Annotated in this window: 205 protein-coding genes, 1 tRNA gene and 6 pseudogenes (1 of these 212 running past the window's edge); 94 read left to right on the forward strand and 118 right to left on the reverse strand. The window is 64.9% G+C overall.

The genetic code is table 11. The features are described 5' to 3' along the window. Window positions 1-536: 536 nt before the first annotated feature. The gene (locus DB459_RS00005) at window positions 537-2,531 is read right to left on the reverse strand and encodes a glycosyltransferase (RefSeq protein WP_253713718.1); all 1,995 of its coding nucleotides are present in this window, start codon (window positions 2,529-2,531) and stop codon (window positions 537-539) included. Then, window positions 2,513-3,745 carry an HlyD family secretion protein gene (locus DB459_RS00010; protein WP_253710533.1) on the reverse strand — a complete coding sequence of 411 codons (1,233 nt, stop codon included), beginning with the start codon at window positions 3,743-3,745 and terminating at the stop codon, window positions 2,513-2,515. Before DB459_RS00010 ends, DB459_RS00005 begins: the two co-directional genes overlap by 19 nt. Window positions 3,746-3,846: 101 nt before the next feature. Here DB459_RS00010 and DB459_RS00015 point away from each other — a divergent pair, with 101 nt between their 5' ends. Then, complete coding sequence (locus DB459_RS00015) at window positions 3,847-4,842, forward strand: tripartite tricarboxylate transporter substrate-binding protein (protein WP_253710534.1); 996 nt, start codon at window positions 3,847-3,849, stop codon at window positions 4,840-4,842. A 64-nt stretch (window positions 4,843-4,906) separates the two neighbouring features. Here DB459_RS00015 and DB459_RS00020 read toward each other — a convergent pair whose 3' ends face one another. Genes DB459_RS00020 through DB459_RS00035 form a run of 4 tightly spaced genes read right to left on the reverse strand, consistent with a single transcriptional unit; the run spans window position 4,907 to window position 9,191 of the window. Beyond that, on the reverse strand, window positions 4,907-5,995 hold the full coding sequence (locus DB459_RS00020) for an ABC transporter ATP-binding protein (protein WP_253710536.1): 1,089 nt from the start codon (window positions 5,993-5,995) through the stop codon (window positions 4,907-4,909). 49 nt (window positions 5,996-6,044) lie between these two features. Next, window positions 6,045-6,950: a carbohydrate ABC transporter permease gene (locus tag DB459_RS00025; protein ID WP_253710539.1), complete on the reverse strand. Its 906-nt coding sequence runs from the start codon at window positions 6,948-6,950 to the stop codon at window positions 6,045-6,047. Further along, window positions 6,947-7,870, reverse strand: a complete 924-nt coding sequence (locus DB459_RS00030) for a carbohydrate ABC transporter permease (RefSeq protein WP_253710541.1) — start codon at window positions 7,868-7,870, stop codon at window positions 6,947-6,949. The genes DB459_RS00025 and DB459_RS00030 overlap by 4 nt, the downstream gene beginning before the upstream one ends. A gap of 1 nt (window position 7,871) precedes the next feature. Further along, window positions 7,872-9,191: a sugar ABC transporter substrate-binding protein gene (locus tag DB459_RS00035; protein WP_253710543.1), complete on the reverse strand. Its 1,320-nt coding sequence runs from the start codon at window positions 9,189-9,191 to the stop codon at window positions 7,872-7,874. Between the two features lie 803 nt (window positions 9,192-9,994). On the opposite strand from DB459_RS00035, the gene DB459_RS00040 reads away from it, so the two are divergent. Next, window positions 9,995-12,328, forward strand: coding sequence for a PAS domain-containing sensor histidine kinase (locus tag DB459_RS00040; RefSeq protein WP_253710546.1), 2,334 nt, complete (start codon window positions 9,995-9,997; stop codon window positions 12,326-12,328). Window position 12,329: 1 nt separating this feature from the next. On the opposite strand, the gene DB459_RS00045 is transcribed toward DB459_RS00040, so the two are convergent. The 3 genes and pseudogenes from DB459_RS00045 to DB459_RS00055 all read right to left on the reverse strand — a co-directional run. Then, window positions 12,330-12,587 (reverse strand): hypothetical protein, encoded by a 258-nt coding sequence (locus tag DB459_RS00045; protein WP_253710548.1) that lies wholly within the window; start codon window positions 12,585-12,587, stop codon window positions 12,330-12,332. Next, a complete protein-coding gene (locus DB459_RS00050) occupies window positions 12,588-13,040 on the reverse strand; it encodes a tetratricopeptide repeat protein (protein ID WP_253710551.1) in 453 nt (150 codons plus the stop codon). A gap of 77 nt (window positions 13,041-13,117) precedes the next feature. Further along, a pseudogene (locus DB459_RS00055) lies at window positions 13,118-13,537 on the reverse strand (ABC transporter ATP-binding protein); the annotation flags it as partial. Between DB459_RS00055 and DB459_RS00060 the strand changes: the two are divergent. After that, window positions 13,532-13,762, forward strand: a complete 231-nt coding sequence (locus tag DB459_RS00060; protein ID WP_253710553.1) for a helix-turn-helix domain-containing protein — start codon at window positions 13,532-13,534, stop codon at window positions 13,760-13,762. The pseudogene DB459_RS00055 and the gene DB459_RS00060 overlap by 6 nt on opposite strands. A 33-nt stretch (window positions 13,763-13,795) precedes the next feature. Here the strand turns inward: DB459_RS00060 and DB459_RS00065 are convergent, their stop codons facing one another. The 11 genes from DB459_RS00065 to DB459_RS00115 all read right to left on the reverse strand — a co-directional run bounded on the left by DB459_RS00065 (window position 13,796) and on the right by DB459_RS00115 (window position 23,796). Continuing rightward, on the reverse strand, window positions 13,796-14,707 hold the full coding sequence (locus tag DB459_RS00065) for a flagellin (protein WP_253710555.1): 912 nt from the start codon (window positions 14,705-14,707) through the stop codon (window positions 13,796-13,798). 11 nt (window positions 14,708-14,718) lie between these two features. Continuing rightward, a complete protein-coding gene (gene flgK, locus DB459_RS00070; RefSeq protein WP_253710558.1) occupies window positions 14,719-16,497 on the reverse strand; it encodes a flagellar hook-associated protein FlgK in 1,779 nt (592 codons plus the stop codon). A 31-nt stretch (window positions 16,498-16,528) separates the two neighbouring features. Continuing rightward, window positions 16,529-16,993, reverse strand: a complete 465-nt coding sequence (locus DB459_RS00075) for a flagellar protein FlgN (RefSeq protein ID WP_253710560.1) — start codon at window positions 16,991-16,993, stop codon at window positions 16,529-16,531. Window positions 16,994-17,009: 16 nt separating this feature from the next. Next, window positions 17,010-17,273 carry a hypothetical protein gene (locus tag DB459_RS00080; RefSeq protein ID WP_253710562.1) on the reverse strand — a complete coding sequence of 88 codons (264 nt, stop codon included), beginning with the start codon at window positions 17,271-17,273 and terminating at the stop codon, window positions 17,010-17,012. 2 nt (window positions 17,274-17,275) lie between these two features. After that, a complete protein-coding gene (gene flgE / locus DB459_RS00085) occupies window positions 17,276-18,538 on the reverse strand; it encodes a flagellar hook protein FlgE (RefSeq protein WP_253710564.1) in 1,263 nt (420 codons plus the stop codon). 16 nt (window positions 18,539-18,554) lie between these two features. After that, complete coding sequence (locus DB459_RS00090; protein WP_253710566.1) at window positions 18,555-19,217, reverse strand: flagellar hook assembly protein FlgD; 663 nt, start codon at window positions 19,215-19,217, stop codon at window positions 18,555-18,557. A gap of 248 nt (window positions 19,218-19,465) precedes the next feature. Next, the gene (locus tag DB459_RS00095; protein WP_253710569.1) at window positions 19,466-19,789 is read right to left on the reverse strand and encodes a hypothetical protein; all 324 of its coding nucleotides are present in this window, start codon (window positions 19,787-19,789) and stop codon (window positions 19,466-19,468) included. A gap of 152 nt (window positions 19,790-19,941) precedes the next feature. Continuing rightward, the gene (gene fliS / locus DB459_RS00100) at window positions 19,942-20,367 is read right to left on the reverse strand and encodes a flagellar export chaperone FliS (protein WP_253710571.1); all 426 of its coding nucleotides are present in this window, start codon (window positions 20,365-20,367) and stop codon (window positions 19,942-19,944) included. Continuing rightward, window positions 20,367-22,067: a flagellar filament capping protein FliD gene (gene fliD, locus DB459_RS00105; protein WP_253710573.1), complete on the reverse strand. Its 1,701-nt coding sequence runs from the start codon at window positions 22,065-22,067 to the stop codon at window positions 20,367-20,369. Before fliD ends, fliS begins: the two co-directional genes overlap by 1 nt. Before the next feature lie 63 nt (window positions 22,068-22,130). Further along, entirely contained in the window at window positions 22,131-22,955 is an 825-nt protein-coding gene (locus DB459_RS00110; protein ID WP_253710576.1) for a flagellin, read from the reverse strand. 139 nt (window positions 22,956-23,094) lie between these two features. Then, window positions 23,095-23,796 (reverse strand): RNA polymerase sigma factor, encoded by a 702-nt coding sequence (locus tag DB459_RS00115; protein WP_253710578.1) that lies wholly within the window; start codon window positions 23,794-23,796, stop codon window positions 23,095-23,097. A 714-nt stretch (window positions 23,797-24,510) separates the two neighbouring features. Here DB459_RS00115 and DB459_RS00120 point away from each other — a divergent pair. The 5 genes from DB459_RS00120 to DB459_RS00140 all read left to right on the forward strand — a co-directional run bounded on the left by DB459_RS00120 (window position 24,511) and on the right by DB459_RS00140 (window position 32,805). Further along, window positions 24,511-25,890 (forward strand): hypothetical protein, encoded by a 1,380-nt coding sequence (locus DB459_RS00120; RefSeq protein ID WP_253710581.1) that lies wholly within the window; start codon window positions 24,511-24,513, stop codon window positions 25,888-25,890. Window positions 25,891-25,903: 13 nt separating this feature from the next. After that, window positions 25,904-26,425 (forward strand): hypothetical protein, encoded by a 522-nt coding sequence (locus DB459_RS00125; protein WP_253710583.1) that lies wholly within the window; start codon window positions 25,904-25,906, stop codon window positions 26,423-26,425. Between the two features lie 305 nt (window positions 26,426-26,730). Further along, on the forward strand, window positions 26,731-28,614 hold the full coding sequence (locus DB459_RS00130; RefSeq protein ID WP_253710585.1) for a DUF2235 domain-containing protein: 1,884 nt from the start codon (window positions 26,731-26,733) through the stop codon (window positions 28,612-28,614). 111 nt (window positions 28,615-28,725) lie between these two features. Continuing rightward, the gene (locus DB459_RS00135) at window positions 28,726-30,024 is read left to right on the forward strand and encodes a flavin-dependent oxidoreductase (protein ID WP_253710587.1); all 1,299 of its coding nucleotides are present in this window, start codon (window positions 28,726-28,728) and stop codon (window positions 30,022-30,024) included. A gap of 237 nt (window positions 30,025-30,261) precedes the next feature. Then, window positions 30,262-32,805, forward strand: a complete 2,544-nt coding sequence (locus DB459_RS00140) for a sensor domain-containing diguanylate cyclase (protein ID WP_253713719.1) — start codon at window positions 30,262-30,264, stop codon at window positions 32,803-32,805. 70 nt (window positions 32,806-32,875) lie between these two features. Here DB459_RS00140 and DB459_RS00145 read toward each other — a convergent pair whose 3' ends face one another. The 4 genes from DB459_RS00145 to DB459_RS00160 form a co-directional block, all read right to left on the reverse strand. Next, on the reverse strand, window positions 32,876-33,403 hold the full coding sequence (locus tag DB459_RS00145) for a tetratricopeptide repeat protein (protein WP_253710589.1): 528 nt from the start codon (window positions 33,401-33,403) through the stop codon (window positions 32,876-32,878). Between the two features lie 75 nt (window positions 33,404-33,478). Then, window positions 33,479-33,862 carry a hypothetical protein gene (locus tag DB459_RS00150; RefSeq protein WP_253710591.1) on the reverse strand — a complete coding sequence of 128 codons (384 nt, stop codon included), beginning with the start codon at window positions 33,860-33,862 and terminating at the stop codon, window positions 33,479-33,481. Window positions 33,863-33,878: 16 nt separating this feature from the next. Further along, the gene (locus tag DB459_RS00155; protein WP_253710593.1) at window positions 33,879-35,273 is read right to left on the reverse strand and encodes a type II and III secretion system protein family protein; all 1,395 of its coding nucleotides are present in this window, start codon (window positions 35,271-35,273) and stop codon (window positions 33,879-33,881) included. 320 nt (window positions 35,274-35,593) lie between these two features. Next, the gene (locus DB459_RS00160; RefSeq protein WP_253710596.1) at window positions 35,594-37,429 is read right to left on the reverse strand and encodes a bifunctional diguanylate cyclase/phosphodiesterase; all 1,836 of its coding nucleotides are present in this window, start codon (window positions 37,427-37,429) and stop codon (window positions 35,594-35,596) included. Between the two features lie 417 nt (window positions 37,430-37,846). On the opposite strand from DB459_RS00160, the gene DB459_RS00165 reads away from it, so the two are divergent. The 6 genes from DB459_RS00165 (at window position 37,847) to DB459_RS00190 (ending at window position 43,261) form a co-directional block, all read left to right on the forward strand. Further along, window positions 37,847-38,035 carry a Flp family type IVb pilin gene (locus DB459_RS00165; RefSeq protein WP_253710598.1) on the forward strand — a complete coding sequence of 63 codons (189 nt, stop codon included), beginning with the start codon at window positions 37,847-37,849 and terminating at the stop codon, window positions 38,033-38,035. A gap of 94 nt (window positions 38,036-38,129) precedes the next feature. Next, a complete protein-coding gene (locus DB459_RS00170) occupies window positions 38,130-38,732 on the forward strand; it encodes a prepilin peptidase (protein ID WP_253710600.1) in 603 nt (200 codons plus the stop codon). After that, complete coding sequence (gene cpaB / locus DB459_RS00175; RefSeq protein WP_253710602.1) at window positions 38,702-39,703, forward strand: Flp pilus assembly protein CpaB; 1,002 nt, start codon at window positions 38,702-38,704, stop codon at window positions 39,701-39,703. The genes DB459_RS00170 and cpaB overlap by 31 nt, the downstream gene beginning before the upstream one ends. Continuing rightward, entirely contained in the window at window positions 39,700-40,887 is a 1,188-nt protein-coding gene (locus DB459_RS00180; protein WP_253710604.1) for a cellulose synthase operon protein YhjQ/BcsQ, read from the forward strand. Before cpaB ends, DB459_RS00180 begins: the two co-directional genes overlap by 4 nt. Window positions 40,888-40,890: 3 nt before the next feature. Then, the gene (locus tag DB459_RS00185) at window positions 40,891-42,297 is read left to right on the forward strand and encodes a CpaF family protein (protein WP_253710606.1); all 1,407 of its coding nucleotides are present in this window, start codon (window positions 40,891-40,893) and stop codon (window positions 42,295-42,297) included. Between the two features lie 43 nt (window positions 42,298-42,340). Further along, on the forward strand, window positions 42,341-43,261 hold the full coding sequence (locus DB459_RS00190; RefSeq protein WP_253710609.1) for a type II secretion system F family protein: 921 nt from the start codon (window positions 42,341-42,343) through the stop codon (window positions 43,259-43,261). Between the two features lie 508 nt (window positions 43,262-43,769). On the opposite strand, the gene DB459_RS27305 is transcribed toward DB459_RS00190, so the two are convergent. Beyond that, a complete protein-coding gene (locus DB459_RS27305; protein ID WP_256519242.1) occupies window positions 43,770-43,901 on the reverse strand; it encodes a hypothetical protein in 132 nt (43 codons plus the stop codon). Window positions 43,902-43,980: 79 nt separating this feature from the next. Here DB459_RS27305 and DB459_RS00195 point away from each other — a divergent pair, with 79 nt between their 5' ends. After that, the gene (locus DB459_RS00195; RefSeq protein WP_253710611.1) at window positions 43,981-44,715 is read left to right on the forward strand and encodes a type II secretion system F family protein; all 735 of its coding nucleotides are present in this window, start codon (window positions 43,981-43,983) and stop codon (window positions 44,713-44,715) included. A 12-nt stretch (window positions 44,716-44,727) separates the two neighbouring features. Here the strand turns inward: DB459_RS00195 and DB459_RS00200 are convergent, their stop codons facing one another. From DB459_RS00200 to DB459_RS00230, 7 genes are all read right to left on the reverse strand, one after another. Next, window positions 44,728-45,153 carry a TadE family protein gene (locus tag DB459_RS00200; protein WP_371926833.1) on the reverse strand — a complete coding sequence of 142 codons (426 nt, stop codon included), beginning with the start codon at window positions 45,151-45,153 and terminating at the stop codon, window positions 44,728-44,730. A gap of 3 nt (window positions 45,154-45,156) precedes the next feature. Then, entirely contained in the window at window positions 45,157-45,657 is a 501-nt protein-coding gene (locus DB459_RS00205; protein ID WP_253710617.1) for a TadE/TadG family type IV pilus assembly protein, read from the reverse strand. A 3-nt stretch (window positions 45,658-45,660) separates the two neighbouring features. After that, a complete protein-coding gene (locus DB459_RS00210) occupies window positions 45,661-46,962 on the reverse strand; it encodes a TadE/TadG family type IV pilus assembly protein (RefSeq protein ID WP_253710620.1) in 1,302 nt (433 codons plus the stop codon). Window positions 46,963-47,084: 122 nt separating this feature from the next. Then, on the reverse strand, window positions 47,085-47,864 hold the full coding sequence (locus DB459_RS00215) for a PAS domain S-box protein (RefSeq protein ID WP_253710623.1): 780 nt from the start codon (window positions 47,862-47,864) through the stop codon (window positions 47,085-47,087). Between the two features lie 287 nt (window positions 47,865-48,151). After that, window positions 48,152-48,607 (reverse strand): response regulator, encoded by a 456-nt coding sequence (locus DB459_RS00220; protein WP_253710625.1) that lies wholly within the window; start codon window positions 48,605-48,607, stop codon window positions 48,152-48,154. Further along, window positions 48,600-51,818, reverse strand: a complete 3,219-nt coding sequence (locus DB459_RS00225) for a PAS domain S-box protein (protein ID WP_253710628.1) — start codon at window positions 51,816-51,818, stop codon at window positions 48,600-48,602. The genes DB459_RS00220 and DB459_RS00225 overlap by 8 nt, the downstream gene beginning before the upstream one ends. Before the next feature lie 810 nt (window positions 51,819-52,628). Continuing rightward, a complete protein-coding gene (locus tag DB459_RS00230) occupies window positions 52,629-54,413 on the reverse strand; it encodes an autotransporter outer membrane beta-barrel domain-containing protein (protein WP_253710632.1) in 1,785 nt (594 codons plus the stop codon). A gap of 401 nt (window positions 54,414-54,814) precedes the next feature. On the opposite strand from DB459_RS00230, the gene DB459_RS00235 reads away from it, so the two are divergent. Further along, entirely contained in the window at window positions 54,815-55,297 is a 483-nt protein-coding gene (locus DB459_RS00235; protein ID WP_253710636.1) for a hypothetical protein, read from the forward strand. Window positions 55,298-55,477: 180 nt separating this feature from the next. On the opposite strand, the gene DB459_RS00240 is transcribed toward DB459_RS00235, so the two are convergent. Further along, window positions 55,478-56,155: a transposase gene (locus tag DB459_RS00240; RefSeq protein WP_253710639.1), complete on the reverse strand. Its 678-nt coding sequence runs from the start codon at window positions 56,153-56,155 to the stop codon at window positions 55,478-55,480. A 130-nt stretch (window positions 56,156-56,285) separates the two neighbouring features. Next, on the reverse strand, window positions 56,286-56,945 hold the full coding sequence (locus DB459_RS00245) for a substrate-binding domain-containing protein (RefSeq protein WP_253710643.1): 660 nt from the start codon (window positions 56,943-56,945) through the stop codon (window positions 56,286-56,288). A gap of 134 nt (window positions 56,946-57,079) precedes the next feature. On the opposite strand from DB459_RS00245, the gene DB459_RS00250 reads away from it, so the two are divergent. From DB459_RS00250 to DB459_RS00290, 9 genes are all read left to right on the forward strand, one after another. Continuing rightward, window positions 57,080-57,586: a hypothetical protein gene (locus DB459_RS00250; RefSeq protein ID WP_253710647.1), complete on the forward strand. Its 507-nt coding sequence runs from the start codon at window positions 57,080-57,082 to the stop codon at window positions 57,584-57,586. A 39-nt stretch (window positions 57,587-57,625) separates the two neighbouring features. After that, window positions 57,626-59,983, forward strand: coding sequence for a TonB-dependent siderophore receptor (locus DB459_RS00255; protein ID WP_253710651.1), 2,358 nt, complete (start codon window positions 57,626-57,628; stop codon window positions 59,981-59,983). A 44-nt stretch (window positions 59,984-60,027) separates the two neighbouring features. Next, complete coding sequence (locus tag DB459_RS00260; RefSeq protein WP_253710654.1) at window positions 60,028-60,819, forward strand: DJ-1/PfpI family protein; 792 nt, start codon at window positions 60,028-60,030, stop codon at window positions 60,817-60,819. A gap of 522 nt (window positions 60,820-61,341) precedes the next feature. Continuing rightward, a complete protein-coding gene (locus DB459_RS00265) occupies window positions 61,342-62,133 on the forward strand; it encodes a sensor histidine kinase (protein WP_253710657.1) in 792 nt (263 codons plus the stop codon). 179 nt (window positions 62,134-62,312) lie between these two features. Continuing rightward, entirely contained in the window at window positions 62,313-62,792 is a 480-nt protein-coding gene (locus DB459_RS00270; RefSeq protein ID WP_253710659.1) for an Hsp20/alpha crystallin family protein, read from the forward strand. A 168-nt stretch (window positions 62,793-62,960) separates the two neighbouring features. Next, entirely contained in the window at window positions 62,961-63,302 is a 342-nt protein-coding gene (locus DB459_RS00275) for a hypothetical protein (protein WP_253710662.1), read from the forward strand. Between the two features lie 10 nt (window positions 63,303-63,312). Then, a complete protein-coding gene (locus DB459_RS00280; RefSeq protein WP_253710665.1) occupies window positions 63,313-63,456 on the forward strand; it encodes a hypothetical protein in 144 nt (47 codons plus the stop codon). 365 nt (window positions 63,457-63,821) lie between these two features. Then, window positions 63,822-64,019: a hypothetical protein gene (locus tag DB459_RS00285; protein ID WP_253710668.1), complete on the forward strand. Its 198-nt coding sequence runs from the start codon at window positions 63,822-63,824 to the stop codon at window positions 64,017-64,019. A 55-nt stretch (window positions 64,020-64,074) separates the two neighbouring features. Then, window positions 64,075-64,230: a DUF3096 domain-containing protein gene (locus tag DB459_RS00290; protein ID WP_253710671.1), complete on the forward strand. Its 156-nt coding sequence runs from the start codon at window positions 64,075-64,077 to the stop codon at window positions 64,228-64,230. A gap of 157 nt (window positions 64,231-64,387) precedes the next feature. On the opposite strand, the gene DB459_RS00295 is transcribed toward DB459_RS00290, so the two are convergent. The 5 genes and pseudogenes from DB459_RS00295 to DB459_RS00315 all read right to left on the reverse strand — a co-directional run bounded on the left by DB459_RS00295 (window position 64,388) and on the right by DB459_RS00315 (window position 67,045). Next, entirely contained in the window at window positions 64,388-65,266 is an 879-nt protein-coding gene (locus tag DB459_RS00295; RefSeq protein WP_253710674.1) for a transporter, read from the reverse strand. Window positions 65,267-65,304: 38 nt separating this feature from the next. Further along, a complete protein-coding gene (locus DB459_RS00300; RefSeq protein WP_253710678.1) occupies window positions 65,305-65,454 on the reverse strand; it encodes a hypothetical protein in 150 nt (49 codons plus the stop codon). Window positions 65,455-65,486: 32 nt separating this feature from the next. Then, a pseudogene (locus DB459_RS00305) lies at window positions 65,487-65,725 on the reverse strand (GMC oxidoreductase); the annotation flags it as partial. Window positions 65,726-65,727: 2 nt separating this feature from the next. After that, window positions 65,728-66,090 carry an aldehyde dehydrogenase family protein gene (locus DB459_RS00310; protein WP_253710681.1) on the reverse strand — a complete coding sequence of 121 codons (363 nt, stop codon included), beginning with the start codon at window positions 66,088-66,090 and terminating at the stop codon, window positions 65,728-65,730. A 658-nt stretch (window positions 66,091-66,748) separates the two neighbouring features. After that, window positions 66,749-67,045 (reverse strand): HU family DNA-binding protein, encoded by a 297-nt coding sequence (locus DB459_RS00315; protein ID WP_253710683.1) that lies wholly within the window; start codon window positions 67,043-67,045, stop codon window positions 66,749-66,751. Between DB459_RS00315 and DB459_RS00320 the strand changes: the two genes are divergently transcribed. Continuing rightward, window positions 67,044-67,226, forward strand: coding sequence for a hypothetical protein (locus tag DB459_RS00320; RefSeq protein WP_253710686.1), 183 nt, complete (start codon window positions 67,044-67,046; stop codon window positions 67,224-67,226). The genes DB459_RS00315 and DB459_RS00320 overlap by 2 nt on opposite strands. A gap of 92 nt (window positions 67,227-67,318) precedes the next feature. On the opposite strand, the gene DB459_RS00325 is transcribed toward DB459_RS00320, so the two are convergent. The 3 genes from DB459_RS00325 to DB459_RS00335 form a co-directional block, all read right to left on the reverse strand. Beyond that, window positions 67,319-75,919 carry a GH36-type glycosyl hydrolase domain-containing protein gene (locus DB459_RS00325; protein WP_253710689.1) on the reverse strand — a complete coding sequence of 2,867 codons (8,601 nt, stop codon included), beginning with the start codon at window positions 75,917-75,919 and terminating at the stop codon, window positions 67,319-67,321. Between the two features lie 96 nt (window positions 75,920-76,015). After that, window positions 76,016-76,291: a hypothetical protein gene (locus DB459_RS00330; protein ID WP_253710692.1), complete on the reverse strand. Its 276-nt coding sequence runs from the start codon at window positions 76,289-76,291 to the stop codon at window positions 76,016-76,018. A gap of 558 nt (window positions 76,292-76,849) precedes the next feature. Beyond that, the gene (locus DB459_RS00335) at window positions 76,850-77,716 is read right to left on the reverse strand and encodes a DUF4238 domain-containing protein (protein ID WP_253710695.1); all 867 of its coding nucleotides are present in this window, start codon (window positions 77,714-77,716) and stop codon (window positions 76,850-76,852) included. Between DB459_RS00335 and DB459_RS00340 the strand changes: the two genes are divergently transcribed. The 5 genes from DB459_RS00340 to DB459_RS00360 all read left to right on the forward strand — a co-directional run bounded on the left by DB459_RS00340 (window position 77,715) and on the right by DB459_RS00360 (window position 82,771). Further along, a complete protein-coding gene (locus DB459_RS00340; RefSeq protein ID WP_253710699.1) occupies window positions 77,715-77,963 on the forward strand; it encodes a hypothetical protein in 249 nt (82 codons plus the stop codon). The genes DB459_RS00335 and DB459_RS00340 overlap by 2 nt on opposite strands. 339 nt (window positions 77,964-78,302) lie before the next feature. Next, window positions 78,303-79,412, forward strand: coding sequence for an ABC transporter ATP-binding protein (locus DB459_RS00345; protein WP_253710702.1), 1,110 nt, complete (start codon window positions 78,303-78,305; stop codon window positions 79,410-79,412). 85 nt (window positions 79,413-79,497) lie between these two features. Then, window positions 79,498-80,547 carry an ABC transporter substrate-binding protein gene (locus DB459_RS00350; RefSeq protein ID WP_253710705.1) on the forward strand — a complete coding sequence of 350 codons (1,050 nt, stop codon included), beginning with the start codon at window positions 79,498-79,500 and terminating at the stop codon, window positions 80,545-80,547. 134 nt (window positions 80,548-80,681) lie between these two features. Next, window positions 80,682-81,944: an ABC transporter permease gene (locus DB459_RS00355; RefSeq protein ID WP_253710708.1), complete on the forward strand. Its 1,263-nt coding sequence runs from the start codon at window positions 80,682-80,684 to the stop codon at window positions 81,942-81,944. Beyond that, on the forward strand, window positions 81,941-82,771 hold the full coding sequence (locus DB459_RS00360) for an ABC transporter permease (protein ID WP_253710712.1): 831 nt from the start codon (window positions 81,941-81,943) through the stop codon (window positions 82,769-82,771). Before DB459_RS00355 ends, DB459_RS00360 begins: the two co-directional genes overlap by 4 nt. Before the next feature lie 101 nt (window positions 82,772-82,872). On the opposite strand, the gene DB459_RS00365 is transcribed toward DB459_RS00360, so the two are convergent. The 3 genes from DB459_RS00365 to DB459_RS00375 form a co-directional block, all read right to left on the reverse strand. After that, window positions 82,873-84,201, reverse strand: a complete 1,329-nt coding sequence (locus DB459_RS00365) for an MFS transporter (RefSeq protein WP_253710715.1) — start codon at window positions 84,199-84,201, stop codon at window positions 82,873-82,875. A 139-nt stretch (window positions 84,202-84,340) separates the two neighbouring features. After that, the gene (locus tag DB459_RS00370; protein ID WP_253710718.1) at window positions 84,341-87,463 is read right to left on the reverse strand and encodes a multidrug efflux RND transporter permease subunit; all 3,123 of its coding nucleotides are present in this window, start codon (window positions 87,461-87,463) and stop codon (window positions 84,341-84,343) included. An 18-nt stretch (window positions 87,464-87,481) separates the two neighbouring features. Continuing rightward, window positions 87,482-88,648 (reverse strand): efflux RND transporter periplasmic adaptor subunit, encoded by a 1,167-nt coding sequence (locus DB459_RS00375; RefSeq protein ID WP_253710721.1) that lies wholly within the window; start codon window positions 88,646-88,648, stop codon window positions 87,482-87,484. A gap of 277 nt (window positions 88,649-88,925) precedes the next feature. Here DB459_RS00375 and DB459_RS00380 point away from each other — a divergent pair, with 277 nt between their 5' ends. After that, window positions 88,926-89,519: a cytochrome b gene (locus DB459_RS00380; protein ID WP_253710724.1), complete on the forward strand. Its 594-nt coding sequence runs from the start codon at window positions 88,926-88,928 to the stop codon at window positions 89,517-89,519. A 586-nt stretch (window positions 89,520-90,105) separates the two neighbouring features. Here DB459_RS00380 and DB459_RS00385 read toward each other — a convergent pair. Both DB459_RS00385 and DB459_RS27310 read right to left on the reverse strand, forming a co-directional pair. After that, window positions 90,106-90,603 (reverse strand): GNAT family N-acetyltransferase, encoded by a 498-nt coding sequence (locus DB459_RS00385; RefSeq protein ID WP_253710727.1) that lies wholly within the window; start codon window positions 90,601-90,603, stop codon window positions 90,106-90,108. Window positions 90,604-90,884: 281 nt separating this feature from the next. After that, on the reverse strand, window positions 90,885-91,517 hold the full coding sequence (locus DB459_RS27310) for an SH3 domain-containing protein (protein ID WP_371926835.1): 633 nt from the start codon (window positions 91,515-91,517) through the stop codon (window positions 90,885-90,887). 148 nt (window positions 91,518-91,665) lie between these two features. Between DB459_RS27310 and DB459_RS00400 the strand changes: the two genes are divergently transcribed. The 3 genes from DB459_RS00400 to DB459_RS00410 are packed head-to-tail and all read left to right on the forward strand — an operon-like array spanning window position 91,666 to window position 93,886. Beyond that, window positions 91,666-92,352: a response regulator gene (locus DB459_RS00400; RefSeq protein WP_253710729.1), complete on the forward strand. Its 687-nt coding sequence runs from the start codon at window positions 91,666-91,668 to the stop codon at window positions 92,350-92,352. Then, window positions 92,349-93,449 carry an ATP-binding protein gene (locus DB459_RS00405; RefSeq protein ID WP_253710731.1) on the forward strand — a complete coding sequence of 367 codons (1,101 nt, stop codon included), beginning with the start codon at window positions 92,349-92,351 and terminating at the stop codon, window positions 93,447-93,449. Before DB459_RS00400 ends, DB459_RS00405 begins: the two co-directional genes overlap by 4 nt. Window positions 93,450-93,487: 38 nt before the next feature. Continuing rightward, entirely contained in the window at window positions 93,488-93,886 is a 399-nt protein-coding gene (locus DB459_RS00410) for a hypothetical protein (RefSeq protein ID WP_253710733.1), read from the forward strand. Window positions 93,887-93,979: 93 nt separating this feature from the next. Here the strand turns inward: DB459_RS00410 and DB459_RS00415 are convergent, their stop codons facing one another. From DB459_RS00415 to DB459_RS00435, 5 genes are all read right to left on the reverse strand, one after another. Continuing rightward, entirely contained in the window at window positions 93,980-94,366 is a 387-nt protein-coding gene (locus DB459_RS00415; protein WP_253710735.1) for a hypothetical protein, read from the reverse strand. 189 nt (window positions 94,367-94,555) lie between these two features. Then, the gene (locus DB459_RS00420) at window positions 94,556-95,899 is read right to left on the reverse strand and encodes an IS1380 family transposase (protein ID WP_253710737.1); all 1,344 of its coding nucleotides are present in this window, start codon (window positions 95,897-95,899) and stop codon (window positions 94,556-94,558) included. A gap of 122 nt (window positions 95,900-96,021) precedes the next feature. After that, window positions 96,022-98,304 (reverse strand): hypothetical protein, encoded by a 2,283-nt coding sequence (locus DB459_RS00425; RefSeq protein WP_253710739.1) that lies wholly within the window; start codon window positions 98,302-98,304, stop codon window positions 96,022-96,024. Between the two features lie 3 nt (window positions 98,305-98,307). After that, window positions 98,308-98,556, reverse strand: a complete 249-nt coding sequence (locus DB459_RS00430; RefSeq protein WP_253710742.1) for a hypothetical protein — start codon at window positions 98,554-98,556, stop codon at window positions 98,308-98,310. Further along, window positions 98,556-98,789 (reverse strand): hypothetical protein, encoded by a 234-nt coding sequence (locus DB459_RS00435; RefSeq protein ID WP_253710745.1) that lies wholly within the window; start codon window positions 98,787-98,789, stop codon window positions 98,556-98,558. Before DB459_RS00435 ends, DB459_RS00430 begins: the two co-directional genes overlap by 1 nt. A gap of 90 nt (window positions 98,790-98,879) precedes the next feature. On the opposite strand from DB459_RS00435, the gene DB459_RS00440 reads away from it, so the two are divergent. After that, window positions 98,880-99,077 (forward strand): DUF3072 domain-containing protein, encoded by a 198-nt coding sequence (locus tag DB459_RS00440; protein WP_253710748.1) that lies wholly within the window; start codon window positions 98,880-98,882, stop codon window positions 99,075-99,077. A 403-nt stretch (window positions 99,078-99,480) separates the two neighbouring features. Here DB459_RS00440 and DB459_RS00445 read toward each other — a convergent pair. Next, window positions 99,481-99,726: pseudogene (locus DB459_RS00445) on the reverse strand (FAD-binding dehydrogenase); the annotation flags it as partial. Between the two features lie 88 nt (window positions 99,727-99,814). Here DB459_RS00445 and DB459_RS00450 point away from each other — a divergent pair. Next, a pseudogene (locus tag DB459_RS00450) lies at window positions 99,815-100,572 on the forward strand (IS5 family transposase). Between the two features lie 53 nt (window positions 100,573-100,625). On the opposite strand, the gene DB459_RS00455 reads toward DB459_RS00450, so the two are convergent. Further along, window positions 100,626-100,700: transfer RNA gene (locus DB459_RS00455), tRNA-Gln, on the reverse strand. 565 nt (window positions 100,701-101,265) lie between these two features. Between DB459_RS00455 and DB459_RS00460 the strand changes: the two genes are divergently transcribed. The 10 genes from DB459_RS00460 to DB459_RS00505 all read left to right on the forward strand — a co-directional run bounded on the left by DB459_RS00460 (window position 101,266) and on the right by DB459_RS00505 (window position 116,189). Next, the gene (locus DB459_RS00460; RefSeq protein ID WP_253710750.1) at window positions 101,266-103,038 is read left to right on the forward strand and encodes an acyl-CoA dehydrogenase; all 1,773 of its coding nucleotides are present in this window, start codon (window positions 101,266-101,268) and stop codon (window positions 103,036-103,038) included. A 563-nt stretch (window positions 103,039-103,601) separates the two neighbouring features. After that, on the forward strand, window positions 103,602-104,357 hold the full coding sequence (locus DB459_RS00465) for an enoyl-CoA hydratase-related protein (RefSeq protein ID WP_253710753.1): 756 nt from the start codon (window positions 103,602-103,604) through the stop codon (window positions 104,355-104,357). A gap of 132 nt (window positions 104,358-104,489) precedes the next feature. Further along, entirely contained in the window at window positions 104,490-105,419 is a 930-nt protein-coding gene (locus DB459_RS00470; RefSeq protein WP_253710756.1) for a histone deacetylase family protein, read from the forward strand. Window positions 105,420-105,520: 101 nt separating this feature from the next. After that, the gene (locus tag DB459_RS00475) at window positions 105,521-105,772 is read left to right on the forward strand and encodes an exodeoxyribonuclease VII small subunit (RefSeq protein ID WP_253710759.1); all 252 of its coding nucleotides are present in this window, start codon (window positions 105,521-105,523) and stop codon (window positions 105,770-105,772) included. Continuing rightward, window positions 105,772-106,995, forward strand: coding sequence for an alpha/beta fold hydrolase (locus tag DB459_RS00480; protein ID WP_253710763.1), 1,224 nt, complete (start codon window positions 105,772-105,774; stop codon window positions 106,993-106,995). Before DB459_RS00475 ends, DB459_RS00480 begins: the two co-directional genes overlap by 1 nt. 578 nt (window positions 106,996-107,573) lie before the next feature. After that, window positions 107,574-108,806 carry an efflux RND transporter periplasmic adaptor subunit gene (locus tag DB459_RS00485; protein WP_253710765.1) on the forward strand — a complete coding sequence of 411 codons (1,233 nt, stop codon included), beginning with the start codon at window positions 107,574-107,576 and terminating at the stop codon, window positions 108,804-108,806. A 27-nt stretch (window positions 108,807-108,833) separates the two neighbouring features. Beyond that, complete coding sequence (locus tag DB459_RS00490; protein WP_253710767.1) at window positions 108,834-111,983, forward strand: efflux RND transporter permease subunit; 3,150 nt, start codon at window positions 108,834-108,836, stop codon at window positions 111,981-111,983. Between the two features lie 312 nt (window positions 111,984-112,295). Beyond that, the gene (gene dxs / locus DB459_RS00495; protein WP_256519244.1) at window positions 112,296-114,218 is read left to right on the forward strand and encodes a 1-deoxy-D-xylulose-5-phosphate synthase; all 1,923 of its coding nucleotides are present in this window, start codon (window positions 112,296-112,298) and stop codon (window positions 114,216-114,218) included. 8 nt (window positions 114,219-114,226) lie between these two features. Next, window positions 114,227-114,958 (forward strand): TlyA family RNA methyltransferase, encoded by a 732-nt coding sequence (locus DB459_RS00500; protein ID WP_253710770.1) that lies wholly within the window; start codon window positions 114,227-114,229, stop codon window positions 114,956-114,958. Then, window positions 114,951-116,189 (forward strand): class I SAM-dependent RNA methyltransferase, encoded by a 1,239-nt coding sequence (locus DB459_RS00505; RefSeq protein WP_253710772.1) that lies wholly within the window; start codon window positions 114,951-114,953, stop codon window positions 116,187-116,189. The genes DB459_RS00500 and DB459_RS00505 overlap by 8 nt, the downstream gene beginning before the upstream one ends. Window positions 116,190-116,378: 189 nt before the next feature. Here the strand turns inward: DB459_RS00505 and DB459_RS00510 are convergent, their stop codons facing one another. Then, a complete protein-coding gene (locus tag DB459_RS00510; protein WP_253710774.1) occupies window positions 116,379-117,221 on the reverse strand; it encodes a DUF1194 domain-containing protein in 843 nt (280 codons plus the stop codon). A gap of 368 nt (window positions 117,222-117,589) precedes the next feature. Between DB459_RS00510 and DB459_RS00515 the strand changes: the two genes are divergently transcribed. Continuing rightward, a complete protein-coding gene (locus tag DB459_RS00515) occupies window positions 117,590-119,272 on the forward strand; it encodes a methyl-accepting chemotaxis protein (protein WP_253710777.1) in 1,683 nt (560 codons plus the stop codon). Between the two features lie 99 nt (window positions 119,273-119,371). Here the strand turns inward: DB459_RS00515 and aroC are convergent, their stop codons facing one another. The 4 genes from aroC to DB459_RS00535 all read right to left on the reverse strand — a co-directional run bounded on the left by aroC (window position 119,372) and on the right by DB459_RS00535 (window position 123,654). Then, window positions 119,372-120,457 carry a chorismate synthase gene (gene aroC, locus DB459_RS00520; RefSeq protein ID WP_253710779.1) on the reverse strand — a complete coding sequence of 362 codons (1,086 nt, stop codon included), beginning with the start codon at window positions 120,455-120,457 and terminating at the stop codon, window positions 119,372-119,374. A gap of 169 nt (window positions 120,458-120,626) precedes the next feature. Beyond that, complete coding sequence (locus DB459_RS00525) at window positions 120,627-121,226, reverse strand: histidine phosphatase family protein (protein WP_253710782.1); 600 nt, start codon at window positions 121,224-121,226, stop codon at window positions 120,627-120,629. Between the two features lie 8 nt (window positions 121,227-121,234). After that, a complete protein-coding gene (gene fabI / locus DB459_RS00530) occupies window positions 121,235-122,053 on the reverse strand; it encodes an enoyl-ACP reductase FabI (RefSeq protein WP_253710784.1) in 819 nt (272 codons plus the stop codon). 423 nt (window positions 122,054-122,476) lie between these two features. Beyond that, a protein-coding gene (locus DB459_RS00535) for an IS3 family transposase (RefSeq protein ID WP_253706227.1) occupies window positions 122,477-123,654 on the reverse strand; the annotation gives its coding sequence in 2 pieces (ribosomal slippage) (window positions 122,477-123,337 and window positions 123,340-123,654; 1,176 coding nt in all). A 314-nt stretch (window positions 123,655-123,968) separates the two neighbouring features. On the opposite strand from DB459_RS00535, the gene DB459_RS00540 reads away from it, so the two are divergent. The 3 genes from DB459_RS00540 (at window position 123,969) to DB459_RS00550 (ending at window position 125,909) form a co-directional block, all read left to right on the forward strand. Beyond that, on the forward strand, window positions 123,969-124,457 hold the full coding sequence (locus tag DB459_RS00540; protein WP_253710786.1) for an RNA polymerase sigma factor: 489 nt from the start codon (window positions 123,969-123,971) through the stop codon (window positions 124,455-124,457). Between the two features lie 42 nt (window positions 124,458-124,499). Beyond that, window positions 124,500-125,264, forward strand: coding sequence for an anti-sigma factor (locus tag DB459_RS00545; RefSeq protein ID WP_253710789.1), 765 nt, complete (start codon window positions 124,500-124,502; stop codon window positions 125,262-125,264). Between the two features lie 483 nt (window positions 125,265-125,747). Beyond that, on the forward strand, window positions 125,748-125,909 hold the full coding sequence (locus tag DB459_RS00550) for a hypothetical protein (protein ID WP_253710791.1): 162 nt from the start codon (window positions 125,748-125,750) through the stop codon (window positions 125,907-125,909). Between the two features lie 21 nt (window positions 125,910-125,930). Here the strand turns inward: DB459_RS00550 and DB459_RS00555 are convergent, their stop codons facing one another. The 3 genes from DB459_RS00555 to DB459_RS00565 form a co-directional block, all read right to left on the reverse strand. Continuing rightward, entirely contained in the window at window positions 125,931-126,287 is a 357-nt protein-coding gene (locus DB459_RS00555; RefSeq protein ID WP_253710793.1) for a hypothetical protein, read from the reverse strand. Window positions 126,288-126,400: 113 nt separating this feature from the next. Next, a complete protein-coding gene (locus DB459_RS00560) occupies window positions 126,401-127,351 on the reverse strand; it encodes a DnaJ C-terminal domain-containing protein (RefSeq protein ID WP_253710796.1) in 951 nt (316 codons plus the stop codon). A gap of 152 nt (window positions 127,352-127,503) precedes the next feature. Continuing rightward, window positions 127,504-127,902: an RT0821/Lpp0805 family surface protein gene (locus DB459_RS00565; RefSeq protein WP_371926836.1), complete on the reverse strand. Its 399-nt coding sequence runs from the start codon at window positions 127,900-127,902 to the stop codon at window positions 127,504-127,506. A gap of 98 nt (window positions 127,903-128,000) precedes the next feature. Between DB459_RS00565 and pdxH the strand changes: the two genes are divergently transcribed. Then, entirely contained in the window at window positions 128,001-128,642 is a 642-nt protein-coding gene (gene pdxH, locus DB459_RS00570; RefSeq protein ID WP_253710799.1) for a pyridoxamine 5'-phosphate oxidase, read from the forward strand. Between the two features lie 26 nt (window positions 128,643-128,668). Continuing rightward, entirely contained in the window at window positions 128,669-129,424 is a 756-nt protein-coding gene (locus DB459_RS00575; RefSeq protein ID WP_253710802.1) for an SDR family NAD(P)-dependent oxidoreductase, read from the forward strand. Between the two features lie 489 nt (window positions 129,425-129,913). Here the strand turns inward: DB459_RS00575 and DB459_RS00580 are convergent, their stop codons facing one another. After that, the gene (locus DB459_RS00580) at window positions 129,914-130,891 is read right to left on the reverse strand and encodes a magnesium transporter CorA family protein (protein WP_253710805.1); all 978 of its coding nucleotides are present in this window, start codon (window positions 130,889-130,891) and stop codon (window positions 129,914-129,916) included. Between the two features lie 345 nt (window positions 130,892-131,236). Between DB459_RS00580 and DB459_RS00585 the strand changes: the two genes are divergently transcribed. Then, window positions 131,237-131,911, forward strand: coding sequence for a L,D-transpeptidase (locus DB459_RS00585; protein WP_253710808.1), 675 nt, complete (start codon window positions 131,237-131,239; stop codon window positions 131,909-131,911). Between the two features lie 213 nt (window positions 131,912-132,124). On the opposite strand, the gene DB459_RS00590 is transcribed toward DB459_RS00585, so the two are convergent. After that, a complete protein-coding gene (locus DB459_RS00590; RefSeq protein ID WP_371926837.1) occupies window positions 132,125-133,153 on the reverse strand; it encodes an extensin family protein in 1,029 nt (342 codons plus the stop codon). Window positions 133,154-133,320: 167 nt separating this feature from the next. Here DB459_RS00590 and DB459_RS00595 point away from each other — a divergent pair, with 167 nt between their 5' ends. After that, window positions 133,321-134,949, forward strand: coding sequence for a fatty-acid--CoA ligase (locus DB459_RS00595; RefSeq protein ID WP_253710813.1), 1,629 nt, complete (start codon window positions 133,321-133,323; stop codon window positions 134,947-134,949). A 270-nt stretch (window positions 134,950-135,219) separates the two neighbouring features. On the opposite strand, the gene DB459_RS00600 is transcribed toward DB459_RS00595, so the two are convergent. Next, window positions 135,220-136,650, reverse strand: coding sequence for an LLM class flavin-dependent oxidoreductase (locus DB459_RS00600; RefSeq protein ID WP_253710816.1), 1,431 nt, complete (start codon window positions 136,648-136,650; stop codon window positions 135,220-135,222). A gap of 830 nt (window positions 136,651-137,480) precedes the next feature. Here DB459_RS00600 and DB459_RS00605 point away from each other — a divergent pair. The 3 genes from DB459_RS00605 (at window position 137,481) to DB459_RS00615 (ending at window position 141,240) form a co-directional block, all read left to right on the forward strand. Beyond that, window positions 137,481-138,722, forward strand: a complete 1,242-nt coding sequence (locus DB459_RS00605; RefSeq protein WP_253710820.1) for an SfnB family sulfur acquisition oxidoreductase — start codon at window positions 137,481-137,483, stop codon at window positions 138,720-138,722. Between the two features lie 8 nt (window positions 138,723-138,730). After that, the gene (locus DB459_RS00610; RefSeq protein WP_253710823.1) at window positions 138,731-139,990 is read left to right on the forward strand and encodes a monooxygenase; all 1,260 of its coding nucleotides are present in this window, start codon (window positions 138,731-138,733) and stop codon (window positions 139,988-139,990) included. A gap of 395 nt (window positions 139,991-140,385) precedes the next feature. Further along, on the forward strand, window positions 140,386-141,240 hold the full coding sequence (locus DB459_RS00615; RefSeq protein WP_253710825.1) for a DUF1499 domain-containing protein: 855 nt from the start codon (window positions 140,386-140,388) through the stop codon (window positions 141,238-141,240). Here DB459_RS00615 and DB459_RS00620 read toward each other — a convergent pair. From DB459_RS00620 to DB459_RS00635, 4 genes are all read right to left on the reverse strand, one after another. Beyond that, a complete protein-coding gene (locus DB459_RS00620; RefSeq protein ID WP_253710828.1) occupies window positions 141,210-142,148 on the reverse strand; it encodes an MBL fold metallo-hydrolase in 939 nt (312 codons plus the stop codon). The genes DB459_RS00615 and DB459_RS00620 overlap by 31 nt on opposite strands. A gap of 210 nt (window positions 142,149-142,358) precedes the next feature. Then, the gene (locus tag DB459_RS00625) at window positions 142,359-143,573 is read right to left on the reverse strand and encodes an acyl-CoA dehydrogenase (protein ID WP_253710831.1); all 1,215 of its coding nucleotides are present in this window, start codon (window positions 143,571-143,573) and stop codon (window positions 142,359-142,361) included. A 243-nt stretch (window positions 143,574-143,816) separates the two neighbouring features. Further along, entirely contained in the window at window positions 143,817-144,893 is a 1,077-nt protein-coding gene (gene ribB / locus DB459_RS00630; protein WP_253710833.1) for a 3,4-dihydroxy-2-butanone-4-phosphate synthase, read from the reverse strand. 306 nt (window positions 144,894-145,199) lie between these two features. Further along, on the reverse strand, window positions 145,200-145,670 hold the full coding sequence (locus DB459_RS00635; RefSeq protein WP_253710836.1) for an Lrp/AsnC family transcriptional regulator: 471 nt from the start codon (window positions 145,668-145,670) through the stop codon (window positions 145,200-145,202). Window positions 145,671-145,849: 179 nt separating this feature from the next. Between DB459_RS00635 and DB459_RS00640 the strand changes: the two genes are divergently transcribed. The 9 genes from DB459_RS00640 to DB459_RS00680 all read left to right on the forward strand — a co-directional run bounded on the left by DB459_RS00640 (window position 145,850) and on the right by DB459_RS00680 (window position 154,571). Continuing rightward, on the forward strand, window positions 145,850-146,491 hold the full coding sequence (locus DB459_RS00640) for a YitT family protein (RefSeq protein ID WP_253710839.1): 642 nt from the start codon (window positions 145,850-145,852) through the stop codon (window positions 146,489-146,491). A gap of 137 nt (window positions 146,492-146,628) precedes the next feature. Next, window positions 146,629-147,828, forward strand: coding sequence for an aminotransferase class V-fold PLP-dependent enzyme (locus DB459_RS00645; protein ID WP_253710842.1), 1,200 nt, complete (start codon window positions 146,629-146,631; stop codon window positions 147,826-147,828). 33 nt (window positions 147,829-147,861) lie between these two features. After that, window positions 147,862-148,713 carry a tryptophan 2,3-dioxygenase gene (locus tag DB459_RS00650; RefSeq protein ID WP_253710845.1) on the forward strand — a complete coding sequence of 284 codons (852 nt, stop codon included), beginning with the start codon at window positions 147,862-147,864 and terminating at the stop codon, window positions 148,711-148,713. Between the two features lie 44 nt (window positions 148,714-148,757). Beyond that, entirely contained in the window at window positions 148,758-149,402 is a 645-nt protein-coding gene (locus DB459_RS00655) for a bifunctional 2-polyprenyl-6-hydroxyphenol methylase/3-demethylubiquinol 3-O-methyltransferase UbiG (protein ID WP_253710849.1), read from the forward strand. 128 nt (window positions 149,403-149,530) lie between these two features. Continuing rightward, window positions 149,531-150,127, forward strand: coding sequence for a LysE family translocator (locus tag DB459_RS00660; protein ID WP_253710852.1), 597 nt, complete (start codon window positions 149,531-149,533; stop codon window positions 150,125-150,127). 239 nt (window positions 150,128-150,366) lie between these two features. After that, the gene (locus DB459_RS00665; protein ID WP_253710855.1) at window positions 150,367-151,989 is read left to right on the forward strand and encodes an ABC-F family ATP-binding cassette domain-containing protein; all 1,623 of its coding nucleotides are present in this window, start codon (window positions 150,367-150,369) and stop codon (window positions 151,987-151,989) included. Between the two features lie 112 nt (window positions 151,990-152,101). Then, window positions 152,102-152,779 (forward strand): response regulator transcription factor, encoded by a 678-nt coding sequence (locus DB459_RS00670; RefSeq protein ID WP_253710858.1) that lies wholly within the window; start codon window positions 152,102-152,104, stop codon window positions 152,777-152,779. Beyond that, window positions 152,766-154,130 carry a HAMP domain-containing sensor histidine kinase gene (locus DB459_RS00675; protein WP_253710861.1) on the forward strand — a complete coding sequence of 455 codons (1,365 nt, stop codon included), beginning with the start codon at window positions 152,766-152,768 and terminating at the stop codon, window positions 154,128-154,130. The genes DB459_RS00670 and DB459_RS00675 overlap by 14 nt, the downstream gene beginning before the upstream one ends. Before the next feature lie 261 nt (window positions 154,131-154,391). Continuing rightward, window positions 154,392-154,571, forward strand: coding sequence for a hypothetical protein (locus tag DB459_RS00680; RefSeq protein WP_253710864.1), 180 nt, complete (start codon window positions 154,392-154,394; stop codon window positions 154,569-154,571). A 142-nt stretch (window positions 154,572-154,713) separates the two neighbouring features. On the opposite strand, the gene DB459_RS00685 is transcribed toward DB459_RS00680, so the two are convergent. After that, a complete protein-coding gene (locus DB459_RS00685) occupies window positions 154,714-155,019 on the reverse strand; it encodes a hypothetical protein (RefSeq protein ID WP_253710867.1) in 306 nt (101 codons plus the stop codon). A gap of 367 nt (window positions 155,020-155,386) precedes the next feature. On the opposite strand from DB459_RS00685, the gene DB459_RS00690 reads away from it, so the two are divergent. From DB459_RS00690 to DB459_RS00700, 3 genes and pseudogenes are all read left to right on the forward strand, one after another. Further along, complete coding sequence (locus DB459_RS00690) at window positions 155,387-155,548, forward strand: cupredoxin domain-containing protein (protein ID WP_253710870.1); 162 nt, start codon at window positions 155,387-155,389, stop codon at window positions 155,546-155,548. A gap of 177 nt (window positions 155,549-155,725) precedes the next feature. Beyond that, window positions 155,726-157,201: an amidase gene (locus DB459_RS00695; RefSeq protein ID WP_253710874.1), complete on the forward strand. Its 1,476-nt coding sequence runs from the start codon at window positions 155,726-155,728 to the stop codon at window positions 157,199-157,201. Window positions 157,202-157,227: 26 nt separating this feature from the next. Then, window positions 157,228-157,326 (forward strand): annotated as a pseudogene (locus DB459_RS00700) (ABC transporter ATP-binding protein); the annotation flags it as partial. A gap of 27 nt (window positions 157,327-157,353) precedes the next feature. Here the strand turns inward: DB459_RS00700 and DB459_RS00705 are convergent. Continuing rightward, complete coding sequence (locus tag DB459_RS00705; protein ID WP_253710877.1) at window positions 157,354-158,292, reverse strand: SMP-30/gluconolactonase/LRE family protein; 939 nt, start codon at window positions 158,290-158,292, stop codon at window positions 157,354-157,356. A gap of 419 nt (window positions 158,293-158,711) precedes the next feature. Between DB459_RS00705 and DB459_RS00710 the strand changes: the two genes are divergently transcribed. Continuing rightward, a complete protein-coding gene (locus tag DB459_RS00710; protein ID WP_253710879.1) occupies window positions 158,712-159,953 on the forward strand; it encodes an MFS transporter in 1,242 nt (413 codons plus the stop codon). Window positions 159,954-160,533: 580 nt separating this feature from the next. After that, complete coding sequence (locus DB459_RS00715; protein WP_253710881.1) at window positions 160,534-162,732, forward strand: carbohydrate-binding domain-containing protein; 2,199 nt, start codon at window positions 160,534-160,536, stop codon at window positions 162,730-162,732. Between the two features lie 26 nt (window positions 162,733-162,758). Here the strand turns inward: DB459_RS00715 and DB459_RS00720 are convergent, their stop codons facing one another. From DB459_RS00720 to DB459_RS00755, 8 genes are all read right to left on the reverse strand, one after another. Further along, window positions 162,759-163,937, reverse strand: coding sequence for a LysM peptidoglycan-binding domain-containing protein (locus DB459_RS00720; RefSeq protein ID WP_253710883.1), 1,179 nt, complete (start codon window positions 163,935-163,937; stop codon window positions 162,759-162,761). Between the two features lie 139 nt (window positions 163,938-164,076). Beyond that, window positions 164,077-164,979 carry an alpha/beta hydrolase gene (locus tag DB459_RS00725; RefSeq protein WP_253710885.1) on the reverse strand — a complete coding sequence of 301 codons (903 nt, stop codon included), beginning with the start codon at window positions 164,977-164,979 and terminating at the stop codon, window positions 164,077-164,079. A gap of 15 nt (window positions 164,980-164,994) precedes the next feature. Next, window positions 164,995-165,729 (reverse strand): ABC transporter ATP-binding protein, encoded by a 735-nt coding sequence (locus tag DB459_RS00730; protein ID WP_253710887.1) that lies wholly within the window; start codon window positions 165,727-165,729, stop codon window positions 164,995-164,997. Next, window positions 165,726-166,859, reverse strand: a complete 1,134-nt coding sequence (locus tag DB459_RS00735) for an ABC transporter permease (protein WP_253710889.1) — start codon at window positions 166,857-166,859, stop codon at window positions 165,726-165,728. Before DB459_RS00735 ends, DB459_RS00730 begins: the two co-directional genes overlap by 4 nt. 26 nt (window positions 166,860-166,885) lie before the next feature. Then, the gene (locus DB459_RS00740) at window positions 166,886-168,097 is read right to left on the reverse strand and encodes an acyltransferase (protein WP_256519406.1); all 1,212 of its coding nucleotides are present in this window, start codon (window positions 168,095-168,097) and stop codon (window positions 166,886-166,888) included. Between the two features lie 303 nt (window positions 168,098-168,400). Further along, window positions 168,401-169,819, reverse strand: a complete 1,419-nt coding sequence (gene pyk, locus DB459_RS00745) for a pyruvate kinase (protein ID WP_253710892.1) — start codon at window positions 169,817-169,819, stop codon at window positions 168,401-168,403. A gap of 46 nt (window positions 169,820-169,865) precedes the next feature. Beyond that, window positions 169,866-171,146, reverse strand: coding sequence for a glycerate kinase (locus DB459_RS00750; protein WP_253710894.1), 1,281 nt, complete (start codon window positions 171,144-171,146; stop codon window positions 169,866-169,868). Between the two features lie 306 nt (window positions 171,147-171,452). Further along, window positions 171,453-172,355, reverse strand: coding sequence for a LysR family transcriptional regulator (locus DB459_RS00755; RefSeq protein WP_253710896.1), 903 nt, complete (start codon window positions 172,353-172,355; stop codon window positions 171,453-171,455). Between the two features lie 258 nt (window positions 172,356-172,613). Between DB459_RS00755 and DB459_RS00760 the strand changes: the two genes are divergently transcribed. The 4 genes from DB459_RS00760 to DB459_RS00775 all read left to right on the forward strand — a co-directional run bounded on the left by DB459_RS00760 (window position 172,614) and on the right by DB459_RS00775 (window position 177,236). Then, window positions 172,614-173,270, forward strand: a complete 657-nt coding sequence (locus tag DB459_RS00760) for a TetR/AcrR family transcriptional regulator (RefSeq protein WP_253710898.1) — start codon at window positions 172,614-172,616, stop codon at window positions 173,268-173,270. A 266-nt stretch (window positions 173,271-173,536) separates the two neighbouring features. After that, entirely contained in the window at window positions 173,537-174,652 is a 1,116-nt protein-coding gene (locus tag DB459_RS00765) for an acyltransferase family protein (protein ID WP_253710901.1), read from the forward strand. 314 nt (window positions 174,653-174,966) lie between these two features. Then, a complete protein-coding gene (locus DB459_RS00770; protein WP_253710903.1) occupies window positions 174,967-175,572 on the forward strand; it encodes a TMEM175 family protein in 606 nt (201 codons plus the stop codon). Window positions 175,573-176,063: 491 nt separating this feature from the next. After that, window positions 176,064-177,236: a fumarylacetoacetate hydrolase family protein gene (locus DB459_RS00775; RefSeq protein WP_253710905.1), complete on the forward strand. Its 1,173-nt coding sequence runs from the start codon at window positions 176,064-176,066 to the stop codon at window positions 177,234-177,236. A 110-nt stretch (window positions 177,237-177,346) separates the two neighbouring features. On the opposite strand, the gene DB459_RS00780 is transcribed toward DB459_RS00775, so the two are convergent. The 4 genes from DB459_RS00780 to DB459_RS00795 form a co-directional block, all read right to left on the reverse strand. Then, window positions 177,347-177,835 (reverse strand): isoprenylcysteine carboxylmethyltransferase family protein, encoded by a 489-nt coding sequence (locus tag DB459_RS00780; protein ID WP_253710907.1) that lies wholly within the window; start codon window positions 177,833-177,835, stop codon window positions 177,347-177,349. 477 nt (window positions 177,836-178,312) lie between these two features. Then, a complete protein-coding gene (locus DB459_RS00785; protein ID WP_253710908.1) occupies window positions 178,313-178,453 on the reverse strand; it encodes a hypothetical protein in 141 nt (46 codons plus the stop codon). Between the two features lie 168 nt (window positions 178,454-178,621). Beyond that, window positions 178,622-179,245: a helix-turn-helix domain-containing protein gene (locus tag DB459_RS00790; protein WP_253713721.1), complete on the reverse strand. Its 624-nt coding sequence runs from the start codon at window positions 179,243-179,245 to the stop codon at window positions 178,622-178,624. A 291-nt stretch (window positions 179,246-179,536) separates the two neighbouring features. Then, window positions 179,537-181,408 (reverse strand): diguanylate cyclase domain-containing protein, encoded by a 1,872-nt coding sequence (locus DB459_RS00795; protein ID WP_253710911.1) that lies wholly within the window; start codon window positions 181,406-181,408, stop codon window positions 179,537-179,539. Between DB459_RS00795 and DB459_RS00800 the strand changes: the two genes are divergently transcribed. Beyond that, entirely contained in the window at window positions 181,326-181,583 is a 258-nt protein-coding gene (locus DB459_RS00800) for a hypothetical protein (RefSeq protein WP_253713760.1), read from the forward strand. The two genes, DB459_RS00795 and DB459_RS00800, sit on opposite strands and share 83 nt — an antisense overlap. On the opposite strand, the gene DB459_RS00805 is transcribed toward DB459_RS00800, so the two are convergent. Both DB459_RS00805 and DB459_RS00810 read right to left on the reverse strand, forming a co-directional pair. Next, window positions 181,580-181,795, reverse strand: coding sequence for a hypothetical protein (locus tag DB459_RS00805; protein WP_253710913.1), 216 nt, complete (start codon window positions 181,793-181,795; stop codon window positions 181,580-181,582). The genes DB459_RS00800 and DB459_RS00805 overlap by 4 nt on opposite strands. A 461-nt stretch (window positions 181,796-182,256) precedes the next feature. After that, a pseudogene (locus DB459_RS00810) lies at window positions 182,257-182,435 on the reverse strand (IS256 family transposase); the annotation flags it as partial. A 28-nt stretch (window positions 182,436-182,463) separates the two neighbouring features. On the opposite strand from DB459_RS00810, the gene DB459_RS00815 reads away from it, so the two are divergent. Both DB459_RS00815 and DB459_RS27315 read left to right on the forward strand, forming a co-directional pair. Beyond that, the gene (locus DB459_RS00815) at window positions 182,464-182,910 is read left to right on the forward strand and encodes an ester cyclase (protein WP_253710915.1); all 447 of its coding nucleotides are present in this window, start codon (window positions 182,464-182,466) and stop codon (window positions 182,908-182,910) included. A 395-nt stretch (window positions 182,911-183,305) separates the two neighbouring features. Next, window positions 183,306-183,431 carry a hypothetical protein gene (locus DB459_RS27315; RefSeq protein WP_256519256.1) on the forward strand — a complete coding sequence of 42 codons (126 nt, stop codon included), beginning with the start codon at window positions 183,306-183,308 and terminating at the stop codon, window positions 183,429-183,431. A gap of 233 nt (window positions 183,432-183,664) precedes the next feature. Here the strand turns inward: DB459_RS27315 and yfcF are convergent, their stop codons facing one another. Then, complete coding sequence (yfcF, locus tag DB459_RS00820; RefSeq protein WP_253710917.1) at window positions 183,665-184,282, reverse strand: glutathione transferase; 618 nt, start codon at window positions 184,280-184,282, stop codon at window positions 183,665-183,667. Between the two features lie 336 nt (window positions 184,283-184,618). Between yfcF and DB459_RS00825 the strand changes: the two genes are divergently transcribed. Further along, the gene (locus DB459_RS00825; RefSeq protein WP_253710919.1) at window positions 184,619-185,902 is read left to right on the forward strand and encodes an IS256 family transposase; all 1,284 of its coding nucleotides are present in this window, start codon (window positions 184,619-184,621) and stop codon (window positions 185,900-185,902) included. Between the two features lie 451 nt (window positions 185,903-186,353). Here the strand turns inward: DB459_RS00825 and DB459_RS00830 are convergent, their stop codons facing one another. The 12 genes from DB459_RS00830 to deoC form a co-directional block, all read right to left on the reverse strand. Continuing rightward, entirely contained in the window at window positions 186,354-186,626 is a 273-nt protein-coding gene (locus DB459_RS00830) for a YARHG domain-containing protein (RefSeq protein WP_253710920.1), read from the reverse strand. Between the two features lie 162 nt (window positions 186,627-186,788). Then, window positions 186,789-188,144 (reverse strand): glucarate dehydratase, encoded by a 1,356-nt coding sequence (gene gudD / locus DB459_RS00835; protein ID WP_253710922.1) that lies wholly within the window; start codon window positions 188,142-188,144, stop codon window positions 186,789-186,791. A 592-nt stretch (window positions 188,145-188,736) separates the two neighbouring features. Beyond that, entirely contained in the window at window positions 188,737-189,453 is a 717-nt protein-coding gene (locus tag DB459_RS00840) for a hypothetical protein (protein WP_253710924.1), read from the reverse strand. Window positions 189,454-189,642: 189 nt separating this feature from the next. Continuing rightward, window positions 189,643-190,749: an ABC transporter ATP-binding protein gene (locus DB459_RS00845; protein WP_253710926.1), complete on the reverse strand. Its 1,107-nt coding sequence runs from the start codon at window positions 190,747-190,749 to the stop codon at window positions 189,643-189,645. Between the two features lie 235 nt (window positions 190,750-190,984). Next, on the reverse strand, window positions 190,985-192,289 hold the full coding sequence (locus tag DB459_RS00850) for an IS701 family transposase (RefSeq protein ID WP_253710928.1): 1,305 nt from the start codon (window positions 192,287-192,289) through the stop codon (window positions 190,985-190,987). Between the two features lie 261 nt (window positions 192,290-192,550). Further along, entirely contained in the window at window positions 192,551-194,011 is a 1,461-nt protein-coding gene (locus DB459_RS00855) for an extracellular solute-binding protein (RefSeq protein ID WP_253710930.1), read from the reverse strand. Between the two features lie 26 nt (window positions 194,012-194,037). Next, complete coding sequence (locus DB459_RS00860; protein WP_253710932.1) at window positions 194,038-195,072, reverse strand: carbohydrate ABC transporter permease; 1,035 nt, start codon at window positions 195,070-195,072, stop codon at window positions 194,038-194,040. Beyond that, complete coding sequence (locus DB459_RS00865; protein ID WP_253710934.1) at window positions 195,069-195,944, reverse strand: carbohydrate ABC transporter permease; 876 nt, start codon at window positions 195,942-195,944, stop codon at window positions 195,069-195,071. Before DB459_RS00865 ends, DB459_RS00860 begins: the two co-directional genes overlap by 4 nt. Then, window positions 195,941-196,876, reverse strand: coding sequence for a ribokinase (locus DB459_RS00870; protein WP_253710936.1), 936 nt, complete (start codon window positions 196,874-196,876; stop codon window positions 195,941-195,943). Before DB459_RS00870 ends, DB459_RS00865 begins: the two co-directional genes overlap by 4 nt. A 5-nt stretch (window positions 196,877-196,881) precedes the next feature. After that, window positions 196,882-197,337, reverse strand: coding sequence for an RbsD/FucU family protein (locus DB459_RS00875; protein WP_253710938.1), 456 nt, complete (start codon window positions 197,335-197,337; stop codon window positions 196,882-196,884). A gap of 85 nt (window positions 197,338-197,422) precedes the next feature. Then, on the reverse strand, window positions 197,423-199,822 hold the full coding sequence (locus DB459_RS00880; RefSeq protein WP_253710940.1) for an aldehyde dehydrogenase family protein: 2,400 nt from the start codon (window positions 199,820-199,822) through the stop codon (window positions 197,423-197,425). A 4-nt stretch (window positions 199,823-199,826) separates the two neighbouring features. Further along, window positions 199,827-200,861: a deoxyribose-phosphate aldolase gene (gene deoC, locus DB459_RS00885; RefSeq protein WP_253710942.1), complete on the reverse strand. Its 1,035-nt coding sequence runs from the start codon at window positions 200,859-200,861 to the stop codon at window positions 199,827-199,829. Window positions 200,862-201,166: 305 nt separating this feature from the next. On the opposite strand from deoC, the gene DB459_RS00890 reads away from it, so the two are divergent. Beyond that, window positions 201,167-201,964 carry a DeoR family transcriptional regulator gene (locus DB459_RS00890; protein WP_253710944.1) on the forward strand — a complete coding sequence of 266 codons (798 nt, stop codon included), beginning with the start codon at window positions 201,167-201,169 and terminating at the stop codon, window positions 201,962-201,964. 192 nt (window positions 201,965-202,156) lie between these two features. Here the strand turns inward: DB459_RS00890 and DB459_RS00895 are convergent, their stop codons facing one another. The 3 genes from DB459_RS00895 to DB459_RS00905 all read right to left on the reverse strand — a co-directional run bounded on the left by DB459_RS00895 (window position 202,157) and on the right by DB459_RS00905 (window position 203,871). Then, window positions 202,157-202,351: a hypothetical protein gene (locus DB459_RS00895; protein ID WP_253710945.1), complete on the reverse strand. Its 195-nt coding sequence runs from the start codon at window positions 202,349-202,351 to the stop codon at window positions 202,157-202,159. A gap of 159 nt (window positions 202,352-202,510) precedes the next feature. Beyond that, on the reverse strand, window positions 202,511-203,254 hold the full coding sequence (locus DB459_RS00900; RefSeq protein ID WP_253710947.1) for an SDR family NAD(P)-dependent oxidoreductase: 744 nt from the start codon (window positions 203,252-203,254) through the stop codon (window positions 202,511-202,513). Continuing rightward, window positions 203,251-203,871 carry a 2-hydroxychromene-2-carboxylate isomerase gene (locus tag DB459_RS00905; protein WP_253710949.1) on the reverse strand — a complete coding sequence of 207 codons (621 nt, stop codon included), beginning with the start codon at window positions 203,869-203,871 and terminating at the stop codon, window positions 203,251-203,253. Before DB459_RS00905 ends, DB459_RS00900 begins: the two co-directional genes overlap by 4 nt. A 203-nt stretch (window positions 203,872-204,074) precedes the next feature. Here DB459_RS00905 and DB459_RS00910 point away from each other — a divergent pair, with 203 nt between their 5' ends. Beyond that, window positions 204,075-204,581 carry a helix-turn-helix domain-containing protein gene (locus DB459_RS00910; protein ID WP_253710951.1) on the forward strand — a complete coding sequence of 169 codons (507 nt, stop codon included), beginning with the start codon at window positions 204,075-204,077 and terminating at the stop codon, window positions 204,579-204,581. Window positions 204,582-204,728: 147 nt separating this feature from the next. Beyond that, window positions 204,729-204,938 (forward strand): dodecin, encoded by a 210-nt coding sequence (locus tag DB459_RS00915; protein ID WP_253710953.1) that lies wholly within the window; start codon window positions 204,729-204,731, stop codon window positions 204,936-204,938. 78 nt (window positions 204,939-205,016) lie between these two features. On the opposite strand, the gene DB459_RS00920 is transcribed toward DB459_RS00915, so the two are convergent. Continuing rightward, window positions 205,017-205,523, reverse strand: a complete 507-nt coding sequence (locus DB459_RS00920; protein WP_253710955.1) for an aminoacyl-tRNA deacylase — start codon at window positions 205,521-205,523, stop codon at window positions 205,017-205,019. Between the two features lie 209 nt (window positions 205,524-205,732). Between DB459_RS00920 and DB459_RS00925 the strand changes: the two genes are divergently transcribed. Further along, window positions 205,733-206,167 carry a CBS domain-containing protein gene (locus tag DB459_RS00925; protein WP_253710957.1) on the forward strand — a complete coding sequence of 145 codons (435 nt, stop codon included), beginning with the start codon at window positions 205,733-205,735 and terminating at the stop codon, window positions 206,165-206,167. Window positions 206,168-206,256: 89 nt separating this feature from the next. On the opposite strand, the gene DB459_RS00930 is transcribed toward DB459_RS00925, so the two are convergent. The 5 genes from DB459_RS00930 to DB459_RS27320 form a co-directional block, all read right to left on the reverse strand. Beyond that, window positions 206,257-207,051, reverse strand: a complete 795-nt coding sequence (locus tag DB459_RS00930; RefSeq protein ID WP_253710959.1) for a pentapeptide repeat-containing protein — start codon at window positions 207,049-207,051, stop codon at window positions 206,257-206,259. A gap of 165 nt (window positions 207,052-207,216) precedes the next feature. Next, the gene (locus tag DB459_RS00935) at window positions 207,217-207,498 is read right to left on the reverse strand and encodes a hypothetical protein (RefSeq protein WP_253710961.1); all 282 of its coding nucleotides are present in this window, start codon (window positions 207,496-207,498) and stop codon (window positions 207,217-207,219) included. 176 nt (window positions 207,499-207,674) lie between these two features. After that, on the reverse strand, window positions 207,675-208,007 hold the full coding sequence (locus tag DB459_RS00940; RefSeq protein WP_253710963.1) for a hypothetical protein: 333 nt from the start codon (window positions 208,005-208,007) through the stop codon (window positions 207,675-207,677). A 75-nt stretch (window positions 208,008-208,082) separates the two neighbouring features. Continuing rightward, window positions 208,083-208,214 carry a peptidylprolyl isomerase gene (locus tag DB459_RS00945; protein ID WP_253710965.1) on the reverse strand — a complete coding sequence of 44 codons (132 nt, stop codon included), beginning with the start codon at window positions 208,212-208,214 and terminating at the stop codon, window positions 208,083-208,085. 315 nt (window positions 208,215-208,529) lie between these two features. After that, a complete protein-coding gene (locus DB459_RS27320; protein WP_256519260.1) occupies window positions 208,530-208,661 on the reverse strand; it encodes a hypothetical protein in 132 nt (43 codons plus the stop codon). A 236-nt stretch (window positions 208,662-208,897) separates the two neighbouring features. On the opposite strand from DB459_RS27320, the gene DB459_RS00950 reads away from it, so the two are divergent. After that, window positions 208,898-209,221: a hypothetical protein gene (locus DB459_RS00950; protein ID WP_253710966.1), complete on the forward strand. Its 324-nt coding sequence runs from the start codon at window positions 208,898-208,900 to the stop codon at window positions 209,219-209,221. A 203-nt stretch (window positions 209,222-209,424) separates the two neighbouring features. On the opposite strand, the gene DB459_RS00955 is transcribed toward DB459_RS00950, so the two are convergent. After that, window positions 209,425-209,682, reverse strand: a complete 258-nt coding sequence (locus DB459_RS00955) for a hypothetical protein (protein ID WP_253710967.1) — start codon at window positions 209,680-209,682, stop codon at window positions 209,425-209,427. Between the two features lie 131 nt (window positions 209,683-209,813). On the opposite strand from DB459_RS00955, the gene DB459_RS00960 reads away from it, so the two are divergent. Beyond that, complete coding sequence (locus tag DB459_RS00960; protein WP_253710968.1) at window positions 209,814-211,319, forward strand: CYTH and CHAD domain-containing protein; 1,506 nt, start codon at window positions 209,814-209,816, stop codon at window positions 211,317-211,319. A 351-nt stretch (window positions 211,320-211,670) separates the two neighbouring features. Here DB459_RS00960 and DB459_RS00965 read toward each other — a convergent pair whose 3' ends face one another. After that, a complete protein-coding gene (locus tag DB459_RS00965; RefSeq protein ID WP_253710969.1) occupies window positions 211,671-211,940 on the reverse strand; it encodes a hypothetical protein in 270 nt (89 codons plus the stop codon). Window positions 211,941-212,391: 451 nt separating this feature from the next. Between DB459_RS00965 and DB459_RS27325 the strand changes: the two genes are divergently transcribed. Continuing rightward, window positions 212,392-212,526 carry a hypothetical protein gene (locus DB459_RS27325; protein WP_256519262.1) on the forward strand — a complete coding sequence of 45 codons (135 nt, stop codon included), beginning with the start codon at window positions 212,392-212,394 and terminating at the stop codon, window positions 212,524-212,526. Window positions 212,527-212,704: 178 nt separating this feature from the next. On the opposite strand, the gene DB459_RS00970 is transcribed toward DB459_RS27325, so the two are convergent. From DB459_RS00970 to DB459_RS01000, 7 genes are all read right to left on the reverse strand, one after another. Continuing rightward, window positions 212,705-213,181: a hypothetical protein gene (locus tag DB459_RS00970; protein ID WP_253710970.1), complete on the reverse strand. Its 477-nt coding sequence runs from the start codon at window positions 213,179-213,181 to the stop codon at window positions 212,705-212,707. An 18-nt stretch (window positions 213,182-213,199) separates the two neighbouring features. Then, window positions 213,200-213,550: a hypothetical protein gene (locus tag DB459_RS00975; RefSeq protein ID WP_253710971.1), complete on the reverse strand. Its 351-nt coding sequence runs from the start codon at window positions 213,548-213,550 to the stop codon at window positions 213,200-213,202. Window positions 213,551-213,895: 345 nt separating this feature from the next. Continuing rightward, window positions 213,896-215,017: an acetoin dehydrogenase dihydrolipoyllysine-residue acetyltransferase subunit gene (locus DB459_RS00980; protein WP_253710972.1), complete on the reverse strand. Its 1,122-nt coding sequence runs from the start codon at window positions 215,015-215,017 to the stop codon at window positions 213,896-213,898. An 8-nt stretch (window positions 215,018-215,025) separates the two neighbouring features. Beyond that, complete coding sequence (locus DB459_RS00985) at window positions 215,026-216,045, reverse strand: alpha-ketoacid dehydrogenase subunit beta (RefSeq protein ID WP_253710974.1); 1,020 nt, start codon at window positions 216,043-216,045, stop codon at window positions 215,026-215,028. Window positions 216,046-216,089: 44 nt separating this feature from the next. Beyond that, window positions 216,090-217,073 (reverse strand): thiamine pyrophosphate-dependent dehydrogenase E1 component subunit alpha, encoded by a 984-nt coding sequence (locus tag DB459_RS00990; protein ID WP_253710976.1) that lies wholly within the window; start codon window positions 217,071-217,073, stop codon window positions 216,090-216,092. Window positions 217,074-217,105: 32 nt separating this feature from the next. Beyond that, on the reverse strand, window positions 217,106-218,152 hold the full coding sequence (locus DB459_RS00995) for an ATP-NAD kinase family protein (protein WP_253710978.1): 1,047 nt from the start codon (window positions 218,150-218,152) through the stop codon (window positions 217,106-217,108). 209 nt (window positions 218,153-218,361) lie between these two features. Then, entirely contained in the window at window positions 218,362-220,341 is a 1,980-nt protein-coding gene (locus DB459_RS01000; protein ID WP_253710980.1) for a sigma-54-dependent Fis family transcriptional regulator, read from the reverse strand. Window positions 220,342-220,835: 494 nt separating this feature from the next. Here DB459_RS01000 and DB459_RS01005 point away from each other — a divergent pair, with 494 nt between their 5' ends. From DB459_RS01005 to DB459_RS01035, 7 genes are all read left to right on the forward strand, one after another. Next, window positions 220,836-221,630, forward strand: coding sequence for a hypothetical protein (locus DB459_RS01005; RefSeq protein WP_253710982.1), 795 nt, complete (start codon window positions 220,836-220,838; stop codon window positions 221,628-221,630). Window positions 221,631-222,189: 559 nt separating this feature from the next. Beyond that, window positions 222,190-222,534 carry a hypothetical protein gene (locus tag DB459_RS01010; protein ID WP_253710984.1) on the forward strand — a complete coding sequence of 115 codons (345 nt, stop codon included), beginning with the start codon at window positions 222,190-222,192 and terminating at the stop codon, window positions 222,532-222,534. A 238-nt stretch (window positions 222,535-222,772) separates the two neighbouring features. Then, a complete protein-coding gene (locus tag DB459_RS01015) occupies window positions 222,773-223,228 on the forward strand; it encodes a (2Fe-2S)-binding protein (protein WP_253710986.1) in 456 nt (151 codons plus the stop codon). Continuing rightward, window positions 223,228-225,522, forward strand: a complete 2,295-nt coding sequence (locus DB459_RS01020; protein ID WP_371926839.1) for a molybdopterin cofactor-binding domain-containing protein — start codon at window positions 223,228-223,230, stop codon at window positions 225,520-225,522. Before DB459_RS01015 ends, DB459_RS01020 begins: the two co-directional genes overlap by 1 nt. A gap of 290 nt (window positions 225,523-225,812) precedes the next feature. After that, on the forward strand, window positions 225,813-226,208 hold the full coding sequence (locus DB459_RS01025) for a hypothetical protein (protein ID WP_253710989.1): 396 nt from the start codon (window positions 225,813-225,815) through the stop codon (window positions 226,206-226,208). A gap of 331 nt (window positions 226,209-226,539) precedes the next feature. After that, window positions 226,540-227,958: an amidase family protein gene (locus tag DB459_RS01030; protein ID WP_253710991.1), complete on the forward strand. Its 1,419-nt coding sequence runs from the start codon at window positions 226,540-226,542 to the stop codon at window positions 227,956-227,958. Between the two features lie 122 nt (window positions 227,959-228,080). Beyond that, complete coding sequence (locus DB459_RS01035; RefSeq protein ID WP_253710993.1) at window positions 228,081-228,395, forward strand: EthD family reductase; 315 nt, start codon at window positions 228,081-228,083, stop codon at window positions 228,393-228,395. 217 nt (window positions 228,396-228,612) lie between these two features. Here the strand turns inward: DB459_RS01035 and DB459_RS01040 are convergent, their stop codons facing one another. Both DB459_RS01040 and DB459_RS01045 read right to left on the reverse strand, forming a co-directional pair. Then, window positions 228,613-229,476 (reverse strand): polysaccharide deacetylase family protein, encoded by an 864-nt coding sequence (locus DB459_RS01040; protein WP_253710995.1) that lies wholly within the window; start codon window positions 229,474-229,476, stop codon window positions 228,613-228,615. 22 nt (window positions 229,477-229,498) lie between these two features. Next, a protein-coding gene (locus DB459_RS01045) for a fumarylacetoacetate hydrolase family protein (RefSeq protein ID WP_253710997.1) crosses the window boundary here: on the reverse strand, window positions 229,499-230,036 show its 3' portion. It continues 290 nt past the right edge of the window; 538 of the gene's 828 nt are visible here — the last part of the coding sequence; the start codon falls outside the window, past its right edge — the gene reads right to left on this strand; its stop codon occupies window positions 229,499-229,501.

Here is a 230,036-nt window from a genome sequence, read left to right on the forward strand (position 1 = left end):
GTGATTTTGGATCTGACGCTCGTTCGAAGAACTCGCTGCAATACTGAAACGAGCGTCAGATCCACCACACTAGCGTGGCTTATGTCTCGCAATTGCCTAGGAGAGGCTTGCCGCGAAGGCATAGGCAATTGCGAGACGCCACACTAGGGTCCTTGGAACAAGATGCGAGGCGTGGGGCGCGCAAGCCGCTGCATTTCCCGACGGCCGCGATTGCTTTATGGTGGTATGTCGAGCCACCGGCCGATTGCCGCCCGCGATTTCGGTGCAATGCCGCCGTCCTCGCCGAGGCCAACCTGATCAAGGCGCACAAGGCTCGGCAAGCGCCCGCAGACAACATTCGAAATCACTGCGGCCGGCCGCGATGCCGTCGCGCGCGCTCAACATCAAGGAAATGGAGGTCGGTTGAAATGAAAAATGCCGCTCTCATTGGCTGGGACCGGCGCGGAACCGATGCGGAATCTTCGAGGTCGAGATCAACCACATCGTCCAAGCGAGGGCCGATGTAATATCTTCGCCGAGCCCAACCTCGAAAGCGGCTACACACCTATCGCAGTTCGGCCGAAAGCCCGCTTCCACAATCCGCGTACGATCGCAAGCGTATCGAGCGTGCGAATCTCCTGCGAGTAGTCTCCGGTATAGAGCTTCACGATCAGGCGATCACGTGGTGCCGCATCCAGTTCGTGCGTGAACCGAATCGAGGCCTTCCGCGCCGCCTCTCTGGTAATGCTCTCGATGCGGGACGGGAGAGGAGGAAACCCGGCCGCTTCGATGAGGATCTTGTCGCCGACGGAAAGCTGCTCGTCCTGCAAAATCTCCAGAGTGCCGGATTCCAGCGACATGCTGATGAGCCGTCCCGGAACACGTCCCCGATCGGACCGTGCGCTGGCCGGTTCACCAATAGAGAACGCCACTACCGGTACGCGAGGCTTCTCGAAACAAATGAGGGCAGCGATCACGAGCAGCACGACGTTTGCTCCTGCCCAATACATGGCGACGACCGAAAACTCGCCCTTGCGTATGATCGACCATTCGGGAACGATGTTGATGATGACGCCGAGCACGGTGAGCGTGACTAACACCGCGATGCAGGCAAATGTGTACCCGTCAAAATAACCCTGGCCGGCCCCGCTGCCTTTTGGGGTGACCCTGAAGGGGGCTCCGAACGGCTTGATCAGGGCCATGATCACCGTGGGCAGCAGGCGAAACGTGGCAAACACACCGACTGCGTTCGACACGACCGGCAAATATCGCGACGGCGTGATCCATTTCATGAGGAGGAAGTAGGCCAGCAGGACTGGCATCTGATAGTAGATGATGTCTTCGGTCGAGGTGAAAAAGAGCGGAGCAACTCCGGTCCAGAGAAAGACAATGGGAACTATCAGGAGGCAGAAGCGGACGATGTACTGGATCAGCCAACTCGTCGGCATGAACATGATGCGCTGTAGGAGAGTCAGGCCGGGCCCATGGACGGGGCCATTTTTCACGAACAGGCTCTGGATTCCGCCGAGGCACCAGCGGCTGCGCTGGATGAAATAGCCCCTGAGATTCTCCGCGGCCAGACCCATCGACAGCCGCTCGTTCAAATAGCGTGTTTTGTAGCCCTTGTTCAGCATTTCAAGCGTCGTGAGCAGGTCCTCGGTGACGGACTCGGTGGGAATGCCTCCGATCGCCTCGATCGCTCGTCTGCGAATGATCGAGCACGAACCGCAACAGAAGGCGACGTCCCACGCGTCCCGGCTCGCCGCCATCTCGTCGAAGAACAGTCGCTGCTCGTCCGGCCAGACGCGCTCAATGCTAAGATTCGACTGGATGGGATCCTTGTTGAAGAAGTGCTGCGGTGTCTGCACAATGCCGATTGTTGGGTCGCGAAAGAACGGTGTCGTCCGGCGGAGAAATTGCCGGTAGGGGATGAAGTCGGCATCGAAGATCGCGACGAATTCGCCGGACGAAATTCCCAGGCCATGGTTCAGATTTCCGGCTTTTGCGTGTGAATTGTCCGGCCGAGCCACGTAGATGGCACGCTTCTCCTCGCAAAAGTCCTTCAGCCAATCCCTTTGCTTGTCGTCAAGCACATAGACCCTGAATTTGCCCTTCGGATAATCGAGCGCGAGAGATCCGACGATGGTGCGTTCCAGCACGTCGATGGGCTCGTCATACGTTGGGATAAGGACGTCGATGGTCGGCCACTCTTCCTGTGGCTGCGCCGTGAATGCCGCCTGCAGCCGGTCAGCTTCGGCGCTGCGTTCGCAGTAACGGCTCACGATGAGGAGAAAGAGCGCAATCTCGACAAATGCCAGGAGTTCGATGACAAAAAGAAACCATACCCAGTAGAATGTCAGGCCGCCATGGGGATAGGGCAGGACGGTGTCGTGAAAGCGCCACCAAAGATACCGCAGCGAGACCAGCAGCACAAAAGTGCATGTGATCGTCCGCACCCAGGTGCGCTGGCGCGGCGAATTCAGGACAAAAATGAAGAAGATCGCCGCAACCAGCAGCGCCGGGCCGAGTGGTTCTAGGTAATACTGAACCATATCGACCTCAACCAACGCACGATCGGGAGCGAGCGGGTCTTGAACCGGACCTGGACGGAACGCCCGACCTGGCAGAAGTTTGGATAATCGGAATTCAGCGCCGATTGAGGAAGGCCGACGCGGATACGTGCGTCCTTGCCGCGGCTCTGCGGAGGTTTCGCCGCAAGCACCACATCGTCGACCACCGCCGCGCTGCCGCGCACCGACAGGACCTTGCCCTCGAGCACATCGGAGCGACCGAACAGCCGGATCTGCGCCTCGCGTCCGGGGTAGATCTGGTCGTAATCGACTTCCGCTACGAGAATGTCGACGAACAGGTCGCGGCAGTCCAGCACCTGCATAAGCTCATTGCCCGCGATGACGTGGGAGCCCTCGACCACATTGTTGCGCCAAACGACCCCGTCGAACGGGATTCGTAGATTCACGTATCCCAATGTCCGGTTGCGTTCGTGTTCTTCCTCTTGCTGCGTGGAAAGCTGGACGATGCGGGCTTTGAGGTCTCGCTCGCTGAATTCCAATTCGGCAAGCTGGATGGAGATCTCGTCGATCCGCTGCTGGGAGTAGGGCACATCATTGCGACCCTCGCCGATGAAGATACCTTTCCTTACGGAATCGAGCTGCAGGGTCAGTCTGTCCAGTTCCATATCGGCGATAGTGCGTGCGTTTTCGGCGCCGACAGAGGCTGCCCGCGCCTGTTCGACCACGGATTCGGCCACGATACCTGTCACCCCCAGCCGCTGCTTTCTGGTGAGGTCGGACGCGGCCGCCACTCGCTGCGCCATCGCCGTGGTTATTTGTTGACGTCGTATGTCGATTTGCTGGGTCAGATTCTGAATGCTGGCCTGCTGATATTCCAGCCAACGTGTATGAAGCTCCTCACGCAGCGCCATTAGTTGGGTGCGCCGGGCGTCCATGGCCTGGAGCCGCTGCCGTGCCGCCTCGAGCTCTGCGCTCATCTGGACTTCAGCCGTGCGGACGATCTGATCGTTTCGGATGCCCAGCAGTTCAGTTCCTCCCGTCAGGGCGGTCCCGATTTTGGGCGGAGTAACCGTTACAGTGCCGTCAATGGGAGCTGAGATCACCGTGATAAGTGCGTTCACGGTTCCATCAAGACTCGTATAGCCGGTCAGTGTCGGCAGGATCGCAACGACGGCGCCTCCCAACAACAAAATGCCGACTGTGATACGAACGGACCGCCGGTTCCATAAAGCCATAATTCATTATCGACTGATTTAGAGTGGTTCAATTGATTTTGATCAACGTCTGATGGTGCTAATTTTGAATAGTTGGTCCGAACCGAGCGACGGGAAGTCACATGATTTCGACAGCACGGCTTCTGCTGGCTTTTGTGACCATTCTGGGTGGAGCGCTTTGGGCTACTGAGCCTCGCAGCGAGGACAGCGACTATCCCGCCCGCAGGATTACCCTCGTGGTGCCCTGGATCCCGAGCGGTCCGCGCGATGCGGTCGCGCGCGTCATTGCCAGCCACATGTCTCTCCTATTGCGACAGGAAGTGGCGGTGGAGAACATCGTGGGGGCGGCCGGCTTGACCGCTTCGCTGCGTGTAAAGCAGGCTGCGCCGGATGGATATACATTGTTGATGGGAAACACTGGCACCCATGCGGCTGCATCGGCGTTGTACCCTAACCTTGCATACGATCCTCAAATCGATTTCCAACCGATCGGGCTGGTGGCGACCTCGCCGATCATCATCCTTGGGCGAGGGGATTTCCCTGCCGCGGACCTCAACGGGTTCATCAATTACGTGAAGACGAACTCTCACAAGCTCGATGAAGGACATGCGGGCGTCGGTTCCGTTCCGTTTATCGCATGCGGTTGGCTCAATCATGTGCTCCACGCGACTCCGCGCCTTGTCCCGTACGAAAGCGCCACGGCCTTGATGGATGCGGTGGCCCGCGGCCGCATCGATTACACGTGCGATTCGACCATAATTGCAGCGCCTCAAGTCCATGCCGGCAAGGTCAAGGCCTACGCGATCGCCGCGCCGTCGCGCAGCATGACCCTGCCGGATGTCGCGACTACAAAGGAAGGTGGGTTGCCGGAATATGAGTTGTCCGTGTGGTACGCGATGTTCGCCCCGAAGGGGGTCTCAAATATCATCGTGGAAAAGCTCAATGATGCGCTGTCCAGGACGCTGGACGACGAAACGGTGCGCAACCGGCTGATCGAGCTTGGGGGCACTGTTCCTGACCGCAAACAGCGCGGCCCGGAAGCACTGACCGGATTTGTAAGGGACGAGATGAACCTCTGGACAGACCGCATCAAGTCGGAACGTCTCGATGTAAACTAGTGTCCCGTCTCCGAATTACCGTGCGAGGGTGAGGCAAATGAAGCGGTAATTCGGAGACAGGACACTAGTGCGCCAGCTGCTGCGGAATGCGCCGGTCGGTCGCGGCGTCGAACAGGTGCAAATAGGCCTGATCGTAGCGAATCCGAACGGGCGTCCCGCTCGCCGGCGCGTCGCGACCGAAATGCCGCAGACACAGGCGCGTGCCGCAGCTCTCGACATGGAGTTCGGTCTCGGCGCCGAGATGCTCGACATGGCGCACGATCCCCCCGACCGTCGACGCCCCGTCGCCGCCCTCGGCGCGATAGAGCGCCAGGTGCTCGGGCCGCAGCCCGACGACCACCTCATTGGGGGCGTCGGCGTAGCCGGGTGGCAGCGCGATCATGCCGCCGTCCGCGACACGGACGCCGTCCCCGCTGCGCGTTCCGGCGATGAAATTCATGGCCGGAGAGCCGATGAAGCCGGCGACGAAGCGATTGGCCGGACGATCATAAAGACCGAGCGGGGTGTCGACCTGCATGATCTCGCCGCCGTTGAGCAGGGCGATGCGGTCCGCGAGGCTGATCGCCTCGATCTGATCGTGGGTGACATAGATGGTCGTGACCCCGAGGCGCTCCTGCAGGGCCCTGATCTCGACCCGCATCGAGGCACGAAGCTGGGCATCGAGGTTGGACAGCGGCTCATCGAGCAGGAAGGCGACCGGCTCGCGCACGATCGCCCGGCCCATGGCGACCCGCTGGCGCTGGCCGCCCGACAACTCGCGCGGATAGCGGTCGAGATAACGCTCGAGTTCGAGCGCCCTCACCGCCTCGGCGACACGGCGCGCGATCTCCGGTGGCGGCAGCTTCTGCTGTCGCAGACCAAAGGCCAGATTGTCGCGCACCCGCATATGCGGATAGAGCGCATAGGACTGGAACACCATGGCGACATTGCGCGCCTGCGGCGGCCTCGCATTGACGGGCTCACCGTCGAAGGCGACGACGCCGGAGGACACCGGCTCGAGGCCCGCGATGATCCGCAGCAGCGTGGACTTGCCGCAGCCGGAGGGCCCGACCAGCGCCAGGAATTCGCCCTCGCCGATCGACAGGTTGACGTCCCTGAGAATGCGATGGCCGGCGAAGTCCTTGTTGAGGTCGACGATATCGATGCTGGCCATGAAGGTCCGTCCGGTGGCGCGTGTAATAATGAAAAGTGAGTGAGGGCGGCTATTTCACGCCACCCGCGGTCAGACCGCCGACCAGGCGGTTCTGAAAGAACAGCGCAATCAGGTAGACCGGCACGATGCCGGCGAGCGAGGCCACCGCCATCTGTCCGAAATTCACGAAGCGATCCCCCTGAAACAGCGAGATCGCCACCGTCAGGCCGCGAACGCTGTCGTCGTGGGCGAACACCGAGGCGAACAGGAATTCGTTGTAGGCAAGAATCAGACTGACGAGACCGGTGGCCACGAGGCCAGGCGCGAGCAGCGGCAGATGGATGACAAGGAAGGTCTTGAGGAACCCCGCGCCGTCGACCCAGGCCGCCTCGTCGAGTGCCGGCGGAATCCGGCGGACGAAACCGCGCAACAGCCAGTAGGCGACCGGCACATTCATGAAGCCGTAGACCAGGATCATGCCGGCGAAGCTGTTGAGCAGGCCCAGCCATCGCATCAGAAAGAACAACGGCAACAGCGCCACCACCGGCGGCGCGATATAGCTCGACAGCGTCAGCGAACCGAGCCATTCGCCGCTCCGCAGCCGGACCACCGCATAGGTCGCCGGCGCGGCGACCACGAGCGTCAGCACCGCCGACAGGCTCGCGATCACCAGGGAATGACCGATGAACCCGGCGAGATTGATGAATTCGAACGCCTTCCACCAGTTCTCCAGGGTCGGTTTGCTGGTGAAGAACTGACCGAGCAGCACCTCGTCCCGCGTCTTGAAGGTGAGGCTGATCAGGAACGCGACCGGCAGCAGGAAGAAGCCGACATAAAGGCTGACGCCGAGCCACCACAGGACCCGCGCCGCCGCCCGCCGCACCGTCCCCACCCGGGCGGCAATATTCGTCGGCGCGGCGTCGCGCGCATCGCTCCCGCGCGAGCGATCGATGTCCAGGACGGTCACGGTCGTCATATCACATTGCCCTCGATGCGACGGTGAAGCCAGAGCGCGGGCAGGATCGCGATGGAGACGAACGCAGCGAACAGCACCGTCTCGGCGGCGGCGGCCCCGACGTCGAACTCGCGCAGCGCCTTGCGCCAGATGGCAAAGCCGGCCATGTCGGTCGCGTCGCCCGGCCCGCCGAAGGTCAGGATGTAAAGGAGGTCGAAGGTCTTGAATGCCATGATCAGGCGCAGGACGAAGATCGCCAGCAGCAGCGGCGCCGCCAGCGGCAGCTGAATCTTCCGGAACACCGCGCCCTCGCTCGCACCGTCGAGCCGGGCCGCCTCGACCACATCGTCGGGGACCTGGCGCAGCGCGGCATAGGCGAGGATCGCCACGAACGGCGTCCACTGCCACGCGTCTGCAACCATGATCGACAGCAAGGCGAGATGCTCGGTGCCGAGGAAGGACACCGGCGCGTCGACGAGACCGAAGGCCATCAGCTTGCCGTTGACCAGACCGCCGCCGGGTGCCAGCAGAAGCTTCCATGCCACGCCGACCAGCACCGGCGGCGTGATCAGCGGCAGCAGCATGACCGAGCGCACCAGCCGGCCGGCGCGGCGCATGGTCGACAGCAGCAAGGCGAGCCACAAGCCGAGCCACAGTTCGACAAGCGCGACACCGAAGGAGAACAGCGCCGCCCGAAACAGCGACGGCACAAACATCTCGTCGCCGCCGAGCAACAGCCAGCGATAGTTGCTCAAGCCAGTCCAGGCCTTGAACGGCTGGCCGAGGGTCGACTTGGTGAATGAAAGCCCGGCCACATAGACCGCGGGATAGACGGCGAAGGCCGCGAGCCCGAGGGCCAGCGGCAGCAGCATCAGCCACGCGGCCCGCGACCGGCTCGTGCCCGCGCCTGCGGCCCGCAGCGTGAACGATCGGAGGGCCATGTCAGACGAGCAGGCGTTCCCAGGCGCGCTGCGCGGCTTCGAGCCCCGCCTTCGGCTTGCGCTGACCGGCCAGGATCAAGGCAAGCTGCTCGGTCAACGCGTCGAGCAGCCGCGGTGCCTGCGGGACCGTCGGCCACACCAGCGCGCTGCCGAAGGCCGCGGCCGCCGCGCGCTGGACCTTGGGCGCGAAGGATTTGTACTCCGGCGCGTTCAGCGTCGAGTTGCGCGTCGGGTCGATCCCCGAATTGGAGGTCGTCAGCAGCTTCAGGCCGGTCTCGCGCGAGGAAGCCCAGCGGACGAATTCCCATGCGAGGTCCTTCTTCTTCGAGCCGGCCGAGATCGCCCAGCCATAGCCGGCGTCGAGGGCCGCCACCGACGTCTTGTTCCTGCCGCCCACCGGCAGCTGGGTCACGTCCCATTTGTCGATGATCTTCGAATTCTGCGGGTCCTGCGAGCGGACGCCGAGATCGGTCCAGAATTCGAGAAAAGCCACCTTGCCGGACAGGAAGGCGGGTAGCGCCTGATCGAAGGCGGTCTCCGACGGCGTCGGCAAGGCATACGGCGCGACCCGCACCAGCTCCTCGGCCGCCGCGATCGACTCTTCGGACAACAGATCGGGCTGGCCGCCCTTGAGGAAACGCCCGCCGAAGCCCGCCAGGCGATTGGCGTAGCTCGAGACGATGATCACCGGGACCTTGAAGCCGAGCAGCGCTGTGCCGTAGATCCCGTTGCCCTTCTCCTTCTCGGTGACGGTCTTCACCGCCTGATAATAGGCCTCCCACGTCGCCGGAGCCTCGAGGCCGTGGCGCTTGAGAATCTCGGTGTTGTAGAACAGCACGTGGGCGTCGCCGTCGTAGGGCAGGCCCCAGCGGCGCCCGTTGACCAGCGTGTAGGCGTCGTAGATCGAGCCGATGAAATCGTCGGGACGGATCGTCTCCTTGTCCTTCTCGATCCGATCCGTGACGTCGATCACCACCTTGTCGTCGACCAGGGCGCCGATGCTCGTATAGAGATAGTCGTGGACATCGAAATGATTGGCCCCCGACTGCACGTCGAGGGTGGCCTGGGCATGCACCTGGTCATAGGGAATGACCGTGAAGTTCAGGGTGACGCCGGCCTGCTCCTGGAACAGCTTCTTCAGCACTTCGCCGGCGACGGCATGCGGCTGGATGATCGTGAGGTTGAGCTCCTGGCCGGCGAAGGCGCCCGACCGCAGCAGCGGCGACAGCAGCAGCGGGCCGGCGCCCAGGGCAGCGGCCGAGGCCGCCAGCAGGGTGCGGCGGTTCAAGCCGGTCGCCGGTCGTTCAGTTCGCTCGGTCATCGGCCTGCTCCTCATGATCACGTTGCACGCGCAGGCTCCCGTAGCTGCCTCTGCGTCCGCCATCGGCGCAAGCCGCATCGTTCGATCGAGCCGGCTCGGCCCGCCCGGTGAAGGAGACATCCGGCGCTGTGAAGCTTCGCTGGCCGCTGCTCGATTGCACGAGCGAATTGACCAACCGCGTTGCGATCATAGAACTATAGGTTCGGCGATCGCGTCAATTATCGCCGCGCTGAATCGGCAAAATGACAATGCTTCTTCACCCAACCTGTAACTGAAAGGGCGAATCTGCCGCCGATCGCCGCCGACACGAAACTTCTCGCCTACGCTTGCAAGCGCACCGCCCGACGTTGCGCCGCGCGGCATCACGCATTGCCGCTTCTCTGTTGGCACCGCGCCTCAGCTCGGCCGCTGTTCGCGCCGTCGCCGGCCCGCCTCTCGCGCGCCTTTGACCAACAGGAAGGTCCCGCTGCCATTTCCGAAATATCCGTCATCGGGAGCCGTGCGCCGGACAGACGGACCGGATCGGCGGCGACCTCCGGCCCTATCCTCAGGTGATTGATTTCGCTGCAGCCTGGACCGAACCCGCGGATCGCGCAGCAACTTTCGCCATGCCGGATCTTGGCGCGCTTGCCCGATCCCGCACGGCCTCCACAGCTAAAAAAAATCCCTATTAACGATTCGTTGACTCTCGACACGGGGATCAAAACCGATTCGAATGGAACTGATTCGAAGCGAGGGCTCGCTTCGGTCTTCGACGTCGATCTTCGACGTCGAGCTTGGGCTGAGCATTCCGGGGGACAAGCATGGGGCACGCACACGCGACGAGCGCGTGCGTCCAATCCGATTCGATCAAGGGATTGGCGCAGTCGATCGCAAAGCCGGCCTATCACCGCCTGCTGATCGCCGAACCGGCGCTGCGGCGCGCGGTTCCGACCCTGATCATCGCCTTCCTCGTCACCATCTGCATCGGCGCCGTGGTTCAGGTCGTCGACCAGTCGAGGCAGAAGCGCAGCGCCATCAGGCATGATCTCGCCGCCCTCGCCGAGCTGTTGGCCGAGCGGCTCGACCGCCAGGCCGTCGCCCGCACCGATCGCGCCGCGCTCGATCAGCCCGCCGAACGCCTGAACAGCCTGTTGCCCGAACTGGTCCCGGCCTGGGGCATCGCCAGCGGCCGCCGCGTCATCGTCATCGGCGAGGATCGCCGCCTGCTTGCCGACCTGCCGATCAACGTCGGTGTCGAGGACGTCGCCGGCATCCTTCAGACCATGGCGGCGATCAAGCCGGCCGCGGCCGACGGCGACGCCGCGCCGGTCACCGAACTGACGCTGTTCGGCGGCGCCAGCGCGCTCGCCGCCCGGCACCCGGTCCACAGCCTGGGCGGCGAGGTGCTGGTGCTGCAGGAGCAGAACGAGGCGCCGTGGCGCTCGGACGCGGCGCTCAGCATCACGCTGTCGGCGACCACCGGCTTCGTCGTCCTGATCCTCGGCTTCGCCTTCCACTGGCAGTCGACCCGCGCCCGCGAGGGCGACATCATCAACGACGCGGTCCGCAGCCGCATCGACACCGCCCTCAACCGCGGCCGCTGCGGCCTGTGGGACTGGGATCTCTCCCGCGGCCGGATCTTCTGGTCGCAGTCGATGTTCACCCTGCTCGGCCTCGACAGCCGCAGCGACCTGCTCGCCTTCGGCGAGGTCAACGCCCTGGTCAATGCCGACGACATCGACCTGTTCGCCACCGCCAAGGCGCTGGCCGCCGGCGAGACCGATCATATCGACCACGCCTTCCGCATGCGCCATGCCGACGGCCACTGGATCTGGCTGCGGGTGCGCTGCGAGGTCGCCAGCGGCGCCGACGGCGACCTCCATTTGATCGGCATCGCCGTCGACATCACCGAGCAGAAGAGCCTCGCCGAACGGACCATCGAGGCCGACCTGCGGCTGCGCGACGCCATCGAGACCATTCCGGAATCCTTCGTGCTGTGGGACGCCGACAACCGCCTGGTGCTGTGCAACAGCTACTTCCAGCGCCTGCACCAGCTGCCGGATTCGGCGGTGGTGCCGGGCACGCCGGTCGAGACGGTGAGCGAGGTCGGCCGCATGCCGCAGGTGCGCAGCCGGCTGCGCGACACCGACGGGCTGGCGCCGGGCGCCCGCACCTTCGAGGCCCAGCTCGACGACGGCCGCTGGTTCAACATCTCCGAGCGCCGCACCAAGGACGGCGGCACGGTCTCGATCGGCACCGACATCTCCCAGATCAAGCAGCACGAGCAGAAGCTGGTGGAGAACGACCTGCGGCTGCGCGCCACCGTCGACGACCTCAAGCGCACCCAGTCGGCGCTGGAGCGCCAGGCCAGCGAGCTCGCCGAGCTCGCCCGCAACTATGCCGACGAAAAGACCCGGGCCGAGGAAGCGAGCCAGAGCAAGTCCAAGTTCCTCGCCAATATGAGCCACGAGCTGCGCACGCCGCTCAACGCCATCATCGGCTTCTCCGAGATCATGGGGTCCGGCATGTTCGGCACGCTGGGCTCGGACAAGTACCAGGAATACTGCCGCGACATCCTCACCAGCGGCCGCTACCTGCTCGACGTCATCAACGACATCCTCGACATGTCCAAGATCGAGGCCGGCCGCATGACCCTCGACCTCGAGCCGGTCGACCTCGGCCAGACCTTGACGGAATCGCTGCGGGTGGTGTCGGGCCGCGCCCAGGCCAAGCAGCTCGCCCTCACCTCCGAGATCGAAGGCGACATCACCGTCAGCGCCGACCGCCGCGCCATGAAGCAGATCGCCATCAACCTGTTGTCCAACGCGGTCAAGTTCACCCCCGACGGCGGCCGCGTCCATGTCCGCGGCCGCGCGCTCGAGGACCGCGTCGTCCTGATGATCGCCGACACCGGCATCGGCATTCCGAGCCAGTCGCTGTCCCGCCTCGGCCGGCCGTTCGAGCAGGTCGAGAGCCAGCTCACCAGGATCTATCCGGGCTCCGGCCTCGGCCTTGCCATCGCCAAGTCGCTGGCCCGCCTGCACGGCGGCTCGATGCGGCTGAGGTCGTGCATCGACCGCGGCACCGTCGTCTATGTCTCGATCCCGCGCCGCGCGGCCGTTGCCGGGCCGCTGGACGTCGCCGCGGCAGCGTAGCTCATGCCTTGTCCGGGATGACCGATCTCATCTCGTCGACCAGCCACTTCTCGAGAATGCGCAGGTCGGCGCGATCGGCGAGATGCGAGGCGATCCACAGCATCAGATAGCGCTCGCCGGGCACGAAGCCGAATGGCGCGACGATACGCCCCGACTGGATCTCGCTCAACACCAGCATATGCGGCACGACGCCGAGGCCGCAGGCGTTGGATCTGACGCTCGTATCAGCATCGGAGCCGGGCGCGCCTTCGCGAAGCAATCAAGGATTGCGTCCCGCCCGCGCCAGCGCCTGCTTCAGCCGGTCGTATTCCTCGCAACCGTTCGGATAGCAAAGCAGCCGCAGCAACTCGAGATTCTTCTCCGCCCGGGCGAAATCGCCGGTGTCGACGTAGAGTTCGCCCTGATATTCGAGCGCCGGGCGGTGGCTCGGATCGTAGTAGATTGCCTCCTTGTACCACCGCGCCGCCTCGTCATATCGCCTGAGCTTGCGCAGCGAATAGCCCAGCAGATTGTAGAGATCCGCGTGACGCACCGTGGCCGTCAGCGCCAGCAGGTCCGTGGCCGCCTTGTCGTAGTCCCCGGAATAGATCTGCGCCCGGATGACGGAGAGATCCGGCAGATCGGTCGACGGCGCCGTATCCATCGCCATCGTCCGCCCCCCCAAATCGACGAGAGATGCCGACAGCAGCAGCGCCTGCACAACGCCACGCACCGCCCGGCGCCGTCCCCCCCTTGCAAAGCAGCCCTTCCACGCAGCGGCGGCCCGACGTCACCGGCCCTGACGCCGCGTCACGCCGCTGCCGATGCGCCGGCATCTTCGCCCATGGCAGCGAGGATCTGCCGCTTGTAATTGACAAATTCCAGCGACGCGCGGTCACCCGGGCGCGGTAGCGCGATGGCGACCTCCTCGACGATCCGGCCGGGATTGCTGCCCATCACCACCACCTTGTCGCTGAGATAGATCGCTTCGTCGACATCATGGGTGACGAGGATCATGGTCACCTGCTCGACCCGCCAGATCCGCTGCAGCTCGGTCTGGAGATGAACCCGCGTCAGCGCGTCCAGCGCCCCGAGCGGCTCGTCCAGCAGCAGAATTTCCGGGCGTCCCACCAGGCCGCGGGCGATCGCAGCGCGTTGGGCCATGCCGCCGGACAGCTGGTGGGGATAGGCCTGCTCGAAGCCCTTCAGCCCGACCAGGGCGATATGCTCGACTGGCTGGCGCACCAGCGACTCGACCACGCGCAACGCCTGCTGGAAACGACCGATGATCCGATCGACACCGTCGCGTTCCGATCCGGCTTCGGCACGGCGACGTCGCTGCGCCTGCATTTCGCCGCAAAGCTCAAGACCTCGCCGATGCAGTATCGCCGCGCCTTTTCGCAGCTCGCGGTGGCCGGCCGCGGGCCGCGTCGTGCCGCTTGCGATGCCGATTGAGCCGACGCTGACCGGGCGAGACGCCCGCCACCGCTACTTCAAATAGCTGGCGAGGTTGAGACCCTGGATCTTCGAAATCGCCGAATAGGACGCGGTGAGCTGGGCCTGGTAGGTCGACAGCTCCGCCGTGACCGCGGCGACGTCGACCCCGGTCAGATCGCTCGACAGCGTCTCGGCGTAGCTCTTGTAATCGCTCTGGCGCGAACTCGCCGTCTCGATCTGCGACGCCGCGTTGGAGAGCTTCGTCTGTACCGCCGAGGTGGCGTCCAGCGCGGTCTCGGCGACACCGAGCGCGTCGGTGATGGTGCTCGACGACAACGGCGAGGAGCTGTTCGCCACCAGGCGCAGCACCCGCATCACCTGCTCGAAGGCGGCATTGTCGGCGGTGACGCCATAGGACACCGTCTGCTGGTCGGAAACGCGGACCGAGGCGATCTCGCCATCGCCCTGGTAGTAGCTGGTGTCGGCCGTCGTCGCCGACCCGGTGCTCGAGGCATAGGATGACAGGTCGACCGGCGCCGTCGTCGTCCGCGCGCCGCTGAAGACATATTGGCCGTTGTACTGGGTGTTGAGCAGGGAGGCCATCTCGTCCAGCATCTGGCCGGCCGAGTTGATCGCCGAGGCGGATCCGGTGGTGCTGCCGACGGTGGCGGCGCTGAGCTGGCTGCGCAGACTGGTGATGATGTCGGTCATCGAGCCGACCGCCGAATACATCACCTGGACCTTGCTGTCCGCCACCTGTGCGGCGTCGATATAGGACTGCGCCCGGGTGACCGAGACCTGCAGATTGACGATCTGCTGGGACGTCGCGCCGAAGCTGCCGTAATCCTCCGACTTGACGCCGGAGGATTCCTGCACCTGCTTCTCCGCCATCACCGCCTGGGTGCGGAGCGCGCCCGCGATCATCTGCTCGGACTGGGCAAAGGTGGCCACCCGCATCGCCATGGCAGACCTCCTCAGCCCGCCGACTGCACGGCGGTCAACAGCGCCTGGTACATCGCATTGATCGTGGTGATGAGCTGGGTCGCCGCCGAATACTTGTTCTGCAGCGCGCTGAGCCGCGCCGATTCTTCGTCGAGATTGACCCCGGTTTCCGATGAAAGGGAATTGGCATAGGTCGACTGGGTCGTCTGCTTGATGTCGTAGGCGCTCGACGCCGCCGAGGCCTTGGTCGCCACATTGGCGACGATCGACGAGGCGTAGTCGGTGAAGGAGCCGGTGGTGGCGCCGAGACCGCCGGCCGCGGCGAAGTCGGTCGAGCCGGTCAACGCGCCATGGAGCGCATTGGTCAGCGTCGCCGAACCGGCGCTCAGCACCTGGCTGCCAGCGGTGAGGCTCGTCGAGGCGTCGAGCATCGCCGTCGGCAAGGAAGCGCCTCCACTGAGGATATCGCTGCGCACGGCGAGAGAGCCGGCGCCGCTGCCGGTCAGCAGATCGTTGAGGCCGAAATAGTCCGAGAAGCCCTCGCCGCCGCTGCCGACCGCGCTCGACATCTGGTTGATCGAGATCCCGGTGCCCGATGCCGTCGCCTTGATCGAGAGGTGGCCGGCGGCATCGATCGCGGCGGAAACGCCGGAGATGCCGTTGAGTGCGGTCACCAGATCGCCCGCGGTGGCATAGCCGGAGAGATCGAGGTCCTGGTAGGAAACGAGGTTGCCCTTCTGGTCGGCGACGGCGATGCGGACCGTGCCGCTCGCCGACAGCGCCGCCGAGCTGCCAACGCTCGCCGTTCCGGTCAGCGCCGTCGGCGGCGGCACCGACGTGCCCTGGTTGCTGACGGCATTGACCGCGGCTTCGAGCTGGGTCGCAAGCTGGTCGAGCTGCGTCTGCGCCGCCGGCAGCGTCGTATCGCGCAAGGTGATCAACGCGCCGATGCTGCCGGAGGTGATCTGGCCGGTGACGTCGACCCCGTTCACCGTGATCGCGCTGAACCCGCTCGACGAAGACCCGGCCGAATAGGTCGTCGCCGCGGTGACGTTGGCCGCCGCCGCGTAGCTGATCTTGTGGGCATTATTGCCGTCGACCAGCACCTGCCCCGAAGTGGTATAGACCTGGAGATCGCCGTTGGACGCGGTGTAGTAGTTGATATTCATCTTCGAGGCGATGTCCTGCAGCGCGGTGTTGCGCTGGTCCTCGAGATCGGCGGTCGACTGGCCGGATGCCGCCTGCTGCTTGATCGCGGCGTTGAGATCGGCGATCTGCTGCAGGTCGGTGTTGACGCTGCCGACCTGCGAGGCGATGTCCTTGTCGGCATTGCCGCGCAGCTTCTGGATGCTGCCGGAGGTGTCGCGCAGCTGTGTCGCGATATTGTCGAGCGCGCTGACGACGTTGCTCTGCAGCGAAGTGCTGGAGGGCGTCGCCGCGAGCGATGTCAGCGCCGTCTCCAGCGTCGCGATGGCATCGGCGAGCGTCGTTCCGCCGGAGCTCGTACTGCTGGTCGTGCTGCCGTAGAGCTTCTGCAGCTGCGTCAGATAGCTGTTCGCGGTGTCTGCCGAGCCGAGGTCCGAGGTGGCGCCGATCAGGGATTTCAGCAGCAGCTTGTCGACCGCGCCGGAAATCCCGGTCACCGTCACCCCGGTGCCGACCCCGCCCGTGACGCTGGCCTGCTGGGTGGCGGTCTTTTCGGTGTAGCCGGTCGTGTCGGCATTGGAAATGTTCGACGACGCGACGCTGAGCCGGACCTGGGTGGCGGCAAGGCCGCTGAATGCAATGCTCTGGGCGATTTCGAGCGACATCGCCGCCTCCGTGACCGGCTCGATGAAGATGTCAGATCCGCACGCTGGTGCCGCAGGAGATCGCGCCGCGCGCCGCCTGCCGGCCGGAGGCCGCATAGGGCGAGACGCTGGTGATCTGGTCGCGGATCGCCTGCATCACCGCCTCGATGCGGCGGTTGCTGGCCTCCATCGCCGCCCGCAGGCGCAGCACGTTCTCGTCCATGGCGTCGCGCAGCGCGACGATCCGCGCCATCAATTCCTCGCGCAACGCCCGGTCCCGCACGTGGAGCGAGATCCGGCCCCCGGCGCAGTCGGCGACCTGTTTCTCGAACAGATCGGCCAGCCGTGTCTTCTCCTCGACCTGCTTGAGCCGCGACGCCGGCAGGCCCTTGGCGAGCTCGGCATTCTCCTCGGCGACCACCGCGATCAGGCTGTCGATCAGCGCGATGACCGAACGGACGCGCGTGTCGTCGGCGGATGATGCGATTGGGTTCAGATGTCGGCGAGCCTGCAACATGTTCCTTGCTCCTGTCTCAATGTCTGTGGCGCGGACGGCCGCCGGCGGCCGAGGCGCTGCGTGCGTAGGCGGTCAGCGCGGTCATGGTCGTCATGGCCTGACGCATCTGGTCGTCGAGATGCCCGCATTCGCGCAGCAGTCCTTGCCGCACCGTCTCGATATCGTCGAGCAGCGCCAGCACCCTTGCCGGATCGGTAGCCAGCTCCGGCGCGGCGGCAAGCGTCGTCAGACGCCTGATCCGCACCAGCAGCGCCTCGCCGCGTTCATGATTGTCCGCCATGGTCACCTCACCGCCGAGATCAGGGTGTCGAACATCTTGTTGACCGTCGAGATCACCTGGGACGCCGCCGAATAGGCCTGCTGCGCCGAGATCATGTCGCTGAACTGGCCGCTGGTGTCGGTCTTGCTGCCTTCGAGTTCACCGCCGTAGATCGTGCCGGCGCCGTTGGTGCCGGAGGCCTGCAGGCTGGCGTTGCCGGAATCGCTGGTCGCGGTGTACATCCCGGCGCTGTGCGCCGACAGGCCGTTGGGGTTGGTGAAGGTCGCCACCGCGATCTTGTAGATCGCGATGGTCTCGCCGTTGGAATAGGTCGCCTCCACCGTGCCGTTCTTGCCGATCGCCACGCTGCTCAGCTTGCCGTAGGCGAGACCGTCGGACGTGCTGGTGGCATTGACGCTCGGTGTCGTCGAGCCCGAGGCATATTGCGTCAGGCCGTCGGTCTTGCCGGCGGTGCCGAGGCCGATGGTGATGGTGCTGTCGGCCGCGCCGTCGGTCCAGCCGGTCACCGAGATCGTCGCCGGGCTCGGGCTGGTGCTGGCGAGCGAACCGTCGCTGTTGAAGGTGACGGCGATGGAGCCGCTGGTCGTGCCGGTGGCGACGGTGCTGTCCGAGGCCGACGTCGGATTGGCGAAGCTCGCCGACCAGGTGTTGGTGCCGGTCTTGGTCCAGGTGACCTGGATCGTATTCGAGGTGCCGAGCGAATCGAACGCCGTGATCGAGCTGGTGAAGGTGTCGCTCGTCGCCGCGTCGGCCGGCAGATTGCCCACGATCGTCGTCTTGGTCGTCGCGCTGCCGCTGGTCGCCGCCGCCTCCGTGTTGATGGTCTCGAGACTGCCGGCCCCGGCGTCGCCGATCACATTGCCGGACGCATCGGTGCGCCAGCCTTCGAGATAATAGCCGCCGTTCTGGAGATAGCCGTTCTTGTCGATGGTGAAGGCGCCGTTGCGGGTATAGTAGGCCGCCCCGCCGGAGGCGGCATCGCTGACCGTGAAGAAGCCGCTGCCCTGGATCGCGACGTCGGTCGCATTGCTGGTCGCCGACAGCAGTCCCTGCTGGTTGATATTCGCCCGGCCCGACACGTTGACGCCGCCGGACGAATAGGACGACGAGGTGCTCGACGCCGTCACCATGTCCTCGAACATCGCCGACGTCGTCTTGTAGGCCGTGGTGTCCGCGTTCGCGATGTTGTCGCTGATCATCGACAGCGCCGTGCTCTGGGCGCTGAGCGCCGAGATCGCGGAGGAGAGTGCACCTGTGAGACTCATGACTGTGCTCCCGTGCTCAGGATGAAACGCCGATGATGTTGCTGGCGCTCACCGAGACGCCGTTGACGATCAGCGCCGGCGTGCTGCTCGACGCGTCGATCCCGGTCACCTTCCCGGTCACGGTGCTGTACTGGTAGACGGAGTTGCCGGCGCTGTCGGTCGCGGTCACCGACATGGTGTACTGGCCGCCGTCGGCGAGCTGGGTGCCGCCGGTGGTCTTGCCGTCCCAGATGAAGGTGTTGGAGCCGGCGTTCCCGGTGCCGCTGCCGCTCCACACCGTGTTGCCCGACGAATCCTTGATCGAGATCGCGACGTCGGACGCCGCCGAGGACAGCGAGTAGCCGTAGGTGGCGGAACTGTCGGTCAGCGTCGCCGTATCGGTCTTCGCCTCGACGGTGTGGCCGATATAGTTGACCGAGTTCAGCGTCACGAGGCTGCTGAACGAGCTCGCCAGCGAGGTCATGCTCGAATTGAGCGACGACTGCTGGTCGTAGGTCGCATACGACGTCAGCTGGTTGATGAAATCGGTCGTGCTGGTGGCATCGAGCGGGTTCTGGTTCTTCAACTCGCTGATCAGCAGATTGAGAAAATCGCTCGAACTCAGGGTGGTGCTCGATGACGTCGAACTCGTGGACGATGTCGACGTGGTCGCGCTGGAGGTGACGGCAGCAACGCTCATGGCGGATCCTCGCGTCTTCCGCCGGGCGTTTCGGCGAAGCACGTTGTTGATGCGAAAGATGTGGTCGTGAAGGTCGTTCGCAGATCAAACGGCCGGCGCGGCCGGATCAGGCGCTGTTTTTCGCTGCGGAAGTATTTGATCGCTCGGCAGATTTTGCCGACTGCGCCATGCGCAGAACGACTCTCGAGCACAGCGCCGGGATCACCTGATCAATGGTGGGATGAGCGGCCGCGGCCGGCCGGCGCGGCTCAGCGGTCTGCCGGCTCGGCCTTCAACGGATAGCCGGGATTGCCGGCGTCGTCGGCCGGCTCCTTCAGCTCACGCGCGGCGGCGGCGATCCTGTCGGCGAGCCCCTTGGGGGCGCGGACCGCCGGCCGGGACAGCGCCCGCCGCAACACCACGGCCTCGTCGAGGAGCCCGCGCGCCTCGGCCGAGCGCGCCAGCAGCTCCGTCGCGGCGGCGAGGTCGGGCTGCGGCCATCGGGAGAGATCCTCCCCGAGCCGGTCGATCAGGTCCGAAAGTCGCGCGAGGTCCATGGGTCCGGGCCGCTCCGCTGCCGTGCGGTCCGTCATAGAGGATTCCGGACACAGCGAGAAACGTTTTCGCCTCAAACCGTGGCAATTGGTTGCCCGGTCGGTCGACCCGGTTCGGCGATCTGTGGAGAAGCCCCGGCGGCAGGCCGGAAACAGCGCCTCTGCGCTCGGCGCGGGAGAAGCAGGCTCCCTCAGCGCCGGGCGCCGACGGCAGCGCCCGGCGGCGGCACGCTGGTGGCCGCCGCCACCGCCTTCCAGGCGTCGCGCAGTTCGGCGATCGCGGCGATGATGCGCCGGTAGTTCTCCCTGGCCTGCGGCCGGCCATACGCCCGGTGCGCCGCCAGGATCAGGGCGTTGTAGGTGGTGAACAGGCGCTCGGCCACCGCCCCACCCCGGTTGCAGTCGAGATGATGGCTCAAGCCCCGCAGGATGGCGGTGGCCCGCGTCAGGTAGTCGTGCCCCTCCTCGAGGCGCCGCGCCTCCTGGCACTCCAGCGCCTTCTGCAGGAAGGTGATCGCGCCGTCGCACAACATCACCACCGCCTTGAGCGGCGGCACCGCGACCGCTGCGCCGCGGTAAGCCTGGTTGGCGCGGAACGCCATTGCATTCTGGTTCATCAGTTGTTGCTCGTGTTCAGCAGGGCCTTGAGATAGGTCAGGGTATTGTTGGCGCTCTGGATCGCCGCCTGATACTTGGCGTACTGGGTCTGCAGCATGGTCTTGTAGCTCGAGGCGTCGGCCTGGATGTCGTCGACCTTGCTCTGCAGTTCGGTGTCGCGGGTTTGCAGACTTTCGATCAGGGTCTGCAGCGAACCGCTGGTGGTTGAGCCGTAGTTCTTGGCGAGCGCGGAGATCTGGGCGGCGAGCCCTGTGGTCGAGCTCACCGTGATCGACTGCGAGCTCGAGCCGGAATAGGTGAAGGCCATGCCGGCATAGACCGTGCCCGACTTGCCGATGATGCTGGTGCCGCTGACGGTGAACATCGAGCTGTCGCCGCCGATCGAGGCCGAGGTCAGGTTGCCGGAGCTGTCGACGGCGACGTCGAGGGTGAAGGACTGCGGCGCCGTGCCGCTATTGATCACCGAGAGCTGGCTCGACGACGTCGTGGTCTGGGCCGCAAGCAGCGTTGTCGCCCCGCTCAGATTGTTGGTCAGCATCGTCGAGAGCGCGCCGGTATCGAGCTCGAGTTCGTTCTTGGCATTGAACGACAGGCCGAGGTCGCTCATGCTCATGCCGCCGACCTGCGAACTCAGCACGCCCTGGAGCTGGTCCATGATGTCGCGCATGGTGCCGTCGCCGAACAGGACGGCGCTCGACGACGCGGTGCCGTCGGAGTTGGTCGACTGATTGCTGAGAACGGTGTCGCGGAAGCTGTTGTAGTTGGTGACGAAGGTCTGCAGCGCGGTCGAGATCTGGCTGGTGTCGGTGCCGATGCTGATATTGAGCGTCGTGCCGCTCGGGGTCGCCTGCAGCAGGTTGAAGGTGACACCGCTCAGCACATCGGCGATGTCGTTGGTGTCGCGGGTCATCGAGATGCCGTCGAGCGTGAAGCTTGCCGACTGCGCCGTCTGCAGGACGCTGGCGAAGGCCCCAGAGGAATCGGTGACGCCGAGCTTGTTGAGGATGTCGTCGCCCGACACGCTCGAGGTGGTGATGTCGGCGGCATCCCTGGTGCCGGTCAGCACCATCTCGTAGCTGCCATTCGAGACCTGCACGATCGAGGCCTGGACGCTGGTGGTCGCGGTCTGGGCGTTGACGGCGTCGACCATGTCCTGCAGCGTCATGCTGCTGGTCACGGTGATGTCGGCGGAGGTGCCGCCGGCGAGGCCGATGGAGAAGGTGCCGGCGTAGCCGAGCGCGCTGGTCTGGCTCGATTGCGACGCGCCGACCACCTTCTGCGCCTGGGCGAGCTGGCTGATCTGCAACGTGTGGTCGCCGGTGGCCGCGCCGTTGCTCACCGACATCGACAGCGCCGAGGCTGCGCTGACGTCGCCGGTCGAGCCGATGGTCGCCGCCCGGGTCGCGAACACGCTGGTCGAGAGCGAATTGACGATCGCGGTCGAGAGCGAGGCGAGCCCCGACGACAGCGTGCCGAGCTGGGTCTGCAGCGTCTGATAGGCCGTGATCTTGGCCTCGTTGCTGGTGATCGTCGTCTGGATCGAGGTCGCGCGGTCGAGCCTGGCATTGACCTGGGTATCGATCAGCGCGGTCCAGTCGACGCTGGACGACGTCGTGGTGCCCGAGGTCGTGACGCTGGTCGACGACGTCGATGACGTCGTGGTGCCGGTCGATGTCGAGGTAACGCTGCTCACGGCCATGATCGGCTATCCGTCGCGATGGGACGCGGGCCGGCGCGCGGCCGGCCCGCCTTGGGAGAGCGCTTAGCCCAGCAGCTTGAGCAGATACTGCGGCATCTGGTTGGCGGCCGATTCCGCCGAGACCGATGCCTGCATCTTGACCTCGGCCGACGACAGCTTCGACTGCTCGGCAGCGATGTCGACGTCCTTGATCGCGGAGTTGGCCGACTGCAGGTTCTGGGTCTGGGTCGAGATCGAATCCGAGGAGAAGTTGAACCGCGACTCCTGGGCGCCAATATTGGCGCGCGCCTTGGACACGGTATCGATCGCGGTATCGAGCGTCGTCAGCGCGGTGGTGGCGCCGGCCTGGGTGCTGACGTCGAGGGTGCCGACGCCGAGCGCCGTGGAGGTCAGGGTGTCGAGCTTGATCTGGATGGTGTCGGTGGCGCTCGAGCCGACGAGGACGTTGGAGCCGGTGGCGAAGGTGCTGGTGCCGTCGAGCAGGCTCTGGCCGCTGTAGCGGGTGCCGGTGGAGATCGAGTCGATCTGGCTGACGAGCTGGGTGAATTCCGAATTGATATAGGCGCGGCTGGCGTCCGTCACCGTGCCGGAGGCCGACTCGGAGGCCAGCGACTTCATGCGGGCGAGGATGTCGGAGATGTTGGAGGCGCCGCCGTCGGCGGTCTGCAGGATGGCGGTCGCCTGCGAGGCGTTGGTGGCGGCCTGCTGCAGCGTCGTCACGTCGGAGGAGATGCGGGTCGAGATGGCGAGGCCGGCGGCATCGTCGGAGGCCGAGGTGATGCGCGAGCCGCTTGAGAGCTTGGACAGCGAGCTCGTTTCCTGGGCGGAGTTGATGTTGAGGTAACGCACCGCGGAATTGGCGGCGGTGTTGGTGGAAATGGCAGGCATTTGGAGACCTCCTGGCGTGATCGGCAGTCGCTGCCGCATCGAAGAAATGGAGACGACGCGGATCCAGCCCCGTCTGTGAACTCAAACGGGGGCACGGCCGCGGATCAGGCGGCGTTCGTCGCGGAGCCGGGACTTATGGTTAGCGGTCGGTAAACGCGCCGCGGATGTCGCGCTCGTGCCGACGCAGCATGTCGCGAAGCTGCTGGCGCCCGCGCTTGAGCAGCGACTCCACCGCCGACACCGTGGTGTCCATCACCTCGGCGATCTCGGCGTTGCTCATGCTCTCGTGATAGGACAGGATGACGGCGATGCGCTGCTGCTCGGGCAGCCGCTGCATCGCCGCTTCCAGCAGGTCCGTCACTTCGTTGCGCTCGATCACGCGGCTGGCGTCCGGCTGGCCGTCGGCCATCTCCGGAACGGCATCGACATTTTCGGTGCGCGGCTTGCGCCGCAGATCGATGCAACGGTTGCTCACCACGCGATAGAGCCAGGTCGAGAATTTGGCGCGGCCATGCTGCCAGCGGCCGCGATGGGTCCAGACCTTGAGCATGGTGTCCTGCACCACGTCCTCGGCATCGGCGCCGTTGCCGACGATGCGCAGCGCGATCGCATAGGCGCGGTCGATATGACGCGCGACCAGGAGGCGGAAGGCGGCTTCGTCATCGGCGGCGAGGCGATCGAGCAGCTCGCGATCTTCGTCGACGATTCCGGCATCGAACGCCACCGCGTCGGGAACGGTGGTGACGGCATCGGCGCACTGCGGCGCAGCCTCGGCCCATGGCGGCGCCGACGGGGTGATCCCGATTTCGGCGGGAACCAGGATATCCAGCGTGCAGCTCATGCCCTCACTCTCCAACCCCTTAGCTCCGCCCCCGCGCGAGACGAGGGCTTCCAGGGCTTCAACGGCCGCAGGCGGACTTCCAGGCGCTGATTTTTCGTTATTTTTCAAATGCTTAGATGGAGTTTTTTGCCCAGCACCCGGCAAAAAATGCCGTCTTGCGCCAGACGGCGCCGGGATCTGCGAAGCTGCGGGGCGTGGACGAAGCACGGCGATCATCGATCTCGAAGGGATGGCCCGGCGCTACCCAAGGCCCTGATGCGACACGCGGAAGGACAGAACGCGCGGCGCGCGATGCGCACCATGAACGATGATTGGAATAACAACCTGAGAGCGAAATTACGAAATATTCGCCCGGCAAAATTTTCCGAATCACCGTTTCGACGTTAGCGCATTTTTTGAATCTGTCAGGCGCATGGGCGGGAATTTGAATCGCGCGCGCCTGCTTTTTTCAAGACGTTGCCGCCGCGCGCCATCACTCTGCGTCATCGCGTTTCTAATTGCGTCTGAAGATTTCCAAACCGCGTGTCGGCGCATAACGAGGCGAGCGACAGCTTGCACGTCATCTCATTCGGTCCCGACATCGTCAGGCAACACTTGGACATATACCGCAACGAAACTCGCCCGACGAGTGCAGTGCCGGCGACGCTCGCCAATGCGTTGTGCGCCGCTTCAGATCGGCCGCCTGATCCTGGCGCGTGGATCGTTCAATGGCCGATGACCATCTCCACATCGCACGACAACGCCGCCACCGCGGCGCGCGACGCAATCGATCGATTGCTGGCAGCGGGTGAACTGCGCCTCGGCGCGCGCCAGCGCGACCGGCTGGCCGCCTTGACGCGGATCTTCGGACCGGCCGTGCTGGTCGACCGCGGCGGCTTCGCGGCAAAAGGTGGCGTCGTCATCGTGGTCGAGCCGCCGACCGGTCCCGCCGCCGAACGCTTCTACCGCTCGCTCTCCTCCGGCATGGCTGTCGCCATCCCCTTCGGCGAAAATCCGGCCTTCGACTTTCTCAAGTCCAAGCTGACCGACTTCGGCACGGTGGCGCCGTGCGGACCGGAGGCCCCGCATGCGCTGTGGTGGGGCGGCCTCGGCTGGCCCTCGCTCGCCGGCCGGCTGCCCGGCGCGACGCCGCCGCCGCTAATCGTCTCCTGCTATCCCCGCGAGACCGGCGAGGCCGCGGCGCAGCACCTCGAACGCGCGGCGGCGCGGCTCGACCTGCCGGCGATGATCGCGCCGGTCGATGCCGTGCTCGGCGATCGCCTCCTCGCCTATGAGAAGGCCGACTTCATCCTCGGCGTCTGGCAGGCGCAGCGCCGGCCGCTGTTGTTCGTCGACACCGACGCCACCTTGATCGAGCCGCCGCTGCTGCCCTCCCGCCTCGACTGCGACCTCGCGCTCCACAAGTGGAACCGCTGGGAGATGTCGGCGCGGACGCTCTATGTCGGCGCGACCGAAACCGCCGGCGCTTTCCTGCGCAACTGGCGGCATCTTGCCGCCGCCTTTCCGGCGATCTGGGACGGCTACGCCCTCGACCAGGCCTGGAGCCTCACCTCCTCGCAGCAGCCGCTCGACACGGTGTGGCTGCCCCGCGCCTATCACGCGCCCGGTGGCGAATGGCCGGGCAGGACGATGCCGCACGGCGCGGTGATCGTTCATGATCTGCCGGACACAAACGCCGATCTCGGTCCCGCGAGCGATCTTGCCCCGATCCTGCGCGGCGCGCGGCGCGCCAGCCGCGTCGCAGGCCGCGAAACGCTGATCGCGCTGCGCGCGCCGGCGGAAACGGCAGCCGGCGTCACCGTGATCGTGCGCGGCATCGCCTCCGTCGCCGCGCGCCACCTCGCCGCCAGCATCGAGGCCGTGGCGCAGACCTTCGCCAACGATCCCGGCGAGTTCGACCGGCTCGAGATCGCGCTGTGCCCGTGGGATGACGACGCGGCCGCGACCGCCGCGGCCGCCGCAGCCGGCGGCCATCGGCTGATCGAGATCACGCCGCCGCATGCGGTCGCGAGCGACCTGTTCAGCGCGCGCGCGCAAACCCGGCCCGCCGCCGTCATCGCGCTGCCGCGGACCGGCGCCCGGCGCACGTCATGAGGACATCGCCCCCATGCTCAGGACCATCCTCCTCGTCACCGGCAACAGCAGCGAACAGGCCGTGCTCTCCGCCCTTCTGTCGGAGCACCATCCGGGGTTGATCCTGCGCGGCGCCACGACTGCGGACGAACTCGGCGACATCACGGAGGGCGATCTCGCCGACGCCCGCCTGATCGCCTTCAACGCGACCGTCGCGGTGCCCGCCGCCGTCATCGCCGCGCTCGGTCACGGCGCCTACGCCTTCGCTGCCGCCGCGGACGGCAGCGCCCTCGCCTATGCCCGCCTCGTCCCGCATGATGTCGCGTTCGACCCGGGCAAGCACACCCCGCTCAGCTATCCGCGCCTTGCCTATCTGTTCTGGTGCCTCGCCGAGGACCTCGCCACCCGTCCGGGGCCGCTGCACGGAACGCTCATCGATCTGGTGTCGCTGACCTCGCCGTCGTCGGGCGATCGCGGCGACGCCGTCCCGCAATCGTCGCCCCTCGTGCATGCGGCTCTGGCCGCGGCGGCGCCGCCACACCGGCTGCCGTGCTGATCGACCTCGTCGCCTCTCGGAGCATCCGCGGGGCGAGGTCGAAGACATCCGAACCCTGCGGCGCACCCCCTGTGAACGGCGTGCAAAGACGGCTAGTGTGGCGTCTCGCAATTGCCTACCGCCTTTGCGGCAAGTCCCTGTAGGCAATTGCGAGACATAAGCCGCACTAGCTTTTTGATTTTGCTAGTGTCCTGATGTCTCCGAATGACCGTGCACGCGTGAGGCAAATGGAGCGGTCATTCGGAGACAGGGCACTAGCGAAAACTCCCGGTTGCAGTACCATCGGCCAACCGAGCGAGGCTCGCATGGAACCGGCAGCACCAGCCATCGACGCGGCCGCCGCCGGCGAGAGCCCCACCGGCCCGGCAGTCGCCGGCCGCAACATCGTCGTCTTCTCCGACGGCACCGGCCAGCGCGGCGGGGTGTTCTTCGACGAGACCCGCACCAATATCTACAAGCTCTATCGCGCGGCGCGCTCGGCGCCGGACACCGCCATTCCGCCGGACAGGCAGCTCGCCTTCTACGACCCCGGCCTCGGCACCCAGCCGGAAGGCGGCTCCTTCACCGGCCCCTGGCGCATGGTCTACAACTACCTCAGCCAGGCGACCGGGCTCGGCCTCACCCACAACATCATCGACTGCTACGCCGCCATCATCCGGCTGTGGCGGCCGGGCGACCGCATCTTCCTGTTCGGCTTCAGCCGCGGCGCCTATACCGTGCGCTGCCTCGCCGCCGCGCTGTGCTATTGCGGCATCCCGACGCGAAACGGCCCCGGCGGGGAATTGAAGCGCGACGAGGCCTCGAGCCATGAACTCGCCAGCGAGGCGGTCAAGCGCGTCTATCAGCATGTCTCCTCGCCGCGCGACGTGCAGTTCTTCGGCCAGCGCCAGGCCCTTGCCGCGCGCTATCGCGAGCGCCACGCCTGCGCCGAGGGGCCCGACAGCTTCCCGTTCTTCATCGGCGTCTTCGACACCGTGGCCGCGCTGTCGAATTACGGCTCGCTGGCGGTGCTCGCCGGTCTCTATGCCGCCCTGGTCGCGGCGATCACCTACGGCGTCGGCCTGCTCGGCCACGACCGGGCGAGCTGGGCGCTGGGGCTCATCTTCGCCAGCCTGTGCATCGCGGGCGCGGCCTATGTCTACACCCACCTCAAATTCGCGTTCGGCCTGCCGGGGCATCACTGGTGGGAGACCGTGCATCTGACGACTTTCCGGCAGACATTCTACGATCAGTCGCTCGACGACCGCGTCGGCTATGCCCGCCACGCCATCTCGATCGACGAGCGGCGGGCCGACTTCAAGCGCGTGCGCTGGAACGAGCCCTACGAGATCTTCCGGGCCGGGATGGAGCGCTTCGAGCAGGTCTGGTTCGCCGGCAATCACGCCGATATCGGCGGCGGCTATCCGGAGAACGAAGCGCGCCTGTCCGACATCGCGCTGCAATGGATGGTCGACGCCGCCGCGACGAAGCTCGGGCGCGAGGGCCTGCTGGTCGACCCGTCGGTCCTGCAGCTCCATAGCGCCGCCGACGGCATGCAGCACGACGAGACGCGCAGCCTGCTGTTCCGTCTCGCCGGCACCTCGGACCGCGATCCGGTGCCCGAGGCGCCGCTGCACCCCACCGTGGTCACGCGCTTTGATCTGCCGGGCGTGCTGCAATACGACGTCGTCGCGCCCTATCGGCCGGAGGCGCTGCGCGGCCACCACCTCTTTTCCCCCGCCTACGACAATATTCCCTTGCCGCATCAGACCTGCTGGCAGCGCATCAAGGCGTCGCGCAAGGCCTGGCGCCACGCCCATTGCGACCATCCGCTGCGGGACCGGCTGGTCACGCTGTTGAAGGAGGCCCATATGGACCGCATCGTCTCCTGCCTGGCGCTGCTGTTTCTCATCGTCGCGGTGGCGAGCGGCGTCGCGATCCTCGGCGCTCAGGTCGTCGGCTGGCTGCAGAGCAGCGCCTGGCCGCCGGTGCCGCTGGAGCGCGCCGTCGGCTTCATCCGCCATGCCGGCGCCGGCTGGGCCGGCCTGCAGCAGCTTTATGACTGGCTGCTGGCGCTGCCGCTGTCGATCGTCTGCATCATCGTCGGCTTCATCGTGTTCTGGATCGGCGGGGTGATCTCGGCGCATCTCTATCGCCGCGCGGCGATCGCCCAGGACAAGACCGTGACCCCGGCGCAGACGCAGGCGTAAGGCGCCGGACCGTTGCGGCGGTAAAAGCCGCGCGCCGGATGCCGCCGGCTTGCCCCGGCGGGCTCCAAAAGATAAGGAGCCTCATCAACTTGCAGACTGGATCCCGAAGATATGACGCATCATGCTGTGATCATCGCCGGCGGCGGCATCGGCGGGCTGGCGACAGCCCTGACGCTCCACCAGATCGGCGTGCCCTGCCTCGTCGTCGAGGCGGTCCAGGAGATGCGCCCGCTCGGTGTCGGCATCAACCTGCAGCCCAACGCCGTGCGCGAGCTCGGTGATCTCGGCATCTCCGAGGCCGATCTCGACCGGGTCGGCGTGCCCGCCAGGGAATGGGCGCTGGTCGGGCTCAACGGCAACGACATCTATTCCGAGCCGCGCGGGCGCCTCGCCGGCTACGACTGGCCGCAATATGCGGTGCATCGTGGCCAATTCCACATGATGCTGCATGACAAGGTGGTGGAGCGCATCGGACCTGCCGCAGTCCGGCTGGGCAGCCGGGTGACCGGTTACCGGAAGAACGCCGACGGCGGCGTGACCGCGCTGATCGAACACGCCGACGGCGCGTCCTCCGAGGCGCACGGCGCGCTGCTGATCGGCGCCGACGGCATCCACTCGGCGGTCCGGGCGCAGATGCATCCCGCTCAGCCGCCGATCCACTGGGGCGGCGCGGTGATGTGGCGCGGCACGACGCTGGCAAAGCCGATCCGCACCGGCGCCTCCTTCGTCGGCCTCGGCACCCATCGCCAGCGCATGGTCATCTATCCGATCTCCCGTCCCGATCCGGCGACCGGCCTTGCGATGATCAACTGGATCGCCGAAGTGACCATGGACAACGCCGAGGGCTGGAAGCAGCGCGGCTGGTTCAGGCAGGTCGGCATCGACGACTTCATCCACCACTTCGACAACTGGACCTGGGACTGGCTCGACGTCCCGGCGCTGATCCGGCAGGCGGACAGCGCCTATGAAAACCCGATGATCGACCGCGATCCGGTGCCGACCTGGCAGGACGGGCCGGTGGCGCTGCTCGGCGATGCCGCCCATGCGATGTATCCGACCGGATCGAATGGCGCGAGCCAGGCGATCGTCGATGCGCGCGTGCTCGGCGCCGCCATGGTCGACCATGGCGCGACGCCGGAAGCCCTCGCCGCCTACGATGCGAAGCTCTGCGGCCCGGTCTCGCAGCTGATCCTGCGCAATCGCGGCGCCGGGCCGTTCGGCCTGCTCAACATCGTCGACGAGCGTTGCGGCGGAACCTTCGACAACATCGACGACGTGATTGCGCCGCAGGAGCGCGCCGAATTCATGGCCGGCTACAAGGCCGCCGCCGGCTTTGCCATCGACCAGCTCAACAAGGCCGCGCCGACGATTGCGCCCGGCGCGCGGGCGAGCGACCTGCAGGCGGTCTGACCGCGCCCAGACCGCGCCCGGCGAGGACCTTTCCCGCACGGCTCTCGTCGCGCCCTACGGCATTGAACTTTCACGCTCTTTTTGAGCGCCGTGGTCAATTCCAGGTTGAGCCAGATCAAGTCCGGACTTGATCGGCGGTCATATGGTCAATGCCAAAACACAGGCCGATAGCGCCTCGATGCAGGCCGGTCTCGTCCGACGGCCGTTCCATGATTGAATGAGGATCTCTTGTTGCGTGTGCCCGCCAGCATGGATTCGACGTCCCGGCAGTCCACCGAGCAGGATGTGCAATTCGAACAGATACGGATTCTGTTCGGCTTTCCCGCGGTGATCCTCGCCAACCTCGCAAGCGCGCCGGTCACCGCCACGTTTTTCCGTCCGATCTTCCCGAGCTGGGCGCTGCTGACCTGGCTGTCTCTCGTCGCGATCGTCGTCGCGGCGAGATTGTTGCTCTGGCGCCGGTTCACGCGCTCCGTCACGGCGATCGACAGCGCCAGGCGCTGGGCATACGGCTTCACGCTCGGCTCGTTCGCGACCGGCTGCTTGTGGGGCCTGCTCGCGACGGTGGTGCTCAGGACGGATGCCCCCGTCTATCATGTCTTCGCGTCATTCGTCGTCGGCGGCATGACGGCCGGGGCCGTCTTGCGCAACTCGGCCTTTCTGCCCGCATTTTACGGATTCGCCGCACCAACGCTGCTGCCGCTCGTCGTCACATTGTTCGTCAGGAATGCCCCCCTGTCGAATGTGATGGCCATTATGCTCTGTGTTCTGGCCGTCGTCCTGTTAATTCTCGGATACGACTACAATCAATTCATCATGCGCTATATCCGCCTCCAGCTTGACCAGACGAAAACGAACGCGGATCTGGCGCACACGGCGGCGGAATTGCAGCTGATGATCGCCGACCACGAGCAGGCTGCCGCGGCACTCATGGTGAGCAACCAGCGCCTCGCCGCGATCGGCGAGAGCGCCCAGGACGCCTTCGTCATCGCCGGCCCAAATGGAAGCATCACGTACTGGAATCCGGCGGCGGAGCGCATGTTCGGCTACGAGGCCGCAGAGATCATCGGGCGCGATGTCCACACCGTGCTGGCGCCGCAGCGTTATCATGCCAAGGCGCTCGACGGCCAGAAGCGCTTCGCCTCCACCGGAACGGGCGAGGTGGTCGGAAAGACCATGGCCTTGTCCGCGCTGCGCAAGGATGGGACGGAATTTCCCGCCGACATTTCCATTTCGGCAATGCGGCTCGGCGATGCCTGGCACAGCCTCGGGGTCGTGCGCGATACCACCGACCGGCGCCGCGCCGAAGCGGAACTGCGTGAGCGGGAGACCGAGCTCCGGGAGGCGCAGGCCCTGGCGCGCTTCGGCAGCTGGAGCTGGTCGCGGGACGAAGACATCTTCAAATGGTCGAACGAGCTCTACCGGATGTTCGGGCTAGATCCGGACGTGCCGCTGCCGACGATCGCGGAATTCGCAAACATCCTCTCGCCGGAAGGCTTCAAGCGGCAAGATGACGCGTTTGTACTCTGTAAAAAGACCGGCGCCCCCTTCGAAATCGACCTGGAGGCGTCGAGGGCCGACGGCACGACGATGTGGATCACGGTTCGCGGGCGGGCCGACCACGACGCTTCCGGACGGGTCTCGCGGATCTACGGCACGGTCCAGGACATTACTGCGCGCAAGCTTGCCGAGCAAAGCATCGCAAAATTGCACCAGCAGATGACCGCCAACGTCGCTGTGCTCAAGCAGCACGAGCAGGACATGACGACGATCGCGAAGCTGAGCGATATCCTGCAGTCGTGCCGCACCACCGGGGAGGCGTATCCGATCATCGCGGCGACGGCGAACCGACTGTTTCGCGACACCAGCGGCGCGCTGGCCATCGTCATCGAGGACACCAACGAGCTGGAAGCAGTCACCCAATGGGGCACCGATCAGGCGATATTGGCCCATTTCACGTTCGACGATTGCTGGGCGCTGCGAACGGGACAACGATACGAAGTCAGGGAGGCCGGCTCCACGGTCTGCAGCCATTTCAAGTCGCCGCCCTGCGGACCCTATGTCTGCCTGCCGCTCACCGTCCGCGGCGACACGACCGGACTGCTGCATGTCAATCTGCCGGCCGGGCAATCGTTCGATGAGGACATGTTCGTCCGGATGGCCAGCTTCGGCGACGTCGCCAAACTGTCGTTGTCCAACTCGAGGCTGCGGGAAACGCTGAGCGAGCAGGCGATCCGCGATCAGCTCACCACCCTGTTCAATCGCCACTACCTCGTGGAAACCCTGCCGCGCGAGATCCGTCGCGCCGAGCGGGACAACAGCTCGCTCTGTATCGCAATGCTGGACATCGATTACTTCAAGACCTTCAACGACACGCATGGCCACGATGCCGGCGACGCGCTCTTGAGAGAACTCGGCACGTATCTGCGCGCGTCTCTGCGCGCCGGCGACATCGCCTGCCGCTACGGCGGCGAGGAATTCCTGCTGGTGCTGCCCGAGTGCGGCATCGACGACGCCCGCAGGCGTCTTCAGCAGATCTGTCTCGATATCAGTCGAAAGACGGTCGTGTTCCACAGCCAGGATCTGCCGCGCGTGACGATCTCCGCCGGCCTCGCCGAGCTGAGCGAAGATCTTTCATCTCCCGACATGCTGATTGCAGCCGCCGACGATGCGCTCTATGCCGCCAAGCGGAACGGACGAAATCGCGTCGAGACCTACGCTGCCGACATGCAAAACGCCATCGCCCCGGTTCCGCCAGGCAACGTCGGCACGACGCACTGACACCCTGTTTCCACAGCTCGCCGCCCGGAAGTTTCCTCGAAGCGGCTGCATGCGCCGCGTCCGATGGCGGCTATGGCTCGCGCTGGATGATGCGATAGCTCGAATTCAGCAAGCCGAGGTTGTTGTTGATGGTCGGATTGTCCGGGTCGCGCCGAAGGGCCTGTTCGAATTTCGCCCGCGCCGCGGCGAGATTGCCGCGCAGCATATAGGAATAGCCCAGGTTATTGAGGACCTGGGTGGTCTCTCCACCGAGCCGGATCGCTTGCCGATAGGCCCGATCGGCGAGGTCGAATCGCCGGGTCCGATCATAGCTCGCGGCAAGACCGATCCATGCGGCGGCGTCTTTCGGCGCCTTCTCGACCGCGTCCTGAAAGTAGCGCTCCGCGAGCCCGTAATTGCCGCGATTGAGAAACTCCGTCCCCAGCCGCAACGGCTCGTCGGAGGGATAGTATTTGACGTCCTCGGGGTCCTGCACCACCGCGGTCGTTCTCGGCGCCGGCTCGACGACTTGCACGGGCACCGCTTCGCCGAGCGTTTCGCAGCCCGCCAGCGCGACCGCCAGCGGCCCAAGTGCCAAGAAGAGAAGGACACGCGACATCAGATTCCCAACAGCCGTCCAGGCCCGTGACGATGCCCGTCACACAACTTAAATCCCGGTCGCTTGCCGCACCTGCTATTGCCCGCCATAGCCGCCCATTCCGCCCCCGCCACCACCGGACGTGGAGCCGGACGCACCCGCGGTCGGCAGAATGACCGGAGCGAGGGTCGGCTGGGCCGCGCCCGCTCTGCGCGGATTCCGATAGCGCTGGATCGCGCTGACCATACGCTCGCCGTTGGCCGGGATACGCCGGTTGCCGACATAGCGCGGCCACGGATCGATGATGTGGGTGACCGCGTTCACGTCCCGCGCATCGCCGGCGCTGACCGAGATCGTGTCGAGCCGTTGAAAATAGCGTGCCATCTCGTCCAGGAACGGCTCGTCGGCGCGCGCCGCGCCGCCGTTCACGAGGATCGTCAGCAACGCCAATCCGACCATTGTCCTCATGTTGAGCTCCATATCCCGGCCCTCATGCTCATTTCGGCGGCAGCGGCATGATATAGCCGTAAGGCCCCTGCACTTCGCCTCCCGAGGTGACGTAGTCGTTATAGCGCTTACGGACTTCCGGCCGCCCCATCAGGAAGAGATCGACATCGTTGCCCGGCAGCTGCTTGTCGAACGGCGTCGCCAGAGCCTGTCCGGGAACGGCCGGCGCCGCCAGATGCGGCGTGACGATGACGACGAGTTCGGTCTCGTTCTGGTGATAGGCCGTGCTTCGGAACAAGGCTCCGAGCACGGGCACCGAGCCGATCCACGGCAGCTGCGACACGTCGCGAAGGTTATCCGACTGAAGCAGGCCGGCGATCGCGAAGCTCTGGCCGTCGCGCATTTCGATCGTCGTTCGCGCCTCGCGCTTGGTCAGGGACGGAACCGTGGTGCCGGAGATCGAGACGGCGTTGGTGTAATCCAGTTCGCTCACCGACGGCGTCAGCCTCAAGTTGATGACGCCGCTCGCCAGGACCGTCGGCACGAAGCTGAGCTGAACGCCGAACGGATGATATTCCGTCGTGATCAGCGGCGTCGCCCCCGCCGACGGTTGCACGGTCGGCACCGGGTATTCGCCGCCGGCGAGAAAACTTGCGGTGTCGCCGGACAAGGCGACGAGGTCCGGCTCCGCCAGCCGGCGGGCCAGGCCCTTCGACTCGAGCGCGGTGAGCAGGACGTCGACGCTGATCCCCTTGTTGGCGAGATTGAGCAACCCGACGCCGAACGGCTGCGACAGCGTGCTGCCGGCGAAGGTGCTGACCGTACTTAAGACGGGTAAACCGCCCGCCGTCGACGTCCCCGTGCCCTGAATGGTTCGGCCGGCCTGGGTGACGCTGCCCGTCCCGACATTGACGCCGCGGCTGCCGCCATCGCCGGCAAACCACTTGACGCCGAGGTCGCGTTCCGCCTGACGGCTGATTTCGATGAAACGAACCCGGAGAAGCACCTGCTGCGACGCAGCGATCCGCATCGCGTTCACGACATATCTGTCGGGCTCTTTGCCCTCCGGCGGCGTGACCATGCCCTTGGCGATCGTCATCGCCTTGTCGGCGTCCGCCGCATTGCGTGCTTCGCCGCTCAAGACGATCTGGTCGTTGTCGGCGGAGACCCGAATGCCCGGACTGTTGGTGCCGGTCCGAATCTTGTCCGCAATGATATTTGTGTCGATCGTCACCTGCACGTCGATGATGGCGACCACATGCTTGCTGCGATCAAACAGCGAAATGTTGGTGGTGCCCGACTTCTTCCCCTGAACATAGATGATCCGGTCGGACATCGGCAGGACGTCGGCAATATCCGGCGCCCCGACGACGGCCGAATCGAACGCAGCATCCACCCGGAAGGTCCGCGATTTGTTGCGGGTCACGACGATACGCCGCACCACCGTACCTTCATCCTGAATGCTGCTCTGCGATGGCGGACCGGCTGACGCTTTCGTCGCGCTGCAATACTCAACGAAGACGAAAGCTGTCGCGAAAACAAGCGACGCGATCAAGGCGCGCCGGGCGAACTGGATCGCTCGCGAGTCACGACCTCGAACGCAGTATGAAGGCGAAGACAACAACCGACGCACGGAACCGGGCATTCCCCACCCCCTGCTCCCGTAGATTTCATTTTCCCGAGACCGCCACTTTTTCAACCTGACCACCTGTCCATTGGTTGTCAAGCTCACGTCTAAGAGCCGGCATTTGCAGGCCATTCCGCTCAAACACGGTTGAGGCTCCCACGCCGCAGCACCATTTCCGTCTGTTGCGATGGAATCGCTTTGCCGAAATAATGCCCCTGGATGCAGCGGCAGCCGGCCTTGACCAGGAACTCGAGCTGCGCCGCGGTCTCGACGCCTTCGGCGACCGTCTCGATATTGAACTCGCGCGCCAGTCCGATCGTCGCGCGGACAATCGCGGCGCTGCCCCCGTCGTCGGGCAGGCCTCTGACGAACTGCTGGGCGATCTTGAGGCGGTGCACATGAAAGGCAAGCAGATACTCCAAGGAGGAGTATCCAGTTCCGAAGTCGTCAATGGCGACCCGCACGCCAAGGGCGCGCAGCCGTTCAATCGTATCGCCGCCCGCCTGACTCGTCTCCATCAGGATTGATTCGGTCAGCTCGAGCTCGATCGCTCCAGGATCGATACCGTTTTCGCGGAGCGCCGCGGCGAGGTCGCGCTCGAATTCGAACGGCGGGGCGAGTTGGACCGCCGACAGATTGAAGGAGGTGATCGGCGGCATGATGGCCATCGATCGCCACGTCCGAACCTGTCGGCAGACCTCGCCGAGCACCCAGCGTCCGAGCGGTACGATCAGCCCGCTCTTTTCCGCGGCGGCGATGAACTGACCCGGCAGCAGAAGTCCACGCCGCGGATGGTTCCAGCGTACCAGCGCCTCGAGGCCAGCGATGCGGCCGGACGGAATATCGACCTGCGGTTGATAATGGAGCTCGAACTCGTTGCGTTCGAGCGCGCTCCGCAATTCTCCAACCAACGTGACACGTTCGCGCACCATCAGATCCAATTCGGCGGAATGGAACCGATACTGGTTGCGACCGCCATCCTTGGCCTGGCGAAGCGCGAGGTCGGCTTCCCTGAACAGCTCTTCGGCATTTGGGACGCCGGGACGATAGATCGTGATGCCGATGCTGACCGTCACGTGGACCTCGCTGCCGAGGATCGAATACGGCCCGGCCACGCTGGACATGATCCTGGTGGCGAGAAGCGCGGCTTCGGCTGGATCGGTGAGCCCAGGCAGGAGAATTGCGAACTCGTCGCCGCTGAAGCGCGCAACGGAATCGCTTTTCCGGACGACACCCGTCAGGCGCAGTGCCAATGCCTTGAGCAGTTCATCGCCTTTTGAATGACCGAGCGTGTCGTTGACGTCCTTGAAGCGGTCGATATCCAGATAAAAGATGGCAAACGGCTCGGCGGTGCGCTTGCCAACGGCAAATGCCTGCGCCGCGAGCCCCATGAAGGCCTCCCGGTTCGGCAGCTCGGTGAGTGGATCCGTGTGCGCCTGATGCGCGAGCGCCAATTCCGCTCTCTTTCGGTCGTCGATGTCGATGAGGATGCCCTCGATCGCGAGCAGCCGCTCGTCCGTGTCATAGACGCCATGCATGCGGTTCTCGAACCAGAGATAGCGGCCATCGCTCGTACGAATGCGGTATTCGCCTCCCATCTGATGGGAATTACCACTGGAGACTATCGCGATATCGGACAACAGGCGCGGCCGATCGCGGGGATGGACACTCTCGAGATACAGCTCAGGCGCGTCCAGGAGCTCGTCCGGATCGTAACCGTAGCGTGTGACGTTGCGCGAGACATAGATCACCCCGTGGGGTGGCAACGGCTCCAGGCGGTAGAGGATAGCCGCGACATTCTCGATGATGCGCGCGGCGACGGCGATGTCGCCGAGGTCCGCCCCCGCATTCGCGGCGCCCGGACCGGCTGCGGCTTTCGATGGCGCCGCGTCTCGGCGCACCGCCAGAAACAGCAGAGCGGCAAGCGCCGCGCCGAACGCAATCGCCACGACGATCAGCGCCGAACCGCTCATCGCGGCAACGCCCGGCGGACTCCGCGACGACCGGCGATCGCAGGGACGATGCGATGAATGTTGCCAGCTTGCACCGATGAGCAGGCGCGCGCCATCCGCGGACCTCGTTCGACGACTTGATCTTCAGGAGGCAGGCAGGTCTGGATTGATGACAGCGGCCGCTCGCACCTGCGTTGACCTGCGTCAAAGCCACGGCTGGTGGACGTTGCGGGCTTAGACTGCACGGCAACTCGCCCGCACAGCCCGACCGGCAGCCGCAGCGGCGCACCTCGCGCACCGGTGCCGAGGGCACGTCGAGTTCCATTGATACAAGTCAAACCCGCATCCGTGGGGCCGATTACTGTATAGATAGAGTTATCGAGCACACGCTACCTCAAGTTCCTTCATCGCTCGCGTCGAGTCATTGGGAGAATTCACATGCGTAGGCTGGCATCAAAGGTTGCGGGATACCTGTCGATCGAATCGGAGAGGGGCGTCACCGCCATCGAGTATGGGTTGATCGCATCGTTGATCGCGGTCGCGATCATCGTTGCCGTCGCGCTCGTCGGCACGAACCTGGCCGCGATTTTCAACTACATCGCGGGAAAGCTGACTCCTCCCGCCTAGTGCGGGTGATCGCAGCTCGGTCGCATCGCGCGGGGCAGCTCCTGGGTTTGCGACGGAACCGATGTGCGCGACCCGCAAGCCTTTCGGGGCAGTCATGAGTGCGGCGATTTTGCCTGCAATCCTCTGGATCATCAGCATGGCCGCGCTCATTGCCGCCGCGATCGTCGACTTTCGACATCGCATCGTGCCCAATCGGATCGTGCTTGTGGTCGCGCTGTGCGGTGTCGGCCTCCGTCTCTGGTCCGAGCCCGGCGCGATCTGGCTGGCGCTGCTGACGGCCGCAATCATTGTCGTCGCACTCGGTCTTGTCGCCCGTCTGGGGTGGATCGGGGGCGGGGACGTCAAGCTGATCGGCGCCGTGAGCCTGCTTTTCCCATCGTCCGACATCGGCGCCTTGCTGCTGAATATCGCTGTCGCTGGAGGATTGATGGCGCTTGCTTACCTGGCGGTGCGGCCGGCGATTGTCCGCAAGCCTCGCCTGCACCTGGCGACGACGCCAGATCCCACCGCGGATGTGACAAAGAACTCCGCCCGACAACATGTCATCAGGTGGCGCGGCCATCTTTTCGACCGTGAGCGACTGCGCATCGCGGCACGCGGGCCGATGCCATACACGGTGGCCGTGCTGGGGGGAGTCGTCATTCGTCTCGTCAGCGAGGCTATCCAATGCTTGTCCGCAACCTCCTGCTTGCTCTAGGCGTCCTGGCGCTGATCGCCGGAATCGCGCTCGCCGCGATCTGGTTCACCCAGTCGGCGCCCCGTCCGGCCACGGAAGTCAAAGCGCCGCCGCCCGTCCGGCAAGCCATCCTGGTTGCGGCGCAGCCAATCCGCACCGGCACGTTGCTGCGAGCCGAGGACATGACCTCGCGCGACACGCGCCCCACCGAGCTTCGGCCCGGCAGTCTCATGCGTGGCCAGGAAGCGGAATTCGTGGGGGCCATCGCCCGGCGCGATCTTGGCGCCGGCGACCCGCTCATCGCCAGCGATTTCGTCAAACCCAGCGAGCGCGGTTTCCTGGCTGCCGTGCTGAAGCCTGGAACCCGGGCCATTTCGATCACGGTCGACGCGCCGCAGAGCTCGTCCGGCCTGATCCAGCCGGGCGACCGCGTCGATGTCATCCTCGTTCAGAGCCCGGCGCAGACCGCGGGGACCGCCGCCCGCAAGGATGTGGTGGCGGAAACGGTGCTGGTCGACGTGCGAGCCATCGCCGTCGATCAGTCGCTCACTGCCGAGGCACGAGGCGCGCAGGCAGAGCGGCGCCCCGGCGTCGCGCCAAGTATCGTGGAATCACGACTGCCCAAGACGGTAACGCTCGAGGTGACCCCGCGGCAGGCCGAGGTGCTGCTCGTTGCCGCTCAACTTGGCCAGCTCGGCCTGGCCGTACGCGCCCTTGAAGGTCCCGCCGCCGCCGCGCCGGCCGGCCCGACCACACCGACCTGGGGAACAGATGTATCGACGGCGCTCAGGCAATCGGGTGCCCGTCCGGGCGGACCGCCGCGCTCCTTTACCACGGGAAGCAGCATCGAGAAATCGATCCGAACCGTGCCACCGCCCGGAGCGATATTGAGGGCCCCCGCCACGACCGAGCCGAGCGGCAGTGCTCCCGTCGCGGCCCAGCCAAGCGGCAATATCGGAGCTCCCGACCAAACCGACGGAGATACCCAGTGAGCGACGTTGCCTCCCGCGGCGCCGACATTGCCGCCACCACGACCGCGGCGGTCTACGTATCCGACGAGAATTCCGTGGGCGTGATACGTCAGGCCTTCAATGATCTCGGGCTGACCAATGCCAAATTCACATTGGGCAACATCCGGACGGCCACGACCGAGATGGCCCGGCAGTCCTCTCCGCGGCTGCTCATCGTCGATATCAGCGACATCGACGACCCGGGGTCGCGCATCAGTGAACTCGCTCAGGTATGCGAGCCGGAAACTGCCGTGATCGTCATCGGCGAGGCCAACGACATCAGGCTCTACCGCGAATTGAGGACCGCCGGCGTCAGCGAATATTTCTACAAGCCGCTCGTCCGAAACGTCATGACCCACGCCTGCAATGTCGTTCTCAGCGGCGCCGAAAAGTCGCCCGGCCCCCGCGGCGGACGGCTCGTCTTCGTGCTGGGCGTACGCGGCGGTGTCGGGGCGACGACGATTGCGGTCTCGACCGCCTGGCATCTCGCCGAACAGCACAAGCGATGGACGATGCTGCTCGACCTCGACCTCAGCGCCGGGGATGCCGCCCTGCAGTTCGATGCAACGCCCGGCCGCGCATTGGCCGAATCCTTCGAGCGCCCCGAACGCGTCGACCAGTTGTTTCTCGAACGGGGCGTCGTCCACATCGCTCCCCGGCTCGACCTGCTTGCATCGCTGGAACCGCTTGAAAGCATGGTCGCGGTTCAGGAAACCGCCATGCTCTCGCTCGTCGATATGTTGCTGCGCCGTTATCGTTTCCTGTTCATCGACGTCCCGGCCATTTCGGCGCGCAAACTCAGTCAGGTGCTGCACTTGCCGAGCCTGTGCGTCCTGGTCAGCAACGGAAGCCTGACCTCCGCGCGCGACGTCGCGCGCTGGCGACAGCAAATTGGACCCAATACTCCCGAGCGCTCGACGATCCACGTCCTCAACCGGAGTGGATCCGCCGGCAGCCTGCCGGAAGCGGAATTCGTCCGGGCGGTCGGCAAGCCTCCCGATATCGTCATTCCCTACGACCGGGAGATCGGCGCAGCTTCGCTTCTCGGCATCAAGGGCCTCAAGAACTGCGCTGCGCTCAAGAGCGCCCTGGCGCCGCTCGTGAGCCAGTTGACCGGGGACGTCGCCGTCCCGACCCGTTCATTCCTCAGCCGCCTGTTTGGATAACCCATGTCCTCATTCGGAAAAAAAGGTGAGCTGCCGCTGACCGAGGAAGACACCGTTCCTCCCCCGTCCTTGCTGGTGCCGCAACCGCCTGCGCGGGCCCGCCCCGAACCGGAGACCCTTCGACCGGGAACGACCACCAGCGATGCCATTCACGAGCAAGTCCTGCAGAAAATCGAACCCGGCGTCGCAGTGCAACTCACCCGCGAGGAGCTGACGACCCGTGTTCAACACATGGTCGCGCAAATCGCCAGCGAGCAGCGCTTGACGCTGAACCAGCAAGAGCAGGACACCCTCGCGGTCCATATCGTCGACGAGATGGTCGGGCTCGGGCCGCTCGAACCGCTTCTCCGGGACACATCGGTCTCCGACATCCTCGTCAACGGCCCCTTCATGATCTACGTCGAGCGCCGGGGCAAGCTGGAGCTGGTCAAGCTGCAATTTCGCAACGACGCCCACGTCCTGCATGTCGCGCAGCGCATCGCGTCGTCCATCGGGCGGCGCGTCGATGGATCGAGTCCGATGCTTGACGCGCGCCTCGCCGACGGCAGCCGGGTCAACGTCATCATCGCACCGTTGAGCCTCAGGGGAACCTGCGTGTCGATCCGCAAATTTTCGCGCAACATCGTCGAATTCTCGAAATTCACCGAACTCGGGACCGTGTCGAGCGAACTCGCCCGCGCGCTCGAGATCTGCTCTCGCTGCCGCCTCAACATCATCATCTCCGGCGGCACCGGCTCGGGCAAGACCACGGTGCTCAACGCGCTGTCGGGCATGATCGATCCGGGCGAGCGCATCATCACCATCGAGGACGCGGTCGAGCTGCAACTGCAGCAGCCTCACGTCATCCAACTCGAGACACGTCCGCCCAACATCGAGGGCCACGGTGAAGTCACCCAGCGCGACCTGATGAAGAATTGCCTGCGCATGCGGCCCGACCGCATCATCCTCGGCGAGGTCCGAGGCGGCGAGGCGTTCGACATGATGCAGGCCATGAACACCGGCCACAGCGGCTCGATGTCGACGATCCACGCCAACTCGGCCCGCGACGCGCTGGCGCGCATCGAGAACATGATCCTGATGGCCAACGCCAATCTTCCGTTACGTGCGATCCGCGGACAGATCGTCAGCGCCATCGACCTCCTGGTTCACACCGAACGCATGCGCGACGGCGTTCGCCGGGTCGTTGAGGTCGCCTATGTGGCCGGGCTGGAGGCGGAGACGATCTCCCTGGGGACCCTGTTCCAGTTCAAATTCCTTGGCGAGAACCCCGACGGCACTCTTCGCGGCACATTCAAGGCGTCACCGGCGCGGCCGCGTTTCCTGGGGCGGATGGAATATTTCGGCCTGGCTCAGGCCTTCCTGGATACGCTCGGTACCCGTAGCGAAAACCTAGAGGAACGGGAACGCTGATCGCATGCTCCAGCTTCAGATTGGCTTTGTTCTGCTATTGATCGTGAGCAGCTGCCTTCTGATCGTCGCCTACAGAATGGGGCGGTCGGACCGGTCGAGCCTGGCCCATCGCGTCGACCTGATCGCCATCACGGCTCCGGTCGCCGCCGCCGAGACTGTCACCGCGCCGCCGCGGACCAGGCCACCGGGGTGGATCGACGAGGCGACGCGGCGATTATTTTGCGTCGGCCTGCCCTATCGCTGGGGCATGCGGAGCGGCGGGGGCAAGATATTGGCGTTGGCGACGGTCGCCGCCGCCGTCGTCGGACTGCTGGCTTACCGCGCCCTCGGCCATTCCTCCCCGCTGGCAATTGCGCTCGCAGCGCTGGCCTTTGCGCTGGTTCCCCGCCAGATCCTGAAGCGCGAGCAGGCGCAGGCCGAGCGTCAGTTCATGGATCTGTTTCCCAACGCCATCGACATGATCGTCCGCATGCTGCGATCGGGCCTGCCGATCGTCTCGGCGATGCGTGTGGTCGCCACCGAATCGCCGCCGCCGTTCAGCACGGTCTTTGCCCTGATCGCCGAACAGGTCGACGTCGGCGTGCCCTTCGAAAAGGCACTCGACATGGTGAGCGAGCGGCTCGGCATTCAGGAATTGCGGTTCTTTTCGGTCGCGGTGACGCTGCAGTATACGACGGGCGGCAATCTCGCGGCGACGCTGGACATTCTCGCCGATGTCATCCGCAAGCGACGCGCCGTGCGCCTCAAGGCGATTGCGGCGACGGCGGAAGTGCGGATCTCGACTTACGTCCTCGGTGGGATGCCGATTCTGACAATCGTAGCCCTCATGGTCCTTAATCCCTCCTATGTCGCGCCGCTGCTGTACGATCCTCGCGGAAAGTTCGTCGTCGGCGCGGCCGTGGGGCTGCTCTCGACCGGGATCTTTATCATGCGCAGACTGATGCGCAGGGTGACGGAGGCTTAGTGTCCTGTTTCCAACGTTCGTATGCCATTGCAGCAGGCGCTCATACGAACGTTGGAAACAAGGGGACACTAGCATCATTATGATTCTAGTGTGGTTTTGGATCTGACGCTCGTTCGAAGAACTCGCTGCAATACTGAAACGAGCGTCAGATCCACCACACTAGTGTCCCGTCTCCGAATTACCGCTACGTTTGCCTCGCGCTCGCACGGTAATTCGGAGACATAGGGACACTAGCAAAATCAAAATGCTAGTGTGGCTTATGTCTCGCAATTGCCTACAGGGGCTTGCCGCAAAGGGCATAGGCAATTGCGAGACGCCACACTAGCTAAATGAAAGTTCTAGTGTGGCTTATGTCTCGCAATTGCCTACGAGAGGCTTGCCGCAAAGGTGGTAGGCAATTGCGAGACGCCACACTAGTGCCCGCTTTCCGAAGTTCATCTGGCTTTGACGCGCTCCCTCCTGCGAACAGTCTCGCTCTGGGCCGCTCTGGCCGAACCAAGGTGTGAGATCAGATGTCGACATCGTTCACCCTGGCGCCGGCGCTGCTGGCGATCTTCGCGGCGATCGCGCTCGCCGTCAGCGGCGCGATCCTGATCGCATCGAGCATTCGCATCGGCCGCGAAGCGATCGCGCGGCGCATCGATCTGGTCAAAATCCCCGAGACGGTCGCGCCAGCGCCAAAAGCTGGCTCTCTGGAGAAGGAGAAACGACCGGCCAGCTTGCGCCGGCTCGGCCTCTCCGAGCGCGATCAGATCGAGGTGATCCGACGAGCGGCCATGCTCGGCATTCCCGCGACTTACGCGGCATCGGCCTTCATCGTGAGCAGGATCGCCACCGCGATCGGTCTCGCTCTGCTTTTGTTTCTTGCGGTGAGACATTTCGGCTCGTCATCGTATTTCGCAGTCGGCGCGTTCGTTGCCGTCGTGATCGGCCTCGCCGTGGGGTGGCTGCTTCCGGCCATCCTGATCCAGATGAGTGCGACGCGGCGGGCCAAAGCCGTCGCCGCCTCGATGCCCGAAGCTCTGGATCTGATGGTGGTGTGCGTGGATGCCGGTCTTTCGCTCGAGAATGCGCTGGTTCGTGTGGTGAACGAACTCAGGCATTCCCGGCCGGCATTGGCGGAGGAGCTGGCGATCACGTCGGCGGACATGCAGATTCTGCCGAGCCGGGACGAGGCGCTGACGCGCCTGGCGGACCGCGTCGAGCTGCCGAGCATCAGATCGGTCGTCACGACGCTGGGCCAGTCGCTGCGCTACGGTACGCCACTTGCCCAGGCGCTCCGCGTGATCGCCGCGGAAATGCGCGCGGACGCCTTGATCCAGCTGGAAGAACGCGCCAATCAGCTCCCTGCCCTTCTGACCGTGCCGATGATGTTGTTCATCATGCCGACCATATTTCTGGTCGTCGGCGGCCCCGCCGCCCTGCAGCTCATCGACGCGTTCTCGCGGCGCTGAGGCACTTGCCGCTCAGGCCGGCGGCTTAAACGGATAGCATGAGGTCGCCCTGAGCTGGATGGTCTTCCAGGGCGGCGCGACCATTCGGAACATGATGCTGTCGAAGGCATAGCTCGCCTGAACCTGCATCCCGCACGCCGGATTGCTGACCGAAAACGCGGACACCGCGACGTTCAGTCCCCACGATGCGGCCACGGCGTAATTCTGGGTTGCCGCGACGGTCGCGCAGGTCACGGCGGTCGGAACGGCGGCGCTGATCGCCGCGCAGCGCGCGGCGGCTTCGGCCGCCCTGGAAATCGTCGCGTAGGTCCAGAGCAACCGCCCGGTATCGATGATGCCGAGCACAAACATCAGGAGCACGGGCAGCACGATCGCGTACTCGATCGCGGCGGCCCCGCGGCGGCGAACGATCGATCGACGTCGAGATCTGCGCATCATTGTTCAATTCAATCTGACGATCGATTTGGCCGAAAATGTCGCGGGCAGCACCAGGCCCGAGTTCGGAATCACCGACGTCCTGGTCAGTGAGGCGCTGATCTCGATATATTCGTGCTGCGGATTGCCGTTGGCGCAATTCGGGTAGCCTGTGCAGGGCGGCACCATGCCCGTATCCGCGACGTTGCTTCCGGTCGGACAGCCGCAGAAATGGGCGGGGGGCGGCGTGGCGGTCACGCCCGTGACCTGATTTGACGGCGTGCTGCCGAAGGCCTGCTCCACCGCCGCGGCAATTCCCGTCTCGTCCCAGCCGTTCGACAGGGCGTAGAGCGCGCCCGCCTCGACGGCCGCATGCACCTGCATGCTCTGATACACCGCCATGCCGAGTTCGACCGTGCCAACGACCAGCGGAACCAGCAGAAGCGAGGCAAACGCGAATTCGATCGCGACCGCTCCCGCTCTGCCGCGTCGCGACCGGTGTGCCGATCTGGGCGTGGCGGGACGCATGACCTACTCCATCAGCTGGACGACGCCGCTGCCGCCGGCCACCGGGGTGCCGCCCACCGAAGGACACCCCGTATCGCTGAGGGTGGCGTTGTTCTGGTAGTCGATCCGCTTTGCGATCAATTGATTGCAGGCGGTCAGGTTGATGGTCGCGTTATTGCTGAAATAGGCGGTCTGGTTCGGAAAATAGATGGCGCCGTCGACGTTCAGGATGGCGTTGTTGCTGAAGGTCTGCGTCACCGTCGGGCTCGCGGTCCGGATGCTGGCGATGGCGATGCCCTTGGTCGCCCCGCTGGTCGGCGCCGTGACGTTCAGCCGCGCATTGTTGCCGATCGAGATGGCATAGTTGCCATCGATCACCAGCGTGACCCCCCCGGTGGCGTTGACCGTGACGTTGTTCTGCAGGATGAGCTGGGTGCCGATGTAATAGGTGCCCGGCGCCAGATTGAGGGTCTGGCGGTTGCTGTAACTCAGTCCCGCCGGATAATAGCCCGGCAGGAGATTGCAGGTGCTGCAATTGCCCGGCTGGGTTCGCGTCACCAGCCCGGCCGTCGAAAACACCACGCCGGCGTAGGGATCCGGGACGCGCGGCGCGCCTTGCGTCCTGGGCGTGCAGTTCAGCTTGGCATTACTCTTCAATTGCCAGCGCCCGTTCACCCAGACCGGTGCGTTGATCTCGGCGTTCTCGTAGACGACCAGCGCATTGTTGCAGCTCGAATTGACGGCGATGCCGCAGTGTTGACCGCACGGCGGCGGCTGGATGATGGCATTATTCCTGATCGTGATCGCCGGCGTACTGGTGCACACGCCGCTGTCCAGCGCGATGATGCAGGAGCTGCCCGCGCGGTTTGCGCTCGCCACCGCCGTCGCCGACACCGTCCAGACGTGAGGTCCCCCGCCGTACGTGCCGGTCACCAGGTTCGCCATCGCCAATGTCTGGGGCTGCTGGACGATCACCTCGACCGCGCTCGTATCGCCGACGAGCGCGCCATGCAGCGGCGGATGGTTGACTGTGACCGCGACGCCGTCGACGCCATTGACGAAATTCAGGCGGCCGGCAATCGAGCGCGCTTCGCCGACCGGGTCGGGCGTCGGATCGGAGAGCGCGACGGCACCGCCGGTTGCCGCAGCGTCCGCGACCGCTTGCATCTGACGCTGCTTGTAATAGACGAAGCCGATTTCAACGGCCAGCGCGCTCGCGCCGATCAGGACGACCGCGAGGATCGCGACCTGGATGGCAACGGCGCCATCGCGGGACTGCCGAAACTGCCGAGCCAGGAATGATATCCAGTCAACGCCACGAAACATCCCGCTGTCGCCGCCTGTCGCGCGTCTCGGTTTCCATCGGCTGAGACAGATGTCCATCCGACGGCATTAATGCTATTTCACTGTGCCGGCGGCCTGTTGATCTGCGTCAAGCGAAACGGCGATCACAACTGGATGAGTTTCGGCCGCTCCTGAAGGTCGCGCACCACCCCGATCGAACTCCATTTTCCATCGAGCTTGACTGCGGAAATCGACAACTCGACCCGGAATGGCGTGCCGCCCTTCTTCAGCGCCGTGACCTCGCGCGGCGTCCCGACCATCGGGCCTGTCCCGGTCTTCGCAAAATCGGCGAGCCCATGGACGACATACGGCAGATCCCCCGGGGCGGCCACCAGCCGGTGCAGATGGCTGCCGACCGCTTCGGCGCTCGAATAGCCGAATATCCGTTCGGCGGCCGGGTTCCAGAACGTCACCACGCCTTCCGAATCCATCGTGATGATGGCGTCGTGCGCGTAATTGGCGATGGCCCCGAGCCGCGCTTCCGCCGCGCGCGTCGCCTCCTTCTGCTTGCGGAGAGCGGCGGCATTCGCCGCCTCCGACAACGCCCGGCTCACCGCCGATGAGAGACGCGACAGCCGGTCCTTCAGGACATAATCGTTGGCACCGGACTTGATCAGGTCCACAGCCGCCTCGTCGTTCAGCACGCCGGTGACGATGATCAGCGGCAAATCCGGCGACTTCTCGTGCGCGAGGATGAGCGCCGAGAAGCCATCGAAGTTCGGGAGCTTGAAATCGGCCAGCACGATATCCGGCTTGAACTCGTCGAGCGCGGCCGTAAAGGTTTCCCTGGTTTCCACCCGCCGGGTCGCGATCGCGAGGCCATCCTTTCGAAGCGTCCGCTCCATCAGCTCGGCATCGGCGGGAGAATCCTCGAGGATCAACACTTTGACATCGGTATGGTGTATCTGATGTCCATCTGAGCTTGGCATTGCCCGCCTCCGCGATGGTCGATCATTCGGTGTATAGGTAGGCCGGCTTGCCTCCGCGACATTGACCCAGCGCAAGAATTGACCCGGCGCAGGAAATGTGGCGTGCCGGGTTCCGTACGGGCCGGCTCAGCTCTCTTTGTGATCGATTAGTTATTCATCGTCAACGCGCGGTAGTATTACCGAGTACCGTTGAATTGCAACCGGACCCTGCGGCCAAGGCAACATCGGCGCCCAGTGCGACCTCACCGCGGCTTGGCCGGCGGACTGTTCACCTCCAGCCAGTACCGCGCGACCACCTCGATCACGGAAGCGAACGATTCGAAATCGACCGGTTTGTTGACGTAGCTGTTGGCGCCCAGCTTGTACGCCTCCTCCTTGTCCCCGTTCACCGTGGACGAGGTCAGGACCACGACCGGCACGGACTTCAATCGCTCTTCGGTCTTTATGGTCCGCAGGACGTCCAGGCCGTCCACCTTGGGCAGCCTCATATCCAGGAAGATCACCGTGGGCCTGCTGGTCGCATCGCGCCCGGCATAAGCGCCTTGACGGAAAAAGAAATCCAGCGCTTCGCGGCCGTCCTTCAGCCAGATCAGGCGATCGGCGAGACCACGCTTCTTCAGGACGCGGATGAAGAGCTCGGCATCTGTCGCATTGTCCTCGATCAAAACGATGTCAAAGTCTGCATTCGGATCAGGCATCTTCAGCCTCCCTTGAAGGCAGGGCGAAATAGAAGCTGGCTCCTTCGCCCGGCCTGCCCTCCGCCCAGACCCGCCCCCCGTGCCGGGTCACGATCTGCTTGACGATGGCAAGCCCGATTCCGGTGCCGGGGTATTCGTCAGGCCCGAGAAGCCGCTGGAACACGCCGAACAGCTTGCCGGCGTATTGCATGTCGAAGCCGATGCCGTTGTCCTTCACCCAGTAGATGGCTTCGCCGGCCTCGACCTTGCCGCCGATTTCGATGACGGCCTCGGGCTTGGGTGCGGTGAACTTGATGCTGTTGTCGAGGAGACCGATCCAGACGCGCTGCAGCATGGCCGCATCGCCGCGCGCTTGCGGCAGCGGCTTGATGTCGATCTTCAGGTTCCGACCGGCGGTGACCGGCCTCAATTCGTCCAACGCGGAACGCGCCGATGTCTCCATATCGACCGCGACCGGGGTCATCTGCTGGCGGCTGGCGTGCGAGAATGCGAGAATGTCGTCGATCAGGCGCGACATCTTGACGGTGCCGTCGTGGACGACGCCGATGATGCGCTTGCCCTCATCGTCGAGCTTGTCGCCGTAGTCCTCGACCAGGAGGCGGGAAAAGCCGTCGATCGCCCGGAGCGGCGGCCGAAGATCGTGCGAGACCGAGTACGAAAACGCCTCGAGCTCGACGTTGGCGGCTTGCAGATCCTGATTGGCCTTCGTGAGCTCGGCGGTGCGAACCTTCACGAGTTCTTCGAGATGCTCGCGGTGCCTGGCGAGTTCCTCGTCGACCCGCTTTCGCCCGCTGATGTCCACCACGCTGGTGACGAGGTAGGTCGGCCGTCCGTCCACGTCCCGGCCCCCGATCCGCGAACTCTCGTCGGCCCAGACCACCGAGCCGTTCTTGTGGAGGTAGCGCTTGATGAAGCGTATCGAATCTCGCGTGCCCGACACCAGCGCATCGATCTCCTTGCGGGTTGCGTCAATGTCGTCGGGGTGGGTGATGTCCTGCCATCTCCGGCCCTTGAGCTCCTCGTCGGCATAGCCGAGCATCCTGCAGAATGCGGCATTCGCCGTGATCTCCCCGGTCATGGCGGTGATCGAGTTGCCGACCGCGGCCTGCTCGAAAAGCGTCCGGAACCGGCGCTCGTTGTCGCGCAGCGCGGTCACGTCCCGTGCGGCGGCGAGGACACCGGCGACGTCGCCGTTCTCGTCGCGATAGATCGCCGCATTGAAGAGAACCTCCATGACCTTGCCCGTGGAGCTGAGCATCGCCAGCGCATGATCCGTCACGAAGCCCTTGGCGAAGGCATCGAGATAGGCCGCCCGGGCCCGTTCCGGCTCGGTAAAGACGCTGGAAGCGTCCGTCCCGATGAGCTGGGCGCGGGACCTGCCGGTAGCCTCCTCCGCCGCCTTGTTGACATCCAGGATCCGTCCGTCACGGCCGATCGCGATCATCGGATCGAGGCCCGCCTCGATCAGGCCGCGGGCATAAAGCGAGGCCCGCAGCGCCTCCTGCTTGGCCCGTTGCTCCGCGGCCTTGGCTCGTATCGCCGCCGTTCCGTAGGCGAGGTCCTCGGCAAGCTCGGTCAGCAGCCGGACCTCGTCGGCGTCGAACGCATCGGAGTCCCCCGAATAGACCATGAGCGCGCCATAGGTCTTGCCGTCCGCGCCGAGCGGCAATGTGGCGGACGAACGATACCCCTTGCGGGTGGCGTATTGCCGCCACGGCCCGAAACTGGGGTCGCTCGGAATGTCCCTGGCGACGACGACCCGCCCCGTCCGAATGGCCGTGCCGGTCGGCCCCTGTCCCCGTTCGACGTCGGCCCAGGAAATATCGGCCTGCCGGACGTAATCCTCGTCATCGCCGCCAATGGCCACCGGACGCACGGATTTTCCCACATCCTGCTGCGCGTAGCCGACCCATGCCAGCCTGTAGCCGCCGACCTCCACCATCGTCCGACAGACATCCGCCAGCAGGGCATCCTCGGAGACGGCGCGGATCACCACGTTGTTGCAGGCGTTGATCATCCGAAGTGCCCGCACCGCGCGGAAACGGGACTCTTCGGCCCGCCGTCGCGCCGTGACATTGCGGGCGGCGGCGAACACCCCAGCCACCGCACCCGACTGGTCGCGGTAGACGCTGGCATTGTAAAGCACGTCCATGACGGCGCCGGATCTGTGCTGCAAGGCCAGCGGATAGTCGACGACCTGGCCTCGGGCGAGAGCAAGCCGGTAACCGGCCCGGGCACTGTCCGGCTCGACAAAGAAATCGGCAAAATCGCGGCCGATGATCTGCTCGCGCCCGTAGCCCGTCGCCTCCTCCGTCGCCCTGTTGACGTCGGTGATCTTGCCATCGGGACTGATCGTCACCAGCGGGTCGAGGCTCGCCTCGACCAGGCTGCGGGCGTACCGCGCCGCTTCTCTCGCGTCCGATTCCACCCGCGTGCGCCCGGTGATATCCCGGACAGCGGTGGAGACCCCGACGATCTTGCCGGAGGCGTCCTTGATCGCCGACAGCGACAGGGAAACCTGGATCCGCTTACCGGCTTTGGTGATGCGTTCGGTATCGAGGCGTTCGACCGTTTCGCCGCGGACCAGCTTTTCAACCAGCGACGCGACTTCGTCCTGATGCTCCCGCGGAACGAGAATGGCGACATTGCGCCCGATCATCTCCGACGCAGCGTAGCCGTAAAGCCTCTCGGCACCTCGATTCCAATCCGTGACATTCCCGTCGAGGTCGTTGCCGAGGACGGCGTCCTCAGTGGTTTCCACGAGGCGTGCCAGCCGCTCCCGTTCGGCCTCCACCATCTCCAGATCGCTCAGGTCGGTGGCGACGGCGACGATCGTCTTCGCTTCGACGTCGAGCGCGCGCATCGTCAGGCGGCAGGGGAAAACCGTGCTGTCCGGTCGCTGCAATAAGACCCGGCTTTTGGCGAAGCCCCCGGCAGCCTGATTCAGCAGATGCTGCACCTTTCCGGCATCGCCACGAGCGACGAACCGGTCCAGCGTCGCGCCGATGACCTTGGCCAGATCGCACCCGACCATTTCGGCGAACCGGCGGCTGGCGTAAAGGATGACGCCGTCGGCGGCGAGCGTGACCGCGCCTTCGCCCATCGTGTCGACGATCGCCCGATCGCGCTGCCCGGCGCCCTTGAGCGCGGACGCCGGCTCGGCGGCGGGAGCGCTGACGGCAACGGCCTCGGCCTTGCCTGTCCTGGGCACGCGCAGCGCCTCCTCGGCCTCCCGCAGCGGGTGCTGCGATGCGGAGGATCTATTCCGCCGTCGTGTCTGTGGGTCCGGAGGCCGGGAAGAACGCCTTGTCATTTCGGCCGACCTTTGGACAACGCCCCGGGCACAAGATCAAACGCGACCAGCGCCCGCTCCTCGCCGGAACGATCGCCTCCGCGGTGCCGGATCGGCAAGGGCAGCTTCGTCACCATCATCGAAACACCAACGACTGTTCGCCTGCCTCCTAGTGTCCCGTTTCCAACGTTCGTATTCCTTTGCAGCAGGCGCTCATACGAACGTTGGAAACAAAGGGACACTAGCATCATTATGATTCTAGTGTGGTTTTGGATCTGACGCTCGTTCGAAGAACTCGCTGCAATATTGAAACGAGCGTCAGATCCACCACACTAGTGTCCCGTCTCCGAATTACCGCTTCGTTTGCCTCACGCTCGCACGGTCATTCGGAGACATAGGGACACTAGCAAAATCAAAGTGCTAGTGTGGCGTATGTCTCGCAATTGCCTACGAGAGGGTTGCCGCGAAGGCGGTAGGCAATTGCGAGACGCCACACTAGTGGAAGGCATCGACGGTGCCTTGCGTACGGTATCGTTTCGGTCCGATCCGGCGAGGCATCGGCGGGTTCGGCCGCACCTGTCGGCAGAAGCCTGATAACGTTGCCCCGCCGAACCGGGCGCCGGATTGAGGTGGATCAAGCAGAGGTCGGCATGGATTGACCCGACGACCGGGCGCGCGAGGGAACCCGCCTGAAAAGGCGACGAGATCATGGCCCGGCATACCCTGGAATCAGAACCGCCAGCTCAGCTGGCCTCTGACGGAATTGTCCTGGGCGCGATCGGACAGGTTGCCGGAATAAGCAACGCTGACGATCACCTGCCGGCCGACCTGCAGATCGAAGCCGGCCTGGACCAGCGCGGCGTCGCGGGCCAGCGGCACGCCCGCGACCGTGAAAGGCGCGCCGTTGGCGGCGAAGGCGAGCGCGGCGGTCGGGACGAGGCCGCCGACGGTATGCTGCCAGGCGGCGGAGGCGCGCAGCGTCAGCAGCATGCCATAGGCCAGGTCGCAGGTCGTGGCGGCGCGGCTTCCAAGCGTCGTATAGCCGATATCGTCGCTGCCGCCGGAAGCCGACAGCGCGGCGAAGCCGGTGCCGCCGCTCTCGGTGAAGCCGCCGGTCTGCAGGTGCACGAAGGCGGCGCCGGCGAACGGCTCGACCGCGACCCCGCCGAACGTGGTGGCGTAGCCGATTTCGCCGAACGCCTGCGTCGTCGTCGCGCGATAGTTCGCCGCGGCGGCGTCGACGAAGCCGGTAAAGGCGATGCTGCGGCTGGCGTCGACCGCGCTGAAGCTCGCCGAGCCCGCGCCGCGCAAGCTCCAGGGACCGACGCTCGCGCCGGCATAGGTGGCGACATGCGCGGTCGCGATACCGGCGCTGCTCGTCCGGTCGCTGATGCTCAACGACGAATTGGTGTAGCCACCGGCGATGCCGGCGAGGCCATTGCCTCCGAACCGGTGATCGAGGCCGGCGAACAGCCCGCCGAGATTGCGGCTGACGCCGGCGGCATCGCCGTCGCCCGCGATGCGGCCCCAGGCTCCGACACCCTGCGCCCAGACCATGGTCTGCGGCGCGGCAACCGCCGCGTCCGCCGCCCCCACCGCGGACGCCGCCTCGCGATCGCCCGCATAGGCGAGCGCCGCCATCGGCGAGCCGCCACCGGCGACGAGCCCCTGCCGCAGCCGGCCGAGCACGGCCTCGCGCAGGAACAGGCTGTCGCCGAACATCACCGTCTTGACGCTGGCATGCACCTCGCCGCCGAGCTGCACCAGCGCGGCGCGCAGCGGCGCCGGATCGCCGTAGTTCAACAGGTCGAGGCTCTTGTACAATCCGTCCATGCCGGTGAACGGCACCGGATAGGGACCGCGGTCGAGCGCCGCGGCCACCGCCCCGGCATTGCCGCCGCCGGCATTCGGGCCGTACAGCAGCGCATAGGCGCCGATCGCCTGCCGGTTGATGTAGTCGGTCGCCGGCAGATATTGCAGGCCGAAGCAATTCGCCCCGCTGGGCGTGCCGGCGATCCACTCCTGGGCCGGACCGCCGCTGCCGCCGAAGGCGGGAGCGCCCATGCCGACGAGAACGCAGCTGCCCGCCGGCACCAGCACGATGGTCTGCATCGTCGGCACCGCCGGCAGCGCCAGCACGTCCTTGATCTGCGCCGGCGTCAGGCCGCGCACGGTGCTGGGATCGGCGATGAAGGCGCGGTTGGGATCGCTCGACGGCGAGCAGGTCGGGCAGTAGAAGCGCACATACTGGGTCGGCACGCTGGTGACGACCATGGCGGCCGCGGCGCTCGCCACGAACGACGGCACCGCCGTGCAGGACGACGGCAGAATATAGAGATTGGCATCCGCGCCGGTGGTGATCGACGGCACGAACGACGGCGGCTGACAGGCCGACGACGGCTTGTAGACGACGCCGCTGACGATCTGGCCCGGCGGCAGGGGCAGCGACGAAACCGACTGCGCCCGCGCGCCGTCGACATGGCCGGCGGCCAGCACGAGCGACAGCGCGATCACCGCGCGCCTTGCAATCCTCCTCGAGGAAGATCCCTGCAGCATGCCGACCATCGCATCTTGAACGAGCTGATACCGAAACGAGCTGATACCGAACGGCTGATGGTCAGCCGATCGTCCCCCGAGTCTCTCCGCCCTGAGACCCGACGCGATCCTCCATGTTTTCGCGCGCATCCGCAATACTCCACAACCGGTGGGCGGTATCACGTTCCCGCCCGGCGCCGTCGAAAGGCGTCGATCGGCGTATTACGCGGCGGGGCAGGTTCATTATCCCCGGACAAACCGTCAGCGGGAAACGCGGAATGGGCCAGGGTCGGAACGTTCCTGCGCCGCGTTTCGCGACAGCTTGACCCATGTCAACCGGCCAGCGCACAGACGTGATTGGAAGGCGGCGGAGGCCGATCATGGCGAAGACATCGAGTTCGCTTGTTGCGGTAATCGCCGCCGTTGCACTCGCGGCCACCGCGGTGTCCGCGAAGGAACCGTCCCTGCTCGGCGGGAGCGTGTCCAGCCCCGGCCCTGGGACAGCCAGCACCGGCCTGATCGACGACATCGGCACAGCCGGCATCGTCAGGCCGCCAAATCCGGACGGAATCGATCGCCTGCGGCTCGCCATCGACGTCGTGGTGCCATCGCCGCCGACCGCGGAAGAATGTATCTTGTGGGTTTTCAAGAATATCTGCGTTCCCGTCACGGTCACCGTCCTCCGGGAGGTGTGCGAAGAGGTCGCGCAGCCGGCGCCGACGCAGCAGCCGGCGCCGTCCACCACCGGAGCGCCGCCCGCCAAACCGATCGTGATCAAGGTCAAGAAGTGCAAGAAGGTGCCGCAAACGGTGACCAAGCAGCAATGCACACAGAAGCGCGTTTGCCAGAAACCCGGAAAGTAGCCGTTTCGCTAGTGTCCCGTCTCCGAATTACCGCGTTGTTTGCCTCACGCTCGCATGGTAACGAATTTCGAATTTCGTAATTTCGATTTCGGTGACAGTGCACTTAATTCCAATTTCGGTGACAGTGATTTCGGTGACAGTGCACTTAATTCCGACGCAATGCGCCGGGCGCCGCCGCTCTCATCGCTCCTCCCATTCCGCCGGCTTCGGCCCGCGCTTGCCCGGCTTGAGCACCCGCCCCGTCAGCTTCTCGATCCGGGTCAGGAAGCGGTCGCTTCCAAGCGGCCGGCCGATGCTCTCGGCGGCGCGCAGCTTCGCGAACAGATCATCCTCATCGTCCGGCGTCGTCGTCAGCAGCCCGGCGATGTCAGGAAAAATCTCCCGCACCGCCCCGCGTGCGGTCACACCGTCGTCCCTGCCGCGCAGATGCGCACGCGTGCTCGACCAGCTCCAATCCTGGGCGCGCGCGACCAGCCGCGCCCGCACCGGGTTGAGGCTGACATAACGCAACGCGGCGGCGAGATGCGCCTCGTCCATCGCCACCGCGCCGAACCGGCCCTGCCAGAAATGCCCACTGCGCTTGCGGCGCGCCTGCACGATCCCCGCATAGATGCGATGCACGCGCGACAGCGCCCGACGCAGGCCGTCCGCATCCGACGGCACCAGGATCAGGTGCACATGGTTCGGCATCAGGCACCATGCCCACACCTCGACCTCCGCGGCGCGACAATGAGTGGCGAGCAGATCGCGGTAGAGGATGTAATCGTCGTCGCTGAAGAACGTCCGCGCCCGCCCGTTACCACGCTGGGTCACATGGTGGGGCAGACCGGGAACGACGACGCGGGCAAGACGGGCCATGGCTCATCCTGCCCGTGTCGTTCGCTGGCGTCAATTAAGTGCACTGTCACCATAATTCATAATTCGTCACCATAATTCCCGAAACCTGCGAGCCGGCTGCGGATCTGACGTGTGAATACGATAGCCGCGCTCAGGGCTGCGCCATGCCGTGGCGCTCTTTTGTCGGCGCCGTCTCGGCGGAGGCGAGATAGGCGATGAAGGCGCGCGCCCGGTCGGCATCTCGCGCCTTCTGGCAGATCGCCGCGGCAAACACCGTCCCCGGCTGGATCGATGGCGGCAGCAAGCCGACGACCTCGATGCCGCCCGCGCCGACGAGTTCGCTGAGCTGCTGAAACCCGACCTCGACCTCGCCGCGAGCCAGCAGAGCCGCGACGGGAACGCCCGGCGGCGCCTGGACGATCCGCTCGGCAACGCTCTGCTCCATGCCCCAGGCCTGCGCCAGCTTGCGGACATGGGCGCCGCTCGGCCCGGTCGAGATGCCGATCGCCCTTGCCGTCGCCATCGCCTCGCGCACCGCCGCCTCGTCCAGCACCTCGGGCCGTGCCGCTCCACTGCGCACCGCCATCGCCATCGGCGAGGCGGCGAAGGCGCGGATCGAGCCCGCCACCAGATGGCCCTCGGCCTCGAGCTTGTCCAGCGCATCGGACGCCAGCACCGCGAAATCGAAACTCTCGCCGGAGCGGATGCGCCTCGCGGCATCGACGCCGCCGACCGATTCGATCGCCACCGCCTCGCCGGTCGCCCTGGCATAGGCCTCGCTGAGCTCGGCGAGAATTTGCTTCGTCGCCATCGACGAAATCCCTGAGACCTTGACGCCCATCGACTGCTCCGCTTTCGAAAAATCCCGGCACCGTTCGCGCAGGTATAAGGGGCCGAGGCCGTCTGTCAAAGAGGTCTGCAGCGCAGCCATCGGCTGGCGGAGGAATGTCGTCCGCGACATTCGCCGGCGGAGGCGCGTCCCACAACAGTCCGTTGCCGCGGCATGCCTCCACTGCACTGGACTCGCCCCTCCTTGAGCCGCTATGGTTTACCGGGGGACAGGGCGTGATCACGTGGACACGACAGGCAAGAGGTTTCGCTGCGGCGGTTCTCGCGGCGGCATTTCTGTTGGTGTCGCAGATCATCGTGTCGTCGGCCATCGCTTCCCGCATGGAAGCGTCCGGCTTGATCTTCGGCGGGGCCGATCAATCGATCTGCGCCGCAGACGGAGGTCATACCGACCGCACTGATCCCCGGCCCGCGGCGCTCCACAAGACACCTTGCGACATCTGCGCGTTTGCTGCCCAGTCGGGCCTGGCGCCCGGACAAGCCGTGGCGCTGCTGGCGGGGGTGCGGTTCGCGACCGGAAAATCCGGCCGGCGGCCGGTCAGCCCCCCAACCTATCAAACCCATGATCCGCGCCTGACACGAGGCCCACCTTCGAACGCTTGAGACGAATTCAACGTCTTTGCGTTCCAGGAGAGCATCACCGTGTCACGTCATCTGCCCACACTTTGTGTGGTGGCAGCAGTTGCTGTCGCCGCATCCCAATCCGCGCACTCTCAGGCCCGGCCCGATCCCACTCTTCCGCCGGTCGTGGTCAATCCGCCGGACGGCAAGAAGGGAGCAAGGCCCGCCCGGCGCGCATCGTCGGCCGCGCGGCGAACCGCCTCACCGCAGCGGACCCAGCCCGCGGCGCCGCCCCTGGCCGGGCCGCCGCTTCCCGCGGGCGCCATCGTCAATCCGAATCTTCCGGTGACCTGGACCACGGCCGGGCCGGTGCAGGGTTATCGCGCATTGTCGGCGCAGTCGGCGACGAAGACGGATACGGCGATCGAGCGGATCGCGCAGAACATCCAGGTCATTCCTCGACAGCTGATCGACGATCAGGGCGCGATATCGGTCAGCGAAGCCGCGTTGAATGCCAGCAACGTACAACCGGTGTATCCCTTGATCGTCGGCAATGCCGAGATGTATCCGATCAAGATCAGGGGGTTCAGCGCCGAACAATGGCGGGATGGCCTGGTCGTCCCGTACGACGCCGGCGACCGCGACGGCCTGGTGAATGTCGAACGCATCGAGATCCTCAAAGGCCCCAACGCAATCCTGTATGGAGGCGGAGCAGGTGCGCCGATCGGCGGAACGCTCAACGTCGTCTCCAAGCTTCCGACGGACAAGGCGAGCGGCGAGTTCGGGGTCAGGCTCGGCAGTCGCCAGTACTGGAATCCGTTCTTCGACATCAATCAGCCTCTGAACGCCGACAAGACAGCATTGTTCCGCATCACTGGAGAGTACACCGGCAACAAGAGCTTCATCGACGTCATCGAATCGAAGCGCTACAACATCAACCCGACCCTGACGCTGACCAATCACGAAGACACCAGGCTCACCATTCAGGGACAGGTTTCAAAGCAACAGCAACAGGCCTATCAGGGCTTGCCTGTCTACGGCACTTTGCTGGGGGATTTCAGGGTTCGGCAGGACCTCTTCATCGGTCCGTCATCGATTGAGCCGAGCTATTCGAAGACCGAAAGCGTTACGGCGACGCTTGACCACCAGTTCAACCCGATCCTCTCCGCCAACGTCAAGGCGCGATGGAGCCAGTCCAGCTTCGATCAGATGTCCCAGAACATCTGGGGAGGCGACTTCACCGGCGCGGTACCTGCCTTTCCCCCGTCGACATGGCTGCTCCAGAACATGGAGATGTATCAGGAGCAGAAGGAATTCACGATCAATCCGAGTCTTCAGGCGAAATTCGCGATCGGGCCCTCGACCCATACGCTGCTCGTCGGCGGCGACTACAGCCGCGTCAGCGATCGCGGGGCGATGACGGCGGACAGCCTGGGAAACAACTGCTTCCTGTTGGGGCTTTGTCTCTTCCCGGTGACGGTCGACCTGGCCAACCCTTCCTTCACCGTGCCATACACGCGGCCTTCCCCGGCAGCGGGTATCGAGTTCGCGAAATATTTCGACTTCCAGAACTCGTACGAGACCAAGGGCGCCTATACCCAACTGCAATCGTCATTCTATGACCGCGTGCATCTTCTCGCCGGCGTGAGACTGGCAAATCTCGACATCTCCTATACCGAAAGCGCCCGGCCCGTTCCCACGACATTCGTTACCGATACGACCAGAGCGCTGCCACGCGCCGGCCTCGTCGTCGACCTGGTTCAGGGCTTGTCGGCCTATGCAAGCTACAGCGAAGGCATGAAATGGGCGGGGTTCACGACGGCGGTCACCCGACCCGCCCCGGAACTGTCGGACCAGGTCGAGGCCGGACTGAAGTTCAACATCAACAAGCAGTTTTCCGGAAATCTATCGGTCTTCGAAATCCATCGCACCAACGTTCCCGTCACCCTGGCGATCGGCGTCGCCGGGTTGACGATGCAAAAATCGAAAGGTTTCGAAGCTGACGCGATCTGGCAACCCGACACCAACTGGAGCTTTCTGGGCAGCTATGGCTTCACGGATGCCGTATTTGCCGAGCCGTTTCTTGACTTCACCGGGGCGGTCATTCCAGCCGGAACCAAGCTGCCATTCGTCCCGCAACACACCGGCCGGCTGTGGGCCAACTACAAGTTCGATCCGGGGGCGCTGCCCGGCGTGAGCCTCGGAGCAGGGATCACGTTCGCGTCGAGCCAGTATGTCGACAATGCCAACCTCTGGCAGACCGCCGGCTATTACACGGTTGATGGCAAGATTGGTTATGAGACGGATCACGTTCGTGCCTTCCTGACCGTCAAGAACCTGACCGGGGAGAAGTACTTCGTCCCCTACACATGGCTTGGCGGACAGGTCGCGCCCGGTGCCCCTCGCGCGGTCTATGGTCAAATCAGCTGGTTGTATTAGCAACCGAACGAGAGAGCCACGCCATGTCACCGACACGAAGAGATTTGGCCGGTCTGATCGCGTTCGCCCTGTTCGGCTCGGCCGCCAGGGCGGCCGACGGCGCCAATCAGCAGGCGCTGACGCACGACACGTCGGCGACGGCGGCAAGCCGGATAGGTCGGGAACAGATCGCATTCCTGATCTACCCATCCTTCACCGCGCTCGACATGGTCGGGCCGCATTACATGTTCACCAGTCTGATGGGGGCGACGACGCACATCGTGGCGAAGTCGACGGCCCCCGTCACCAGCGACACCGGCCTCGTCATCATCCCCACGAAGTCGTTCGACGACTGCCCGAGGGACCTCGACGTCATCTGTGTGCCGGGCGGAACGTCCGGAACGCTCTCGGCGATCCGGGATGAGGCGACGCTGCGTTTCCTGGCCGACCGCGGCAGCAGAGCGCGCTACGTCACCTCGGTCTGCACCGGCTCGCTCCTGCTTGGCGCCGCCGGCCTGCTCGACGGCTACAAGGCGACATCGCACTGGCTGACGCGGGATCTGCTGCACATCTTCGGCGCGATCCCCGCCGAGGGCCGTGTCGTCCGCGATCGAAACCGGATCACGGGCGGCGGGGTCACCGCGGGCCTCGATTTCGGGCTGTCGCTGGTGGGCGACCTGCGCGACCGCCAATACGCCGAGGCCGTGCAACTGCTCGCCGAATATGCCCCCGAGCCGCCGTACCAATCCGGCACCCCCGCCCTTGCATCAACCAAAACACGCAAGTTGATGAATGACATGTTCGTCGATTTCATCAAGCAAGCCGAGGCGGCCTGCCGGGCGGTGCCAATACGGTAGGCCAGCGGATCTGTCGTGACGGCGATCAGGCCGCGCTTCTCATGCGGTCGCCTCCATCGGCGTTTCGGCCCCCGCCGCTCGGGGCCGCGACCGGGCGTCGGCCAAGGTTGATTTGCATCAATCCGGCCCTCTTTTTGCTGCTCTAGTGTCCTGTCTCCGAATTACCGCTTCGTTTGCCTCACCCTCGCACGGTCATTCGGAGACATAAGGACACTAGAAAAATCAAAGTGCTAGTGTGGCTCATGTCTCGCGATTGCCTAGGAGAGGCTTGCCGCAAAGGCGGTAGGCAATTGCGAGACGCCACACTAGTGTCCTGTCTCCGAATTACCGCTTCGTTTGCCTCACCCTCGCACGGTCATTCGGAGACATAAGGACACTAGCAAAATCAAAGTGCTAGTGTGGCTTATGTCTCGCAATTGCCTAGGAGAGGCTTGCCGCAAAGGCGGCAGGCAATTGCGAGACGCCACACTAGTTTCACCCTCCAGTTGTTTTGAGTGCGAATCTCTCACGGGGGCCCGGATCATGATCGATGAAGGTTCGTCAGACGGTTCTGGCCTACCTACGGGCGTGATTTTTCGAGAACCGGATCAATCTTTGCCCGCTGCGGAGCCGAGAGGGTACCGGCTCATCGAGATCCAATTGCGAAACGCGCTTGCGGAAAGCGAGGCGCTGCTTCTTCGAAAAGACGAACAGCTCCACAGACAAGCATTACTGAAGGCGGAATCCGATCATCGGTTGTTGAACGATCTCCAGATGACCATCAGCCTTCTTTCGCTGCAGAGCCGAAATTCAGCCAATCCCGAAGCGGCCTCGCAACTGGCCATAGCGGCCACGCGCGTTTCCATGATTGCGCGAATGCACCATCGTCTTAATTCCAACGACGGCGTGAGAACATTCGAGTTCAGGAAATTCCTCGAGGACTTCTGCCACGATTTCTCGGCGATGTCGTCCTCCGACGGGTCGCCGGGGAAGATCGACGTCGAAGGTTGTGAAATCGATTTGCCGGCCGGCACCGCCGTTCCGCTCGGCTTCATCGCCAGCGAATTGATCACGAACGCGGCGAAGCACGGCCGACGCCGGATCGCCATCAGCCTCGAATCGGATCCGAAACAAGGCTACGCGCTTTCGGTTGCCAATGATGGCCCGGCCTTGCCCGAGGGGTTCGACCCCGGCGCGAGCAAAGGCCTGGGGATGAGAATTATTCAATCCTTCACCAGCCAGATCGGCGGTGAGCTGCGGTTCGGCTTTGGCAACCGCGGCAAGGGCGCGCGATTTACCGTGTGGTTTCCCGCGCCGCCGGCAGCAGGCGATTAACTGCTTTCGGGGCGGGAGGCAGGTTCAATTCGTCTCACGGGCCCCTTCGTCGATGCCGGCTCCGCCGCGAAATCGCCCGGCCATTTTGCGCTAAATCAAGGCCGTCAAGGCCGCGAGGAGCACGCTGCCTTTCGGATATTTCTTTTTATCCATGGAGAGACCAGATGAGCCTTCCGAGATTGTGGACCACCAGCCAGGAACTTGCATCCAACCCATTCAGGGCGATGCGCCGTGAAATGGAAAACGCGCTTCGCGCTTTCGATCAGGGGTTGCCTTCTCCCAGTATCGGGGCCGGTGCGCCGGCAATCAATGTGGCGGAAACCAGGGATGCCTTCGAAGTCACGGCCGAACTTCCCGGCGTCGACGAAAAAGATATCAAGGTCAGCCTGGACGGAAACCAGCTGGTCATCTCCGGCGAGAAGAAGGCGGAGAGCACCAAGGATGAAAAGGATTGGCACGTCGAGGAGCGCAGCTACGGCTCGTTCTATCGATCGATCTCGCTGCCGTTCGAGCCGGACGAGGGAGCCGTCGAAGCTCATTTCGACAAGGGCGTGCTGCATCTCGCCATCAAGAAGCCCGCCAAGGCCGTGAAGACCACCAAGACGATCGATGTCAAGACGGGCGCTCCACCGAGCGCGAACCCTGCTAGTGCGGCTTAGGTCTCGCAATTGCCTACAGGGGCTTGCCGCAAAGGACAAAGGCAATTGCGAGACGCCACACTAGTGTGGTTTGGGATCTGACGCGCGTATGACGAACTCGCTCCAATGCTGAACCGAGCGTCAGATCCACCGCACTAGCGATCGCGCCGTCGTCATCGGGAGCGGAAAATGGCCTTCTTGAAAAGAGAACTGCATCGTCAGGTAAGCGGCCCCGAGATCACCCACGAGGATCGCTGTTCCCTTGTCTTCGATACCGACAGCAAAAGCCTGTATGTCTTGCGAGAGGTGGCGCATCTGGAGACGGGCCTTGGGGGCTCGGTCGAATATCAAACAGCGACGATGGATATTGCGGACTATCTAACCCAAGGCGGTCAAACCGCTGGTCACCGCGAACTATGGCGTTTGCTGCGAGCGCTCTTCAATGAGGACGGCGACAACTCCGACTCCGAATGCGGGATATTACTTCGCCGCACCTCTTCACAGCCATCGGCCGATGAGCCTCGCACCTGAGCCGACCGTCTTGACGCGAGACAAGCGGAACATGCTGCCGGCCCACGGCCTCGGCTTTCCCGCCCGCTGGGCCGGCTTCTTCGCGGACCTTTCCAACCGCGTTCGATCGGGGCTCGATGACCAGGCCGGCGACGCCGAGGGTCTGTTCCAATAACCTGACGGTGACTGGTTCGATTTATATCAACCCCGCACGAGCCGGCCGATACGAGAATTCAACCGCTACTCGTCTCCGTGAGGAGAGGCGTCGTGGGAACTTGGAAGCGTTTTCCCGCGAAGAAAACGCGTTAAAACAAAAACCTAGTGTCCTGTCTCGTAGGCAATTGCGAGACCTAAGCCACACTTTGATTTTGCTAGCGTCCCGACGTCTCCGAATGACCGTGCGAGGGTGAGGCAAATGGGGCGATCATTCGGCGACGGGACACTAGCGCCTCCGCTCCGAATAGATCACAGCCGCCAATCGCATTTGTTTGCGCCCACGGAAAGCTTCGGACTATAGTACCGCATCGTTCAACCATCCTGATGGAGATCGTCGTGCTTTCATTGATCATCGGCATTTTGATTATTGTCGTCATCGGCGCGATCTTGTTCTGGGTCATCGACAAATTCTCTCCGGATCAACGCCTGGGATATCTCTTGAAGTTGCTGGTTGTGCTGGTGTGTTTGGGAGCGATCGTGGCTCGGGTGCTTCCGCTGCTCGGATACCCGTCGGTGCTTTAGAACAGGCGCGGCGCGTCAAATTGCTGCAATCGCGATAACTTCCGGGAGATTTGCAATGGTTGTCGCCGCCAATCACATTGCGCCGATCGTCGCCCTCCTCGCCGGCGTCTTGATCCTGATCGTGCCGAGGCTGTTGAACTTCATCGTCGCCATCTACCTCATCGTGGTCGGCTTGATCGGACTCAACGGCATCTACCATTTCGTCAGCTAGCGCGGTGGATCTGACGCTCGTATCAGCATTGCAGCGAGTTCCTCGTACGAGCGTCAGATCCAAAACCGCAACTGCTGCAGCCGGACGATCGACAATCGATTTGAGGCGCGGTGGTCGCGATCGGCGCGGGCATGGTCGGCCGTCTTGGGGAATGCATTCAGAAAATTTTCAGAATGCGAATTTGAGTCACAATGGCATTCTTGAAGCCGCCCGTTGCGCTTACATCCGTTCCGATCATGCCCTGGACCTGCAGCGTCTGGGTAACGAACGTATTGGCGAAGAGCCTCAACTGGTCTTCGCGGGTCTTCGTCAGTCCCGCGATGCCATTGAAATAAATCTGGCCGCCGAACGTTCCTGAATAGCCAAAGGACACCGACGTTGCCTTGGAGACGGCGTATCGAAGATAGGCCTGCGTTTGCAGCGTGGGATCCTGCTTGACGCTGATCCCGTCGTTCGTGTGATCGCCGTAGAAGGACCCGTCAAGCGCGACATCCAGGAAAAAGCCGTTGCCGAGGCCCTGATTGATGCCGAGCTGCGGCGTGAACGTGAACGCCCCTGATCCGACCGACGCCTTGGTCGGGCTGTAGTTTCCGATCGGCAGGCCGAGATAGCCGGTGATCCCGATCGTCGTGCCGGTGGGATCGGCCGAGTGAATCGGAAAAAGGGTGGCGCCGAGAACAAGGTCGCCCAGTCCGTCGGCCTTCGCTAGGTCCGCGCCGCCGATCCGCGCCTGCGAGATCGCGCCGAACGGAACGAACGCCTGCAGGCCCCAGCCGACGCCTGCGGTCTCGCCGTAGTGGACCAATCGAGCGATGCCGATTGCGGCCTCACTCTTCGAATCGGGAAATGAATTTCCAGCCTTGTCGCGAAACGAACTGGCGGACTGGTAGGTCAGATAAGCCAGGCCGATATTGGTACCCGCCGGCAGGTAGGTGTAGTCGCCTGGCGAAATGTCGATCGCCCTGGCCTCGCCCGCCATGGTCGCGCAGGCGAAGAGCGCGGCGAATGCGGCGGTGAGGCGAATGGATTGCTTCATGTTCTCCCCTCCCAGACGAATGATATTCTGATGTTTTCTCAGGCCTCCGACGCATCGCCCATCATGCCAAGGGTATCACGCGACAAACAGCCCCCCATCGCAAAATAGACGATGCCGTCGACGATCGTGCACTTCGAAGCGACCGACAGCTGCTTGGGAACTTCCCTCAAATCCGTTATGAGCGACATTCCGATGTTCCTTCCGTTGCCGTCGCGGCCGTTCAGCCGCGCCGTGCATCTTCGCGGATCATAGCCGCAGCCTTTTCACCGATCATGATCACCGGAGCATTGGTATTGCCCCCGGCCGTCGTCGGCACGATGGACGCGTCCGCAACGCGCAGGCCGGCGATTCCTTTGACCCGCAAACGAGCATCGACGATGGACATCGGATCGTCCGGTGGCCCATTTTGCATGTCCCGACGGGGTGATATTGAGTATCGGCGCGATTGCGGATATCGGCGGTCATGCCTTTGCCAGGGAACGCTCACCACGGTTGATGAAAGCGATGGCATCGTCAAGCGTGTCGCAGGCAACCACCGGTAGAATCGACCCGAACAATTCCTCCCGCATGACCCGCATATCGGCCGTGCATCCGGTCACGATATGCATCGGCATGCGCCGGTGACGAGATGCCTCGTATGTGGCGCAGGGAATCACCCTGCCTCCCTTGCTCTTGGCATCCGCCAGCAACTCGTGAATGCGCGCCAAATGGCGGTCATTGACGACAGAGGTGTAATCGGGGTTGCCCGCCACATCGTTGCCAAACAGGCGAGCGAAGCTGGCCCGACTTTCTCCGACGAAAGCATCCACCAATTCGCGCGGCACCAGAGCGTCGTCGGCTGCAAGCCGAGATCTTACCGTTGGAAAAACGTCCTCTAGTGTCCCGTCTCCGAATTACCGCTTCGTTTGCCTCACCCTCGCACGGTCATTCGGAGACATCGGGACACTAGCAAAATCAAAAAGCTAGTGTGGCTTCTGTCTCGCAATTGCCTACAAGGGCTTGCCGCAAAGGGCATAGGCAATTGCGAGACGCCACACTAGGTGAAAACGTGCCATACTGCATCGTCTGACGTCTTGGGACGATCGAGCGTGTCTTTGGAGCAGCCCGCCGCCTTCTCGCCAATTCCCCCGCTTTCCGGTCGATACAGAACGGATATCGCCCGCCTGGAAATCCCCATGCTGGGGTTGGCCGGACTATTCGATGAAATGGCCGCCCAGGGTTGGCAGGCCTGTGACCTCAGATTGTGGCGCGACCCCAGAGAGGTGGCGCACGCCGACGTCCCTAATGGGACGTTTCCTCCCAAGAGTTTCTACCCAACAGTTTCCTTCCAAGACTGGTCGCGGTCGTCACGACCGTGCCCGCGACTTCGCCAGAAGTCGCGGGCGTTTTTTTTCTGCATCGTGCCCGGGGGGTGTCTGCCAACGGTGGGATAGAATAACCCACGGTCAGACAAACGAACACGCCTCGACCGGCCCGCCCGCTTCAGACAGCGTCTTTGACAACCTTCAGGGGCGACGCCTTGACCGACTTGCTGGCTGGCTTGGCCGCGAACTCCATCGGCGCTTTCGTGAAAGGATTTATCCCGCTGCGGGCTTCGGTCGCCGGCTTGTTCACGACCGACATCTTGACGAAGCCGGGAATGACGAACTCGCCGGATTCGTTCAGCTCCTTGTAGCCGACGGTCGCCATCTGCTCGATAACGAGCTTGACGTCTGCCTTGGAAAGCTGCGTCCCCTCTGCAATTGCGTCAATCAACTGATTCTTGGTCATCTTGGCCATGGTCGATACCCTTGTGGACTCTCAGAATAATTTGAAGCGCATGAACGACGCGAAGCGCCTCGCCCGGTTTGAAGCGCGGCAGCGCCACGCAGCTCGCTCCTCGTTCATGCCTGTGGTCATGAAGTCAGGGCGCTTAAAACCTATCGAGGCCCAAAACGCAAGCTTGCTCGGCGTTCGCTGACCTGCCACCCAACTTTCGTCCGGCGACGATGACAGCGTTTTCCCGCGAGGTGGATACCGGTTCGCGCGAAGAAACCGCGTCAAAACAAAAACCTACCCCAGCCGGACTCGCAGCCGATGGATGGCGCCGTCATCCTCGAGGGGGACGGCGAGCGGCCGCGCGGCGATCCTCGCGCCATCGAGCTCCGCCGCCGCGACGCCTCGCTGCACGCTTTGCGGGTTCTCGACCAGGATCTCGTACCGTGACGAACCGTGGCGGAGCCTGATCTCGAAACGCGGCCAGGACTTGGGAATGCAGGGATCGAGACGCAGAACACTGCCCTCGATGCGAAGTCCGAGGATGCACTCGATGCCGGCGCGCTGCATCCAGCCGGCCGAGCCCGTGTACCAGGTCCAGCCGCCGCGCCCGACATGACCGGGTGCGGCGTAGACGTCGGCGGCGACGACATAGGGCTCCACCTTGTAGCGGTGCATGTCGATGCGCGTGCGGGCGTGGTTGATCGGATTGAGTATCCAGAACAGCGCCGCCGCCTTGTCGCCATCGCCGAGGCCTGCAAAGGCCATCACGGACCACAGAGCGGCATGGGTATACTGGCCGCCATTCTCGCGCACGCCCGGCGGATAGCCCTTGATGTAACCAGGGTCGAGCGCCGAGCGGTCGAACGGCGGCGTGAACAGCAACGCCAGGCCGTGGTGGTGCAGAATCAGCTCGCGGTCGAGCGCCCTCATGCCTTGGGCCGCGCGGTCGGGCTGCGCCGCGCCGGAGATCACGGCCCAGGATTGGGAAATCGAATCGATGCGGCACTCATCGTTCGTTGCCGAGCCCAGCGGAGTGCCGTCGTCGAACCAGCCGCGCCGATACCAGTCGCCGTCCCAGGCTTCGCTTTCCAGGCCAGTCGTCAGCGCCTGCATGTGCTTGCGCCAGTTCGCCGCCCGCGCTGCGTCGCCGCGCCCATCGGCGATGGTTGCGAAGACGTCGAGAGTGGCGTGCAACAGCCAGCCGAGCCAGACGCTCTCGCCCCGGCCACCTTCGCCGACACGGTTCATGCCGTCGTTCCAATCGCCGCCGCCGATCAGCGGCAGGCCATGGCTGCCGACCGCCAGGCTCGCGTCCAGCGCCCGGGCACAATGCTCGTAGAGGCTGCCGCTCTCGTTCGAGACGGTCGGCTGGAAGAAGCTGTCGCTCTCGCCCGGCTCCAGCGTCTGGCCCGTCAGGAACGGGACGACTTCATCGAGCACGAGGGGGTCGGCGGCAACTCTCACATAGTGTGCGACGGCGTAGGCGAGCCACACGCGGTCATCCGATATGCGCGTGCGCACGCCCTGGCCCGAGTGCGGGAGCCACCAGTGCTGGACGTCGCCCTCGACGAACTGGCGGCTCGCGGTCCTGAGGAGATGTTCGCGGGTGATCGACGGGCGGATCGTGGCGAGCGCCATGCAGTCCTGCAGCTGGTCCCGGAAGCCATAGGCGCCGCTGGCTTGATAGAAACCCGATCGCGCCCAGACACGGCAGGCGAGCGTCTGGTAGGCGAGCCAGCCGTTGAGCATGATGTCCATCGACCGGTCCGGTGTCTTGACCTGGACTGCGCCGGCGATCTCATCCCAAAATCCGCGGACCTCGGTGAGCACGGCGTCGAGGTCCGACCGACGGTAGCGCGCGATCAGCGACCGCGCCTCCGCCTCGTCCTGGGCATCGCCGAGGAAGAAGACGATTTCGGCAACACCGTTCGGCGCGATCTCGACCGTGGTCTGGAGAGCGGCGCAGGGATCCACCCCGGAGCCGACCCGCCCCGATAGCGAAGTCCCGTTGATCAGCGCCGCCGGCCAGGCGAGCGCGCCGTTGCGGCCGATGAACTCCCGGCGATCGCCCGTCCAGCTCGTCTGGCGCCCGGCCAGGTCCGCGAAGGCACAGCGCCTCGCGAAGGCCGGGTTCCACAGGTTGTTTGCAAGCATCGCCCCGCTGTCCGGATCGATGCGGGTGGTGATCGATGGCGCCGCCGCGCCGCGGGACGCGCCGAGAACCCATTCCACATATGCCGTCACCGACAGCCGTCTGGTGCGGCTCGAAAGATTGCGCATTCTCAAGCGCGAGATCTTCACCGGATCGGCGAGCGGCACATATTCCAGGAGCTCGGCGTCGATGCCCTGCGAGGTGTGCTCGAAACGGCTGTAACCCCAGCCATGGCGCGCCGAATAGGTCGCCGCTTCGTCCCGGATCGGCAACGCCGTGGGGCTCCACAGACGTCCGGTCTCCTCGTCCCGGAGATAGAAGGCCTGGCCCGGCTGATCTGTGACCGGGTCGTTGGACCAAGGCGTCAGCTGATGCTCGCGGCTGTTCACGGACCAGGCGTAACCGCCGCCTTCCGCGGACACCAGGAAACCGAAGTCGGGATTGGCGATCACGTTGATCCACGGCACCGGCGTCGATTGGCCCGGGCCGAGGACCGTGACGTATTCGCGGCCGCCCTCGGCGAAGCCGCCGAGGCTGTTGAAGTACTCCACGCCAGGGGGCCGTCGCGAGATCTGGAGCTCGGAAGCGGGCAGAGCACGCGGTGCCGTGACCCGGGGCAACGGCCTCGCCTCGGGCGCGCGTTGAAGCTGATCGGCGAGCCGTCCGCGCGCTCCGACCAGGATAATCCGCGCGACCGACGCAAGAAGGCCGACGGCCGACGGCGAGGTCAGGTCCGAGCGCAGCATGAAGGTGTGCCCGGGTGGCCCGTCTTCTCCAATCCGGGCCCGGGACTGGCTGGCCCTCACCATGGTTTCCAGCGCGCTCTGGAGATCCTGAACGTAGGAGGAAGCGAGCTCGTTGATGATCACGAGGTCCACCGCGAGCCGTTTCATCCGCCAATATTCCACCGCCTGGAGCGCCTCGCGCGCCACGTCGAGTTGGTCGAGGTCGGAGATGCGGACGAGGATGATCGGCAGATCGCCGGATATGCCCATGCCCCACAGACCCGGCTGCCCACCACTCCCGCTTTCGATGGCTTCCGACGGCGCGCGGAGCCCGGGCGCCGCATAGATCAGGTGCCCCGCCAGACGCTGGTAATGCCCGGCCTCGCCGCGCGTCACGCCGAGGTGGTGCAATTGCACTTGGGCTTGCGTCCAGGCGAGCGCGGCGGCGCGCTCGAAGGCGCCGACATCGTGGTGCTTGTCGGCAAGATCGAGGATCTCCTGGCGTGAGGAGGCGACCATCGTCCAGAAGTCGATTCGGGCCGTCGCGCCCGGCGCGATCCGCACCCGGCGGCGCAGGGCAAAGATCGGATCGAGCACCGCACCGGTCGAGCCGGAGAGAGGCCGGCCGCCCATCACTGCGCCCGGTGCGCGAATGCTGCCGCCGCGCCCCAGGAACCGCGCACGATCGGTCTCGAACTCGCGCTGGCCCGCCGCCATGCCGTCGACAACCGCCAGGTGCGCAGCCCATACCTGCGGTTCCGTGGGCGCCCGCCGCCGCCTCGTCGCCAATACGGCGCCGAGGCCGGCGAGATGCTCGGTCTCGATGAACAGTTTCGAGAATGCCGGGTGTGCCGCGTCTGCGGCCTGTGACGCCAGAACCAGTTCGACATAGGACGTCACCTCGATCTCGCGCGGTTGGTCGCCGAGGTTGGCGATGGTCACGCGGCGCACTTCCGCATCGTCTTCGGCGGAAACCAGCACCTCCAGATTGGTCACCAGCGCCCCGTCCCGACGCGTGTACGCGGCGCGATCCTCGTTGTAGGTGACCTCGTACGCTTCAGGCTCGATCCCGATCGGCTGGTAGGTCGCCGACCAGACCTCGTCGCTCGCGATGTCCCTCAAGAAGATGTACGAGCCCCAGTCGTCGCAGGTGGCGTCCTCTCGCCAGCGCGTCACAGCCAGGTCGCGCCAGGCGCTGTAGCCGGACCCGGCCGCCGTAAGCATCACGGAGTAGCGGCCGTTCGACAACAGCTGCGTGGCCGGCGCAGCGCTGTACGGGCTGGCCTTTCGCCAGGTGCCGGGTCCTTCGATCTCGCGGATCCTGGCCGCCGACATCACATCCGAGACCAACGGCGGAGTGGCCGTGACCTCGCGCGGCACGCGCTCCTGCAGAAGCAACTCGGTCGCTTCCACGATCGGCTCGGCATGGAAACGGTTTCGCATCAAGCCGTCCAGCAGGGCATCGGCGATCGCGGTGATCGTCATGCCTTGGTGGTGGGCCATGAAAGCGCGCACAATGGCGACGCGATCTCCGTCCGGGATCCGGGCTCGCGTGAAGTCCAGCGCCTCGTAGAAACCGTAACGGCCGCGGGCGCCGAGGGACTCGAGCCGCTCGAAGTTCCTTACTGCGGCCTGAGGATCGACCATGCACGCCAGAGCGGTGGCGTAGGGAGCGACCACCGCATTGTCCGCCAGCCCTCTCTTCAGGCCGAGACCCGGAATGCCGAAGTTGGAGTATTGGTACGTGAACTCCAGATCTTGCGCGTTGTAGGCGGACTCCGACACGCCCCAGGGCGCCCGCATCGTCGTTCCATACTCGATCTGGCGGCGGACGATCAGCCGATTGGTCTGCTCGATCAGGCTCTCGGCCGGCGCCCTCATGACGATGGAAGGCATCAGGTACTCGAACATCGAACCCGACCACGAGATCAGTGCCGCGCCGTTTGCGACCGCGGTCACCGCTCGGCCCAGCCGGAACCAATGCCGCGCCGGTGCGTCCCGCTTGGCGATGGCGAAGAAGCTTGCGAGCCTCGCCTCCGAGGCGAGAAGGTCATAACAACGCGGATCGAGCTCTCCCTCGGATGCCCGATATCCGATCGACAGCAGCAGCCGGTCGGGGTCGAGCAGAAAGTCGAACTCCATCGACAGCGCCGTCGACCGCGCCGCCTCCTCCAGCGCCTTCAGCCGCGGCTCCAGCGCGGCTGCGCTGGTCGCGCGAAGATCGCGCCGGTGACTTTCTATGCAGGCACCGGCTGCATCCGCCCAGAACTGCAGGTCCGCGCCCGCCTGGTCGCTTTCTTCGAGAACGGTCTGATGGACGACGTCGGCCAGGGTCGCGGCCTGTTCGGAAAGGTCCGCAAACCGCCGTTCGATATCGATGCCGTCGGCGCTCGCCTGAAGCAGGCCGCAAGCCAGCCGTCCGATCTCGTCATCGAGCCGCCGCCATGACACCGCCTGGGACTTGCGCAGGTCGCGCAACCGGCGCGCCTCGTCCCGAACGAGGTCGAGGGCATCCGCCACGCCCTGGAGGCGCTGCTGCTCCGCCACGGCCGAGGTGCGCCATTCACGGCAGGCGTTGGCGAGCGCGATCAGGTGTCCGGCGAGGTTCCCGCTGTCGACCGAGGACACGTATTGCGGATCGAGCGGGCGCAGGTCACGGGTATCGTACCAATTGAAGAAGTGGCCCCGGTGCTTCGCCAGCCGATCCATGGTCGCGAGCGTCGCCTCGAGCCGCTCCACGGCCTCGATGGTCCCGATCCATCCGAAGTCCCGCGCGCACGCGACCGACAACAGATAGAGGCCGATGTTGGTCGGCGATGTGCGATGGGCCAGCACGAACGCCGGAGCTTCCTGCAAATTGTCCGGCGGAAGCATGTTGTCGGTCGGTGTGACCGAGGCTTGGAAGAAGCGCCATGTCCTTCGGGCTATCCGGCGTAGACTGGCCGCGTCGGCCACGGCCAGCGGGCGCCGGCCCAAGACCCGGGGCGACAGGCTCGCCCAAAGGGCGACGATCGGAGAGGCGAACCAGGCGCCGGCGAACACGGCGGCCAAGGGCCAGGTTTGTCGTCCCCAGAACAGGGCCACGCCCATGGCCACGGCGCCGATGACCAGGGCCCCCGACATTCGCCGGTAGAAGCCCGGCATGCGTGGACGCGGCCCGGACGCGGCGTGGGCCGCGGGGACCCATTCGAGAAGGTTGCGGCGCGTAACCGCGAGCCGTACCAGGGTGCGAACGATTGCGTCCCCCATCAGCCAGGCCTGGTGCGCCAGGAAGACGACCATCAGGCCGGACTGGACAAGCGCGAGGCGCAGGTCCTCGCCCAGCGCCTGGACATGGCTGCGCAGCGTCACGCCGGGACGGCGCGGCGCGATCTCCGCGATCACGGGAATAAGCGGCGGCAGCACCATCGTCGACAGAACGAAGACCGTCCAGACCGCCGCTTCTTCAAGCGGCATCGCCCATCCTGCGATCAGCGCCGCGACAGTCGCCGGTGCAGCCAGCGACCGCCGCAGGTTATCGAGCATCTTCCAGCGGCCGATCGCGGGAACCGCCGACATCGGCCGATGATCGGGCCGACTGGGCCCACGTCCGAAGAGCCAGGGCAGCAGCTGCCAATCGCCACGCGCCCAGCGGTGGTGACGAACAGCGGCAACGTCGTAGCGAGGCGGAAAATCCTCCACCACCTCGACATCGGAGGCCAGGCCGGCGCGGGCGAATATCCCCTCGAACAGATCATGGCTGAGGAGCGTCGACTCGGGCACGCGTCCGTGCAGCGCCGCTTCGAAGGCGTCTACGTCGTAGATGCCCTTGCCCGTATAGGAGCCTTCACCGAAGAGGTCCTGGTACACGTCCGAGACCGCTGCGGCGTAGGGATCTATGCCGGTTGCGCGGGAGAACACGCGCAGGAAGAGCGAACCTTCGCGTCCCACCGGCAGGGCCGGCGTAACCCTCGGCTGCAGGATACCGTAGCCTTCGACGACTCGCCCCAGATCTGCGTCGAAGCGCGGCCGGTTGAGAGGATGCGCCATCTTGCCGATGAGCCGTCCGACCGTCTCGCGCGGCAGCCGCGTGTCCGCATCGAGCGTAATGACGTAGCGCACGTTATCGGGCACGGTCGAGGGCGCCACGAATGTGGTGTCCTTGGCGCCTCGCAGCAGCCGATTGAGCTCGCACAGCTTCCCGCGCTTTCGCTCCCACCCCATACAGCAGCCTTCGCTCTCGCTCCACACGCGCCGCCGATGCAGCAGCAGGAAGCGCTCGCCCCCCGGGGCGGGTCCGTAGCGTTGGTTCAGCCTCGCGATGCGCTGTTTCGCGGCAGTCAGCAGCTCATCGTCACCGTCCTCGCGCTCGCTTGGCGCATCGCGCCAATCGGACAGCAGTGCGAAATGAAGATCACCCTGAGCGCTTGCCAGGTAGTGGATCTCGAGCCTGCCGATCTGTTCCTCGATTTCCTTGAGCGAGGTCAGCAACGTCGGCACGGCGACAAGAGTGCGCAGGTCCGCGGTGACACCGCCACGCAGTTCGAGCGCCGGCAGCAAGGTGGCGCGGAAGCCTCGGGTGACGAGGTAGTTGACGAACGCAACGGCCAGGTCGATCGCCGGGACGATTCCGAGAATCCCGAGCAACAGCAGCCATTTCCACCCCAGGCCGCCCGATGCGGCGACGGACAACGGGACGGCCAGCAGGCCGGCTGCGACCATCGCGCCGGAGCCGACATAGCCGCCGATTCCCAGCGCGCGATAGGCTCGCCGCGGCCAGCTCAGCGGAGAGGGCCTGAAACCGATCGCCACTTCGAACCCGGCCCGCCCGCCCGCGAAAAGATAGTAACCGGGATCTGTCAGGCGGAGGTCGCCGTCATCGGCACGCGCCTCGGACGCGTGCCTCGCCTTGTCCACCGCCGCGTGGGCAATCTCCAATTCGGTGAGCTCACAGCCGCGAGCGAGGTGTTCGACCGCGTCGCGATAGAGATTGCGCGACGGGAAATCCATGTGTTCGAAGGCGCTGCCGGCCTTGAAGACGTCATCGACCAGGCTGACGCGCTCGAACAGCTCCGTCCAATCGACATCGGTGATGAGGCGCATGCTGGTGATGATGTTTCGCACCGTGACGGTGCCGGCGACCTGCCTCTGGTGCTCGCCGCGGACGACGGCTTCGGCGGTCGTTCCCTGCCGGGCCAGTTGCGCGTCGAGCCACTCCAACGCCGGCGCGATGCCGGGATCCTGGTCGCGCAAGCGATGGACCAGCTGCATGAGAAAACTGTCTGGGAACGTTGTCTCCGGATGCGGCGGAAGCACGGCGCCGGCTGGTTCGACGACGCGGCCGCCAGCCCCCAGCAACCGGTCCGCCACGATATCCGCGGCGCCGCGCCCGGCCCGGCTGTCGACGATGCGCTCGGCGATCCGCCTGAGGTTCTCGACGAGCACGATGCGCAGGGTGGTCGCCACCGCCCACAGTTCGCCGATACTCAGCGGCTGCACGTCCTGATAGGCGCGCAGGTAGCGGCGTAGCACCTCCGGGTCGAAGAGGCTGTCGGTGTGGGCCACGTACGCCCACGCCACGCCGAGCACCCGCGGATACCCCGCGAAGGGTCCGCCGGCGAGCTTCGGCAGCTGCCGATAGTAGCCGGCCGGCAGATCCACCCGCACCTCGCGGATCTGCTTCTCCACCACGTGAAAGTTGTCGATCAGCCACTCGGCCGTCGGGGTGATGGCCGCCCCCGCATCGACAGCCTTGGCGACGTCGCGGTAGGCCGCCAGAAGCACAGCCTCGTTGTCGGCAAGCCTTGCCGTCAATGACGGGCCCTTGACGTGGTAGGGCACCACCGCTTGTGCGGAGGCAAGGCTGCGGGCGTGTTCTTCAAGCCGCTCGACGCTGAAGAGCTCGGACCGGATGGGAGCTCCGTCGTCCCACGGCGGGGACGATCCACGTGTCCCCAGCCATCGTCGAAACCGCAAGCTCAGCGCACGCTTGAGGCGAGGTCTGCGCCGGCCCGCGAAGTCATCGATCTCGACACGCATGGTCGTGCGGCCCCTTCAACGTGGACCTGGCCGCCGGCCAGTCAGCGTCCCACACTCCCACCATTCGTCGGGAGCGGCCTCAAGCCGGGACGGATCTCATGGCCGCTTTCCGACGTTCGTGTCCGGAAGATGCTGCGGCTGACTCACGAACCTGGGAAACAACATACCCGTGTCCGCTGTGTCCGCCAGCGGCTCGCTCGGGACGGCCCCCTCGACAATGACTTCGGCGCACTCGCCATGGCAGCGGATGGCGCGGGCCAGACAGTTTGCCTCGCGGATCGCCATATCTCTCGACCAGAACGGCGTCATCATGCGTTTATCCATCCGGATGGCCCAGCCGTACTGCTCTTTGACAACGCAGAATGTAATCATCGCACCTCCCCGCGAATGGGCTGCACGGAATTACGTACTTCGCTACCTCACGATGTGGCGAGCGATCGGAACCGCAGATGAGTTTCATTCAACCGCGTGACGAACCGGCGGAGTTGATCTACATCAAATGTTCCGGCGGCTCCGATGACGCCGGTGAAGGCCGCGCGTTTGGGATCTGACGCGCGTACGACGAATTCACTGCAATGCTGATACGAGCGCCAGATCCACCGCGCTAGTGTGGCGTCTCGCAATTGCCTACCGCCTTTGCGGCAAGCCTCTCGCAGGCAATTGCGAGACATAAGCCACACTAGTGTCCTGTTTCCAACGTTCGTATCCCATTGCAGCAGGCGCTCATACGAACGTTGGAAACAAGGGGACACTAGCATCATTATGATTCTAGTGTGGTTTTGGATCTGACGCGCGTTCGAAGAACTCGCTGCAATACTGAGACGAGCGTCAGATCCACCACACTAGCATTTTGATTTTGCTAGTGTCCTTATGTCTCCGAATTACCGTGCGAGCGTGAGGCAAATGGGGCGGCAATTCGGAGACAGGACACTAGCGGGTCGAAAGCCACTTCGCGGCAAGCGGGCCGTGCTGCGCGTCGGCGGCATAAATGAACTTTGCCGCGAGCATGGCGAGGGCACGGTTCATGGTCTTCACGATGAACTTCGGCGGCAGGCCGAGCAGCTGTTTCTTCTTGTTGGGGTCAGGGGACGCATAGAAGGCAAGCTTCGGCCCGATCGGAACATAGATCAGGCAACGCGGGTGCCGGATCGACCGGAATGTCTTGTACGGTCGGTCGGCGGTGATCAGGCTGATGCCGGCCGCCGCGAGGTCCGCCACCCACCAATGCATGTCGAGAATGATCCGGTGATAGTCGGGATTGCGCATCAGCTCGCTGATGATCATCAGGCCGTAATTGGCGGATACAAACCGCGACAGATGATCGTCATCGACGCCGCCCTCGAACGCGGCGTGAACATCGCCCTCCCCGGCCCATTCGGGACATTGCTGCTTCGCCGTCGCGAAGGCCCTCTCCATCACGCTTCGGGTCGGGGTTTGCTTGATGTCCGCGACGGCTTCCGGATTGCGGATCGGCAGCGAGACGATGAACTGCGACCATGCGCGCCGCTCGTCCGGCGTCAGGGTCAGCGCGCTCCTTGCCGCCGTCATTTTCCGAAGCGCGACAGACGCCCGGTTGTCGACATCGGCGGTCACTTCCGTTTCGACCGCCTGCCGCACGCTCTCGTGCAGATGCGCCAGCGTATAGAGGTTCTCCTCGAAGCCGGTTGATCGTGGCGCGATGCGGCCCTCGACGACGCGGCCGGGAACGCGCCGGTAATACACGACGCGCCCGTCGCTGGCGCACCACCCCGACAGATAGAACTGCGGAATGTAATGGTGCTTCTTCGGCTCGTTCATGGCGGACCCGCGCTCCCGTCTGCCTTCGGGCCAGGCCGGCATCACCATCGCTATATTACGCATTTCCGGCACGGCTCGTCACTGTCCGCCGCCGGCGTGGTCAATGGCATGCGCCAGCGCCCGGGGACTCGTCAGCGCGACGATGCATGAAGGGCACATCCTGAAGATGCACCCGCCGCTGGTATTCTCGTCCGACGATGCTAAGCTGCTCGTCGCCGCCCTCGACGAGGTGCTGACGGCGCTGTAGCGGACCCCGCCTGCAGCCTGCCAGCGCGGACGCGCGGGCGCACGCTTCCGGGAGAATACATCGCCCATGGCCAGTGGCAGGGAAGTTTTGGTTGCCGAATCCGATCTCGACTGTCGCCGATGGTCTTTGCGGGTCGATCACGGACTGGACGTTGCCCCCGTCCGGCGTCGTAAAGTCGACGCCGCATCGTCTGGAAATCCTCGCTGATGCCGGAGCGTTTTCCCGCGAAGTGGATACCGGTTCGCGCGAAGAAAACGCGTCAGAACAAAACCTGGAGCCTCCGCTCCGATTCCATCGGAGCGGAGGCCCGACCAGCTCATCAACGGCACAGGAGGACGCATGGAAGGCGGCGTGATCACGCCCGCGCCAGCTTTGGTGCGCTTTAGCGGCATCCAGAAGACCTACGACGGCGAGCACCTCGTGGTGAAGAACCTCGACCTCGACATCAGGAAGGGCGAGTTCGTCACCCTGCTCGGCCCTTCGGGTTCGGGCAAGACGACGACGCTGATGATGCTGGCGGGCTTCGAGGTTCCGACCCATGGCGAGATCTACCTTGCCGACCGGCCCATCAAGAACATGCCGCCGCACAAGCGCGACATCGGCATGGTCTTCCAGAACTACGCCCTGTTTCCGCACCTGACGATCGAGGAAAACGTCGCCTTCCCGCTGTCCGTCCGCAAGATCGACAAGGGGGAGGCGCGGGAGCGCGTGCGGACGGCGCTGCGCATGATCAGGCTGGAAAACCTGGCGCACCGGCGGCCGGGGCAGCTGTCCGGCGGCCAGCAGCAGCGCGTCGCGCTGGCCCGCGCGCTGGTTTTCAACCCGCGTCTTGTGCTGATGGACGAGCCGCTGGGCGCCCTGGACAAGCGCCTGCGCGAGCAAATGCAGCTTGAGATCAAGCAACTGCACGAGACGACGGGCATCACCGTCGTCTACGTCACCCACGACCAGGGCGAGGCGCTCACCATGTCGGACCGCATCGCCGTGTTCAACGACGGGATCGTGCAGCAGATCGACAAGCCCGACGCACTGTACGAGCGCCCGGTGAACAGCTTCGTCGCCAACTTCATCGGCGAGAACAACGTGCTGGCCGGCACCGTCGAAAATATCGAACGGGGATATTGCCGCGTCGCCCTGGCCGCCGGCGGCTCCGTCGTGGCCCGGGCGGTCAACGTGGCCGGCGCCGGCGCCGCCACCTCGCTGTCGGTGCGGCCGGAGCGGATCTCCATCCTCGCGGACAGGGCCGCCACCGAGGGGCCGAACCGCCTGCCGGCAACGGTGCAGAACACCATCTACCTCGGCGACCACGCGCTGGCCGTGCTCCAGGTCGCCGGCAACGGCGAGTTCATGGTCAAGCTTCAGCCGGGCGCCCACGGAGGCCTGAGCCATGGCCAATGCGTGTCCATCACCTTCCGCCCCGAGGACTGCCTGGCCCTTGATCCCGCATGATCGAACGCAGCCGTCGGCTCCCGGGCGATCGGGCCTCGACGCATCACCTCCAGGACGCAACCCTGCACGAGAAGGAACGAAGACGATGTCGAAGCTCGAGGTAGCGCTGGGATTCGTCGTGACGTTCAGCGCCGGCATTGCGCTGGCCACCGCCGCCCATGCGCGTGACCTGACCGTCGTGTCGTGGGGCGGCGCGTACCAGGATGCCCAGAAGAAGGTTTATTTCGAGCCGTTCAAGAAGCTGACCGGCGAGCCGATGAACGACGAGTCCTGGGACGGCGGCATCGGCGTGCTGCGCGCCAAGGTGCAGGGTGGCGCCGCCACCTGGGATGTCGTCCAGGTCGAGAGCGAGGAACTGGCCGCCGGCTGCGAGGAAGGCCTGTTCGAGAAGATCGATTACGCGAGGATCGGTGGCGAGGCCGCCTATCTGCCGCCGGCGGTCGACCCCTGCGGCGTCGGCGCCATCGTCTACGACTTCGTTCTCGGCTACGACAAGGACAAGCTGAAGGACGCGCCGAAGAGCTGGGCCGACTTCTTCGACACCAGGACCTATCCGGGCAAGCGCAGCCTGCGTCAGGGCCCGAAGACCACGCTGGAGATTGCCCTCATCGCCGACGGCGTCGCGCCGAGGGACGTCTACAAGGTGCTGGCCACCGACGAGGGCATCGAGCGCGCCTTCAAGAAGCTCGATACCATCAAGAACGACATTGTCTGGTGGAAGGCCGGCGCCCAGCCGCCGCAGCTGCTCGCGTCCGGCGAAGTGGCGATGGCTTCGGTCTACAACGGCCGCATCGACGCCGCGAACAAGAGCGAGAAGAAGAACTTCGGCATGGTATGGGATGGGGCGCTCTACACCCTCGACAGCTGGGTCATCCTGAAGGGCAGCCCGAACAGGGACGCCGCCTACAAGTTCCTGGACTTCGTCGGCAAGGCGGAGAACCAGGCCAGGCTGTCGGAGAACATTGCCTACGGCACCTCGAACAAGGACGCTGTGGCCCTCCTGCCGCCGACCGTGCTGACGGACCTGCCGACCGCGCCGGACAACATGAAGAACGCCGTGGAGATCAACGTGACCTTCTGGCTGGAAAATATCGACCGTCTGACCGAGCGCTTCAACAAGTGGGCGGCGAAATAGCCCGCTCCCAGGTGACCCGAGGGCGGTCGGCGCGAAGGGGGACAGGCAAAGGACCGACACCGTGACCGTCTCTTCCCCTCCTCGCGGCATGCCCTGGAGCGGGTGCGAGAGATATTGATGAAAAGGCTCGACCGATGACGGCTGCGCTCTTGACCGGCGCCGACAAACCGACCGAGGTGCCGCTGAAGCGCCGCCTGAAACGGGCGGAGCGGGGGCGCCAGTTCAAGGCATTGGCGCTGATCCTGCCACTTCTCCTGTTCCTGCTCTTCACCTTCCTCGGTCCCCTCGCCGGCATGCTCCGGCGCTCGGCCGACGACTGGGAGGTGCGTCGGATCCTGCCGCACACGGTGGCGGCGCTGGCCGACTGGGACGGCAAGGACGTCCCGGACGAACAGGCCTTCGCGGCGCTGGCGGGCGACATCCAGGCGGCGCGCGCCGCCGCGACCGTCGCCATCGCATCCAAGCGGCTGAACTACGCACTGAACGGCTTCCGCACCATCCTGGCCGGCACCGCGCGCAACCTGAAGGCTGTGCCGGCGCCCGGCACGGCCACGGAGACGCTGCGCAGGATCAATCCGGCCTGGGGCGAACGCGCCACCTGGGCTGCGATCAAGGGCGCCAGTGGCCCAATGACCGGCTTCTACCTGCTGGCGGCGCTCGACCTGACCCGGAACGTGGACGGCGCGATCGTCGCGGCCTCGCCGGATCAGGCCATCTACCGCGACGTGTTCGCCCGCACCTTCGCCATCAGCTTCGGCGTCGCGGCGCTCTGCCTGATCCTGGGCTTCCCGGTCGCCTACCTGCTGGCGACGCTGCCGCCCGGCCGGTCGAACGTGCTTATGATCTTCGTTCTGCTGCCTTTCTGGACTTCGCTCCTGGTCCGGACCTGCGCCTGGATCGTGCTGTTGCAGCGCGAGGGCGTGGTCAACGACGGCTTGCGCTGGCTGGGCATCGTCGACGAGCCGCTGCGCCTGATCTACAACCGCTTCGGCGTCTATGTGGCGATGACCCACGTTTTGCTGCCCTTCATGATCCTGCCGCTCTACAGCAGCATGAGGGCGATCTCGCCGGCCTATATGCGTGCCGCCGCATCGCTCGGCGCGTCGCCGGTCACCGCCTTCCTGCGGGTCTACCTGCCGCAGACGCTGCCCGGCATCGGGGCGGGAAGCCTGCTCGTCTTCATCCTGGCGCTCGGCTACTACATCACGCCGGCGCTCGTCGGCGGCGCCGCCGATCAAATGATCAGCTACTTCATCGCCCTCAACACAACCGAAACGGCCAACTGGGGCCTGGCCTCGGCGCTGGGTGCGGTGCTGCTGCTCGCCACCCTGGTGCTGGCCGCCGTCTACGGAAAGCTGGTCCATGGGCAGCAAGTCACGGGAGGAATGAAGAATTGAGCGGCAACCCTTCCCCCCGCACGCCCAGCCAGCGCATCGCGTGGACCACGACCATTGTCGCATCCACGCTGGTGTTCATCTTCCTGATGGCGCCGATCCTGGCGATCATGCCGCTGTCGTTCAGCTCCGGCTCCTACCTGACCTATCCGCTGCCGGGCCTCTCGTTGCGCTGGTACCAGGACTTCATCAGTTCCCCACGCTGGATGACGTCGCTGAAGAACAGCATGATCATCGGCGTCGCCTCGGCCCTGCTGTCCATGGTGCTCGGCACCCTGGCCGCGCTGGGTCTCGCGCAGTGGAAGAGCAAGTTCAAGCCGCTGGTGCTGGCGGTGGTGCTGGCGCCGGTCGTCGTGCCCGGCGTCATCACCGCGGTCGGCCTGTACTTCTTCTTCGCCCCGATCGGGCTTACCGGCAGTTACCTGGGGTTGATCCTGGCCCACACCGCGTTGGCGACGCCCTTTGTCGTGATCACGGTCAGCGCAACGCTGCAGAGCTTCGATATGAACCTGGCGCGCGCCGCGGCCTCGCTCGGCGCCTCGCCGCTCTACGCTTTCCGCCGGGTGATCCTGCCGCTGATCCTGCCCGGCCTGGCGTCGGGCGCGCTGTTCGCCTTCGCGACCAGCTTCGATGAGGTGGTGATCGTGCTGTTCATGGCCGGGCCGGAGCAGCGCACCTTGCCCCGCGAGATGTTCAGCGGCATCCGCGAGAACATCAGCCCGACCATCACGGCGGCGGCGGTGATCCTGACGACGGTGTCGGTCATCCTGCTCGCCACCATGGAAGGCTTGCGCCGGCGCAACGAACGGCTGAAGGGCGGCAACGCTTGATCGGCTTCCGTCGCCGTCGCCGGCGCGGCGTCATCGCTCTCGGCGTCTGATCGCCGGTTTTCCCGTCGGCGCGCCGATGGGACGCGGACCCGGGCTACGGTTCATTCCACCCTCGCCGGATCGCGAAGCGGATGCGGGGCGCATTCGACGACAGCGACGATCTGATTGATTTCGAGAAGCGGCCGGGAAAAGAAACCGAGGAGACTGACGCATCCGCCGGCCAGCCCCATGACGACGAACAGCCAGCGAATCCCGATCAACTCGCCGAGCGGCGTGGCGATCGCCAGGCCGACGGGCGCCGCCAGGCCCATGATCGTGCTCAGGAGCGAAAGGACGCGGCCCTGCAAATGATTGGGCACCGTCATCTGCAGCAGGGCGGTGAGGGGGGCGTCACCCATGACGAAGGTGATGCCGCTCACGGCCCACCATATCAGCGCCAGCCAAAACAGATGGCCGGGCATCAGCCCGGCAAGCGCAAGGCTGAAACACGAGACGGCGAGCCCCCACAAGATCCATCGCATCTGTGGCCGACGAGCGAGCATCGTCATCGCGATGCCGCCGGCCAGCATGCCGACGCCGCCCAGGCCTTCCATCAGGGCCACCTCGCCGACGCCGCCGCCGAAGTGCTCCTTGACGAGAAGCGGCACGAGGGTCGCCGACGGCATGATGACGAGCACGACCCCGCCAAGCAACCCGTAGAGCCGACGCAGGCCCGGGTCATCCCGGACCAGATGCACGCCCTCCCTGAATTCGGCCCACAGGCTGGTCTTCCCCGCCGGGCGTGTGACCGGCTGCGGGATGCGATAGATCAACAGCGGAATAATTCCAAGCACGGCAGTCCCGACGTCGATGCCAAGCGCCAGACCGAGCGGCAGCACGCTGATCGCAGTCGCACCCAAAGGGGCGGCGGCAATCGTCATCAGGGCCAGCAGTGTCTGGTTCAGTCCCGCTGCGCGCGGAAGGAAGTTCGACGGCACCAGCATGGCCGTGCTGGACCCGGCCGCCGGGGTCTGGAAGGCCTGCATGGCGCTGCGGATGAACATCATCGCATAGACGTGCCAGAGCTCGATCCGACCGGTGAGAAACAGCGCGATCAGCGCCGACATGCAGAGCGCGCTGATGGCATCGGCGCCGATCATCAACAGGCGGCGGCTATAGCGATCGGCGAACGTTCCCCCGAGCGGACCGAGGAGTGCTTGGGGCAGCAGTGCGGCGAAGCCGGCCGAGGCCAACGCGGCGACGCTGCCGGTCGTATCGGCAATCCACCACAGCAGGACGAACTGTGTCAGCGCCGACCCGACCAGGGAAAGCGCCTGTCCGATAAAGATCGCCCAATAGCGCGGCTGCCAGCCGGGTCCCGGACCGGTTGCCGAAGGACGGTCGATCGCCGAGCCCGGCGCGAATTTGGAAGTCTCGACACGACTGGTCATACCACCCCCGGACCGCGACATCTGCGACAAGCCGCTGATTGCGCGAAAACGGCAATCGCGGTCAAGGCGCTGCGGAGCATCGGCGGCCGCTTGCCCCGGCGCCGCCCGCGCAAATTCGCAAATGCCTCTCCCGCACGCCTCATTCGGCCGCCTCGTTCGCGCCAGCCGCGACCTTCCTGTTGCGCGAGCCGAACCGTTTCATCACGACGACGTAGAAGACCGGCACGAACAGGACCGCGAGGACGGTGGCGGAGAGCATGCCGCCGAACACCCCGGTTCCGATCGCATGCTGGGTCTCGGCGCTGGCGCCCCGCGCGAGCATCAGCGGGACGACGCCGAGGGCGAAGGCAAGCGACGTCATCAGGATCGGCCGCAGCCGGAGCCGGGCAGCCTCGACGACGGCGTCCCCGAATTCCCGCCCCTCCGCAACCAGGCTCCTGGCGAACTCGATGATGAGGATCGCGTTCTTGGCCGACAGCCCGATGACGGTGATCAGCCCGACCTTGAAGAACACATCGTTTTCAAGCCCGCGAATCTGAACGGCGAGGACGGCGCCGACAATGCCGAGAGGCACGACCAGCATGACCGAAAGCGGGATCGACCAGCTTTCATACAGAGCCGCCAAGACCAGAAACACCACCAGCATCGACAGCGCGAGCAGGATCGGCGCCTGCGACGCGGAATCCTTCTCCTGCAGCGACTGTCCGGTCCATTCGACCACGAAGCCGGCCGGAAGCCGGGCGGCGAGCCGCTCCATCTCCGCCATGGCGTCGCCGCTGGAGACGCCTGGCGCGGCGTTGCCGGCAACGCGCGCCGCGGGATAGCCGTTGTAACGCACGAGTTGAAGCGGCTCCTCGCCCCACACCGGTGTGATCACCTCCGACAACGACACCATGCCCCCGGCGTTGTTGCGGACATGGAGCTTCAGAACATCGTCGATCTGCATGCGGTTTGGCGCATCCGCCTGCACGATCACCTGCTGCAGCCGTCCGGCATTCGGAAAATCGTTCACATAGGTCGACCCCATCGCCGCGGTCAGGGTGTCGCTGATCATGGCGAAAGACACGCCGAGGGCTTCGGCCTTCTGGCGGTCGATCTTCAGCCTCACGCTCGGTCCGTTCGGCAGACCTTCGGGATAGACGCCGCTGACGAGTGTGCTTTGCGCGGCAAGCTGCAGCAGTTTGGCTTGAGCCGCCATCAGTGCGGAATGGTCGCGACCGGCGCGGTCTTCAAGCCGCAGCGAGAACCCGCTGGAGGTGCCCAGGGCCTCGATCGCCGGCGGTTTCATGCTCATGACCGTGCCCTCGGGAACCTTGGCCATCGCCGCGGTGGCGGCGGCGACCTCGTCGCCGACGCTCGCCTCCCGTTCGCTCCAATCCTTGAGGCTCGTGAACGACATCGCCGCGTTCGATCCGGAGCCGGAGAAGCCAAAGCCGATGATGGACGTGTTGCCGGCAACGGCCGGCCGCGTGGCGACGTAAGCATCGTATTGCTTGACGATGTCCAGGGTTCGTTCGGCCGTCGCGTCGGCCGGCAGCGTGAAGCTCGTCATGAAGTTGCCCTGATCCTCCACCGGGACGAACGATGACGGCAACCGCATGTAGCCGTAGGCGAGCACGGCGACGATGACGGCATAAAGAACCATCATGCGCCCCGTCCTGCGGACCAGCGCCGCGACCCAGCCGGCGTAACCTTCCGTCATCCGGTTGAAAGTCCGGTTGAACCAGCCGAAGAAGCCTTTCTTCTCGTGATGGCCGGCGCCGATCGGCTTGAGCAGCGTGGCGCAGAGCGCGGGAGTCAGCGTCAGCGCCAGGAACGCTGAAAACAGGATCGACACCGCCATCGACAGGGTGAACTGCCGATAGATCGCGCCGACCGAGCCGCTCGCCAGTCCCATCGGAATGAACACTGCGGACAGAACGAGGGTAATTCCGATGATCGCGCCGATAATCTCCTTCATTGCCTTCCGGGCGGCTTCTTTCGGCGGCAGGCCCTCGGCCGCCATGATCCGTTCGACGTTCTCGACCACGACGATCGCGTCGTCGACGACGATACCGATCGCGAGGACCATGCCGAACATCGTCAGCACGTTGATCGAATATCCGGCCATCCACATCACCGAGAAGGTTCCGAGCAGCGCGATCGGCGCAACGATGGCCGGGATCAGCGTGTATCGGATGTTCTGGAGGAACAGCAGCATCACCAGAAAGACGAGCGCCATGGCCTCGATCAGCGTATGGACGACCTTCTCGATCGAGATCTTCACGAAGGGGGCGGTATCGAAGGCGATGGCATAGCTCATCCCTTCCGGCATGGCCGGCGCGAGTTCGGCAAGGCGCGCATAGACGGCCGCGGCGGCGCGGACGGCATTGGCGCCCGGCGCCAACTGGATGCCTGCGGCCGTGGCCGGCTTGCCATTTTCACGGGTCGCAAAGCCCGTGCTCTGCGCGCCGAGTTCGACGCGGGCGACATCGCCCAAAACCAGCTTGGAGCCGTCACTTTCGGCGCGCAGAACGATCGCCCTGAACTCCTCGGGCGTCTGCAGCTGTCCGTGCACGGTCAGCGGAATACTGACTTTCTGTCCGGAGACCGTCGGCTCCGCGCCCACCCTGCCCGGCGCGATCTGGGCGTTCTGCGCCTGGATCGCACCCGTGATCTGGGCAGGCGACAGCGAATGGGAAACCAGCTTGGCGGGGTCGACCCATACGCGCATCGCCGTTTCGGAACCGAAGGTCTGGACGCGGCCGACGCCTTCCACGCGCTTCAGCTCCTGCACGATGCGCCGCGCCATATAATCGCCGAGCGCGAGTTCGTCGTACTCGCCGTTGCGCGAGCTGAGCGTCACGATCATCAGGAAGTCGGAGGCGGCCGATTCGACGGTGACGCCCATGCGACGAACCGCCTCGGGAAGGCGCGGTTCAATCGCCTTGAGACGGTTCTGGACGTCGACCTGGGCCAGGTCGGCAGCGGTGCCCGGCTTGAACGTCGCGGTGATGCTTGCGGTGCCGGATGTATCGACGGTCGATTCGAAATAGAGCAGGTTCTTGACGCTCGACAATTCCCTTTCGATCAGCATGACGACGCTGTCGTTGATCGTCTGCGGTGTCGCCCCCGTATACGTCGCATAGATGCTCACACTGGGGGGAGCGATCGTCGGAAAGCGCGACACCGGAAGCTGCGTCACGGCGATTGCGCCGACCAGCGCGATGAAGATCGCGATGACCCAGGCGAACACGGGGCGATCGATGAAGAACTGGGACATGATGCTGAGGCTGTACTGTCAGTCGGCGGCCTGCGCGGCGGTCGCGCTGAAGGGCACGGCATCGACGACCGCGTCGTTCTTCGCGCGTTCCTGTCCTTGCACCACCACCGTCTCGCCGGCTTGCAGGCCGGACGTCACGATGTAGCGCCGGTCCACAATCTCGCCGAGACCGACCACGCGCAGCGCGGCCCGCTTGCGATCGTCGACGACGACGAGTTGCGGCGTTCCGGCCGGATCTCGGACCACCGCCTCCTGCGGCACCAACAACGCATTGTGTCTGACGCCGCGCGGCATTCGGGCGCGGACGTACATGCCCGGAAGCAGGATCCGATCCGGATTTTGAACCTCGACACGGACCGTGACACTTCCCGTGCCGGGATCGACGCTGATATCTGAGAACAATGCGCGGCCCGTGACCGGATACGCCTTGCCGCTGGCGGCGACAATCGCCACCGGCAGCTTGGAGGCGTCGTCGAGTTGCCCCGACCGGCCGGCCTCCCGGATCGCGTCGATCCGGGAGGCCGGCTGGCGGACATCGACATAGACCTGGTCGATCTGCTGGATGGTCGCCAGAGGAGTCGTCGAGGACACCGATGCGAGCGCGCCTTCGCTGACCAGGGCCTGCCCGGTTCGTCCCGAGATCGGCGCCCGAACCGTTGCAAACGCCAGATCGAGGTTCTTGCGCTGGAGCGCTGCCTGGGCTTCCGCGACATTTGCCTTCGCCTGAGCGACATCCGCCGCGGCGTCGTCATAGGCCTCGCGGCTGATCGCATTGGTTGGCACCAGTTGCTTTGCGCGGTCGAACCTGCCTTGGGCGCGGACCAGCCCCGCTTCGACGCGCTGAAGCGCCGCAACCGCGCTGCCGACCTCTGCCTTGAAGGCGTCGGAATTGATTTGAAACATCGCCTGGCCGGCCTCGACCTCGGCGCCCTGCTCGAACAGCCGCTTTTCGAGGATTCCACCAACCTGCGGCCTGATCTCCGCGGTTCGGAACGCCGCGACCCGCCCCGGCAACTCGTCGACAAGGATCACTGTTTCCGGTTTGACCGACAAGACGGTGACGCGCGCCGGCGGCGCTCCAACCTGCGCGCTGGTTTCGTCGGATTGCGGCTGGCCGCAGCCCGCCAGGCCAAGCGCCGCCAGGATAGCGAGCAAGCTGCCGGGAGAACGAAGTTGAGACGTCATTCATGGATCCGCATCGGCGGCAGTGCGACCAACGCACGGCCCCGTCACCGCCGATTGCCGCGCGACCGTTGGCGTCTCGTCGAGATTGTGTGGAGATTTGGCGGACGCACCTCCCGATGATTGAAACGGGAGTGGTTCGAACCGGTCGTGGTCCTTGAAACGTTGCCGCCCCATGCCGCGGCGCGCGCAGATTTCATCATCGGTCGCGGGATACGCTGCCCAACAATCGACACTAAGGAACCACACAGCTGCGGATTGGTGGGATGCGTGTTGTTCGATGGCATTTCGCCCGTCCAAGCAGGGAATGCAAAGCATGATCCACGACGTTCAACCAACGATCGATAGATATCCGGCAACGCTGCGGATCCTGCATTGTGTGCGGGCCGTGTTGATCATCGGCCTGATCGCCGCTGGCTGGACCATGACCGTGCTGAACGACGCCGTTGCGTCGAAATACGACTTTCTCTATCCTTGGCACAAATCCTTCGGCGTGCTGGTGTTCCTGATCGTCCTTGCGCAGCTTGCGATCCGCGGGCTGTCGCGCTTGCCCGGACCGGCGCCGCTCCCTGCCCACGAGAAGATGCTGTCGCAGGCCGTGCACGTCACGATGTATGCGCTGCTGCTGATCGTCCCGCTCATGGGCTATGCGATGTCCAGTTCCTACACCCATAGCGACGGGGTATTTTTCTTCGGCATTCACGTTCCTGAGCTTCTGCCGAAGAACGACGACCGGTTCAGAGTGTTCCAGTTGCTGCACAAGACGCTCGCCTACAGCCTGCTGGCGCTGATCGCATTGCATGTCATCGGCGCGTTGAAGCACCGTTTTTTCGACAAGGACCGGCGCACCGACGTTCTGCCGCGCATGATGTGAATCGGGTGCCGTCCCCGCGCCGACGGCCGGGGACGGGCGCTTCAAAGCTCACAGGAGATGCGCCACATCGCCGCAATGCTCGAGGCCGGCGATCCTGCTGCGGCCCGGCAGGCGGCGAAAGCGCATGTCGGACAGGCGCGCAGCGGCCTAGTGTGGCGTCTCGCAATTGCCTATGCCCTTTGCGGCAAGCCCCTGTAGGCAATTGCGAGACATAAGCCACACTAGTGTGGTGGATCTGACGCTCGTTTCAGTATTGCAGCGAGTTCTTCGAACGAGCGTCAGATCCAAAACCACACTAGAATCATAATGATGCTAGTGTCCCCTTGTTTCCAACGTTCGTATGAGCGCCTGCTGCAATGGGATACGAACGTTGGAAACAGGACACTAGCACTTTGATTTTGCTAGTGTCCTGATGTCTCCGAATGACCGTGCGAGGGTGAGGCAAACGAAGCGGTAATTCGGAGACAGGACACTAGAGAGATCGCAGCCCAATTGCAGGCACACCGAACGCCCGTCGACCTCGTCGGAAGCCGCGTCCCGGCGATCGATGGCGCTTTCGATCCGCGACGGCTCGGCGCCGACCGCTCTACCAGTCGTCGAAATCGTGCCCATTGTCGTCGTGCAGCATCGCACCGTAGATGCTTTCTTCCGAACCCGGGATATCGATCGCGTCGAGGTGTTTCCGGTAAAATGCTATGGGCCCTACGCCGCCGATGATCGCATAGGCATATTCCGCTTCCCGCATGCCCCGCAGGGTGGCGAAGAGGAGCGCCTCGCCGATGCCCTGGCCGCGAGCAGCCTTCGCCACTCCCGTAGGACCGAAGAAGCCGCGCATCGAGCAGTCCGCGCAGGCGAAGCCCAGCAACTCGTTCTTCCGCGCTGCGATCCAGATCATCACCGGGGAGCGCGTGAAAGCGCGTGTGGCTTCGCTCACCCAGGGGCTGTCGAAATGCTTTTCGATCCAGGGAAGCACGACATGCGCCTCCGCCGCCATTGCGCGACGAACCGTAATCCCGTGGGACGCGATCTTCTCCTCCGTGCGAACGTCGGGAAGATCATAGAGACGGACGAGGAGGTCACTCATGGACTGGCTCTCCTGGAGCAATGACGAGATCGGTTGCACGCCGATGCTACCGATGTGTCGATCATCACCGACATGTCGCCGGCGCCGACCGGAGATCTTCATGTGGGTCAGCGCGGAAAGACTGCTGCGCGACGCCGAGTTCTAGTGTGACGTCTCCGAATGACCGTGCGAGCATGAGGCAAATGGAGCGGTAATTCGGAGACAGGACACTAGTGTCCCTTTGTTTCCAACGTTCGTAGAAGCGCCTGCTGCAAAGGAATACGAACGTTGGAAACGGGACACTAGTCGTTGTCCGGCGAAGGCTCGCTTTCGGGAGCGGCGTGGTCATCGTCCCAATTGTCGCGCCAGCCGGGTGGATCGCCGTCGTCCCCCCAGTGATATCCATCCCAGTGGTCGATTTCCCCGTAGAAGCCATAGTCACGATAGTTGTCGTGCCAGTAACTGACGACGTTGAACGTCACGATCGGGATCTCCGACTGCGCCGCATAGGCAGGAACATACACCCGGCGCGCCTCGTGAACGAACTGAACGTGCGCCCCCGACACCCAGCCACGAACCCCGGATGCGCTCACGTCGCACCATCTATAATTTGCCAGACAGCCGTAAATCGTCAGAGACGATCCGGCCGCCAACCTCCGGACTGCCGGAAACCGAATACTTGGCCCGGAGCGGATGTTGAGATTCACGACGGAATATCCCTCGTGAGTTCCAGCGTGGCCCTCGCCGGCAAAGGCGACGAGGAGAGCCAAGGCGATTGCACAAATAGCGCGATGATTTTTCATAGTTATCCAACTGAAGGGCATCGAACTGACGCGCCGGGTGGGGTTGCGGCCGGCACCACGCCTCGCCCCCTGCATTTGCCCCGCAAATGTCGGCGCCGCGTCGAGACTGCATGAAGATTTCGCCGAGAGCATCTATGCCGGTTCGCCGCCTCATCGTCGGCGACGATCAATCGACCATCGAGAATGTATGGAGATTTGGTGGAGAAGGGCCATATTAGGTCGACGGGAAGCGCTCGCCCGTGCCAAGAGACCGCATCCGATGGATTTTTGAAGTGTTCCGATGAACGCCCTCGTTCTCATTGCCGAAGATGAACCGCAAATCAGCGAAATCCTCGACGCTTATCTGACGCGCGAGGGCTTCCGCACGGTCTGCGCCGGCGACGGTCGAACCGCACTCGACCTGCATCTCGCGCTGAAACCGGATCTCATCCTTCTCGACGTCACGATGCCGCGCCTCGATGGTTGGGACGTGTTGGCCGAAGTCCGCCGCCGTGGCGATACGGCGGTCATCATGATCACCGCTCTTGACCAGGATATTGACCGCCTGCAGGGACTACGCATCGGGGCCGATGACTATGTCGTCAAGCCGTTCAATCCTGTCGAGGTGGTCGCCCGCACCAAGGCGGTGCTGCGGCGGGTTGGTCAGTCAGGCGCTGGCGGCGTGCTTCGTGTCAACGGCGTCACAATCGATCTCGACAGTCACCTTGTAAACACCGTGGTGGATGGAACGGCGCAGCCGCTGCCGCTCACGCTCACCGAATTCCGCCTGTTGGCTCATATGGCGCGAACACCGACCAAGGCCTTCACGCGAAGCGAACTCGTCGACGCCTGCCTTCCCGGCAGCGACGCCCTCGAGCGGACGGTGGACAGCCATATCAGCAATCTTCGCAAAAAACTGGGCGAGGCCGGCGCGCCCGGCATGCTATCCGGTGTCCGCGGCATCGGCTATCGATTGGCCGCGATATGAAGCGGCATCGCCTGAGCAGGCAGATCATGGTCTCGATGAGCGTCGTGGCGACCATCGCGATGCTGATCGTCTTCGTCGGCTCGTTCATTTTCTACGGAATATACCTTAGCTATTTTCCCCCGCCTCCCGGATCGCCTTCGCTTCTTCCGGAGGCGCCCGACCTGATGCTGATCGCATTCTTCCTTCTTATCGGATTGGCTCTTGCCATCATGGTCGCGCTTCGGCTGGCGAAGCGGATTCTGGCTCCGCTGAATTCCCTGGCGGAAACTGCACGCAAGATAGCTGCGGGCGACCTGTCGGCGCGTGCGTCTCCCGGCGACCGCTCGCTCGGCGAGACCGCCCAGCTGGTGGACGATTTCAATGCGATGGCGCAGAGGCTCCAGGATATCGCCGAAGACATGATTGCATGGAACGCAACGATCGCGCACGAGCTCAGGACCCCCCTGACCGTCTTGAAGGGGCGCCTTCAAGGTATCGCCGACGGTATTTTCGCTCCCGACGAGGCATTGATCCGCAATCTCCTGCTGCATGTCGACGGGCTCTCGCGGCTCGTCGGCGACTTGCGGACCGTCACGCTGGCCGACGGCGGTCACCTGGACCTCAGGATAGAGACGATTGAACTCGCCGCAGAAATCCGTAGCGTCGCCGACCTGCTGGAGCCGTCACTCGTGAAAGCCGGCTTTTCGCTCGACGTCACGCTGATCGATCTGGTCGTTCGCGGCGATGGCGTTCGTATTCGCCAGGCGCTGCTCGCCCTTCTCGACAACGCACAGCGTTATGCTCGACCCGGCTCCATCGAACTCTCGACTCTGAAATCGGGCAACTCGGCAATCATCCGGGTCGAGGATGAGGGGCCCGGGTTGTCGCCGGAATTCGCCAAGCGCGCCTTCAAGCCGTTCGCGCGGAGCGAACCATCGCGCGCCCACCGCCTCGGCGGATCGGGCCTGGGACTATCCGTCGTTCGCGCAATTGCCGAGGCGCATGGCGGACACGCCGCGTACCGAAGATCCTCGCGCGGGGGCGCCGTCTTCGAGATCACACTTCCGCTTGAAGGCTGTGAGCCCGATATCGCGCCCGATGCGTCGATTCAATCCTAGTGCGGTGGATCTGACGCTCGTTCGAAGAATTCGCTCCAATGCCGAAACGAGCGTCGGATCCACCGCACTCGTCTAATCCCTCGGATCGCCCCGTTTCAATTCATGCGCGAGGCTGGGAAATTCGCCTGCAAGCTGCTGATTTCCAGGCGCGTTTCGTTAATGGAATTCCAGTCAAAAAATGCTATATTATGCGCATGGAAAAGCTGACCGCCCCCTCGACCGCTGAGCACATCCGGACTCTTGCCCGGACGTATCACGTCTCCTACTCCGAGGGTCCAAACGACCTCCTTGCTCACCACATGTCACGTCTGGCCGGGGATATGGTTGAACTCGATGAGATCGAGCGGCTATTGATCGGCTTGCAGCGCGCAAACCGGATCACACGCGTGGAAATGATCCAACTTCAGGCCCGCTATCTACACGAAGCCAAGCTGTGACATTTGATCCGTTCGGCGACTTCGAAACGCGCGGCTACCTACGTAATCTTGCCGAAGAGAAGGATCCCGCCATCATCAGAAGGCTGGAGCAGGTCAGTCGAGCGGAGCGACGTGCTGAATGGTGCCGTCCTCTTGAATGCCGCGGCGCTGAAACTGCCACGCAGCGAAGAAGTCGAGGCACGTATTCCAATAAAGCGAGCGAGGGTCTGCCGTCGCCGCGTCGGGAAACATGTCGCTTCGGCGTTGAACCAAGCTGAGTTTTCTGCACATGGCAGCGACTTCCGGGTGCTTGAAGTCTATTTGATGCATGCTGTGGGCGAAAATATTTCGGACGCGGTTTACAATCCTAAGATCATCGCGAGAAGGCTTCTCGATAAGCCGGACGGCATAGGCGAGAGTTATTTTGGCCGATGCCGTGGCCAAAAAGCCGTTCTGAGCGCCGCCAAAAAAACGGCTCTCCTCGTCTTTGTCGATACGCATGCGCTCCCGGATGACCATTTCTAGCCCGATCTATTCACGACGACCAACGTCTGTAGGTCGTTTCGGCGCATTTCGGATTTCAAGCGCGCGCCGTCATTCGGATATTTCACCGTCATGACGAACCTTACCTTGGCGAACGCGCTGGAGGAAACGGGGGGGGTGGGATCGTTGGGGCTCACGCCCCGCCTTTTACGGGCCGCGAGGCATCAGCGCGGCGGGCAATCCGCGGAACAAATCGGCTTCCGGACAACAGGCGGCGAAGGCGAGACGCACGCGACTGGCCGTCTCGACGACCCGGGCGGCGACCTTGATCAGCCGGAGCCGCAGCGTCGCGAACTCCGCTTTCGCCAGATCCCGGACCTTGGGAATGGCGTCGCGCACAGCGAGCATCAGCCAGTATGCCGTCGTGTGCAGCACGAGACGCACTTGATTGGCAATGGCGGAACGGCAGGACGTGCGATCGGACGCCAACTGCGTCTTGTGCAGCTTGATCAGGTTCTCGGCCTGTCCGCGCGCGCAATACAGGCTGTCGTATAGCCACTCGGGCGAGCCGTATTCGAGATTGGTGACGACGAAGCGGATGTCGAGACCGAGCTTCGTCGCCTCGATGCGGGCGACGGCGCGCCGCTCGCGGTTCCATGATTTGGCCTTGTGGCGCGTCTGCGCATAATCGCGCACGACCGGCTTGTCGGATACGGCGCGTTCGGTGCGGACGGCGTCGGCGACCTCGTCCACCTTCTTCGACAACGGCTTCGAGCCGGGAAGACCGAAGACGTAATCGACGCCATTGTCCTCGCACCACGCCATCGCCTCCGGTCGTGCGTAATGGCCGTCGCCGCGGAAGGTGATGCGGGTCCTGGTCCAGCACCGGCGAATGCGCCGGACGAGGCGGCGCAGATGAGCGCGCACCTCGACGCCGGACGGCGTCTTGCCGGGCCGCAGCACGACCGCGACGGGTCGGCTGCGTTCGGTGTCGTAGACATGGATCGGCAGGAAACAGCGCTCGTCATAATGGGCGTTGAACAGCGACAGTTGCTGATGGCCGTGCACGACATCGCAGGTGTCGTCGATGTCCAGAATGACCGACGCCGGCTCGCGTTCGTAGGAGGCCATCCATTGATCCACGAGCGCGTAGGTCAGCCGGATGGCGTCCTTCAGCGAAGGCGCGTTCTCCAGCCGCGACAGGGTCGGCTGCAAACACAGGTCCGCGCCGCTATCGGCAAGCCGCCCGCACGCCAGCTTGAACGCGGGATCGGTGCGCAGGCAATCCAGATCGTCGGCGTCCTCGTAGCCGCAGGCGATCGCGAAGGTGCGGGCCCGGATCATGTCGGCGAGTGTATGCGTAATCCTGGAGGGGTTGCGCCGGTCCGGAAAAGCACGGGCAAGTCGATCGGCAATCCCCAGACGACGCTCGGCCATCGCCAGCAGCATGACGCCGCCATCCGAGGTCAGGCGACCGCCGTCGAAATCGGCTGTGACTTTCTTGCGCGAGACGGCTGGAAACGAGAACGGCAGAATCGTAGTGTCGGTCATGGCGGGCGTGGCTGGCTCGATGCGTCGAAATGGATTGGCGTAAGCAACCAAATCCTACGCTGTATCAGGCCTCTACGCCACGCTCGCCAGCCTCAAAACACTCGCCTCATGAATAAGAGCGGTTAGATGCCCAGCGAGGCGACCAGAGGCTTGCGTTTCTGAACGCAGACAGCCGCTTCGTAAGGAAGGTCCCACCTTTCCGTACACCGCGCGAAAAGAACAACAGCCCGGCCTCCACTGGCATCGAGAGCCTGATTGGCAAGTTGCTCCAGTGATTGCTTAAGTTGGGGTCGGAGCTGCTCAGGAAAGACATAAAACCCGACACGTGCTTTGTGCTCTTGTGACGGCTGGATCTGCATGGAACTGACATATTCCGGGTCGCGATAGTTCTTCCGGACCATGGTGCGCAATTTGTCGAGTGAGCGCTCTATGCGGCGCTGCTCCGAAGGATTTGCCGCGCCGAGCAAGTGAATGCCGACGGTTGTCCAACCCATGGGCCGCTTCTCATTCAGCCGATCGATGATCTGCGTGAAGAGAGGACTCAGCATTGCCTTAGGCTTTGGTGCGGTAATCCCGGCATTCAGGGCGTTGTAGTAGCGGTCGATAGGGCCGGACAGGCCTGCAACATTGAAAAGCAGGTCTTTGTCCGGAAGAACGAAGTTGAAGCCGTTATCAAGATAGATACCGAGATAGTCCAGCTCGTCGCCGAGCAGATGATGGGCCTTCTGGAAATAGTTACGCTCGTTCAAGTAGTGCAACAGCAGGAGCGGCTTATCGAGAATGTCGACGATGCAGAGAAGATCGGCAATCAGCAGCGTCGGTGCGAGCTCGTGATCCTCCGGCACCCAGCCGACCTTTTTGAATTCGGCTTCAGCCGAGCTGAGCACCGAAAGATCGTCGAGCGTAACGGACAGCCGTATAACCCGGTCGACTGACGCCGGATCAATCCCTAATCCCGCTGTAATGGCGACTGACTCTTGATCTCCCGCTTGCGCCCTAGCAATCACGTTGGCAAGTCGCTCCGACTGTATCGAAGGATCGAGAACCATCTCCTGGATATGACGTTTGACGCGGGCGGGTGCTCCACGCAGGCCTTCTGGTGTTAGCCGGTTTGCCTTCGCCTCTGCGGCAATCACGGTCCGATCGATAACGACCAGGACGTCCGTCTCGAAGCCCTGATCGCCAAGTTTCCAGGTGGCGCCGGGCGTTATCTTCGCGCCCGGAAGCGCAGATCGCAAGGTCGTTTCGAGTTTCTCCTGGAGATATGAGGAGCGTGTTTTTTCCACGGCCTTCTTGAGCCCCGCAGCGCGTGCGAGCCGCTCCATGATGCGATGGATATGGCTGAACACGGCCATGGGAATCGGCAGGAAGAAGCGATCTTCGAGATCAATTGCCGGTGTTTCCCAGACAGGATTTCCGAGAAACAGATACTCGGTCTTGGCTTCCGAAAGAGAACCCGGTTTAAGCGAAATGGCCCGCAAGATTTTTTCGACCACTTGCGGCGAGCGGCCAGACAATTGTGCGAGGCCGTCGGGTGTAAATGTGCCGAATTCGGCGATCCGCAGGTCGTAGTGAGACATCACGAACGCCTTGGCGCTGTCCAGGTCAATCCCCGGCATGGCCGCAAGCATCTTCTCCGGATCTCCAACGAGACCCGGCACATTTTGAAAGTAGAGCCGGAAGATCTGCCGGGGATTTCGTCCTCGAAGAACCCGGCGAAACCGTCCCCAATGTTCCGTTTGCCGCCGTTCGTACTCACGCAGGGCGCAATGCATCACCTCGATCAGGTCCGTACAACTGAACCCATGATGCGCGACAAAAGAGGCATCGAGCGCCCCATAGAGCTCTTTCGAAATCTGGATGACGGAGAGAAAGTGCGCCCAGTTGCGCACCGCCATCGTGTGAAGGCGAATGCGCTCCTGTAATTCGAGAACAGCCAGCTCTTGCGGGTCGGATATTTTCTGGCCGTCGAGCGTTCGCTCCAAAAAGAAAGTATCTGACAGCTTCGGCATGCTGTCGAAGACGGTCTGCATGACGTGCGGGCGCACGGGAGCCGGTCCCCACTGGTCCAGGGGAATGGACAGAACAATTGCCTGAAGAAGCTCGGCGTGGTGTTGCAGGACGTCGGCGACGGGCTTGCCCCTGGAGCTGTCCTCAGACCCAAATGTCAGAAGCCCGTACCCGGCGTAGCAGGCGAGGATTCCAACAGGGTCATGGTGGCAAAGCTGGTCTTTGACGAGCTCGAGTGTCTTGGGAAACTCGGCCACCGCAGCCAAGGCCGCTTCCGTCATGGCGGCTTTGAGCTTCGGATAATGTTCCTCGGGTACAGAAAATGTGTCGAACCTGATTTTGGAACGTTCTTCCTTGCGTTTGCCTGCCTTGTGCCGCCGATTTCGTTTGCTCATGCGCTACCTTAGCAACAAGCGGACTCGCGGAATATCGCCATGCTTGCGATTTCCGCCAATCGACTGCGGCCTATTCCAGAAAAATTCGCGATTGCCGGTAGCGGCTTCGGCGTACTGATCGATGGCAATGATGATGGCCTGCACATGATGGTAGCACCATCCCTCATGGACGCCGATGCGCCTGACTTCCGCCAGTACTTTGAGAAATGGAGGCTGGTCGGTGCTGTCGGTGAAATACTTCAGTTCACGCATCACCATCTCCGACCACCCAGCACCTTGCCCTTGACCGGCCCCGGCTGAAGCTTCTTCAGGGCGTCGCGTTGAGCGCAGAGATTTTCGATTTTGGCCTGCATGCGCGCGAGCAGCGCCTCGGCTGACGCCGTGGCAACACCGGCCCGCTGAAGCAGAAGGATCTCCCTGCGCTGCCGACCGACCTGCGAGCGCATGCGCTCGATTTCACCCCGGATGAAGTCAATGTCCGGCATGTCCCGCTTCTCAAACCTGGAATAAAGTCATGAGAACAAAAACGGAACATAAAATCAAGTTAAACGTTGGGAGAAGCAGCGGAGGCAGAAATGGCCAACAACAACACCGAGAAAGACCCCGAGGACTGGGTTTCCGGGGATGATCCGATGACCGGGGCACAAGCCTCATACCTGAAGACCCTCAGCGAACAGGCCCATAAGCCCGATCCGACGGGGAAGAAACTCACCAAGGCCGAGGCATCCGAGCTGATCGACCGGCTCCGCGAAGAAGCCGGTCTGGAAAAGTAGCCGCATCGTCCACAGACGCTGGGAACAGGTGGACAAGCCGAAGCTCCTCCATTTGCGAATCCCTGCCTTGTGGTAGCCCGCCGGAACGGGAGGCGGGCTATCCGGATTCGTCCCGCGTGGTAGGAGCGATCCGATGCCATTACGGTGACATTGCACTCAATAGCACCAATATTCATTTGGTTGCGGGTTCAAAAGGTTCCTGAAATAAAAAGCCCCTGAAATCTTCACGATTTCAAGGGCTTAAATTTACCTGGTTGCGGGGATAGGATTTGAACCTACGACCTTCAGATTATGAGCCTGACGATCCAGATGGATGCAGCCACTCGCAATGGCTGCAAATCGCCGCGGTCACCAACCGACTCGTTCTTATAGCGTGATCGACTCGTTCTTAAAGTGTCGGCATAGGCTGTTGCGCCACGAGCCGTCCCCAGATGGCGTAGCGCTTGGGCCAGAAACCTTCGCCCTCGTCGTAGAAGCGCTGCGCCTCCCGGTTCACCACAACCCCGAGCGAAACACAGTCGATGCGGGTGCAGATGCCGCCGTCGTAGAGCGGCGCGCGGGCATCGATCGCGACGCAATGAGCCTGCGTCGGGTCGCCGATCGCGTCGGCACCGGCGTCCAGCATGAACTTCAGCAGCACACCCCGACTCCCGAGCTAGAGCCTGTCCTCAATTAGAGGATTCCCAAGCAGATTATCGCATGATTCATAGGCGGTCAGCTGATTCGGAGCTGACCAAATGCGCCGCTACGCCCTTCGGGACGATCAATGGGATAGGATCAAGGATATTTTGCCCGGACGTGAAGGGCATGTAGGGGTCACGGCCAAAGACAATCGGCTGTTTGTAGAAGCGGTGATCTACCGCTATCGAGCCGGGATCCCTTGGCGAGATTTGCCCGAACGCTTCGGCGATCCGATCAAGATACATACGCGTTTTTCGCGCTGGACGAAGAGCGGGGTGTGGAAGAAGCTGTTTAAGATGCTGGCGAGCGATGCCGACAATGAGTACGCGATGATCGACAGCACGATCGTGCGGGCGCATCAGCACAGTGCCGGCGCACAAAAAAAGACGGCGAAAACCAAGCTATCGGGCGCAGCAAAGGCGGGCTGAGCACCAAGATCCATGCGCTTGTCGATGCCCTGGGCAATCCGCTGGACTTCATCCTGACGCCCGGCCAAGCCCATGATCTGGAGGGCGCCGATGCACTGCTGCCCGACATGGCGGCCGACGCCTTATTGGCAGACAAGGCCTTCGACGCCGACGAACGGGTGATTGCCCCGTTGCTGGCACGGGGAAAGTCGGTCGTGATCCCGCCCAGGCGCCACCGGCAGCTCCAGCGCGATTTCGACAAGCACGCCTATAAGGCACGCCATCTCATCGAGAATTTCTTCTGCAAGCTCAAGCAATACCGCGCCATCGCTACCCGCTACGACAAAACCGCCAGAAATTTCCTCGCCGCAATCCACCTCGCGGCGGTTATCATCTGGCTCAATTGAGGACAGGCCTTAATGCCGGGAGGTCGAATCTTCTCAATGAGTTAGGTATTTGCTGGCTGGGGCGGGAGGGTTCGAACCTCCGCATGGTGGAATCAAAATCCACTGCCTTACCACTTGGCGACGCCCCAATGGCCCGGAGGCGGCGGGGCAGTGCCGCGCGGGGTCTCTCAGGCTGCGCCGGTGTATCGTGCAAGGTGGGCGATTTCAAGCGCGCCGGCCCGGCAAGGCCCTTGGCTGTTATGCCCCCTGGGCCAGCCAAGGGGCGGAAAAACCGGCGGATTTGGCATCGGGGATCGGCATCCCGCGCGCTCCCCCGCCATTCCCCGCCGTGGAGGGCTCCCGCCCCTGAAGATCGGCTCGGCCGGGAGCGGGCCCGCCGATCCGGCTGCCATTGTTCGAGGGCCGGAGCAGAAGTCCGGCGGGCCACCCGGCTCCGCCGCCCCGTCGCCGCCCGCGCCCCCATCCGGTCCACGCTCCTGCCGCCTTCCCCGCGCCCGCCGCCCCGCGACCAAGGGCCGGGCGCTTTGTGTCACCCTGGCGGATGATTTCGCCGCCTGACCTCTATATAGCAGGCGCCATCACGGGCTCGCCCGGCCGTGGCCCGGCCGGACCGGACAAGGTCCGGACCCGATCGCCGCCGGGCCGGCGCCGCAACGACGCCGACGCTTCAATGAATTCGAGGAGGACACCCCCATGACCTATCGCGCGCCCATCCAGGACATGCTGCTCGCGCTCAACCATGGCGCCGGCCTGCTGGACGCGGTCAAGGCGGGCCATCTCGGCGATTATGACGCCGAGATGAGCGCGGCGATCATCGAGGAGGCCGGCCGCTTCGCCTCCGATGTGCTGGCGCCGCTCAACAAGGTCGGCGACCAGAACGGCGTCAAGCTCGAGGCCGGCGAGGTCACCACCGCGCCGGGCTGGCCCGACGCCTACAAGCGCTGGACGGAAGGCGGCTGGAACGCGGTCGCCGCCAGCGAGGCATGGGGCGGCCAGGGCCTGCCCACCGCCATCAACGCCGCCTGCACCGAGATCTGGAGCGCCTCGAACATGGCCTTCGGCCTGTGCCCGCTGCTCACCGCCAGCGCCATCGAGGCCCTGGAGGCCCACGGCAGCGAGGCGCTCAAGAAGCTCTATCTGGCAAAGCTCGTCTCCGGCGAATGGCCGGGCACCATGCAACTCACCGAGCCGCACGCCGGCTCCGACGTCGGCGCGCTGCGCAGCCGCGCCGAGCGCGCCGGCGACGGCACCTATCGCCTCTCCGGCACCAAGATCTTCATCACCTATGGCGAGCACGACATGAGCGACAACATCGTTCATTTCGTCCTCGCCCGCCTGCCCGACGCGCCCGCCGGCACCAAGGGCATCTCGCTGTTCCTGGTGCCGAAATTCCTGGTCAACGCCGACGGCTCGCTGGGCGCGCGCAACGACATCCATGCGAGCGGCGTCGAGCACAAGCTCGGCATCCACGCCTCGCCGACCTGCACCATGACCATGGGCGACAAGGGCGGCGCCATCGGCTTCCTGATCGGCGAGGAAAATCGCGGCATGGCCTGCATGTTCACCATGATGAATCAGGCCCGCCTCGGCGTCGGCCTGCAGGGGGTCGGCATCGCCGACCGCGCCTATCAGCAGGCGCTGGCCTATGCGCAGGAGCGGCGCCAGGGCAAGGCGCCGGGCAGCAAGAGCGAGGGCCTCGACCCGATCATCCGCCATCCGGACATCAAGCGCATGCTGATGCAGATGCGCTCGCTGACCGCCGCGGCCCGCACCATCTGCTATTGCACCGCCGTCGCCCTCGACATCTCCCACCGCGCCGAGGACCCATTGGTGCGCGCCACCGCGGCCGCCCGCGCCGCGCTGCTCACCCCGATCGCCAAGGCCTTCTCCACCGACATCGGCAACGAGGTCACCTCGCTCGGCGTCCAGATCCATGGCGGCATGGGCTTCATCGAGGAGACCGGCGCGGCCCAGCACTATCGCGACGCCCGCATCACCGCGATCTACGAGGGCACCAACGGCATCCAATCGATCGATCTCGTCACCCGCAAGCTCGCGGCGCAGGGCGGCGCCGCGGTGTTCGCGCTGATCGAGGAGATGAGCGGGATCGCCGGCGAGGTCGAGCGCTCCAACAATCCCGCCTTCGGCACCACCGCGCCCAGGCTGCGCGAGGCCATCGCGGCGCTGGAGCGCACCAGCCGCTGGCTGCTGGATCGCCTCGCCTCGGCTCCCGCCGAGGCGCTGGCCGGCGCCACGCCCTATCTGCGATTGTTCGGCTCGACGCTCGGCGGCTGCCTGCTCGCGAAGGAGGCGCTGGCCGCCGGCTCGCAAGGGCTCGACGGCCGCTATGCGACGCTGGCGCGGTTCTTCGCCGAGAATGTCACGGTGCAGGCCGGCGCGCTCGCGCGCAGCGTCACCGACGGCGCCGAGGCGGTCAACGGCGCCGACGCCGTGCTGGTGGCGTGAGCAGAACGAGCTGGGCCTCCGCGTCTTCCCTTGCGGAGGCTCTGTAAAGTCGGGATGCCCGCGACCGGTCTTCGCCTTCGGCTTCGACCCGGCACACCGGTCTTCGCCTTCGGCTTCGACCCGGCCCAATGGCCGGGCGCGCCGACGCTTCTTAGCGAAGGCGGGCAAGCGCCGGCATGACGACCGAGTGGGTGGGTGGCGCGCACGGCGCCACTGCACATTCTGCCGTCGTCCGCCGCGAAGGCGGCGGACCCAGTACACCGTGTGGGCGAGGGAGGGCACAACGTCAACCGCCTCGCGCCATTGCACCGACACGGCGTGCTGGGTCGCCCCGACGAGCCGGGCGATGACGAAGGAGAGCGAGGCGCCGTCGCCGGCCGACGAAGCTCAGCCGCATTGCGCTCCCACCCGCATCCCCCTCGTCCCTGCCCTGCAACGATCATCCCTTCGGCGCGGTTTCGCCGCGGCGCCAAATGCTCTAGCCTTGGTGCAACAAAGACGCCTGGCGTAACAAGACGCTGGGCAATGCGCCGGGATGCCGCCGGTGGGGACATGACGAGACAATGACCGAGCATGTGATCGTTTCGGACGAGGAAATGGTCCGCACCATCAGGTTGCGGCGTCCGCAGAAGAAAAATGCCCTGACCCAGGCGATGTATGGCGCCATGAGCCATGCCATCGACACCGCCCAGAACAATCCGGATATCCGCTGCCTGATCATCACCGGCGGATCGGGCGTCTTCACCGCCGGCAACGACGTCCATGATTACGTGGCAGCGACGCCCGACAAGACCGAGCGGCCGAGCAATGCATTAAAGTTCCTGCATTCGCTGGTGCAGAACATCAAGCCGATCATCGCCGCGGTCGACGGCATCGCGGTGGGCATGGGCACGGTGATGCTGCTCCACTGCGACTATGTCCTCGCCAGCACCAGCGCGCGCTTCTCCACCCCGTTCATCAATTTCGCCGTGGTGCCCGAAGGCGCCTCGAGCCTGCTGATGCCGCTCAACATGGGCTATCAGCGGGCCTTCGCCATGCTCGCCATGGGCCGCAGCCTCGACGCCGAAGAGGCCCGCACCGCCGGCTTCGTCAACGAGGTGGTGGCGGCGGGCCACGCCGAGGTCGAGGCCCGCAAGGCGGCGCGCGAGATCTGCGCGCTGTCGCCGGAAGCGGTGGCGATCACCCGCAAGCTGCTGCGCCTGCCGCCCGACGAGATGATGCGGCGCATCGAACTGGAGGGCCACCTGTTCGGCGAGCGGATGCGCTCGCCCGAGGCCATCGCCGCCTTCGACGCCTTTCTCGCCCGCGAAAAACATTGACTTGAGAACCACATTGACCGCCCCTGCCGTCCGGCAGGATAATTCAGCGGCGCGCCGGGCCATCGTCCGATCCGGCATTCCGAACCGGACACGACGGCTGACGGCGGAAGAGCCGAGGGAACACGAACGCTGATGACGACGCTCCTGGTGACCCATTCCGCCTGCCTCGAACATGTCGTGCCGCACGGTCATCCCGAGCGCCCCGACCGCCTGCGCGCCATCGAGCTCGGCCTCGGCGCCGACCGCTTCAAGCCGCTGCGCCGGGTCGAGGCCGCGATCGGCAATCTCGATCACATCGCGCTGTGCCACAGCGAGCATTACGTCAGCGAACTCGAGCTGATGGCGCCGAAGGAAGGCCTCGCCTTCATCGACGGCGACACCTCGATGTCGCCCGGCACCTGGGAGGCGGCGCTGCGCTGCGTCGGCGGCGCCACCATGGCGGTGGACGCGGTGATGAAGGGCGAGGTCGACAACGCCTTCGTCTGCACCCGCCCGCCAGGCCACCATGCCGAGGCCGCCAAGCCCATGGGCTTCTGCTTCTTCGACAACGCGGCGATCGCCGCGCGCTATGCCCAGCGCCAGTACGGCATCTCCCGAGCCGCAATCGTCGATTTCGACGTCCATCACGGCAACGGCAGCCAGGACATCTTCTGGGCGGACGCCTCGGTGATGTATTGTTCCACCCACGAGATGCCGCTGTTTCCCGGCACCGGCGCCGCCTCCGAGCGCGGCGAGCACGACACCATCGTCAACGCGCCGCTGCGGCCGGGCGACGGCGGCAGCCAGTTCCGCGCGGCCTTCACCAACGTCATCCTGCCCCAGCTGCGCAAATTCGCCCCGGAAATGATCGTGATCTCGGCCGGCTTCGACGCCCATTGGCGCGACCCGCTGGCCAATATCCAGCTCCAGGAAAGCGACTACACCTGGGTGACCCAGCAGGTCATGGAACTTGCCGCTTCGTCGGCGGCGGGACGAATTGTATCGGTGCTGGAGGGCGGTTATGATCTCCAGGCCCTGAAGGATTCTGTCGGCGCCCATGTCGCGGCGCTCATGGGCACCTGAGGTCGTTCCGCCTCGGGTGCGCCGCTTCGGGCTTCGCCGTCATCCGTTGACGACACCATACAGACTAGCAGAGCGGCACCGCCGCCCGCCGGGGATCCGCCATGGCCGACAACACCAATGCCGACGTCAAGCGCCTGAGCTTCGAGCGCGCCATCGAGGAACTCGAATCGATCGTCAAGCGCCTCGAAGAGGGCAAGGTGCCGCTGGAGGAATCGGTCGCGATCTATGAGCGCGGCGAGGCCCTCAAGCGGCGCTGCGACGAACTCTTGCGCCAGGCCGAGGCCCGGGTCGACAAGATCACCACCGACGCCTCGGGCCAGGTGACCGGAACCGAGCCGCTCGACGTTCAGTGATGGTCGAGGCCGGGGCGGCGACCGCGCGCGAAGGCGCCGCCGTGCGGCGGCGCCATATCGTCTATGTGCAGGGCTACGATCCGCGCGGCCTCGCGCAGTACTATCGCATGTTCCGCACCGAGCTGCGCAAATACGCCGCGCTGAACGGCGTCGCCGCCAGCGCCGGCCGGCCGGTCGTCGACGACGCCAAGGCGATGGCCTCCTGGACCATCGAGACCGCCGGCGACGGCTGGCAGACCACGACGCGCTACGACTTCCTGCGCTGGGAAGAGCTGATCAAGCGCGACCTCGAACGCCCCATGGCCCGCACCGTCGCGGTCGCCACCACCTGTTTCCTGCGCCTCGTCTTCAACGGCGTCATCGCCCGCTTCGCCCGCGCCCATTGGCGCTTCGCGATCTTTGCCAGCTACCCCTACATCATGCTGACGCTCGAGGCGGCGCTGGCGCTGCTGGCCGGCTGGCTGGGCTTCGCCGGCCTCGCTCATGTCGGCGCGCCGCGGCCGCTCGCCGTTCTCGGCGCCGCCGCGCTGTTCGTGGCGGTGCTCGCCCTCCTGCTCGAGCGCCTCGAGAAGACGACTTACGTCCTCTATCTGATGGCGGACTGGATCTTCACCTTCGAATTCGCCCGTGGCCGGCGGCCCGACTGGGACGCCCGCATCGATCAGTTCGCCCGCGCCATCGTCGACGCGGTGGCGGCAAGCGACGCCGACGAATTCGTCGTCGTCGGCCACAGTTCGGGATCGTTTCTCGGGCTGGAGGTGCTGGCGCGCGCCTTCGAGATCGATCCCGCGCTCGGCCGCCGCGGGCCGCGCCTCGCCTTCCTCACCCTCGGCGGCAACCTGCCGATCGTCGGCTTCCACCGCCAGGCCAAGCCGTTCCGGGCGCGGCTGGCGCGCCTCGCCACCGAGCCGTCGCTGACCTGGATCGACTTCCAGTCGCGCAAGGACGTGATGAACTTCTATCCGTTCGATCCGGTGGCCGGCCACGGCCTTTCGCTCGACGCGCCGCGCTGCAACCCGAAGATCGTCGGCGTGCGCTTTCGCGACGTCATCGCGCCGGAGCACTATGCCGCCTTCCGCCGCGACTTCTTCCGGGTGCACTTCCAGTTCGTCATGGCCAATGAGCGCAAGGCCGCCTACGACTACTTCGACATGATGTGCGGCCCCGGCCCGATCGCCGCCGCCGCCTCCGCGCAGCCGGCGCAGCTGGTGCGGTGGATCTGACGCTCGTATCAGTGTTGCAGCGAGCTCTTCATACGAGCGTCAGATCCAAAACCGCACTAGTGTCCCGTCTCCGAATTACCGCTACGTTTGCCTCGCACTCGCACGGTCATTCGGAGACATAGGGACACGAGCAAAATCAAAGTGCTAGTGTGGCTTATGTCTCGCAATTGCCTACGAGAGGCTTGCCGCGAAGGCGGTAGGCAATTGCGAGACGCCACACTAGAATTATGATCATTGCTAGTGTCCCATTGGTTCTAACGTTCGTATGGGGCAGCGCGGCGCGTCATTTACCGCTGTCGTCCCCCGCTTTAAGCGGGGGATCCAGTATCCCAGAGCATTTTGAGGGAGCGTACCGTCACCACTGTCCGCGCCAACCAACATCCGTCCGGTCGAGCCGGACGATGACGGCGGCGATCGGGTTACGAACGCTTCGTTCGCGAACCGAGGCCCCCGCACCCCATCAGCGACAGACCGGGTTCCCTGCTGTGGTATAGCATCCGCCAGCGGTGATTCCCGGCTGCGGCGGCCTGTCGAAACCCGATCCTGCCGGCCGATGCACGCTGATGGAGATGAAGAGAATGACCGGGGGCGTCAGGGTGGTGGAACGGACATCGGTGCTGGCGGGCGTTGTCGGCACCGCGCTGCTGCTCGCCGGCTGCAACGACAAGAACCAGTATGCGGCGCCGCCGCCCGCCAGGGTGACCGTCGCCTCCCCGACGCAGATGCCGGTCACCCTCTATGCGGAATTCACCGGCAATACCGCGCCGCTCGCCGCGGTCGACCTCGAGGCGCGCGTCCAGGGCTTCCTGACGACGATCGGCTTCCGCGACGGCGAGGCCGTCAAGCAGGACCGCGTCCTGTTCGAGATCGAGAAGGACCAGTACCAGGCCCAGGTCGACCTGCAGCAGGCGCAGGTCGACAGCGCCAGGGCCCAGCAGGCCAACGCCCAGCGCGAATATGAGCGGCAGGCGACGCTCGGCCAGAAGGAAGTGTCGAGCCAGCGTTCGGTGGACGACGCCAGGACCAAGCTCGACATGGCCAATGCGACGCTGGCCGCCGGCGAGGCCAGCCTCAAGCTGGCGCAGACCTCGCTCGGCTACACCACGGTGCGCGCGCCGTTCAACGGCGTCGTGACCCGCCATCTCGCCGAGGTCGGCTCGCTCGTCGGCCAGTCCGGCGCGACCAAGCTCGCCACCATCCTCCAGGTCGATCCGATCTACGTCTATTTCACCATGTCCGAGCAGCAGCAGATCGACATGCGCGACGCCCTGGCAAAGCAAGGCAGGACGCTGAAGGACCTGCGCGAGAAGCGCGAGGACCAGGCGGTCGAGGTCGCGCTCGCGGCCGACGCGGCGTTTCAATACAAGGGCAGGATCGACTACATCGCCCCGCAGCTCGACGCCGGCACCGGCACGCTGCAACTGCGCGGCATCTTCGACAACAAGGACGTCGCGCTGGTGCCGGGCCTGTTCGTGCGGGTGCGCGTGCCCATCGGCAAGATCGACAAGGCCCTGCTCGTCAACGACACCGCGGTGATGTCCAACCAGACCGGCAGCTACGTCATGGTGGTCGGCAAGGACAACGTGGTGGCGCAGAAACCGGTGACGACCGGCCCGGTCGAAGGTCAGCTGCGCGTCATCACCGGCGGGCTCGACGCCGGCGACAAGGTGGTGATCGGCTCGGTCCAGCGCGCCGTCGCCGGCAACACCGTCGATCCGGTGGCGGGCGCCATGGCCGCGGCCCGCGACGGGGCGAAGCCCGCCCCCGCGGCGCTGATCCCGGGCGCGACGTCCAGGCCGACCAACCCTTAAGTTCACCGGCGCACGAGGCGGCTCATCATGTTCTCGCGGTTCTTCATCGAACGGCCGGTGCTGTCCAACACCCTGGCGTTTCTCATCGTGCTGGTGGGCGCGCTGGCGATGACCAGCCTGCCGGTGTCGCAGTATCCCAACGTGGTGCCGCCGACCGTGTCGGTGACCGCGACCTATCCCGGCGCCAGCGCCCGCACCGTGATGGACACCATCGCCCTGCCCGTCGAGCAGCAGGTCAACGGCGTCGACCACATGATCTACATGCAGTCGACCAGCGCCAGCGACGGCAGCTACAGCCTCGTCGTCAGCTTCGACATCGGCACCGATCCGGACATGGCCCAGGTGCTGGTGCAGAACCGCGTCTCGCTGGCGACCGCCCAGCTGCCGACGGCGGTCGCGGCGCAGGGCCTCACTGTCCAGAAGAAGTCGACCTCGATCCTCAAGTTCATCAATCTCCAGGCATCGGACGGCCGCTACGACAACCTGTTCCTCGCCAACTACGCCAAGATCTATCTCGAGAACGAGCTGGCGCGCGTGCCCGGCGTCGGCAGCGTCACCGTGCTCGGAGCCGGCTCCTACGCCATGCGGATCTGGCTCGACCCGGACCGGCTGCAGAGCTATGGCCTGACCCCGAGCGACGTCACCACGGCGATCCAGCAGCAGAACAACGAGGTGACCGCCGGCCTCGTCGGCGCACCGCCGACCCCGGCCATGGTCAACTTCCAGTACGTCCTCAACGTCACCGGGCGGTTCAGCGACACCACCGACTTCGAGAACATCGTCGTCAAGGCGGCGAGCGCCGGCGGCGGCCGCATCGTCCGCATCCGCGACCTCGGCCGGGTCGAGCTCGGCGCGGCGTCCTACGGCCAGACCGCGACGCTGGACGGCAAGCCGTCGGCCGCGATCGCGATCTCCCAGCTCACCGGCGCCAACGCCCTGACCGTGGCCGAAGGCGTCGACGCCAAGATGGCGGAGCTGGCAAGGGCCTTCCCGGCCGGCCTCGGCTACAAGGTGTCGTTCGACAGCACCAAATTCGTCACCGCCTCGATCCGCGAGGTCTACGAGACGCTGATCATCGCCGCGGCGCTGGTGCTGATCGTGATCCTGCTCTTCCTGCAGGACTGGCGGGCGATGCTGGTGCCGGCGACCACGGTGCCGGTGACCATCATCGGCGCGTTCGCCGTCATGGCGCTGCTCGGCTTCACCGTCAACACCACGAGCCTGTTCGCCCTGGTGCTCGCCATCGGCATCGTCGTCGACGACGCCATCGTCATCGTCGAGGGCGTGTCCCGTCACCTCGACGCCGGGATGTCGAGCCGCGAGGCCGCGGTCAAGGCGATGTCCGAACTGTTCGGTCCCGTCATCGGCATCACCCTCGTCCTGATGGCGGTGTTCCTCCCCGCGGCCACCCTCGCCGGCCTGACCGGCAAGATGTACCAGCAGTTCGCCCTCGTCATCGCCGCCACCGCGGTGATCTCGGCGGTCAATGCGGTGACGCTGAAGCCCACCCAGTGCGCGCTGTGGCTGAAGAAGACGGTGCCGCCGGGCGAGCGCAACATCGTCTATCGCGCCTTCAACGCCGGCTACGGCCGCACCGAGGCGCTCTATACGGCGCTGATCGGCCGGCTCGTCGCCTTCAGTCTGCCGGTCGCGGTGGCCGGGCTCGGCCTGATCGGCCTCGCCTTCTACAGCCTGTCGACCGTGCCGACGGGATTTCTGCCCGACGAGGACCAGGGCTATTTCATCGTCAGCCTCAACCTGCCCGATGCCGCCTCGGCGCAGCGCAGCGAGACCGCGGTGGCGGCGGCGGTCAAGCTGGTGCAGGCGATCGACGGCGTCGACAACGTCATCGGCGTCTCGGGCATCTCGCCGCTCGACAACAACGCAACGCTCTACAATGCCGGCATGCTCTACGTCGTGCTCAAGGACTGGGACGCGCGCCGGGGCGCCGAGCTGAGCATCGCCGGCATCACCGCCAAGGCGCGCAAGGCGCTGGCGGGCATGGAGACCGCCGTCGCCCAGATCATGCTGCCGCCGCCGATCCAGGGCGTGGGCAACAGCAGCGGTTTTACGATGATGCTGGAGGGAAAGGACGGCAGCACCGACTTCGTCGCGCTGCAGAATGCCGCGGACCAGCTGGCGGCGAACGCCTCGACCCAGTCGGGGCTCGGCCATGTCGCCTCTGGCTTCAAGGGGAATGTGAAGCAGCTGCGGCTGGTGGTCGACCGGGTCAAGGCGGAAACCCTCGGCCTCACGGTCGGCCAGGTGTTCGCGGCGCTCGAGAGCTATGTCGGCTCGAGCTACGTCAACCAGTTCAACAAATACAACAACGTCTTCAAGGTCTATGTCCAGGCCGACGCCGCCTTCCGCCTCAAGCCCGACGACATCCTCAAGCTCAAGGTCAAGGGCGCCGGCGGCGCCATGGTGCCGCTCGGCACGGTCGCCTCGATCAGGGACGAGGTCGGCCCGCCGCTGATCACGCTCTACAATCTCTATCCCGCGGCAACCATCACCGGCAGCGCCGGGGCGGGCTTCAGCTCCGGCGAAGCCATGACGCTGATGAACGAGGTCGCGGCCCAATCGCTGCCGTCCGGCATGGGCACGGCCTGGACCGGCATGTCCTATCAGGAGCAGGTGGTCGGCAACCAGATCTACCGCGTCTTCGCCATCGCGCTGCTGCTCGTCTATTTCGTCCTCGCCGGGCAGTACGAGAGCTGGCTGCAGCCGCTGGCGGTGATCCTCGCCGTGCCGCTGACGCTGCTCGGCACGGTCGCGGCCCTCCAGGCGAGCGGCCTGCCGAACAACCTCTATACCCAGATCGGTATCGTGCTGCTGATCGCGCTCGCGGCCAAGAACGCCATCCTGGTGGTGGAGTATGCACGCGAGAAGCGCGCCGAAGGCATGGAGATCGCAGCGGCGGCAATCGAGGCGGCGCGCCTGCGCTTCCGGCCCATCCTGATGACCTCGTTCGCGTTCATCTTCGGCATGCTGCCGCTCGTCTTCGCCACCGGCGCCGGTGCCGGCGCCCGGGTGTCGATCGGCGTCGCGGTGGTCAGCGGCATGCTCGCCTCCACCTTCCTCGCCGTGCTGTTCGTACCGCCGTTTTTCGTCGTCCTGGAACGGCTCGGCGCGCACCTCGCGGCCAGGAAGGCGGAGAAGGCCGTCAGCGCGAGCTGATCGCGCCGCCCGCCGGGACCCTGATCCCGCCACGAATTGAACCCTTTGCTTACCAAACCGACAAATGGAACCGAGCCCGGAGGGAACCCGGCGCGCTCCTTCCCCTTGTGAATGCATTGGCTTGCTTGCCGCTTTGGTGTAAGTCTCTGCACCATCTTGCCATTTTGTGCATTGCGCGGTTCGGCGACGCTCGGGGAACGGCTCGCGCGCAGAGACCATGAGATGGCGTCACGTCCGGCGGCCGACGGCCGCATCCACGGGCAACGCTCCGCTCTTGTTCCGGGGCTGCCAACGACCCGAAGGAAGACCATTTTGTCGGCATCCAGCTCCACGCCCCTCCTCGACACCTGCCCCACCCCGCACGAATTGCGCATGCTCAAGCCCGAGCAGCTCCGCCAGCTCGCCGACGAGCTGCGCCAAGAGACCATCAGCGCGGTTTCGGTGACAGGCGGCCATCTCGGCGCCGGCCTCGGCGTCGTCGAGCTCACGGTGGCGCTGCATTACGTCTTCAACACGCCGGCCGACCGGCTGATCTGGGACGTCGGCCACCAGGCCTATCCGCACAAGATCCTCACCGGCCGGCGCAGCCGCATCCGCACTCTGCGCCAGGGCGGCGGCCTGTCCGGCTTCACCAAGCGCTCGGAGAGCGAATACGACCCGTTCGGCGCGGCGCACTCCTCGACGTCGATCTCCGCCGGCCTCGGCATGGCAGTGGCGCGCGACCTCGCGCAGAAGAAGAACAACGTGGTCGCGGTGATCGGCGACGGCTCGATGTCGGCGGGCATGGCCTACGAGGCCATGAACAATGCCGGCGCCATGGACTCGCGCCTCATCGTCATCCTCAACGACAACGACATGTCGATCGCGCCACCGGTCGGCGCCATGTCGGCCTATCTCGCGCGACTGATGTCAGGACACACCTACCAGTCGATCCGAGAGGTCGCCAAGAACATCGCCCACAAGCTGCCGAAATTCTTCGAGGAGCGTGCCATGCGCGCCGAGGAATACGCCCGCGGCATGGTCACCGGCGGAACGCTGTTCGAGGAACTCGGCTTCTTCTACGTCGGGCCGATCGACGGCCACAATCTCGACCACCTGCTACCGGTCCTCGCCAATGTGCGCGACGCCAAGAACGGGCCCATCCTCGTCCATGTCGTCACCCAGAAGGGCAAGGGCTATGCGCCCGCCGAGGCTTCCGCCGACAAGTATCACGGCGTCGTCAAGTTCGATGTCGCCACCGGCACCCAGGCCAAGGCCAAGTCGAACGCGCCGTCCTACACCCGCGTGTTCGGCCAGAGCCTGATCAAGGAGGCGCACAAGGACGACAAGATCGTCGCCATCACGGCGGCGATGCCCGGCGGCACCGGCGTCGACATGTTCGGCAAGGTGTTCCCGACACGCACCTTCGACGTCGGCATCGCCGAGCAGCACGCGGTGACCTTCGCCGCCGGCCTCGCCACCGAGGGCTTCAAGCCGTTCTGCGCGATCTATTCCACCTTCCTGCAGCGCGGCTACGACCAGGTGGTGCACGACGTCGCCATCCAGCACCTTCCGGTGCGCTTCGCCATCGATCGCGCCGGCCTCGTCGGCGCCGACGGCGCGACCCATGCCGGCGCCTTCGACAACGCCTATCTCGGCTGCCTGCCCGGCTTCGTCATCATGGCGGCTGCCGACGAGGCCGAACTGGTCCACATGGTGGCGACCCAGGTCGCGATCAACGACGCGCCAAGCGCGCTGCGCTATCCGCGCGGCGAAGGCCGCGGCGTCGAAATGCCGGAATTCGGCGTGCCGCTCGAGATCGGCAAGGGCCGCGTGCTGCGTCAGGGCTCCAAGGTGGCGCTGCTGTCCTTCGGCACCCGACTCGGCGAATGCCTCAAGGCCGCCGACGAGCTCGATGCCCACGGCCTGTCCGCCACGGTCGCCGATGCGCGCTTCATGAAGCCGCTCGACATCGATCTCGTGACGCGGCTCGCGCGCGAGCACCAGATCCTGATCACCATCGAGGAAGGCTCGATCGGCGGCTTCGGCTCCCATGTGCTGCAGACGCTGGCCGATCACGGCATGCTCGACAACGGCCTGCGGGTACGCGCCATGGTGCTACCCGACGCGTTCCTCGACCATGACACGCCGGCGGCGATGTATGCCAAGGCCGGCCTCGATGCCAAGGCGATCGTCGTCAAGGCCTTCGAGGCGCTGGGCCGCGAGATGAAGGCCGAAACCGGCCGCCTCGCCTGACCGCAGCGATGACCGAGCGCCAGCGCGCCGATCTGCTCCTGGTCGCGCGCGGCCTGTTCGACAGCCGGGCCCAGGCCCGCGCCGCGATCGAGGCAGGGATGGTCAGCGCCAACGGCCGCAAGATCGGAAAACCCTCCGAACTCCTGGCGCCCGACGCGGCCGTCATCGCGGCGGCGGCTCATCCCTGGGCGTCGCGCGGCGGCGTCAAGCTCGACGGCGCGCTGGCACGCTACCCCCTGCCGGTCGCCGGCCACGCCTGCCTCGATGTCGGCGCCTCCACCGGCGGCTTCACCGACGTCCTGCTGGCGCACGGCGCCCGGCATGTTGATGCGGTGGATGTCGGCCACAGCCAGATGCACGAGCGGCTGCGGTCCGATCCGCGCGTCCGCGTGCTGGAGCACACGGACATCCGCAAGCTCGCGCCAGACAACCTGTCCGAACGGCCCGATATCGTCGTGATCGACGTCAGCTTCATCTCGCTCAAGCACGTACTGCCGGCGGCGCTCGGCTGCGCCGCGCGACCGACTTTCCTTTTGGCGCTGATCAAGCCGCAATTCGAGGCCGAGCGCCGGCATCTGAAGAAGGGTATCGTCCGCGACGCCGCAGTGCACGACCAGGTGTGCCGGGACATCGTGGCGCTGGCGCAGGCGCTCGGCTGCGGCGAGATCGAGGTATTTTCCTCCTCGATCACCGGTGGCGACGGCAACCGCGAGTTTTTTCTGGGAGCGCGCCGTGACTGAACGCCTCGTCATCGACCATGTCGGTCACCGCGGCGACGGTGTCGCAATGATCGAGGAGCGCACCGTCTATGTGCCGGGCGCGCTCGCTGGCGAAGAGGTGGTGGTCGAAGCCATCCCCGGCCATCCCGAGCGGCTGCGCCTCGTCGTCGTGGAACGCGCCAGCACCGAGCGCATCGCCCCGTTCTGTCCCCATTTCGGCGCCTGCGGCGGCTGCGCCATCCAGCACTGGCAGATGGGGGCCTATCGCGCCTGGAAGCGCGACATCGTCGTCACCGCGCTGCGCCAGGCCAGCATCGACTGCGCGGTCAACGAGCTGATCGACGCTCACGGCAGTGGCCGGCGCCGCATCACTGCCCATGCCCGTCGCGGCCGCGACGGCGTCTGGCGCTCCGGTTTTGCCGCCGCCGCGAGCCACGACATCGTCGCCATCGATCATTGCCCGGTGCTCGAGGGTGCGCTCAACGACGCCTTCGCCGCCGCCAACGCCATTGCGCAGGCGCTCGCCGCGGGCGGCAAGCCGCTCGACATCCAGGTCACCGCCACGCTCAACGGTCTCGACATCGACATCCGCGGCTCCGGACCGCTGCCGCCCAATACGGCGCTGGCCCTGACGCGCCTCGCCACGACGCACCGCATCGCGCGGCTGACGCGCCACGGCGAACTCGTGGTGCAGCATGCCCCGCCACAGATCCGCATGGGCAAGGCCGTCGTGACGCTGCCGCCGGGCTCGTTCCTGCAGGCGACGGACGCCGGCGAGGAGACGTTGGCGCGCCTCGTCGGCGAGGCGATCGGCAAGGCCCGGCACGTCATGGATCTGTTCTGCGGCGTCGGCCCCTTCGCGCTGCGCCTTGCCGAACGCGCCCGCGTCACCGCCTTCGACAGCGATGCCGGCGCGATCGCAGCGCTCGCAAAGGCGGCGGCGACCGTTCGCGGGCTCAAACCGATCACGGCAACCGCGCGCGACCTGTTCCGGCGCCCGCTGGTCGCGGCCGAACTACGCGAGGTCGACGCGGTGGTGTTTGATCCGCCGCGCCAGGGGGCGCAGACCCAGGCGAGCCAACTCGCGGCGAGCAAGGTGCCGCTTGTTATCGCGGTGTCATGCAATCCGGCGAGCTTCGCCCGCGATGCGCGCTTGCTGCTCGACGGCGGCTATCGCTGCAACGGTGTCACCCCGGTCGACCAGTTCCGCCACAGTCCCCATGTCGAACTGGTCGCGCAGTTCGTGCGGTGACGCGCTGCCGACGTTGCTGGCGGAGAGGGGGAAGGCGCCAACACAGCGAGCTGTCGTGCTCCAGGTTGCGCTGCCATGTGCCGGGTATCCCCTCTTTGTTGTAGTTCAGGATGGAAGGCGGGGTGGCCGGGACAAGGCGGCCATTGACCGCAGAGTATCGGGGCGCCTTTGTAGAACCGAAACGCCCGCTCACCTCCCCCAGCGGTCCTGCCATATCCTCTCGCCGATCGAGCACAGCACTCGCGGCTCGCCGGCAGCCGCGGCCGGGACGACGCGCGGCGGCTCCGGCCTGAGCCCGGCGACCTCCTGCACCAGCTTGGTGCGGATCGCCTCCTTGAAGGTCTCGCGGGTCTGGATTGGCACGACGAAGGAGCCGATGCCACCAGTCACGCAATCCTCGTAGTAGTAGTCGAGGTGATCGATATCCATGGTCGAATAGGTCGGCGCCTTGAGCATAATCGGCAGGCCGTTGATGGTGATGCCGCGAGCCAAAGCCGCGTCGCGTGCCTCCGTCACCGGCGGCCCCGAGTTGTTCGGCCCGTCGCCCGAGATGTCGATGACCCGGCGCAAGCCGCGATGACCGCTGTCATCGAACAGCGGCACGGCGAAGTTGATCGCCCCCGAGATCGAGGTGCGCGAGGCGCGGCGCAGCGGCGCGTTGTGGATCTCGGCAGAGAGCGCGTCCGCCGCTTCCGGACCGTCGACGACGCGCCAGGGCACGATAATCTTCTGATCGCCCGCGGCCGCCCATTCGAAATAGGTGACGACGATACGGCCGTTCGGCCCCTGCTTGAGGGCCTGGAGAAACTCCCTGGACGTGATCGCTTCCGCATAGCCCTCGCGCTGCAACGCGAGTTCGTCGATATCCATGGAGTAGGAGACGTCGACCGCGAGCACCAATTCGACGTCGACCGCAGGCTGCGCCGTCTCCCCGGCGGCAAGCTTGCTCGTTGGTGCGGCGACGCTCGAGACGTCGGCGCTGGTCATCATGCCGATGGCGACAGCCGCGGCAATTGCGAGCCATTGGCGCATGCGGCCCTCCGCTTCGACTACCCGGAGCGATGCTGGCACGAGCCCGCTCGATGCGCAAAGCAACAATATTGCGAACCGTCGGGACGCCGCCTGCCATCGCAGACAGCAGAATCTGCTTACTAAATTACCATTATACCAGTTTTTCCCGCTGATTTACTATGCATTTATAGAAAACGGTCATGATTGCACGGCGAATGCTGGTGCGAACGTGCCTGGCCCCGAGTCGCCGATCCGGACCATCTGTCGGGGCGGCCCCGCCCGGTCGGCGTGCGGCCATTCGACTGGAACTTACTCTCGTGCAGCGCCGGTTGCGCTTCAGCTACCGACCTTCGAGCGTCGAAGAAGGCGCAAGCCAAGGAAGCATTTTCATGTTTGCCAATATGTCGATCCGCACCAAGATCATTGCCGCCCTCTCCTTGCTGTTCGTGGCGATGACCTTCATGGGCGTCTTCGCCTTCGTGCAGATGCGCGCCATCAATGCCTCCGCGCAGGAAATCCAGACCAACTGGATGCCGAGCGTGCGTTGGCTGAGCGAATTGCGGATCCAGTCGGCCCGCTACCGCGCCATTCTGCGCGACCACATGCTCATCACCGAGCCCAAGGCCAAAGCCTCGATCGACAAGAATCTCGAAGTCCGCGTTCGCGAGTTCGACAAGGCGGTGACCATGTATCTGCCGCTGATCAGTTCGCCGGAGGAACGCGCGCAGTTCGACGAACTGCGCAAGCTGTGGGCGCAGTACCGCCAGGCGGCCGACGAAGTCATCGCGCTGTCCACCAAGGGCGACTTCGCCCAGGCGGTGATCGTGAACACCGACAAGGCGACGCCGCCCGGCCGCGCCATGGACGACGTGCTGTCCAAGCTGGTAGCGCTGAATGACAAGGGCGCGGAAGTCGCCGGCGCCAAGGCCAATTCCGACTACGCCTTGGCCATCGCCGTACTGCTCGGCACGCTCGCCGCCGCCATTGCGCTCAGCCTCGGCGCGGCCATCTATCTGGTGAGCGATATCGGCCGCGGCATCGATTCCGTGATCAAGCCGATGCGCGCGCTGGCCGGCGGCGATCTCACCGCCGAGGTGCCGCAGCAGGGCGGACACACCGAGATCGGCCAGATCGCCGGAAATCTGCAGGTCTTCAAGGAAGCGCTCATCGCCAAGCAGGCAGCGGATACCGCCGCAGCCGCGGACGCGGCGCACAAGGTCGCCCGCGCCCAGAAGGTCGACCAGCTCACCCGCAACTTCGAGTCCATGATCGGCGAGATGGTCCAGTCGCTGTCATCGTCGTCGACCGAGTTGGAAGCCTCCGCCGCGACCCTGACGCAGACCTCGGAAGTCACCCAACGACTTTCCGGCTCGGCCGCCTCCGCCTCGCAGGAAGTGTCGGAGAACGTCCAGTCGGTGGCCGGCGCCACCGAAGAGATCACCTCTTCGGTGCGAGAGATCAGCCGGCAGGTGCAGGAGGCAAGCCGCGTCGCCGGCGAGGCCGTGCGCCAGGCCGAGCAGACCGACGGCAGCATCGCCGCGCTATCCCAGGCGGCGTCGCGGATCGGTGACGTGATTCGGCTAATCACCGCCGTGGCCGAACAGACCAACTTGCTGGCGCTGAACGCCACCATCGAGGCGGCCCGGGCGGGCGAGGCCGGTCGCGGCTTCGCGGTGGTCGCAAGCGAGGTCAAGGCGCTGGCGACGCAGACCGCCAAGGCCACCGACGAGATTACCGCGCAGATCGCCGGGATGCAGTCGGCCACTGAACAGTCGGTGAGCAACATCAAGGAGATCGGTCACACCATCTCGCTGATCTCGGAAATCTCCTCGGCGATCGCCGCCGCGGTCGAAGAGCAGGGCGCAGCCACCCAGGAAATCGCGCGCAATGTGCAGAATTCGGCTCATCTGAGCATGCGCGTCGCCAATGACGTCACCGAAGTCAGCCGCGGCACCGGCGAGACCGGCGCCGCCTCCGGCGAAGTGCTCACGGCAGCGAAATCGCTATCGGTGGAAAGCACGCGGCTCAAAACCGAAGTGCAGAAATTCCTTGACGCGGTCCGGGCCGCGTAAGCCCGTCTTCTCCCCCAGGAATCCAAAAGGGCGCCGCGAGGCGCCCTTTGTTTTTTGTCGAGATTAGTGGCCCGTCAGATACCCGCGCCTGCAGACAGATCAGCCCACCTGGCCGCGATGGCGCAGGAAATGGTCGGCGATCACGCAGGCGACCATGGCCTCACCGACCGGCACCGCACGAATGCCGACGCAAGGATCGTGACGGCCCTTGGTGAGGATGTCGGTGTCGTGGCCCTTGCGGTCGACGGTGCGGCGCGGCGTCAGGATTGACGAGGTCGGCTTGACCGCGAAGCGCGCGACGACCGCCTGGCCGGTGGAAATGCCACCAAGGATGCCGCCGGCGCGGTTGGAGGTGAAGACCGGGCCGTGATTGCCCATCCTCATCTCATCGGCATTCTCCTCGCCGGTGAGTTCGGCGGCACCGAAGCCGGCGCCGATCTCGACGCCCTTAACCGCATTGATGCTCATCAGCGCGGCGGCAAGATCGCTGTCGAGCTTGCCATAGATCGGCGCGCCGAGCCCCGCCGGCACGCCATCGGCGACCACTTCCAGCACCGCGCCAATGGAGGAGCCATTCTTGCGGATGCCGTCGAGGTAATCGGCGAAGCGCGCCGCCGCCTCCTGGTCAGGACAGAAGAATGGGTTGCGGTCGACCTCGTCCCAATCCCATTTGGCGCGGTCGATCTTGTGCGGTCCGATCTGAACCAGCGCGCCGCGCACCTTCAGACCCGGCACGACCTTGCGGGCCACGGCACCGGCGGCGACCCGCGTCGCGGTCTCGCGCGCCGAGGAACGGCCGCCGCCGCGATAATCGCGGATGCCGTACTTCGCCTCGTAGGTGAAGTCGGCGTGGCCAGGGCGGAATTTGTCCTTGATGTCGGAATAGTCCTTGGAGCGCTGGTCGGTATTCTCGATCAGCAGCGCGATCGGCGTGCCGGTGGTGACCTGAAGGCCGTTCGCTTCGTCGACCATCACCCCGGACAGGATCTTGACCACGTCCGCTTCCTGGCGCTGGGTGGTAAAGCGCGACTGGCCGGGCCGGCGGCGGTCGAGATCGCGCTGGATCTCCTCGACGGTGAGCGGCAGCCGCGGCGGGCAACCGTCGACGACGCAGCCGATCGCCGGCCCGTGGCTCTCGCCGAAGGTCGTCACTCTGAAGAGATGGCCGAAGGTGTTGAACGACATCGCAAACCGCCAGAACCTGAGAGGTGTGTCGTAACGCGCAAGGCCCTGACGGGTCAATTCGCATCATCGAGAGCCAACGCCCGCCCAAGGCACCGACACTGGCACCCCGTTTCCGAAGTTCGTGAGCCAGTTGCGGCACCTTCCGGACACGAACTTCGGAAAGCGGGCACTAGCCGTGCCTGCTCCAGGTGCCGCCGGCAAAGAGATAGACAACGCCCTGCTCGATGAAGAGGTCGACCGCGGCGCGAGGCTCGATCAGCCCGAGCTCGACCATCACCGCCCGCATGGTACCACCATGGGCGACCACCACGGTGTCGCCGGTCAGCGTTGCCAGCCAGCCGCGAACCCGTTTGGTGAGATCGGCGTAGCTTTCGCCGCCAGGGGGCGCCACGCTCCACTTGTCACGTTCGCGCGCTGCGAAGATCTCGGGTGAGATCGCCCGCGCCTCGGTCAGCGTCGAACCCTCCCAGTCGCCATAGGCGACCTCGCGCAAGCGATCATCGAGGCCGTAATCGCCGGGGGCGAGGTCAAGGCCGCCGCGCAGAAGTTCCATGGTCTGGCGCGCCCGGCCGAGCGGGCTGGCGACGAAAGGCAGGCGCTGCGCCTGGAGCTGCCGCTTGGTCAGCAGGTCGCGCAGAACGAGCGCCGCCGCCAGCGCCTGCTGCCGGCCGCGCTCGTTGAGCGGAATGTCGCGGTGCCCCTGCAGGCGGCCGGCCGCGTTCCATTCGGTCTGGCCGTGACGGACGTAATAGATCACCGGCACCGCCATGGCACGCCTCAGTCGCCGCCGAGGGCGATGTCCGGCGCGTCGGGATGCTTCATGCCGACCACGTGATAGCCGCTGTCGACATGATGGACCTCGCCGGTGACGCCGCGCGAAAGGTCGGAGAGCAGGTAGAGTGCGCTATCGCCGACCTCGTCGATGGTCACGTTTCGACGCAGCGGCGCATTGGCCTCTGTCCATTTCAGCATCTGGCGCAGATCGCTGATGCCCGAGGCGGCCAGCGTCTTGATGACGCCGGCGGAAATCGCATTGACGCGAATGCTCTTGCCGCCGAGATCGGCGGCTAGATAGCGCACCGAGGCTTCGAGCGCGGCCTTGGCGACACCCATGACATTGTAGCGCGGCATCCACTTCTCGGCACCGTAGTAGGTCAGCGTCACGATCGAGCCGCCATCGGTCATCAAGTGCTCGGCACGCTGGGCGATGGCGGTCAGCGAAAAGCAGCTGATCATCATGGTCTTGCTGAAATTGTCCGCCGTGGTGTCGACGTAACGGCCGTCGAGCTGGTCCTTGTCCGAGAAGGCGATGGCATGGACGATGAAATCGAGCCTGCCCCACGCCTCCTTGACCGCGGCGAACACAGCATCGATCGAGGCCTCGTCGGTAACATCGCAATGGCCAAACAGCGTGGCGCCGAGTTCGGTCGCGAGCGGCTCGACGCGTTTCTTCAGCGCCTCGCCCTGCCAGGTCAGGCCCACTTCGGCTCCGGCGTTGCGGCAGGCCCGCGCGATCCCGTAGGCGATCGAGCGGTTGTTCGCCACCCCGAGGACGATACCCCGCTTTCCCTTCATCAGCCCGGCATAGTCAGCCATTGCACTCGAACTCCCGACCGGTTTGCAAAATGGGCCCCTCCATGGCACAGCCGCCCCCCTGCTTCAAGCGCGACAGGCTGCGGAATAGACAGGGATTTCCGGTGTTTTCACACTGGAGCCCTCTCCGCTCCGATGGCATCGGAGCGGAGGCTCTAGTGTGGCGTCTCGCAATTGCCTACCGCCTTTGCGGCAAGCCTCTCGTAGGCAATTGCGAGACATAAGCCACACTAGCTTTTTGATTTTGCTAGTGTCCTGATGTCTCCGAATTACCGTGCGAGGGTGAGGCAAACGAAGCGGTAATTCGGAGACAGGACACTAGTGTGGCGTCTCGCAATTGCCTACCGCCTTCGCGGCAACCCTCTCGTAGGCAATTGCGAGACATAAGCCACACTAGCTGATCTTCCCCCGAAAAAATGGACAGGGTTAAGCAGCTTTTAGTTCCATCGCGATCGGGCTGATGTAGCCGATGGCCGAATGGCGACGGATACGATTATAGAAGCCCTCGATATAGGCAAAGATATCCCGTCTGGCTTCCTCGCGTGTCGCATAGTGGCGGTGATGGACGAGCTCGGTTTTGAGCGTGTGGAAGAAGCTCTCCATCGGAGCGTTGTCGTAGCAGTTGCCCTTGCGGCTCATCGAGGCTCTGAGTCCGGCGGACTGGATCATCTTTCGGTAATCGGCCGAGGCATATTGAACGCCGCGATCGGAATGGTGGATCAGGCCTGGACCAGGCCGCTGCACCGCGATGGCCATCTTCAATGCGGCCAACGGCAGGTCGGTGCGTAGATGATCCTCCATCGCCCAGCCGACGATTTTGCGGCTGTAGAGATCCATAACGGTGGCCAGATAGAGCCAGCCCTGATCGGTCTCTACATAGGTGATGTCGGCCAGCCAAATCCGGTTCGGCGCGGCGGCGATGAAGTTGCGGTCGAGCAGATTTGGAGCGATCGGGAGATCGTGCCGGCTGTCGGTGGTCCGCACCCGGCGCGGCCGCGCCATAATGGCCCTGATCCCGTGATGGCGCATCAATCGCTCGATACGGCCACGGCTCGCCCCATGGCCCTGAGCCTTCAGTTCTTCATGGATGCGCGGGCTGCCGTAGCGTCCGTGGTTGTCGCGATGGACCTGTTGGATGTCGTCCAGGAGCTCACGATTGGCAGCGGTCCGCCGGCTCGGCGGGCGCGAGCGCCAAGCATAATAGCCGGCCGGCGATACCTCGAGCACGTCGCACATGAGTCTTACCGGATAGTCGGCGCGGCGATCTTCGATGAAGCGAAATCTCATTTCGGAACTCCAGCAAAGATCGCGATCGACTTTTTTAAAATGTCACGCTCCATGCGCAGCCGCTCGTTCTCTCGCTGCAAACGGGCGATCTCTGCCGCGTGATCCGCCGACGGCAGCGTCGCCTGCGTTGTGGGGCGCCGCGCCGCCGCCGTCGGTTCTCGCCCAGCCCCACGAAGTTCAACCCAGCGCCGCAACACGGAATCGCGCAGGCCAAGTTCCTTGGCCACCGACCCGATCGAGCGGCCGCTCGAAGCAACCAGATCGACCGCTTGCCGCTTGTAGTCGTCCGTAAACGACCGACGTTGACGTGTTTCCATCCGACACCTCCTGGCTCTCTGAGCCTACTACAGGTGTCCATCAATTCGGAGGAGGTTCAAGCACTTTGATTTTGCTAGTGTCCCTATGTCTCCGAATGACCGTGCGAGCGTGAGGCAAACGAAGCGGTAATTCGGAGACGGGACACTAGGTTTTTGTTTTGACGCGTTTTCCTCGCGCGAACCGGTATCCACTTCGCGGGAAACGCTCTAGTGCCCTTTGCTTTCCGAAGTTCGTGTCCGGAAGATGCCGCAACTGACTCACGAACTTCGGAAACAGGGTACCAGGTTGGTGAGCGAGTATCCGCAGGACCGCCATGAACGCGTTTCGACAGAGCATCGAAAGCCTGATCCCCTCGCTGCGGCGCTATGCGCGGGCGCTCGCCCGCGACCGCGATCTCGCCGACGACCTGGTCCAGGACACACTGGTGCGCGCACTGCGCTCCGAGCGCCTGTTCATCGGCGGCGACCTGCGGAGCTGGCTCTATACCATCCTGACCAATCTCAATCGCAACCGGCGCCGCTCGCTGGCCCGTCGCCCGGTCTTCACCGTGCTCGGCGACGGCCCCGCGGAGGCCAGCGGCACCGAGGCCGAGAGCCGCGACATCGCTGCCGCGCTGGCGTCGCTCGCCGAAGACCAGCGCGCGGTGTTGCTGCTGGTGGTGCTGGAAGGGCTGAGCTACCGCGAGGTCGCCGACATCCAGGGCGTGCCCATCGGCACGGTGATGTCGCGCCTCGCCCGCGCCCGCGCCCATGTCAGATCCTGCCTCGACGGCGAGCGTCCGGCATTGCGGCGGGTGAAATGACACGAAGATGGATACGAGCATGAGACAGCAAGGAGACCGGCGATGAGCGAACGCGACATCCCCGTCACCGAGGACGAATTGCACGCCTTCGTCGACGGCGAATTGCCCGCAGAGCGCAGAACCGCCGTCGAGGCCTGGCTTTCGAACCATGCCGAGGATGCCGATCGGGTCCGCGCCTGGCGCGTGATAGGCGAGGAGTTGCACCGGCGTTTCGATGCCGTCGCCGATGAGGTGGTGCCGCGGCGGCTCGATCCAGAGCGGCTGGTATGGCGCTCGCGACGCCGGCTGTGGGCTGCGGTCGCCGCAGCGGCCCTCGCCTTCGTGGTCGGCAGCGGCGCCGGGTGGATGGCGCGTAACGCAGTCGCCGGCAGCATCCGTCCCTTGGAGATGCTGCGCGAGGAGGCCGTCACCGCCCATAATCTCTATACTGGCGAGGCACGGCATCCGATCGAGGTCGGCGGACATGAGGATCACCTGTTGCCGTGGCTGTCCAAACGCGTCGGCACCACGCTGCGCCCGCCGGACCTCACGGCCTTCGGATTCAGGCTCCTCGGCGGCCGGCTGCTGCCGGGCCCGAGCGCGCCGGCGGCGCTGTTCATGTACGAGAGCGCTTCGGGCGAGCGGGTGACGCTCTATTGCACGCCGCTGAAGACGACGTCGACGTCGCCGAGCTACAAGAACGCCGGTGCCACCGGTTCGGTGGAATGGACGCAGGACGATTACGGCTGGGTGGTCAGCGGCCCGTCCGACCGGGAACAATTGAAGATGGTGGCAAAGGCGGCCTATTCGCAGATCGAGACGCGGTGAACGGCGCGAGCGGCGGCGATCATTCGGCCCACACCTGCATGGCGCGACCAGCACGCGCGGAACGATTCCGCGACCGCCTCCATTATCGTGGCAAGACCCGTTCCACCCTGTTTCCGAAGTTCGTGTAAGAGGTCGCCGCGATGTTGCATGAACTTCGAAAAGCGGGCACTGACGCTCGTACGACGAATTCGCTGCAATGCTGATACGAGCGTCAGATCCACCGCACTAGTGTCCTGTCTCGAATTACCGCCCCATTTGCCTCACGCTCGCACGGTAATTCGGAGACATAAAGGACACTAGCAAAATCAAAAAGCTAGTGTGGCTTATGTCTCGCAATTGCCTACAGGGGCTTGCCGCAAAGGGCATAGGCAATTGCGAGACGCCGCACTAGAGACAACACCGTCATGGTTCCAGTCGCCGCGAAGGATCACCGGGCCGAAGGGCCCCTCAGCCCGCGTCGCCGACAGCATCGCGGTGGAGATCATGGCCGACCTCGCGACGCGGCTCGAGCGGCATCAACGCAAACGCGCAACCGGGCGTAGCACAGTCGAGCACACCGAAATTGCGAAGCACGACGCCGGCCCGGCGCCCGGGGCTACATCAGACAGTGCCCGGTCGGGAATCGGCGATCAGCTGATCAATTGAAACACACCGCGCAGGCTGGCCTCAGCGCAGCCGGCCGGTGTCTCGCTGGGCGGCGAGCCAGGCCGAGAGCGGCTGCGACTGCCCCTTGCCGCCGCCCTTCTTGCCGGCAGCGGACTTGCCGCCGTTAGACTTTCCCGCGGGAGACTTCGCAGACATGCCCACACTCTTCGCCTTCGCCCGCTTGGGCGACGGTTCTGGTGGATGCGCGGCCTCTTGCGCCTCCTTGGCGAGGCGCAGCGCCCGCAATCGTTCCATGTTCTGGCGGACGGCGATGGCGCGAGCTTCCTGCTCAGCAATCGCCTGGGCGCCCTCTTCGGACGCGATCTTACGTTTTTCGAGACGGGCGAGATGGGCGGGGCTGACGGTTTTACTGCTCATTTGTTATATATAGACATTTCCTGGCTGTTTTCTACCCGCCGGCGCGACTTGCGCCCATTCCGGGTTAAGTCGAAACGGGGCGGACAGCGCGACCGGCTGATTGCGCGACGTCGTTATTCCATGCCGCTGCGCGGATTATACGGGTGCTGGCTGCGCCACTTCTCCATCAGAGCCTCGAGCTCCGCATTGGCGCCGTCGGGCAGCGCGATCCGCACGGTGACGTAGAGGTCACCAGCGACGGAGCGCGGCTTCTGCAGCCCCTTGCCCTTGAGTCGGAAGGTGCGACCGCTGGTGGTGTTCTTCGGAATCGACAGCTCCACGACCCCTCCCAGCGTCGGAACCCGGACCTTGCCGCCGAGGACCGCCTCATAAAGCGTGATCGGCAGGTCCAGCCTGATGTCCTGGCCATCGATCTTGAACAGCGGATGCGGGGCGATGTTGAGGGTAATCAGCACGTCGCCAGGCGGATGGCCCGGAGCGTTTTCGCCCTGCCCCTTGAGCCGGATCTGCTGCCCGGAGGTGACCCCTTTGGGGATCCGGACGTCGAGTTCCTTGCCGGTGGGCAAGCGCACCCGCTTTTCGCCGCCGTGGACGCTCTCCTCGAGAGAGACATTCATCGACACGTTGAGGTCGAGGTCGACGCCGCCGAACGGGGTCTCATAGTCGAAACCCCGCGGCCCCCCTGCGCCACCACGGGCCGCGCCGCCAAACATGCTGGCGAGAACGTCCTCGAAGGCACCAGCGCCGGCACCACCGCCTGAATTGCGGAAACTGTAATCGAAGCCACCTGGCGCGGCCCCCGGACGGCCTGCCCGACCGCCCGGAAAGCCCTGGAAACGCGGCTTGCCCTCGGCGTCGATCTCGCCGCGGTCGAACTGCCTGCGCTTCTCCTCATCGCCCAGGATCTCGTTAGCCGAATTGACCTCGGCAAAACGCGCGGCGGCTTTGGGGTCATCCTTGTTGGCATCGGGGTGATGCTTCTTGGCGAGCTTGCGAAACGCGCCCTTGATCTCGGCAGCGCTGGCGTTCCGCTTCACCCCCAGGACCTCGTAGGGGTCGCGCATCCGTCGTCATCTCCTTTTCGGAAAGCAGTGTCATACTCTAGAATCGAGGACACTGCATTGCCCCTGGAATCAGGGTCATTGCTCTGGGTTATCTGGGAGGTCCGTGGCATTTTTGCAACTATGGCTACGGCGCCCGACAGACATCCCGCCGGTCAGCTTCGTTTCCACGGCCGCAACGCGCGGATTTCCCACCGGCCCTTCTCGCCGCGACAGGCCTCCCCCTGCAACCAGGTCTCAGACTGACCTCGAACATAGCTCGCCAGGAAATCGCGGCAGATTCGGCCCTCGGAGGTGTAGGCGCTGGCCAGCGGGGTCACCGAGCCGCGGGCGCCGGTCTTCGGGTTTTCCCACGGCTGGCTCGCATCCCTGCCGCCGCGGGTGAGCACGTCGGAGGCTGCCGTGCGGGCGAAGGCGAGATCGCTCTCGGTCGGGACGTCCTCCCTCTGCGCCACCGGGGTGATCGAGCCGGTGACGTCGTCGTCCTTCATCGCCGCATAGGTCTCGCCCATCCTGAAGGAGCAGCCGGCACAGCCGAGCGCGATCAGCAGCACACCCGTCGCGGTCGATAGGCTAGCGCCTCGCCATCGCCTATATAGGGCCGGAACAGCTCCGCTCGTCGGTGGCCGATGCAACACAGGTACTCCTGACAATGCCAGACTCTGCGAACATGGAACACCAGGCCCGGTTAACGTCCGGTGATTTTACGGCTGCGGATGAACCACTGGCGCTTTTCGCGGAGTGGCTGAAAGAGGCTGGAGCCTCCGAGCCGAACGACCCGAACGCCATGGCGCTGGCAACAGTCGATGCCGACGGCTTGCCGGACGTGCGCATGGTGCTGCTCAAGGGGTTCGACGCCGCGGGTTTCGTCTTCTATACCCACCTGGCGAGCCAGAAAGGGCGCGAACTGGCGGCCACTCCCAAGGCGGCCGCGGTCTTTCACTGGAAGTCGTTGCGCCGCCAGGTCCGCCTTCGCGGCACCGTGACGCAGGTCAGCGATGCCGAGGCCGACGTCTATTTCGCCACAAGGCCGCGCCAGGCCCAGATCGGCGCCTGGGCAAGCAGACAGTCCCAGCCGCTGGAGAGCCGCTTCGCTTTCGAGCAGGCCATCGCCCGTGAGGCCGCCCGTCATCTGATCGGCGAGGTGCCGCGGCCGCCGGGCTGGAGCGGTTATCGGATTGCGCCCCTCGCTATCGAATTCTGGCATGATCGGCCTTTCCGGCTGCACGACCGAGTCGTCTTCCAGCGCGAGAATACCGGCGCCGCCTGGGCCAAGACGCGGCTCTACCCCTGACCGCCGAACGAGATAAGGACGCGCCAATGCCCCATTCCGCCACCAACCAGCAGCGCCGTACGCTGCTCCTGACCGGCGCGAGCCGCGGCATTGGCCATGCCACGGTAATCCGCTTCTCCAGCGCCGGCTGGCGCGTCATCACCTGTTCGCGCCATCCCTTCCCGGAGCAGTGCCCCTGGGATGCCGGCCCCGAGGACCACATCCAGGTCGATCTCGCCGATCCCGACAACACCATCGAGGCGATCCGCGAGATCCGCTCGCGCCTCGACACCGGCGAGTTGCATGCCCTCGTCAACAACGCGGCGATCTCGCCCAAAGCCGAGGGCGGCGGCCGGCTCGGCACCATGGATACCGATATGGAGACCTGGGCCAAGGTGTTTCGCGTCAACTTCATGGCGCCGATCATGCTGGCGCGCGGCCTGATCAACGAATTGAAACGGGCCAAGGGCTCCGTGGTGAATGTCACCTCGATCGCCGGCTCGCGCGTCCATCCCTTCGCCGGCTCGGCCTACGCCACGTCGAAGGCGGCGCTTGCGTCGCTGACGCGGGAAATGGCGCATGACTTCGCCCGCCAGGGCGTGCGGGTCAATGCCATCGCGCCGGGGGAGATCGACACCTCGATCCTGTCGCCGGGCACCGAAAAAATCGTCGAGAGCCAGATCCCGATGCAGCGCCTCGGCACACCGGACGAGGTCGCCAAGATCATCTATGTGCTGTGCACCGAGACCTCGTCCTACGTGAATGGCGCGGAAATTCACATCAACGGTGGCCAGCACGTGTGAAGCGAACTGCCTGCCGCAGATTGCGCGGGCGTTCGCCGAGGCCGGGCTCTATTCCCGGCCGTTCATGCCTTCTCTTCGCTGAAATGCTGCCAATTGGTGGATGCCCGCGACAAGCTCGGAGTTTTTGCCAGCGGCTTTAGATCTGCATCTCAGGACGAATGAAACGCCCGTCGCCCGATCGTCCCGGTTCCAACGTTCGTATCCCTTGCAGCGAGTACTCATACGAACGTCAGAACCAAAGGGACACTGGCATAGTTATGATTCTAGTGCCGTTTTCCCGCGACCGGATACCGCCTCGCTCGAAGAAAACGCGTCAAAACAAAAACCTAGTGTGGCGTCTCGCAATTGCCTACTGCCTTTGCGGCAAGCCTCTCGTAGGCAATTGCGAGACATAAGCCACACTAGCACTTTGATTTTACTAGTGTCCCTATGTCTCCGAATTACCGTGCGAGGGTGAGGCAAATGGGGCGGTAATTCGGAGACAGGACACTAGAGCCATCTCTTCCACTTGAAGAAGACATAAGGCAGCACCGCCGCGAGCACCATGGCGATCAGCGCCACGGGATAGCCGTGCTGCCACTCGAGTTCGGGCATCACCTTGAAGTTCATGCCGTAGATCGAGGCGATCAGAGTCGGCGGCATCAACACCACCGCCATCACCGAGAACAGCTTGATGATATTGTTCTGCTCGAGGTTGACGACGCCGAGCATGGCATCGAGCACGAACTGGATCTTATTCGCCAGATAGGAGGCGTGGTCGGTCAGAGACTGGACGTCGCGCTGCAGCGTCTTGAACGCGGCCTTTTGCTCCTTGCTCCAGCGACCGCTTTCGGCGGTTTCCACCGCGACGAAGGAGATCAGGCGGCCGATCGACACCAGGCTCTCGCGCACCTTCGAGACAAGATCGCCCTTCTTGCCGATGATCCGCAGGATCTGCGAATAGCTGCGGGCATGGCCACGATCGGCGGCAGGCTCGAAGATCGTGCTGCTGACACTGTCGACGTCCGCGCCGGCGCGCTCGAGAATGTCGGCGGTGCGATCGACCACAGCGTCGAGCAGGTCGATCAGGATGGCTTCGCCGGTGATGTTGGCCGGGCAGCCGCGGGCGAGCTTGGCCGGCACCAGCAGGAAGGGCTTGGGCTCGTCATAGCGGACAGTCACGAGACGGTGGGCGGCGAGGATGAAGGACACCGGCGTGGTGCGCGGCACGGCGGAATCGGCCGCGCACATCAGCGTCGCGGTCATGTAGCGGGCGCCATTCTCGACATAGAGCCGGCTTGAGATCTCGATCTCCTGCATGTCCTCGCGGGTCGGAATCTCGATGCCGACAAGGTGCTCCACGGCCTTGTCCTCGACGGAGCTCGGGGACTTGAGGTCAATCCAGACGGCCTCGCTCGGCAAAGCATCGAGGCTCGGATTGTCGAGTTTGGTGAGCGTAGCACCTGTCGGCACGAAGGCATTCAACATCAAGCGGCTCCTCCAGCCCCGGGTCCCGAAGAGGCCAGAACGCAAAACGCCGCGATTCGTGCAAGCGCCGCGCCCGCGGGGCGGCGGCCCCCGGACGCGGTTCTTGACCGGAACCTGCGACGACAGCATGACAGGGCTTCTCGATCGTCGCGGTTCTTGTCCGCCGGCCGGAGCAAGCGAGGCAGAAATGCCACAGGTCGACCGCTGCATGGCAACAAAGCGGCGGAACCGCTGGAATTGTGGCACTAATTTGCGATAATCCTGACGTTGGAATCGGCGCGGCCCGCTTGAGGGCGGGTCCGCGGATTGTTGGTATGCCTTTGAGATTGGTTGGGAATTTTATCGATGTCGCGCGCCTCTAAATTCGGGATACTCGCCGCCGGTCTCATGCTGGCTGGATGCATGCAGGCCACGACCTACGAAAAAACCTCGGAGGCCAATTTCAAGCCACGCGATAAGGAATACCTAGCCAAGGTCAGCTACCAGAAAACCCCGGTAGCCGAACCGTTCCGCCGCGCCATCGTCGAGTACCATCGCAAGGAAGCTCCGGGCTCGATCGTTGTCGATTCCGACAATCATTACCTCTATTACGTGCTCGATAGCGGCAGGGCGATCCGCTACGGCATCACCGTCGGCGAAGAGGCCATGGCGTGGTCGGGTGTCGCCAAGATCGGCTCCATGGCCGAGTGGCCGGCCTGGCATCCGACCAAGAGCGAGATCGAGCGTCTCGGCGTGCCGACCTTTGTGGCTGCCGGTCCCGACAATCCGATGGGCTCGCGGGCGATGTATCTCTATTCCGGCGGCAAGGACACGCTGTTCCGGATCCACGGCACCAATCAGCCGGAATATATTGGCGCATCGATCTCGTCGGGCTGCATCCGCCTGACCAACGAGGACGCGATCGATCTCTACAACCGCGTCAAGGTCGGGACCGTGGTCGTGGTGCTGGAGCCCAAGCAGGGCGACTCGCCCTACAATTCCAAGATGGCGCTGCAGGGCAGCGGTGGAGCGGCCTACTGATTGCGCCGCGATAGATCGAGTTGAAAAACGCCGGGCTCGCCGGCGTTTTTTGGCAGCGCGAGAGTGCTGCGAATGAATTCGCTGCAATGCTGATACGAGCGTCAGATCCACCGCACTAGGCGGGTTACGTCTCGCCATTGCCCGCGAGGACCTGGCGCAGAGGCGGCAGGTAATTGCGAGACGCCCGGCGGCTTCCGGGGGGCCACTTCCCCATCACCGCGCCTGCCGATGCGCAGTCCTGGCCCGGCGTCGCGGCTCGAGCGCTGGCTTCTTCGCCTCCGGCGCCGCTTCGGCGGGCGCGGCCTCGCCGTCGTTGACATCTGCCTCTCCTTCGCCGCCTTGCCTGTTGTCGGCTTCACCGGCGCCCTGGTTGCCCGCCTCCTGGCGCGGCGGCGCCTCGTCGGGGCGCGGCATCGGCAACAGCGCCACCACGGTCGGCAGCGGGTCGTAGACGCCCCACTGGCAGATCCGATAACCGCCCCGCCGCGCGGCGAGGTCGAGATGGATGTGATCCTCGTGATACCAATCGGAGCCAGGGCCGAGCACGGTATCAAAGCGGGCGCAGACCGAATGCAGCACTTCCTCGCGCACCGCCCGCGGCTCATTGCGGTCAGTCAGTGCGACGAAGCGGCCATCGGCCAGCTTCAGCCCGCGGACGTCAAGCGCATTGGCCCGACCATGCTCGGACAATTTCGCGCCACTGACCCGATTGCGGCCCCGACATTCGAATGAATCGAAGTTATCGAGTTCGCTAAGTGGCGAACCGAGTTCGCCCGCGACCTTTGTTATATCGCTGCGGATCCAGTCGGTGACCGCGGCCGCCATTTCACAGCGCAGGATCGCCGCAGGCTTGACCGCCACCTGGCGCCCGTCCGGCAGCACCACCGCCTCGAGGCGGACTAGGTCCTCACCACCACAAGCGCCGGGGCCGCGTATCGGTAGAATACTCGGCGCCACCGCGACGTCAGGGTTGAGGGCCTTGCGGCAGGCCGACACTTCGGGCGCAGCCTTGTCCGCCTCGGCGCCAGCCGGCGCCGTATTCGCCTCCTCCCCCTCGTTGTACTGCGGCACGGCCGCCGGTGCTCCTGCGGGACGCGGGCGCGGCAGCGGCACCGCGGCAAACGCCGCGGGAATGATGGCCGCCAGCAGCAGTGCTACCGAAAACTGTGCCAATGCCCTTTGGCCGCAGGACCTTAGGCGAGATGCCCATTTGCTGCGGTCCCGCGCCACGCTAAACTTCATGGCAATTCCCTCGGGTGCGCATAGCACGGCGGTGGGGTGTCGCGGCCCAGCTTTCGAGCCTTCCGCACGCCTCCCGCCTCTGTCGCAGGCAGGCATTGACCGGCTTCAAGGACGAGAACCGACCCGCCGGGGATAAAAGTGAATATTTTTTCAGGAGGAGACCTCGAATGTTGGGTTTGATGCAGGACTGGCCCTTGCTGTGCCACCGAATAATCGACCATGCGGCCAGAATCCATGGCTCCCAGGAGGTGGTGACACGCTCGATTGAAGGTCCCATCGTCCGCACCACATACGCCGAAATCCGCAGCCGCGCCCTCAGGGTGGCGCAACGCCTCGATCGTCAAGGCGTCCGCCTCGGCGACCGTATCGCCACGATCGCCTGGAACACCGCCCGCCACCTGGAATGCTGGTACGGCATCATGGGAATCGGCGCGATCTGCCATACCGTCAATCCGCGCCTGTTTCCGGACCAGATCGGCTGGATCATCAATCACGCCCAGGACCGGATCGTCATCACTGACCTTACCTTCGTCCCGATCCTGGAGAAGCTCGCCGCCAACCTGCCGAGCGTCGAGCGCTATGTCGTGCTCACCGACAAGGCACACATGCCGCCGACGCCGCTGAAGAACGCGATCGCCTATGAGGAGTGGATCGCAGAGGTTGACGGCGAATTCAAGTGGAAGGAGTTCGACGAGAATACCGCGGCAGCGATGTGCTACACCTCCGGCACCACAGGCGATCCCAAGGGCGTGCTCTACTCCCATCGCTCCAACGTTCTTCATGCCATGATGGCCAACAATGGCGACGCGCTGGGCACTCGCGCGGAAGATACAATGCTGCCGGTCGTCCCGCTGTTCCACGCCAACAGCTGGGGCATCGCCTTCTCCGCCCCCTCGATGGGCACCAAGCTGGTGATGCCCGGCGCCAAGCTGGACGGCGCCTCGGTCTATGAACTGATGTCGACCGAGAAGGTCAGCCATACCGCCGGCGTTCCGACCGTGTGGCTGATGCTTCTCAATCACATGGCCGCCAATAACCTCAAGCTGCCGCACCTGAAGATGGTGGTCTGCGGCGGTTCGGCGATGCCGCGCTCGATGATCAAGGCGTTCAGCGACATGGGCATCCAGCCGCGCCATGCCTGGGGCATGACCGAGATGAGCCCGCTCGGCACGGTCTCGGCGCTGAAGCCACCCTTCATGGAACTCGCCGACGAAGAACGCTTGGACGTGCTGCAGACCCAGGGCTATCCGCCGTTCGGCGTCCAGATGAAGATCACCGACGACGCCGGCAAGGAGCTGCCCTGGGACGGCAAGACCTTCGGCCGCCTCAAGGTGCGCGGCCCCTCGGTCGCCGGCGCCTATTATCGGCTCGATACCAACATCCTCGACGACGAGGGATATTTCGACACCGGGGACGTCGCCACCATCGACGCCCATGGCTACATGCGGATCACCGACCGCTCCAAGGATGTGATCAAGTCGGGCGGCGAGTGGATTTCCTCCATCGACCTGGAGAATCTCGCGGTCGGCCATCCCAAGGTGGCCGAAGCCGCAGTGATCGGCGTCACCCATCCCAAGTGGGACGAGCGGCCGCTGCTCATCGTCCAGCTCAAGGAAGGCCAGACCGCGACGCGGGAAGAGATCCTGCAGTTCATGGAGGGCAAGATCGCCAAGTGGTGGATGCCCGACGACGTAGCGTTCGTTTCCGCCATCCCCCACACCGCCACCGGCAAGATCCTGAAAACGGCGCTACGCGACCAGTTCAAGGAATACAATCTGCCCACCGCGGCGGCGTGACGGCTGAATGCCGCAAGTCGGAATTATCCGACTTGCGGCTCTTCGGACAGACCGCACCCCGGCGACAGCCGGGTTGCGCTGGCCTTCAGGTCCTCTCGGTCACATCTTCTGGCTACGTCTTATTTGCTGCCCTGCTGCAGGACGTGGGATACCCTGCGATCTGCCTACGGACCGCAGCGGAAGCTCTCGCTAGTCGTATCGACGCCGGCGCCTGATCTGCCGACACTCCGTCGATCGCCAGCGCGGCGACGCTCACCAAGGAGCGCAAAGTCACACGGCTTCCGAAACAGTCAATGGCACGGCCAACGACCCTCCTGCCGTCGCTTCAGCTCGTTTGACGGCCTCGATATCGCGGTAGCGGGCCGCCGGATGCGGCGCAGCCAACCGCGGCCCTTCGCCGAAAAGCTTCTCGCGCAACGTGCCGGGCTTGTATGCCGTGGGGTAGACGCCGCGACGCTGCAATTCGGGAACGAGATAGCCGACGATGCTTTCGAAGGTCTCCGGCGTCACGGCGTAGGCGAGATTGAACCCATCCACATCCGTCTCCTTGACCCAGCTCTGCAGGATGTCGGCTATGGTCGACGGTGAGCCGACAAAAACCGGACCGAGGCCGCCGATCCCGCCGAATTGCGCCAGCTCCTCGATCGTCCATGACTTGTCGCCGCCGGCCAGATGCTCCACCACCGAAGCGATCGCATTGGTCTCGACCCTCTTGACGAGATCGGTCGGCGCATACTGACCGAAATCGATGCCGCTCCACCCCGACATGAAGACGAGCGAACCGTCATAGGAGACGTATCTCTTGTATTCCTCGAACCTCGCCTGCGCTTTGGCATCAGTCTCCTCGACGATCAGCGTGACGAGGGTATAGACATAGAGCTTCCTCGGATCTCGGCCGGCTCTTGCTGCGCGCGCCCGGATGTCGGCCACGTATCCCTTCAGCACCGATTTGGTCGGCGCCGCTACGAAGACGCATTCCGCATGCCCCGCGGCGAATTCCCGACCGGCACCCGACGCTCCGGCCTGATACAGCACCGGCGTGCGCTGGGGCGACGGCTCCGAGAGATGATAGCCGGGAACCTCGAAGAATTTGCCCTTATGACCGATTTCGTGAACCTTGCCGGGATCGCTGAAGATACGGCGCTCGCCGTCCCGCAGCACCGCGTCATCCTCCCAGCTTCCTTCCAGAAGCTTGTAGAGCACCTCGACATATTCGGCCGCGACCTCGTAGCGGTTGTCGTGCCGGCGCAGGCCGCCTTGCCCGATGTTCTTCGCCCCGCTCTCCAAATAGGAGGTCACGATGTTCCAGCCGACGCGGCCCTTGGTGTGGTGGTCGGCGGTCGAAAGCCGCCGCGCAAAAGTATACGGATGCTCGAACGAGGTTGAGGCGGTGATGCCGATACCGAGATGTTCGGTGGCCAGCGCGATCGGAGCCGCGAGCTGCAGCGGATCATTCACCGGAATCTGCGCCGCCTGCTGGATCGCGTGATAATTCGCCCCCTTGTAGACGTCGTAGTATCCGATCACGTCAGCGATGAAGATGCCATCGAAGAAACCCCTCTCCAGCGTGCGCGCGAGGTCCTGCCAGTAATCGAGGTCCTTGTACTTCCACGAACGGTCCCGCGGATGAGCCCACAGCCCAGGCGACTGATGGCCGACACAATTCATGTCGAAGGCGTTGAACCTGATCTGACGCGACATCGGCGAACCCCGAGACTCTCGATACGATCCTGTGGCCGCGAAGCTATTTCCGAGGCAACGCCGTGTCCATTTTAAAGTCCAACTTCTTTATAGATCATCTCTGCGAGAAGTCCTTTCCTACAAACCGCGATATGCTGCAATTCCAGGTTACGTCGCCTCCATTGTGAGCCATCAGCGACGGGTTTCGACGTCACAGTCGGTGCGCGCCTGTTGATCGAATCGCGATGGCGACGTCCGTTCCAGCAAGAAAGCAGCTGGCACAACCTACGTTTTCAAAACAAATATTGCTTCGCCCGCCGTCGTCGCAGCGCGTGCATTGCTATTTGATCGGACGTCTCGACATGAACGACGTCGGGCCGCATCATTGAATTCATCGAGCGCTTCCCGGCAAGGAATCATGACATCTGACCATTCGACGCCAGGCTCCGCCAAATTGGCCAGCAGCTGGCCTCCAACCTCGGTCATAGATGACCGCTGCCCGCCATTTTCGCCGTCGGCACGTATTCGGCTGCGGCTGGTCGGCGCCACGCGATCGCACCGAGCAAGTCGTGATGGCTCATCCGGGTTTTCAGTCACGGAACCACCTAGTGCGGCGTCTCGCAATTGATTTTGCTTGTATCCCTTTGTCTACGAATGATCGTCCGAGCGTGCGGCAAATGACGCAGTCATTCGGAGACAGGACACTAGTCACCACTAGAGTATTTTCCCGCGAAGTGGATACCGGTTCGCGCGAAGAAAACGCATCAAAACAAAAACCTATAGCCCCCGCCCCGATTCCATCGGAGCGGAGAAGGCTCTAGTTGCAGGACCAACCACTCCTAGGAGCTAACATGAACGCCGCAGTTGCCGCGCGGACTGGCGAGCCGGTGGTCCCCGCCTTCGAGCGACATCCCGACGCGCATCGCATCCGCTCCGACGCGGAGGCGATCGACATTGCCAGGACGCTCGCTGCCGACTTCGCCCGGGAGGCTGCGCAGCGCGATCGCGACCGGCGACTGCCGGTCGCGGAGATCGACCGGTTTTCGGGCAGCGGCCTCTGGGCCATTACGGTCCCGAAGACGTATGGCGGCGCCGGCGTTTCCACGGTCACGCTGACGGACGTCATCAAAGTCATTTCGGCGGCGGATCCGTCACTCGGGCAGTTACCGCAGAATCATTTCGCCACCTACGATGTGATCCGCGTGGTGGCGCCGGAGGCGCAGCAGCGGCTGTGGTCCGATCGCGTGCTGCGGGGCTATCGGCTCGGCAATGCTTTCTCCGAGGCCCGGAGCAAGAATGTTGGCGCCTTCGAGACGCGGCTGACGCGGGATGGCGACGACTATGTCGTCGATGGCGAAAAATTCTACGCGACCGGCGCACTCTTCGCGCATTTCGTTCCGGTCGGGGCGGTCGATGACGACGGCAAGGTCAACCTCGCCATTGCGCCGCGCGATGCCGACGGCCTGACCATCGTCGACAACTGGTCGGGGTTTGGCCAGCGAACGACGGCGAGCGGCACCGTCCGGCTCGACAAGGTGCGCCTCGGTGCCGACGCCATCATTCCCGCCTATCTCGGCGGCGAATCGCCATCCTCCAACGGTTCGATATCGCAGATCATCCAGGCAGCGATCGATGCCGGCATCGCGCGCGCGGCTGTCGAGACCACCATCGACTTCGTCCGCAACCATACGCGTCCCTGGATCGATAGCGGCCAGGAGAACGGCTACGAGGACGTGTTCACCATTTCGCAGATCGGCGATCTTCAAGTCCGGCTGCATGCTGCGGAAGCGCTGCTCGAGCGGGCCGGACAGGCCGTGGACGCCATTCTCGACCGCCCGACATTGGACGACGTCGCCAAAGCGGCATTTGCGGTGGCGCAGGCGAAAATTCTCACGACCGAAATCGCGATCCTCGCGACCAACAAGCTGCACGAGCTAGGCGGTACGCGCTCGACGCTTGCGCAATACAACCTGGATCGCCATTGGCGCAACGCACGGACCCACACCCTGCACGATCCTGTCCGCTGGAAATATTTCCACGTCGGCAACTACGCGCTGAACGGCGTGCATCTCCCGAACCATCCCTGGAGCTGAGCGGCGCCATGACGCAGATAGATCAAGGCTGGGGCTCAGGCCCCAGCCCGCGATACGAGACCCTGGCGGAGAGATTCCGACCGGTCTTTCGGAAGATCGAGCACGACGCCGTCGCACGCGAACTGAACAGAATCCTGCCTTATGATCAGATCGGGGGGCTGAAGGAGGCCCGCTTCGGCGCCCTGCGCCTCCCCCGCGACAAAGGAGGGTTCGGCGCGACCTTGCCCGAGCTGTTCAACCTTCTGATCGAGCTCTCGGCCGCCGATTCGAATATCACGCAATCACTGCGGGGGCACTTCGGCTTCGCGGAAGATACCGTCAATTGGAGAGACAGAGCGCGGCAGGAACGCTGGTTCGCCCGGCTGGCGGGTGGCGACATCATCGGAAATGCCTGGACCGAGATCGGCGAGGCCAAGCAGGCAGAATTCTCGACACGGATCGTTCGTCGCGACGACGGATGGCGTTTGGCCGGCGAGAAATTCTACACTACCGGCTCCCTGTTTGCGGACTGGATCGACGCTGGCGCGCAAGATCAGGAAGGCCGGACGGTGGGCGTGTTCGTCCGACGCGATGCACCCGGCGTCGATGTCGTGGACGACTGGAGCAGCTTCGGCCAGCCCCTCACCGCCAGCGGCACTACCCGCTTCACCGACGTTCCGGTCGAGGCAGGCGACGTGATCGTCGACGAAGATCGCTTCAAATATTCCCCAGCCTTTTATCAACTGGTCCATCTGGCGACGCTTGCCGGAATCGGCCGCGCCGCGACCAAGGAACTGGCGGCCGCGGTCGCGACCCGTCGCCGCAGCTACACCAATGGCGCCGCGCCTCGTGCAAGCCAGGATCCTCAGGTCCTGCAGGTCGTTGGCCGCATACGGGGCGCAGCCTATTCCGCCGGCGCGATCGTCCTCAAGGTTGCCGAGTCGCTCCAGAGGGCATTCGATACGCGGTTCCAGGGCGACCCCGCGGTCGAAGAAGCGGCAAACGCCATTGCCGAGATCGAAGCGGCCCAGGCCCAGACGGTCATCTCCGACCTCATCCTGAACGCCACCACAGTCGCGTTCGATGCGCTCGGAGCGTCTGCGACGATCCGCGACAAGGGGCTGGACCGCTTCTGGCGAAACGCCAGAACGCTCAGCTCGCACAACCCGCGGATCTACAAGGACCGTATCGTCGGAGACTATGCCGTGAACGGCACGCCGACTCCTTACCAGTGGCGCATCGGCCTCAGTGAGAGCGCGGCGGCGGACGTCCCGGCGAACACGGGTTGATCTTGGCTCCTGCCCTTGTTGACGACAATTCAGCCCGACGGCTGAACGAAAAGTCTGCCGGCGACCGACCGCTGTCTTTGCCCATGATTTCTTTCGCTACGGCCGAGGGTGACCGAATCACCAGTCGAGCCCCGGGGCAGCGATGGCAGAGGCGTCCACCAAGGCTCGCCACCTGCCTCCACCGCCGCAGTGCCGGCGATGGCAGATCCGGCCTGCCGGACCGGCCGATCAGGTCCTGCCCCTCGCCGGCGAAGACAGCGGCGAGGGCGGTCGCCGCCTCACGAACGGCTTGAATTTGCCACCCGTCCATGGTCTCAACGTCGCGAGACCGCAAGCGCGGGCCGACCGGCCCCTGACTTTCCGAGCGGACCCAGGACGGACCAAAGACGCAAGCGATGGCCCGCAGATTTCATGCGTCCTACCAGGACGAACCCGTCTCGGCCCTCGCCAACTGGGCGCGTGCGCTCGCCCTGTTCTCACTGGTGGCCACCGTCGGATCGGTGGTCATCATCCGTTTCGGCTTCCTCGAAATCAGGCCGGCGCTCGCCACCTTCCTGGGGGCCCTCGGCCTCGCCGGGCTTTCCATCCTGGCTGCGCTGGCCGGCTTCGCCGCGATCTGGCACTACGGCACCCGCGGCACCGCCCGCATCCTGCTCGCGCTGCTGATCGACGCCGCCATCCTCGCCTATCCCGGCTATCTCGCATGGCAGTATCGCACCCTGCCGGCCATTCACGACATCACGACCAATCCCATCGACCCGCCGCGCTTCGAGCAGCTGGCCAAGTTGCGCACCGGCGACGGTGTCAATCCGGCCACCTATGCCGGACTCTATTCGGCCGAACTGCAGCAGTCCGCCTATCCCGACATCGAGCCGGTGAGCATGGACGTACCGCCCGCGAAGGCGTTCGACGAGGTGCTCAAACTGGTGCAGCGACGCAAATGGACCATCATCGATGAACGGCCGCCGCAGCCGCCGCGCAATATCGGTCGGATCGAGGCGGTGGCGCGGACGCCGATCATGGGCTTCCGCGAGGACGTCGCCATCCGCGTCGTGCCTGACGCCGAAGGCGCCAGGGTCGATATCCGCTCCGCGTCGCGCTATTTCGAGCACGACCTCGGCACCAACGCGGCGAGGGTGGCGAAATTGATCGACGACCTCAACGACATGGCCGACGCCGCCGCCAAGCCGGCGCGCAAGCCGGTGATGCCGGCGAAGATTCAAACCTCCAAGGGCCCTGCCAAGCGGTAGCGGCCCTCGATCACCGCGTCGCCGTCGGTAGCGACGATGCCTCGCGCCACGAGATCCTCCAGATGAGCGAGGACCGAATAGCCGGCGGCGGCGGCAAGGCGTGGATCGATGCCGATATAAATCGCGCGCACCATGGTCGGAATATCGGCCTCGCCCTTCGACAGGCGATGCAGGATCGAGGCCTCACGCGCCTTGCGATGACGCGCAAGGAAACGCGTAAAGCGCCGCGCGTCGCGAATTTCCGGCCCGTGGCCCGACAGATAGAGATTCTCGGGCCGCGCCGCGAGGCAATCAAGCGAATCCATGTAATCGACCATGGAGCCGTCCGGCGGCGCCACAATCGAGGTCGACCAGCCCATGATGTGATCGCCGACGAAGGTCAGGTCGCGTTCGGGCCATGCAAAGGCGAGGTGGTTCGCGGTGTGTCCCGGCGTCGCCAGAGCCTCGAGCCGCCAGCCATCGCCCTCGACCACATCGCCGCCGGCAAGGGCGACGTCCGGGACGAAGTCGCGATCGGCACCGGACTCCGTCGTCGTCTTCTCGCTCTCGTGGCGCGGGCGCGAAGCGCGGTGCGGCCCCTCGGCATAGACCGCAGCCCCGGTCGCCGCCTTGATGCGCGGCGTATTGGGCGAATGATCGCGGTGGGTATGGGTGACGAAGATGTGGGTGACCGTCTCGCCTCGCACGGCATCGAGCAGCGCCCGCGCATGGGCTTCATTGTCGGGCCCCGGATCGATGATCGCGACCTTGCCGCAGCCGACGATGTAGCTCACCGTGCCGGTGAAGGTGAACGGCGAGGGATTGTTGCACAAGACACGACGAACGCCGGGCACCACCTCCTCGGCCACGCCGGGCCGAAGCGGAAATTCCTTGTTGAACGGGACGTCGTCCTGGTTGTCGTCGCTCACGGTGCTTCCTCTTCATACCACGTCGTCCTGAGGCGCCCGTGGGGCGAGCCCCAAAAGGTCGATATGGCCTGAGCTTTTGTTTTCTCGATCTTGCTTCTCGTCTTGGCCGTTCATCCTTCGACGGCGCGGCTTGCAGCCGCTTCGCGTAGATCGATGTTACCCCACCATCAGGATGATGGGGCAAGCGTTCATCACGCTCGCCCCTCGTCTTTAGAAAAACGCCTGAATGCCGGTGATGGCCCGGCCGAGGATCAGGGCGTGGATGTCGTGCGTGCCCTCATAGGTATTCACGGTCTCAAGGTTCTGGGCATGGCGCATGACGTGGAACTCGCTCGAGATGCCGTTGCCGCCGTGCATGTCGCGGGCCACGCGAGCGATGTCGAGGGCCTTGCCGCAATTGTTGCGCTTGACGATCGAGATCATCTCAGGCGCCATCTTGCCGGCATCCATCAGGCGACCGACCTGGAGCGAGCCCTGCAGACCGAGCGCAATCTCGGTCTGCATGTCAGCGAGCTTCTTCTGCACGAGCTGGGTCGCGGCGAGCGGCCGGCCGAACTGCTTGCGGTCGAGGACATACTGCCGGGCGCGATGGAAGCAGTCCTCGGCGGCGCCGATCGCCCCCCAGGAAATGCCGTAGCGCGCACGGTTGAGGCAGCCGAATGGCCCCTTGAGACCGCTGACGTTGGGCAGCAGCGCGCTCTCCGGCACCACCACGCCGTCCATCACGATCTCGCCGGTGATCGACGCGCGCAACGACAGTTTGCCCTGGATCTTCGGCGCCGACAGGCCCTTCATGCCCTTTTCGAGGATGAAGCCGCGGATCTGATTGTCATGGGCCGCAGACTTGGCCCAGACCACGAAGACGTCGGCGATCGGCGCGTTGGATATCCACATCTTCGAGCCGGTCAGGCGATAGCCGTCGGCGACCTTCTCGGCGCGGGTCTTCATGCCGGCCGGATCAGAGCCGGCATCGGGCTCAGTCAGGCCGAAGCAGCCGACCCACTCCCCGCTCGCCAGCTTCGGTAGATATTTCTTACGCTGGCTCTCGTCGCCATAGGCGTAGATCGGATACATCACCAGGGATGACTGCACGCTGTTCATCGAGCGGTAGCCGGAATCGACCCGCTCGACCTCGCGCGCCACGAGTCCATAGGCGACATAACCGGCATTGGCGCAGCCATACTCCTCGGGGAAGGTGACGCCGATCAGGCCGAGTTCGCCCATCTCGCGGAAAATCTCGCGATCGGTCTTCTCCTCGAGATAAGCCTCCGTGACACGCGGCAGCAGCTTCTCCTGGGCATATTGACGCGCAGTGTCGCGGATCATGCGTTCATCTTCAGTGAGCTGCGTCTCCAGCAGGAACGGATCGTCCCACTGGAAGGCCGCCTGGGCCGGCTTGTCCTTGGTCTGCGCGCGCGCGGTCATCGCTTGCCTTTCTCCGTGGCGGGGTTGCTTCTTACGGTTTCGATCGTCCACCGGTTCGGAATGATCCGGATTGTGTGAACGATCGGCCTCCAGCACACACCCTTCGAGGGGGACTGCGGCGGGACGAAAACGCGCGGCAGGTTAAGGTCTCGCCGGCAAACTGCAAGACCTCCCGATGCAGACCCCCATGCAGTCCGGGTTCCGGGTGGCCTTGGCCGCGCACGTCGGCGCGCCTCCACATCCTCAATAATCGAACGGCTCGTTGCCGACGATCTCGATGCCGAAGCCGGACAGGCCCTTATAGTCGTGGCTCGACGAGGTCAGATGGCGGATCGAGGTAACGCCGAGATCGCGCAGGATCTGGGCACCGACACCGACCTCGCGCCATTGCCGGTTGCGGTCGGCCTCGGCCGAGCTCACTCCTTCGAGCGGCTCAACCGGAACGCCGGCGGCACCGTCACGAAGATAGACCAGCACGCCACTGCCATTCTTCTTGAAGTGATCGAGGGCGCGCAGCACGCCCTGCGACCCCATGAAAATATCCTTGATGATATTCGGCTTGTGAAAGCGGGTCAGCACGTTCCTGCCGTCGCCGACGCCCTTGTAAACGAATGCGGCGTGATAGATCGGATCGAACGGCGAACGATAGGCATAGCCGTCGAGCTGGCCGATCGAGCTTTCGACGGTGAAGGTCGACACCCGCTCAATCAGCTTCTCACGCGCCTGCCGGTACGCGATCATGTCGGCGATGGTGACATGTTTGAGATCGTGTTTGCGGGCGAATTCGGCGACCTGGGCGCCCTTCATCACCGTGCCATCGTCGTTCATCAACTCGCTGATGACGCCGACCGGCGGCAGGCCGGAGAGTTTGCAGAGGTCAACGGCCGCTTCGGTATGGCCCGAGCGCAGGAGCACGCCGCCGTCACGCGCGATCAGCGGAAAGATATGTCCCGGCCGGGCGAAGTCGTTGGCACCGACATTGGGATTGGCGAGCGCGCGGCAGCAGGCGGTGCGCTCCTCAGCCGAGATGCCGGTGGTCATGCCCGGCTTGTAGTCGATCGAGACAGTGAAGGCGGTGGAATGGTTGGAATCGTTGTGGGCGACCATGGGGTCGAGCCGCAGCCGCCGCGCATCCTCGCTGGTGAGCGGCGCGCAGACGATGCCGGAGGTATGGCGGACGATGAAGGCCATCTTCTCGGCGGTGCAGAGCGAAGCGGCAACGATCAGGTCGCCCTCGCCCTCGCGGTCCTCGTCGTCGGTCACGACCACGATTTCGCCGGCGGCGAAGGCCTTCAGAACCTCGGGAATGGTATGCGGCATCGTTTCTCGCAGGTCTCGCTCGGGAACAGGGATTGTCCTATGGCCCAGGATATAAGGTCGCGCAACTGCCGGCGCCACGGCACCGCCTGCGGCGGACGCATGGGCACTGCCGACGCTACTCTCCCGAATCACCCTAACTCCCCAAGGACCGGCCCGGCGAACCCAAGGTTTGCCGCGACGGGAGACCCGAGGGGCGCGACGCGCACGCCCCTCGAAGGCCGACATAATCCTTGCGGCGAAGCGTATCCCGCTCGGGCGCGGCTCGTACCTCGGGAGGACGGCGCGACCGAAAGCGCCCCGTCACCCTTACGGCACCGCGCTGGTCTGAAACTTCGGCGTGTCGAGCAGCACCATGGAGCGCAACGTCTTGATCTCGGGAATGCTCTCGAACTCGGACCACAACAGGCGCTTGTAGTCGGCGACATCCCGCACGGATATCTTCAGGAGGAAGTCGAACTCGCCGGCGACGGCGTGGCATTCCAGCACCTCCGGCATCCGCAGAACCCGTTCGACAAAACGGTCGCCGACCTGGGGCGCGGTCCGTTCCAGCGTCACCTCGAGAAACACCTGCAGGCCGAGGCCGACGACCTTGGGATCGACGATCACCGTCCGCCGCAGCGCGCCAGCGGCAACCAGCCGCGCCAGCCGCCGCGACAGCGGCGCCGCCGTCAGCCCCGCGCGCGCCGCAAGCTCGTTGTTGCTCAAGTCGCCATCCTCGATCAGCAGCCGCAGGATACGGCGGTCGGTGGAATCCAGCGGCTCTGGGGTAACAGGCATAGGGTACTATTCCCGCAGGTAGGATGATGCCAAGCTCGTCTGATCGGCAAATAAATAGCTAAAAATCGCCACGAAATGAAATGTTTTGCTGAATCTTGGCAATTACCTGCAATCTGCGCCTGCCAATTGCGTCTTGAAAAGGCGACAGTGTCAGAATTGGGAATGGCGGGGTCGAAGCTATGGCCGAACTGGCGCGAGAGAGCGTCGTTCAGGAGCGCGTCGTACAGGAACGGCACCGGCTCTACGAAGACGTGCTGGCGCTGGTCGCCGGTTCGCTGTTCGTCTCGCTCGGCGTCGCCATGTACGCAAAGGCTCTCCTGCTCGTGGGCGGCACCGCCGGACTGGCGCTGCTGGCACACTACAGCACCGGCCTATCTTTCGGCCCCGTTTTCTCACTGATCAACCTGCCGTTCTACCTGCTGGCGCTGCGCCGGCTCGGCTGGCGTTTCGCCCTGCGCTCGTTCATCGCGGTCAGCCTCGTCTCGCTCCTGAGCCGCGTGATGCCCTCGCTGATCGCCTTTGCCCACCTCGATCCGCTCTACGCCACCGTGGTCGGTGGCGCACTGATTGGCACCGGAATGCTGATGCTGTTCCGCCATCGCGCCAGCCTCGGCGGCGTCAACATCCTCGCCGTCTATCTCCAGGACAACTACGCAATCCGCGCCGGCTATTTCCAGCTCGCGGTGGACCTCGCCATCCTGGCCGCCTCGTTCTTCGTGCTGGCACCGCAGAACATCGTGCTCTCGGTCGTCGGCGCCGCCGTGGTCAATCTCGTCATCGCCATCAACCACAAGCCAGGACGCTATCTCGGGGTAAGCTGATCGTGGGGCTGCTCAAGTCCGCGCCTCGACGGGCGACGTGGCCCATCAGCGCTGTCACATCGACCGTCCATCTTTCGAGGCCCACGACGCGGGCTCCTTCGGATATGGATCACAGAACGAGCCATAAGGAAGCCGTCATGCCCCCACCCGTCCCGCTCGATCTGCGCGCCGCCTTCTCGCGCTTCCGCGCCGAGAAGCAGGGCCAGCTGCATTTCACTGCCCACAGCCATCACTTCTGGCCGGACGTCACCCGCGACGCCCAGATCGAGGCCTGGGACGACGCCGCGCGCTTCGTCGACGACAAATGGGAGAGGGTGCTCGGCGCAGTGTGGGGCGAGGTGAGCCAGGCCGTCGCCGATCATCTGCGCCTGCCCGATCCGGCAACTTTGGTGAGCGGCGCCAACACCCATGAGTTCATACTGCGGCTGCTGTCCGCCTGCCCCACCGGACGGCCGGTGCGCGTGCTCTCCACCGACGGCGAATTTCATTCCTTTCGCCGCCAGATGATGCGCCTTTCAGAGGACCACCTCATCGAATGGACCACGGTCGCCGCAGAACCCTTCGCTTCGCTATCCGAGCGCCTCGTCACGGCCGGTCGCGCCAACGATTTCGATCTCGCCTTCGTCAGCCAGGTGCTATTCGGTTCCGGCTTCGCGCTCGCCGATCTCGATGCGCTGGTCGACGGGCTCACCGCCAACGGCCGGCTCGTCGTCATCGATGGCTATCATGGCTTCCTGGCCCGCCCGACCGATCTCTCGCGCATCTCCTCGCGCGCCTTCTACATTGCCGGCGGCTACAAATACGCGATGGCCGGCGAAGGCGCCTGCTTCATGCATTGTCCGCCCGCCTTCGCCCCGCGTCCGCGCAACACCGGCTGGTTCGCCGGCTTCGGCGCTTTGAGCACGCATCAAGACCAGGTCCCCTACAGCGAAGACGGCAGTCGTTTCATGGGCGCGACCTTCGATCCATCCGGGCTCTACCGACTGCGCGCCAGCCTGCGCTGGCTCGCAACCGAAGGTCTCGACGCCGCCACCATCCATGCCCACGTGCTCTCACTGCAGGAGCGCTTCATGGCCGGCCTCCGCCAAGCGCCGGTCGGGCCCCTGGCCGAACAGAACCTGGTGGTGCCGCTCAGCGAGAGCGCGCGCGGCAATTTCCTCACCTTCGATCACCCTGAAGCGGCCGACTGCTCCCGTCGTCTGCATGAGGCCGGCATCGTCACCGACGTGCGCGGCACACGGCTGCGGGTCGGCTTCGGCCTGCAGCACACGGCGGAGGACATCGACGCGCTGCTGGCACGGCTGCAGATGAATTTCCTGCCGAGATTGCCGGCCTGACGTTCTGCCGCCGAGATAACCGAGAGGTCGGACATGAGCAAGTCAACACTGAACGCGCCGCCAAGCCGCGTCGGCGACGATCTTCACGTCGATCTTGAGGGGCGCACCACCTATGGCTCCTATCTCGACCTTACCACTCTGTTCTCTGCGCACCGGCCGCTCACCGGCGCGCACGACGAGCATCTCTTCATCACCATCCACCACATCCAGGAATTGTGGATCAGGCAACTCGACTGCGAGATCGCGCTGGCGATCGAGGGCATCCGCGCCGACGACACCCGCCCGGCGCTGAAGGCGCTGGCGCGGGTCGGCCGCATCCAGGAGCAGCTCATCTCCGCCTGGGACGTGCTCTCGACCATGACGCCGGCGGATTATCTGGTGTTCCGCGGCGCGTTCGGCGAAGCCTCGGGCTTCCAGTCCTACGGTTACCGCAAGCTCGAATTCCGCCTCGGCGCCAAGGACGCGCGCATGCTGCTGCCGCATCGCCATGATGCCGCGGTCCACGCCGAACTCGAGGCCACCTTGAAGTCGCCGAGCATCTATGACGAGACGCTGCGTCTTGTGGCGCGGCGCGGCTTCTTAATTCCGCAGGAGGTGCTGACACGCGACGTCAGCCAGCCGCATCAGTCGAATCCGGACGTCCGCGCGATCTGGCTCGATATCTATCGCCATTCCGAGCTCCATTTCGAACTCTACGAACTCGCCGAGAAGCTCGTCGATGTCGAAGACCGCTTCCAGCAATGGCGCTTCCGCCACATGAAAACCGTGGAGCGCGTCATCGGCTTCAAGCGCGGCTCCGGCGGCTCATCCGGCGTCGGATTCCTCAAGGGCGCACTCGACCGCGCCTTCTTCCCCGAATTGTGGGAGGTGCGGACCGAACTGTAGTGAACGGATCGATGGTGGAGAACAATCCAACACAGGACCATCTGGTGACAGCGGCCGAGATCAGAGGCACCGCGGGCTATGCCGAAGACGCCGACGCCCTGGTCGCCCGTTACGAGAGCATTGCGCCTGAAGACATCCACGCAGCGATCCTGCACCTGCTGCCGCCGGCGCCGTCCGACATTCTCGACATCGGCGCCGGGAGTGGCCGCGATGCCGCCTGGCTCGCGGCCAGGGGCCATCGGGTCGTCGCGATCGAACCGACGGCGGCACTACGGCTGCGCGCGCAGCAGCTTCACCGCTCGTCCGCGATCGCCTTCATCGACGACAGCCTGCCCGAACTCGCGGTGGTGCGTCGCCAAGACAGACGCTTTGCCCTGGTGATGATGACCGCAGTCTTCATGCATCTCGACGCCGACGAACGCCGGCGTGCGATGCCCAATCTGGCCGGACTGATCGACGACGATGGACGGCTCGCGATCACCTTGCGCCACGGCCCGGTGCCGCCGGGCCGCCGGATGTTCGAGGTCTCCTCCGAAGAGACCATCGCGCTGGCGCGCCGGCAGGGGCTCAGAGTTCTTGTCAATACCAGCGCACCGTCCACGCAGACGGCCAATCGCGACGCCGGCGTGACCTGGACGGTGCTCGCCTTCGGCGCACGCTCGTCTGCCTCGGCGCAGGGGCCGCTTTGATCTGGCGCAAGGAACCCTCCCCCGCTCCTTCTAGAGCTTGCGTATTCCGGAGCCGCGCCCCCGCCTACTCGGCTGAACGGGTCGCAGCTCCGCTCGCAGTCCTGAAGGCCGTGGCGCAGGTTTCACTCATGACGACGCAAGAGATCCTGGCCTTCGTCGTCGCCGTCATCGTGCTGCTCGGGGTCCCCGGCCCCACCAACACCCTGCTCGCGGCGTCGGGCGCCACCGCTGGCTTTTCGCGCTCGCTTCGCCTCGTCCCGGCCGAACTCGGCGGCTATCTCACCGCCATCACCGTCCTGGTCGGCGCCATCGGACCGATGATCGGAGGCGATCCGGCCGCGACGGCCGGTCTCAAGCTCATCGCAGCCGTCTGGCTGGCGATCTCCGCCGTCGGCCTGTGGCGGCGCGGGGGCGACGGCGTCGCCGGGGCCGACCGGCCGATCGGGCCGGCGCGCGTCTATCTCACCACCCTGTTCAATCCGAAGGCGATGGTCGTCGCCTTTGCGCTGCTGCCGCCCGGGCCACCCGACGTGCTTCTCGGCCGCGTTGCGATCTTCGCAGTGCTGGTCGTCATCGTCGGCAGCCACTGGATCTGGCTCGGCTGCCTGCTCGCCGGCGCGGCGCGCCAGGTCGTGGTGCCCCATCGTATCCTGCGTGGTGCCAGCGTCATTCTCGGCAGCTTTGCCGTCATGCTGGTCGGCTCAGTCCTCAGCGGGTCGCTGTGAACCTTGCTCCGCCGCGCTCCGGCCGCGCCCTCGCCGTGGTAACCGCGGGCCTGAGTGTCGCCACCGCGCTCGCCGTGCCGGTCACCAACTTGCTCGGCAGCGGCGGCAGGCGCCGACCATGTAGTTCGGCGCGAGCCACATCTTCGAGCAAAATCCGCGGTTCTGCGGCCCGGAATTCGCTTCCGATTGCGCCCGTCATGGCCTAAAGGGAGGCCTCGCCTCCCTGACTTCGAAAGCCCATGATCCGCCTCGAAAATATCGGCAAGCAGAACGGCCACCAGATTCTCTTCATCGAAGCCTCCGCGGCACTTCTGAAAGGTGAAAAAATCGGCCTTGTCGGCCCCAACGGCGCCGGCAAGTCGACGCTATTCCGGATGATCACCGGCGAGGACCAGCCCGACGAAGGCCAGGTCGCAATCGACCGCGGCGTCACCATCGGCTATTTCAGCCAGGATGTCGGCGAAATGGCCGGCCGCAGCGCCATCGCCGAGGTGATGGACGGCGCCGGCCCGGTGAGCATCGTCGCCGCCGAGCTCAGGGAGCTCGAGGCCGCCATGGCCGACCCCGACCGCGCCGACGACATGGACCAGATCATCGGGCGCTATGGTGAGGTCCAGGCTCGCTTCGAGGAGCTCGATGGCTACGCTCTCGAGGGCCGGGCACGCGAAGTCCTCGCCGGGCTCAGCTTCACCGAGGAGATGATGGACGGCGATGTCGGCGCGCTGTCGGGCGGCTGGAAAATGCGGGTCGCACTGGCGCGCATCCTCTTGATGCGGCCCGATGTCATGCTGCTCGACGAGCCGAGCAACCATCTCGACATCGAGAGCCTGATCTGGCTGGAGGAATTCCTCAAGGGGTTCGACGGCGCGCTGTTGATGACCTCGCACGACCGCGCCTTCATGAACCGTATCGTCAACAAGGTGGTCGAGATCGACGGCGGCACGCTGACCACCTATTCCGGCGACTATGATTTCTACGAGCAGCAGCGCGCGCTCAACGAGCGCCAGCAGCAGGCCCAGTTCGAGCGCCAACAGGCAATGCTCGCCAAGGAAATCAAGTTCATCGAACGCTTCAAGGCGCGTGCCTCCCATGCCGCCCAGGTGCAGAGCCGGGTGAAGAAGCTGGAGAAGATCGACCGCGTCGAGCCACCGCGCCGCCGCCAGGCGGTAGCGTTCGATTTCCCGCCGGCGCCGCGCTCCGGCGAGGACGTCGCCACCCTCAAGAACGTTCACAAGGGCTATGGCAGCCGCTGCATCTACCAAGGGCTCGACTTCACCGTCCGCCGCAAGGAGCGCTGGTGCGTCATGGGCGTCAACGGCGCCGGCAAGTCGACGCTGCTGAAACTGGTAGCCGGCGCAGCCAACCCGGACGAGGGCACCGTGGCGATCGGTGGCAGCGTCAAGATGGGCTATTTCGCCCAGCACGCCATGGACCTGCTCGAGGGCGAACGGACGGTGTTCGAGGCGCTGGAAGACACCTTCCCGCAGGCGGGCCAGGGCTCGCTGCGCACGCTGGCTGGCTGCTTCGGCTTCTCCGGCGACGACGTCGAGAAGAAATGCCGCGTGCTGTCCGGCGGCGAAAAGGCGCGCCTGGTGATGGCGAAGATGCTCTACGATCCGCCGAACTTTCTGGTGCTCGACGAGCCGACCAACCACCTCGACATGACAACCAAGGAGATGCTGATCGCGGCCTTGGCGCAATACGAAGGCACCATGCTATTCGTCTCCCACGACCGGCATTTCCTCGCGGCGCTCTCCAATCGCGTGCTCGAACTGACGCAGGACGGCATCCACCAATATGGCGGCGGCTACACCGAATATGTGGCGCGCACCGGCCAGGAGGCGCCCGGATTGCGGCACTGAACCGGCCCGCGGAGCCTCGGCCAGGGCCAAACTAACAATGAATTTAGTGGTTGCGACCTTGGCCAGGGCATAATTGGGGCGTACCGGCGGACGTCCGGGCGAGGAACACCTCATGGCGAGAGTGCTGCTGATCGAGGACGACCACGAGACCGCGGGCGAAATCATCGCCGAACTGGTCGACCGCGGCTTCGAGGTCGATCGCGCCGCCACCGGGACCGAGGGACTGGCGATGGCCCGCGCCGGTGAGGCTGACGTCATGGTGGTGGACCGCCTGCTGCCCGGAATCGATGGCCTCAGCATCATTGAGACAGTCCGGCAGGACCAGGTGCGTATTCCGGTGCTGGTATTGAGCGCGCTCGGCGCGGTCGACGACCGGGTACGAGGCCTGCGCGCCGGTGGCGACGACTATCTGACCAAACCCTTCGCGCTTCTCGAGCTGGTCGCACGCATCGAAGCTCTTCTGCGCCGGCCGGCGGAGACCAGGGACACCGTCCTGCGTGTCGGCCCCCTCGATCTCGACCTGTTGGCGCGCAACGCGCGGCGCGAAGATCGCGCGATCGACTTGCTGCCGCGCGAGTTCCGCCTGCTCGAATACATGATGCGCCGCAAGGACCAGCTGCTGACGCGGGCGATGCTGTTCGAGGAAGTCTGGAACTACAAGTTCGTGCCCAAGAGCAATCTCGTCGACGTTCACATCGGCCGGCTGCGACGCAAGGTCGACGGCGCGGACGAAGAGCCGCTGATCCAAAGCGTCCGCGGCGAAGGATTCATTCTGCGTGCGCCTGCCTGAATTCATCCGATCGACCACCTTCCGCTGGACCATTCTCGTCTCCGGCGCCTATGCGCTGTGCATTCTCCTGATGTTCGGGTTCGTCTACTGGCGAACCGCCGACTACCTGATAACCAACGTCGACCAGCTGATCAGCGATCATGTCAACGCCATCGCCGGCGAGCCGCCGATCCAACGGCAGCGGGAGCTCGACGAGCACCTCAAAGCGGACCCCCGTCGCGTCAAGCTCGGCGGTCTGTTCGACGCCAGCAGCACCCGCATCTCCGGCAACGTCGCGAACCTGCCGCCCGCACTGCGGCTCGACGCCGGCGCGCAGAGCGTGCCGGTCATCCGCAGCGATGCGCTCGGCAGCGAACGGCAGGTCGTGCGCGCCATCGGGCGCCGATTGCCGGACGGCGGCACCCTCGTGATCGGCCGCAATATCGACGAACTGGCGGCGATGACCCGCGTCGTCGAACGGGCGCTCATGCTCGGGCTTCTTTCCGCATTGATCCTCGGCGTTGCCGTCGGAGCTTTCCTCAGCATCCGTGCACAGCGGCGGATTGAAGCCGTCAACCGCAAGATTCGTCGCATTATCGCCGGCGAACTGCGACAGCGACTGCCGACCCGCGCGAGCAACGACCCGTTCGACAAGCTGGCGTCTCTCGTCAACGGGATGCTCGACGAAATCGAGGAGCTCGTGCGCGGCATCGCGGGGGTCGGCGACGATATCGCCCACGACCTGCGCACGCCGCTGACCCGCGTTCGAGTCGGCCTCGAGCGCGGACGCCAGCATGCGAAGACAGTCGAAGAGCTGCGGGCCGTTGCCGACCAGGCTATCGTCGGCCTCGATCAGTCGCTCGCCATCATCACCTCCCTGCTGCGTATCGCCGAAATCGAACAGAGCCGCCGCCGCGCCGGATTTCGCGACGTCGTGCTGTCCGAACTGGTGCGGGAAATCGGCGACCTCTACGAGCCCATCGCCGAGGACAAGTGCATCGCCTTCACGGTTGGCGTAACGGAGGAAGTCACAGTCCACGGCGACCGCGATCTCATGTTCGAGGCGATCGTCAACCTCGTCGACAACGCGATCAAATTTACGCCCGAAGGCGGCCGGGTCGAACTCCGGCTTCTCCGCTCTGGCGAGGACGGCATCGTCCGCGTCGGCGACACCGGACCCGGCATTGCCGCCTCCGACCGCAATCTCGTCACGAGACGATTTTACCGCTCTGACAAGAGTCGCAGCGAACCAGGTCTCGGTCTCGGCCTCAGCCTGGTGTCTGCCATCGTCAAGCTACATGGCTTTCGCTTCGCCATCTCGCAGGGGCCCGGCTGTGTGGCGGAAATCGCCGGCCGACGGGCGAAAGCTTGAACGTTCGAGACACGCGCGACGATCCTCGCAGCGCAGGGGCGTTGTGAAATCGAATTTAATGGATCGATGGTCCGCGGCCGGATATCAATCTTGCCAGCGCGATCGTCACGCCCTTGGGCTAAGCCCTCCGAACGTGACTTGAAGCAAGACTTGAGGCGGCGACCTGGGAGACGACGTCGTCCCCTCGTGGTCTGGAGGCCGATCACCGATCGCGCCACGGCAGCCGCTGACATCGCCTCCACCACACCAATAGAGTCGACAATGAGCGTTCGCCTACGATCGGTCCGTGCACCGGTTGCCAAGATCCTCCTGATCTTCCTTATACTCGGCAGCTTCGCCCCGGTGATGGCCTCGCTGGTCGGCCACTCTCACGTGCTGTCCCATCTTGTTGACTGGCGTGTTGCCGAATTGGTTCGAGCACTGACCGCGCCGCGCGGCTAGTGCCGTGCCCCGATCAACAAGCCAGACGGTCATGACGACTCGATCCGGATCGATAGCGGTTGAGGCTCGCATCGTTGCCGGGCGAGCGGCCGTCGCCGCCCCCCAGGAGGTTCGAGGCGCGACGACGGTCGATCGCCAGGCTTTATTGCGACCAGGTCATGTTGCGGGAATTATCTCCAATTCCGTAACCGAAATCGGCGTACGGCGGAGCAACTGCAAAACCAGGGGCCGTCGAACGGCCGATCATCGCAGCGTAACTGCCCCGTGCCCTCGCGGCACGCCTCGGGTCAAGGCGAGCCTGGCGCCGGCAGGCCACCGAATGCGTCTTGCCGGCCACACAAGATCCCTGCGGCCGATGCATCGACTGGGCGGCGCGGGCCTCGCCTTGAACCATAAGCGCTACCGCAGAAATCGCTGCGGCAGCGATGGTGCTCTTGATGAAGGACATTCTCCAACTCCTGTTTCGCTGTGTCGCTCCCGCCAGGAAGATGGGAAGGTCTCGGCTGTATCCCAATTATATAAACTTTCAGAAATCACAGACACCGGCGCTGACCGGGGTGATGTTCCCGGCCGGCTGGCGGCACCGCGTGGAAAACCGACGGGAAACGGGCCACTTACCGCTTAAAATTGAATCGGTGCCGCGCTCAAACTTGTGATCGAAGCGTGAATTGAAACGATGCTGTTCGTCGGCCTCGGACGCCTGTTCGGCCGCGGCCTGTTTCGCTGGGAGGCACCAGTGAGACCGTAGAGCGTTTTCAGGCAGAGCAGGCACCGGTCATAGAAGGCTAGCCCCCCGCAAGCCGCTCGTCATTCGGGTGACGAATCTCGACGCCAAGGCGATGGAATTCGAGAGCACCTCGCTGCGCGTCGCGAAAGTGGCGCTGGCGAAGAGCGAGGGCATCATCAACATCCGGCCGTTGAGCATGGGCGTTACGAGTTCTGCGACGACTTCAACGACAAGGCCCGCGGTGTCTTGAACGCGCAATGACGGGCTGAGAGCCCGTGTCGGCCGACGAACAGTGAAACTGCTGCCTCTTGCATCACCAAGTGACTATATCGACATCACAATTGGCATACGAGTTCGGCTCAGCGGTTCTTGACCTGCCGTTTTGCCGAACTAAAGTCCGGCCCTTCTGAAGAAGGATGGACTCAAGATGGCGTTGCCGATGAGCTGGGATGAGTGGGCGCAGCATGACGGGCTGGCGCTCGCCGCACGAGTGAAGAGGGGCGAACTGACCGCAGCGGAATTGTCGGCTCAGGCTGCTGCCGCCGTCGCCAAGGTCGATCCGGCACTCTCCGGCGTCGTCGAAATCTTTGAAGACGTGATCGACGATCCCGCGAAGGACGGCGCCAATCTCGAGGGGCCGTTCGCCGGCCTGCCCTTCCTGATGAAGGATCTCGGCCCGACCATGAAGGGCCGCCTGCAGGAAATGGGATCCCTGCTGATGCGCGGCAATCGCCCGGCGGCCGACACCTTCCTGACCTCCAAGATGCGCACGGCCGGGCTCAACCTCATCGGCCGCACGACGACGCCGGAATTCGGCGTCTGCAGCTCGGCGGACAATCCTGCAGTCTATGTCACCCGCAATCCCTGGAATACCGACTACACCACCTGCGGGTCCTCGGCCGGCAGCGCCGCCATGGTCGCCGCCGGCGTCGTGCCGATCGCCCATGCCACCGACGGTGGCGGCTCGATCCGCATTCCCGCCGGGGTCAACGGCAATATCGGCCTGAAGGTGTCGCGCGGGGTCTTCTCACTGGCGCCGCATCTGTCCGACCTGAGCGGGCTCGTTTCGATCCAGGGCTGCCAGTCGCGCACCGTGCGCGACACCGCGGCCTTCGTCGACGCCTGCCGCGGCCCCGCCTCCGGCGAATTCATGCCGTTCTGGACCACACCGGAGCCCTACTCCTCGTTGATCGAGCGCGATCCTCCCCGGCTCAGGATCGCCCTGTCGCACGAGTGGGGCGATTATCGCGCAACCCCGCATATCGCGGCCGAGCTCGCAAAGGCTGGCCGCTTCCTCGAAAGCCTCGGACACCAGGTCGATTGGGCACTGCCCGCGCTCGACTATCGCGCTGCCTTCGCCGCCCAGACCACCTGCTACATCAGCAATTTCGCCCAGGTGATCGAAAACCTGCTCGCCGCGCGTGGGCTCGATACACCGCCGGCCGATCTCATCGAGCCGATGAACATTCGCATCTGGGAGGCCGGCCGCCACACCACCTTCGCCGAGCGAGCGCGCATGCAGGCAGTGTTCAACACCACCTCGCGGGCGTTCGGCGCGTTCTTCGAGGAATGGGACATCATTCTCACCCCGGTGACCGCGCTGCCGACGCCGAAGGTCGGTACCAAAGAATACCTGACGATCAGCGACAATCCCTCCGTGCTCGACTGGTTCGGCAATCTGTGGCGCAATTTCGCCTATACGCCGCTCGCCAATCTCTGCGGCATTCCCGCCATGTCGATGCCGCTGGCCTTCCACGAGCACGAGCTGCCACTCGGCATCCAGGCCCAGGCGAAACAGGGCAATGACGGCCTGCTGCTGCAGCTCGCCGCCGAGATCGAGCGCGCGCTCGACGGCCGGTGGAATGCCGGTCAAAAGGCGCAGGTGCACGTCACCACGGGTTAATTAACGTTGGCGCCTTTCCCGAACGCCGCGCTGTGATCATCGACCAGGGCGCAGTCGTGCACGAGAGCTCGGCCGCCGCGCTGCACGCCGACAGGGCCGTCCAGGAACGCTACTGCGCGGACTGAACGGCGCGGCCGCCAAAGCCCTTGCCGCTATGGCCAGGTGGCCCCACGCGTATTGACGTAGAGGGCATAGATCGACTGGCTCGCCGCCATGAACAGGCGGTTGCGGCGGCGCCCGCCGAAGCACAGATTGGCGCAACGTTCGGGCAGAGCGATGCGCCCAATCGGCTCACCTGCCGGATTGTGCACCAGCACGCCATCGAGTTCAGGCGATCCCATCCCCCAGCCGCACCACAGGTTACCGTCCTCGTCGATGCGAAACCCGTCGGGTGTGCCCTGGGGGCCGGCATCGATCAGGACCCGGCGCCGGATGAGGCGCATACCGTCGACGACGTCATAGGCAAGGATCCGCCGCGGCGCCGACCGGCTCTCGACCACATAAAGGATCTGCTCATCGGGCGAAAAGGCGAGCCCGTTCGGCCCCTCGATGCTGTCCTCGACCACGGTGGTGCGCCCGGTGGCGGGGTCGAACCGGTAGAGATTGCTCGGCAGTTCCTGCGGCGCACGATTTCCCTCGTAGTCCCCGAGCAGGCCGAAGGGCGGATCGGTGAACCAGACCGTGTCGTCCGACTTGACCACCAGGTCATTGGGCGAATTCAGGCGCTTGCCATCGTAACCGTCCACCAGCACCGTGATCGATCCGTCGTGCTCGGTACGGGTGACACGCCGACCACCGTGCTCGCAGCTCACCAGCCGCCCCTGGCGGTCGCGGATATGACCATTCGCATAGTTGCTCGGCGCACGATAATTGCTCAACTGGCCGGTTTCCTCGTCCCAGCGCACAATCCTGTTGTTGGGAATGTCGCTGACCAGCAGAAATCGCCCGTCGCCGAACCACACCGGCCCCTCCGCCCAGCGCAGGCCAGTGGCCAGCCGCTCCACCGCGGCAAGCGTCAACCGGTACTTGTCGAAACTCGGACGGAGACTCTTCACCGAAGGATCGGGATAGGACGGCGTCGGTTGCCACATGGGCCCTCACGGATTGCGACGAGACACGTTGCGGAATGATAGTGGCGTGATCAGAGCACAGCACAGCGTGCTTCAGGCGAGGTTAATCTTCACAGGACGTTTTCTAAAGCTCTCTTCAACGCGGTTCGCCGGGTTCCGGATTGACAACTCGCCTGGCCTTGATTTTAGTGTCGTTCTGGGGATTGCGATCTCCCCATCAGGCGCCATGCTCGAGAATCGCGTCCAGCTCTCTGCAAGGACGCTGCATGCCTGTCTTCCCTGTCGTCGACCGATCTGTCTCCGCACCTGAAATCAGCGTTCACGCGTTGGCCGATCTTGCCGATCCGCCCGGCGTGCCGCAACTCTGACCGGCCAGGTGCCGCGCCATGTCGACGGAAACAGAAAGCGGAAGAACCACAAGCCCGAGCGACGCCGGACCATTGAACGTCGCCCTGCTATATGCGGCGCGCGCCGCGAGAGGATTCGGCGACGGCTTTGCCGTTATCATTCTGCCGTCCTATCTCGCTGAACTCGGTTTCACAGCCTCGGAGATCGGACTTGTCGCGTCAGCTGCCCTGCTTGGGACGGCAGTCGTCACCCTCTCGGTCGGCCTCATCGGCGCCCGCCACGACCTGCGCAAGCTGCTTCTCGCCAGCGCATTGGCCATGGTGGCGACCGGCCTCGCCTTCGCCAACATCGAATGGTTCCCGCTCATCATTCTCGCGGCGTTTGCTGGGACAACCAATCCCTCGTCGGGCGACATTGGGGTTTTCGTGCCGCTCGAGCATGCCATGCTGGCTCGCGACGTACCCGACCATGACCGCACCCGCTCGTTTGCCGCTTACAGTCTGATCGGCGGCCTGTCCACGGCCGCAGGCGCATTGGCCGCCACGGCGCCGGACCTGCTGGTGTCGGCCGGATTCGACACAATCCGCGCGCTTCAGGCGATGTTCTATGTCTACGCCGCGTTGGGGCTCATGGCCGCCGGGCTCTACCGGCGACTCCCGCACCTTCGCGACAGCGACGCGCTGCGACCGCAGAACTCGGCGCTCGGCCCCTCGCGCCGAATCGTCTATCGCCTTGCCGCGCTGTTCAGCCTCGATGCCTTCGCCGGCGGCTTCGCCGTCCAGTCCCTGGTCGCTCTGTGGCTATTCGAACGTTTCGACCTGTCGCTCACCGCAGCCAGCCTGTTCTTCTTCTGGTCGAACACCCTCTCGGCATTCTCCTATCCCGTGGCGGCGCGGCTGTCGAAACGGTTCGGCCTCGTCAACACGATGGTTTTCACGCACATCCCGTCGAGCCTCTGCCTGATCCTGGCGGCGCTGCTGCCCAATCTGATGCTGGTCATGGCGCTGCTTCTGATCCGCTCCGCGCTATCCCAGATGGATGTTCCCACCCGCTCGTCCTATGTGATGGCCGTCGTCACACCGCCCGAACGGCCAGCGGCGGCCAGCGTCACCGCCGTGCCGCGCAGCCTCGCCTCGGCCATCAGCCCGGCACTGGCCGGGGCCCTGCTCGCCATGCCTTTCTCCGGACTGCCGCTTGTCATCTGTGGCGGCCTGAAGATTGTCTACGACATGACGCTGCTGCGATCGTTCCGGCATCTGCGGCCACCGGAGGAAGTGCGCAACCGGGATCGCAATTGCCGACCGCCAAGTGAAGGAGAGGGTTCGCACGACTGACGCTCGGGCCCTGTCACGACGTCGCGCACGGCTCTGCTGTGGCTTGCGAAGAGCCGCAGGCTGACTCACGACGTGGCGACGGGGGACCGGCAATCTCCCCGACAGGCGGAACACGCCCGAACGAGGCCCTCACCCACGCACTGCGCATCGCTCGCCTTCGAGGCGATCGGCATGCCTGCGCTTTCGCGGCCAATCACGTCTCCTTCCATCGGAGGACAGAGCGCCCGGCGCTCACGTCGGCGGCGATGACGATCCCCTCATCTGACGCGCAAGTGACGAGGACATGACCGTCGGCAAGCTTGGTCGCGGACGGCTGTCACGCAGCTCCGGCGGAATATAACAGGCGATGCCTATTCAAGTGGCACTTCGATCGGACCTCGTTCACACCGGCGATGAAACGTCAGATGAGCACCCGATGACGCACGAAACAGGCATCATTCGCATGATTGAGCGACCACACATTTGCACCAGTTCAATCATTACACTTGTCCTCGCCTGACTGCGCGATTCTTGAACCAGGAACCTGATTGCACGTCGTGTGCGATCACGCGGGGCACGTGACGTGAAACAGGAGCTCACCATGGCCGGCATCTTCGACACCCAGGGATTCGGATTTCTGTCGAACTACAACGGCGCCTTCACCACCAGCGCGGCGCTCGCAGCCATGCAGGAGATCGCAGGAACCAACGCCAATTCAATCTCGCTCGCGCCTCGCATCTTCACACAAAGCAAGACCTCTAACGATGTCATCGCCGATCCGGCCAAGACCGAGAGCGATGCCAATATCGCCACGGCCATCGCCAATGCCCACGCGCTCGGACTGTCGGTGATGCTCAAGCCGATGCTCACCGGGCTTGACGGCACCAACCAGGCGCAGATCACGCCGAGTGACCCCGCCGCCTTCTTCGCCTCCTACAAAGCCGAGATGCTCGACCTCGCCCGGGTCGCTTCCCAATCCGGCGCCGAATCGCTGTCGATCGGCAACGAGCTGAGCGCGCTGTCGGGGACGGAATATCGCAGCTACTGGGTTGACCTCATCGACGCTGTTCGCTCGGTCTACCACGGCACCATCACTTATTCGGCGGCGACGGACGAAGCCAGCCATGTGAGCTTTTGGGATCAGGTGGACGAAATCGGCATCAACGCCTATCCACCGCTGACATCCAAACTCGATCCCACGGTCCAGGAAATGGTCACGGCCTGGACCACGATGCCGACCGACAACTACTGGGCAGGGGTGATGAACCACATGTCGCCGGTCAACTTCTTTCATTCGCTGGCGACGGAATACGGCAAACAGGTGCTGTTCACCGAGGCCGGCTACCGCAGCCTCGACGGCACCAATATCAGCCCCGGCGGCTGGAACGGGAGCACGACGCCGGACGTGCAGGAGCAGTATGACGCCTTCAACGCCTTCTTTCAGGTGTGGGGGGCGGAAGGTGGCAGCTGGTTCAAGGGCGCCGAGATCTGGAACTGGGACGCGAACAATGTCTATTCGCCGACCGGCTATTCGCCCATGGGCAAGCCGGCGCAGCAGCTGATCACCGAGTGGTACGGCGGCCAGCACCAGCCCCCCGGTCTCGCGATCCAGGGATCGCCATCCGCGGACCTGATCGATGTCGGCAGCGGCAACGACACTCTGTCCGGCGGGATTGGCAACGATGTCATCAAGGCCGGCGCCGGAAACGACATCATCATCGGCGGCCCCGACACCATTCCGAAGCTGACGGACACCACCGTCACCGTCACCGGCTACAGCTCGGTGGTGGGCGGCATCGGCGCCAAGATGGCGCTTCTGATCAATGGCCAGCAGGTCGGCGATACGGTGGAATTCCACGGCGCCAGCGACGCGTCGGGCTACCAGACCTACACCTTCAGCTTCCATAACCCGGCGAGCGTGACGAGCCTCGACGTCGCCTTTCTCAACGACGTTTCCGGTGCCGGGGGCGACCGTAATCTCTATGTCAAGGACATTACCGTCAATGGCGAGCATCTCGCCGCGGCCGACGCTGTCAACCCAAGCTCACCGGGAACGTGGAACCTGTACCAGAACGGCGCGATCCATTACGACATGACCAGCCATCAGGACCTCTTCTACGGCGCGGCTACCGACAACGATACGATCGACGGCGGTCCGGGCAACGACGTGATCTACGGCGGGGCGGGCGCGGACGTGATCCATGGCGGCAGCGGCGACGATATCATCAATGGTGGCCCCGGCATCGCGACCGCCACCGACCAGCTCTACGGCGACGCCGGCAACGACATCATCAAGGCTGGCCCCGGCGATACCGGCGCGATGCTCGACGGCGGTGCCGGCAACGACCAGCTCTATGGCGGTCTCGCTGCCAACGTGATGAATGGCGGCGACGGCAACGATTATCTGTCCGGCGGCGGCGGCCATGACGTCATGCATGGCGGAGCAGGCGACGACACGCTGAAGGCCGGCACTGCCGCGAGCCAGCTGTACGGCGACGCAGGCAACGACCGGCTGATCGGCGGCTCCGGCAATGATTACCTTTCAGGCGGTAATGGCAACGACACTTTCGTGTTCGGACCGAATTTCGGCAAGGACGTGATTGCCGATTTCCAGAACAGCGGCGGGACGCAGGATATCGTCCAGTTGGACCATACCGTCTTTGCCGATTTCAACGCCGTGCAGTCCCACATGGCCCAGGTCGGCAGCAGCGTCGTCATCACGCTCGATGCCAGCAACAGCATCGAAATCAAGAACATGACCGTGAGCCAGCTCCACGCGGCCGATTTCCTGTTCGTCTGATCGACGCCCCCCAAAGCAGCCGCAGATCAGCGCTCGTTCGCCGGCAGGACGAAGACCTGGCCCGGATAGATCCGATCGGGGTTGCGGATCTGGTCGCGATTGGCCTTGTAGATGACCGCGTATCGCGCGCCCTCGCCGTAAGTGAGCCGGCTGATGCGCCAGAGGCTGTCGCCGCGGGTGACGGTCGTGGTGGTGATCTTCGGTACGACCACGGCGGATGGCGATGGCGGTGCCGCGGGCGCGGTGTCGATCGCCGCCGCGATCTTCGGCTGCTGCGAGGCAGCGTTGTCCTGGCGCTTCGCGGCAGCGGACTGCGCGGGCACCGAACTGGTGACGGCGACTGTGTCCGGTGCGTTGAACGACACTTCGGCGCGCGAGCGGACAGCGCCGGACTTGGGCTCCACGTCATCGAGACGCACGCGATATTTGCCGGGCGCGACGCCTTCCTTGATCGTGAAGGCGAAGTGCCCTTCGGCATCGGCCGTCGCCGCGGCGAGGAAACTGTCGTTAAGATAGAGCCGGACGGCGGCCCCCGCCGACGAGTGCCCACTGACATGTAGCTTGCCGCCCGCCTCGGTCTCGACTGCCTCCACCACCACCGCACCTCGCATCGGCGTTGCAGTGGCCAGCTGCGACAGCACCACGCTGGGCTTGTCCGGCGTCATCAGCGCAACAACAGGCTTGTCCTGCCCCTTGGCCTCGAGCGCCACCGCAACGCTTTGTTTGGACGTCACCTGGCTGCCGTCCCGCCGCGTCGATCGCAGCGTCAATTCGTAATTACCGGGCGGCAGCGGTCGCGGCACCATGGCGAACTGCCCGGATCGATCCGCGACCACCCGATCATGCGGCTCACCATTGCGCAGCAGTTCGATCGTCGCGCCCGGCGCAGCCCTGCCTGCGATCACGGCTTCCCCCGTCGGCTCGATACGGGCGACGTCGAAGGCGGGGACGCCGTCGTCGGATTTTGCCGGCGCCGGCGATCCGTCCAGGGCGGAGGCCAGTGCATCGGCCTGCGCCTTTGCTGATTTGAGCGCAGCCGCTCCCCCGCCGCTTTCGCTCGCGGCCTTCGGTGCGGCGGTCACGGTCGTTTGCGGGACCGGCGGTTCGCGGCGGACCTGCTGGAAGGCGACGACGAGGCCGGCGCCTGCGACGGCGACAACCGCGAGGTAAGGCAGAGCGATGCGGCTCATCGATGCGGCAATCATGGCGGACTCTTTCCGTCGAACAGATTGTCGGTTCCGGCCAGAGACTGCCCCTGTTTGTTCCGCCCATCAAGCCTGCCGTAAGCTCAATCAGGCCGACAGGTTCCACTGCGCTGCAGTGCCGAAGACGCAGCGGCATGCGTCAAACCTCAGTCGACACGCCGGTGAGAAACTCCCCGATACGTGCGATCGCCTGATGGGCCTCTGGTATCACCGGCACGAACAGCTGCCAGACATGGGGCATCCGCGGCCAGACCTCGAGCCGGCTGCACGGATTGGCCGCCTGCAATCTCTTCGCCATGCGGACAGCATCGTCCCTGAGGATTTCATCGCTGCCGACCTGGATCAGCACCGGCGGCAGGCCGGCCGGATCACCGTAAAGCGGCGAGGCATAAGGCGTGCGCGGGTCGGCCCCGGCAAGGTAATACTGCGCGAACTCCGGCAAGTCGTCGACGTTCATCATCGGATCGGCCGCAGCGTTATCGGTCAGCGACCGCCCAGTCAGCGTGAGGTCCGTCCAGGGCGACAGCGCCACGGCGGCGGTCGGCGACCGTGCGCCATCGTCGCGCAGTTTCAACAGCAGGGCGAGCGCCAGCCCACCTCCAGCCGAATCTCCCATCATCAGAAGCGCCCCCGTCTGCGGCGTCCTGTCGGCCAGATGACGATGGGCCTCGACCGCGTCTTCGAGCGCCGCGGGAAAGGGATGCTCCGGCGCCAGACGATAATCGAGCACCCAAACCACGGCACGTGCCGCATCGGCAATCCGCCAGGTGAAGTGCCGGTAATGAGCCGGCGCGCCGGAGATATAGCCCCCGCCATGCAGATAAAGCAGGTTTCGAAACGGCCGCGACGCCGGCATCGTCACCTGAACGAAGCTGAGCCGGCCGGCTTGGATCTCAACCGTCTTGCAGCGGGCCGGTGGCGGCGGCACCAGCCGCTCCATCTCGCGCATGTCGCGCCGCCAGCCCTCGACATCCAGCTGATGACTGCGCCGTTTGATGAACAGGCGAATGCCGAGGCGCAGCAGTTCGGCGCGCAGGCTCATGGCGTTCGTCTCCGCTCAGCGTCCTAAGGCGGCCGTCCTCGGCATCGGCGCCCGCTCGGGCCCGCCCGGCCGCTCGTCGATCAGGCGGCCGTCCTCGATTTCGATGATGCGATCAGCGAATGGCACGATCCGCGGATCATGGGTCACGACGAGGACCGCCCGCCCCCGGTCATGCGCCATTGCGCCCAGGATTCCCATGATCGCCTGTCCGTTGCGGGCATCGAGCGCCGAGGTCGGCTCGTCAGCGAGAATAACGGAAAGATCGGCGACGATGGCGCGCGCGATCGCGACCCGTTGCTGCTCGCCGCCGCTGAGCGCGCGCGGCAGCGATTTCACCTTGTGCTCGAGCCCGACGGTCTTCAGCGCCTCGCGCGCCTTCTCCGCAGCCTTGCCGCCGCGCTCGCCGCGGATATCGAGGGCGAGCTGGACGTTTTGCGTGGCGGTGAGCGTCGGAAAGAGGTGATAGGACTGGAAGACGAAGCCGATATGATCGCGACGAATTCCAGCCAGCCTCTCGGTGTCTGCGTCGGCAGTCAGGATACCGCCCACGGTAACGCTGCCCGCAGTCGGCGCCAGCATACAGCCCAGGATCAGCAGCAGCGTCGTCTTGCCGCTGCCGGAGGGGCCCATCAGCAGCGTCAGCTCGCCGCGCCTGAGCGAGAGGTCGACACCGCGCAGCGCCTGCACCTCGCCGGCGCCGCTCCCCAGCGTCTTGCTCACCGCCATTGCTTCGATGACCACTTCGCTCATCGCATGAATACCCTCGCCGGATCGATGCGCACGACGCGGAAGATGGCGCCGATTGCCGAAACCACGCACATCACCAGGGTCAGAACGCCGAGGCCGACCACCAGCCAGGGCGTGATGACGATCGGCAACGCACTCTTCTCGGTCATCTCGACGACCACTGCACCGATGCCGGCGGCGAGGCAGAACCCGATCACCGCATTGATCAGCGCCTGATAGATGATGACCTTGTAGATATAGCCATTGGACGAGCCCATGGCGCGCAAGGTGGCGAATTCGCTCAGATGATCCTTGGTGCTGGAATAGAGGGTCTGCGCGACGATGACAGTGCCGACGACAACGCCGAGCAGGGCACCGGCAAACAGCGCCGCACCGGCACCCGTTCCGAACAGCCAGAAGGAGCGGCTGCGGCTGCGAAATTCCCTGGGCGTGAGAACCTCGGCGTCACCGATCCGGCCGCGGATCGCCTGCAGCACCGCATCGCGATCGGCACCGTCCTTCAGGCGCACCAAAAGACTGCTGGCCCGATCCGTCGGCGTCCCGGTGTAGGTACGGGCGGCCTTGAGGTCGACGAAGACGTAGGGCGTGGTGGTGAAGGAGCGGATGCCGTCGGTGACCGCGGCGACGCGCACGCGGCGGCCGCGGACCTCCGCCACCGACCCGATACCGGCGGCGCCGAGCCGTTCGAAATACGACCGGTCAACCGCAACGGCGCCCCGTTCGGCCAGCGCCTGCGTGCTGCCTTCGACCAGGTTCCAGGGCTGCAGACCACCGTCGCGCAAGTCGGCCCCGACGATGAAGACGGGTGTCATCTCGCCACTTTCGAGTCGCCAGTCCGAGAAGCCGATGACGAGCGGAATCACCGTCGCAACGCCGTCGGTCGAGGCGACACGCTCGCGCAGTTTGATATCGAGCAGGGAGGGATCCTCGAAACATTTTGCATTTTTCGGCACCACCCACAGCTCCGTCGAGGCGTGGTCGATCATGGTCGTGACCATGTGACCGAAGCCGAGGAACAATCCCATCTGGACAAGGACCAGCACCGCCGCGAAGACGATCCCGACCATGGTGGCAATGAAGCGCAGCCGGTCGTGAAACAGGTTGCGCGACGCGAGCGTCAGTTGCAGCGACATGGTGCCATCCTCTATCGCCTCTCGCCCTATCGCCGTTGCTCCGCCACCGCCCGCTTGCCGGGCCCCAGGGCACGGCGCGAGGCGAGCGCTGTTGAACCGACACACAAGAGCCAGCTCAGCGCCAGCGCGCCAGCGAAGACGATGGCTGCTTTGGCGACGGCGCCGAGCGCAATGCCGAGCATGGCATATTGCAGCCAGACCACGAAGATGTAGTGCACGAGATAGATGCCGTAGGCATTGGACGACAGGCTGTCGAGCACCGGGTGGCGCCACTGCATCAGCCGCAGACAGAACGCGAGCAGGAAGAAGACGCCGGTCGCACAGGCGAGCGGAAAGGCGAACGCCGCGGCCAGGCGGTAGACCATCGGGCTCGCCGACCAGTCCGGCATCGTCAGCGAGGTCAACCCGCCCCAGGCCGCGAAGCCGGCGACGGCCGCCGCAAGCCAGGCGAGCCAATGCTGTGCGAGCGGGCCTCCAGGGCGCAGCAGACCGCCATCGGCGCCATTGCTGCCGATGGCGACGCCCGCCAAGAAGTAGACAACATAGTGCAACGGCCGGCTCAGCTGGACCGAAAATGGTCCGATTGTGGTCCAGTCCCAAGGGCTGAAGATCATCGCCAGCGGCACGTAGGCGAGCATCGACAGCACAACGACGCCGATGACGAAGGCGAGCGGACGGTCGCTGAACCGCGCGGCAAGGTCCGACATGGCCCTTTCCCAATGCGGCGCCAGCGCGTGAAGCCCGGCCGCGAGCGCGCTCAGGACGAAGAGCTGCCACAAGAACCATGCCGGCCCCGATGGCCACATCGGCAGCGCCAGCCACTGTTGCGAGAAGGTGAGTGGTGCAGGATCGACTGCGGTCGCGAGATAGGAAGCGTAATAGGCAATCGGGCTAAGGACGGCGACGGCGAACAGAAATGGCAAACCGATCCGTCGCCAGCGATCCGACAGATAGTTGAGGCTTCCCCTTCGGTTGAGACTTGCTGGCGCGAACACCCCCGCAAGGAAGAACATCAGTGACATGAGGCTGACGTCCTGCCACGCGCAGAACAGGTCGAAGCCAAACCAGCGCTGATGATCGAGAATTGGAAATGCCACCCAGCGGTAGGGCGCGAGGTCGAAAGGAAATGGTTCTCGTGGCTGCGATACGAGGTAGGATAGCACTGAATGAAACGCCACCACGATAACAATGACCACTGCGCGCAGGTTACTTAAGGAAAGGTTGGCGCGAGAGGTCACGGAGCACCCGTTCGGCTTGGCGATCGGGAACCAAACCAGCAACGGGCGTCCTGGTTCCAGTGCGGTGCTCAATTAGACGGGATAACGGGGGAGAGGGATGACAGGGCGGGGTCTCGACGGCTTTGGCAGCACTTTTAGCCGCCGTTCCCGACCAGCGCGTCCGCTACACCGGTTCGCTGCAGCGGTCCGAGGCGCGCGCCGCCTTTCACCCGAATTGAACTGACTTCTCCGGGGTACATCGCGCGCCATCAGAATGGCCTCCGGCGTTTGGCATGCCCGATCGAGCCGGACGACCACCCACGGTTACGCCGTGATCTGCGCCACACGAAGGTTGTTGGTCGTGCCCGCCTGGCCGAACGGAATGCCCGAGACGATCACGATGTACTGGCCTTGGCGGGCAAGCCCTTCGCGCGCGGCAGTCCCGACCGCCGTCGCCACCATTTCTTCGTAGGAGGTGACGTCGGCCGAGTGCACGCAATGCGCTCCCCAGAGCAGGCCCATGCGACGGGCGACGGCAAGATCCGGCGTGATCGCAAGGATCGGCAGCCCCGGACGCTTGCGCGCGATCCGCGCCGCCGTCGTGCCGCTCGAGGTGAAGCCGACGATGCATTTGGCACCGATTGCGCGGGCGAGCTCGGCCGCGGCAGCGGCCACGGCATGCGGCGGCGAGTCCTCGACCTCGGGATGTGTGGCGCGGACGAGCGACTGATAGAGCGCGTGACTCTCAGTGCTGCGGATGATGCGATCCATGATCTCGACGGCTTCGACGGGATATTTGCCGCTCGCCGTCTCGGCTGAAAGCATGACGGCGTCAGCTCCGTCATAGATCGCGGTGGCGACATCCGAGGCCTCGGCCCTCGTCGGCGTCGGCGCGTTGGTCATCGATTCCAGCATCTGCGTCGCCACGACCACCGGCTTGGCCGCGAGGCGGCAGGCCCGCACCAACTCCTTCTGGCGTCCGGGAACGTCCTCCTGCGGGATCTCGACACCAAGATCGCCGCGCGCGACCATCACGGCGTCCGACAGGCGGATAATGTCGTCGATCTCGTCGAGCGCCGCCGGCTTTTCGATCTTGGACATCACCCCGGCACGGCTTCCGATCAGCCCGCGCGCCTCGATGATGTCCGATGCCCGCTGAACGAAGGACAACGCCACCCAGTCGACGCCGAGCTTCAGGCCGAACTCGAGGTCGGCGCGATCCTTCGCCGTAAGTGGCGAAAGAGCGAGCACCGTTCCCGGCAGATTAACGCCCTTGCGGTTGGTGATCGGGCCACCCACCACGACCTTGGCCGTGAATTCATCAGTTCCGGGAGAGATGACGCGCACGCGCACCTTGCCATCATCGATCAACAGGTCGTGGCCGGGCGCAATGGCGGCGAAGACTTCGGGGTGGTTGAGCGGAATCGCCGAGGCGTCGCCCTCGGCCTCGGTTCGCACAAAGCGCAATTCCTCCCCGGCTTCGACCTGGATGCGACCGTCGCGGACCGCGCCGATGCGGATCTTGGGACCCTGAAGGTCCTGCAGGATGCCAATCGGCCGGGCGACCGCCTCCTCGAGTTCGCGGATCGCCGCAAAGACCTTGGCATGATCGGCCTGCGCGCCGTGGCTGAAGTTCAGCCGGAACGTATCGACCCCAGCAAGAAACAGTGATTTCAGCGTGTCCGGGGACGAACTTGCCGGACCGACGGTCGCGATGATCTTGGCTCGGCGCTGGCGATGCATGAGGAACTCCCAAGGTAAAGGCAATCAGGATCCGTTTGATGGATGGTCACGTGATCAGGATCGCGCGGATATCGTTGACGTTCGTAAGTGTCGGCCCGGTCTTCACAAGGTCGCCGATTCCCTTGAAGAACGTATAACTGTCGTGCCGTTCCAGGAAGTCCCGGGCCGACAGTGCCGCCGCCGCCCCCCTTGCCAACGTCGTCGGCGTGACGATGGCTCCAGCGGCATCTTCGGTGCCGTCGATGCCGTCGCTGTCGCCCGCGATGGCCCAGATCCGCGGATGCCCACGCGCCGCGATAGCGAGGCTGAGCAGAAACTCTGTGTTCCGACCGCCGGCTCCGGCACCTTTGCTGCCGATGGTCACCGTCCCCTCGCCGCCCGACAACAGCACCGCGGGAGCTGCAACCGGAAGGCCGTGCTGGCACACGGAGCGTGCGATCCCGAACAGCACGATCGCCATCTCGCGCGCCTCGCCTTCGAGCGCATCGCCCAGCACGAGCGGCATCACGCCAAAATCGCGGGCACGCGCCGCAGCGGCCGCAAGGGCGGCCCCGGGCGCCGCCACGATCCGAACATCCGGCGGCGGACTCTCCGGCGTCTTGTCCTCGGTTTTCAAGAGATGGTCGCGCACCGCCCGCGGCACCACCATCCCGTATCGGTCGAGAATGTCCAGAGCATCCTTGCTCTTGCTGATGTCGGGCACCGTCGGCCCCGAGGCGATCGCACCGGGATCGTCCCCCGGAACATCACTGATCACCAGCGTGATGACACGCGCCGGATACGCCGCGTAAGCGAGGCGGCCGCCCTTGATCGCCGAGAGGTGCTTGCGGACCGTGTTCATCTCGCCAATCGTGGCGCCGCTGCGCAACAGGGCCGCATTCACGGCCTGTTTGTCGGCCAGCGTCAGCCCGTCGGCTGGCGCCACCATCAGCGACGATCCGCCGCCGGAGATCAGGACAAGCACCAGATCTTCAGGCGAGAGCCCCTTGACCGCATCAAGGATGCGGCGCGCCGCTTCGACGCTGCTCTGGTCGGGCACCGGATGAGCCGCTTCCCGAATCTCGATCCGGCCGGCGTCGACCGCATGGCCGTGGCGCGTGACGACGACGCCGCCCAGGTCGACATCAGGCCAGGCGGCATCGACCGCCGCGGCCATGGCCGCCGAGGCCTTGCCGGCGCCGACGACGACACAGCGGCCCTTCGGCTTGCCGGGAAGATGTCGCAGCACTGCGGGGCCGGGAGCTGCGCTGGCGACCGCCGCATCGAAGATGGCGCGCAGCGTGGCCCTCGCCTGCTCGTCCTGCGAGAGTGCATCGGCATCGGTCATGCGGCCCTTCCCCCGTCGATGAGCGACCTAGTGTGGCGTCTTGCAATTGCCTACCGCCTTTGCGGCCAATCTCTCGTAGGCAATTGCGAGACATAAGCCACACTAGCGCTTTGATTTTGCTAGTGTCCTTGTGTCTCCGAATGACCGTGCGAGCGTGAGGCAAATGGAGCGGTCATTCGGAGACAGGACACTAGTCCAAAGGGGCCGCTTGTTCGAAGGACTCTACAGGCAACGGCAACCACCGCGCCAATGACGATATTTCATCGCGATCATGCCGCAGCGGAATGAGCCCCGCGGCAAGCAGGGTCAGGCGCCGGCCGTGGCCGGCTCCACAAGGCCATGGGTGGCCTTCAGCACCGCCACCATCGCCTCGATCAGCGGGTCAGTGCTTCGCGTCTCGCTGTAAAGGAAGGAAAGCAGGCACGGGATCGGTGCGCCTTCGACGATCACCACCTCGCAGCGCGCCGCCGCGGGGCTCGCCAGCTCCTCGCGCATCAGGCACAGGCCGACGCCGGTTTTGACCAGACTGATCATCGAGGATTCCTGATCCGCCTCGATCACCGTGTTCTGCTTCAAGCCACGCCCCTCGAACAGCGACGCCTGGATCCGATATTGCGAGCTGTGCTCGGGCGTGCCGACCCAGGGCAAGGACGCCAGCGCCGGCCAGTCTGCATCGCGGATCCGCTCGGCCCACTGCACCGGCGCAACGACCACATAGGCGACTTTGCGTAATTCCAGCGCGACGATCCCTGGGTCATTACAGGGGCCGAGATAGAAGCCGGCATCGAGTTCGCCAGCGCCGACCATGTCAAGAATGCGTCCGGAAATGCCATGGACCAGCTTGATCTCGATCAGCGGATGGGCGTCGACCATGCTTGTGAGGAACTCGCCGAGCTTCAAGGATTCCGGATCGATGATCGTGCCGATTCGGACAGTGCCCGCGACCTTGCCCTTGAGGTGCTGGGCCGCCGTCACGAGCTCCGACGCATCCGAGAACGTCTTCTCGGCGTATGGCAGCAGCAGCTTGCCGGCCTGGCTGAGCACGACGCCGAATGGCGTGCGCTCGAACAGGCTGACGCCGAGTTCGTCCTCCAGCGACCTGATCTGCTTGGAAACCGCCGGCTGGCTCAGGTGCAACTGCTCGGACGCCCGCGTGAGATGGCCGCAGCGCGCAACCGTGAGGAAGGTTCGAATCTGGTAGATCTCCATGGCGGCGGCATCCGAGTATTAAATCCCTAACTCCCCTAGCAAATTGACATTGCTAGTGTCCCGGTTCTAACGTTCGCATCCCTTTGCGGCGAGCGCTCATACGAACGTTAGAACCAAAGGGACACTAGCATAGTTATGATTCTAGTGCGGTGGATCTGACGCTCGTACGGCGAATTCGCTGCAATGCTGATACGAGCGTCAGATCCACCGCACTAGCCGTCGCCGGCCCGACGGGGCCTGCGCCTCATGAGAGAGACGATGGACAACCCCAGCCGCTCGGAACGATCCCGCAATGCCGCGCTCCAGGCGGCGCTTACGATCGTCGCACGCGACGGCCCCGGCCGGCTGACGCTCGACGCGATCGCACGCGAAAGCGGTTTGAGCAAGGGCGGCGTGATGCATCAATTTCGGACCAAGCAGGCGGTCCTCAAGGCGCTGCTCGAACATCAGACGGCCTATTTCGAAGACTTCTCCCGCCAATACATCGCCAAGACGACCTCCTCGCAGCCTGAACTCGCTGCACAGATCGCTACCTTGCGCGAGGTCATCGCCAGGCCGCGTTCAGAGGCTTTCGCCATTCTCGCGGCCCTGGCCGACGATCCCGGCCTGCTCGCCGGCTCCCGGGATATCGATGCCCGGAAGGTCAAGACCCTGAAGGCCGAGGCCGCTGACCCGCAGCTCGCCCTGCTGCGCTGGTCCGCGGCAAGAGGGCTGGCATTGAGCGCCCTGTTCGGTCTGTGTCCGCTCGCCGACAGGGACCGCAACGAATTGTTCGAGCGCCTGCTCGACGATGCGCAATGGACCACACTCGCCAAGAGGCCGGCGCGGCGGCCGGCCTCGCCCGGTCGCGCTGGAAAGGCCAAACCCACGGCTCGCGCCAGCGAACGGTCGCGGCGCCTCAAAAAGAGCACTTGAAAACCATCCGGTCGGTTTTATAAGGGGCGTATGGGGGACAAGGCATGAGCGCAGCCGTCGCCGTCTGCAACGGCTGTTCGGTTGTGCTCCAGGAAACGAAAGCCTACATCGGCGACGGCGCCATTCTCCTCGACCGCCGAGTCATGGCGGCGCTGTGAAATGGCGCACAATCGAACGCCTTTCACAGGCTCCGGGTGCGCACGGAGTGCCCTCCGTTTTCCTTCAAATGGTAGTGTGGTTGAATGCGACGTACCGATATCGACCTGTTGCGCGTCCTGTTGTGTGGTGGCGTCATCTTCGCCCATGCCCTGCTGATCTTCGCCGACGAACCGCGATACCACCTCAAAAGCGCCGTACCCGATGCCATGGCATCGCTGATCTATGCCTTCCTGCGGCCGACCCTGATGACGAGCTGGTTCATTCTTGGCGGCTGGGCGGCGCTGAAGTCGTTCCGCAGCCGCGGCCCTGCACAGTTCGCCCGCGAGCGGATGACGCGCCTGCTCGTGCCGCTCGCGGTGGGGACCATCACGTTCGGCTCGGCGATCAAATACATCGAACTGCGGCACGGTATCGACATCGGCCTGCACGGATTCCGACTGGTCGACCCGATCGATACTCCCTTCTTCACGTTCTTTCCCCACAACCTCGCCTATCTCAATCGGGTGAGCTGGTCTCATCTCTACTTCCTGGCCTATCTCTTCCTGATGTCGCTGCTGATGCTGCCGCTGCTGTCGTGGCTGGTTCGCCGAGCCCCGCCCGCCGGCATGGCGCCGCGTTGGACCGTGCATGGGCCGGCGCTGGTCATGGGCGCGTATTTGGCTGTCACCCATGGCTATTGGCCGTATTTGCCCAATCTCATTCACGACTGGGCCAACTTCTTCTTCTTCACCTTGTGTTTCGCCCTGGGCGCCCTTGTCGCCTGGTGGCCGGGATTCGAGGCGCGGCTGCGCTCTGAAGCGCTCTGGCTTGCCATCGTGATGCTGGTCGCGTTTGCCGGCGTTCGTGCATGGGAGGACACCACGGCCGGGCGCATCTGCGTCGGCCTCCTCGGATGGAGCGCATTCGCGACCTTTACCGCCCTGGCATTCCGTTTCCGCCCGGGAGAGTCGCGACTGCTGACCTATCTCAACGACGCGATGCTGCCGGTCTTCATCATCCATCACGCCCCGCTATTGCTGATCGGCTGGGCCGTATTGACAGTGCCGATGGCGGTCTGGCTCAAGATCCCCCTGGTCGCACTGGGCGGAACAGCTGTTGCGCTCGCCGGCTATCACTGGCTCATCCGACCGTGGCCGGCGATGCGCTTCCTCTTCGGCTTGAGCCCCGCACCTGGGAAAAATGCAGCGAACCGCGCAGCGATGGCTGCGGTGCCCGGCGAATAGGCCGTTTCGCAAATCGTTAAGCCGCATGTCGCTGCATTGCGGGGCCCGACAGCTCGACGAAAAGACATGAACAACGCAGACGGTCGGAACAGTCCCGCAACGCCGCACTCCGGCGGCGCTCACAATCGTCGCGCGCGACGGTCCCGGTCGGCCGACAATTGTAAAACGAAGCGAAACAAAAACGGCTGCTGAGCGCCTTCCGAGGTGCATGGTTCCAATAAGCTTGCCGCGGGAGTGTCATGGGATAGGATGTTCAGCGACATCCAGACCGGCAATTGTCTCGATTTTTTCGGGTGAATCTTCGAGGAACGACGATGAAGCCAGAACGCCTGACCGCCTTCAGCGACGGTGTGATCGCGATCGTGATCACCATCATGGTGCTGGAACTCAAGGTTCCCCATGGCGCGGACCTGACCGCCGTCGCGGCCATGCTGCCGGTCTTTCTCAGTTATGTGCTGAGCTTCGTCTATGTCGCCATCTACTGGAATAATCACCACCATCTGATGCAGGCCTGCGTTCATGTCGACGGCGGCATCCTCTGGGCCAACATGCATCTGTTGTTCTGGCTGTCGCTGATTCCGTTCGCCACCGGATGGATGGGCGAAAACCACTTCGCCAGCATTCCCACTTCGCTCTACGGCGCTGCGCTGCTGATGCCTGCCGTCGCTTATTTCATCCTCCAGCACACGATCATCAGACACCACGGCAGGCAGAGCGTCATCGCCAGGGCCATCGGCGCCGACCACAAGGGCAAGCTCTCGGCGGCCTTCTACGCCGCTGGCATGATCGTCGCGCTCTTCATGCCGTGGCTTGCCGGTGCGCTCTACGCGCTGGTTGCGCTGATGTGGGTCATACCTGACCGGCGGATCGAAAAGGCCTTGGCCGAATCGCGGCGCGCCGATGCCGACGAGGTCCGCTGACTTGCGGCCGAGGGGCCGGAACGGCAACACCCTGATCCGCCTCGGCAGGATCGACCGCCGCAGCGCGCGCCCCCGTGGAAAGCGCCTGTGAGCAGGTCACCGGCAAGTGAAGCGCCCCTGGCGCATGAGACGGACCGTGTCGCAAGTTCCAAATTGACAGACCGCGCCGCCTTGGCTGTACTTCTCCGATGGGGATTGCGATCTCCCCACTAGTGTCCCGGTTCTAACGTTCCTATCACTTTGCTGCGAGCGCTCGTACGAACGTTAGAACCAAAGGGACACTAGCATCGTGATGATTCTAGTGCGGTGGATCTGACGCTCGTACGACGAATTCGCTGCAATGCCGATACGAGCGTCAGATCCAGCGCTCCGTGATGAGCGCGTCAAGTGCCATCACGCGCCGTGCGCCTGGCAAAATCGTCCCGCGCCGCTTCTCTTTCGGGCCAACCCCAAATATGAAGATCCGGGGAAACGCCTGAAGTGGAGCACACATGGTTTCGTTGAATGCAACGTCCGTCCTGCCGGACGATGGCACTGCCGGCACCCTGGTCGGCCGCGTCTTCTTGCCTGCCGCCGCGGGTCCTTCCGTGGTCGCCATCCGCCGCGGCGGCGTATTCGACGTCACCGCCCGGTTTCCGACCGTGAGCGCGCTGGCCGAGGAGGTCGATCCGGCCGCGGCGCTGAACAGCACGGACGGCGAGCGGATCGGCGATCTCGAGGCCATTGCGGCCAATACCCCGCCCGACACGCGCGATGCCGCGAGGCCATGGCTGCTCGCGCCGATTGATCTTCAAGTGCTCAAGGCCGCTGGCGTAACCTTCGCTGTCTCCATGCTGGAGCGGGTGATCGAGGAGCGAGCCCGCGGCAATCCGTCGGCGGCGGAAGCGATCCGCGCCGAGGTCGTGCGCCTGGTCGGCGACGACCTGTCAAAGCTCAAACCAGGATCCGCCGCGGCGATGCATCTCAAAGAGGTGCTGATCGCCCAGCAGGCCTGGAGCCAGTATCTCGAAGTCGGTATCGGCCCCGATGCCGAAGTCTTCACCAAGGCGCCGGTGCTCTCGTCGGTCGGCACCGGCATAGATGCGGGCCTGCATCCAAAATCGACCTGGAACAACCCGGAGCCGGAGGTCGTGCTCGCGGTGTCGAGCCGCGGCAAGATCGTCGGCGCGACGCTCGGCAACGACGTCAACCTGCGGGATTTCGAGGGGCGCTCGGCACTGCTGCTATCCAAGGCCAAGGACAACAATGCCTCCTGCGCGATCGGGCCGCTGCTGCGACTGTTCGACCATAGCTTCGGTCTCGACGACGTGCGCCGGATGGAGGTCGCCCTCACCGTGACCGGTGACGACGGCTTCACCCTCGAAGGCCATTCTTCGATCGCCAGGATCAGCCGCGATCCCGAGGATCTCGTTGCCCAGACAGTCGGTCCGGTCCACCAATATCCCGACGGCTTCGTACTCTTCCTCGGCACCATGTTCGCGCCGGTCAAGGATCGCGACGCCCACGGCCAGGGCTTCACCCACAAGCGCAACGACATCGTCACCATCGCCGCGCCGAAGCTCGGCAGGCTGATCAACCGCATGCGGCCGAGCGACGAATGCGAGCCATGGCAGTTCGGCATCACGGCGCTGATGACGAGTTTGGCCCGGCGAAAATATCTTTGAGGGATCATTCCCGTCGCTGGCGGCACGCCGGCGACGGCTGAACCTGCAGCCGAGCCGCCAGTGAGGTACCGATCGCAATCTCGCCCAAGCCTGTCGCCGCGGCAGCCGGATTACAGCCAGCGTCGCACGCGTTCGCAATAATCGACATAAGGCTGGCCGAAACGGTCCCGCAATGCGGCTTCCTCCATGGGGATCGTGATTGCATTCAGCACCAGCAAGGGAACGGGCAACAGCAGCAGCGCCCATACCAGATCGAGGACGAGCGCCAGGCCGACATAGACGAGGCTGACGCCCAGATACATCGGGTTCCGCGTCCACCTGAAAGCACCAGCGGTGACAAGGTGCGAGGGCCGGCCAACTGGATTGAGGGTGGTGCGTCTGAGCCCGAACAGCACGGCGCTCGAAGCGGCGAGGACAACGCCGGCGACGGCGAGGAGCCAGCCGCCCCAGCGCAGCCCTTCGGAGTCCGCATCGAACGACCACGGATAAAGCTGGTCCAGTCCAAGCCCGACCAGGAAGGTGACGGCGCAGAGAATCGGTGCCGGAACTCCGGCGAGATAGCCGAAACGAGAAATCTGCCCGTCAGCTTGCCCGGACATTCGACCTGCCTCACCGTTGCACGTCAGTTGAGCCTCACCCGGCTCACAATAGAGGATGGCGGATTCACTGCAAAGCTCTGCGGTGCCAGGACCTGTCACCAAGCCAAATTGCGAGCATCGCCGCATTTCATCGGCACAGATTTTGGTTCACGATGTTCGATCGCATATGGCGGACCGCCATGGTCGCGCTCCCGGTTGCGGCGCTCGCCTTCCCGCACTCGTTCCAGCCGGCTGCAGCGGCCGAGGTCGACGCAGGCCGAACCGCCAGTTCTCATGGACTTAAATCGAGAGCGGGCCGACCGTGTGGCGGGTCGAGATCGGCAAACTGACCGATGCACGGCCGCCGGCTTGAAGGCCTCGATGCCGGATGCGCGCCACGGAGCGCCAGAGACCTCAGGCGACGATCTTGAGCGGCGGCAGGGACGATCTTGAGCGGCGGCAGGCAAGGCGGTTTCGAGCCGGTCCTGCCCTTCGCACTCAGACGTCCTTTCCCGTGTTGCCCCGATGCCGCCGCACCCTGACTTCGATCGGGCGCGGAGCGGCCTGCGGGTTGGTGGCGAGCCACATCAGCGATGCGGGAACGGCAATGGCCAGCAGGAAGGCGAAGGTCTGCGACATGACGATCTCCTGAGCAATGTGCGGTGGATCTGGCGCTCGTATGCTGCAATGGAATACGAAGGTTTGCGACAGGGCACTAGCAAAATCAAAGTGCTAGTGTGGCTTATGTCTCGCAATTGCCTACGAGAGGGTTGCCGCGAAGGCGGTAGGCAATTGCGAGACGCCACACTAGCTGTCGAGACGGGACAACCGCACACGATCCCGGATTGCGATCTGCCGGGCGCTCGTGAATTCCACCACGCCCTCGTCGCTGAGCTGCGACAGCGATCGCGACACCGTCTCGAGCGTCAGACCGAGATAGTCGCCGATATCGCGCCGACTCATCGGCAATCCCCGCGCCTGCGCGCGACAGAGCCGGCGATCCATTTCGAGGAGGAAGGCCGCCACGCGCTCCAGAGCGGTCTTGCGCCCGAGCAGCAGCATGTGATCTTCCGCATGGCGCAGACCGTCGGACATCAGGCCCAACAGCCGGCGCGCGACCTCCATGTTCTTGCCCGCGACCGTCATCAGACTGCGCCTCTTCACCAGGCGGACATCGGTAGCGACCACGGCTTCCGCCGTCATCCGATGGCGTGCTCCGCCCGACTCCATGCCGAAGACATCGCCCGGCATATAGAAGGCATGGATCTGGCGACGGCCGTCGCTGAGCAGCTTGTAGCTGCGCACGGCGCCCTTGATCACCTGGTAGACATATTCGGCTTGCTCCTCCTCGCCATAGATCTCCTCGTCCTTGCCGTAGGAGAACTCGGTGGCGATGATTCCGGCGATGGCGAAGGGGCCGAAACCAGCCATCGGAACTGCGAGATCGATTGATGCGGGAATGCCGTCGGTCATCAGGGGCGCTTGAAGCTGCATGGCCTTGCTCCTTGCTGCGTGTGGCCAAGACTTACCCCAGTTGAGATCGCATGGCATTTTGGGCCGACGCCTTAAGCAGATTCGCCTAAGGACATTTCCGGAGGCCGCACCCGGGGCGGGTTCCCCTCCTGGAAGAACACTGAATCGGCTGCGAATTCAGGTCCTTGATGCCTCGCGGTGGCGCGGACGTCGACAGTTGTACCTTCAGGCCCGCGCCGGGCAGCCGCATCACGTCTCCGACATCGCCAGGCGATCGCGCCCGTTCTTCTTGGCGGTGTAGAGCGCTTTGTCCGCCGCATCGATCAGGACAACCGGTTGGATATCCCCGGCCGGCACCTGCGTGGCGCCGCCGACGCTGACCGTGATATGGAGCGCCGGCTGGTTGAGGACATGAGGAATGCCGAGGGCACCGACCTCCTTCCTGACCCGTTCGCCGACCCTGGCGCAGCCAGCGGCGTCGGTATTGGGCAGCAGCACTGCGAACTCCTCGCCGCCGTAACGCGCGGCGACATCGGCGGGGCGCCGCGCCTGTTCGGCGAGAAGACGAGCCACACGGCGCAGGCATTCGTCGCCCGCCTGATGACCATAGTGGTCGTTGTATTTCTTGAACTGGTCGACGTCGATCAGCAGCAGCGACACCGGGCCACCCTCGCGCTGCGCCCGGCTCCATTCGTCCTGCAGGTGCTCATCGAAATGCCGGCGGTTGGCAAGGCCCGTCAGCCCGTCCGCCAGCGCCAGCGCCGCCAACTTATCCGCGGCATTCTTGTGCTCGGTGACGTCGCGGCAGATCGCCACCACGCCGTCGATGCGACCGATCCGGTTCCTGGTGACGCCGAGCGCGGTCTCCATCCAGATCTCGCCTTTCTCGCGGGTGCGGGTGCGATAGACGATCCTCGCCTCGTCGGTTTCGCCGTTCCGCAACGCCGCTTCCAGCTCCTGCACCCGCGGCAGATCCTCGGCATTGATGCCGGCGAGCGCCGACGTTCCCAGCAATTGATCGGGCCGCCAACCGACAACCTGTGTGCTGGACGGCGAGACATAGCGGATGGTGCCGTCGAACCCGATGCGCATGACCATGTCGACGGAATGTTCGGCGAGCAGGCGGAAATCGGCCTCCCTGGCCGCCAACGCCCCCGCCATCTGCTCGCGCTGGCGCAACTGGCGCACGACGATGACGCCGCCGGCCGCGATCGCGCCTGTCAGTCCGACGACCATCGATATCCGGATCAGCGCCGCGCGCCGCCATGGCGCCAGAAGGTCGTCCTTCGATTCCGTCGCCAGCACCATGACGGGATAACGGCTGCCGAGCTGGTAGAAGCTCAGCCGCGGCAGGCCATCGAGCGGCGACTTGAAGTAATACACCCCGTGCGTCGGCCGCTGGTCGAGCCCCCTCAACAGCGGCGTCGCCGAAAGGTCCCGGCCGACATACCTGCTGTTGTCGCGGCTGCGGGCGAGCACGATGCCCACCTTGCTGACCAGCGAGATGGCACCATTGGGTCCGACATCGAATTTGTCGTAGAACCTTACGAAGTAGTCGACGTCGATGGTGACCAGCGCGACACCGGCGAAGCCGCCATCCGGACGATCGACGCGTCGCGACACGGTGATGACCAGCTGACCGCCGGCGCCGCTCTCGACCGGCGGACCGATGAAGATGCCGCGATCGGCCGATGCGCGATGGTGCTGAAAATAGGCGCGGTCGCTGCTGTTGCGCCCGGCCAGCGCCACCGCCTCGCTGGTGGCGAGCCAGCGGCCATCCTCGCCAAAGACGAAGACCCCGCGAATCCGGTTGTCCGGCCTGCGCCGGTCCAGAACGGCTTGAACCTTCGCCACCGACGAAGCGGTGATGCCGTCGAGTTCGAGCTGGCTGACGAGGATGCTGAGCACCGTATCGGCGAGCTCGAATGTGTCCTCGGCATGCTGCGACAGCGAGCGTGCCAGGTTCGCCATGTCGGTCTCGGCATTCTGCAGCTCGAACTGCCGCGCCGACCACTCCCGCCAGCCGCTGAGCGCGACGATGGCGATACAGGACAGCGCGACGAAGGCCGCCACCGTCGGCGTCAACCGCCACCGTCTGATCCTCTCGCCGTCGCCGCTCATCGGCTGTCCCCTTGGATATCCGCTCGGCGCCTCGGCCTTGGCCATCGGCTTCGACTGCAGCCTGACCAGGGCGTCACGCAGCCTCGCCCACGGTCGGGATGGCGCGCATCTTCAGCCGCTCGACAACGAGCTCCTCGCCGGCGCCACCTTCGCCTTCTCATCGCGTCCTCCTTAATCCGCCATCGCGCGCGCGATTTCGCGCAGCATCCGGCCAAGATCGCCGCGATCGGCCCCCGGGCAGGCCGCGCGCCGTGTGCAGCCGCTCGATGATCTCGGCGCACTGGCCGGCGTCGGCGTGAATTTGAGACGGGAGCCGCCGCGGGTCGGCGCCACGATGAAGGCTTCGACGCCGCCGATCACCGGCAATGCCGGCCGTGCCGACGTCAAGGCCGGTCGGACCGCTCACGCACGCCCGGTCCGAGATTGACCAGCCAGCCGCCCGCCGACCAGCAGGAGAAAACCCAGGATAATCCGCGCCATTTTCATGAGCCACCCCCGCACAACGCATCGCTTGCCCGGTTGCCGGCGACGAAATCAACCGTTCGGAAAGCCGCAGAGACGATCGGGACTAATTAGCAAGAAATGGGATTGCGACCTTGACGTCCATCAATCATTTGGTCGGCCTGCTCGAACCCGCCGCGATCGTCATCCGCAGGGTGGCTCCACGATCGTCTTGCCGCAATCACAGCAGTGCGCGCCGTCGAGCGCCATCGCCGGACGAGCGAACGACGTCCGGATCCCCACGCATACAATAATACCTGATTTGCTTCCGCGAGTTGTGTGAATCCCCTCGGTCAAGCCGGCGGGCGACAGCAGAATGCGCGGCTCGCACGTGCGCTGCCGGCGCGGCGCATAACCCGCTGGCGGCCATTCGTGGTCTTCAAATCGGCATGCTTGCCGAGAAAGTCAGCGACCTCGGCCTCCACCGCCTGGGCCAACAGGGCACCCGCCCATGGCGCACAATTCCAGTGAGTTGATCCTCGACGTTTCCTGGCTGAATCCGCTTGATGATGTCGTCCTTGGTCACGGCGGGATCACCAACAGGAATTATGCCGATGCCTAACATATCAGAGGTACGAGCGCTCTTTGATCGATGGGAGCGGGTGTGGCATCGCGGGGAATTTGAGCTGGTCCCAAGTTGTGTTCGCCCGGTCTATATCCGTCATGACGAGACTGGTGATCGTACGGTCGCCCGGGAGGTCTATGCGGCAGAGCTGGCTGAACTGAAGCAGGGCCGGCCGGACGTCAGGATCATCGTGTATGAACACTGCTTAACCGAAAACAGCGCTTGGTATCGCTTTACAATGCGATGGACCGATCAGGCGACTGGCGGCGTCTGTACCCGTGCGGGACTTCAGTCGTATCGCATTGAAGAGGGTAAGCTTGCCGAGACTTGGGTGGTCTTCCGGCCAATGGGATCAAACTGGAGCGATGCCGTGGCGCAAGACTCTTGGACAAGCCCCGTGGGCGTTAGAGCAGTTGGAGGAAGCCACCCATCGTAAGTCGCAGTCGCAATCTTGTGCGGATTGCAGCAGCGACACGGTCGATGACCGATTTTAGGCGCGAGTAGAATGCGTGAGGCGCGGCGCTGGACAACACCGTAGCAACGACGACGTACCAAGACGTTTCGACAATGAATGCCGCTATCAGCAAACTCAACAGGACCCAATGTGCAGGGCGCCAACGACGCCGGCCGACACCTCAACTCCTCGACTTCGGCCTCGCTCCAGGGCTCGATCCCCTGTTCGCGGTGCCCGCGCTGGCGCCCGCCGCCGGCTGCACGGGTAGATAGGACTGCCTATCCCCATTTTGCTCTGTATTTTGACACCGCCTCCAGTGGCACACATATTGCTTGGAATCCCTGAAAGTCAGCCACGACTGGAAGAGGATTTGAGACGTGAGATTGATCTTTATCCTGCTGGCACTCGCAGTCTGCCAGGGTGCGACCTGGGCGCGTGACGACGGACGCCCTGCCCGACCGCTGCTCAAGCCGTTGTTCGACCAGTTGCGCAGTGGGCAGTGATCAAGCCTGGTGTCCCGGTTCCAACGTTCGCATCAAGCAGCCACCTTCGGGTTGTGCCTAGTGTGGTGGATCTGACGCTCGTTTCAGTATTGCAGCGAGTTCTTCGAACGAGCGTCAGATCCAAAACCACACTAGAATCATGATCATTGCTAGTGTCCCCTTGTTTCCAACGTTCGTATGAGCGCCTGCTGCAATGGGATACGAACGTTGGAAACGGGACACTAGCACAAATTTCAAAGCGGTGGACGTTCTTTCCTGATCCACAGTTGAACTGATGGACGCTCCCACTGCGACTTCGCGTACCGGCTCAGGTGAATCGGAACGTCATCGCCATTCAGGACCAACCGATTGAGCATGACTGCGAGATCGACGTCGGCGATTGACCAGTGGTCAAATAGGTTTTTCCCTCCATGGCTGAGTAATTCGGAGGCGGCCGCAAAGAGTTTTTGCGCCGAGCCGAGAGCGGCGGAGGATAGAGGCGCGGAGGTGGACTGATAGAAGATGGTCATCATCGAACGTTCCTCGCGGATCGGCATGAAATCGCTTCGCAGCCAGGCCTGAAGCTGACGGGCTCGCGCGCGCTTTTTTGGGTCGGTCGGGAAAATCGGCGGATTTGGATAGGCGTCTTCCAGATACTCCGCAATTGCAGATGACTCCGAAAGAGCGAAATCGCCATCGATCAAAGTCGGCACCCGCTGCGTGAGCGATGTCTTTGCATACTCTGGGGCTTTGTTTTCCCCAACCGAAAGGTCCAGGGTTCTGAGTTCAAACGAGAGCTTCTTCTCTGTCAGCGCAACGAAGGCCGACATGGCATATGGGGATGTGAGCTGAGAATCTGCATGGAGAAACATGGAAATCGATGTTCCTATTCGGCTTGGGGCGTGGCTCATAGTGCCCCGGTTCCAACGTTCGCATCCCTTACAGCGAGCACTCATACGAACGTTAGAACCGGAACACCAGTGCGGTGGATCTGACGCTCGTTTCAGGATTGCAGCGAGTTCTCCATACGCGCGCCAGATCCACCACACTAGTGTGGTGTCTCGCAATTGCCTTTGCCCTTTACGGCAAGCCCCTGTAGGCAATTGCGAGGAGCTATCGCCGAAAGTTGGTGACGGCCGGAATCGGAAAGGCGGCATATCGTGGGGGTGCTTGACGCCTCCACTTCTCCACCGAAGGAGCGATATGCCGTGTCCAAAGATAACATTCTCAAGCTGATTCAGCCAGGAAACGTCGACGACCAACTCACTGAAATCTTGCGCAACGGGGCGCGTGCCCTGTTGGCCCAGGCGGTCGAGGCCGAAGTCGCGGACTTTGTCGGCAAGCATGCCGATTTGAAGACCGGGGACGGCCGCCAGCGCGTGGTCCGCCACGGTCACCTGCCGGAGCGAGAGGTAATGACCGGTATAGGTCCGGTCGCCGTCCGCCAGCCGCGTGTGCGCGATCGCGAGGCGGCCGCCGCCGATCCCGATCGCATCCGGTTCTCGCCGTCGATCCTGCCGCCCTATATGCGCCGGTCGAAGTCGATCGAAACGCTGCTGCCGATCCTTTACCTGAAGGGGATTTCGACCGGCGACTTCTCCGAGGCGCTGGCGGCGCTGCTCGGCAAGGACGCGGCCGGGTTGTCGGCATCCGCCATCGGCCGTCTGAAGGACGGCTGGCTCGACGAGCACGCCGGGTGGCAGAAGCGCGATCTGTCGGCGAAACGCTACGTCTACATCTGGGCCGATGGCATCCATCTCCAGGCGCGCCTCGAAGACGAAAAGCAGTGCATCCTGGTGCTGATCGGGGCGACGCCGGAGGGCCGCAAGGAACTGGTCGGCTTCACCGATGGCGCCCGCGAGAGCGCGCAGGACTGGCGCGATCTGCTGCTCGACCTCAAGCGGCGCGGGCTCGAGGTGTCGCCGCGGCTCGTCATCGCCGATGGCGCGCTCGGGTTCTGGAAAGCCGCCGGTGAGGTCTGGCCGAAAACACGCGAGCAGCGCTGCTGGGTGCACAAGACTGCGAACGTGCTCGCCAAGCTGCCGAAGAGCCAGCAGCCGAAGGCCAAGCGCGCATTGCAGGAGATCTGGATGGCTGAAACCAGGGCCGCCGCCGAGCTGGCGTTCGACGCCTTCATCGAGAGCTACACGCCCAAATACGAGAAAGCGGCCGACTGCCTGAGCAAGGATCGGGACGCTCTACTGGCGTTCTACGACTTCCCGGCCGAACACTGGAAACACCTGCGGACGACCAATCCGATTGAAAGCACCTTCGCGACCGTGCGCCACCGCACGATCCGGTCGAAGGGTTGCCTGTCGAACAGGACCGCGCTCGCGATGGTCTTCAAATTGCTCGAAGGCGCACAGAAAAGCTGGCGTCGCCTCGATGGCCACAACCAGTTGCCAAAACTCGTTCTCGGTGTGACATTCAACGACGGGATCGAGGTCATCGCCAAGCCGACCGACCGTCAGCCCATAACCGCCGCCGCCTGACCGCCCCGGCCGTCACCAAAATTTGGCGATAGCTCAATTGCGAGACATAAGCCACACTAGCTTTTTTGATTTTGCTAGTGTCCCGATGTCTCCGAATGACCGTGCGAGGGTGAGGCAAACGAAGCGGTAATTCGGAGACGGGACACTAGCGGTCTTCAGGACGCGCTTCGGCTCCCACCTCGTCGTCACCGGGCCTGTCATCGCAAGTCGGATCTATCCGACTTGCAACATTCAATCAGGACGCAACTCGGCTGCGCCGAGTTGCTATGGACCTCGCTTAGGGAGGCACTGCGCCCCTCATCGGGGTGGCCGGGACAAGCCCGGCCACGACGAAAGAAAGGGTGCGACGAATGCGGTGGTGGACGGCGGTATTCAGCCTTTGACGAATTCTGCGCGAAGCAGATCCCAGGCGCGCGCCAGGATGAGGCTCGGCTTCCTCGGCGATAGACTGTCAGTCGCTGCAGCCTTGCAGCCTTTCCAAGCGCTGAATGGTATTAATCCTATCACGATCGCGATCTGAAAGCGGGACGTCGGACTGATTGTCATACTGACAGCCCGCATTACCAAATGCTCGGATACCGCGCTGGGTATGGAAACAGTAACCGGCGTCCTTGAAGATACGATTGCGAGCATGCCAGAGCTGACTGCACGAATAAGCATTGGCAGGGCTTGTCGCCATCAAAGCAATCACGATGGCAATTGCAGCTTGATATGGCGTCGTCATTGCTCTTACCCCTGTTCGCCCTGGTTGAGGCGATCACTGAATGCATCCTGGCACATTGACACATATCAAAGCCGAGCCCCGGGCACGAAATCGACGCCGGTCCCTCGGCCGCGTCGCGCGCCTGCACCATTTTCCGCTGTCATCGCCGCGTTCCGCCGATGATCAACGCACGAGGCACGGCCGCTTGTCGTCGAAGCGCCAGCCCGGAATCAGGAACTGCATCGCCACCGCGTCGTCGCGCGCGCCGAGACCGCGCTTCTTGTAGAGGTCGTGCGCCGCCTCCAGCGCCGCCCGGTCGATCTCGATGCCGAGCCCCGGCCGGTCGGGAAGCGTGATGGCGCCACCTTCGATCCGCAGCGGCTCCTTCGTCAGGAACTGACCGTCCTGCCAGATCCAGTGGGTGTCGATCGCCGTCACCTTGCCCGGCGCCGCCGCGGCGACGTGGCTGAACATCGCCAGCGAGATGTCGAAGTGGTTGTTGGAATGCGAGCCCCAGGTCAGGCCGTGGTCTCGACAGGTCTGGGCGACGCGGACCGAGCCCTGCATCGTCCAGAAATGCGGATCGGCCAGCGGAATATCGACGGCGCCGAGCCGCAGCGCATGGGTGAGCTGGCGCCAGTCGGTGGCGATCATGTTGGTGGCCGTCGGCAGGCCGGTGGCGCGGCGGAACTCGGCCATGATCTCGCGGCCGGAGAAGCCGCCTTCGGCGCCGCAGGGATCCTCCGCATAGGCGAGCACGCCGTGCATGTCCTTGCACAGCGAGATCGCCTCCTCCAGCGACCAGGCGCCGTTCGGATCGAGGGTGACGCGGGCCTTGGGGAAACGCCGGGCCAGGGCGGTCACCGCCTCGATCTCCTGCTCGCCGCGCAGCACGCCGCCTTTCAACTTGAAATCGGCAAAGCCGTAATGATCGTGCGCCGCCTCGGCGAGGCGGACCACGGCGTCCGGCGTCATCGCCTCCTCCTGCCGCAGCCTGAACCATTCGATCCGCTCGGCCTCGCCGCCGGCGTAAGGCAAGTCGGTCTTGCGGCGGTCGCCGATGTAGAACAGATAGCCCAGCGTCTCGACCCGCCGGCGCTGGACGCCCTCGCCGAGCAGCGCGGCGACCGGAAGGCCGAGGTGCTGGCCGAGCAGGTCGAGCAGCGCCGATTCCACCGCGGTGAGCGCGTGGATCGTCACCCGCAGATCGAAGGTCTGCTTGCCGCGGCCGCCGGCGTCGCGATCGGCGAAGCGGGCCCGCATCGCCGCGAGGACATTGTTGCAGGCGCCGATGGTCTGGCCGACGACGAGCTCGCGCGCGTCTTCCAGGGTCTTGCGGATGGCCTCGCCGCCGGGCACCTCGCCGACGCCGGTATGACCGGCATTGTCGGAGAGGATGACGACGTTGCGGGTGAAGAACGGCCCATGGGCGCCGCTCAGATTGAGCAGCATGCTGTCGCGGCCGGCGACCGGGATCACCTCCATGGCGGTGACCACCGGGGCGCCGGCGATGCCGTCGCGAATAGATTGCTGTGTCATGGATCCATCTCCGCCGCGAGAGTTGCCGGCAGGCGCATGGACGTCCTCCCGAAACTGGCGCCGGACTTCTGCCCTTGTCCGGTCGAATTCCTTCGATGTCAGAGACTGATACACCATTGGGCCCGTCGGAGCAGGCTCAATTCTGCATCGATCGATACCGGGATTGAATGGATGAGTCAGCGTCAGTGGCCGGCGGCATCCTTGGCCAGCGCCACGAACCAAACTGGCGGCAATTGGGGGAAAAATGTCAGGCTGCCGACCGCTCCACTCGCCGTTGTCGTCGACCGGCTTCGACGGGGCAATCTTGGCCCGCATCCGACGTATCTTCTTCAGGCGGTCATGGCCGCGCTTGTCGCTGCCATCCCGATCAGGAAGGCAGCCGCGTGCCGGCGCCGCGCGCACTCCCACCCGGCGAGAATGGGCGTTGCCGCGACCGCGAAGGCGTGTTGGTCTCGATCCGGCGGTCCAGGGCTTCGGCCGGCTGTTTCAGGGCGGAAGGGCCTGAACGATCACTCGTCGTTGCGAAGATCTCGCGGCCGGCAGAACCCCGATCCGCTGAAACGCTGCGGGGCATTTGAGGCCACGCCCTCCGTCAGCTCAGCTTCCCGCCGCAATGCGGGCAGCATGCGCCTTCCTTGGCAGAGGCTTCACCGGCGCCGCTCGAGTTCCAGTGACTGGTGCGACCGTCGATCTGCCTCATGACCTCGCGCAGGGACTGGTTCGGATCGACGCTCGCCTCGTGGCTGACGCGATGGCCGAACATCCGCGGCAGCATGCGCGACAACAGCCAGCAGCGGGCCATGACGCGCAGGCGCGAGCGCCTCACCGCCTCGCGATCGAGGACGGGCATGTCCTTGCCGCCGGCGCCGCGACGCGCCACCCAGTCGTTGCGTCCGTCGTCGGCGATGTCGAGAATGTCGTCGGCGATCAGCATGTAGCCCGCATCACGCGCCTCCCGGTAACGCGCGCCGAAGCCGTCGAGATCGGCCTTCATCCAGTTGAGAATGGTTGCCGCCGCCGGCATGCCCTCCCCGGCGCAGATATCGCGCAGCGTGCGGCCCTCGTACAGCCCGTCGCAGACCCGGTCGGCGATGGCGCGGCTGTACTCCGACTGCCTGCCGATGGGGTGGGCGGATTTTCGGTAGCGATCACGAAAGCCGCCGATATTCTCGCGTGCCCAGCGCTGCACGGTGGCGGACGCCGGCATGCCCTCGCTTCGGCAGATCTCCTGGAGAGTGCGTCCACGGTCGAGCTCCTCGCAGATTCGCGCGGCGACGGCGTCGCTGTAGGGAACATAGAGTCGTTGCATGGGGCGGCCCGTTTTCGTGCTGCGGCAGACGTCGCGGGCGGCGGTGCGCCGCCGCGCAAACGAAACCCCGCCCCGGCGTGGCCGGAGCGGGGGCGATCCTGATCATTGTCCGCAATTGTCCGTCACGGCGCAACCGCCTCCGCGCCCGGCGGTGGCTAACTCTCGCCCGGCCGCCCGGCGTCGCCCGCCTCAGGCCGGAATGACCTCGCCGCTGGCGCGATCGAACAGATGGGCCTTGTCGAGATCGAGCGCCACCTCGAAGGGGCGGTCCGGCTCGGCGGCGACGCCGACCGGCATCTGGGCCGTGAACGGACAGCGCCCGACGCTGCCGATCACCAGCGTATGCGGACCGAGCGGCTCGACATCCTTGACCATCAGGCGGATCACCGAATCCTGCGGCGCGCCGTCGCGACCGTTGTCGCGCGCGACATGATCCGGCCGCACCCCGAGCACCACCGGCTTGCCGAGGTGTCCGGCGTAGGCGTTATCGCGGGACTTCGGCAGCATCAGCTCCGCTCCCGACGGCTCGGTGAAGACCAGCCGGCCGTCGCGGGCCACCAGCTCCCCCTCGATCAGGTTCATGCTGGGCGCGCCGATGAAAGCGGCGACGAACAGGTTGCGCGGCCTCTCATAGAGCGTGATCGGATCGGCGGCCTGCTCGATGCGGCCGCCGTTCATCACCACGACGCGGTCGGCCATGGTCATGGCCTCGACCTGGTCGTGGGTGACATAGACGATGGTCTTGGCCAGCCGCCGGTGCAGCGCCTTGATCTCGCTGCGCATCTCGATCCGCAGCTTGGCGTCGAGATTCGACAGCGGCTCGTCGAACAGGAAGACGTCCGGACTGCGCACGATGGCCCGGCCGATGGCGACGCGCTGGCGCTGGCCGCCCGACAGCTGCTTCGGCCGGCGGTCGAGATAGCGGTCGAGCTCGAGGATGCGGGCGACATTCTCCACCGCCTTGCGGATCTCGAGCCTGGACTCGCCGCGTACCTTCATGCCGTAGCCGATATTATCGGCGACGGTCATGTGCGGATAGAGCGCGTAATTCTGGAACACCATGGCACAATTGCGCAGCCCGGGCCGCAGATGCGTGACGTCGCGCGCGCCGATGCGGATGGTGCCGCTCGTCACCGTCTCCAGCCCGGCGATCATCCGCAAGGTGGTGGTCTTGCCGCATCCCGATGGTCCGACCAGAACGACGAACTCCTCGTCGGCGATCTCGAGCCCGAGTCCCTCGATCACCTTGTAGGAGCCATAGGCCTTGCAGACATTCTCGATCTCGACGTGGGCCATAAGTCTGTTTCGTCCGTAGGTTGGCCGGGCCTGGAGGCTGACCGGCAATGCTGAAACGGGTCAGATCGCCGTCGCCCCAGGGCACTGGCATGTCTCGCGATGGCCGGGCTTGCTAGTCTTACTGTGTCATAAGTTGCGTGGCTTTTTTCGATTGTTTGTTCGTGCGCAGCATGGACATCGGGACAACGATCTTGCGAGTGCGACGGCGAGCTTGTGGCGCATTGTTGCAATGGAATTAGGGATGTGACGCTGGGGCCTGAGGGGCGGCACCTCTGGGTCGGCAACTTGGGGGAATCTCAGGTTTTTGGAGGCACCGGGCGGTACGAGGTCCTGAGGGGGGAATCGATTCCCTTTCGGAAATCAGGAACCCGTAGGCTGCGATGCACAAGGTGGCGTGATGATGAAAGCCTCGCCAACTGCGGCCTTCGAAGTGGCCGAGCCCAACTTCCTGCTTGAGATCCTGATAGTCGCGCTCGATGCGCCAGCGCAGCTTGGCAAGATCGACGAGGCGTTCGCAGGTGATGTCTGGCGCCAGCGTCGAGAGCCAGTATTTGGTAGGCTCTTTCTCGCCTTTGGGCCATTCGATCAGCAGCCATTCTTCGTCCCGCAGCCTGTTGCGATGAGCGGCGCGCACACGCACCCGCGCAAAGCGCGAGGACAGTCGATCATTCGAGCCTTCGCGCCAGCCGATCGTGCGCCAAGCGGGCTTAGGCAAAGCCAATGCGAGTGCTTTGACCGAGACGGGCTTGTGTTTGGCGTCGCGGCACACGCGCGTCGGCGGCCGCCCCTGGCCCGACCAGCACTTCGGCAGCAGCGGCGCCGTACCCGGCCCCCACACCGAGGTGCTCGACAGAATGCCGGCAGCATAGCGCAGCCCCAGCGCAGTAATTTCCGTGCGGAGGCTCGTGTGATTGCCGTAGCCGGCATCGAGCAATACGACGCCGCGCGGAAGTCCTGCCTCGCATGCCCAGCGAAGCTGATCGAGCGCGATTTCGGGCTTGCTCTTGAAGTCGATCTCCTCCGGCACCCCTGCCTTCTTCCGCCGCGCGGCATCGTCCGCCCATTCCTGCGGCAGATAAAGTTGATAGCGAACCGGCAAGCTCGCATGCCGATGGGCAATCGACAGCGATACCGCCACCTGGCAATTGTCCTGCTTGCCCAGTTGCCCGCAATATTGCCGCGCCACGCCCACCGAATGCTTGCCCTTCTTCGGAAAGCCCGTGTCGTCGATGATCCAGCCCTCGATCGGCCCGTGGCGTTCCATCTCTGGCAGCACCTTCTCGCGGACCTTGGCCAGGACCTTTTCGTCAGACCAGGCCCCATTGCCGATAAAGTGCAGCAGCGATTGATGCTGGGCCCCGACCCGGGCCGGCGCGGTCACCGCCGCCATCGGCTCAACACTCTTGCGATCACCCGCCATCACAAGTCCCAGGCAGTAATCCCGAAAAGGTCCCACCCGGTCCGCATGGCCAAGGACGCTCGCCAGGCCCTCGACGTAACTCGCAAATCGCGCTTCACCGGCATCCCCAAGGCGCGCCATTCCAGCTCCCTCCCGCTGAAAACGAATCGCCTAAAATACCGGCCCACAACATGTTTTTGCCTGCGGCTTTCTGACTCAGTAAGACTAGTGTCCTGTCTCCGAATTACCGTGCGAGTGCGAGGCAAACGTAGCGGTAATTCGGAGACGGGACACTAGCGCTTGTCCCGGCGATCTGTGCGAAGCAACTGCGATCGCCTGATATGGCGGGGGTAAGGCAACATGGGCCGCCGCCGTCCCGGCCCATGCGCCTTGCCGTTCGCCCTATTTCTTCGGCGGCAGTCCCATCGCCGCACGATAGGCCGCGAGCTGCTTGTCGCGCCCGAACTCGTCGGTCAGACGGTTCCACTCCTTGGCCACGGTGTCCAACGCCTGCTTGGGCGTCACCTGACCGGCCAGCGCCTTGCCGAGTTCGATTTCGACCACCTCGGTGTAGGAGAAGTAACCGGGCAGCCGCATGTCGAACGCGACATTCTTGCCGTTGATCGAATCGTGCTGGGCGCCGAGATATTCCCTGGCTTCGTCGGGCGTGAAGATCTTGCCCCACAGCGCATGGTTGGCGGTGTGCGACTTGCGATACGGGTTGACGCCCGTGCCGCCGGTGATCGCCGCCTGGCCGGAGACCTCCGGGCTCGTCAGCGTCTTGACGAAGTTCCAGGCCGCCTGCTGGTTCTTGCCGGATTTCGGCACCGCGATCTGCCAGCCGCCGAAGGCCATGAAAGGCCCGGGCAGCACCTCGGGGAATTTATCCCAGCTCCTGGTCCTGGCGTTCCAGATCTCGTTCGATCCGGGCAGCACCGCGGACCCGACCTTGCCCGAGATCTTCGACTGCTTGGGATCGGCGGCAATCACGCCGGTGTCACCCCAGCCGATCGATTCGGCGACCTGGCCGCCGGCCACCGCGGCATTGACCTCGCCGAAGGAGAAATTCAGCGCATTGGGCGGCCCGAGCTTGGAGGCGCGGATATATTCCTCGAGGCCCTTCACCCAGCCCGGGTTGTTGATCTGCGCGTCCATGGTTTCCGGATCGAAGAACATGGCGCCGGGATAGTTCGGGTTGTTGGTATAGGCCGCCGCGTGGCTGAAGAAGAACCAGAACTGCTGGCCGCCGCGGCGGAAGGCTTCGGCGGTGCCCCACAGCCCCTTGTCCGGTCGCTGGAAGAATTCGGCGATATCGAGATACTGTTTCCAGGTCGTCGGCGGCGCGAGATCGTAGCCGTATTTCGCCTTGAAGGCGTCCTTCTCCCTGGGATCGTCGAACAGGTCCTTGCGATAGGTATAGGTGTGGACGTCGCCGTCCATCGACTGGGAATAGATCTTGCCGTCCCACACCATCAGCCGCTCGCGATAAGCCGGCTCGATATCGTCCCAGTCGGCGCCGGACTGCATCTCCTTGGGCATCTCGCCGAGATAGGGCACGAGATCCGGCAGCCAGGCCGGCGCGAAGCTGACGAGATCGAAGGCAGCGTCGCCGGAGGTCAGCGAGGTCGCGATCTTGGGGTAGAGCTCGGACCAGGGAAACTCGACCACATTGACCTTGCCGCAGGTCTGCTTCGCCCAGGCGTCGGCGCCGAGCTTGAGCGCGGAGGCGATATAGGGGCCGGTCTGGCTCGCCACCGTCAGCGTCACGTTGGAATAGTCGGGATTGCAGGCCGCCTCGGCGCGGCCGACGGCGCAGACCGCCGCCACGGACGCGGCAAGGGCGACGAGTGACTTTCTCAGCATGTTTCCTCTCCCTGGTAGACGACTTGTTATTTGATTGCGCCGAGCAGCATGCCTGAGCGCATCATGCGCCCGAGAATGGCCGCCATGATCATCATCGGCACGATGGCGACGAGCGCCGCGGCGGAAATCGCCCACCATTCGTCGCCGCGCTGGCTGTTCTGGCCGGCGACGAGGATCGGCAGCGTCTGCCACCTGGAATTGGTCAGGAACAGCGCGAACAGGAACTCGTTCCAGACGAAGGCCAGCGTGATCATGAAGGTCGCAAGCAGGCCGTTCATCGACATCGGCACCACGATGCCGACGAAGATGCGCCAGCTCGGCACGTTGTCGACCAGCGCCGCCTCCTCGACCTCGACCGGCAGCGCCTCGAAGAAGTCGCGCATCAACCAGACCACGATCGGCAGCGAGAAGGCGACGTAGCACAGCGTCAATCCGAGAAAACTGTCGACCAGCGGAAAACCGAGCCGGCCGATTTCGGAATAGAGCAGGTAGAGCGCGAAGGCGGTGACGATCGGCGGAAACATGCGCTGGCTGACGAACCAGAAGAGGATGTCCTGGTTGGCGAGCACCGGTCCCGGCAGCGGCAGCAGATCGACGGCGAGCGCGGCGAACAGAGCCACCGGAAAGGCGAGCAGCAGGGCCTGCGGCCGCGTCAGCCCGAAGGAGGCGAAGGCGAGATAGCCGCCCAGCGCCAGGACGAGGAAGGCGAGCCCGGACAGGAGCTTCACCTTGAACTCGAAGCGCACCAGCGCATAGGCGGCCATGGCGCCGATCAGCGTCGCGACCACCGCCGAGGTCAGGCCGACGATCGTCGAGTTGAGGAAGGTGCGAAAGAATTCGCCGCGAATGCCGTGATAGAGATCGGCGAAGGCCTGGATCGTCGGAGTAAAGTCGACGAAGGGCAGATAGGTCGGGCCGCCGACCACGCCGGGCGGCGTCTTGAAGGCGGTGATCACCACCCAGTAGAGCGGAAACAGGGTGAGCAGGCACCAGACGAGGCAGCCGATCGCGGCAAGGCGGCGCGCCGCCGGCGACAGGCCGATGAGCGGACGGCCCTTCATCGCCGCTTCTCCAGATGCGGCTTGAGCAGCGCCAGATAGGTCGTGCCGATCACCGTGATGGCGATCAGGAACAGGAAGCTCAGCGCCGAGGTGTAGCCGAGATTGAACTTCTTGAAGCCCTCCTGATAGGCGAACAGCGTCAAGGTCTCGGTGTCGACGCCGGGACCGCCGCCGGTCATGACGAAGACGGTGTCCATGATCTTGTAGCTCTCGATCAGGCGGATGAAGACCACCGCCGCCGAGATCGGCAGCAGCATCGGGAAGGTGATGCCCCAGAACTGCTGCCAGTGGCTGGCATTCTCGAGCTCGGCGGCCTCATAAACGTCCTCCGGCAGGGTCTGCAGCCCCGCCAGCAGCATCAGGATCATGAAGGGCGTCCACTGCCAGACTTCGACGGCGATGATGCAGCCGAGCGCCCAGGGCCCGCTGGTGAGGAAGGGCAGATTGGGAAAGCCGAAGGCGGTGAACAGCTGGTTCAGCGGCCCCATGGTCGGGTTGAACATCATGCGGGCGACGAGCGCCACCGCCACCGGGGCGAGCAGCATCGGCAGCAGGAAGCCGACGCGGAACAGCCGCTCGCCCGGCACCCGCGCATTCAGCGCCAGCGCGACCGCAAAACCGATGACATATTGCAGGCCGACGGCGACGAAGGCGATCAGGCTGGTCTTGGCCAGCGCGTTCCAGAACCGCGGCTCCTGCAGCAGCGTCGCGTAATTGCCGAGCCAGACGACGCGCGGCGGCAGCGGCGGAATCAGGCGGTAGCTCAGGAAGCTGGTGGTCAGGGAATAGATCAGCGGAAAGATCGAGATCGCCAGCACGACCACGACGGCCGGCCAGATGAAGACATGCTTGATCGGGTCGTTGCGCATCATCGCGCGTCGTGCTCCGACAGGAGTTGCTCGATCTCCGCAAGGGCCGGCATCGCCGGCGCGGTGCCGCGGCGCGTGACCGACAGTCCCGCCGCCGCCGAACCGAAGCGCGCCGCCGCCACCGGGTCGCTGCCGCGGGCGAGCGCCGCGGCGAAGGCACCGACGAAGGCGTCGCCCGCGCCGGTGGTCTCCACCACCGGCCCCGCCGCGAAGGGCGGGATGTGGATCGAGCGTTCGCGGTCATGAAACAGCGCACCGCGCTCGCCCAGGGTAATCAGCGCGGTACCGGCGCCCTTGGCGAGGAGCGCGTCGCCGGCGCGACGCGCGGCGTCGAGATCACCGACCTCGATGCCGGTCAGGGTCTGCGCCTCGACCTCGTTGGGCACCACATAGTCGCAGAGCGGAAACAGCGCCGCGTCGCATTCGGTCGCCGGCGCCGGATTGAACACCGTCGTCACCCCGGCCGCCCTCGCCAGTTCGAGACCGCGCCGTGCCGCAGCGACCGGCTGTTCGAGCTGGGTGACGAAGACGGCGCTGTCGCGGATGACGTCGGCGGCAGCGTCGAGATCGGCGGCGCACAGCCCGGCCGCCGCGCCCGGCACCACGATGATCGCGTTGGCACCGGTGGTGTGGTGGACATAAATGAAGGCGGCCCCGGTCTCGGCGTCATCGCACCGCCTCGCGCGCGGCGTGATGCCGTCCGCCTCCCAGGTCTTCAGCGCCAGTTCGCCGAAGGTATCGTTGCCGATGCGGGTGATGAAGGTGGTCTCGCCGCCGGCCCGCGCCGCCGCCACCGCCTGGTTGGAGCCCTTGCCGCCGGGCCCGACGGCGAAGCCGGATCCGGCGATGGTCTCGCCGATCGCCGGCAGCCGGCCGGCGCGGAAGGCGAGATCGGCGACGAAGATCCCGAGGATCGTGACCCCGCGACGCGTCATGACCGTCACTCCGCATCGGGCGCGATCACGCCCTTGGTGAACAGGAAGCAGCCGTAGAAGCGGCGCTCGCCGGTGGCGATGACGCAATAGGCCTCCTTGGCGCGGGCATAGAAGGCGTGGCGCTCGACCCCGACCAGCGGCCAGCGCCGGCCTTCGGCGCGGTCGATCTCGCCCTGAACCTCCTGCTGCACGTCTGGCACCTCGTCCGGCGCGCCGACGATCTCCATCCGCACCGCCGCGTCGTCGACGAAGGTGTCGAGCGGCAGCAGCGACAGCACCGCCCGCGCGGCCCGCGCCGCCGTCACATTGTCGATGCGCAGCAGATGGCCGAGCCGGGTCTGGCGGGCGATGGAATCGGCCGGAAAATTGGTGTCGCAGATCACCAGCCGGTCGCCATGGCCCATGGCCCGCAGGGCATGGAGCACGTCGGCATTGAGCGCCGGATCGATCGTCTTGAGCATCTCTCTCCCCTCGTGTCCTGTTGTTGAAGGCGTCGCGGCCGGCTGCGCTCAGCCTGGCCCCTCGCCCGCTGCGCTCCCCGCCTGGTCATTCGCCATATGGAATCCAGACATTCTTCACCTGCACGGCGTGACGCAGCAGGATCGGCCCTTCGGCGGCGGCGGCATCGAACCAGTCGAGCGCCAGGCCATGGTCGACCAGCGTGCGCTTGAGATTGCCGGCGGACAGTTCCTCCGCCAGCGCCGAAGCCGCTTTCGAGCCGAACACCCATAGCGCATCGACGTCGTCGTGCTCGGCCAGCGTCCTGACGAGGCCGTCGCGCGCGCCGGTGACGATGTTGAGCACGCCCGGCGGCACATCCGAGGTCTCCAGCACCTGATAGAGATCGGTGGCGCTGAGCGGGTGGCGCTCGCTCGGCACAACGACGACGCGGTTGCCCAGCGCGATCAGCGGCGCCACGAGGCTGACGAAGGCAAGCAGCGGCGCTTCATCCGGACAGGCGACACCGACGACGCCGATCGGCTCGTGCATGGCGAGCGCGACGCCGCGCAGCGGCGGCGTGTGCACCGCGCCCTCATATTTGTCGGCCCAGGCGCCGTAGCTGAACAGCCGGGCAATGCTGGCTTCGACCTCGCGCCTGCCGATGGCGCCGGACACCCCGGTCATGGCCGCGATCCTGCCGGCGAATTCGCCGGCGCGCGCCGAGAGATTCTCGGCGAGGTAATAGAGGATCTGGCCGCGGTTATGGCCGCTCGCCCGCGACCACGCACCGGCGCCCCGCGCCGCCGCCACCGCGTTGCGGATATCCTTGCGGCTGCCGTCGCCGACCTCGCCGAGCGGCCCGCCCTTGGCCGAGAGCACGCGGCGAACGTAATTGCCGTCGGGCCTGACCTGCTTGCCGCCGATGAAGAGCTTGGCGGTGCGGTCGAGCCGCGGCAGATCGAAGCCGGCGGTGTCGCTGACGGCGGTCTCGGCGCCGCCGGCCAGCGCGGCGAGCTGCGGCCGCGGCCGCCGCGCGGCCCAGGCCTTCGGCTTGAGATATTCGAACACTCCCTCACGTCCGCCCTCGCGGCCGAAGCCGGATTCGCGGGTGCCGCCGAAACCGACTCCGGCATCGAACAGATTGGTGGCGTTGATCCAGACGACCCCCGCCGCGAGCTTGGGCGCGATGTCGAGGGCGCGACCGATGGTCTCGCTCCAGACGCTGGCGGCGAGGCCATAGCGGCTGTTGTTGGCAAGCATCACGGCCTCGTCAGGGGTGCGGAAGGTCATCGCCACCAACACCGGGCCGAAGATCTCCTCCATGGCCACCGTCGAGGTCGGCTGCACATCCCACAGCAGCGTCGGCGGGTAATAGCAGCCGGCCTGCGGCAGCGCCGCGCCGGCCTGATAGCACCGCGCGCCCTCCTTCACTCCGGCCGCGACCAGCGCCTTGATGCGCGCGAGCTGCACCGGCGCGACCACCGCTCCCATGTCGATGGTCTTGTCGAGCGGATGGCCGAGGCGCAGCGTCTCCATGCGGCGGACGAGGCGCTTGCGGAAGGTCTCGGCGATCCCCTCCTGCACCAGCAGCCGCGAGCCGGCGCAGCAGACCTCGCCCTGGTTGAACCAGATGGCATCGACGACGCCTTCAACGGCGCCGTCGAGATCGGCGTCCTCGAAGACGATGAAGGGCGACTTGCCGCCGAGTTCGAGGGTCAGCGACTTGCCGCTGCCCGCGGTCGCCTGGCGGATCAGGCGACCGACCTCGGTGGAGCCGGTGAAGGCGATCTTGTCGACATCGCCATGGGCGACCAGCGCCGCGCCGGCCTCGCCATCGCCGGTGACGATGTTGAGGACGCCCGGCGGCAGCCCGGCCTCGGCCGCGAGTTCGACGAACAGCAGCGCGGTGAGCGAGGTGAATTCCGCCGGCTTGAGCACCACCGCGTTGCCGAGAGCCAGCGCCGGCGCGACCTTCCAGGCCAGCATCAGCAGCGGGAAATTCCACGGAATGATCTGCCCGACCACGCCGAGCGGAACATAATCGGCAAACTCGCGCTCCTGCAGCTGGGCCCAGCCGGCATGGTGGAGGAAGTGTCGCGCGGCGAGCGGCACGTCGAGGTCGCGGGTCTCGCGCAGCGGCTTGCCGTTGTCGAGCGCCTCGAGCACGGCGAACAGCCTGGCATGGCGCTGCAGCAGCCGCGCCAGCGCATAGAGATGGCGCGCGCGGCCGTGGCCGCCGAGCTTCGCCCACGCCGCCTGCGCGTTGCGGGCGGCGCGCACCGCCGCGTCGACGTCGGCCGCCGAGCCTTGGGCGAGCCTCGCCAGCGGCTGGCCGGTTGCCGGCTCGAAGGTGGTGAAGTGCTCGCCGGACGCCGGTGGCGTGAACGCGCCGGCGATGAAATGACCGAAACCGCCGGCGTGGCCGGCGAGCCAGCGCCGCGCCTCGCCATCGGCCTCGGGCGCCGTGCCGTAATCCATCGTTTCGAAATAGTCCACGACGGTCATGCGCTCATCCCGCGGCGTGCCGGTTGAAGGCCGAGTAGCGGCCGGTGACGTGATGCTCGAGCTGGCGCTCGATGTCGGCGAGCAGGCTGGAGGCACCAACGCGGAAGAGATCCGGTTCGAGCCATTCGCGCCCGAGCTCCTCCTTCATCAGGAACTGGTACGACAACACGTCCTTGGCGGTGGAAATGCCGCCGGCCGGCTTGAAGCCGACCTGAAATCCGGTGCGCTCGGCATAGGCGCGGATCATCCGCAGCATCGCCAGCGTCACCAGCAGCGTCGCATTGACGCCTTCCTTGCCGGTCGAGGTCTTGATGAAATCCGCTCCCGCCATCATGCAGACCGTCGCCGCCCTGGCGACATTGCCCAGGGTCTTGAGATCGCCGGTGGCCAGGATCGTCTTGATATGGGCATCGCCGCAGGCGGCGCGGAAGTCCCGCACCTCGTCGTACAGCGCGCCCCAGTTGCCGGTGAGGACATGCTCGCGGGTGATGACGATGTCGATCTCCCTGGCCCCGTCCCGGACCGAGGCCTCGATCTCGCGGAGCTTGACGTCGTGGGGCACCAGCCCGGCGGGGAAGCCGGTGGACACAGCGGCGACGGGAATCTCCGAGCCCTCCAGCGCCTCCACCGCGGTGGCGACGAAGCGGTGATAGACGCAGACCGCGGCGGCGTGCAGCGGTCGCCCGGCGAACCCCAGCGCCTCGACGAGATCGGCACGGATCGGCGTCTTCGCCTTGGCGCAGAGCCGCTTCACCCGCCCGGCGGTGTCATCGCCGCTGAGCGTCGTCAGATCGATGCAGGTCACCGCCTTGAGCAGCCAGGCCGCCTGGGCGGCGTTCTTCACGGTGCGACGCCCGGACAGCGTCGCGACGCGGCGCTCGGCGGCGGAGAGGTTGACCCTGATCTCGTCGATCCAGTCGGCCTGGAAGGCGCAGCCCTCATTGCGCCGCGGCGGCGCGTTCGCCACACGGTGGCGCTCGCCGCCCGCCGGCAAGCGAGCCGTATCGACGTGACGACTGGACGGCTGGAGGCTCGACATCAGGCGATGATCGCGTCGCGGATCGCGGCAGGCCGCGCCACCCAGCGCGGCGCCCGGCCGGCCGGTCGCCGCACGGATGCCGACGCCAGAGGTGATTTCGCCATGCCGTCCTCCCGCTCGTCAGCGCCGGTCGACGCCTGGTGGACGAAGGCCGAGCCGCGCTCGCAAACCCCTCGCCTGCGACCTAATGTCAGGTCTCAGCGCCAACATGTTACTTTTGTAACATTTTGTGTTTCAATAGTCACATCGCGGGAGACCGTTGTCAACGGCGAAAGTCGGGACGTCGAAGGAGCACAAGAGACATCATGGCGGCTGGAACCTCATTGCCTGCGGCACGGGTCGATGCGCGCACCGAACGCCTGCAGCGCCTGCGCCGCGCCGTCGACGACAACGGCAGCCTGCATCTGAAGGCCGCCGCGCAGTTGCTCGACGTCTCCGAGATGACGATCCGCCGCGACCTCGCCGCGGCGGAGACCTCGCTCGCCCTGCTCGGCGGCCATGTGGTCGACGCCGCGCAGCCGACCGGCGCGAAATACACCATCGAGCAGGAACTCGATCACCACGCCCAGAACAAGCGTCTGGCGTGCCGCCGCGCCGCCGGACTGATCCGCGAGGGCGATACGCTGTTCGTCGATTGCGGGTCGACGATGCAGCTGCTGGCCGACTGCCTGCCGGCCGGACTGTCGCTGTCGGTGATCTGCTTCTCGATGAATGTCGCCGCCCTCGTCACCAGGCGGCCGGCGACCCAGGTGATCCTGCTCGGCGGCCTCTACCATCCCTCGTCGCAATCCTTTTCCTCCGAGGAGTCGCTGGCCTATATGCGCAAGCTCGGCATCAACAAGGCCTTCATTTCAGCCGGCGGCGTCCATCCCTCGCGCGGCGCCAGCTGCTCCAACTTCCACGAGATCGCGGTCAAGCAGACGGCGATCGCCACCGCGGTGGAAAGCATTCTGGTGGTCGACGAAAGCAAGCTCGGCAGCCTCAAGCCCGCCTTCTTCGCCGGCCTCGAGGCCTTCGGCAAGATCGTCGTCGGCGGCCCCGTCGGCACCGAGACCCGCAAGCGCTTCAGGAGCTTCGCGATGGACTACGCGGCGAAGGGCTGACCGCCGCGCTCGCGCAAATCTCCGGCGCCGCCGCCGACGAGGGCCAAGCACGACGACGAGACGATGATAAGCGAAGCTGGATAAGTGAAGCTGGACAAGTGAAGCCGGATTAAGCGAAGCCGGAGCGGGCACGCCGAAATTGTCACGCCTGCGTCGCGCCGTCACATCCCGCGGCGCCAGCCCGCCCCTCGGCTATGCCAGATCGGGGATCTCTCCCTGATCGACATCGGTCGCCCCGGGTCGCGGCGCCACCGCCGTGCGGACGGCCAGCGGCGGCCGGCGCGGCGCCGGATCCTGGTTGCAGACGCGCGCCTGCTGTTCCAACCTCGCGGCCCACCGCCGCTCGATGCCGTTGACAATGTGACGGGGCAGATTCAATCGATCCATGTTGCGGTGCCTCCCTGCGCAACGCGCGTGAGCAGCGAGAAAATGGCGCAGGTATCGAAAGGTTCCTGGAACCGGGCGGCGGCGTGCAAATAAAGATCAGCTGTCGCCGCCGCGCCGCGGGCGAAACCGGTGGCCCATGCGCCGCGAACGACCGCGCCCTTACCATTTCTCGCCGTAAGGGCGGATCTCCTGCTCGAACACCCAGGCGCCGCGCGGCTGGTTGTAGAGCTGCCAGTAGGCATCGGCCACCGCGCTCGGCGGCATCAGACGGTCGGGCGGCAGAGCATCGAGCGCCGCCAGCCCCTCGCGCTGGCGCAGCCGCTCGCGCACCCACGCGGTATCGACGCCGGAATCGATGATCAGGTGGGCGACATGGATGTTCTGCGGCCATAATTCCCGCGCCGCGGACTCGGCGACGGCGCGCAGCCCGAACTTGGCGCTGGCGAAGGCGGCATAGCCGAGGCCGCCGCGCCGGCTGGCGGTCGCGCCGGTGAAGAAGATGTGGCCCTTGCCACGGGGCAGCATCAGGCGCGCCGCCTCGCGCCCGGTGAGGAAGCCGCCGTAACACGCCATTTCCCACACCTTGCGGAATACCCGTTCGGTGGTCTCCAGCAGCGGGAAGTTGACGTTGGCGCCGACATTGAAGATGCACACCTCGAGCGGCGCCCTCGCATCGGCCTCGCTCAGGAAGGCCGCGACCTCCGCTTCGTTGCGCGCATCGAGCGAGCGGGCGACGATCGCGCCGCCGGCAGCTTCGATCTGCGCGACCAGCGGCGCCAGCTTGTCGCCGTTGCGCCGGCCCGCGAACACGGTGAAGCCCTCGGCGGCGAATTTCCTGGCGATCTCCGCGCCGATGAAATCGCCGGCGCCGACCACGGCCACGGTGGCGTTGCGCGCTGTCATGCCACCCTCTTCTGCTGGGCCAGGATTTCCTCCTCGACGTCGCGAAGCTGATCCTTGCCGTAGAACATCTCGTCGCCGACGAAGAAGGTCGGCGCGCCGAACGCCCCGCGCGCCACCGCGCGCCCGGTGAGTTCGACCAGCCGCGCCTTGACGTCGGCCTCGCCGGCACGGGCGATGATGCGGTCGGCGTCGATGCCGGACGAGGCCAGCGCCTGCCTGAAGACCGCCGGATCGTCCATCTTCTTCGGCTCTTCCCACATGTGATGGAAGCCAGCGCGCACATAGGCCGCCAGTGTGCCATCGATCTCGGCGGCGACGGCGCCGCGCATCAGCATCAGGGTGATCACCGGAAAGAACGGATTGGGCCTGAACCCGGTGACGCCGTGACGGCGGATGAAGCGCTCGGTCTCGCGCTGGATGTAGTCCGGCTTGTTCCTGATGCCGGCCAGGGTTTCGACCGGCGAGCGATTGTTGGTCAGCTTGAAGATGCCACCGAGCAGCACCGGCACGTAGGCGAAGCTGACGCCGGCGCGCTGCTCGACCTGGGGAATGACCCGATGCGCCAGATAGGCGTTGGGACTGCCGAAATCGAACAGGAATTCCACCTTCGGATTCACCTCTGCCCTCCCTCGTCGCGCGCCGCGGCGGCACGCTTGTCGTGCTTGTGTCGTCGCTCGCGATCCTATAGTTCTAAAAAAGAACTGTAAACCTCGGCAAGCTCGTTGCGATGGCAGATTTCAAGTTCCATTTTGGAATGAAAGAGGCGGCCTGACCTGCTATTGATCGCCGGGCGACGACGCCGCAGCCGGAGAGCCTTGCGATGAAGTGGGATGCGCTGGAGGAGGAAAACTGCTCGGTCGCCCGCACGCTGGCGGTGATCGGCGATCGCTGGACGCTCCTGATCCTGCGCGACTGTTTCCTGCGGGTGCGCCGCTTCGAGGCCTTCCAGGCGCGGCTCGGGATCACGCGCCACCTGCTCGCCGACCGCCTCAGGAAGCTCGTCGACTTCGGCGTGCTGCGTCGCGTGCCCTATCAGGACAGCCCCAGGCGGCATGAATATCTTCTCACCCACAAGGGCCTCGATCTCTATCCCGTCCTGATGGCGATCGTGCATTGGGGCGACGTCCACATGGCCGATGAGCGCGGCCGGCCGCTGCTCCACCAGCACGACGGCTGCGGCAAGTTCTTCGATCCCGTCATGGTCTGTTCCGAATGCGGCGAGCCGTTGCGCGCCAGGGAAGTCACGGTCCATCCGGGACCGGGGGCGCAGTCTTCACCGCTACCGCCGCAGACGTCGCCGCGCCGGCCGGCGACCGGGGCGCCGTGAGGTCGCGGCAGCGCCCCGGGGCGACCGGACATCCTTGCTGACGTAACTGCCGACCGGACCGCCGCGCATCTGCCGCAGGCCAAACGCACCCGACGACGCCCACGGGCGTGATATGCTTGCGGCTGTTCGAGAGCGCGGGAGCCCGAGATGACAGACCACGTCTACAAGATTCTGGAACTTGTCGGTTCTTCGGAGAAGAGCATCGAGGACGCCATTCAGAACGCCGTCTCGCGCGCCAAGAAGACGGTGCGCGACATGCGGTGGTTTGAAGTCGTTCAGACCCGGGGGCACATCGAGAACGGCAGCGTCCATCACTATCAGGTCGTCCTCAAGATCGGCTTCACGCTGGAGGCCTGACCGCCGCGACGCCGCCGCCGGCCCGATCCGGAACCGTGCTTGTCGTCACCGGCGCGGCGGGCAGCGTTGCGCCGTGGCTTACCACCACACGACGGACTTCATCGCCCCTTTCGACAGCCGCTCGCTGAAGCGGGCGTGGTGGGCGGCGGCCATCAGCAGCGCGAACTGGGCGTGATCCATGTGGAGCAGCGTCTTGTGGTCGCCTGCCTCCATGTAGACGTCCGGCTGCGCCTCGATACTGTCGTCGACCAGCAGCGGCAGTCCATAGCATGAGCCGACCGGCGGCACCGCGCCATGGGCGCAGTCCCAGAACAGCTTGTCGACTTCGGCTTCCTTGGCCATCTCGACGCTTTCGCCGAGTTCGTTCTTCAGGTCGGACAGCCGCATGTGATGGGACGCCGGCAGCACGGCGAGCACGTAACCGCCATTGCGGCGGCGCAGCACGATGCCCTTGGCCAGCCGATCCTGCGAGATCCGGCAGGCCTCCGCCGTCCGCTCGGACGACAGGGTCGGTTCGTGCGGGATCACGTCGTAGGCGATGTTCTTGGCGACGAGGTATTTCTGGAGGGCGGGAGCGATGGGCATGACGGACCTCCGTTGCAGCATGCAACCCGGGCTTCCGTGCAGGCCCTCACGCCGGCTCGCAGGGATGCACGGCTGAGTTCAGTTTCAATGACGATCGAAATCCTATCACATCGCCGCGAGAAACACTGATCCAAATCAACGTTCCTCGACGAGATTTCGTCCAGGAAATATCATGTCTTGGTCGTTCCGTCCGACAGCATGGGTGTCCCATGACAACCATCCGCCAGTTGCTCGACAAGAAGGGGCATGAGGTCTTTTCGGTCAGCCCCGACGACACGGTCTACGACTCCATCCGGAAGATGGCCGACAAGAACGTCGGTTCGCTGGTCGTGATGGACGGCAACAAGCTCGTCGGCATCATCACCGAACGTCACTATGCCCGGAACGTGATCCTCAAGGGCCGCGCCTCGCCCACGACCCGCGTCCGCGACATCATGGAGACGAACGTCGTCTTCGTCCGGCCCGATCAGAGCGTGGAAGAATGCATGGCCATCATGACCGAACGCCTGGTACGCCACCTGCCCGTCATCGACCAGGGAGAGCTGGCCGGCATCGTTTCGATCGGCGATCTGGTGAAAGACACCATCAGCGACCAGACCTTCGTCATCGAACAGCTCGTGCAATTCATCCACGGCACGCGATGAACCGATATCGGCGCCCGCTCCCGGCGTCCCGGTTCCAGATTTCACGCGCCGCACGGCGCGGCGCAATCTCGCCACGCGTCAGCCGGCCCTCACTCCCTGATCAGCCGGTCGCGGTTCTTTGCCTTGTCGAAGTTCCTGGCCTGGTCGAGGCCGATCGGCGCGCTGAGCCTGACGGAAGCGAGATCGGCGCCATCGAAATCGGTGCCGACCAGGGTGACGCCGGTCAGGTCGGCGCCGCCGAGTTCGGCGCCCTTGAGAGACGCATTGCTGAGGTCGGCGCCCTTCAGCGACGCGAATTCGAGATCGACCCGCGACAGGTCGGCGCCGCGCGCGTTCAGTCGCTCCAGCCTCGCGGACTTCAGCACCGTGCGCATCAGGCCCATCGACTGGTTGCGCATGTCCGCGCCCAGGTTCGCCCCTGCGATCGAGGCGCCGACCAGGCTCGCACCGGTCAGGTCGGCGGCGATGCGCGCTTGCGAGAGATCGGCGCGGTCGAGCCGGGCCCGCCGCATTTGCGCCGCGAACAGGTTCGCCCCCTTCAGGCTGGCGCCGGTCAGATCGGCTTCGAGCAGCCATGCCTGGTCGAGCACGGCGCGGTCGAGCCGGGCGCCGGCCAGCCTCGTCTTGTTGAGCCGGGCGCCGCGAAAGATCGCGCCGGACAGATCGAGCCCGGACAGGTCGAGGCCGGATAACCGCTTGCCGCTGAAATCGGCCGCCCCGGCCGGCCGCGCCGCCGCGAGCGCCGCCTCGACCTCGGCGCGGGTCATTTCCGCCGAGACCATGTCCGGCGACGACAGGTCGACGTCGCGCATCATGTCCTGCGCCGCCGCCGTCGCGGCGAGAAGGCCGAGGCCGAGGCCGGCGGCGCCGAGCATCCGGCGCATTGCTCCGATCGACCGACACGGCAGGCTGGCTGGCATGTTGAGCCTCGCACGCGATAGCGCACCCTGATCGAGGATGCCGTCAATTATGCCGCAAATGCCTGCGATTGGAAACGCATCGGCCCACGGCGGCTGCCGGTGACGGCGACGGCCGGCGCGCCGGTCCATTCATTGCCGGATCTGCTCGATCCTGGCGGCCATGTGGGGAATGAGGCGGAGCCGATAGGTCGCGTTGTCGCAGGTCAGGATCCAGACCGCCTCGTCCGGCTTCGACAGCGCCGCATCGCGCTCCGCCTTCTGCGGCTTGCCGCAGGCGAGCCCCTGGATGCGCACCTGCGCGGCGAGCGTCTCCTGCGGTCCGTCATCCGCGGCGGCGACCGGCACCACCACCGATGCGGCAAGGCCGATCGCCAGCACGGCGACACCCAGAACATCCCGCATGTCCATCATGGCACGCTCCTGCATCTTGATGCGATGTGCAGTGCACCTCGCCGTCGGCGGCGCATCAGGGCGCGGCGCCGCGATACGATCCCAGAAATGCCCGAGGTCCCGGTTGATGCAGATCAAGCAGGCTTGCGGACATCTATAGCGGAGGTCGACCGCCTTCGGGCGGGGCGCTCAGCTGTTCACCGATCGCCGGTCCGATGCTTGATCATTCGCATCAAAAGGATGGCGGCGAGAACGGCGGCGGCGAGATTGTAGAGCATGGCGCGCACGAAAGCGCTGGCATAGAGGCCGGCCTGATCGGCAGCGGCTGTCGCGTTCGTCAGGACTGAGCTGAACAGGATGCTGACTGCGGCGACGCCCAGCGCCGCGCCGACCTGCTGGAGTGTGGAGATCACGCCGGAAGCCATGCCGGCCTGACGTGGCTCGACAAAGCCGAGAACAAGATCGAGCAGCGCACGATAGACCGCGGGGCGGGCTGCTTTGATATGGCGTCCGATCCGGGTTTCGCTCATCGAGGGGAATGTCCGCACAGACGCGGCGGGGCAACAGGCGGGCCGCTTCCGCCCTGCGGCGTGATCCCGCGACGATCAATGCCGCGGCGGACCACCGTGGCAGGACGACGACTGCCAGTCTTCCCAGATCCAGCCGCATTTCGAACAGGCGCCGAGCGGGATGGTCAGCGCCAGCAGCAGCGACAAACAAGCAAGACGACGCACCATACCAATCACTCAACTCAACGCCAGCGCGGCAACAAGCGGGGATCAATACTATACCGCCAAGGCGTTGAGAAGCAGGATCGTGCATGGCCGCCCGCGGCGCCTCGATGACCGTGGTCTCACCAGGTGATTGCTTCGGTAAATCAACGTGGTGAGTGAAACGGGCGACGGTGGCTAATTCCGGCGCCGCGGCGACGGTGGCTAATTCCGGCGCCGCGGCGACGCCGCACGTTCCCCGTGCAGCCGCTCGGTCAGCGCCGCGAGAGTTGCGTCCTGCGGCCGCTCGGCTCCCAGGTCCGAGCCCTCAAGCCTGAACTCTCAGAAAGCAACGACTTCGCTTCGCGTCCTCGCCGCCGCGTCGTAGATCTTGATCTGGAGAACCGGAAAGCGGCGCTTCAGCTCCTCGGCGCCGCGTCGGGCGCCTTCCAGCGTCTGGAAGAGGGTCTTCATGCGGCCGTCCACTTCAAGAGCATAGCCGGCCGTGGGTAATTCGACGGAGCTTCCGAGCATCGCAGATTTCCAGAATGGTAGATCGAGTGCATCCTCTTAGGTGAGTCGAGCAGGTCGCGGCAATGATGCCGTCGCGCCCACCGAAACTGGCTGTGCATGAGCAATGATTGCAAAGAATTCGCGACAATTGCATATTGCCCCGATCGATGAACCAAGTTGCGCGCAAGGACGGGAAGATGGCGGAAGCCGATCTGGATGTCGTCATCCGGCAGAATGCAAGACAGCAGTACAAGAACCTCGTTGCGGCCGCCAAGAAGCGACGGGACAAATACCTCAAGCTGGCCGGCAGTGCGAAGGACGCCGAGGCCAAGACGCGATACCGGCACATCGCCAAGAACGCGATGCTGCAGGGGACTGCTGCGGCGAAGCGATTGCAGCTCGCCGCCGACAACGCCGCCGACAGTTATGCAAGGTCGATGCGCAACGCGATGACCACCGTCCCCGCAGCAAAGCCGGCGAAGAAGAGCGCCAAGACAAAGGTCAAAAAGAAGACCGGCTGATCCGCCGGCCGGAGCCCGGCACTATATCTCACTGACGCATTTTCAATCCCGCCGCCGCTCACCCGGACCGCTGACGCGGCCCGACCTCTCCCCGCTTGCGCGAGGAGAGGTGAAGGCCCTGCGATTCATCGGCTCTCTTCACCTCTCCCCGCATTTGCGGCTATCGAATTCACACATCTGATCCGCAGCCGGCGCAGGTTTCGTCAGAGGCGGAAAACCGCCATCACCACCGCATTCGTCGCAACCTCTTTTTCGTGTGGCCGGGCTGGTCCCGGCCACCCCGATGAGGGGCGCAGTGCGGTTGCCAGCCTGATCATCAGCGCGGTGCCAGTGAGGGGCGCGGCCGCAACCTGCGGCCGCTCGCGTCGTCCAGCATGATGCATGAACCCGCTCTTCACCATCAGACTGCTTCGCCCGACCTCGCTCAGGCTGTCCGGACGGAATCCGATCGCATCGACCATCGGGCCGCCCGGAGCGGCGGCATGAGCTATCGCAAAGAACCCGTGGCAAAAGCGCGCTATGCTTGATGAAATAAGCGCCGTCACCAGCGCTTGTCGCGCTGATCCTTTGGTGGCCAGCACTGGAGGCGGCCGTGGGGACCGAAGTCGAACTGAAGCTCACCGTGCCGCGCGCGGCGCTGAACAAGGCGAGACAACTGCCCTGGCTGAAGAGATTGGCAGCGGATCGCGCCAGGACCGAGGACGTCACCTCCGTCTATTTCGACACGCGCAAATTCGCCTTGCGCGACCACGGTGTGACCTTGCGGGTGCGGACGATCGGCGCCAAACGGCTGCAGACCATCAAACGGAGCTGCGGAACGCTCGTCGAGCGGGATGAATGGGAGCAGGAGATCACGGCAGAGCGGCCCAACTTGCGCCTGGCCCGAAAAACCCCTCTGGCGCCACTGCTGACCGGCAGGATCAAGCGTCGACTCCGCCCCGTGTTCGAGACCAGGGTGAGCCGCACCGTCGTGCCGCTGCGCCTCGGCAGCAGTGAAATCGGGCTTGCGATCGATGAGGGCCGGATCGAGACCGCCCGGAGGCACTGCGAGATCGCCGAGATCGAGGTCGAACTGAAGCATGGCGAGCGTCGTGACCTCGCCGTCCTGGTGAGACAACTCGCGCGGAGCATACCGGTCAGTTACGGCGCCATCGCCAAATCCGAACGAGGATACGCGCTGCTCGACGGCGCGCTCGACGGACCGGTGCGCGCCAGGCCGGTCTCGATATCCGCCGCCTCGGGCGCCGCCGATGCGTTCATCGTCATCGGCTTCGAATGCCTCCGGCACATCGCCGCCAACGAGCCCGCCGTTCGCCGAGGCGACGCCGAGGGCATCCACCAGATGCGTGTCGGCCTGAGACGGATGCGGGCCGCCATGTCCCTGTTCAAGGACATGCTGCAAGGCCCCTCGCTGCGCCACCTCAAGGCCGAGCTTGGATGGCTGACCGAGCAGCTTGGGCCGGCGCGCGACTACGACGTCTTCATTTCGACGACATTGGACCCGCTCCGGTCCAGGCCCCATGATCATCGCGAGATTGAGGTGCTCGGCAACGAGCTTGTGCTGCGCTACAGAGCCGGCCTGTCACAGGCGAAAACCGCGGTGACGACCCCGCGCTATCGAAAGCTCCTGCTCGATGTCGCGCTATGGCTGTTCGACGGCGACTGGTTGAGAACGAGCGATCCGCTCGAGTCGTCGCTGCGAAATCGGCCCGCCAGGTCATTCGCCAAAGACGAGATCCGGCGACGGATACGCAAGATCGCGAAAGCGGCCGGCAGGCTCGAGCGCCTCGACGCGCGGCGGCGACACAAGCTCAGGATCGCGGTCAAGAAGGCGAGATACGGCCGCGAATTCTTTGCGTCATTAAGTCTCGACAGCGACAAGAAGCAGCGGCGCCGGATCGATGGCGCCCTCGGGCGCTTGCAGAAATCGCTCGGCAGCCTCAACGACATGACCGTGCATTCCCGCCTGGCGCAGCCTCTGTCCCGGGCCACCACCGCGACCCAGGCGGCGTTCGCCGTCGGCTATCTGATCGCGCAGGAGGAGACGCGGTCGGCAGGCATGCTCGCCGACGCCCTGGCGGCGGCGGACCGACTCTAGTGTGGCGTCTCGCAATTGCCTACCGCCTTCGCGGCAACCCTCTCGTAGGCAATTGCGAGACATAAGCCACACTAGCACTTTGATTTTGCTAGTGTCCCTATGTCTCCGAATGACCGTGCGAGCGCGAGGCAAACGTAGCGGTAATTCGGAGACGGGACACTAGTGTCCCGTTTCCAACGTTCGTATGCAGCAGGCGCTCATACGAACGTTGGAACCAAAGGGACACTAGCGATTGATCATGATTCTAGAGCGGTTTTGGATCTGACGCTCGTACCGAGCAGCGTGAAATACTCAGCTCCAACGACCGCAGGGCATGATCCGGCAGCCCGGCGGTCGAGATCGAGCGGTTCGTCAATGATCGGGCTTGCTAGCGTCGATCCGCTGCGCATCCGCCAGATCGACCGAGCCGATGGAGATCATCTCCATCGTGGAACCGCGCGAGGCCGCCGCAGGCACGACGATCATCGTCGCGACGCGGCGAAACGACGCGAACGAAAGTCCTTCGATCATCTCCTCGTCCGTGATGACCTCGTAGTCCCCCGCAGGCAGCTCGCGATCGACGCCCCTGATCTGGAACGGATGTTTGAAGGTAACGACTTCCCGCCGCGAACGGATATTCATGCCCGCCTGCTTTCTGCAAACAGTGCTGTGCCGGCGCTGACTTCTTGCATCAAGCCACCATGCGCCCTTTCGGCTCGATTGGCCATCTGTTTCCCCCAGCCGATGCGGAGCTCGAAAGGGCCGCGCGCCGCCGCCGGGCCATTTTCCGAAACTGTTCCACCGCGTTTTAGCGCTCGCTATTCCCAAGACGGAAGCCTAGGCTACCTATCGTTGCAGCTTTGCGGAGAAGGCCACGGTCCGCCGCCTGCGGGAATGACGCGGTTCATAGTTGATGATGCCGTCGTTGATGATACCGTCGTAGACGATACCGATGGGTGGACCGCGAGCATCAGCTGTTTCAGAGGCAGATCATTTCCATGCCACCTGTCGATGACAGCTGTCGATGTCACCTGCACGCTTGTTTTGCACGCTTGTTTCAGTCTGCGTAATCCTCAAACCGAAGGAGATCCACATGGCCAAAGGCCAGCAAAAGGGCAATCGGGAAGCCAAGAAGCCCAAAAAGGAGAAGATCAAGGTCATTGCCGCTGCGCCAAGCAGGAAGGACGCGGCATGGCAGCCGACCTTCGCCGCCAGCAAACAGAAATAGCCGACCTCATCTGACGTCTGACGCGTTGTCGGACGACCATTTGACCGATCCGCAGGGAGCGGCGCCATCCCGGCGAATGCGCCCGGCGAAAGCCGCGCGACCGCGATCGCAATGAACCGGCCGCGCCACTTCGTGCGCATCGATGTGCGCATCAATGGCGCACGTATCGAGCACGCCCTCAGGGTCCCGTGAATGAATGCGCCATCCGCCGGACGGTCGGATCGTAATCCGCCTTGAACCTTGCCGGATATTCCATCTCGAATGCATGAATGAGACCGCGTCCGGAGAAGATGTAGACCTCGTAATAGATCAACTTGCCGCGCACGCCGCTGATGACGAGACGATGATCCGCGACATGGCGGTAAGTCACATTCGGATGCGAGCCGTCGGCGACCAATTCGGCGAGCTTCGATGCCGGTGTCTCGCCGGAATTGTGGCGGGCATAGACACGGAAGTTCGCGCCTTCAGGCCCTGTAAATGATTGGCCGTCGCCATTGGCCGGCGGCGGATCGGGCTCGAAGAATTCCTGATAGGAAATGGACGTGCCGAATCTGGCATTCTGATAGCTCGTCCAGGTCTCCTGACCGTGAGCCGGGCTGAAAGCTCCTAACAGCAGACTCCCGCCTCCAATCATGAACCCGCGTCGGGACAGCATCGGCTCCTCCTCATCCGTTTACTCCAGCATGGGCAGGTTGGCGCAGACAATCCGGCCGCTGCGCGCGTCGAGCGCCAGGAAGCCGTCGATGACCCCGTTGCTGAACTGATCCTTGTTCGGGGTGACGACGACGACATGGAATTCCCAGACGGGACGTTTCCGGGCGCCACATGCCCTGGTGTTTCCGTCCTTGAGGTAATTCACCTGCTTGATGGTTGCGGCAACCGCCTCGGGGGTGGCGCCATAGGGATCACCTTGCAAGATCTTGACCGCCCCGGCGCGCGCCTGCGCCTCCGACAGCAATGCCGCCGCATGGACAACGCCGAACGACAGCGTGCCGGCCGCCAGGACCAGGGCAAATCGGATCATGCGAACCTCCGCCTCCAGCCACGATGCCATGACACAGGGGGCGGCGGTTGACCTAGTGTCCCGTCTCCGAATTACCGCTACGTTTGCCTCGCACTCGCACGGTAATTCGGAGACATAGGGACACTAGCAAAATCAAAGTGCTAGTGTGGCTTATGTCTCGCAATTGCCTACGAGAGGGTTGCCGCGAAGGCGGTAGGCAATTGCGAGACGCCACACTAGGTCAACCGCGTTCGCCCGAACATGACGACGGTGAGGACGCCGCTGACAGGAAGACGCCAGTCCTGCAGGTTCGATGGCGGGACGCGTCGCGCGGACCCGATGCCGCGCGGCGCGTGCGGCAGTTGCTCAGCCGCCGATGTGGCCGAGGATCAATTCGTTCACCCGGCTGGCCTTTTCCATCTGGACCATGTGGCCGGCGCCGGGAATGACCTCCGCCCGCGCCCGGCCATCGAGCGCCGTCGCATGGGCGGCGGGGATGATGCGATCCTCCTCCCCCCAGACCACCAGCACCGGCGCCTCGACACCTTCGAGGCGCGGCGCCAGCACCCCGCCCTGGCGTCCATCGTCGAGGAATTGCGACGACAGGCTTCTCAATGCATCCTCAACGCCGTCGAGACGCTTGTATCTGAGAACATCTTCGAGCAGCTGCCTGGTGACGAGCTTCGGATCGGCGAAAAGCTGCTCGACCACAGGCTTGAGGTCGCGCCGCGACGCGGCGGCGACGAAGCCGGCGAGATAGCCGGCATTGATCTCCGTCCCGAGCCCGGCCGAGCCGATCAGCGTCAGCGACTTCACCCGGCCCGGCGCCTCGATCGCCACCTGCATCGCGATCGCCCCGCCCAGGGAATGGCCGACGAGATGGGCCGGCCCGATGCAAAGAGCGTCCATGAAGGCGATGACCGTGCCGGCCAGCGCGGCCACGCCGCCCGCCGGCATCGTCTTGGTGGACTGGCCGTGGCCCGGCAGGTCGAGCGCATAGACGCTCGCCTTCGCCGCCAGCGCGTCGATGTTGAACAGCCAGTTGTCGAGATCGCCGCCGAAGCCGTGCACCAGGACGACGGCCTCGCCACCCTCGCCGCGCCGGGCATAGCGCAGCCGCCCGGCCGCGGTGTCGAGAAACTCGTAAGCCGGGCCGGCGACCTCGTCATCGTCGTCGTCCGCGGCCGGTGTGACATAGCCCGCCACATAGGCCTCGACGTCGGTCTCCGGCACTTCCGGATCGGCGATGACGCCGAGCAGCGCCTTGACCGGATAGATGGCATCCTTCTCGCCGACGACGCGACGCAGGATCCCTGCGTCGCCCGCCTCCACCACCCCGGCGAACTTGTCGGTTTCCACCTCCACGATCTCGTCGCCGACGGCGATGCGGTCGCCCGGCTGCTTGAGCCAGCCGGTGATGCGGCCCTCGGCCATCGAGAGTCCCCACTTCGGCATCACCACCGGCTTGATCCGCTGATCTGTCATCATCGAAGACCTCACGCAGCCATCGCGCGCGGCGCGATCCTGGAGACGGCGGCGGCGATGGCATCCGCCGTCGGGACATAGAGATCCTCCAGCACCGGGGTGAACGGCACCGGGGTGTGCGGCGCCGTCACCATCTGCGGCGCCGCCTTGAGCGCGCCGAAAGCGTGCTCCGCCACATAGGCGGCAACGTCGCTGGCGATCGAGCAGCGCGGATTGGCTTCGTCGACCACGACGAGCCGGCCGGTGTTCTCCACGCTCTCGATCACCGTGTCCCAGTCGATCGGCGACAAGGTCCGCAGATCGACGATCTCGGCCTCGATCCTGTCCCTGGCGAGCTTCTCGGCGGCTTCGAAGGCGCGATGGACGGTGAGCCCGTAGCTGACGATGGTGACGTCCTTGCCCTCGCGCACCACGTTGGCCTCGCCGAAGGGAATGGCATAGGCCTCCGCCGGCACGTCGGTCTCGAGCCCGTAGAGGTTCTTGTGCTCGCAGAAGATCACCGGATCGTCGTCGCGGATCGCCTGGATCAGCAGGCCCTTGGCGTCATAGGCATTCGACGGGCAGATCACCTTGAGCCCCGGCACATGGGTGAAGACCGGGGTCAGCATCTGCGAGTGCTGGGCGGCGGCGCGGAAACCGGCGCCGACCATGGCGCGGATGACGACCGGTGTCCTGGCCTTGCCGCCGAACATGTATTTGAACTTCGCCGCCTGGTTCAGGATCTGGTCGAAGCACACCCCCATGAAGTCGAGGAACATCAGTTCGGCGACTGGGCGCATGCCGCAGGCCGCGGCGCCGATCGCCGCGCCGATATAGGCGGATTCCGACAGCGGCGTATCGAGCAGCCGTCCGGGATATTTGGCATGCAGCCCCTTGGTGACGCCGAGCACGCCGCCCCAGGCATCCTCCTCGCCGGGGCTGCCGGCGCCGCCGACGATGTCCTCGCCCATGACGATGACGGTGGGATCGCGGCGCATTTCAAGGTCGAGCGCCTCGTTGATCGCCTGTTTCATGCTGATCTTGCGGGCCATGATGGCTCCTCCCGATGGTCCTGATTGCTTTCGGTGACTGCGGTTCAATAGGCGACGTAGACGTCGGTGGTGAGGTCGTGCGCGGTGGGCAACGGCGCCGCCTTGGCCGAGACCACGGCATCCTCGATCAGGCTCTCGACGTCCTTGTCGATCATCTCCAGTTCGACCGCTGACACGACGCCGGCCTCGCGCAGGCGCGCGGCGAACATCTTCAGGCAGTCGCGGTTCCGCCGGTTGAGTTCATTCTCGCCCGCAGCCTTGTAGGTCTGGGCGTCGCCCTCGAAATGGCCGAAGAATCGGATCATCCTGCATTCGAGCAGCGCCGGGCCACCGCCCTCGCGCGCCCGGCGGATCATCTCGCCGGCGGCCTCGTGCACGGCGAAGAAGTCGGTGCCGTCGACGGTCACCCCCGGAAGCCCGAAGCCCGAGGCGCGGTCGACATAGGAATCGACCGCGGTGGCGTACTCGACGGAGGTCGATTCCGCATAACCGTTGTTCTCGACGACGAAGATCACCGGCAGATTCCACACCGCCGCGAGATTCATGCTCTCGAGCACCATGCCCTGGTTGGAGGCGCCGTCGCCGAAGAAGGTGACGCCGACGCCGCCGTCGCCGCGGAACTTGGCGGCGAGGCCGGCGCCGCAGGCGAGCGGCGCGCCGGCGCCGAGAATGCCGTTGGCGCCCATCATGCCCTTGGCGAGATCGGCGATATGCATCGAGCCGCCCTTGCCACGGCAGGCGCCGGTCACCTTGCCGTAGATCTCGGCCATCATCTCGTGGACGTCGACACCCTTGGCGATGCAGTGGCCGTGGCCGCGATGGGTCGAGGCAATGCGGTCGACGTCGGTCAGATGCATCATGATCCCGGTCGCGCAGGCCTCCTCGCCGGCATAGAGATGGACGAAGCCCGGGATGTCGCCCTTGGCGAACTCCACATGCAGCCGCTCCTCGAATTCGCGGATCGTGCGCATGATGCGGTAGGCCTTGAGCAGGTCGGGCTTGTCGAGCGGGAAGGGATTGCCTGGCATGGATGCTTTCTCCTCGATGGGCGTGTGGTCGATCAGGCGTAGGCGGTCGCGAACAGCGGTGCGCCGCCGCGCAACAGGCCGGCGGTCGCGGCGTAATGCATCACGGCGGGAACGTTGACGGTGCGGAAGGCGTCGGCCGTCAGCGTCACCGAAACGGCATCGCGCGCGTCGAAGAAGATCTCGCGCTCGCCATCGAGGGCGACGGCCCCGGCTTTGAGGCGCGGATGAAAGGCGATGCCCGCGGGCATGCGGCGCCAGTCGTCGATGCCGATCGGGGCGATGAGACCGGGCGCGATCGGGGCCTGAAGGACGCTGCGCGCCGTCGCCGCCGGGGCGAGCGACACCATCATGCCGCCCTCCTCGCCGCGCGCCACCGGCTCGATCAGTCCCGCGATCGCCGCCATGCCGATGACTTCGGGATCGGCGAAGGTGACGAAGAGTTCGCGGAAGGTCTCGGTGCGCCACAGCGCCCGCGCGCCGATATAGCCATCGGTGACGAAGGCGACATCGACCAGGGCGATCTCCGCCGGCCGGTCGCCGACATGGACGTCGAGGCGCTTGTTGGCGGTGAAGGCGAGCTTCAGCGGAATCCGCCCGGTTGCCGCGAGGCCGGCGGCGAGGCCGGTGATGGTCGGCTCGCGATGCTCCGGAAAGGCGTTGTTGGTGCCGGTCGAGATCCCGGCGATCGGGGTCTGGCCGCATTCCTTGACCACGGCGCGATGGGTGCCGTCGCCGCCGAGCACGACGATGGCGGCAACCCCGGCGCGACGCATCAGGCGCGCCGCACCGGCGCTGTCCTCGGCCGTGCCGGTGACCGGCATGTCGAGGTGGTTGACCTGCGGAAACCGGCTTTCGCCCTGGTTGCGCGAGCGCTCGATGCCGCGCATCACGTGGCCGCGGATGCCGCCATGCTCCGGCATCATCACCACGTTCCGGACGCCGCAGGCGGCGAGCGCCGCCAGCACGCGCAGCACGATATTGGCGCGATCGGCGATCTGCAGGCTCGCGGCATTGGCGATCACCCGGCGAATGTCCCGCGCGGAAACCGGATTGGCGATGACGCCGACGACGGGCCCCACGGCCGCCCTCCCCGTTGCGATGTCTGTTGCGACACGCTTCTTTGAAAGGGACTTCGCAAGGACGATGCCAACTCCACGGCCTCGGCCGGAGCACGACCAAGTCGTTGAAAGCTAAAGGTCGTGGTCGTTGCCGCAGCGCATGATGGGGCACGCGACGGCGCCACGGGTGTGGCGCTCCGGCTGCAACACCTGTGGCGCGAGCATCGGCTTCAGCCCAGCTTGTGCGGCGGCACGATGCCGTGGCGGCGCATGCGGCGATGGACGGTCGAACGGTCGACGCCCCAGTCGCGCGCCACGGCGGAGACGTTCCAGTGCCGGGCGCGGAGCACCGCGATCAGGTTGTCGGCGCCGTCGATCGCCGCCAGCGGGCCTGGACCTGGCCCTGGCCCTGGACCTGAACCTGGACCTGGACGCCGCGGCGCCACTCCGGCCATGCCGCCGAACTCCGCGGCCTGTCCGCACACCCGCTCCGGCAGATCGCCGCTATCGACAATGCCGCCACCGCCGACCGCGCAGGCATAGTCGAGGGCATTGAGGAGTTCGCGGATGTTGCCGGGCCACGAATAGGCCTTCAGCGCATCGCGCGCCGCCGGCGTCAGGCGCCGCGCCGCGCCATCGCTGCGGGCGGCAAGGAGCCGCTCGATCAGCCAGTCGAGATCGGCGCGCTGGCGCAGCGCCGGCAATGTCAGCACGGCGCCGTTGAGGCGGAAGTAGAGATCGTCGCGGAACTGTCCGGCCCGGACGAGATCGACGAGATCGCGATGGGTCGCGGCGATGACGCGGATGTTGACCGGCACCGGCCGGGTGCGCCCGACCGGCGTCACCTCGCGCTCCGCCAGCACGCGAAGCAGCCTCGTCTGCAGCGCCAGCGGCATGTCGCCGATCTCGTCGAGGAACAGGGTGCCGCCATCGGCCTCGAGCACGAGACCCTTCTTGCCTTTGGCAGCCGCGCCGGTAAAGGCGCCCGCCTCGTGACCGAACAATTCGCTCTCGATCAGCGCCTCCGGCAACGCCGCGCAATTGACCGCGACGAACGGCTTGCCCGCCCGGGCGCTGGCGCCATGGATCGCCTTGGCGAGATGCTCCTTGCCGGTCCCGGTCTCGCCGTGGATGAGGATGCTCAACTGGGTGTTGACGAGCCGCGCCGCCCGCTGCACCACCTCGGCCATCATCGGGTCGCCGCCATGGAGCCGCTGCAGCGGACCGGCGAGCGCCGTGTCGGGTGCCGGAGCGGACCGCCGGGGGGCCGGCGGCGGCAGCGTCTGGGCGAACAGCGCCGTGCCGCTCGCAATCAGGCGCACCGCCCGCTGGCGGATCGGCCGCGAATGGGCGAACAGCGGCAGGTCGTCGACGCGGCAATCGAGATAGTCGCCGATCAGCCGGCCGAGCGGCCCCTGACCGCTCGGCCCCTTCAGTCCGTCTTCGCGCCGCAACAGCCGCCGCGCGCGATCGTTGAAGCCGATGATCCGCCCGCCGCTGTCGACCGCCAGCACGAAATCGGGATCGACGTCGGCGAATTCCGGGCTGGCGCCCAGCTTGACGATCCAGTGCCGGCGGAAATTGTTGATGAGATTGGCGTTCTCGATCTTGTGGGCGCAGGACGTCACGAGCTGCCGCGCCAGGTACTGGCTCTGCTTCGGCGCGGGCGAGCGCAGCGCCGAGATGTCGAGCACGGCCGCGAGCGCGCCGCCGGAATCGAACACCGGCGAGGCGGTGCAGGTCAGCGGGATGTGCGTCGCGTCGAAATGATCGCTCTGGTGGACGGTGAGCGCCTCGCCGGTGGCGATGCAGGTGCCCACAGCGCAGGTTCCCATCTGCTGTTCCGCCCAACCGGCGCCGAGATAAAGCCCCGCCCGCCGCAACTGGTTGTCGAAGGTCGGATCGCCGATGAAATCGACCGTGACGCCCTTGGCGTCGGTCAGCAGCAGCACATAGCCGAGGCCAGACACCTGTCTGTAGAGTGTCTCGAGGCCGACGCGCGCGGTGTGCAGGAACTCGTCCATGGCGTCGCGATGTTCGCGCAGCTGCGCATGGGGCAGGATCTGGGCGTCGCGCAGCACCACCGGATCGAGCTTGTGCTCGTCGACGCAGCGTCGCCAGGAATTGTGGATCACCGCGTCGCGCGCGGTCCGCTCGCCCACCGCGACCCGCACGACCTCGTCGATATGGGCGGCTTGCTCATGCCTCATAACGGCGTCCTCCCGGTCGGTCTGCCCCGTGCCTGCGCCGGGAGCTTGGCGCGGAGTGTCGCGCCGGAACGCGGCGCGATCAAGACGAAGGCGAAGCAGATCGCCGCAGCGCCAAGGGATGCTCTTGCACCGGCCACCACCCGGCGCCAAGCCCTCCCGGTTCAAATCGCAGCCGGCGCGCCACTTCGGTAAAGAACTGGACACACCAAAAGCTGCCGTTCCTGCGCTTGAGGCAGTGACCAGCGCGCGCAGCAGCACGCCTTTCGACCCCATGATGCGAACTTCTTTCGTTTACCTCGGTGCGCTGGGCCAGGGCGCGGAGGTGGTCGCGGCGGTAGCCGTCCGACTCGGTCCGCATGCGCATGCGTGCCGTTCTGGCAAAGGTCTTGATCGATTGGGTGGTTATGGATGGCGTTTGTCCGCGCTGTGGCACTGGCGCGATAGCCCGATAGGGCGCTAAAATTACTCCGGCTGTTATTCTTCCGGGGCGTCACATGAAAATCGACCAACCGACCCTTGAGCGGTTCGCGGCGCTTCCTCGCAGAGCTCAAGAATGCATTCGTGAGTGTGCATTCACTGTATTCGCTCTGCTGATTATGGGCGGTTGCGCCGTTAACTCTGGTGTCGTTCAAACCGGACAAAATACATTCACGGTTTCCCGGCAAGCGGCGAGCGGGTTTAGCAACTACAGTGAGCTTCGGCCCGAGGCGATCAACGAAGCAAATCAGTATTGCGCGAATCAGCGCCAATCCGCGGTGATGATCAACATCAAGGACGCGAGGCAATCCTCTGGGCCCGGGGATTTTCCGAGGGCTGAGGTTCAATTCGCATGCGTTGACCCAACGAAAATCGATTCAATAATGGCGGAGTGCAACGAGAAGCGGCTGAAAAAGGAAATCCACGGCTATAAGGCATCTGTTGAGTGCTCGACCCAAAGAATCGTGGCAGCTCGCAGGGAGCGCAATTATCCGTACATGGACCTGGTAGATTTATACGAAGCGGCACGCCTTGTCGGCGCTGAAAAAGTCGACAAGGGCCAGATAACCGTCGCCGAGTACAATTTTCAGCTGGCCGAGCTTCAGACGCGAATAGCTGCCGAGGAGCAACGGCGCGGGCTTGCGGTTGCCAATACGCAGATAGCGCAGACACAGGCTCAGGCAGCAACCGCCCAAGGCAATGGCGCAATGTTACAGGGCTTGGCGGCGTTTCAGGCAGCCAATCGGCCGCCGCGCTCCGTCAATTGCACAACAACTGGACCTTACAACTCACGCATGACAACTTGCTATTGAACGCACGCATTCAGGGCGCCGCCGATCGCACGTTGCTGACCCCGCGCCAAACGGCGGAACATCCATCGAAACTCCAATCACCGCTGGATAAAACTTCAGGGGTAGGTCAACTGAGAACAGGAGCGGTGAGCGCGGCGCGGTCAGCTCTACTCGTTCCGGGTGGCATGTGCTGTCGGACTTGTTTTGCCGTGGGGATCATTTGGCCTTCTTGATTTCTACGATATGATCGGTTGCGACGAATGCGGCGGTGACGGCGGTTTTCAGCATCTGACGAAATCTGCGCGCCGGCTGCGGATCAGATGTGTGAATGCGATAGATGCGACCGGGAGGGGCGCAATCTCGGCCATGACAATCTCGTTCAGGATTTCGACGCGCCAAGACTACCCACGCGCGCCACAGTACGATTGCACGATGCGGCACGATGTCGCCGCCATTGCCCCGCCCAACAGCGCCGAACCGTCGCCGCCTCGTGCCCTGATGGCGCGCCTGTATTCTTGGCGCTGCTGTCGTGGCAATATTGCGCCGCCTGCGATTCGCCAGTGAAACTCGCCGAGATGCCATGATCGACAATCCAGACCAGGTTGAGCGCCTTGTGGCCAGGCTGAGACAATCCTTGCCGCTTTTCGCGACCGTCAATCCTGAAGTGGCCGCCGTCATCCGCGAGCAATCTCCAGCAACTGATCCGCTGCGTCGGTACTCTATCACTCAGGTCGACTACGCCGGTGACGAGGGCGGGATCGTCTGCAAAGTTGAGCTCGGTCCGGAGAACGGCGACAGGGCTCTGTTTGCTTCAATCACGCATCTGAAATTCGGCCCCGCGGAACCGATCGCTCGCCAGATCGCCGCGTACCAGAAACATCGCGTCAAACGCTTGCGGCGTCTGGGCTCCGGACACGAAAACTGACAACGGTCCGCGCGTTGAGCTTAGCGGAAAATCGAAGGCGGACGCTGCATTGGCGGCCGGGCCGTGTGCCCGGCCACACCCTCATAGCGCCACGGCGAAAAAGGGTGGCGCGATCACGCCCATGTGCCTTGGTTGCCATCGCGCCGCAGCGTAATCGATGATCTATTGTTCCTTCTCTTGTACCTGGCATCCGGCGGGACGCCAGGTACTTCTATTTTCGCCAACGAGGAGATGCCTCATGACGATCACCCTCAAGATCAACGGCACCGCCCAAGACTGGGACGGCGATCCGGCGCTGTCGCTGCTGTGGTACCTGCGCGACGAAGCCGGATTGACCGGAACCAAGTTCGGCTGTGGCGAGGCGCTGTGCGGCGCCTGCACCGTCATGGTCGACGGCGCGGCGGTGCGCTCCTGCATCACCGCGGTCGCGGACGTCGCCGGCCGGGAGATCACCACCATCGAAGGCCTGCATCCGACCGGGGATCATCCGGTGCAGAAGGCCTGGCGCCAGGTCAACGTGCCGCAATGCGGCTATTGCCAGGCCGGCCAGATCATGCAGGCCGCCGCGCTGCTCAAGGAAAACCCCAAACCCAGCCACGATCAGATCCGCGACGCCATGGCGGGCAACATCTGCCGCTGCGGCTGCTATCAGCGGATCGAGGCCGCGGTCCACCTCGCCTCGACGGGAGCCTGATGATGCTGGACATCGTTTCTCCCCCGATCGAGAAAATCTCCCGCCGCGGCGTGCTCAAGACTCTCGGCCTCGTCGGCAGCTTCGTGCTCGCCGCGCCGGTGATGTCGCGCCAGGCGCTCGCCGCCTATACGACCGGCGCGGACAAGATGCCCCACGGCACCGTGGCGGACCCGCGGGTCTTCGTCGCCATCGCGCCGGATGGCATCGTCACCATCCTGGCGCACCGCGCCGAGATGGGCACCGGCGTGCGCACCAGCCTGCCGATGATCGTCGCCGACGAGATGGAGGCCGACTGGAGCCGCGTCCATGTGAAGCAGGCCCCGGGCGACGAGGTCAAATACGGCAACCAGGACACCGACGGCTCGCGCAGCACACGTCATTATCTCATGCCGATGCGCCAGATCGGCGCCGCGGCGCGCACCATGCTCGAAGCGGCGGCGGCGAAGCGCTGGGGCGTATCGGTCTCCGCGGTCAGGGCCGAGAATCATGAAGTCATCCATGCCGCAAGCGGCCGCCGGCTCGGCTTCGGCGATCTCGCCGCCGATGCCGCGGCCCAGCCGGTGCCGGCGATCGACGGCCTGCAGCTCAAGGACCCCAAGCAGTTCCGCTATATCGGCACCGGCAAGGTCAGCATCGTCGATCTCCACGGCATCACCACCGGCACGGCGCAGTACGGCGCCGATGTCCGCCTGCCCGGAATGAAATACGCCGTGATCGCCCGGCCTCCGGTGGTCGGCGGCAAGGCGACCTCGTTCGAGCCGGACGCGGCGCTGCGCGTGCCCGGCGTCGAGAAGGTCATGAAAGTGCAGGGCTGGCCGTGGCCCTCGAAATTCATGCCGCTCGGCGGCGTCGCGGTGATCGCGCGCAACACCGGCGCCGCGATCAAGGGCCGGGACGCCCTGAAGGTCGACTGGGACGACGGCCCCAATGCGTCTTACGACTCGATCGCCTACCGCGCCGGGCTCGAGGACGCCGTCCGCAAGCCCGGCAAGGTGGTGCGCAATAACGGCGATGTCGACGCCGCGCTCAAGCGCGCCGACAAGGTGGTCGTCGGCGAATATTACGTGCCGCACCTCGCCCATGTCAGCATGGAGCCGCCGGTCGCCACCGCCCACGTCGCCGACGGCAAGGCGGAAATCTGGGCGCCGGTGCAAAGCCCCGGCGGCACCCGCGAGGATGTCGCCAAGATGCTCGGCATTCCGATCGAAAATGTCACGGTGAACGTCACGCTGCTGGGCGGCGGCTTCGGCCGCAAGTCCAAATGCGACTTCGCCCTGGAAGCGGCGTGGCTGTCGCGGGAGATCGGCGCGCCGGTCAAGCTGCAGTGGACGCGCGAGGACGACATCCGCCACGACTTCCTGCACACGGTGTCGGCGGAGCGGATCGAAGCCGGTCTCGACAGCAGCGGCAAGGTGATTGCCTGGCGCCATCGCAGCGCGGCGCCCACCATCGCCTCGACCTTCGCCGCCGGGGCCAGGAACCAGGCGCCGTTCGAACTCGGCATGGGTCTCGTCGACATGCCGTTCGAGATCGCCAATATCCGCTGCGAGAATCCGCAAGCCGTGGCTCATACCCGCATCGGCTGGTTCCGCTCGGTGTCGAACATCCCCCACGCCTTCGCCGTGCAGTCGATGGTTGGCGAACTCGCCCATGCCAGCGGCCGCGACCAGAAGGACATGCTGCTGGAATTGATCGGCACGCCGCGTATCGTCACCATGAACGGCTCGGTCAAGGACCCGTGGAACTACGGCGAGCCGCTCGACAGCTATCCGATCGACACCGCCCGGCTGCGGCGGGTGGTGGAATTCGTCGCCGACAAGGCCGGTTGGGGCCGCTCCGTGCCCAAGGGACACGGCCTCGGCATCGCGGTGCATCGCAGCTTCGTCAGCTACATCGCCACCGTGATCGAGGTCGCGGTCGACGACAAGGGCAAGCTCAGCGTGCCGCGGGTCGATACCGCGATCGATTGCGGCACCTTCGTCAATCCGGAGCGGATCCAGTCGCAGCTCGAGGGCGCCGCCATCATGGGGCTGAGCCTCGCCAAACATGGCGAGGTCACCTTCAGGAACGGCCGCGTCCAGCAGAAGAACTTCGACGACTTCCCGGTGGTGAGGATCGACGAAGCGCCGCTGGTGACGAACGTCCACATCGTGCCGACGAACGGCGATACGCCGCCGAGCGGCGTCGGCGAGCCCGGCGTGCCGCCGTTCGCCCCTGCCCTCGTCAACGCCATCTTCGCCGCCACCGGCAAGCGCATCCGCAGCCTGCCGATCGGCAAGCAGCTCGAGGCATGATCCGACCTGAAGTCGGGGAAAGGCCCAGGGGACGGTCCTTGGGGTGCGATGCTTGAGCGTGATGCTTGGAAGTGATGGGCGTCCGTCATGCGCGTCGTCGTTGGTGCGCATGACGGACGATCTTTCGCCTTGACGTTTCGGCGGGCCTTGCCGGCTTCTGCTCACGCTCCGCCGATCCCAGCACGCACCGCAACAAGGCACGGGCCGGCGCGGAGCCACAGCGCGCTCGCCGTGCTTGCGCCGGCCCACCACTTGGCGCTAGCCTTCCCCAAAATCACGGGAGGAAAGAGATGCGCTATGGTCTGTTACTGGCAGGATTGGTTGCGCTTGCGGCACCGGCGCAGGCGGAGACCGGTCATGCCGATCCGCGCTCGGTCTATGTGACCATGGTGCTGCAGGCCTTCGCCGCCAAGGTGGAATGTCCCGGGATGGATGTCGCCTATCAGGACCTGGTGACGAAAGCCAAGGAGATGAACCTGCCGGACGGCACCACCGAGCAGGTGCGCAAGGCCATCGCCTTCATGCACACCGGCGGCAAGATGGGCGAACGCCAGTCCGACGAGCTGATGACGGAAGTCGCGGTGGCGACGACAGCCACCGACCTCGATCAGCGCCGCCTTGGCATGCAGAGCTGGTGCGATACCCAGAAGACCCGCCTCGCCGGCTTCGTTCGCGCCAAGAACTAGTGTGGTTTGGGATCTGACGCTCGTATGAAGAGCTCGCTGCAATACTGATACGAGCGTCAGATCCACCGCACTAGTGTGGCGTCTCGCAATTGCCTACCGCCTTCGCGGCAACCCTCTCGTAGGCAATTGCGAGACGTAAGCCACACTAGCACTTTGATTTTGCTAGTGTCCCTATGTCTCCGAATTACCGTGCCAGCGCGAGGCAAACGAAGCGGTAATTCGGAGACGGGACACTAGGCCGGATTTCGCATATGGAATATACGCAGATCGCGGCATCGCCCCGTCGCGATCGATCGCTCACGCCGGTCATCCATTTCGAGAGAGCGCCGACATGCCCCCCTCTTCGTCCGAACTCTGGCGGTGGGATGCCGTCGATCTCGCCCGCGGCATCCGCAGCGGCGCGCTGTCGAGCCGCGAGGCGGTGAAGGCCAGTCTCGATCGCATGGCGGCGGTCAATCCCAGGCTCAACGCCGTCGTGGTGGAATTGCGGGAGGAGGCCCTCGCCGCCGCCGACGCCGCCGACCGCGCGGTGGCCCGCGGCGAGGTGCTGGGTCCGCTTCACGGCGTGCCGGTCACCGTCAAGTGCAACGCCGACCAGAACGGACAGGCGACCAGCAACGGCGTCGTCGCCTTCGCCAATGCCGTGGCCGAGGAGGACAGCCCGGTGGTCGCCAACCTGCGCGCCGCCGGCGCCGTGTTCGTCGGCCGCACCAATGCCCCGGCCTTCTCCTTCCGCTGGTCGACCGAGAACGACCTTTATGGCCGCACCCTCAATCCGTGGTCGGCGGCTCACACTCCCGGCGGTTCGAGCGGCGGCGCTTCCGCCAGCGTCGCGGCCGGGATCACGCCGATCGCCCATGGCAACGATCTGGCCGGCTCGATCCGCTATCCGGCCTGGTGCACCGGGCTCGTCGGGCTGCGGCCGAGCTTCGGCCGCGTCCCCGCCTTCAATCCGTCGGCCAAGGCCGAGCGCTCGCTGTCGCTGCAATGGATGTCGGTGCAAGGGCCGCTGGCGCGCTCCGTCGCCGATACCCGCCTCGCGCTGGCGGTGATGGCGAAGGGCGACCACCGCGATCCGTGGTGGGTGCCGGCGCCGCTGACGGGCGATCCGCTGCCGCGTCCGCTGCGCGTTGCGCTCTCGATCGATCCGACCGGCACCGGCGTCCATCCCCATGTCGAAACCGCGCTGCTCGCGGCGGCCAAGGCGCTGGCCGCGGCGGGCTATGCGGTCGAGGCGGTCGATCCGCCGGAGATGGCGGCGATCACCGAAGACTGGCACGTGCTGTCGCGCGCCGAAGTGCCGCGTTACATGCTCGACAGCGTCCACGCCTATGGCGACGCGGGCGTGAAGAGGGCGATTCACTGGCATTTGGAGAAGCCGCCGCACCCGACGCCGGACCAGTACATGGATGCGCTGACGCGCCGGGCGACCTGGCTGCGCCGCTGGAATGTGTTCCTGGAGCGCTATCCGCTGGTGCTGTGTCCGGTGTCGCTGGCGCCGCCGTTCACGCACGGCGCCGATGTCGCCAGCGAGGACAGCTTCAACGCCATCGCGCGCAGCCAGGCGCCGTGCTTCGCGGTGCCGCTGCTCGGCCTGCCCGCCATCTCGGTGCCGACCGGCGTTCACGACGGCTTGCCCACCGGCGTGCAGATCGTCTCGCGGCGCTTCCGCGAAGACCTCGTCCTCGACGCCGCCGAGGTCATCGAGCAGCACACGCCGCGGCTCACTCCGATCGATCCGACATTTTGAGGTCGGGCGCCATCGCGCGCGCGGCCTCACCCTGTTCGATATTGCGGCATCGGCAAAACTGAAGCAGAGTTGCGACCAGCGCCGGAGCTCAACCGGCGAGCATCGATCCCAGGGAGAACGCCATGATCAAGATCAGCGTCATGTATCCGAACACGCCGGGCGCCCGCTTCGACCACGACTACTACCGCGACAAGCATATGCCGCTGGTCAAGGCGCGGATGGGCGACACCTGCACATACTACACCGTGGACAAGGGGCTTGCGGGCGGCGCCCCCGACGCCCCCGCGACCTATGTCGGCATGTGTCACATTTTCTGCGACTCGGTCGAGGCCTTCCAGGCCGGCTTCGGGCCGCACGCCCAGGAGATCCTGGCCGACATCGCGAACTACACCGACCAGAGCCCGGTGATCCAGATCAGCGAAGTCGTCGTCGGCTGACGACCGTCTCCCGCAGAACTCGCCTCCCGGGTTCCGTTGCGCGGCAGGCCGGCCCCGGCAGCCTCTGCCGCGGCGGGGCACGCGCGAGCGCCGGCGCCGCGTGCAGGAGACGTCAACGCCGTCCCGATGAATGGCGACTTCAGACGCTGAGTTGTGAGGTCGCCCGCTCGGCATGCTGCGCGGGCGACCTCAACCCCGGCCGAACTACCGGCTGCAGCTACGTCCAGTAATTGAGCGCGTGCTCCGCCGCCTGCTGTCGCGTTCCGATCCACACCCCGCGCGCCGCCTTGGCCTTCTGCATCATCACATCGAAGGTCCAGGCTCCGGCTGGCCGGCCGTAGACATGGGCGTGGATGGTGACATCGAAGAACAGGGGCGAGGTTTCGCGCTCGAGGCTCGCTTCGAGCAGGTCGTCGAACTGCTCGACGAGGCTGCGTGCATTGTTGCCGTAGCGGATCGCGCTCGGCAGGTCATTGACGTCCATGGTCAGCGGGACGCCGACGATCGAGCGCTCGCCATAGTTCAAGCGGTAGGGCAGATCGTCGTCGTTGCAATCGCCCTGATGGAGATACCCCGCCTCCGCGAGCAGCGCATTGTGGACGAGGCTGCCGGTGCCGCGCGGGCTGATCCAGCCCCTCGGCGTCTCGCCGGTCAGATCGGCGATCAGCGCGGTGGTCCGCTTGATGTTCTCCCGCTGGCCGGCTTCGTCGAGATAGACCGGGATCACATCCATGCCGTAGGAATGCGCCACGATCTCGTGCTTCGCCGCATGGATGGCCTTGACGGTGTCGGGCCATTTCTCGGCGAGCACGCCGTTGACCATCACGCTGAGCGGGACGGCGTTGCGCTCGGCGATTTCGAGCGCCCGCCAGATTCCCCGGGTCGGGCCGTAAAGACCCCAGGACAAAGCATTGACGTCGACGTGACCCGGCCGCAGCGGATTGCCCATCGGCCCGAGCCCCGGGGTCTGTCCTTCGGACCAGCCCTCATAGGCGACATTGAAGATGATGCCGACGCGGGCGCCGCCCGGCCAGCGGAAGGATTGATCGAGACGGCTGACGGAAGTCGGGGAAAGCTGCATGTGAGAATTCCAGAGGATGTGGTCAGGCCCGCGCCACGGGATTGCGCAAGGTACCGATGCCGTCGATCTCGATCTCGCAGACGTCCCCGGCCTTGAGGAAGACCGGCGGCTTGCGGGCGTAGCCGACGCCCGAAGGCGTGCCGGTGATGATGATGTCGCCGGGCTCCAGCGTCATCGCCTCGGAGGCGATCGCGATCAGCCGGGCGATGGAAAAGATCATGTCCGAGGTATTGCCGTTCTGCATCACGGCGCCGTTCAGACGTGTCCGGATGCCGAGGTCCGTCGCCCCCGGCGGCAGTTCGTCCGCGGTCGTGACATGCGGGCCGAAGGCGCCGGTGCCGTCGAAATTCTTGCCGACGGTCCACTGCGAGGACTTGCGCTGATAGTCGCGCACCGAGCCGTCGTTGAAACAGGAGTAGCCGAAGACGCGGGACAGCGCGTCGCCCTCCGCGACCTTGCGCGCCCGCGCGCCGATGATGACGGCAAGCTCCGCTTCGTAATCGAGCTTGTCGGATGCGTCCGGCACGATCAGCGGCGCGCCGTGCGGAATGAGGGACGTC

Source organism: Bradyrhizobium sp. WD16, from assembly GCF_024181725.1.
In the GTDB taxonomy this organism is placed as follows: Bacteria; Pseudomonadota; Alphaproteobacteria; order Rhizobiales; family Xanthobacteraceae; genus Bradyrhizobium_A.

Bases quoted from the DNA above. Each gene is read 5' to 3' on its own strand.
- DB459_RS00815 (WP_253710915.1), top strand. From the start codon at position 182,464: ATGCCTAACATATCAGAGGTACGAGCGCTCTTTGATCGATGGGAGCGG.
- DB459_RS00420 (WP_253710737.1), bottom strand. From the start codon at position 95,899: ATGACCGACACTACGATTCTGCCGTTCTCGTTTCCAGCCGTCTCGCGC.
- DB459_RS27310 (WP_371926835.1), bottom strand. From the start codon at position 91,517: ATGCTCTCGGCGAAATCTTCATGCAGTCTCGACGCGGCGCCGACATTT.
- DB459_RS00405 (WP_253710731.1), top strand. From the start codon at position 92,349: ATGAAGCGGCATCGCCTGAGCAGGCAGATCATGGTCTCGATGAGCGTC.
- DB459_RS00480 (WP_253710763.1), top strand. From the start codon at position 105,772: ATGGTCGAGGCCGGGGCGGCGACCGCGCGCGAAGGCGCCGCCGTGCGG.
- DB459_RS00925 (WP_253710957.1), top strand. From the start codon at position 205,733: ATGACAACCATCCGCCAGTTGCTCGACAAGAAGGGGCATGAGGTCTTT.
- DB459_RS00015 (WP_253710534.1), top strand. From the start codon at position 3,847: ATGATTTCGACAGCACGGCTTCTGCTGGCTTTTGTGACCATTCTGGGT.
- DB459_RS00340 (WP_253710699.1), top strand. From the start codon at position 77,715: ATGGCGGACCCGCGCTCCCGTCTGCCTTCGGGCCAGGCCGGCATCACC.
- DB459_RS00750 (WP_253710894.1), bottom strand. From the start codon at position 171,146: ATGACCGATGCCGATGCACTCTCGCAGGACGAGCAGGCGAGGGCCACG.
- DB459_RS00580 (WP_253710805.1), bottom strand. From the start codon at position 130,891: ATGTTGAATGCCTTCGTGCCGACAGGTGCTACGCTCACCAAACTCGAC.
- DB459_RS00685 (WP_253710867.1), bottom strand. From the start codon at position 155,019: ATGTCCTTCATCAAGAGCACCATCGCTGCCGCAGCGATTTCTGCGGTA.
- DB459_RS00780 (WP_253710907.1), bottom strand. From the start codon at position 177,835: ATGTCCGGGCAAGCTGACGGGCAGATTTCTCGTTTCGGCTATCTCGCC.
- DB459_RS00615 (WP_253710825.1), top strand. From the start codon at position 140,386: ATGGCCCGCAGATTTCATGCGTCCTACCAGGACGAACCCGTCTCGGCC.
- DB459_RS00235 (WP_253710636.1), top strand. From the start codon at position 54,815: ATGGCGAAGACATCGAGTTCGCTTGTTGCGGTAATCGCCGCCGTTGCA.
- DB459_RS00300 (WP_253710678.1), bottom strand. From the start codon at position 65,454: ATGTCGCTCATAACGGATTTGAGGGAAGTTCCCAAGCAGCTGTCGGTC.
- DB459_RS00950 (WP_253710966.1), top strand. From the start codon at position 208,898: ATGGCGGAAGCCGATCTGGATGTCGTCATCCGGCAGAATGCAAGACAG.
- DB459_RS00090 (WP_253710566.1), bottom strand. From the start codon at position 19,217: ATGAGCGTTGCTGCCGTCACCTCCAGCGCGACCACGTCGACATCGTCC.
- DB459_RS00205 (WP_253710617.1), bottom strand. From the start codon at position 45,657: ATGCGTCCCGCCACGCCCAGATCGGCACACCGGTCGCGACGCGGCAGA.
- DB459_RS00625 (WP_253710831.1), bottom strand. From the start codon at position 143,573: ATGACCGCGCGCGCGCAGACCAAGGACAAGCCGGCCCAGGCGGCCTTC.
- DB459_RS00210 (WP_253710620.1), bottom strand. From the start codon at position 46,962: ATGTTTCGTGGCGTTGACTGGATATCATTCCTGGCTCGGCAGTTTCGG.
- DB459_RS00635 (WP_253710836.1), bottom strand. From the start codon at position 145,670: ATGCCTGTTACCCCAGAGCCGCTGGATTCCACCGACCGCCGTATCCTG.
- DB459_RS00775 (WP_253710905.1), top strand. From the start codon at position 176,064: ATGGTTTCGTTGAATGCAACGTCCGTCCTGCCGGACGATGGCACTGCC.
- DB459_RS00575 (WP_253710802.1), top strand. From the start codon at position 128,669: ATGCCCCATTCCGCCACCAACCAGCAGCGCCGTACGCTGCTCCTGACC.
- DB459_RS00435 (WP_253710745.1), bottom strand. From the start codon at position 98,789: ATGCCGGACATTGACTTCATCCGGGGTGAAATCGAGCGCATGCGCTCG.
- fliS (WP_253710571.1), bottom strand. From the start codon at position 20,367: ATGAACCAGAATGCAATGGCGTTCCGCGCCAACCAGGCTTACCGCGGC.
- DB459_RS00325 (WP_253710689.1), bottom strand. From the start codon at position 75,919: ATGCGTGTCGAGATCGATGACTTCGCGGGCCGGCGCAGACCTCGCCTC.
- DB459_RS00490 (WP_253710767.1), top strand. From the start codon at position 108,834: ATGTTCTCGCGGTTCTTCATCGAACGGCCGGTGCTGTCCAACACCCTG.
- DB459_RS00135 (WP_253710587.1), top strand. From the start codon at position 28,726: ATGACGCATCATGCTGTGATCATCGCCGGCGGCGGCATCGGCGGGCTG.
- DB459_RS01025 (WP_253710989.1), top strand. From the start codon at position 225,813: ATGCGCTATGGTCTGTTACTGGCAGGATTGGTTGCGCTTGCGGCACCG.
- DB459_RS01030 (WP_253710991.1), top strand. From the start codon at position 226,540: ATGCCCCCCTCTTCGTCCGAACTCTGGCGGTGGGATGCCGTCGATCTC.
- DB459_RS00850 (WP_253710928.1), bottom strand. From the start codon at position 192,289: ATGGCGCGCCTTGGGGATGCCGGTGAAGCGCGATTTGCGAGTTACGTC.
- DB459_RS00910 (WP_253710951.1), top strand. From the start codon at position 204,075: ATGAAGTGGGATGCGCTGGAGGAGGAAAACTGCTCGGTCGCCCGCACG.
- DB459_RS00895 (WP_253710945.1), bottom strand. From the start codon at position 202,351: ATGGATCGATTGAATCTGCCCCGTCACATTGTCAACGGCATCGAGCGG.
- DB459_RS00415 (WP_253710735.1), bottom strand. From the start codon at position 94,366: ATGCGTATCGACAAAGACGAGGAGAGCCGTTTTTTTGGCGGCGCTCAG.
- DB459_RS00980 (WP_253710972.1), bottom strand. From the start codon at position 215,017: ATGATGACAGATCAGCGGATCAAGCCGGTGGTGATGCCGAAGTGGGGA.
- DB459_RS00975 (WP_253710971.1), bottom strand. From the start codon at position 213,550: ATGATCCGATTTGCCCTGGTCCTGGCGGCCGGCACGCTGTCGTTCGGC.
- DB459_RS00475 (WP_253710759.1), top strand. From the start codon at position 105,521: ATGGCCGACAACACCAATGCCGACGTCAAGCGCCTGAGCTTCGAGCGC.
- DB459_RS00900 (WP_253710947.1), bottom strand. From the start codon at position 203,254: ATGACAGCGCGCAACGCCACCGTGGCCGTGGTCGGCGCCGGCGATTTC.
- DB459_RS00945 (WP_253710965.1), bottom strand. From the start codon at position 208,214: ATGGTGCGTCGTCTTGCTTGTTTGTCGCTGCTGCTGGCGCTGACCATC.
- DB459_RS00265 (WP_253710657.1), top strand. From the start codon at position 61,342: ATGATCGATGAAGGTTCGTCAGACGGTTCTGGCCTACCTACGGGCGTG.
- DB459_RS00680 (WP_253710864.1), top strand. From the start codon at position 154,392: ATGAGCGTTCGCCTACGATCGGTCCGTGCACCGGTTGCCAAGATCCTC.
- DB459_RS00735 (WP_253710889.1), bottom strand. From the start codon at position 166,859: ATGTCGCTGCAACTGACGCTCGCGTCGCGCAACCTGTTTCACGACCGG.
- DB459_RS00320 (WP_253710686.1), top strand. From the start codon at position 67,044: ATGGTCGATACCCTTGTGGACTCTCAGAATAATTTGAAGCGCATGAAC.
- DB459_RS00840 (WP_253710924.1), bottom strand. From the start codon at position 189,453: ATGCAACGACTCTATGTTCCCTACAGCGACGCCGTCGCCGCGCGAATC.
- DB459_RS00600 (WP_253710816.1), bottom strand. From the start codon at position 136,650: ATGTCGCGTCAGATCAGGTTCAACGCCTTCGACATGAATTGTGTCGGC.
- DB459_RS00345 (WP_253710702.1), top strand. From the start codon at position 78,303: ATGGAAGGCGGCGTGATCACGCCCGCGCCAGCTTTGGTGCGCTTTAGC.
- DB459_RS00430 (WP_253710742.1), bottom strand. From the start codon at position 98,556: ATGCGTGAACTGAAGTATTTCACCGACAGCACCGACCAGCCTCCATTT.
- DB459_RS00025 (WP_253710539.1), bottom strand. From the start codon at position 6,950: ATGACGACCGTGACCGTCCTGGACATCGATCGCTCGCGCGGGAGCGAT.
- DB459_RS00645 (WP_253710842.1), top strand. From the start codon at position 146,629: ATGCCCCCACCCGTCCCGCTCGATCTGCGCGCCGCCTTCTCGCGCTTC.
- DB459_RS00020 (WP_253710536.1), bottom strand. From the start codon at position 5,995: ATGGCCAGCATCGATATCGTCGACCTCAACAAGGACTTCGCCGGCCAT.
- gudD (WP_253710922.1), bottom strand. From the start codon at position 188,144: ATGACACAGCAATCTATTCGCGACGGCATCGCCGGCGCCCCGGTGGTC.
- DB459_RS00060 (WP_253710553.1), top strand. From the start codon at position 13,532: ATGCTCGACTGGCTGGCGCACCAGCGACTCGACCACGCGCAACGCCTG.
- DB459_RS00150 (WP_253710591.1), bottom strand. From the start codon at position 33,862: ATGGAGCTCAACATGAGGACAATGGTCGGATTGGCGTTGCTGACGATC.
- DB459_RS00330 (WP_253710692.1), bottom strand. From the start codon at position 76,291: ATGATTACATTCTGCGTTGTCAAAGAGCAGTACGGCTGGGCCATCCGG.
- DB459_RS01000 (WP_253710980.1), bottom strand. From the start codon at position 220,341: ATGAGGCATGAGCAAGCCGCCCATATCGACGAGGTCGTGCGGGTCGCG.
- DB459_RS00650 (WP_253710845.1), top strand. From the start codon at position 147,862: ATGAGCAAGTCAACACTGAACGCGCCGCCAAGCCGCGTCGGCGACGAT.
- DB459_RS00970 (WP_253710970.1), bottom strand. From the start codon at position 213,181: ATGCTGTCCCGACGCGGGTTCATGATTGGAGGCGGGAGTCTGCTGTTA.
- DB459_RS00720 (WP_253710883.1), bottom strand. From the start codon at position 163,937: ATGATTGCCGCATCGATGAGCCGCATCGCTCTGCCTTACCTCGCGGTT.
- DB459_RS00220 (WP_253710625.1), bottom strand. From the start codon at position 48,607: ATGCCTGATCCGAATGCAGACTTTGACATCGTTTTGATCGAGGACAAT.
- DB459_RS00870 (WP_253710936.1), bottom strand. From the start codon at position 196,876: ATGACGCGTCGCGGGGTCACGATCCTCGGGATCTTCGTCGCCGATCTC.
- DB459_RS00165 (WP_253710598.1), top strand. From the start codon at position 37,847: ATGCGTAGGCTGGCATCAAAGGTTGCGGGATACCTGTCGATCGAATCG.
- DB459_RS00795 (WP_253710911.1), bottom strand. From the start codon at position 181,408: ATGAGCGGCGACGGCGAGAGGATCAGACGGTGGCGGTTGACGCCGACG.
- DB459_RS00510 (WP_253710774.1), bottom strand. From the start codon at position 117,221: ATGCGCCAATGGCTCGCAATTGCCGCGGCTGTCGCCATCGGCATGATG.
- DB459_RS00065 (WP_253710555.1), bottom strand. From the start codon at position 14,707: ATGGCGATGCGGGTGGCCACCTTTGCCCAGTCCGAGCAGATGATCGCG.
- DB459_RS00670 (WP_253710858.1), top strand. From the start codon at position 152,102: ATGGCGAGAGTGCTGCTGATCGAGGACGACCACGAGACCGCGGGCGAA.
- DB459_RS00355 (WP_253710708.1), top strand. From the start codon at position 80,682: ATGACGGCTGCGCTCTTGACCGGCGCCGACAAACCGACCGAGGTGCCG.
- DB459_RS00185 (WP_253710606.1), top strand. From the start codon at position 40,891: ATGTCCTCATTCGGAAAAAAAGGTGAGCTGCCGCTGACCGAGGAAGAC.
- yfcF (WP_253710917.1), bottom strand. From the start codon at position 184,282: ATGTTTCTCCATGCAGATTCTCAGCTCACATCCCCATATGCCATGTCG.
- pyk (WP_253710892.1), bottom strand. From the start codon at position 169,819: ATGCATCGCCAGCGCCGAGCCAAGATCATCGCGACCGTCGGTCCGGCA.
- DB459_RS00790 (WP_253713721.1), bottom strand. From the start codon at position 179,245: ATGGCTGGTTTCGGCCCCTTCGCCATCGCCGGAATCATCGCCACCGAG.
- DB459_RS00725 (WP_253710885.1), bottom strand. From the start codon at position 164,979: ATGAGCCTGCGCGCCGAACTGCTGCGCCTCGGCATTCGCCTGTTCATC.
- DB459_RS00920 (WP_253710955.1), bottom strand. From the start codon at position 205,523: ATGCCCATCGCTCCCGCCCTCCAGAAATACCTCGTCGCCAAGAACATC.
- DB459_RS00350 (WP_253710705.1), top strand. From the start codon at position 79,498: ATGTCGAAGCTCGAGGTAGCGCTGGGATTCGTCGTGACGTTCAGCGCC.
- DB459_RS00400 (WP_253710729.1), top strand. From the start codon at position 91,666: ATGAACGCCCTCGTTCTCATTGCCGAAGATGAACCGCAAATCAGCGAA.
- DB459_RS00640 (WP_253710839.1), top strand. From the start codon at position 145,850: ATGGCCGAACTGGCGCGAGAGAGCGTCGTTCAGGAGCGCGTCGTACAG.
- DB459_RS00955 (WP_253710967.1), bottom strand. From the start codon at position 209,682: ATGGTCGATGCGATCGGATTCCGTCCGGACAGCCTGAGCGAGGTCGGG.
- DB459_RS00760 (WP_253710898.1), top strand. From the start codon at position 172,614: ATGGACAACCCCAGCCGCTCGGAACGATCCCGCAATGCCGCGCTCCAG.
- DB459_RS00665 (WP_253710855.1), top strand. From the start codon at position 150,367: ATGATCCGCCTCGAAAATATCGGCAAGCAGAACGGCCACCAGATTCTC.
- DB459_RS00075 (WP_253710560.1), bottom strand. From the start codon at position 16,993: ATGTTGCAGGCTCGCCGACATCTGAACCCAATCGCATCATCCGCCGAC.
- DB459_RS00755 (WP_253710896.1), bottom strand. From the start codon at position 172,355: ATGGAGATCTACCAGATTCGAACCTTCCTCACGGTTGCGCGCTGCGGC.
- DB459_RS00525 (WP_253710782.1), bottom strand. From the start codon at position 121,226: ATGGCGGTGCCGGTGATCTATTACGTCCGTCACGGCCAGACCGAATGG.
- DB459_RS00035 (WP_253710543.1), bottom strand. From the start codon at position 9,191: ATGACCGAGCGAACTGAACGACCGGCGACCGGCTTGAACCGCCGCACC.
- DB459_RS00545 (WP_253710789.1), top strand. From the start codon at position 124,500: ATGAGCGAACGCGACATCCCCGTCACCGAGGACGAATTGCACGCCTTC.
- DB459_RS00440 (WP_253710748.1), top strand. From the start codon at position 98,880: ATGGCCAACAACAACACCGAGAAAGACCCCGAGGACTGGGTTTCCGGG.
- DB459_RS00890 (WP_253710944.1), top strand. From the start codon at position 201,167: ATGGCGGCTGGAACCTCATTGCCTGCGGCACGGGTCGATGCGCGCACC.
- DB459_RS00540 (WP_253710786.1), top strand. From the start codon at position 123,969: ATGAACGCGTTTCGACAGAGCATCGAAAGCCTGATCCCCTCGCTGCGG.
- cpaB (WP_253710602.1), top strand. From the start codon at position 38,702: ATGCTTGTCCGCAACCTCCTGCTTGCTCTAGGCGTCCTGGCGCTGATC.
- DB459_RS00500 (WP_253710770.1), top strand. From the start codon at position 114,227: ATGACCGAGCGCCAGCGCGCCGATCTGCTCCTGGTCGCGCGCGGCCTG.
- DB459_RS00560 (WP_253710796.1), bottom strand. From the start codon at position 127,351: ATGCGCGACCCCTACGAGGTCCTGGGGGTGAAGCGGAACGCCAGCGCT.
- DB459_RS00935 (WP_253710961.1), bottom strand. From the start codon at position 207,498: ATGATGGACATGCGGGATGTTCTGGGTGTCGCCGTGCTGGCGATCGGC.
- DB459_RS00410 (WP_253710733.1), top strand. From the start codon at position 93,488: ATGCCGAAACGAGCGTCGGATCCACCGCACTCGTCTAATCCCTCGGAT.
- DB459_RS00715 (WP_253710881.1), top strand. From the start codon at position 160,534: ATGGCCGGCATCTTCGACACCCAGGGATTCGGATTTCTGTCGAACTAC.
- DB459_RS00170 (WP_253710600.1), top strand. From the start codon at position 38,130: ATGAGTGCGGCGATTTTGCCTGCAATCCTCTGGATCATCAGCATGGCC.
- DB459_RS00295 (WP_253710674.1), bottom strand. From the start codon at position 65,266: ATGAAGCAATCCATTCGCCTCACCGCCGCATTCGCCGCGCTCTTCGCC.
- DB459_RS00275 (WP_253710662.1), top strand. From the start codon at position 62,961: ATGGCCTTCTTGAAAAGAGAACTGCATCGTCAGGTAAGCGGCCCCGAG.
- aroC (WP_253710779.1), bottom strand. From the start codon at position 120,457: ATGTCGTTCAACACCTTCGGCCATCTCTTCAGAGTGACGACCTTCGGC.
- DB459_RS00990 (WP_253710976.1), bottom strand. From the start codon at position 217,073: ATGCCAGGCAATCCCTTCCCGCTCGACAAGCCCGACCTGCTCAAGGCC.
- DB459_RS00115 (WP_253710578.1), bottom strand. From the start codon at position 23,796: ATGAGCTGCACGCTGGATATCCTGGTTCCCGCCGAAATCGGGATCACC.
- DB459_RS00370 (WP_253710718.1), bottom strand. From the start codon at position 87,463: ATGTCCCAGTTCTTCATCGATCGCCCCGTGTTCGCCTGGGTCATCGCG.
- DB459_RS00830 (WP_253710920.1), bottom strand. From the start codon at position 186,626: ATGACGACGCCATATCAAGCTGCAATTGCCATCGTGATTGCTTTGATG.
- flgE (WP_253710564.1), bottom strand. From the start codon at position 18,538: ATGAGTCTCACAGGTGCACTCTCCTCCGCGATCTCGGCGCTCAGCGCC.
- DB459_RS00705 (WP_253710877.1), bottom strand. From the start codon at position 158,292: ATGTGGCAACCGACGCCGTCCTATCCCGATCCTTCGGTGAAGAGTCTC.
- DB459_RS00660 (WP_253710852.1), top strand. From the start codon at position 149,531: ATGACGACGCAAGAGATCCTGGCCTTCGTCGTCGCCGTCATCGTGCTG.
- DB459_RS00245 (WP_253710643.1), bottom strand. From the start codon at position 56,945: ATGGCGACGAAGCAAATTCTCGCCGAGCTCAGCGAGGCCTATGCCAGG.
- DB459_RS00590 (WP_371926837.1), bottom strand. From the start codon at position 133,153: ATGAAGTTTAGCGTGGCGCGGGACCGCAGCAAATGGGCATCTCGCCTA.
- DB459_RS00730 (WP_253710887.1), bottom strand. From the start codon at position 165,729: ATGAGCGAAGTGGTCATCGAAGCAATGGCGGTGAGCAAGACGCTGGGG.
- DB459_RS00880 (WP_253710940.1), bottom strand. From the start codon at position 199,822: ATGACCGTCGTGGACTATTTCGAAACGATGGATTACGGCACGGCGCCC.
- DB459_RS00555 (WP_253710793.1), bottom strand. From the start codon at position 126,287: ATGAGCAGTAAAACCGTCAGCCCCGCCCATCTCGCCCGTCTCGAAAAA.
- DB459_RS00005 (WP_253713718.1), bottom strand. From the start codon at position 2,531: ATGGTTCAGTATTACCTAGAACCACTCGGCCCGGCGCTGCTGGTTGCG.
- DB459_RS00695 (WP_253710874.1), top strand. From the start codon at position 155,726: ATGGCGTTGCCGATGAGCTGGGATGAGTGGGCGCAGCATGACGGGCTG.
- flgK (WP_253710558.1), bottom strand. From the start codon at position 16,497: ATGTCGCTCGAAATCGCCCAGAGCATTGCATTCAGCGGCCTTGCCGCC.
- DB459_RS00120 (WP_253710581.1), top strand. From the start codon at position 24,511: ATGACCATCTCCACATCGCACGACAACGCCGCCACCGCGGCGCGCGAC.
- DB459_RS01015 (WP_253710986.1), top strand. From the start codon at position 222,773: ATGACGATCACCCTCAAGATCAACGGCACCGCCCAAGACTGGGACGGC.
- DB459_RS00130 (WP_253710585.1), top strand. From the start codon at position 26,731: ATGGAACCGGCAGCACCAGCCATCGACGCGGCCGCCGCCGGCGAGAGC.
- DB459_RS27325 (WP_256519262.1), top strand. From the start codon at position 212,392: ATGGCCAAAGGCCAGCAAAAGGGCAATCGGGAAGCCAAGAAGCCCAAA.
- DB459_RS00145 (WP_253710589.1), bottom strand. From the start codon at position 33,403: ATGTCGCGTGTCCTTCTCTTCTTGGCACTTGGGCCGCTGGCGGTCGCG.
- DB459_RS00240 (WP_253710639.1), bottom strand. From the start codon at position 56,155: ATGGCCCGTCTTGCCCGCGTCGTCGTTCCCGGTCTGCCCCACCATGTG.
- DB459_RS00930 (WP_253710959.1), bottom strand. From the start codon at position 207,051: ATGCGCCGGATGCTCGGCGCCGCCGGCCTCGGCCTCGGCCTTCTCGCC.
- DB459_RS01010 (WP_253710984.1), top strand. From the start codon at position 222,190: ATGATCGACAATCCAGACCAGGTTGAGCGCCTTGTGGCCAGGCTGAGA.
- DB459_RS00845 (WP_253710926.1), bottom strand. From the start codon at position 190,749: ATGGCCCACGTCGAGATCGAGAATGTCTGCAAGGCCTATGGCTCCTAC.
- DB459_RS00605 (WP_253710820.1), top strand. From the start codon at position 137,481: ATGAACGCCGCAGTTGCCGCGCGGACTGGCGAGCCGGTGGTCCCCGCC.
- DB459_RS00465 (WP_253710753.1), top strand. From the start codon at position 103,602: ATGACCGAGCATGTGATCGTTTCGGACGAGGAAATGGTCCGCACCATC.
- DB459_RS00770 (WP_253710903.1), top strand. From the start codon at position 174,967: ATGAAGCCAGAACGCCTGACCGCCTTCAGCGACGGTGTGATCGCGATC.
- DB459_RS01005 (WP_253710982.1), top strand. From the start codon at position 220,836: ATGAAAATCGACCAACCGACCCTTGAGCGGTTCGCGGCGCTTCCTCGC.
- DB459_RS00095 (WP_253710569.1), bottom strand. From the start codon at position 19,789: ATGACGGACCGCACGGCAGCGGAGCGGCCCGGACCCATGGACCTCGCG.
- DB459_RS00335 (WP_253710695.1), bottom strand. From the start codon at position 77,716: ATGAACGAGCCGAAGAAGCACCATTACATTCCGCAGTTCTATCTGTCG.
- DB459_RS00965 (WP_253710969.1), bottom strand. From the start codon at position 211,940: ATGAATATCCGTTCGCGGCGGGAAGTCGTTACCTTCAAACATCCGTTC.
- fliD (WP_253710573.1), bottom strand. From the start codon at position 22,067: ATGGCCGTGAGCAGCGTTACCTCGACATCGACCGGCACCACGACGTCA.
- DB459_RS00875 (WP_253710938.1), bottom strand. From the start codon at position 197,337: ATGCTCAAGACGATCGATCCGGCGCTCAATGCCGACGTGCTCCATGCC.
- DB459_RS00160 (WP_253710596.1), bottom strand. From the start codon at position 37,429: ATGAGCGGTTCGGCGCTGATCGTCGTGGCGATTGCGTTCGGCGCGGCG.
- fabI (WP_253710784.1), bottom strand. From the start codon at position 122,053: ATGGCTGACTATGCCGGGCTGATGAAGGGAAAGCGGGGTATCGTCCTC.
- DB459_RS00315 (WP_253710683.1), bottom strand. From the start codon at position 67,045: ATGGCCAAGATGACCAAGAATCAGTTGATTGACGCAATTGCAGAGGGG.
- deoC (WP_253710942.1), bottom strand. From the start codon at position 200,861: ATGTCGAGCCTCCAGCCGTCCAGTCGTCACGTCGATACGGCTCGCTTG.
- DB459_RS00800 (WP_253713760.1), top strand. From the start codon at position 181,326: ATGGCGATACAGGACAGCGCGACGAAGGCCGCCACCGTCGGCGTCAAC.
- DB459_RS00365 (WP_253710715.1), bottom strand. From the start codon at position 84,201: ATGACCAGTCGTGTCGAGACTTCCAAATTCGCGCCGGGCTCGGCGATC.
- DB459_RS00585 (WP_253710808.1), top strand. From the start codon at position 131,237: ATGTCGCGCGCCTCTAAATTCGGGATACTCGCCGCCGGTCTCATGCTG.
- DB459_RS00460 (WP_253710750.1), top strand. From the start codon at position 101,266: ATGACCTATCGCGCGCCCATCCAGGACATGCTGCTCGCGCTCAACCAT.
- DB459_RS00515 (WP_253710777.1), top strand. From the start codon at position 117,590: ATGTTTGCCAATATGTCGATCCGCACCAAGATCATTGCCGCCCTCTCC.
- DB459_RS00010 (WP_253710533.1), bottom strand. From the start codon at position 3,745: ATGGCTTTATGGAACCGGCGGTCCGTTCGTATCACAGTCGGCATTTTG.
- DB459_RS00200 (WP_371926833.1), bottom strand. From the start codon at position 45,153: ATGATGCGCAGATCTCGACGTCGATCGATCGTTCGCCGCCGCGGGGCC.
- DB459_RS00290 (WP_253710671.1), top strand. From the start codon at position 64,075: ATGGTTGTCGCCGCCAATCACATTGCGCCGATCGTCGCCCTCCTCGCC.
- DB459_RS00125 (WP_253710583.1), top strand. From the start codon at position 25,904: ATGCTCAGGACCATCCTCCTCGTCACCGGCAACAGCAGCGAACAGGCC.
- DB459_RS00385 (WP_253710727.1), bottom strand. From the start codon at position 90,603: ATGAGTGACCTCCTCGTCCGTCTCTATGATCTTCCCGACGTTCGCACG.
- DB459_RS00030 (WP_253710541.1), bottom strand. From the start codon at position 7,870: ATGGCCCTCCGATCGTTCACGCTGCGGGCCGCAGGCGCGGGCACGAGC.
- DB459_RS00040 (WP_253710546.1), top strand. From the start codon at position 9,995: ATGGGGCACGCACACGCGACGAGCGCGTGCGTCCAATCCGATTCGATC.
- DB459_RS27320 (WP_256519260.1), bottom strand. From the start codon at position 208,661: ATGAAGACCCTCTTCCAGACGCTGGAAGGCGCCCGACGCGGCGCCGAG.
- DB459_RS00940 (WP_253710963.1), bottom strand. From the start codon at position 208,007: ATGAGCGAAACCCGGATCGGACGCCATATCAAAGCAGCCCGCCCCGCG.
- DB459_RS00110 (WP_253710576.1), bottom strand. From the start codon at position 22,955: ATGCCTGCCATTTCCACCAACACCGCCGCCAATTCCGCGGTGCGTTAC.
- DB459_RS00785 (WP_253710908.1), bottom strand. From the start codon at position 178,453: ATGTCGCAGACCTTCGCCTTCCTGCTGGCCATTGCCGTTCCCGCATCG.
- DB459_RS01020 (WP_371926839.1), top strand. From the start codon at position 223,228: ATGATGCTGGACATCGTTTCTCCCCCGATCGAGAAAATCTCCCGCCGC.
- DB459_RS00380 (WP_253710724.1), top strand. From the start codon at position 88,926: ATGGCATTTCGCCCGTCCAAGCAGGGAATGCAAAGCATGATCCACGAC.
- DB459_RS00375 (WP_253710721.1), bottom strand. From the start codon at position 88,648: ATGACGTCTCAACTTCGTTCTCCCGGCAGCTTGCTCGCTATCCTGGCG.
- DB459_RS27305 (WP_256519242.1), bottom strand. From the start codon at position 43,901: ATGCGCCGCGCGATCGCTTCGCGGCCGATGCGAATGCTCGATGCGATC.
- DB459_RS00855 (WP_253710930.1), bottom strand. From the start codon at position 194,011: ATGCTGAGAAAGTCACTCGTCGCCCTTGCCGCGTCCGTGGCGGCGGTC.
- DB459_RS00425 (WP_253710739.1), bottom strand. From the start codon at position 98,304: ATGAGCAAACGAAATCGGCGGCACAAGGCAGGCAAACGCAAGGAAGAA.
- DB459_RS00470 (WP_253710756.1), top strand. From the start codon at position 104,490: ATGACGACGCTCCTGGTGACCCATTCCGCCTGCCTCGAACATGTCGTG.
- ribB (WP_253710833.1), bottom strand. From the start codon at position 144,893: ATGCCGCATACCATTCCCGAGGTTCTGAAGGCCTTCGCCGCCGGCGAA.
- DB459_RS00485 (WP_253710765.1), top strand. From the start codon at position 107,574: ATGACCGGGGGCGTCAGGGTGGTGGAACGGACATCGGTGCTGGCGGGC.
- DB459_RS00550 (WP_253710791.1), top strand. From the start codon at position 125,748: ATGGCCGACCTCGCGACGCGGCTCGAGCGGCATCAACGCAAACGCGCA.
- DB459_RS00865 (WP_253710934.1), bottom strand. From the start codon at position 195,944: ATGATGCGCAACGACCCGATCAAGCATGTCTTCATCTGGCCGGCCGTC.
- DB459_RS00080 (WP_253710562.1), bottom strand. From the start codon at position 17,273: ATGGCGGACAATCATGAACGCGGCGAGGCGCTGCTGGTGCGGATCAGG.
- DB459_RS01040 (WP_253710995.1), bottom strand. From the start codon at position 229,476: ATGCAGCTTTCCCCGACTTCCGTCAGCCGTCTCGATCAATCCTTCCGC.
- DB459_RS01035 (WP_253710993.1), top strand. From the start codon at position 228,081: ATGATCAAGATCAGCGTCATGTATCCGAACACGCCGGGCGCCCGCTTC.
- DB459_RS00985 (WP_253710974.1), bottom strand. From the start codon at position 216,045: ATGGCCCGCAAGATCAGCATGAAACAGGCGATCAACGAGGCGCTCGAC.
- DB459_RS00250 (WP_253710647.1), top strand. From the start codon at position 57,080: ATGTCGTCCGCGACATTCGCCGGCGGAGGCGCGTCCCACAACAGTCCG.
- pdxH (WP_253710799.1), top strand. From the start codon at position 128,001: ATGCCAGACTCTGCGAACATGGAACACCAGGCCCGGTTAACGTCCGGT.
- DB459_RS00915 (WP_253710953.1), top strand. From the start codon at position 204,729: ATGACAGACCACGTCTACAAGATTCTGGAACTTGTCGGTTCTTCGGAG.
- DB459_RS00860 (WP_253710932.1), bottom strand. From the start codon at position 195,072: ATGAAGGGCCGTCCGCTCATCGGCCTGTCGCCGGCGGCGCGCCGCCTT.
- DB459_RS00610 (WP_253710823.1), top strand. From the start codon at position 138,731: ATGACGCAGATAGATCAAGGCTGGGGCTCAGGCCCCAGCCCGCGATAC.
- DB459_RS00595 (WP_253710813.1), top strand. From the start codon at position 133,321: ATGTTGGGTTTGATGCAGGACTGGCCCTTGCTGTGCCACCGAATAATC.
- DB459_RS00285 (WP_253710668.1), top strand. From the start codon at position 63,822: ATGGAGATCGTCGTGCTTTCATTGATCATCGGCATTTTGATTATTGTC.